The sequence below is a fragment of the Brenneria izbisi genome (assembly GCF_025840185.1).
Taxonomy (GTDB): Bacteria; Pseudomonadota; Gammaproteobacteria; order Enterobacterales; family Enterobacteriaceae; genus Brenneria; species Brenneria izbisi.
This window is the reverse complement of the sequence record NZ_JAMPJU010000003.1, coordinates 1-230,686: the sequence shown is the minus strand read 5'-3', so window position 1 is coordinate 230,686 and position 230,686 is coordinate 1. Positions and strand designations below refer to the sequence as shown.

The following is a 230,686-nucleotide window of genomic DNA, read 5'->3' as shown; positions in this document are numbered from 1 at the left end:
CACTCTTCCTGGGGCTGGATGAACAGACTATCTCGGTTGCGGTCAACGCCTCGCCTTCTGCGGAAATGATGGCAGCGCTGCGTTTTGCCGGCAACCGCAGAATTCTAATCGAACAATGGCCGCTGGCAAAAATGGAGCAACAACTTAACCCGGCCAAAACCATTGAGGAACCTTCGGTAACCTACCCCACTCAACCGGATAGCCCCACCAGTGATGACGATCCGCCTGTCGTTCAGTTTATTAATCAGACGTTGCGGCTGGCCATTCAACGTCGGGCTTCGGATATTCATTTTGAACCGTTGCTGACCGATTACCGCGTTCGGCTACGGATTGACGGCGTGTTACAGGAAATAGCCGCGCCGCCCGCGGAACTGATCGCGCGGCTCACCGCACGGTTGAAAATCATGGGTAAACTGAATATCGCCGAACGCCGTTTACCGCAGGATGGGCAATTCAGCCTGATACTGGATCAACAGGCCTATTCATTGCGCATTGCTACTCTGCCGGTACAACAGGGAGAGAAAGTGGTGTTGCGCATTTTACAAACTTACCAACAGGAATGGGCGCTCGAAAAACTGGGGATGTCCGAAAACGCGCTGGCGCAGTTTATCCAGACACTCAGCGCGCCTCAGGGAATGATTCTGGTCACCGGGCCAACCGGCAGTGGTAAAACCGTGACGCTTTACAGCGCTATCCGATGGCTCAATAACGTCAGCCGTAATATTTGCAGCGTTGAAGATCCCATTGAGATCCCCTTGTCCGGCATTAACCAAACGGCGGTCAACCCGAAAGCCGATCTGGATTTTGGTCGGATATTGCGTGCCTTGCTGCGTCAGGATCCCGACGTGATCATGATTGGCGAAATCCGTGATGCCGAAACCGCAGAAATCGCAGTTAAAGCTGCGCAAACCGGACATCTGGTGATGTCCACGTTGCACACCAATTCAGCCATAGAAACGCTGAGTCGGTTGACGCATCTCGGTGTTCCCGGTTATCTACTTGCCACCGCGCTGAAACTGGTCATTGCCCAACGGCTGGTACGCCGTTTATGTCAGCACTGTAAAACACAGGCCGAATCGCTGCGTCACTTTCCTGACGAAATATGGCGCGGTCCCTTGAACCATTGGCAAGCGCAAGGCTGTAGCCACTGTTTTTCCGGCTATTATGGCCGCGTCGCCATCTACGAATTACTGGTGATAACCCCCATGCTGCAACAAGCATTGGTCAGCAACGCCGGTGACCGTCAGCTAACCGCACTCTCGCGTCATGCCGGCTTTCCCACGCTGTTTATGACTGGTTTATCGCTGGTTGATGCGGGAATAACGTCGATAGCCGAAGTATATCGTGTTGTCGGCGACGCCCCTTCGCATAAGGCAGGAACATGATGAATCTATCACGCATATATCACTGGCAGGCGATTACGCCGGAAGGAGAACTCGTTCAGGGTGAAATGGTGGGGCGTTACCGTCATCAGGCTTATACCAGCCTCATCGCCCAGGGGTATCAGCCCTTGTCTCTCAAAACGGGGCAATATTTATCATCACGTTATTGGAAAAGCGAGCATCTTGGTGAATTGATCAAACAACTGGCAATGTTATTACAGGCGGGGCTGCCGCTATTGGACGCCCTGAAATTGCTCGCAGAACAGCATGAGCGTCCCGGCTGGCGCTGTGTGCTTAAAGACATCACCGTCCAGATTGCACAGGGAAAAGCGCTATCCGAAACCCTCGCCGAATACCCGCATATCTTTCCCGTTGTCTACCGCTCCTTGATTACCGTCGGCGAACTCACCGGGAAACTCGATGAGTGCTGCTTGCAACTGGCTCATCAACAGGAAAAACAGTGCCATCTGCAACGCAAGGTCATCAAAGCATTACGCTATCCTTGCTTCGTATTGATCGTCGCCTTGCTGGTCAGCACCCTGATGCTGACCGTGGTATTACCGGAGTTCGCCAACCTATACGCTTCATTCGATACCCCGCTTCCCTGGTTCACCCAGCAGTTGATCCACCTGGCAAACGGGGCTGCCGATAACGGTTTAGCCACGCTACTGATGCTCTCGGTATTATTGCTGGTTTATGCCGGCTTGCGCCGCAACAAGGTTGCCTGGCAAGAAAGAGAGCAGGCTTGTTTACTCAAAATACCGGTGATATCGGGCTTGATTCGCGGGAAATGTCTCAACCAGATATTCAATATACTGGCAATGACGCAATATGCGGGGCTGACCTTACCTGCCGGGCTGGATGCCGCCGCCACAATCCATCATCCCCTCTACCAATCAGCCCTGCAACGAATACAAACGCAGATTCAGCAGGGCATCCCCCTGCATCACGCGACACAGTCGTTTGTTACGCTGTTCCCCGCACCATGTCAGCAACTGATTCGGGTTGGTGAAGAGACGGGCGCGTTAGATAGATTATTTACCCAGTTGGCGAAGTGGTATGAAAGAAAAACCGAACAACAGGCTGAAAACCTGACTCAGACCCTGGAGCCTGTATTGATGGTGGTGGTTGGCGGTATGGTCGGCGCAATCGTGGTAGGCATGTATCTGCCGATTTTTCAGCTTGGCAATGTGTTGGCTGGCGGTTGATCCAGCCAACACTATCAGACGACGCGGTCACTCGCCGTTAAAAACACGGTTTTCCTGTTCAGCGACACGGATAAATGTCGTGCGTTTGGTCAATTCTTTCAAACGCGATGCGCCAACATAGGTGCAGGCTGAGCGCAATCCGCCCAGGATATCGCGCACAGTATCATCCACCGGACCGCGCAGCGGCAACTTAACGGTTTTACCTTCCGCAGCACGGTACTCGGCAACGCCCCCAATATGTCTCTCCATAGCGGAAGCAGAACTCATGCCATAAAACAGCATCATTTTTTCGCCATTTTCCTCGACAATCGTACCTTCGCATTCATCATGCCCGGCCAACATGCCGCCCAGCATGACAAAATCCGCCCCGCCGCCAAAGGCTTTGGCGACATCACCAGGAGCAGAACAACCGCCGTCACTGACGATTTGTCCACCCAATCCATGCGCGGCATCAGCGCACTCAATCACCGCCGACAATTGCGGATAACCAACCCCGGTTTTAACCCTGGTGGTACAAACCGAGCCTGGTCCGATACCGACTTTCACAATATCCGCACCGGAAAGAAGCAGTTCCTCAACCATTTCGCCGGTCACAACATTACCAGCGCAAATTACCTTATCAGGAAAAGTTTCACGCGCTTTTTGCAAAAAAGTGACAAAGTGCTCGGAATAGCCATTCGCAACATCAATACAGATAAACTTCAGTTCTGCCGATAAAGCAACAATTTGCTTCAGTTTGGCGAAATCCGCGTCAGACGTCCCCGTCGATACCATGACATGACGCAATACCGCCGCCGATGAGCGTTGTACAAACTGCGACCATTGATCCTGCGAGTAATGTTTGTGAACCGCTGTCAACACATCAAAGGATGCCAGCGCTTCCGCCATGCGGAATGTGCCAACCGTATCCATATTGGCGGCGATGATCGGCACCCCGGACCATGCGCTCCCGGCATGGAGAAAGCTGAACTGGCGCACTAGTTCAACTTCAGAACGACTTTTGAGGGTAGAACGTTTAGGGCGGATGAGAACATCTTTAAAGCCTAACTTTAAATCTTCTTCGATACGCATGGGATTTGAATTCCTGGTTAGTGGCGGCGACGAGTAAAGCGGTTTTCAGCTACGATAAACCAAATGATTAATGCCATTCCCAGTGACGTTATCATACGCGCTAATAATCCTTCGGCAAGACTGCGAATTTGTCTTTATTTGGGATAAAATTGATGAAATTTACCTATTCATTTTCAGAATCGGTGCCATGACATATATCGTAGCCCTGACTGGGGGTATCGGCAGCGGGAAAAGCACCGTCGCCAATGAGTTTGCGAAACTTGGGGTAACCATCATTGATGCGGATGTTATTGCGCGTCAGGTGGTCGAACCCGGCACGCCCGCGCTGGACACGATCAAACATCGATTTGGCGACAACATCCTGAATGTTGATGGTTCTCTCAATCGTTCAGCGCTACGCCAACGAATTTTCTCTTCACCGCAAGAAAAGCAGTGGCTGAATAATCTGTTGCATCCCTTGATCCATGCGGAAACACAGCGACAATTTCAGACATCAACCGGATCGTATCTGCTTTGGGTGGTACCATTGCTGGTAGAGAACGGCTTGCAACAATACGCGCAGCGTGTTCTGGTCGTGGATGTCAACCGGAATACCCAGCTTGAACGCACGCTGGCGCGAGATGGAACCAGTCTTCAACAAGCGGAAAACATACTGGCGGCACAGGCGAGCCAAGAGCAACGCCTGGCTTATGCCGATGATATTATTGATAATAATAGTAGCCAGAGCGAACTCGCTCCACGCGTTGCCGAACTGCACCGCCAGTACCTTAAGCTGGCTGCCGCTGCTACTAACAGGATGACCAAGAATGAGTGACGTGCCCTCAACTATTTTGTTTGAATATCCGCTAAACGAAAAAACGCGGACCTGGTTACGTATCGAATCATTGCTACAACAATTACATCAAAACCATGCTCTGACCGACATGGGAAGCGCCCTGACATTCTTTAATTCCATCTCCGATCTGCTGGACGTGTTGGAACGCGGCGACGTCCGTACTGAATTATTAAAAGAATTGGAACGTCAGCAGCAGAAATTACTGCAATGGAGTGATGTGCCAGGTGTCGATATGGATCGGATCCACACGTTGCGCCGCCAGTTAAAAGATCAGTCTGCGGTACTGATGGCAGCGCCACGAATGGGGCAGATTCTGCGTGAAGACCGGCTGATCGGCATGGTTCGCCAGCGGCTCAATATTCCGGGGGGATGTTGCAGCTTTGACTTACCGACGCTGCATATCTGGCTTCATCAGCCACAAACGCAACGTGAATACCTGGTGTCAGGCTGGCTGGCCTCATTAGCGCCTCTAAAACGTTCACTGGATATGATACTGGAACTGATTCGCCACTCCGGGACTTTCCGCCCACAAATCAGCCTGAACGGTTTTTTTCAGGATAATGCCTCCGATGCCGACCTGTTGCGTTTACGCATCGAATTGGCGCTTCAGCTTTACCCGCAGATATCCGGTCATAAAACACGCTATGCAATCCGTTTTCTCTCTCTGGATAGTGAAAACGGTCAAATTCCCCCTCGTTTAACTTTTGATTTAGCTTGTTGCTAACGCCGGGCAAAAGAAAATGTCAGAATGGGCATCAATACATGAATAAGGGAATTTGTCAGGAGAAATTAGATGGATAATGAGATCACAACGGTGCAATGCCCGACCTGCAAAAAACCGGTAGAATGGACTGCACAGAGCATTTATCGGCCATTTTGCAGTAAACGCTGCCAGCTAATTGACCTTGGTGAATGGGCTGATGAAGAGAAACGCATCCCCAGCGATGATATCATTTCAGACAGTGAAGACTGGAGCGGCGACCAGCAACACTAAGCTTATCGCCCTGGTTCGGGGAGTCTGGCCGAATTCAGATACCGTACGAAAAAGTATCTGAATTTGCCAGAGCGGATCTGTCAGTTGGATTTTAACCAGCGGATTATTTCCGCATTCGCTGGCGGAAACTCGTCTTCCTTCAATTCATCCACACTCACCCAGCGAGAGGCCTGTCCTTCGCGACCATAGGGTTCGCCTTGCCAGCTTTCCACCAGAAAAAAGTGCAGCGTAATAATACGCTCTGAGGTAGCAAACGACTTTTCCCCCAACGGCGTCGGGTTCGAGGCTTCAATTCCGGCCTCTTCACGCAGTTCACGAATTAACGCCTGCTCAGACGTTTCACCCTCTTCCACTTTTCCGCCGGGAAATTCCCACATGCCAGCCATGTGAACGCCATCTGGACGACGAGCAATAAAAAACCGTTGCTCCGCGTTACGAATGATCCCCACCGCAACCGATAACTGTTTTTGCATCATGATACTTCCTATCAAGCAAAAGGCGGTTATACCCGTTACTTTTCAAATGTTGGCGCGTTGACTGCTCAAATTCTTTCCCGCTGAATTTGTTACTCGGTTGCCGCCTCTTGAAATTTATTGGGTATATCACCGCCTTTTCATTATGACCCTAATACTGCTTGCGTTATTTCTGTAAACGACCGTGACATTGCTTATACTTTTTACCCGATCCGCAAGGACAAGGATCATTGCGGCCAATTTTACGATCGGCATGTACCGGGGCAGCGGCAAGGATCTCTTCTTCCTGATGACTCAGTTGCTGCTGGCGAGCCAGACGCTCAGCATCTTCACGGCGCTGCTGCTCCAGTGCTTCAATCTCTTCCGGCATGCGAACCTGCACTTTACTCAATGTGCTAATCACTTCATATTTCAGTGATTCCAGCATAGCCGCAAACATTGAGAACGACTCACGTTTGTATTCCTGTTTGGGGTCCTTCTGGGCATAACCACGCAGATGAATACCCTGACGCAGATAATCCATCGCCGCCAAATGCTCCTTCCAGAGGGAATCCAGCGTTTGCAGCATCACGCCTTTCTCGAAGTTGCGCATGACTTCGCTGCCCACAATCGCTTCTTTGCGCTGGTACATGTCGATCGCCTGTTGGAAAATACGCTCGCGCAGCGTTTCTTCATGCAACTCTGGTTCTTTGTCCAACCACTCTTTAATCGGCATATCCAGGTCAAAATCATTTTTCAGCCGCTGTTCCAGACCTTCCGTATCCCACATTTCTTCCAGAGACTGCGGCGGTATATAGCTGTCGATGGTTACCTTGAATACATCTTCACGAATGCTGTTGATGGTTTCACTGATATCGGAAACATCCAGCAATTCATTACGCTGAGTATAAATTGCCCGACGTTGATCGTTGGCGACATCATCATACTCAAGCAATTGCTTACGAATATCGAAGTTGCGGCTTTCCACTTTACGCTGCGCGTTGGCGATCGCTTTGGTTACCCAGGGGTGCTCAATCGCCTCGCCCGGTTTCATCCCAAGCTTACGCATCATGTTGGACACGCGGTCGGAGGCAAAGATACGCATCAACGCATCTTCCATCGACAGATAGAAACGAGAAGACCCCGGATCCCCCTGACGACCGGAACGACCGCGTAACTGGTTATCGATACGGCGGGATTCATGGCGCTCAGTACCAATGATATGCAAACCGCCCGCTGCCAGCACCGCATCGTGACGCTCCTGCCAGGCTGCCTTGATTGCCGCGATTTGTTCTTCATCCGGGTTGTCCAGATGGTCGATTTCAGCCTGCCAGCTACCGCCCAGCACAATATCCGTACCACGACCGGCCATGTTGGTGGCAATGGTGACCGCGCCGCTCTGACCGGCCTGAGCGACAATATCCGCTTCCATCGCATGGAATTTGGCGTTCAACACGCTATGCTTAATGTCCGCTTTTTCCAGCGCATGAGAAATCACTTCCGATTTCTCAATGGAAATTGTCCCTACCAGAACAGGCTGACCCTTTTCGGTACGCTCTTTGATATCTTCAATGATCGCATCAATTTTCTCTTGTTCCGTCATATAAACCAGATCGGGCAAATCCTTACGGATCATCGGACGATTGGTTGGTACAACAATCGTATCCAGCTTATAAATGGAACTGAACTCAAATGCTTCGGTATCCGCCGTACCGGTCATCCCGGCCAGTTTTTCATACAGACGGAAATAGTTTTGGAACGTGATGGAAGCGAGCGTCTGGTTTTCGTTCTGAATCGTCACATGCTCCTTCGCTTCCACCGCCTGATGCAGACCATCAGACCAGCGACGCCCCTGCATGGTACGGCCAGTGTGCTCATCAACGATGATGACCTCACCGTCTTTGACGATGTAATCCACATCACGGGTAAACAGCACATGAGCACGCAACGCGGCGGTCACATGGTGCATCAGCATAATGTTCGTCGGCGAGTACAACGATTCGCCTTCGTCCATGATGCCTTCTTTAACCAGCAACTCTTCGACTAGCACCAGACCGCGTTCGGTAAGGTTAACCTGGCGGGATTTCTCATCAACGGAAAAGTGGCCTTCACCGTGGAAGGTATCGGAATCCTCTTTTTCCTGCCGGATCAGATGCGGGATGATCTTATTCACCCGAGTATAAAGCTCGGAACTGTCTTCGGCAGGACCGGAAATAATCAGTGGCGTGCGCGCTTCGTCGATCAGAATGGAGTCAACCTCATCCACCAATGCATAATACAATTTACGCTGAACGCGATCTTCCGGGCTGAACGCCATGTTGTCACGAAGATAGTCAAAACCATATTCGTTGTTGGTGCCGTAAGTAATATCCGCCGCGTAAGCTTCGCGTTTCGCTGGGGCCGGCATGCCAGGCAGGTTGATCCCGACGCTCAGTCCGAGGAATTCAAACAGCGGACGGTTATTTTCGGCGTCACGTTGTGCCAGATAGTCGTTCACCGTCACCACATGTACGCCGCGCCCTGTCAACGCATTGAGGTAAGCGGGCAAAGTCGCCGTCAGCGTTTTACCTTCACCGGTGCGCATTTCTGCGATGCAGCGCTCGTTCAATACCATCCCGCCGATAAGCTGTACATCAAAATGGCGCATGCCAAATACACGCTTACTGGCTTCGCGAACCACCGCAAAAGCTTCCGGCAACAGGCTCTCCAACGCTTCGCCTTTCTCCAGACGGGCGCGAAACTCAATCGTTTTCGCTTTCAGTTCTTCATCCGAAAGCGCTTCCATCGCCGGTTCCAGGCGGTTAATCACGTCCACGTTTTTGCGCATGCGGCGCAAGGTGCGATCGTTACGGCTACCAAAAATTTTGGTGAGTATATTCATGACCATAATAGTTTTAATCTCAAAAATGCCACTCATCCAGCGGCTGCACAACATCAAAATGCTGGAGAAAATTTCTACAGCTATTAATTATCAATAACGTATTTTTCAGCGCTGGAAGTATGGGCCGGCACGAATGCCTTGCATCTGGGCTAGCCAGAGTCCCGCCTGATAACGAGTCGGGGAAAAAAAGGAAACGCGCCCGGTTTGATGAACGGCGGTGGGAGGTTTTTCTTCACGCGTTAACAGCGCATTAAGCGTGTCCAGCAACACCAACGAGTGCGGCTGTAGCTCATCAGCCTGCTGCGCATTAATTTGTTGTGGCGTCGTCAGTGCAAAAGAAAGGTGACGAATGACGGTACGAATGGCATGCTGATGCCAGTAATCCACACCAAAAGATGAACGGCGATGCGCCTCTTTCAGCGCCATGAGATCGGTAAGGCTGAGAGATACGCTATTCGGGCGGATGAAGCTGGACGCGGAATTTGGCATCGAAGCCAGATCCCGAGCATCATTCAAACTTGTCGGCAAGCCAAGACTCGCCGCGACCATCCCCAACAGGAGATGCGGCCAGAAATAACGTCTGCCAAAGTGTCGCCAACGATTTAGAATACCGATCACAAGTTTTTAACGTCCGTCGGAGCCTGATTTATGCGTGATAGTCGCCCACAATCACTGGAGTCCCTGTTTGATAACGCATCAGCGTCGGGCGCAGGTCCATTGCGTGATGTACAGCAACGCGCTATCGCCTTGCTAAAACTCAACCGCGCGGTACGCGGGTTGCTTCCTGCACAATTGCACCCATGGTGCCGCGTAGCAAATTATCGTCAAGGCCTGCTGGTTCTGGAAACCGCCAACGCTAACTGGTTGATGCGGTTACGTTATGAACAGCCCGCCTTGATCTCTGCATTACGCGCACAAATATTACCATCATTGGCTTCAATCGACATCAGGATTAATCCATCACTCGCCGCAAAAGGGCATGAAATCCTGAAAAATAACCATACACCGTCCACCAACGAGACACCGAGCAAGCCGTTGCGTCAGTTAAGCGAGCAAAGCGCGGAAACATTGAGAAGTCTGGCTGGACACAGCCCGGAGAAATTACGCAAGATACTAGAACGACTGGCTTCACTGGCCGGAGAGAGTACCAGTAAAACCAGTCGTAATAAAAAATGACGGCACTAAGCGTTACGCCAATACGGTTGACGGCGCTTTAAATGCCAACGGCATTTCAGCTTCGTCCTCAAAGGTGACGAATTCCCACGCTTCCTGCTTGGCCAGAACCGCCTGCAACAGTTTGTTATTCAAGGCATGGCCCGACTTAAATGCAGTAAAGGCGCCGATGATGTTATGACCACACATAAACAGGTCGCCGATGGCGTCCAGCATTTTATGGCGGACAAACTCATCTTCAAAACGTAAACCGTCTTCGTTCAGCACCCGATAATCGTCTACGACTATTGCACAATCGAAACTACCGCCCAGGCACAACCCACGAGACTGCAAGTATTCGATATCACGCATAAAACCGAAGGTACGCGCGCGGCTAATCTGGCGCACGAACGCATCAGCAGAGAAGTCCAGACGATAACGCTGGGAACCTGTATCAATAGCAGGGTGATTGAAATCGATGGTGAAGTCCAGATGGAAACCGTTGAACGGCGTCATCTCGGCCCATTTGTCGCCATCTTCAACACGCACTGGCTGTTTGATACGCACGAATTTCTTGGCGCTGTTCAGTTCTTCGATCCCAGCATCCAACAGCAGGTAAACGAAAGGACTGGCGCTGCCATCCATAATTGGAATTTCCGGTGCATCAACTTCAACGACAATATTGTCGATTCCCAACCCAGCCAAGGCTGCGTTAAGATGCTCCACCGTAGAAATACGCACGTCATGCTCATTAACCAGGCAAGTACAGAGCATGGTATCACGCACGGATTTTGCATCAGCCGGAAAATCAACCGGGGGATTCAAGTCAGTGCGACGATAGATGACCCCGGTATTCGCCGGTGCAGGACGCATGGTCAGGGTGACTTTCTTGCCGGTATGTAAACCGACCCCTGTCGCCTGAACAATACGCTTTAATGTACGTTGTTTGATCATCATTTTATCTCGCATATTACTGAACCTACCGACCTAGTATACACCAGGCCCGGTGGGACAGTTTAGCACAAAGAGCGGAGATTCCAACGTTATACGGCAGTATTAATCCGCCTGCTTACGCAAAAACGCTGGGATATCCAGATAGTCTGGCTCTTTATTGGTTTGCGGGTTCTGGTCGTTAACCACCTTCGCAACCGGTTTTTCCTGAGTCAGCGGCGTCATGCCATGTTGCTGATAGCGATGATCCATCACTGGCTGACTTGACTGTTTATTGGTCACCAGTGTGATTTCAGGACGTTTGTCCATGCCGATACCCGTCGCCACGACAGTGACGCGCAGTTCATCGTTCATTTCAGGATCAAGGGAAGTACCGATAACCACTGTCGCATTGTCGGAAGCGAAGGCGCGAATCGTATTACCCACCGTTTCAAATTCATCCAGACGCAGGTCGAAACCAGCGGTGATGTTAACCAGCACGCCGCGGGCGCCAGACAGATCGATATCTTCCAGCAATGGACTGGAGATCGCCATTTCCGCCGCTTCTTCCGCACGATCTTCACCACGCGCCACACCGGAACCCATCATGGCATAACCCATTTCGGACATCACGGTACGCACGTCTGCAAAGTCGACGTTCATCAGGCCGGGACGGGTAATCAATTCGGCGATACCCTGCACCGCGCCTTTCAATACATCGTTGGCCGCGCCGAACGCATCCAGCAGAGAAATACCGCGCCCCAAGACTTTCAGCAGTTTGTCGTTTGGAATGGTGATCAGGGAGTCGACATGCTTGGACAGTTCGGCGATACCCTGTTCAGCAAAAGCCATACGCTTTTTGCCTTCAAAATTGAAAGGTTTGGTCACGACGGCTACCGTCAGAATTCCCAAATCTTTCGCCACTTCCGCCACCACCGGCGCCGCGCCGGTGCCAGTACCGCCGCCCATGCCGGCGGCGATAAACACCATATCCGCGCCTTCAAGCGCAGTACGCAGTGCTTCACGATCTTCTTCCGCGGAATTACGACCGACTTCCGGGTTGGCGCCAGCCCCCAAACCTTTGGTAATTCCGCTGCCGATCTGAATGGTCTGGCCGACAGCCGTCTTGCGCAATGCCTGCGCATCGGTATTGACCGCGAAGAATTCAACGCCCTCGATGCGCTCGCGCACCATGTGTTCGACAGCGTTGCCGCCACCGCCACCGACGCCGATGACTTTAATCACCGCGTCGTTGGTTAATTCCATAGGTTCAAACATAATTTCTCTCCGTTTTGTGCCTGTAACTGCGAGATCATAAACTGTGCCAGGTGATCTCTTTGATAAAATTAAAATTCTTTCCTCAACCAGCTATTGATCCGTTTGAACCAATTGCTCACTGAGGCACGTTTTTCGACTTCGTGCTCACCGCCAAGGTGAGACTCCTTGCCGTAGTGCAGTAACCCCACCGCTGTAGAGTAGTAAGGCTCCTGAGCGTAATCCGTCAGACCTGTAATATTTAGCGGCTGCCCTATACGCACCTGTGTATGGAATACACGCTGCGCACAAGCGGCCAACCCGTCGATTTGCGCGGCGCCACCGGTCAGTACAATACCCGCTGCCAGATGGTGCTTGACGCCTTGTTGACGTAACTGCTCCTGCAACTGTAAAAGTTCATCGTTTACCAAATTCAGCAATTCGGTATAACGTGGCTCAATCACTTCAGCCAATGTTTGCCGCTGCAAACTACGCGGCGGACGTCCCCCCACGCTTGGGACCTCCACATTTTCATCTTTACTGACAATCGCGCCCAATGCGCACCCGTGGCGAACCTTGATCGCTTCCGCATCTGTCGGCGGCGTACCGAACGCGTAAGCGATGTCGCTGGTGACCACATTGCCCGCATAAGGAATAACCTTGGTATGCCGCAGGGCGCCGCCGGTATACACCGCAATGTCCATCGTGCCGCCGCCGATATCCACCACGCACACGCCCAATTCGCGCTCATCTTCCGTCAATACGGCGTAGCTGGATGCCAGACCAGCGAAAATCAACTGATCCACTTTCAGGCCGCAGCGTTCCACCGCTTTGACAATATTCTTCGCCATATCGTTATGGCAGGTAATCAGGTGGACTTTGGCCTGCATCCGCACGCCGGATAATCCAACCGGATTTTTAATCCCTTCCTGATAGTCGATGGCATACTCCTGCGGGATCACATGGAGCACCCGGTGTTCGTCACGCACCCGCACGGACTTGGCGGTATGCACCACGCTTTCAACATCTTCCTGCGTCACTTCTTCTTCGGAAATAGGCACCATCCCTATTTCATTCTGGCAACTAATGTGTTTTCCCGATAGCGCCAGATACACGGAGGAGATCTGGCAATCCGCCATCAGTTCAGCCTGATCAATGGCGCGCTGCACACATTTGACGACAGATTCGAGATCGTTGACGCCGCCTTTATCCATACCGCGTGACGGGCAACTGCCCACACCGATAATATTGACCATGCCATCGGGCAGAACCTCCCCTACCAGCGCAGCCACTTTTGCTGTACCGATCTCCAGCCCAACTACCAGTTTTCTGTCCGTCGACTTGATCATTGTTGTTTAGCCTGTGCCTGATTTTGTTTCTGATTACTGTTCTGTTGCTGATCAATGTCTTTTTTCTGATCAACGCCTTGCTGATCAAGCAATGCCGGCGCCCAACCTACAGCCGCGCCAGAGTCATAACGCAAATCAACATAGCTGAGACGTTTGCTCTCGCCCTGCGCCTGCCGCTGCAACAAAGGATAAAGCTCAATAAAACGCGCCAGCCGCCGTTCCCGATCATCCCGTCCCAGTTCAAGACGGATGTCGTCTTCCAATCCCAGTTGCCACGAATGACGCGCACTCATCGCCACCATTTTTAGCGTAAACTTCCTTGCTGCCAGTACCTGGTTCATCGTCCGGTAACCCTCCAGCACATCGGTTTCACTTCCTTCCGGGCCATACAGTAACGGCATCTTGCGGTTCCCTATCCGCTCCGTGGGAACGCTGAAAGAATTGCCTTCAGCATCGACCATCAACAGGTCATTCCAACGGGCCACAGGCACATATTCAACCAGATGAATCTTTAATTCATCCGGCCACTGCTTACGAACACTGGCCTGTTTAATCCACGACAAACGTTCAATCTGCTGTTGAATAACATTCACATCCTGTGTCATGAACGTGCCGGGCGCCCCCAATGCCAGAATAGCCTGACGAATATCGTCATTGGTGGTGTACTGCCTTTCGCCTGTCACCACCATGCGCGACAAAGGCAAACGGCTGGTATCTTTCATCCACCCGACGACCATCCAGCCTCCCCAGATGATCGTCCCTATCACCATCAGCAGGAACAGGATTCCGGCCAACTGCCCCCCGTTGCTGCGACGCGACCTTTTCGCTTCCGGCTCTCGGCCACGTGTATTCAGCGCTGCCTGCGACATATCAGCCGGCCAACTCCAATACCTTTGCCACCAGTTGCGAGAAGCTCAGGCCGCGTTGACGTGCCGCCATCGGCACCAGACTGTGGCTTGTCATCCCCGGCGAGGTGTTCACCTCCAGCAGATAAAACGCGCCATCATTATCCATCATCAGGTCAACGCGTCCCCAGCCCCGGCAATCAAGGGCGCGGTACGCCGCCATCGACAACGCGGCCAGTTCCTGCTCTTTCTCGACTGACAAACCGCTTGGGCAGAAGTATTGGGTATCATCCGACAGATACTTCGCCTCGTAATCGTAGAACGTGCCCGCCGCCTGAATACGAATAGAGGGCAGGACTTCATCGCCAAGGATGGCGACGGTATATTCCGGGCCGCTCAGCCATTTCTCCACCAATACCTCGTCATCATGGCGGAACGCTTCTTCCATCGCCGCACGCAATTCGCTTTTCTGATTCACTTTGGTCATGCCAACACTGGAACCTTCGCGGCTTGGCTTCACAATCAGCGGCAATCCCAGATGCGCCAGCTTCGTCAGTAGTTCGTCCTGACTAAGCGCCGCGAATTGCCGGCGGCTCAACGCAACATACGGAGAAACCGGTAAGCCCGACGCTGTCCACACCAGTTTGGTGCGTAATTTATCCATCGTCAGCGCCGACGCCATTACGCCACTGCCGGTATAAGGCAATTGCAAAAATTCCAGAACGCCCTGCAATGTGCCGTCTTCACCACCACGACCGTGCAAAGCGATAAAGACTTTGGTAAATCCTTCATCTTTTAGCTGCGTGACGGGAAACTCACGCGTATCGACGGCGTGGGCATTAATTCCCGCCGCTTTCAGACCATCCAATACCGCCTGACCTGAAAGTAACGACACGTCGCGTTCAGCAGAGGTTCCACCAAGCAATACAGCAACTTTCTCCGTCATGATGTTCCTCGTTCACTTATCTGCGGCTGTAATCTGGCATCAGCCAACTTGCGGGCCAATTTGCCAATATTACCGGCGCCTTGAACCAAAATCAGATCACCACCGCGCAGGGCCTGTGACAGCAGTTCAGGCAAGGTATCCACATCCGTCACCAAAATAGGATCTATCTTACCCCGACCTCGAATGGTGCGGCACAGTGAGCGGCTATCCGCCCCTGGGATCGGCGATTCGCCCGCGGGATAAACTTCCAGCATCAACAGGACGTCCACCTGCGATAATACGTGTGCGAAATCGTCATACAGATCGCGGGTGCGCGTATAGCGGTGCGGCTGGAAAACCATCACCAAACGTCTGTCCGGCCAACCCGCCCGCGCTGCTTTAATCGTCGCGTCTACCTCTGTCGGGTGATGACCATAATCGTCCACCAGCATAGCGTTGCCAGGTTGCCCGTTTACCGTTTCGAGCGAGTATTCACCCAGAAAATCAAAACGACGTCCTGTTCCCTGAAAACGCTCCAGCGCACGCAGGATAGATTCATCATCGATCCCTTCATCCGTTGCAACCGCCACAGCCGCCGCCGCATTCAAGGCGTTGTGGCGGCCTGGCGCGTTCAATGTCACATGCAGCACCGGCTTATCCAGACGTTCCAGCGTGAAATGTCCCTGCGCCCCCAACTGTTGATAGCTGGCGACGCGCACATCGGCATCATCGCTGAATCCGTAAGTCGTGATATGACGCCCAACGCGTGGCAACAACTCCCGCACCACCGGATCGTCAATGCACATCACCGCCTGGCCGTAAAACGGCAAATTATGTAAAAAGTTAATGAACGTCTGCTTCAGGTTCTCAAAATCGCCCTGATAAGTATCCATATGGTCGGCTTCGATATTGGTGACTATCGCGACCATCGGTTGCAAATGCAGGAAAGACGCATCACTTTCATCTGCCTCGGCGATCAGATAGCGACTCGACCCCAGACGCGCATGCGCTCCCGCCGCCTTAACCAGACCACCGTTTACAAACGTGGGATCCAATCCCGCTTCGGCATAAATACTGGTGACCATCGCCGTCGTCGTGGTCTTGCCATGCGTTCCCGCAATCGCAATGCCGTGACGAAAACGCATTAACTCAGCCAGCATCTCGGCGCGACGAATCACCGGGATACGCGCTTCATGCGCAGCGACGATCTCCGGGTTATCCGCGGCGATCGCCGTGGATACCACCACCACGCTGGCATTCAGAACATTCTCGGCGCGATGGTGGAAATAAATCTGCGCGCCCAGTTCAGCCAACTGTTGCGTGACCGCATTAGGCGCCAGATCGGAACCGCTGATCTCATACCCCTCATTAGCCAACACTTCGGCGATACCACCCATACCGGCACCACCGATGCCGACAAAGTGTATGTGCCGGACGCGATGCATCTCAGGCACGATTGAACGTAGTTTCGCCAGTTGTTGAGTATTCACTTTTTTCTATCGCTACCTTGTTTCATCCCCGGCTCCACTATCGTCCGGCAATACTGTATAAATGAACCACTATTCATGAACCGCTATCCATGAACGACGCGAGTGATTCGGCTCTCCGCAGCGGCGCTCACTTCCGCCGCCACCCGCTCGGTGGCGTCTGGAATCGCTGCCGCCCGCGCCTGCCGCGCCATTTTCATCAATGTCGCGCGGTTCCAACCCGCCAGCGTGTCACTCAGGGCGTCAACGCTGAACTGCGGTTGTTCGATAATTTTTGCCGCGCCCACGTTCTCAAGCGGCAACGCGTTCCAATACTGCTGCCTGTCTTTGTGCTGAAACGGCACAAACAACGCCGGTAATCCAGCTGCGGCAATTTCACTGACCGTCAGCGCACCCGCACGGCATACCACGACATCCGCCCAGGCATAAGCCGCAGCCATGTCATCAATAAACTCGGTAATCTTGTGCTGCGGTTGGCCTGCTTGTTGATAAGCCTGCTCAACCTGCGACTGCGCGCCTTTACCGACCTGATGCCAAATCGTAATACTGTCGCCCAATCGGGCGGCCACGCCGGGCAGCGTCTGGTTGAGCACCCGCGCGCCCTGACTTCCGCCGACCACCAGCACCCGGATAGGGCCGGTACGGTCAGCCAACCGATATTCAGGCGCCGGTATTGCCAGCACATCCGCTCTCACCGGATTCCCCACCACCTCAGCGCCGGGAAACGCGCCGGGAAACGCCTGCAACACTTTTTTGGCGATGCGCGACAACCACCGGTTGGTCAGCCCGGCAATACCATTCTGTTCATGCAACACCACTGGTATACCGCACAACCAGGCCGCCAAACCGCCAGGACCGGAAACATAGCCGCCCATGCCCAGCACCACATCAGGCTTATATTCACGCATAATCGCCTGAGCCTGACGAACCGCGCGGAAGATGCGCAATGGCGCGCTTAACTGGGCGCCAAGCCCTTTGCCACGCAGCCCGGAAATACGGATGAAATCAATTTCAATACCATGCTGCGGAACCAAATCCGCTTCCATCCGATCCGCCGTCCCCAGCCAGCGTACCTGCCAGCCTTGCGCCATCAGATGATGCGCCACAGCCAGCCCAGGGAAAACATGCCCCCCGGTTCCGCCTGCCATCACCATCAAACGCTTGCCTTCGCTGCTCATCGGGCACTCCTCGTAAACGCCTGTGCTTTGGTCAGTCGCGTTTCAAAATCAATACGTAACAGTAAAACGATAGCCGTCGACATAATCAGCAGACTGGAACCACCGTAACTGATCAAGGGTAATGTCAGCCCTTTTGTCGGCAACATGCCGGAAGCCGCGCCCACATTCACCAACGTCTGGAAACTGAACCAGATACCAATGGCGCAGGCCAGAAAACCCGAAAAGCGCTGGTTAATCTCCAGCGCGCGCCGTCCGATGGACATCGCGCGAAAAGCGACGAAGAATATCATTAACAGCGCCAAAACCACACCGATATAGCCGAGTTCTTCGCCTAAAATAGAGAAAATAAAGTCGGTATGCGCTTCCGGCAGATATTCCAGTTTTTGCACGGAATTGCCCAATCCTTGTCCCCACAACTCGCCACGGCCAAACGCCATCAGGGACTGTGTCAACTGATAGCCGCTACCGAACGGATCTTCCCAGGGATTCCAGAAGGATGTGACGCGTCGCATCCGGTAAGGTTCGGCAACAATCAACAAGCCAACCGCGAACATGCCGCACCCGATAATCGCCAGGAACTGCCACAATTTCGCGCCCGCCAGAAACAACATCGCCAAGGTGGTAATAAACAGTACCACCACCGTTCCCAGATCAGGCTGAGCCAGCAGCAGCACCGCCAACACCACCATGACGCCCATCGGTTTGCAAAAACCCCAGAAGTTGTTACGTACTTCTTCCACTTTGCGCACCATGTAGCTGGAGAGATAACAAAACAGCGACAGTTTCGATAATTCCGCAGGCTGAATACGCAACGGCCCCAGAGAAATCCAGCGCGAAGCCCCGTTAACCGAACTCCCTACCACCAGCACCACCAACAACATCACCATTGACGCCAGCAGCAACACCGGGCTGTAACGCTGCCAGATTTCCATCGGCACGCGAAGCGTCACTAACGCCAGGGCAAACGCCAGCCCCAGATACAAGGCATCGCGCTTGGCGAACAGGAATGGATCGCTGGCAAGACGTTGTCCAACCGGCATCGATGCGGAAGTCACCATCACAAAGCCCGTTACCGCCAGCCCAAACGTCAGCCACACCAGCGTGCGGTCATACAGAACGATGCTCAGCGAATCGCTTTCACGCGTTCCCATGACCCAGCTTTTCAGACGTTCGATAAATGCCAGCCGGAAAAATCGCATCAGCCTAATTCCTCCGCAAGTCGGGCAAATTCCTCGCCCCGATGTTCAAAACTGCGGAATTGGTCAAGACTGGCGCAGGCCGGCGACAGCAAGACAAGGTCGCCCGGTTTCACCTGCGCCGCGATCAATTTCATGGCCTGTTCCATCGTTTCCGTCCGCTCCGCGATGTCAGGGCGTAAAGCCGCCAACCGCGCACCGTCGCGGCCAAAACAGTACAAACGGATAGTGTCGCCCTGGAAATAACGCAATAAAGGCGAGAAATCCGCGGATTTACCGTCGCCGCCCAACAACAAGTACAATGTTCCCTCGACCTGCAAACCGCTGAGCGCCGCTTCCGTGCTGCCGACATTGGTGGCTTTGGAGTCATTGATCCACCGGATGCCATTGCGCTCCCATACCTGTTGGAAACGGTGAGGCAAGCCTGTAAATGTCGTCAACGCCGTCAGCGCTGACGCGCGCGGAATACCGACGGCATCAGCCAATGCCAGCGCCGCCAACACATTGGTATAATTATGCTGTCCCACCAGTTTGAGCTCGCGGGTGTTCAGTACCCGCTCGCCTTTAATCCGCAGCCAGGTTTCCCCCTGCTGGCGGTTCAGATGATAATCACCAACGTCGACGCCGAAACTGACACAACGCATATCCGCGCCGCGGATCGGCATGGTCAACGCATCATCCGCATTCACCACACAGACGTTGGCATGTTCATAAATACGTAACTTAGCGGCACGATACTGCTGTAAACCAAGCGGGTAGCGGTTGGTATGGTCTTCGGTGACATTCAGGATCGTCGCGGCGGCAGCGTGCAGGCTGCGGGTGGTTTCCAACTGAAAGCTCGATAGTTCAAGCACATAGATCTGGTATTCTTGCTGCAATAATTGCAGGGCCGGTAAGCCGATATTACCGCCCACGCCAACCTGCCATCCAGCGGCCCGCGCCATTTCACCGACCAGCGTCGTCACCGTGCTTTTACCATTAGAACCGGTAATCGCCACAATCGGGGCCTGAGCCTCGCGGCAGAACAGTTCAATATCGCCCACAATCTCAATGCCCGCTTCCGCCGCCTCGCACAATATTGGCGTAGCCAGCGCCATTCCCGGACTGACCACAATCAGGTCGGCATCCATCAACCAATCATCGTTGAGAGCGCCCAGATGACGCTCCACCGTCAGCGGCAGTTTATCCAGCCCAGGCGGACTGATACGGGTATCCACCACGCGTGGCGTAACGCCGCGCGCGAGAAAGAAATCAACACAGGAGAGCCCGGTCAGCCCCAACCCGATAATGACCACTTTTTTACCCTGATAGTCCGCCATTTTTTACCGTACCTTCAGCGTTGCCAGGCCAATCAGCACCAGCATCAACGAAATAATCCAGAAACGCACAATCACTCGCGGTTCAGGCCAACCTTTAAGTTCATAATGATGATGAATCGGCGCCATGCGGAAAATCCGCTGACCACGCAGCTTAAAGGACCCGACCTGCAAAATGACCGATAGCGTCTCAACCACGAATACGCCGCCCATGATGACCAGTAAGAACTCCTGACGCAGCAGGACAGCGATCGTGCCTAATGCGCCGCCCAGCGCCAGAGAGCCGACATCGCCCATGAACACCTGCGCCGGATAAGTGTTGAACCACAGAAATCCCAGCCCTGCGCCGACCATCGCGGTACAAACCACCACGAGTTCACTGGCGTGGCGGATATAAGGAATATGCAGATAACCAGCGAAGTTCATGTTCCCGGTTGCCCAGGCAACCAACGCAAACCCGGCGGCGACAAACACAGTGGGCATAATCGCCAGGCCATCCAGCCCATCAGTCAGGTTTACCGCATTGCTGGTGCCGACAATGACAAAATAGGCCAGCGCGATATAGAGCAGCCCCAACTGAGGCATGATATCTTTAAAGAACGGCACCACCAGTTGAGTGGCCGGAGTATCTTTCCCAATCGCGTACATGACAAAGGCAACCAGCAGCGCGATGACGGATTGCCAGAAATACTTCCAGCGCGCAATCAACCCTTTGGTGTCTTTACGCACCACTTTGCGATAATCATCAACAAAACCGACCACGCCATATCCCGCCAGAACAAACAACACACACCAGACATAGGGATTGGAGAGGTTGACCCACATCAGCACCGAAATAATGATCGAGGCCAGGATCATTACCCCGCCCATGGTCGGCGTACCGCGCTTGCTGAAATGCGATTCAGGCCCTTCGTTACGAACAACCTGACCAATTTGCAATCGTTGTAACCAGGCAATCAAATGCGGTCCCATCCATAGGGAAATAACCAATGCGGTCAGCAGGCTGACAATGGCGCGGAACGTCAAATAGGAAAAGACGTTAAAGCCGGAATAAAGTTTGGCCAGATGCTCGGCCAGCCACACTAACATGTTGCATGCTCCTGTAATGCGTGTACCACCTGCTCCATCGCCGTACTACGGGAGCCTTTGACCAGTACGCTGATAATGTTATGTTCGGATATCAGTCCGTTAAGACGAGAAATCAGCGCGGGTTTATCCTGAAAATGCTCGCCCTCGCCGCTGGCGCGGCTAATCAGTTCACTCAATGTTCCCACACTTAATACTTTATCTATGCCAGCCACCCGCGCGGCTTCTCCGACCTGACGATGACATTCGGCGGCATCATCGCCCAACTCACCCATATCGCCCACCACCATCACGCGGTATCCCGGCATATCGGCCAGTACCTGCGCGGCGGCGGTCATCGATCCCACATTGGCGTTGTAACTGTCATCTAGCACTAACTTGCCGTCTGCCAGCACAATCGGGAACAACCGACCTGGAACCGCGTTAAGTTGCGCCAGACCGGTTTTCACCGCCGTCAGCGGCGCGCCGACCGACATCGCCAGCGCGCTGGCGGCCAATGCATTCGCCACGTTGTGACGCCCCGGCAAGGGCAAAACAACGTCCGTCTGCCCGAACGGAGTATGCAGATTAAAGCGTGTGCCTTGCGCCGAGGATTGCTCGTCGCTGGCGAAAAAGTCGATATCGTCAGCGGCTTGTGGTGAAAAGCGCCATACCGTTTTGTGGTTCAACATCGTCTGCCAATGGGGAAAGTCATGACTGTCAGCATTGATAATCGCCACGCCGTCAGCCGGCAGCCCGGCAAAAATCTCCCCTTTTGCCTGCGCCACGCCAGCCAGAGAACCAAATCCTGCCAGATGCGCCGCCGCGAGGTTATTAACCAGCGTCGTTTCGGGACGTACCAAATCAGTGGTATAGGCGATCTCGCCGATATGGTTAGCGCCCAGTTCAATCACAGCGAACCGATGTTCCGGCGTCAGGCGCAGTAACGTTAACGGCACGCCGATGTCGTTATTAAAATTGCCGGCGGTGTAAAGCACATCGCCACACTGACGCAAAATGGCCGCCGTCATTTCCTTGACTGACGTCTTACCGGAAGAACCGGTCAACGCCACGACGCGCGCCGTTGATTGCTCTCTTACCCACGCGCCGAGCTTGCCTAACGCCAGACGCGTATCCGGCACCAGCAACTGTGGCGCCTCGACTGGTAAGCGCTTACTGACCAACAGAGCCGCCGCGCCGTTTTTTACTGCATCTAATGCATAATCGTGCGCGTCAAATTTCTCGCCTTTTAACGCGATAAACAGGCATCCCGCGGATAATTTACGGGTATCCGTCGATACTTCATCGATATCAATGCTGTCGCCAATCAGTTGCGCGCTCAGCACGGAGGCAAGTTGTCGCAGGGAAACACGAATCATACGATCACCCCCAATAAACGAGCGACGGTAATCCGATCCGAGTAATCCAGCCGACGATCGCCAACCAGTTGGTAATCCTCATGTCCTTTACCCGCCACCAGCACAACATCATGTTCCTGCGCTTGCATAACAGCGCTGGTCACCGCCTCGGCGCGACCGTGGATCACCTGAACGCGGCCCGCATCCAGTAACCCTGCCATAATGTCCGCCACAATAGCCTGCGGCTCCTCGCTACGCGGATTGTCATCCGTGATCACCACCCGATCAGCCAACTGTTCCGCGATGCTCCCCATCAGTGGGCGCTTACCTTTATCGCGATCGCCACCGCAACCAAACACGCACCATAACTGTCCCTGGCAATGTAAACGTGCAGCTTCGAGCGCTTTCTCCAGCGCATCCGGGGTATGGGCATAGTCCACCACCACCGTCGGTTTACCTTCGGCATGGAATACTTCCATGCGACCGCACACCGGTTGCAGTTGCGCCCCGGCGGTAATCAACTGGCTTAACGGATATCCCAGCGACAGTAGCGTCGCTAATGCCAGCAGCATGTTGCTGACATTGAATGCGCCCATCAATTTGCTCTGAATCTCGCCTTGTCCCCAACTGGAATCGAAACGGATAACAGCGCCATTGTCGTGATAATCAATCGCCGTCGCTTTCAGCCAGCGGCCACGACAGCCAGGCACCAAATTGTTTTCCAGAGTAACGGCGACCGCATCGGGTAATTTTGCCAGCCAGCGACGTCCTGTTTCATCATCCGCATTGATAATCATCTGCCCAACGCGGTGATCGGCAAACAGCGACCATTTGGCCGCCTCATAACTTTCCATATCGCCATGATAATCCAGGTGATCACGGCTCAAATTGGTGAAGATGGCCGCCGCAAACGGTAATGCGGCGACCCGATGTTGCACCAGCCCGTGAGAAGAGACTTCCATCGCCGTAACGGAGGCGCCTTGATCGACCAGCTGACTCAGCATCTGCTGGACATCCACCGCGGAACCCGTGGTATTTTCAGCGGGTGCCACGCGCCCCAGCAAACCATTGCCCACCGTTCCCATCACTGAACTGGTTTCACCCAGCGCCTGGCTCCATTGCGCCAGCAGCTGCGTAGTGGTGGTTTTACCATTCGTTCCAGTCACGCCGATTAATTGCACTCGCTCCGCCGGTTGTTGGTAGAAACGTCCGGCCAGCGCCGAAAGACGCTGATTCAAATTGCTCAGATAAACCACCGGCACACCGTGCATTTCACGTACAGCGCCATCGCCAGCCTCGCCTTCAGCCTCGGCGACGATTGCCGCCACGCCTTGCGCAATTGCCTGCGGAATATAGCGCCGTCCATCCGTCTTGTGGCCGACAACGGCGACAAACAGATCCCCGGCAGCCGCAGCGCGGCTGTCTAATGTCATTTCCCGCAGCGCACACGCCGGTGTGTCTTGCACCCACGGCGCTAATAAATCGCGCAAATTACGATCTGCCACCTGACCCCTCTTCTCTGTTAATTACAAACTCATTCTTGTCATCGGAGGGTAATGCATCAGGTTCTACGTTCATTGTGCGTAAAACCCCTCCCATGATGGCGCCGAATACCGGAGCCGAAACCGCGCCGCCGTAATATTTTCCTGCCTGTGGATCGTTGATGACAACGACCAAAGCAAATCTTGGATTACTGGCAGGCGCAACGCCTGCGGTGTAGGCAATGTACTTGTTGATGTATTTACCATCCGGCCCGACCTTTTTTGCTGTACCGGTTTTTATGGCGATTCGATAGCCCTTGATAGCCGCTTTGGTGCCGCCGCCGCCAGGCAGCGCAACGCTTTCCATCATATGAACCACGGTTCTTACCAGCGCTTCGGGGAAAACACGTTCGCCGGGAACTGGTGGATCGACTTTGGTAATCGACAGCGGGCGGTAAACGCCAAAACTACCGATGGTGGCGTAGACTCGCGCTAACTGTAACGGCGTTACCATCAGTCCATAGCCGAAAGAAAAGGTGGCCCTCTCTATGTCAGACCACCGTTGTTTTTGCGGATATATGCCACTGCTTTCTCCGACCAACCCCAAATTGGTCGTTTTTCCTAATCCAAAACGTGAGTAAGTATCAACTAACGCAGAGGAAGGCATCGCCAACGCCAGCTTTGAAACCCCGACATTACTCGATTTCTGTAACACCCCGGTCAGCGTCAATTCGTTGTAGCGCGCGACATCTTTGATTTCATGACCATTAACGTAATACGGCAAGGTATTAAGAACGCTGTTTTCTTTTATGACGCCACGCTGTAGCGCGGTCATCACTACCATCGGTTTAACGGTGGAACCCGGTTCAAAAATATCGGTAATAGCCCGGTTGCGCATAATGTCTTTCGGCGTCCCCGCCAGATTATTCGGGTTGTAAGACGGGCTGTTCGCCATTGCCAGCACTTCACCGGTATTCACATCAACCAATACCGCAGAGCCGGATTCGGCTTTGTTAAATGCGACGGCATTGTTCAGTTCACGGTAGACCAGTGCCTGCAGGCGCTCATCAATACTCAGCGCCAGATTGTGGGCGGCCTGGCTGTCTATTGAGGAGATATCTTCGATCACCCGCCCAAACCGATCTTTGCGCACCGTTCTTTCACCCGGTTGCCCGGTGAGCCAACGATCGAAACTTTTCTCAACCCCTTCAATACCTTGCCCATCAATATTGGTGAAGCCAATCAGTTGGGAGGTCACCTGACCTGAGGGATAGTAGCGGCGTGATTCCTGACGAAGATTGATGCCAGGTAATTTAAGTTTGTGGATATATTCGCCGATGGCGGGGTTAACCTGGCGCGCAAGGTAGACAAAACGTCCGTTGGGATTGGCGTTAATCTTGGCGGCCATCTGGTCAAGAGGGATTTCCAGCGCATCAGAAAGTGCTTTCCAGCGCGTATCCAGCGTAATGCCGCCACGTTCATTCAATGCTTTCGGATCAGCCCAGACCGCATTTACCGGCACGCTCACCGCTAAGGGGCGTCCGGCGCGATCGCTAATCATACCGCGCGCGGTTGGCACTTCCTGCACTCGCAGGGAACGCATATCGCCTTCGCGAACCAGTTGATCAGGGTTAATCACCTGAAGATAAGCCGCACGCACCATCAGAGCAACCATGGCCAGTAGAATACAACTGCAAAGCAACGCAAAACGCCAGCTAACAAAGCTGGCTTGATCTTCCTGGCGCTTTAATCTTCCGCTACGGGCTGCTTTCATGCTGTATTGGCTGCCTATTAGTTCATTGCTTAACCACAATATTTTCCTGTGACGGATCGACATGCACCATTTGCAGCTTTTCCGTCGCGATCCGCTCTACGCGGCTATGATCCGCTAACGAGTTCTCTTCCAGAATCAGGTTACGCCACTCAATGTCCAGCGCGTCACGCTCCAACAGCAACTGTTCGCGCTCCGCCGTCAACAGCCGCGTCTTGTGTGCCGTTGTCACGACGAATACGGCCGATACCAGCACCGCAATCATCAACAACAAGGGCAGTTTGGCATGGCGCAGCAAATCTTCGCCGATAACGCCGACCAACCCGTGACGCTCATTGCCTATCATGCTGGTAATCTCTCGGCAAATCGCAGGACGGAACTGCGCGCACGCGGGTTTTCCGCGACTTCCTCAGCGGAAGGCATCATTTTCCCCACGGCTTTTAACGTTTGTCCGCCCTGACTACGCAACTGTTCTTCCGTCAGCGGCATACCAGCTGGTACTTGCGGACCACGGCTTTGATGACGGATGAAACGTTTGACAATTCGGTCTTCCAGCGAATGGAAACTGATCACCGACAAGCGGCCATGCGGCGCCAATACACTCAACGCTCCACTCAATGCCTGTTCTATCTCTTCGAGTTCGCTGTTGATATAAATTCGGATGGCCTGAAAACTGCGCGTCGCCGGGTGCTTGTGTTTTTCACGTATCGGGCTGGCGGCAGCAATCAGTTCCGCCAACGTTTTCGTCCGCGTCATAGGCTCGATACGGTTACGCTCGACGATGGCGCGGGCAATCCGCTTGGCGAAACGTTCTTCGCCAAAGGTTTTCAATACCCAGGCAATATCCTCGGCTTCCGCTTTCATCAGCCATTCGGCTGCGGACAATCCACGTGTGGGGTCCATACGCATATCCAACGGGCCATCGCGCATAAATGAAAAACCACGCTCAGGATCGTCCAACTGCGGCGAGGAAACGCCCAGATCCAGTAAAACGCCATCAATGCGACCGGTCAGATCACGTTCCGCCACGTAATCCTCAAGGGCGGAGAAAGGACCGTGAATAATGGAAAAACGGGGATCGTTTATCGCTTTAGCGGCTTCAATCGCCTGAGGATCGCGATCAATAGCCAGTAAACGCCCTTCCGGTCCCAATTGGGAAAGAATAAGGCGAGAGTGTCCGCCACGGCCAAATGTGCCGTCGATATAAATTCCGTTGCCGCGAATATTCAGACCGTTAACAGCCTCATCAAGCAGAACGGTGGTATGTTTATAATTTTCCAGCATGTCTATAGTGATAAGTCCTGCAATCGCTCAGACAACGGTTCCTGAGTCGATTGTTCAGCGTCGATATCTTCCCTGACCTGTTGATACCAGGTCTGTTCATCCCACAGTTCAAACTTGTTGAACTGCCCGACCAGCATCACTTCTTTTGTAAGACCTGCATGCTGCCGCAGCGTGCTCGCCAACAACAAGCGTCCGGCGCCATCCATCTGACACTCACTGGCATGCCCCAGCAACAAACGCTGAACTCGTCGTTCCGCTGGATTCATACTCGACAGACGGGAAAGCTTCTGTTCAATAACTTCCCATTCGGGCAGGGGATAAAGCAGCAGGCATGGCTGATGAAGATCAATGGTGCACACCATTTGACCTTGCGATTCCTCGTTCAGCGTTTCCCGGTAACGGGTTGGTACGGCAAGCCGCCCCTTGCTGTCGAGGTTAACCAGCGTAGCACCACGAAACATGCGTGAATTACCCCTTCGTAACCTTTTTCACCACTTTATCCCACAAATTCCCACATTGAAGAGTGTACGGAGGGTATTAAAACCTTGTCAAGCCAGAGCAGGCGTGCTTTGGAATTATTTCTGCATGATGTTGGGCTGTCATGAAGGTAAAAAAAATAATGGAGGAAGATTATTAAAGATTAACGTCATGAAAATTTAAGAGAAATTCACTAAATGAATAACATCACGTAAAGATATAGCTTTAATTTCACGCTGCCCGATTAATTTTCCAGTAACAGGATGATACCAAATAGAAAGGTTTCCAGAATAGTCTTAGTCCGCCTGAAGCCTTGCATCACAAGGCTTTCACTTGATATGGATAATTATACAGCGGTTGTTGGCGCTTGCTCAAGGTCACATTTCTGACATTGGCATCGTCGATTCTTTATTAATCAGTCGATTGACTTTAATTTACATTTTTTAACGCCTGAAATCAGTCAGCAAAAAAGAAAAATTTATTTCTGACCGGCACAGAATAAATAGGACGTCTGCCATCCGTTCCTCGCTGTCGTCAATAAAGAAGGCAGGCAGATTATCATTTTTTACTACCCATCCCCGCTTCTTAAATATTATTTTTCTTACCGCCGCACTTGCCGACACAATAAAAAACAACTCATTGTAAAATAAAGATTTTTAATTCCTTGAGCGCGCTAAATAGGTAAAAAAGCGGCAAATCGAATATAAAGTAGCGGAAAAGCTGACCATTGAGTCAAAAATAAATATTTATAGCTACTTATTAATACATTAAATAGTGATGTAAACTACGTTTAGCTTATAAAGTAGAAATAAAGCCTTTTTATAAGCCTCATTTATTGGCTTTTATCCTATGCTTCGTTCTGGAGTGAATTGGTATGTTTTCCCCCGCATCAAGATTGCGTAGCGCAACGGCAGATACTTTTGCCTTAGTGGTGTATTGCTTCGTCACCGGTATGATTATCGAGATTGCGCTGTCCGGCATGAGTTTGGAACAGTCGCTCTCTTCAAGATTGCTCTCCATTCCAGTCAATATTCTCATTGCCTGGCCTTATGGCATTTATCGTGATCGCATATTGCGTTTCGCTAAACGCCGTGGCGCCAATCATTTCATCGTGCGCAATCTTGCCGATCTGTTCGCTTATGTCAGCTTTCAGTCTCCGGTCTATGTCGCCATTCTTCTGGCAATCGGCGCTGACTCCGCGCAAATACTGGCGGCGGTTACCAGTAATGTGGTGATTTCGATGATGATGGGCATCCTGTACGGCTATTTTCTGGAATATTGCCGTCGGCTTTTCCGGGTAGCGGTTTCTGGTTGACGAACAGAAGAGGGAAGCAGCGCCATACATCAGGACGTATGGCGTCAGATTAAAAGCGGAATTCAGAGCCGGCTGAGTGAACCGCGGCGATACAGATTCCGCCGGATACGATTCAGGCCCGGCTTTGGTCTTTTTGGTTCATCCAGACTTGCCAGCACCAACTCCAATACACGCTCAGCCACCTCTCGATGACGCTGGGCGACAGACAATACCGGACACTCCAGATAATCCAGCAGTTCATTATCGCCAAAAGTCGCGATAGCCAGATTATTCGGTAAACGCCCGCTTTGTTTCAGCGTCACATCCATCACCCCTTGCAACAGCGGGAAAGCCGTGGTGAACAGCGCCTTCGGCATAGGATGATCTTTAAGATAATCGGCAAACACAGCCGCCGCCGCGACGCGTTCATAACTGTTGGCGTAAAGATAGGTGATCTCACGGGGATCATCCGCCCATGCCTGACGAAATCCCTGTTCGCGCAGAAAACTAACGGAAAGCTCCGGTAACGCGCCCAGATACAGTACCGACTCCGCCGGTACTTTTCTGAGCTCTTGCGCCAGCATCTCGGCATCCTCCAGATCAGCACCCACCACGCTGGTAAAATGCTTACGATCCAATGCCCTGTCCAATGCGATAATCGGCAGACGGCCATTCGCCCAACGTTGATAGAAGGGGTGCTCAGGCGGTAGCGCCGTGGATACGATGATGGCATCAACCTGACGTTGCAGCAGGTGCTCGATACAACGCATTTCATTATCAGGTTGATCTTCAGAGCAGGCGATCAGCAGTTGGTAGCCGCGTTGCCGCGCCTGACGCTCCAGATAATTGGCGATGCGCGTATAACTGGTATTCTCCAGATCGGGAATAACCAGACCAATCGACCGCGTGCGCCCCGCGCGTAATCCGGCAGCAACAGCATTGGGATGATAATTGTGTTCCCTGACGACAGCCATGACTTTTTCAACGGTCTTATCACTGACACGATATTGTTTGGCTTTTCCGTTAATCACATAGCTGGCAGTAGTGCGTGAAACACCCGCAAGACGAGCGATTTCATCCAGTTTCACGTTAACCCCTTAATAGGCCGGATAAATAAAATGGCGATGACCATAAGTTCATCATGGATATCGCGTAGATCTAACAGCAGAAGCGACCGAACGGCAACCGCTTTTATCACATATAGAATACAGCCATAAAAAATGAAGAGGCTCGATAGGATATTATCGAGCCTCTTAAAAGAAAAAACAGCGAAAAAGCGTGTTAACGCATGATTTTATCGCCGCGGGCAACGCCGACAATACCGGAACGCGCCACTTCCACAATTTCCGCCACTTCACGCACGGTATTCAAAAAGGCATCCAGTTTGTCACTGGTGCCGGCCAGTTGGACGGTGTACAGCGAAGATGTCACATCAACGATGTGCCCGCGGAAAATGTCGGCGCAACGTTTCACTTCTTCACGCCCGTATCCGGTTGCCTGCAATTTGACCAGCATGATTTCACGCTCCACGTGAGATCCCTGAACCAATTCACTCACGCGCAACACGTCCACCAGCTTATGCAATTGCTTCTCGATCTGCTCCAACACTTTCTCATCACCGACAGTCTGAATCGTCATACGAGATAGCGTTGGATCGTCAGTGGGCGCAACAGTCAGACTTTCAATATTGTAGCCGCGTTGTGAGAACAGACCGACGACACGTGACAATGCACCTGATTCATTTTCAAGTAATACCGATAAAATCCGACGCATTATCAGGTCCTCTCCGTTTTGCTAAGCCACATTTCATCCATCGCGCCGCCGCGGATCTGCATAGGATAAACATGCTCGCTGCTGTCAATATTGACATCGACAAACACCAGCCGGTCTTTCCGCGCCAGCGCCTGCGCCAATTTGTTTTCCAGTTCGTCCGGCGTCTTAATGGAAATACCGACATGACCGTAAGCCTCGGCCAGCTTCACGAAATCCGGTAGTGATTCCATATAGGAGTTGGAGTGACGACCAGAATAAATCATGTCCTGCCATTGCTTCACCATGCCCAGGAAACGGTTGTTCAGGTTAACCACCACGATAGGCAAATCATATTGCAATGCGGTGGACAACTCCTGGATATTCATCTGGATGCTGCCGTCGCCGGTCACACAGATCACGGTTTCTTCCGGCAGCGCCAGTTTGATGCCCAGCGCCGCGGGCAGACCGAACCCCATGGTGCCCAACCCGCCGGAGTTCACCCAACGGCGAGGCAGATCAAAGGGATAATAGAGCGCGGCGAACATCTGATGCTGGCCCACATCGGATGCGATATACGCCTTGCCGTCAGTCAGGCGGTGCAGCGTTTCTATCACCGCTTGCGGCTTGATGCTGTCGCCTTCGGTGCTGTATTTCAGACAATGACGGGCGCGCCATTGCTCAATATTCCGCCACCAGTCGCGCAACGCATCAAATTGCTGCGGGGTTTCACCCTGGGCCAGCAATTCCAGCATCAGGCTCAGTACCTGTTTGGCATCGCCCACGATTGGAATATCCGCATCGACCGTTTTAGAAATTGAAGCGGGATCGATATCAATGTGCAGTACGGTGGCATCAGGACAATATTTCGCCAGATTATTAGTCGTGCGATCATCAAAACGCACGCCGACGGCAAAAATAACGTCGGAATGGTGCATCGCCATGTTCGCTTCATAAGTGCCGTGCATCCCCAGCATCCCCAGGCATTGACGATGCGTGCCTGGGAAACCGCCCAGCCCCATCAGCGAACAGGTCACCGGCAGATTGAGTTTCTCGGCCAACGCCAGCAGTTCTTCATGACAACCGGAATTGATCACCCCGCCGCCGCTGTAAATGATCGGTTTTTCCGCCGCCAGCAGCGTTTGCAATGCACGTCGAATCTGTCCTTTATGTCCCTGAACCGTCGGGTTATAAGAACGCATGCTGACATGATCGGGATAAACATAAGGCAACTTGTTGGCCGGGTTCATCACATCTTTCGGTAAATCCACCACCACCGGACCGGGACGGCCGCTGGATGCCAGATAAAACGCTTTTTTCAGTACCGTCGGCACATCTTCCGCCTGCTTGACCAGGAAACTATGCTTCACGATAGGTCGGGAAATGCCCACCATATCGCACTCCTGAAACGCATCGTAACCAATCAGCGATGTCGCCACCTGACCAGACAGCACCACCATAGGAATTGAATCCATATAGGCTGTCGCAATACCGGTGATGGCATTGGTCGCGCCGGGGCCGGACGTCACCAGCACTACGCCGACCTCGCCCGTGGCGCGCGCATAACCATCAGCCATATGAACAGCGCCTTGCTCATGGCGAACCAAAATATGTTCAATACCACCGACCGTATGCAAGGCATCGTAAATATCCAGCACCGCACCGCCGGGATAGCCGAACACATGTTTCACGCCCTGATCGATCAACGATCGGACCACCATCTCGGCGCCTGACAACATCTCCATGGTTTTGCCTCTTAATACAACAGGGTTTGTAAATATAACTAATCAACATAACGCGAGATTATGATGCAGGCAAACAGCAAAAAATCATTCCGCCCCAGGACTCTAAGCGGAAATCAGCCATAGGGAGGTTGAGATCTGAGATAAAACACTGAATAGCGGCCTCTGTGTTTAACGTATCTTCCGCAAAGAGCATGAATTACAGCGCGAAATATTGAGTCTCACTATCTTCAGAGTAAACGTTTTTCCCGCTACGACACCCATCACGATTCAGGATACATGGCGTCGATTTCCAACTGATAGCGTTGGTTGATAACTTTACGACGCAACTTTAACGTTGGCGTAAGCTCTCCCTCTTCCATCGAAAATGGTGCAGGCAGCAACGTAAACTTTTTCACTTGTTCGACACGGGATAGCTCTTTTTGCATTTCGCGCAGGCGCTGCTCGAACAATTCGATGATATGGCTGTGGCGCAGCAGTTCCAGACGATCATGGTATTTCAGATTAACGGAACGGGCGTACTCTTCCAGCGCTTCAAAGCATGGCACAATCAAGGCGGAGACGTACTTGCGCGTATCCGCGATAATCGCGATCTGATCAATAAAGCGATCCTGTCCCAATGTGCCTTCCAGATACTGCGGCGCGATATATTTTCCACCTGAAGTCTTCATCAGATCTTTCAGACGTTCCGTGATGAACAGATTACCGTCCGCATCCAACTCGCCGGCGTCGCCGGTTCTGAGCCAACCATCCTCGGTAAAGACTTCAGCCGTTTCCTGCGGACGATGGAAATAACCCCGCATCACCGTGGCGCCACGCACCTGAATTTCGCTATCCGCGCCAATCCGCACTTCAATCTCCGGCAAGGGAGTGCCGATTGATCCTAAACGGAAATGACGCGCTTCCCAGCAGGAGACCGTCGCACAGGTTTCGGTCATGCCGTAACCGTATATGATGCGCACGCCCATGGAGAGAAAAAACTGAATGATGTTGTCATCCAACCGTGCGCCCGCCGCCGGCATGAAACGGATCTGTCCGCCCAAAAGCTGGCGTAATTTACTGAGAACCAAACGATCGGCATAACGATGCCTAATACGGTTGAATATGCCGGGACGTTTTCCCGCACATCGCATCCGACAAATGGCGTCTCCCTGGGCGATAGCCCAACGGAACAGGTACTGGCGATACCAGGGCGCCTGCGCCACTTTTTCATGGACGGCGCTGTACACTTTCTCGTAGAAACGGGGAACCGCGCACATCATGGTCGGTTTAACCGCCTGCATCGCCTCGCGAACCTGAGTGGTATCGCTGAGGTACACATTCTGCGCGCCGCTATGCATGATGAAAAAACTCCACGCACGCTCGAACACATGGGATAGCGGCAGAAAACACAGCGAACGGTCGGTGTCGGATACACTCAGACGTTGATCATGCAGCCGGAGTTGCATCGCCATATTCGCGTAATCCAGCATCACGCCCTTGGGTTCGCCCGTGGTGCCGGAGGTATAAATCAGAGTAAATAAATCGCTAAGTTCACGGCTATCAATACGGTTTTGCAGTTCGTTATGCCAGAAGGCTTCCCCTGCCTGAGATTCAAATTCACGCAGAGAAACGGCAATGTCGCAATTACGCAAATCCACGTCATCATTCAGCACGATGATATTGCGCAATTGCGGACACGTATCACGTAACGCCAGCAGCGCATCAAACTGCGCCTGTCCGCCCACAAAGAGCGTGCGAATATCCGCGTCATTAATGATAAATGCGGCTTGCGACGCGGTATTGGTGGCATAAATCGGCACGCTGATGGCTCGCAGATGCAGCAGGGATAAATCAGCCAGCGTCCAGTTCATTGAGTTGTGCGAGAAAATGGCGACGCGTTCCTGCACATCCACGCCCAACTCCAGTAAAGCAGCGGCAATGCGCCGAATACGCCGCCCCGCCTGTGACCAGGTAAGCTGTTTCTCTTCGCCTGGCGCCCATTCGCGTAACGCGATACGCCCGGCGCACTGCGCGATCTGATGCTGTACCCGGTGTACCACATGGTATTGCTGTAAAAGATTGTTCATCGATAAAAGGCGACTCATTATCAAATCGTTAGCCGGAAATATTTCAGCGTACATAGGTGTGTTATTTGGGTGGGCAGTCTACCTTCATCGCTCAGAATCGCAACGCTATTTCCGACATAAATAGCGAGCTATCGAGAGGTTACTTGACGCGCGTCACATCAAATCAAAGGTTGACATAACCATGAAGATCCAGTACCAATAACGCTATATCGAATTCCAGATGACGAGACATCATGTTCAATTTTGTTTTCCTACTAAGCCTACTACTAGACGCATCAACATTGCGCGGTATGCTGGTGGGCAAAATTCACAACTGATTTCACGCCACCCAATAAAAAAACCCGCGCCGATGCGCGGGTTTTTTTTTACTCGCCGGGCGCCAGATAAACATGACAAGGAACCAAACCAATGAGCCAGCAAGTCATTATTTTCGATACCACATTACGTGACGGTGAACAGGCATTACAGGCTAGTCTGAGCGTGAAAGAAAAACTCCAGATTGCGCTGGCGTTGGAAAGGATGGGGGTTGACGTCATGGAAGTAGGCTTCCCGGTTTCCTCGCCCGGCGACTTTGAATCCGTACAGACTATTGCCCGCAACATCAAGAGCAGCCGGGTCTGCGGCCTCACTCGCTGCGTCGAGAAAGATATTGATGTGGCGGCCGAGGCGCTGCGTGTGGCCGATGCGTTCCGCATCCATACCTTTATCGCCACCTCGCCGATGCACATCGCCACCAAACTGCGCAGTACGCTGGATGAAGTCATCGAACGCGCCGTCTATATGATCAAACATGCGCGTAATTACACGGACGACGTCGAGTTTTCCTGTGAAGACGCGGGCCGCACGCCAATCGCCGATCTGAGCCGGGTCGTGGAAGCCGCGATCAAGGCCGGCGCCCGTACCATTAATATTCCCGATACCGTCGGCTACACCCTGCCTCATGAATTCGGCAATATCATTGCCTCGCTTTACAAGCGCGTTCCCAATATCGATCAAGCCATCATATCCGTACACACCCACGACGATCTGGGTCTGGCGGCAGGCAACGCGATGGCGGCGGTTCATGCCGGGGCGCGTCAGGTTGAAGGCACCCTGAATGGCATCGGCGAACGTGCTGGCAACTGTGCGCTGGAAGAAGTGATTATGGCGATTAAAACCCGTCATGATATTCTGAACGTACACACCAATATCAATCATCAGGAAATCTACCGCACCAGCCAATTGGTCAGCCAGATCTGCAACATGCCGATCCCCGCCAACAAAGCCGTGGTAGGTTCTAATGCCTTCGCTCACTCTTCCGGCATTCATCAGGATGGCGTGCTGAAAAATCGCGAAAATTACGAAATCATGACGCCGGAATCCATCGGTCTGAAAGAAGTTCAGTTGAACCTGACCTCCCGTTCAGGCCGCGCGGCGGTTAAACACCGTATGGAAGAGATGGGCTATCAGGAGAGCGACTACAATCTGGATGATTTATATTCCGCCTTCCTGAAACTGGCCGATAAAAAAGGTCAGGTTTTCGATTACGATCTGGAAGCGCTGGCGTTTATCAACAGTCAGCAGGAAGAGCAGGATTTTTACAACCTGGATTATTTCAGCGTGCAGTCTGGTTCCAGCGTGATGGCCACCGCCTCCGTCAAACTGAACTGCGGGGCGGAAACGCAGGCGGAAGCCGCTACCGGCAATGGTCCGGTTGATGCCGTCTATCAGGCGATCAACCGCATTACCGGCTACCAGATTTCACTGGTTAAATACCAACTGACCGCCAAAGGACAAGGCCGAGACGCCCTGGGCCAGGTGAATATCGTCGCGGATTATCAGGGCCGCCGCTTCCACGGCGTCGGGCTGGCGACGGATATCGTCGAATCCTCCGCACAAGCGATGGTAAATGTATTGAACAATATTAAACGCGCTCAGCAGGTAGAAAAAGAAATCCAGCGTCTGCAACAGCACAACAGTAAACAACAAAATAATCAGGAAACAGCGTGATGAGCAAAAGCTACCATATCGCCGTCTTACCCGGAGACGGCATTGGCCCGGAAGTAATGGCGCAGGCCCACAAAGTGTTGGACGCGGTGCGCCAGCGCTTTAATCTGCGGATTACCACCAGCGAATATGACGTCGGCGGCATCGCCATCGATCGCCAGGGGGCACCGCTGCCGCAGGCCACCATCGCCGGTTGTGAGCAGGCCGACGCCGTTTTGTTTGGTTCGGTCGGCGGCCCGAAATGGGAACATTTACCCCCGGCGGAACAACCGGAACGCGGAGCGTTATTGCCGCTGCGCAAGCACTTCAGACTGTTCAGCAACCTGCGTCCGGCGCGGCTGTATCAGGGGTTGGAAGCCTTCTGCCCGTTGCGCGGCGATATCGCCGCCAAAGGGTTCGACATTCTGTGCGTGCGCGAACTGACGGGCGGTATTTATTTTGGTCAGCCAAAGGGACGCGAAGGCAGCGGTCAACACGAGCGCGCCTTCGACACCGAGGTCTATCATCGTTTCGAGATTGAGCGCATCGCGCATATCGCGTTTGAATCCGCGCGTAAGCGCCGCAGTATCGTCACCTCTATTGATAAAGCCAACGTATTGCAAAGCTCTATTCTGTGGCGTGAAATCGTCAATGAAATCGCCAAAGAATACCCGGATGTGAAACTGTCTCATCTGTACATCGATAACGCCACCATGCAGTTGATCAAAGATCCATCCCAGTTCGACGTGTTGCTGTGTTCCAACCTGTTCGGCGATATTCTGTCCGATGAGTGCGCCATGATCACCGGTTCCATGGGAATGCTGCCTTCCGCCAGTCTCAACGATCAGGGATTCGGTTTGTACGAGCCTGCGGGCGGTTCCGCGCCGGATATCGCCGGTAAAAACATCGCCAACCCGATCGCGCAAATTTTATCGCTGGCCCTGTTGCTGCGTTATAGCCTGGAAGCGGATGATGCGGCTGACGCCATCGAAAAAGCCATCAATACCGCGCTGGCCGAAGGTTATCGCACTGCGGATCTGGCCAGCGACGGCAATGCAATAGGTACAAGTGAAATGGGCGACATCATTGCCCGCTTTGTGGCACAAGGGGCATAACCATGGGTAAGACGTTATATCAGAAATTATTTGATGCGCATGTGGTTCACGAAGCGCCGAATGAAACGCCCCTGCTGTATATCGACCGTCATCTGGTACACGAGGTGACGTCGCCGCAGGCTTTTGATGGTTTGCGGGCCATGGGCCGCAAGATTCGCCAACCGGGTAAGACCTTTGCGACCATGGACCATAACGTTTCGACGCAAACCAAAGATATCAATGCCAGTGGCGAAATGGCGCGCATTCAGATGCAGGAACTGATCAAAAACTGTGCTGAATTCGGCGTGCAATTGTATGACCTGAACCATCCATTTCAGGGAATTGTTCACGTTATCGGCCCGGAACAAGGGATGACGCTGCCAGGGATGACCATTGTGTGCGGCGACTCCCATACCGCGACGCACGGCGCATTCGGCGCACTGGCGTTTGGCATCGGCACCTCGGAAGTGGAACATGTGCTGGCGACGCAAACCCTGAAACAGGGTCGCGCCAAAACCATGAAGATCGAAGTCACAGGCGAGACGACGCCGGGTATCACCGCGAAAGATATCGTGCTGGCGATTATCGGTAAAACCGGCAGCGCGGGCGGCACCGGTCATGTGGTTGAATTCTGTGGTAAAGCGATTCAGGCGCTGAGCATGGAAGGCCGTATGACGCTGTGCAACATGGCGATTGAAATGGGTGCCAAAGCAGGTCTGGTCGCACCGGATGAAACCACGTTCAACTATCTGAAAGGACGCCAGTTTGCACCGAAAGACGCAAACTGGGATGCGGCCGTCGCTTACTGGAACACGCTGAAATCGGACGACGACGCGCAATTCGATACCGTCGTTACGCTGGATGCCGCGCAGATTGCCCCGCAGGTTACCTGGGGTACCAACCCCGGTCAGGTTATCGCCGTCGATCAGGTTATTCCGTCTCCTGAATCGTTCAGCGATCCGGTAGAACGCGCTTCCGCCGCCAAAGCACTGGCTTATATGGGTTTGCAGCCTGGTATCAAACTGACCGATGTGGCGGTTGATAAAGTATTTATCGGCTCCTGCACCAACTCGCGCATTGAAGATCTGCGCGCCGCGGCGGAAATAGCCAAAGGCCGCAAAGTGGCTCAAGGCGTTCAAGCTATCGTCGTCCCCGGCTCAGGTCCAGTGAAAACCATGGCGGAACTGGAAGGACTGGATAAAGTGTTTATCGAGGCGGGTTTCGAATGGCGTCTGCCAGGCTGTTCGATGTGTCTGGCGATGAACAACGACCGGCTGAACCCCGGTGAACGTTGCGCATCAACCAGTAATCGTAACTTTGAAGGACGTCAGGGCCGTGACGGACTCACCCATCTGGTCAGCCCGGCGATGGCCGCTGCCGCGGCGGTTACAGGGCATTTTGCCGATATCCGCGAATTGAATTAAGAGAGAAACCAACATGGCTAAATTTACGCAACATACCGGTCTGGTGGTTCCCCTGGATGCCGCTAACGTCGATACCGATGCCATTATTCCAAAACAGTTTTTGCAAAAGGTCACACGCACCGGCTTTGGTCAACACCTGTTTAACGACTGGCGTTTTCTGGATGAGGCAGGTCAGGAACCCAACCCTGACTTTGTGCTGAACAAACCCCGCTATAAAGGCGCCAGCATCCTGCTGGCGCGTGAAAACTTCGGCTGTGGTTCATCACGCGAACATGCGCCGTGGGCATTGACTGACTATGGTTTCAACGTGATCATCGCGCCAAGCTTCGCCGATATCTTTTACGGCAATGCATTTAACAACCAGTTGCTGCCCGTTACGCTGAGCGAAGCTGAGGTGGATGAACTGTTCAAACTGGTTGAAGGACAGCAAGGCATGACCTTTACGGTCGATCTGGAAAATCAGGTTGTGCATGCCGGAGGCAAAGACTATCCGTTTGAAATCGATAGCTTTCGTCGTCACTGCATGATCAACGGGCTGGACAGTATCGGGCTGACGCTGCAATACGAAGCGTCCATCGCGGAATACGAGAAAAATCAGCCGTTATTTCTGCATTGATCGGTCAGGCTGGGGCGCCGTCAGGCGCGCCAGCCTATTCATACCCGCTAATACGCCGTTGCCGCCAAATTCCCCCACTCATGACACAAAAGATCAACACCATCACCAGCGCACCAGCGATGAGCGCGGCTTCTCCCCGCCACATTGTCACTAACGGAACCAGACAGGCGCTCAGGCCGTAACCCAACGTATGGCTGGTGGCGATCCAACCAGCCCCCGCCCCGGCCTGAAGCCGATCGCTGAGCAGTATCTGATAGGACGGCGTAGCCAGCGCCGCGCCAAACGAGGTTATTCCACAGCCGAGATAAAACAGCGCTATGCCTCCCCACACCATCAATGCCAAACCCAGCGTCATAAGCCCCCCCGATAGGATCAACAGCATGCCGGGCGCTAAAAGCTGTCGCCGCAGAACCGTAAATTGTGCCAGCAACGCAGCGATGGCCGCCAGACTCAACAATAGCGCCACCTGATGGCTTAACGTTTCTCCGTAAGCGGGCAGTCGCATTTTCAGCGCAGGCGACAATCCAAGCTGCATCAGGCTGACGGCGGCGGCCAGACACAGCGCGCAACACAAATAGAGCAGCATATTCGCACGTAGCCGCACCGATAAACGCGCGGGCGATATCTGAGGCGGTTCACCCTGCTCACGCCAGATAATCAGCAGAGCCAGCAACGGCGTCAGCGCCATCAACCACAATGGCGCCAGCGGATGCAGCACCAGCACCGCCGACGCGCACAGCGGGCCGAACAGACGCCCAACGCTTAAGCCGGAACTGATCGCGGCCAGCGCCCTCATCCGGTGGTCCGGCCCCGCCCGCTGCAACGCCCATACCTGACAGGCCGGCACCATACCCGATACCGTCAGTCCGTAAATAATGCGCGCCACGATCAATGCGCATAATCCGACTGTCGCAGACAACCATTCCTGAACCATTCCCAGGCAGGCCAGCGTCAATAACATGAAACTCAATACATACCCGCACAGCGACGCCACCACCACTGGCTTACAGCCGTGCCGATCAATTCGCCGCCCCCACCACGGCGAGGCCGGGAGAAAAAGAATAGAACCCAGTGTTAATAAACCCGCCCAAACTGACAGTGAAAGTTTAGTTTCACTAACGAGTACCGGTAACGCCACCAGCAGCCCATTCTGACCAATACCTAACAGACCTGCGCACAGCGCCAGCGTCCAATAATTCTCTTTGGAAAACGATATGGGCTTTGCCGCCCCCAAAAATGGCAAATATCGCATGAAATGTAATTAATCCGTAAAGTTAGTGTATGTATAAAAAAGGAAAACTGACAAAATATTAACATTAATATTGATAATAAGAATTATTATTGTCAGAATTCAAGTTCTCATTTGGACGAACGAGAACCCTGCTCACCATGAACATGCAGAGATCAAATCAGGTAAATGATGTAGCGGCTCAATGTTTTCTTAACGCATTGATAAGAGAAACTAAGGATTGGTATGTGGAACACGCACCTTACACTCAGTCGCCAACCGCAGTTATGCTTCCTCTGTCGCCATCGCGCATGCTCCGAATACCACTTATCTACTTCTCCGCCACCCAGCATCACCGCTACCGTTTTCCCGCTCAGTTGCTGTCTGACGATAGCTCACAGGATATTGATTTCGCGACGCTGGTTTCAGCGCTGCTGGAGAAACCCGCCATTGCCGGCAACCTGCCCGCTCAAGTGCTGGCAAGCTTCCGTCAGCGGGTACTGGAAAGTCATCACCACACTCATCAGGCCATTGCACAGCGCCTCGACTGGCCGACGCTGCGCCGCCAGCCGCTGACCTTCGCTCAGGCGGAACAAGGTTTGCTGGTCGGCCATGCGTTTCATCCCGCGCCGAAGTCTCACCAACCATTTAATGAGGCGCAAGCGCAGCGCTACTTACCGGATTTCGCTGCTCGCTTTCCATTGCATTGGTTCGCTGTTGCCAAAGAACAGATTGGCGGCGAAAGTCTCGGCATCAGCCTACAACAGCGTTTGCTGCGGTTCGCGATAGAAAACGCGCCGGATCTGATAGGTCATGTCACCGACGATGTATGGCTGCTGCCCATGCACCCCTGGCAGGCGGAACACCTCCTGCAACAAAACTGGTGCCAACAGTTGGTGCAGCGAGGCATGCTGCGTGACATGGGCGAGGCCGGACAGCACTGGCTGCCGACCTCCTCGTCGCGCTCGCTTTACTGCCCGACCAGCCGCGACATGATCAAATTCTCCCTCAGCGTGCGGCTGACCAATTCGATCCGCACCCTGTCCATCAAAGAGCTAAAGCGGGGCATGCGGTTGGCGCGTCTGGCGAAAACCTCACGCTGGCAGGCATTGCAGGCTCGCTATCCCACGTTTCAGGTAATGCAGGAAGATGGTTGGGCTGGGCTGCGCAATCTGGAAGGCGAGATAGAAAATGAAAGCCTGTTCGCCCTGCGCCACAATCTGTTGTTCGGCGACGCAAAAAGTCAGACCAATGTTCTGGTCACGCTGACGCAGGCCGCGCCGGACGGCGGCGACAGCCTGCTGACCGCAGCCGTCCGGCGGCTGGCTGAGCGATTGTCCATCAACCCGGCGCGGGCCGCTCAGGTATGGCTGAGCGCCTACTGTCAGCATGTACTGACGCCGCTGTTCAGCGCCGAAGCGGATTATGGTCTGGTGCTGCTGGCGCACCAGCAAAATATTCTGGTGGAAATGAAGCACGATCTCCCCGTCGGCATGCTATATCGCGACTGTCAGGGCAGCGGCTTTACACAACAGGCTCAGACATGGCTGGAAGAAATTGGCGAAGCCGATGCGGAGAACCGCTTTACCACGCAACAACTACTGCGCTATTTCCCTTACTACCTGCTGGTGAACTCAACGCTGGCGGTCACCGCCGCTTTAGCCGCCGCAGATTTCGGCAGCGAACCACAACTGATGGCGCAGGTGCGCTCGTCTCTTACCGAATTGCGCGCCACGGCCATGAACACCGGTTGTCTGGACTATGTGCTGGACAGCCCGGTATGGAATTGCAAGGGCAACTTTTTCTGCTATCTGCACGATCACAACGAAAACACTATCGTCGATCCCGCTGTGATCTATTTCGATTTTCCCAACCCGTTGTTAAATCAGGAGATGGCATGATGCCACAAGCCAATATCGTTCATGCAATCAATGGCATGTACTGCGCGATACAGGCGCAACCCCTGGCGCTGAGCTGGGGAGTGGATAACAGCGCGCAATTGCATTGCCCCGGCGTAATGCCATCCGGTTGGCTGGCGGAGGCGATCGATCAGTTATTTATTGCGGTGCCGACGCTCTCCGGTGTGACGCTCCCCTGGCGGGAATGGCGCGATATCCCGGATGCGCTGGCGCTGTTTGAACAGGTTCAAAGCGATTTTCTGGCGCGGGAAGCATTCTGGCAACTGCCGCTGTGGTTGCGTACGATGCGCCGCCAGCCAACATCGCCCCTACAGTATGACGATGCGCGCGCGCTCTGTTATCCCCCGCGGCCAACGCGTCCGCAAGGGGAAGTTTATCGCCGTTATGATCCGCGCATCAGACAGACGCTGAGCTTCCGCCTGCCTGACGCCGATCGCGACACGCCGCAGTTCACCCGCTGGATGAACGACGATCGCATCGCGTTCTTCTGGGAACAACGCGGGCCGGAAACCCTGCAATATGATTACCTGATCAGCAAACTTGAAGACGCCCATCTGTACCCGCTCATCGGTTGTTATGACGATCAGCCCTTCGGCTATTTTGAGGTTTATTGGGCGGCTGAAGACCGTATTGGCCGTCACTATCGCTGGCAACCGTTTGATCGCGGTCTGCATATGCTGGTTGGCGAGCAGAACTGGCGCGGCGCGACTTTCGTGCGCAGTTGGCTGCGCGGACTGACGCACTATCTCTATCTTGATGCTCCGCAAACCGGGCGGATTGTAGCTGAACCGCGTGCGGATAATCAGCGCTTGTTCCGCCACCTGCCCGCTGCGGGCTACTGCGCCGTCAAGGAGTTCGACTTCCCGCACAAGCGTTCACGTCTGATCATGAATCAGCGCAACGCCTTCTTCACGGAGGTGGGTCTGTAATGAACGATTACCATGAGGACTGGCGGCGAGTTAACCGGTTGCTGGTCGCCAAAATGCTAGCGGAACTGGAATACGAGCGAACGTTGCAGGCTGAACCAGAAAGCGACGGCCAATGGCGTATTTCGCTGCCGGAAAGCGAGTGGCGCTTTGCCGCCCACCGCGGCATCTGGGGCTGGCTGTGGATCGATGCTGACAGCGTGCGTTGCGAACAATCGCCCATCACCGCGGATGCGCTGCTCAGACAACTCGCCCCGCGGCTCGGAATGAATGACGCTCAGGTTGCGGAACACCTTGAAGATCTCTACGCCACCCTGCGCGGCGACCTGCAACTACGGCGTCAACGTCACGGCATGAGCGCGCAGGATCTGATCACGCTGGATGACGATACGCTACAGTGCCTGCTATCCGGCCACCCTAAATTTGTTTTCAATAAAGGGCGGCGCGGTTGGGGACTGGATGACCTGCACCGTTACGCCCCGGAATATCGGCAAACGTTTCGTCTGCACTGGCTGGCGGTTCGGCGTGAGTTCGCGGTGTGGTGCCTCGATGACGAAGTATCGATGGACACTTTACTGCAAAGCGCCATGAATGAAACCGAACGTCAGCGCTTTCAACAGCACTGGCAAGCGCTGGATTTGACGGAAGCGTGGTTGCCTATGCCGGTGCATCCCTGGCAGTGGCAGCAGAAAATTGCGCTGCACTTCCTGCCGCAACTGGCGGAAAGAGAGATCGTATCGCTGGGGGAATTCGGCGATCACTATCTGGCGCAACAATCGTTGCGCACGCTGACCAACGCCAGTCGACGCAGCAAGCTGGACATCAAACTACCGTTAACCATCTACAACACCTCGTGTTATCGCGGGATCCCCGGTAAGTACATTGCCGCGGGTCCGCTCGCCTCGCGCTGGCTACAGCATATCGTCGCCAACGATCCGACGCTTAACGCCAGCGGCGCTGTGGTTCTCGGCGAACCGGCGGCAGGATATCTGGCGCATTCCGGCTACCAGACGCTTAAACAAGCGCCCTATCGCTATCAGGAAATGTTGGGCGTTATCTGGCGAGAGAATCCATCCTGCTATCTGCATCCTGACGAACAGGCGATCCTGATGGCGACGCTGATGGAATGCGACGAACAAGGGCAGCCGTTGATCGGCGCTTACATCGCCCAATCAGGACTCGACGCCGAAACATGGCTGCGACAGTTGTTCCGAGTCACCGTGGTGCCGCTTTATCACCTGTTGTGCCGCTACGGGGTATCACTGATCGCCCACGGTCAGAACATTACGTTGGCCATGAAAAAGGGTTGTCCGCAGCGAGTGCTGCTGAAGGACTTTCAGGGCGACATGCGACTGACGCAAGAGGATTTCCCTGAGCGTCGCTCCTTGCCCGACGCCGTCAGCGCCGTGACGGTGCGTTTGAGCGCCGACTATCTCATCCACGATTTGCAGACCGGCCACTTCGTCACGGTGCTGCGCTTTATCTCCCCGCTCACCGAGCGATTGGGGATCAGTGAAACCCGCTTTTACCAGTTGCTGGCCGGTGAACTACAAGTCTACATGGACGACCATCCTCATCTGGCGGAACGTTTTGCGCTGTTTGACCTCTTTAAGCCGACGATCATCCGGGTAGTGCTCAACCCTGTAAAACTGACCTTCTCAGAGCATGACGGCGGCAACCGCATGTTACCCAACTATCTTCAGGATTTGCCAAACCCGCTGTGGTTAGTGGCACAGGAGCCTGCACAATGAAAGAACAACTAGATTTCATCGGTATCGGCATCGGTCCATTCAACCTGAGTATTTCCGCGCTGGCATACTCGTTGACCGATTTCCAAACCCGCTTTTTTGAGCGTAAATCTCACTTTGCCTGGCACCCCGGCATGCTGGTGCCCGACTGCCATATGCAGACCTCATTTCTAAAGGATTTGGTCAGCGCGGTGGATCCGTGCAACCCATTCAGTTTTATCAACTATCTGGTGCAGAAGAAGAAATTCTATCGTTTTCTGACAACCGAGATGCGCACCGTCTCACGGGACGAGTTCTCCGACTATCTGGGCTGGGCTGCCGATAACATGGATAACCTCTCCTTCGACGCACCGGTTTATGCCGTCGATTTCGACGAAAAGCGACGTCGCTTTATCATCGAAACGCAGGATGGCGTCTGGCAGGCTCGTCATGTCTGTGTGGGGATCGGTAAACAACCCTATCTGCCGGAATGCGTAAACGACATCAGTGACGATTGCTTCCACGCCAGCGAAATGAATCTGCGCAAACCGACGCTGACGGGCAAAACCGTGACCATCGTCGGCGGCGGACAAAGCGGCGCCGATCTTTTCCTGAATATCTTGCGCGGCGAATGGGGAGAACCGACGCACATCAACTGGGTATCACGACGCAACAATTTCAATGCGCTGGATGAAGCGCCGTTCGCCAATGAATATTTTACGCCGGACTATGTCACCAGCTTCCTTGGTCTGGAGGAAAACACCAAGCAAAACATGCTGGCGGAACAGAAAATGACGTCGGATGGCATTACCGCTGAGTCTCTACTGGCGATCTATCGTGAACTGTACCATCGCTTTGACGTGCTGCGGCAACCGCGCAACGCCTCGCTGCTGCCCAGCCGTTCGCTGATTGCGTTGGATAAAACCGGTTCGCGCTACCAGCTTAAGCTTCACCACAAGCTGGATAACGGACATGACCTGCTGCAAAGCGATGTGGTGATATTTGCCACGGGTTATCGCACCGCGTCGCCCGCCGTGCTCTCGCCGCTGCATCGGCGTCTGTCGATGACCAATGATGGCAACTATCGGATCAACCCAGACTTCACGCTGGACTGGCAAGGCCCCGCCGACAACCATCTGTTCGCGGTCAACTCCAGTATGCAGCAACATGGCATCTCCGAACCGCAGTTGAGCCTGATGGCCTGGCGCTCCGCCAATATTCTCAATCGGGCGATAGGAAGAGAGCATTTCGATCTCAGCACATCGCCATCGTTTATCGAGTGGCGCAGCGGGATAAACCATACCATGACGCGTAACAACAACACTGCTAATAACCACAATAGTTCTGATAACCACAACCTGGCGTAATCATCACGCTTTTTTATGCAGGGCAAAAAAATGTTAAAGACAAAAAAAATACTCTGGGTCATCTCTCCATCGTTGTTCGCCGCCTACGTTCCGGGGACTGTTCAGGCGCAGTCAGCCGATGATCAGATGGTGGTCAGCGCCAGCCGTACTCTGCGTACTGTCGAGCAGATGGCGCAAACCACCTGGGTCATAGACGGCAGTCAAATCGAGCAGCAAGTACAAGGCGGTAAAGAACTGAAAGATGTGCTGGCGCAATTGATTCCGGGTCTGGACGTCAGCAGCCAGAGCAGGACAAACTACGGCATGAACATGCGCGGACGCAGCATTGTTGTGATGGTTGATGGCGTCCGCCTCAACTCCTCACGCTCGGACAGCCGCCAGCTTGATTCCATCGATCCGTTCAATATCGCGCATATTGAAGTGATTTCCGGCGCCACCTCACTCTACGGCGGCGGCAGTACCGGTGGATTGATTAATCTGGTGACTAAAAAAGGACAAGCGGATCGGCAAGTCGAGTTGGAACTGGGCAGTAAAACCGGCTTCGGCAGCCAGCGCGATCATGATGATCGCGTCGCGGCGGCGGTTAGCGGGGGCAACGAGAACCTCGCGGGTCGGCTTTCCGTCGCCTATCAAAAATTTGGCGCCTGGTATGACGGCAACGGCAACGACGTGTTGCTGGATAATACCCAGACCGGCTTGCAATACTCAGACCGCCTCGACGTGATGGGAACCGGTACGCTGCAAATCGATGAACATCAGCAACTGCAACTGGTGACTCAGTATTATAAAAGTCAAGGCGACGGCAAGCACGGGCTCTATCTTGGCGAAAACTTCTCCGCTGTGACCGGCGACGGACAAGCAAGCAATAGCGGCGGTCTCCACTCGGACCGAATTCCCGGCACCGAACGTCATCTGATCAGTCTCCAGTACGGTAACACCGATTTCTGGGGACAAGATTTAGTGGCGCAGATTTACTACCGTGATGAAGCACTGACCTTCTACCCTTTCCCGACACTGAGCGGCGGTACAGTAAGAAGTTTGTCGTCCTCGGAGCAAAACACCAGTCAGTATGGCGCCAAGCTGACCTTTAATAGCACACCGCTTGACGCGCTGACGCTGACCTACGGCGTTGATGCCGAACATGAAACCTTCGACGCCAACCAGATGTTCTTCGACTTGGCCCGCGCCAGCCAGTCGGGGGGGCTGAACAACCAGCGTATCTTCAGCGTTGACCGCTACCCCGGTTATAGCATCACCAATCTGGCGCCATTCATGCAAACCAGCTATGACATCACCCCCATGTTTACGCTTAGCGGCGGTGTGCGCTACCAATGGACCAAAAATAAGGTGAAGGACTTTGTCGGTTATAATCAACAGCAGGCCATCGCCAACGGCACCGCCGCCTCCGCGGATACCATTCCCGGCGGCAGCACCGACTATAACAACTTGCTGTTTAACGCCGGCGTCCTCGCCCATCTGACGGAAAAACAGCAGGCGTGGTTTAACTTCTCGCAAGGCGTCGAATTACCGGATCCGGGCAAATATTACGGACGGGGAAGTTACCAGTTGGTCAATGACCACTACCAGTTGCTTAACAGCGTGAACGTTAACCAGTCCCAAATGGAAGGCATCAAGGTCGATTCCTATGAACTTGGCTGGCGTTATACCGGTGATAATCTGCATACCCAGGTCGCCGCTTACTACTCCATTTCCGACAAATCGGTCGAAATCAACTCATCAGACCTGACCATTTTCGTTAAGCCCAACGAACGACGGATCTATGGTGTGGAAGGCGCCGCCGATTATTTCTTTAACGACAGCGACTGGAGCACCGGAGTAAACGTTAATCTGGTCAAATCCGAACTTAAGTCCAACGGTAAATGGGATAAACTGGATGTCCGCGACGCCAGCGCCTCGAAAGCCGTCGCTTATATCAATTGGGCGCCTGATGACTGGTCTTTGCGCCTGCAAACCCAGCAAACTTTCGACGTTTCGGATGCGGAAGGCCGAAAAATCAACGGTTACAATACCCTCGACTTTATCGGCAGCTATGCATTACCGGTCGGCAAAATCAGCTTCAGCGTGGAAAATCTGCTGGATAGACAATACACCACCACCTGGGGACAACGGGCGCCTCTCCAGTATAGCCCGGCCTTCGGCGCGGCATCGCTGTATGAATATAAAGGACGCGGCCGCACCTTTGGCCTGACTTATTCCGCCGTTTTTTAAGTAAGCACCACAATACGTCGCCCCGAATCGGCAATGATCGGGGCTTTTTACATTGGAATATCCAGGTTTGACGTCAACTATTTAAGACACCGCTTCTCCGACAGGTATTTCCTCCGCTTTTCCCTCACAGCAATAGTTGCGAGGCGATACGCAATCCCTTGCGCTCCGCCACTATTTCGATCCGTAAACAGATATATTTCCTGCTTACTTAAGACATCACGTGTTGACAACGGTCAACAACAGGCTTACCATAACTTCATTATTCAGGATGACGATGAAAAAACACCCAAACAAACATATTCAAGCTGCTATTGAATATGCGCTGGCGCAAGGCTGGAGATTCAAACCCAGTAAAGGTCATGCATTTGGCAGGCTCATTTGTGACACGCCAGACCATGCCGATCACATGATGAGCATTTGGTCTACACCGGCAAACCCGGAAAACCATGCAAAACAGATCCGCCGTCAAGTAGACCACTGTCTGATGATATTGAAAAAAAACTAAGCTAAGCCGCTTAATGAGGAATTGAGGAATATATGACAACTTACCATTTTTCTCTCACGCTATCGGGCGTTACCGCTGAGACACCGGGATTGGAAGATGCGCTATTTTCCAATGGCTGTAGCGATGCCTTACTTTGCTTTTATGGTCACGCCGTCTATCTGGAGTTTGATCGTGAAAGTACAAATTTTGCTGCTGCGGTACTCAGCGCGATTCGCGATATTGAGTCGGCTGGCATTAATGCCCTGGTACAATCCGCTGATGCGGCTTTGGTTGGGCTCAGCGATATTGCGGCATTATCCGGCATGTCACGTCAGGCAATTGCCTTGATGAAAGATGGAAAACGCGGTACGGGCGACTTTCCTTCACCAATCCAGCGACTAAGCGGCGCTTCTCCGCTGTGGAATTGGAACGATGTGGCGGAATGGCTGGCGAAACAAGGGAAAATAGCACAGAAACTGGCTGATAACGCAAAAGAGCTTGCTGCTATCAATCTGGCGCTACAGGTGCGCAATAGCCGCCAACAGGCTGAATTAACCCGCTACAGCGCCTTACTCAACGATCAGCAGGCGCTGAACGCATACTGCCGCTGAGAACTTTGATGAGTTCAAAACGCCAGCGCAACTCACGCTGCCAGGCGACTGCCGGGTGAAAAGTATCGTTACCCGGCGTTTTCATTCTTTCGCATTAATCTGTGCTGCTCAGCCATACTAAAAAAATTTCTATAAGCATCCGTATGCCCTGACTCACACATGGTTCTGAAATAATGTTCAAAAGTAGGATAAACCATCTCTCCGTTTTCATGCAAATACCACAAATTGGGAGAGCCATAATCCAGGTTTTGAATAATCGATCTCGCTTCCCGGTAATATCGATTCATATCCTGCGTGGTTTGATATTCTACCTTTTCAGTATCATGAGCCGCCCTTTCAATACTGGAACAGCCCTGGAGAAACCTGTTGTTAACCTGCTGAAACTCTTTGATTCTGCTAATATTCGTTAATTCAACAAGCATGATGCTCAAAGGACGATAATAGCAGCCTTTCTCATCTCTCGCCGTGGACTCCGACAGCGCCACTTCCCGGCTACCCAACCGGGCTTCAGCGTATCCGAAACTCTGACGAATGTTACTGTCAGGCACAATACGTAAAGACACCCCGCCCTGCTGATCAATCTGGTTCATTCTTTCCCGGAGCGTTTTCGATGCGCCATATATCATTCCGACCCTGTTGAGCAGAGAGTCGATCCTGCCGTCGCCGTCCGGGTTTTTTATATTCGATATGATGTCAGTCCATGCCTTATGACTGCTGGCGGTCCGTGCGCTTCCTTCAGCGCGGCCACCATTAAGGGGCGTAAAATCTGATGCGCATAATTTCGATACACATAGTCCCATTATTTATCCTCACATGATAACTTTAGTTTCTATGTATATTTTCTAATCATACAAGTTCCCGGCTGATCGCCAGAGCAATAATAAAAAAAGCCAGCGAAAGACGCGCTGGCTGGTGAAAAGCACCATTACTCAGAAGTTTTCTCTAATTTTCACAGCTAGATCCAGTGACGGTATTCCTCTTCCGACATATCCTCTATGTGCCACTGCGTCGCCTGCTGTAATAATGCCAACCGCTGCTGAGCAGACATCCAACGCAACCATTTCGCCCGGCACGCCGAAAGATAAACGCGATAGAACGGGTACAACCGGGAAATCGCCATAAGCCACCTCCACGCTTTCATTATGCAAAAGTATCGGCGTAATATAGGGAAAGATAAATTGATGACTTTATGGTCGGGAGTTCCCCTTTTATGTCGTCCAACCGTCTGCAACAACAGTTCATCCGTTTGTGGCAACACTTTCAGGGACAAACCACCGATACAACGTTGCAAGAGTTGGCTGGCGTCTTAACCTGTTCACGCCGTCATATCCGTTCTTTGCTGGGCGCGATGCAACGACAAGGATGGCTGATCTGGCAGGCGGAAGCCGGCAGGGGCAAGCGCTCACAGCTTTCGTTCATTTATACCGGCTTAGCTCTGCAACAGCAGCGCGCAGAGGATTTACTGGAACAGGATCGTATCGATCAATTGGTGCAGCTTGTCGGTGATAAAGAAACGGTACGTCAGATGCTGCTTGCCCACCTTGGCCGCAGTTTCCGGCAAGGCAAACATATCCTGCGGATCCTCTACTATCGCCCGTTGTGTAACTTATTACCGGGATCGCCATTACGTCGCTCGGAAATGCACATCGCCCGACAGATTTTCAGCGGCCTGACCAACATAAATGAGGAAAATGGGGAACTAACGCCCGATCTGGCGCATCACTGGCAAATGCTGGAACCGCGGCGTTGGCGATTCTATCTGCGTCCATCCATCCGTTTTCACCATGGTCGGGAACTGACGATGAACGATGTCATCCGTTCGCTTACCCGACTAACCGAATTGCCGCTTTTTTCTCATATCGAAAATGTCACCTCGCCGATGCCCTTTGTCATTGATGTACAGTTAAGCAGCGCCGACCACTGGCTGCCGTGGCTGCTTGGCAGCGTTCCCGCCATGATCCTGCCGCAGGAATGGCGCACTCTGCCCGATTTTGCCCGCCGTCCCATCGGGACGGGTCCTTATGCCGTTGTCAGCAATAACGACAGTCATATGAAAATACGCGCATTTGATGATTATTTTGGCTACCGGGCGCTGATCGATGAAGTAAATATCTGGGTATTGCCGGATGAACCGGAAGAGATGCCGGTTTCCGTCAAGTTACAGTCCGATGATTCCCGCCATGAACAGTTGGAAAGCCGAATGGAAGAGGGCTGCTATTTCATCCTGTTCGATAAACGTTCACCGCAGGCCAGGCGCCCGGAAATACGCCGCTGGCTGCGGCAGGTGCTTAACCCCATTGATCTATTGAGTCATGCGGATGCGGTTCATCAACGCGACTGGTCGCCCGCGTATAGCCTGCTACCACGCTGGCACCATAACCAGCCAGACACGCCATTGCCCGTGCCGCAAGGACTGAAACAGATTACCTTGACCTTTTATCAGGAACACCCTGAATACCGCATACTCAGTGAAATTCTGCGTAATTTGCTGGCAAGGCATGGGGTAATTCTGCACGTTCAGACCGTCAGTTACGAAGACTGGCATAAGGGAAACAGCGAAAGCGACATCTGGTTCAGTAGCGTGAATTGCTATTTTCCCCTCGAATTTTCCCTGTTCGCCATGCTCTACGAACTACCGCTGATGCAACACTGTCTGGATGAGGATCTGCATCATGATGCGCGACAATGGCGTAACAACGCACTATCTCTGGCGGAATGGTGCGATAAGCTGGTCAACAGCGGGCAACTGCATCCCCTGCTCCATCACTGGCTGAAACTACAAGGCCAACGCAGTATGCGCGGCATCAGAATGAATATGCTGGGCTGGTTCGATTTCAAATCCGCCTGGTTTGCTCCGCCAGAAAACTGAGAACCTTTCCCTGCTCCCTTGAACCCTTTACAATGGGCCGTTCTCAACGGGGTGCGAAAAAGGCCACGCGACAGATTAAACTGACGCAACGGCTTTTCGCTGAGAAAACACCCGTCGAACCTGATCCGGTTAATACCGGCGGAGGGATTTGAGAGTGCTTATCGCTGACTCAAAGACCTTTGCCACCCCATGATCCTCAGGAGTGCAAAGTGTTCATGACATTATTAAAACATTCAGCATCCATGCTGAAGAAAATCCTGCCGTGTTTGTTACTACTATCCGCCCCGGCGTTCGCCAAGCCAGCGCTTACCGTCTACACCTACGACTCTTTTGCCTCTGAATGGGGGCCGGGTCCGGTGATCAAAACCGCATTTGAAAAAGAGTGCGCATGTGAATTGAACTTTGTCGCCCTGGAAGATGGCGCCTCGCTCCTGAACCGTCTGCGCATGGAGGGAAAAAACAGCAAGGCGGACATCATTTTAGGGCTGGACAATAATCTGTTGCAGGCTGCGGAACAGACCGGTCTGTTCATCAAAAACGATCTGGATACCCGTGCGGTTAACGTGCCGGGCGGTTGGAACAACACCACGTTTGTTCCTTATGACTACGGCTATTTCGCGTTTGTTTACAACAAAGAAAAGCTGAAAAATCCGCCTAAAAGTCTGCACGAACTGATCGACAGTCCAGAGCCGTGGAAAGTGATTTATCAGGATCCGCGCACCAGCACGCCAGGGCTGGGTTTGCTGTTATGGATGCAGCGAGTGTATGGCGATCAGGCGCCGCTGGCATGGCAAAAACTAGCGAGAAAAACCGTCACGGTCACCAAAGGGTGGAGCGAGGCCTACGGCCTGTTCCTGAAAGGCGAGGCGGATCTGGTACTCAGCTACACCACCTCGCCGGCGTATCACATTATTGAAGAGGAAACAGAGGATTACGCGGCAGCAAATTTCAGTGAAGGACATTACCTGCAAATTGAAGTCGCCGGACAACTGGCTGCCAGCAAGCAGCCAAAACTGGCAAAACGCTTCATGCAATTCATTCTGAGCCCGGCATTCCAGCAGGCGATCCCCACCACCAACTGGATGTACCCGGTTATTCCCACCGCATTGCCAACCGGATTCGCCACTCTGCCCGTACCGGAAAAAGCGCTGCAATACAACGCGCAACAGGTAGCGGAACAAAGGAATAACTGGATTCAGGCATGGCAACGCGCCGTCAGCCGCTGACCGCCGGTAGCCTGTGGCCGGGATTACTGGCCGCCACGCTGCTGATTTCCGTCGCTGCGCTGGCTTTCGGGGCGCTATGGTTACAGGCCCCCGACCGCCAGTGGCTGGCCTTATGGCATGACAGCTACCTGTGGCATGTTATTCGTTTCACCTTCTGGCAGGCATTCTTGTCCGCGCTGTTCTCCACCGTACCCGCTATTTTCCTTGCCAGAGCCTTGTTCCGCCGCCGTTTTCCCGGCCACCGCTGGTTATTGCGGCTCTGCGCCATGACGCTGGTTCTGCCGGTGCTGGTCGCCGTCTTTGGCCTGCTCAGCGTGTATGGCCGTCAAGGGTGGCTGGCGCAGCTAATCGGTTTTTTCGGTCTGCCATATCCGTTTTCGCCCTATGGTCTGCAAGGCATTTTGCTGGCGCATATTTTCTTTAATCTGCCGCTGGCAACCCGCCTGTTATTGCAATCGCTGGAAGGTATTGCCACAGAGCAGCGCCAGTTGGCGGCGCAACTGGGCATGAATGGCTGGCAGCATTTTCGGATCGTCGAGTGGCCCGCCCTACGCAGGCAAATGTTACCGACAGCCGCACTGATCTTTATGCTTTGCTTCGCCAGTTTCGCTACAGTACTGTCGTTGGGCGGCGGGCCGCAGGCGACAACCATTGAGTTGGCTATTTATCAGGCGCTAAGCTTTGATTATGATCCCTCACGTGCCGCATTACTGGCATTAATCCAGATGACCTGCTGTCTCGGACTGGTACTGCTAAGTCAGCGCCTGGGACGCATCTTGCCGGTCGGCAACGCCCGGCAGCTTATATGGCGTAATCCGCAGGACAGCCGGTTTAGTCAGTTGTGCGATAGTCTGCTGATTGGCGCGCTATTGCTGTTGGTGGTTCCGCCCTTGCTGGCAGTGGTTATCGACGGCGTGAATCTTTCACTGCTCACCGTGCTGCAACACCCCGTTTTGTGGCAAACCTTGTTTACCTCGCTGCGTATCGCGCTGAGCGCCGGGTTGCTTTGCATCGCGCTGACCATGATGTTGCTCTGGAGCAGCCGGGAACTGAAATTGCGTCAACAACCGCTGTCCGGCCAGTTAATGAATCTAAGCGGGATGCTGATCCTCGCCATGCCCGGCATTGTGCTGGCAACCGGCTTTTTCCTGTTACTCAATAATACGCTGGGATTGCCGGATTCGCCTTATGCGTTAGTCATCATGACTAACGCGCTGATGGCGATCCCCTATGCGCTCAAAGTGCTGGAAAACCCGATGTACGACGTCGCAGAACGCTATAATCAACTCTGTCTGTCGCTGGATGTGCGCGGTTGGCGACGCTTAAGGATTATTGAACTGGCGGCGCTGAAACAGCCGCTGGCACAAGCGCTGGCCTTTGCCAGCGTATTGTCGATTGGGGATTTTGGCGTCATTGCATTGTTCGGCAGTGAACAGTTCCGTACCTTGCCTTTTTATCTTTATCAGCAGATTGGCGCCTATCGCAGCGCCGATGGCGCCGTGACCGCACTGTTACTGATGCTGATCTGCTTTACGCTATTCACCCTGATTGAAAAACTGGCAGGCCGTCATGATCTCTCTCGATAAGCTGACATACCTCTATCAAGACGTTCCCATGCGCTTTGATTTTCACGTTAAGGCGGGTGAGCGGGTAGCGATCCTCGGTCCCAGCGGCGCAGGGAAAAGCACACTGCTGAATCTGATTGCCGGTTTTCTGATGGCGGACAGCGGAACGTTGCGATTGAATGGCGAAGATCATCGCTTCACGCCGCCCGCCAAACGTCCCGTCTCGATCCTGTTTCAGGAAAACAACCTCTTCCCTCACCTGACCATCAATCAAAATATCGCGTTGGGCCTGAACCCCGGCTTACGTCTGAACGAAAGCCAGCGTGAACAGCTGCGGCATATTGCCGATAAAGTGGGTTTGACGACATTGCTCAACCGTTTGCCCTCACAGGTATCGGGTGGACAACGCCAACGCGCCGCCCTTGCTCGCTGTCTGGTGCGTCATCGTCCCATTCTGCTGCTGGATGAACCGTTTTCGGCGCTCGATCCGGCATTACGTCTGGAAATGCTGGAACTGCTCGACGAGATTTGTCGGGATCGCCAGATCACGCTGCTGATGGTGTCCCATAATCTGGATGACGCGACCCGCATCGCGCAACGTACCGTATTGATTGTTGATGGAAAAATGGGCTATGACGGACCAACGCTGGCGTTACAGAACGGCACCGCCGAAGCAGCGCGAATTCTGGGGATCACGCCATAACTCTATTGCCACGCTCCCGGCAGAAATGTGATCTCACACGAATTTTGATTTTTTATTCCATGCTGATCTTGTGTCTTTTTCATGGCCTGTGCTTATATAAAGGGGTTGCTAACTATCGATAACAGGATCCCCGTGACGCACTATTCTTCCACTTCAGCAAGACTAAGCACCGCGCAAGTTGACGCGGTCGTTGTCGTGCGTGTGGTGGTGGTGGTCGTCGTCGGCAGCGCGCCGTAACGGGTTCCGAATCCAGCAAAGATTCCCAAACCCCGCCGGCGCCAGCCGAGCGGGGTTTCTTATTTCCACCCTCCCCGCTCTGAAAACGCACCGGCCTTGATGAAGGATATAAAATATGCGTTATACAGGCGCTCAGTTGATTGTCCGACTGCTCGAACAGCAGGGTATCACCACAATCGCCGGCATCCCCGGTGGCGCGGCCTTGCCGTTATACGATGCGCTTAGCCAGAGCAAAATCATCCGCCACGTATTGGCGCGCCATGAGCAAGGCGCGGGATTCATGGCGCAGGGTATGGCAAGGGCAGATGGCCGCGCCGCCGTTTGTCTGGCCTCAAGCGGCCCTGGCGCAACCAACCTGCTGACCGCCATCGCCGACGCCAAACTCGATTCCATTCCTCTGGTTTGTATTACCGGTCAGGTGCCTTCAAACATGATCGGGACGGATGCCTTTCAGGAAGTCGACACCTATGGCATCTCCATTCCGGTCACCAAACATAACTATCTGGTGCGTGATGTCAAAGAGCTACCGCGTGTTATTCCAGACGCTTTTCGCATCGCGCAATCAGGCCGCCCCGGTCCGGTATGGATCGATATTCCCAAAGACGTACAAACCGCGGAGATCGAACTCGATACCCTGCCGCCAATAAGCCGGAACGATAGTCCGCCAGCCATTGATGCGCAGAAAATTGCGCAGGCTGCCGCCATGATTAATGCGGCGCAGCGCCCGATCCTCTATCTGGGGGGCGGCATTATCAACGCCTCGGCGCACCAACAGGCGATACGACTGGCGGAACGTTCAAGTTTGCCCACCACCATGACGCTGATGGCGTTAGGCGCCATGCCGGTGGATCATCCCTTGTCGCTCGGCATGTTAGGGATGCACGCCGCACGCTCAACCAATCTAATCTTACAGCAGGCGGATTTGTTGATTGTGCTGGGTGCGCGCTTTGACGATCGCGCGATCGGTAAGGCGACGCAATTCTGTCCTGAAGCCAGCGTGATTCATATTGATATCGATCCGGCGGAATTAGGCAAGATCCGCCAGCCGCATGTCGCGTTGCATGCTGATGTCGCCGAAGCGTTGGATCAACTGTTGCCACTGATCGATACCCAGCAACGCAAGGTATGGCGTACAACCGTCCACGAGTTGCAACAGACGTTCCCGTTAAATATGCCGGGGGCGGACAATCCGCTCAGTCATTATGGCCTGATCCGCGCAACCGCTCAGGCGCTGACAGACAATGCCATTATCGCCACCGATGTCGGACAACATCAGATGTGGGTGGCGCAATCCTATCCGCTGCGCCGCCCACGACAGTGGCTGACCTCCGGCGGGCTGGGTACTATGGGCTTCGGCCTGCCTGCCGCGATGGGGGCGGCGCTGGTCGAACCTGAACGTATCGTGGTGTGTTTTTCCGGCGACGGCAGTCTGATGATGAACATTCAGGAAATGGCGACCGCCGCCGAAGAAGGTCTGAATGTCAAAATCATCCTGATGAATAACCAATCGCTGGGTCTGGTGCATCAGCAGCAGGATCTGTTCTTCCGGCAACGTATTTTTGCCGCTGATTATCGCTACCGCACCAATTTTCTGGCGATTGCAGCTGGTTTCGGCTTCGCCACCTGCGATCTGAACGCGGCGGACGATCCGCAAACCGCGCTGGCGGAAGCGCTGAACCGTCCCGGCCCCGCGTTGATCCACGTCTTGATTGATGTGAATGAAAAAGTGTATCCCATGGTGCCGCCGGGCGCTGCCAACATCGATATGATCGGAGATTAAGACCATGCCCATTCAATCAAGCTCAAAACAAGTCACGCTGGAACTCTCGGTGCGCAACCATCCCGGCGTGATGTCTCATGTTTGCGGCCTGTTTGCCCGTCGCGCCTTTAACGTGGAAGGGATCCTCTGTATGCCGTTGGCTGGCGGCGACGCAAGCCGTATCTGGCTTCTGGTGCAGGACGATCAGCGTCTGGCGCAGATGATAAGCCAGATCGAAAAACTGGAAGACGTGATTAAGGTACAGCGTCATGGCGAAGCAATGCGTATCTTTGATCAGGTGGCAGAGTTTTATCGCTGATGTCCGGTTCACATTCAGGCGCAGGCGCAGATAACGGCTTGCAACACGTAGTTATCGCGAAGTCTGGCTGATAAGACAGGCCGCCATGGGACTTCATCGCCCTGTGACGGCCTGAGTGGGTTAGATCAGACTAAAACATTATTTGCTGCCTGCGCTCAACGCGGCAATCTCACCATGGCTAAGCGCGCCATGCCAGACCTTAAAAGAGTCATAACGCCCTGCGGCGTAGGGATCGGCTTGATATTGCGAACGTCCGAGGTAGGCGTCATTCCCCGGCCCCAGATGATAGGGCGCCAACATAAACGTGTCATTGCTGCCCACCACCACGCCATTGATATACAGGGTGCAGCGGTTTCCCGCCACCGTAACCGCAAGATGAACCCATTGACCCAAAGGCATGTCCACATTCGACACCACACGCTGCGTGTTATAACTATGAACCGTCGTGATGCCAAACTCCGGCCTGCCCTCTCCGCCTTCCAACGTTAACATCATCCACCGACGCGGGCCTGAGCCAATATCGAACACTCTCGCCCATCTTCGGCGTTCATCCGCGTAAAATCGCGTTTCAATCGTAAAGTCGGCCAGCGAGACAAACAGATCTTGCGGCAGACGAATATAACCATCAACGCCATTGAGTACCACGGCACTGCCGCTCACGCCGCTTCCCCATCCCGCCCCGCCGATCAGTTCGCCATTCCCCGCGTTTTCAATACGGTTCACCGCAACCTGGCCGGATGCTTCATCAAAATCAAGCTGGAAAATCATCTTTGCTTTTGTGCCGACACTGACAATTTTTGAAGCGGCGCTTTCCACGCCATCGATGATGGCGGCCACCGCATAAAAATATTCAGACGCATTCGCAATATCCGTATCTTCATAGGTCAGCAGGTCTGCGATATCGTCGGCTAGCGTCACAAAATCGCCATCAATCGCTGTGGCCCGTTTAACCAGATAGCGTTGCGCATCAACCACGCCCCACCAGGATAACACCACGCGATCGTCGCGCAGGTAGGCCGTCAGGCCGGAAGGTGAAGGAGAAGACGTCTGCAGTTCACGCGAAAATAACAGCGTGCCGAAACCAAGCTGATCGCCATTGCGATTGTTGGTTTCTGGATACATCCGTTCCGCCTGCTGAGCGACATATGGCGCGGCAATGCCTTTACGCATCGCGTAGTGATTGTAAACACACGCCCAGGTCGGTCGGGCGCTGCCCAGCCCGGCGGGAGAAACGCCTACCGCCAATCCGTGCCGATTGCGATAATTAAGCCACGGCAAAGTATAAAACTCGTCGTTCTTGTCCTTCAGATTAGACTTGGCGACATATTCCGCCCCAGCCAGAAAACGGTTATTGTCGTAGCCATACATATCGTCGCCCTGATTCCAGGCCATTTCGCAGAATACGGCGGCAAGGCTGATTCCCAGCGTACAATGTCCCTGATCGCGCCCGCTCTCCTGCCACTGTCCCAGATAACCAGAGTGCACATGATAAACCGCCTGTAGCGCCGCGCCGTTACCTTGTCCGTATTTATAGTAATTGATCGCCTCTTCATAGATATCCTGCCTGTCGCACAGGATACCTGTCGCCAGAATGCAGGCGAGCGCGCTCTGGTCCCAATTCGCCCAGTAGTTAGTGATTTCCGCATCATTATGTTCACGCAGAAAACGTGACGAAAGCGGGTAAAAAACGGTAAGCAGCATGTCCTGAAAGCGCGTTAATTCAGCGGACGACCACCCCTGGTAGGTACGCATAATTTCACCGACATTGGCGAACTGATAACCGTAGATGCCCGCCGCCAGATAGCGGTCGGCATTACCCGTGAGGGTTTTTAGCGTGGATGACCAGGCATTGAGATAAGCAATCGCCTGATCCCCGAAGCGTGCGTCCTGAGAGATTTTCCAGCGAATCGCCAGTTGATAAGCCCGCTGAATATCGATATGCAATTGCGCGAAATTGCTGCCGCCTCCGCCGCGGACCACCGTTTCCAGCGGTCGAGGCGCACGATCAGCCTGAGAGAAGCCGTCCGAAAGTAATGCGTTCCAACCATCCAGCCAGGGTTGTGCGGAAACCGCGATTTTCTTTCTGATTAGCGCAAAATCATCTTCCGTATGCAGCAGACCGGGGTGAACGAAAGTCCGTTCAGCCGCAGCAACTTGCCCGCTGGAGAGCGCAAAGGCGAGACTTCCTGTTGGTAAGATCCGCCCATACAGCGTTCCCATTAACGCGGCGGAAATGCCGCCTTTCAAAAGCTGCCGACGATGAGGCATAGTGACGGCGTCATTTCCCTGAGATTCATCCTTAACGCAGACCTGAGTCTGAAACTCCTTTTCTATCACAGCCATTTATCTCCATTAATCCAGACGGCGGCGCTATCCCCCGCCGTCGCTTGATTATCTCTGTTTCCCCTGGGACGCGCTTTGCCCGCTTGCGCCATCCAGTGAGTAAAACATTTCCCTTTTTACCTTTCTTTTTTACCTGTCACCCATTCAGCACCTGCCACAACAGGTGACGATAAATCGGCATCAACGGATGCATGATCAACATCGCCAATGAAAGGCTCATCGCCGCCAGTGCTAACGGCGCGGCCCAACGCAAGCGGCTAAGCGGCAACCGCGTGCTGAACCAGTCGCGTTTTTTACGCCTGTCGCCGCGCCACCAGCGCCAGCTTAACCACGCCCCAGCCCACACCAGCAATGCGGTCACCAACAGCAACCATTTAAATCCGGCGCTGGCGACGCCCGCCGGAATATCAATGGCGACGCCCGCCAGAATACCCGGCAAAAAATATACCGGCGGCCACAGCAGGCAACCGATGATATTCGGCACGGCAAACCGGTAAGGCGGCAATCCCAGCATACCGGCGACCATCGGGATCAGCGGACGAGTTGGCCCGACGAATCGCCCGATCAACACCGTGGGTATTGGGTGTTGATGCAATGCATGTTCTGTTTTACTGAGCAGCGTTTGATGTTTTTTCAGAAAAGACCAGCGGTGCAGCGGTCGCTTAAATCGTCTGCCGATGAAATAGGAAATCCAGTCCCCCAGCAAACAACCGACAACACCTGCGGCCCACGCGGAATATAATCCCATCTGACCACTGCCGATCAGCGCGCCCAACGTTGCCATCAAGAGCGTACCCGGCAGCAACAGACCAACCAGTGCAAGCGATTCCAGAAAGGAAACCAGCACGACGGCGATCAGCGCATACGCTAATGATTGGGTCACCAGATGATCCAGCCACGCTTCCATAAATCCTTACTCAACGTTGGTAAAAGATGGATTGTCTGGATCTTAGCAGAAACCGTCAACTGGTCATTTTCAGATTGCTATCTCCCTTTTACATAGTTGCAGGGAATAAGCGAAAAACTCTAGCCCCCCAAATACATCTTCTTCACTTCCGGGTTAGCCAGAATATCCTGCGCCTGGCCCTGTAGCACAATCTTGCCGTTTTCCAGCACATAAGCGCGATCAGCGATTTTCAGCGCGGCCGTGGCATTTTGCTCAACAAGCAGAATGGTGATATTTTCCTTCTGTAACTGTTTAATAATATTGAACATTTCTCCAACTATCTTCGGCGCCAGCCCCAGACTGGGCTCATCCAACATCAATAACACCGGCTCGCTCATTAATGCTCTGGCTATCGCCAGCATTTGCTGTTCGCCCCCGCTCATGGTGCCGGCCAACTGGCTGCGCCGCTCTTTCAAGCGCGGAAACAACGCGTACATTTTCTCTTTCAGGTACTCGAAATTAACCGGGTTGTTGTAGGCTCCCATGCGCAGGTTTTCTTCAATGGTTAAATTGGTGAAAACTTTGCGTCCTTCCGGGACTAACGCCAGACCTTTGCGCACAATTTGGTGGGTCAGGCTGTTGGAAATATCTTCGTTCAGGAAATTGACGTTGCCGGTCGATTTCACCAGATTGATAATGCCGTTCAGCGTTGAGGTTTTTCCTGCGCCGTTACTGCCGATAAGCGTAACGATTTCGCTGTTGTTCACCTCAATGTCGATGCCTTTTAACCCCTGAATCAATCCATAAAATACCTGTAGATCATTGGCTTTAAGCATAATCCACATCTCCAAGATAGGCGGCAATCACCTCTTTATTATTAATTGCCTCATGAGTGGTGCCACTGAACAGTGGCTTGCCGTAATCCAAAACCAACACACGTTCGCATAAGGTATTAACGAATGACATATCATGCTCAATCAATAACACCGTTAATTGATAATCCTTACGCATTTTAAAAATCAGTTGCGCCAGTTCATTGGTTTCTCTGGGATTCATCCCGGCGGCCGGTTCATCCAGCAATAATAATGCCGGCGACGTCGCCAACGCGCGGGCGATTTCCACTTTACGCTGGTTGCCATAACTCAGGTTGGTCGCCAGTGAATCGGCATGTTCGGCAATGCCGATATAGTCCAGAATTTCCATAGCCTGCGCTTTTGCTTTTTTCTCAGCGGAGAAAAAACGCCCCATATGCAACGCGGCCTCAATAAACGAATAATGAATGGCGCGATCAAATCCAATAAGTACATTTTCCAGTACCGTCATGGAATTAAATAAACGAATATTCTGGAAAGTCCGGGCAATACCACGGTTCACCACCTGATTCGGTTTTAAACCGGTAATGGTTTCCCGCCCCAACATCACTTTTCCTGAGGTGGGTTTGTAGTTCGAGGTGATAACATTAAATAAGGTGGTTTTCCCCGCCCCATTCGGCCCGATCAGGCCAAATATTTCCGCTGGCTGGAGGGAAAAACTGACGCCATCAATCGCCCGTAATCCGCCGAATTGCATGACGATATTCTCGACGCTGAGAATCGCTTTATTTTCCATGACGGCGCTTCCTGTTAACGTCCCAAATTTCCTGCTTGCCTAATAACCCTTCACGGGCAAATAGCATAATAATCAGCAGAACCAGTGAAAAAACAACCATGCGCAAGCCGGGATAAGACCCCAGATCCTGACCGAATAAATTCAACGGCTGATCGAGAAAACGCAACCATTCTCCGCTGCCGACCACCACAATCGTACCGAGGATCGCGCCAGTCGTACTTCCCAATCCGCCCAGAACGATAATGATGAGCAATTGGAACGTCAGCATGAAATCAAACAGGTCCGGCGAGATAATGGTCAGCAGGGACGCTAATAACCCACCGCCAATACCTTCAAAAAAAGCGCTGGTGGCAAATGCGCAGGTTTTGATTTTGAAAGTATTAATCCCCATCGCAATGGCCGCGTCCTCATCATCGCGCACCGCTTTCATGGCCCGGCCATATTTCGAATAGACGATTTGCAAAATAAACACCACGGCCATCAACGCGATAAAACCGCACCAGTACAGCATATTACTTGCCTGCGGAATTTCATTTATCCCAATCGCGCCGTTAGTGATCTGCGGGTTATTAATCGCCAGGATTTTGATGATAAATCCGAATCCTAACGTCACGATAGCCAGATAATCCCCTCGCACCCGGAATACCGGAAACGCCAGACAGACCGCCACTATCGCGGCACAGACACCGCTGATAATCAATGCGGGCAGGAAAGAGGTATGCAGGGCCAGCACCAGCGCACTGGGCGACGCCATCTCATACATTTCCAGTTTGGTATCCGCGCTCAATAACAAAATGGCCGTGATATAAGCGCCAATCGCCACAAAACCGTTGGGCTCCAATGACAATTGTCCGGTCACGCCATTAATCAGGTTATAGCTCACCGCCAGAATCATAAAAATGAAAACATTGCAGATAATTCGAATGACGTAGTCATTAAATGAAGACTGCAAAATAAATAGCGCCAGCAAGGTAACCGCAAACAGCGCCACATAACCGGTTAGCAGCGAAAATGAATTTGTGGGCATTCTCATCAGAAACGGCTCCTTTCCAGTCTTTCATCACCCATAATGCCTACCGGTCTGAATAACAGAACCAAAATCAGGAACATAAATGCGAACGCATCTTTATAACCGCCGAGCTCAGGAAATACCGCGACGGCGACCACTTCGGTAAAGCCGAGAATAAAGCCGCCAATCACTGCGCCCGTGACGCTGCCGATACCGCCCAATACCGCCGCGGCAAACGCTTTCAGCCCGATTAACACGCCCATCAGCGGATCGATCGTCGGGTAGCTGGTGGCATAAAAAATACCGCCCAGCGCAGCCAGAGAACTGCCGAGCGCAAAAACGAAAGCGATAATATGATTGGCGTCAATGCCCATTAAGCGAACGGTATTCACGTCAAATGCCACAGCGCGGATCGCCATCCCTTGCCGGGTGCGATAGAGAATAAAAAGAATTCCCGCCAGCAACGTCAGCGTTATCAGCGGCACCAGCCAGGCGACATTGGTAATAATAATGCCGCCGAAGGTTACCGTCTGATTAAAGAACGCCGGTGACGCAAAGAAACGCGGACTACCGCCAAAGATAACGTTAAACAGGTTCTCTAAAAAAAAGCTCACGCCAATCGCAGTAATCAGCATGGATATTTTGGAAGCCTGACGTAATGGACGATAGGCAATCTGATCGATGCATACGCCCAATAACGCAGAAAAGAGAACCGCGAATAAAATAGCTGCCCCGAAAGGCAGCTCGAATGTGGTTGATCCAAACAGGGCAAGAAACGCCCCGACCATCATAATATCGGCATGGGCAAAGTTGATGAGTCGTAATACGCCGTATACCATGGTGTAACCAATGGCGATCAGCGCATACATACTCCCCAGACTCATACCGTTTACCACTTGCTGGAAGAAAATGGCAGCATCCATCATTCAATCCTTATTTGCCTTATGGATTAACAACAGTTTTAAAGGCTAATTGTCCGTCTTTGACTTCATTAATGACGGCGCTACGGATCGCATCTCCATCCTTTAATGTCAGCGTCCCGGTAATACCGGAAAAATCCTTGGTGGCACGGATTTTTTCATTCACGCATACCCGATCTTTAGGATCGCTGCACTGATTCATGGCACTCACAATCATTTTGTAAGCATCACCGGTCATCGCGCCCCAGGTATGAGTAGGCTCTTTATATTTCTCTTCCCATGCCTTGATGAATTTCTCCCCTTCCGGCGTCTGCTCTTTAGCATTCGGCGAGTAGTAATCCGTCGTCATGTAACCTTCCACCGCATCCTGTCCCAGTTTGAAGAATACCGGGTCGGCCGCCAAACCATCGCCGCCGACAACCGGCACTTTCAATCCCAGTTGTTTCGCCTGTACCGCAATCAACGCTCCTTCGGTGTAGTAGATCGGCATATAAATCATGTCGACATTTTTAGCCTTGATGGAGGAAAGTTGAGCTTTGAAGTCTTTGCTGCCGCCTGGCGCCTGAACTTCAATCGGAATGGTGCCGCCGTTTTTGAGGAATTGATTGCGAAAGGCTCTTGCCAGACCGACGGAATAGTCATTACTGCTGTCGAACATAATGGCCGCCGTTTTTGCTCCTAAGTCTCTGGAAGCCAGGTTAGCGCCGACAATGCCTTGAAAACTATCAGAAAAGCAAACACGGCTGACATACTGACGATTGCGGGTTACCCGATCGTTAGTCGCGGTCGGCGATACTAGCGGCGTTTTGGTATCTTCGGCGATTTTGGTCATCGCCAGCGTATTGGTGGAAGTGACTTCGCCGATGACGGCGTCCACTTTATCACTGGAAACCAGACGCTGCATGGCGTTCGCCGCTTCGACCTTATCACTCTTGTCATCAATGATAACCAGTTTGATCGTATCGCCATTCTTCAATGTTGGCTCCATACTGTTCACCAACTCAACGCCTTTTTGAGAAGGCTGCCCATAGCCGCTCAGCGGCCCGCTCAAAGGCAAAACTACGCCAATTTTCACTTCCGCCGCCATCGCGCTCGTGGCACTAAACGCTGAAGAAACCAATGCTGCCGCTAATGTAATTCTGACAAATTTGTTATTCATGATCGCCTCTTTGATAATGAGAGATTCCAATTCCAGTAGTGGAATACAACCGTCCTGCCTGACAATGCGAGTCTGAAAATGCCTCAGGGATATATCCTGCGGGCGGAATTGAAATCAGCAATAAATATGCCAGAACGTAAATTTTATCATTAACTAATTAATAACAAATAAAAAAATGAATTTATCATCAGAGAAGCAATCATAGGGAAAAGAGATAATGAACCAGAATGCACCAATACGTTTCGTCGTTGCTTTTAAAAAGTGCGTGCGCCGTTACAGGCAGTTTCTTTAAGCAAATCAGTATCTGGCTGGAAATAAATCGCGGTTTATTTTTATAGCTATTATAAGGTCAATCTCGCACCTTCTTTTTTATCGTTGGAAACTATTTTTCAGTTATTATTCCTGTGATATCAAATTTCACGATGTTTTATGCTATAAACTTAATAGTCACCGGATGTTTGGATAACGGAGTAGATATGGCGATCTCTATGCGATGTGCAGTGGAAAAAAATAATTTTTCAAACGCTTTTTTTCATGACAATAATTTTACAGTCCATACCCCAACACTTATGATGTGGACCGTTTTCCTTACCGCGCCTGCCAATCCACGATGCTATTTAAATTTTTCAATAATTTCGGATTAAGACGCCTCATTATCCTGCTGGCCATCATGAGCGCGTTGGTCACGCTGGCTAACAGCTTTTATGCCAGTTACCGCGTACAGCGTCAGCTTCTGGTTGATAACACCCTGGAAGCCAACCGGGTGTACGCTACTAAACTGGCCTCCCTGACAGCGATCTTTTTTAAATCCTCGCTACAGCAGTTAACCTACAGCGCCAGTAGGGTTTCGTCACAGATGGATGACAGCGAGAGTCTGAGTAAAGAAGTGGATCGAATTCAGTTACAGACGAACAGTTTCAACTCTGTCGCCATTGTCGATACGCAAGGCGTTATCAAGGCGATCACGCCTGATACTTCTCAACTGATCGAGAAGAAGGTTTCCACGCACGGTTCGCTGGAAGCGTTGCAAAAAAAACAGCCGCTGATCAGTCAGCCTTATATTTCCTCAGCCAATAATTTCATCGTACTGATATCCGCGCCCATTTTTACCCGTGACGGTCGTTACAAAGGGTTTATCGCCGGTTCCATCTATCTGAAAATGCCCAACATTCTTAGTGCATTGCTTGATGAGCATTACTACCGGGACGGCTCCTACATCTATGTCACCGGTCAGGATGGTCAGATTCTCTATCACAAAGATGCCAACCGTATCGGCAAGATGGGGCTCAATCCGCTGAAGCTCAATATCAATCAATCACACGGCGAGAACAACGGCAGCGGACAGACAGTCAATCTCATGGGTAAAAAGATGCTGGCGGGATATGCCTTTGACCCGACATCGCAGTGGACAATCATCGCCTTGCGTCCAACAGCCGCGACATTAAAACCACTGGACAGCCTGATGCTTAATGTATTGCGGTATACATTACCTCTGGCCGTTCTGACGATACTGTGTGTCTGGGTACTTGCCTGGTTAATCGCTAAGCCGCTCTGGTTGCTGGCCCGTAGCGCTAACAAAATGGACGCGTTGAATGTTTCTGACGACATCAGGAAAATTCATTCATGGTATTTCGAAGCCACGCAACTCAAGCAAGCGATGCTGCTGGGCATTGATTTGTTGCAACGTAAGATCGGCAGGCTGCGCACAGAGGCGCACTCGGACCCCATGACCGGCCTGCTTAACCGTAGGGGGCTGGAGAATGTTTTGCGCTATTGGCTATTGGGGCAAAAAAACTTTTCCATCATTTCGCTGGATATTGACTATTTCAAACGGATTAACGATACCCACGGACACGACGTGGGCGATGAAGTGATTAACGCCCTCGCGCAATTGATTCGCGCCGCCTCGCGTGAAGCCGATATTTTATGTCGCAACGGCGGAGAAGAGTTTCTGATACTGTTGCCTGAAACCCCTCTGGAAGTCGCGATCAATATTGCCGAGCGGCTACGGCAACGCGTACAGGAAACCTCTATTCCAATTGTCGGCAACATCACCATTTCCCTTGGCGTGGCGCAATGGTCGCCGAAAGTCAACGCCACCACTATCGAACAGGCGTTTAAAAAAGCGGATCAAGCGCTGTATGAAGCCAAGCAGGGAGGCCGCAACCGGGTGGTCGCCGCGCCAGATAAGGCTTAAATGCTCCAGAACAGTGCACTTCAGCGATAGCTTGTGTGATTTTCCCATCGTTAAGCCGGTAAACGCCTGGACATAACCTGTATAAATAACCATACTTATCTCTATTTTCATCGGTTATTACTACCATTAATACTACCTTCTTAGAATGAAAAGGCCGCTTTCGTGACGCAGACTCGCCAGGGTTTTCTGCTTACCCGCCACTGGCACGATACACCTGCCGGTATACAGGTGGAATTCTGGCTGGCTAGCGATGACGGTCCTGTACTGGCGCGTCTCCCTGTCCAACAGGCGGTGGCGTTCATTCCGGCCTCGCAAGAATCGCTGGCCCGCGGAGTATTAAGCCAGGAGAAGCACTGGCAACTGCGTCCGCTGGCTTTGCAGGATTTCCATCATCAATCACTGCTCGGACTCTATTGCCCTCAGTATCGCCAGTTGCTGCGGTTGGAAAAACGACTGCGGGAAAGTGGCGTTCAGATCTATGAAGCCGATATTCGTCCGCCTGACCGCTTTCTCATGGAACGTTTTATTACCGCGCCAGTGTGGTTCCACGGCGAAACCGCGTTGTCCGGCCTGCTGACGCAGGTTCGCATGAAGCCGAATGCCGACTATCGTCCCAATCTGAAGCTGGTTTCGCTGGATATCGAAACCAACCGTCACGGCGAACTGTATTGCATCGGGCTGGAAGGTTGCGGGCAGCGTCAGGTTTATATGCTCGGTCCGGCGAATGGCAACGCTGTCGATTCGGATGATTTCACGCTGGAATATGTCGCCAGTCGGCCTCAATTGCTGGAAAAATTGAATTACTGGCTGCAACAGCATGATCCCGACGCCATTATCGGCTGGAATCTGGTGCAGTTTGATCTGCGCGTATTACAAAAACACGCCGAGCGTTACCGTATTCCGCTGCGTTTGGGACGCAACGGCAACGAACTGGAATGGCGCGAACACGGTTTCAAACAAGGACACTTCTTTGCTGGCGCCGCGGGCCGGTTGATTATTGATGGCATTGAAGCCCTGAAATCCGCCACCTGGAACTTTGCATCGTTCAGTCTGGAGTTTGTCGCCCAAACATTGCTCGGAGAAGGGAAAGCCATTGATACGCCTTACCAACGCATGGATGAAATCGATCGCCGTTTTGCCGAAGACAAACCCGCCCTCGCCCGCTATAACCTGCAAGACTGCCAACTGGTTACCCGTCTCTTCGCCAAAACCGAATTACTCCCCTTTCTGCTGGAACGCGCCAGCGTGACCGGCCTGGCCGCCGATCGCAGCGGAGGCTCCGTGGCCGCCTTTACCCATCTCTATCTGCCGCGCATGCATCGGGTTGGTTACGTCGCCCCGAATTTGGGTGAGGTCGCGCTGGAGGCCAGCCCCGGCGGGTTTGTCATGGACTCGCGCCCCGGTTTGTACGACTCGGTGCTGGTGCTCGATTATAAAAGTCTGTATCCCTCGATCATCCGCACTTTTCTTATCGATCCGGTGGGGCTTGCCGTCGGGATGCAATACCCGGATGAACAACACGCCGTCGCCGGGTATCGCGGCGCCTGGTTCTCCCGCGATACCCACTGTCTGCCCGCCATTGTCGATCAGATCTGGCAAGGGCGCGAAGCCGCCAAGCGCGCCAACAATAAACCGCTGTCGCAGGCGTTGAAGATCATTATGAATGCTTTTTACGGCGTGCTGGGCGCCAGCGGTTGCCGTTTTTTTGATCCGCGCCTCGCTTCATCCATTACGCTGCGTGGTCACGACATTATGCGCAAAACGCGTGAACTGATTGAAGAACAGGGATATGAGGTCATTTATGGCGATACCGATTCCACCTTCGTCTGGCTTAAACATGCTCACACGGAAGAAGATGCGGCGCAAATTGGCAACACGCTGGTACGGCACGTTAATCACTGGTGGCGGGAGCATTTACAACAAACCCAGCGGTTGACCAGCGCACTGGAACTGGAATTCGAAACCCATTTTTGCCGTTTCCTGATGCCGACCATTCGTGGCGCGGAACAAGGCAGTAAAAAACGCTACGCAGGGATGATCGCCACGCCGCAAGGCGAAAAAATGGTGTTTAAAGGTCTGGAAACGGTGCGCACCGACTGGACGCCGCTGGCCCAACAATTCCAGCAACAACTTTATTTACGCATTTTCCAGCAAAAACCCTATCAGGCATGGCTGCGGGAGTACGTGGTCAAAACCCTCAACGGCGAGTTTGATGACCTGCTGATCTACCGCAAGCGGCTACGCCGTCGTCTTGATGATTATCAACGCAATGTTCCGCCACATGCCCGTGCCGCCAAAATCGCCGATGACTATAACCGACAACAGGGTAGACCGCTGCAATACCAGAACGGCGGCTGGATCAATTACGTCATTACCATCAATGGGCCGGAACCGCTGGAAACCCGGCATTCGCCACTGGATTATCAGCATTATGTCGAGCGTCAGTTACAACCCGTCGCCGATGCGATTCTTCCTTTCCTGCATGACGATTTTGCTACACTGGTTACCGGCCAGATGGGATTATTTTAATTACCGCCCTCCGCCCAGGACGTATGAGCAGGTGACGAATGCGCCGCCTTCCTTTACCATAGCGCCCTTTCTGCAAACACGATGTAACACTCTCCCGACACAGACAAAAATCGAGCTAACAATTTATGCCTTTTACACTTGGTCAACGCTGGATCAGCGATACGGAAAGCGAACTGGGATTAGGTACGGTGGTTGCCGTCGATAAGCGCATGATAACGCTGCTATTTCCGGCCAGCGGTGAAAACCGGCTTTATTCCCGCAGCGATGCGCCCATCACGCGCGTGATATTCAACCCCGGCGATACGGTGACCAGTCACGAAGGCTGGCAGATGAAAGTTGAGGACGTGCGCGAAGCAAAAGGTCTGCTGGTGTACTGTGGTCTGCGTCTGGACAATGAATCACCAACGGAATTACGTGAAGTCCTGCTGGATAGCAAGCTAACCTTCAATAAGCCACAAGATCGGTTATTCGCCGGTCAGATTGACCGGATGGATCGCTTTGCCTTGCGTTATCGCGCCCGCAAACATCAGAATGAACAAGCGCGGCAACAATGGGGAGGTCTGCGCGGCATGCGCGCCAGCCTGATCCCTCACCAGTTGCACATTGCCTACGAAGTGGGGCAGCGCCACGCGCCGCGCGTATTGTTGGCGGATGAAGTCGGTCTGGGGAAAACCATTGAAGCCGGGATGATCATCCACCAGCAGTTGCTTGCCGGCCGAGCGGAAAGAGTATTGATCATTGTGCCGGAAACCCTGCAACATCAGTGGCTGGTAGAGATGCTGCGACGCTTTAATCTACTGTTCTCGCTGTTTGATGATGAACGCTACGCAGAAGCCAAACTGGACAGCAGCAATCCTTTTGAAACTGAGCAGTTGGTTATCTGTTCGCTCGCTTTCGTGCAGCGCGACGCCCAGCGCTTCGAGCAGTTGGTTAATGCCAACTGGGGCCTGCTGGTAGTGGATGAAGCGCACCATCTGGCATGGAGTGAAGATAACCCAAGCTCTGAGTATCAGGCCGTGGAACAGTTGGCCCGCATTATCCCCGCCGTGCTGCTGCTGACCGCCACGCCGGAACAGTTAGGCCAGCAGAGTCACTTTGCCCGTCTGCGTCTGCTCGATCCCAACCGCTTCCACAACTATCAGGAATTCGTTGCCGAACAACTGCAATACCGCCCGGTGGCCGATGCCGTTACCCTGCTGCTGGCGGGAGAAAAGGCGCAAACCGCCGAACTTAACGCATTGGGCGATCTGCTGGGCGAACAGGATATCGAACCACTGCTCAAAGCGATCAACAGCGACAGCGACGACAACCTGCAGGCGCGTCAGGAACTGATCACCATGCTGATGGATCGCCACGGCACCAGCCGCGTGCTGTTCCGGAATACCCGTCAGGGGGTGAAAGGTTTCCCGCAGCGTATTCTGCACCAGATTCGTCTGCCGTTACCGGCACAGTACCAAACCGCGCTCAAAGTCTCCGGCATCATGGGGGCCGGCAAACAGCCCGAAGCCCGCGCGCGCGATATGCTGTACCCAGAGCAGATTTATCAGCAATTAGAAGGCGACGACGCCACCTGGTGGAATTTTGACCCGCGCGTGGAGTGGCTGCTCAATTACCTGACGGCGCATCGTGATGAAAAAGTGTTGGTGATCTGCGCGCAGGCCGCCACCGCCCTGCAACTGGAGCAGGTGCTGCGTACCCGCGAAGCCATCCGTGCCGCGGTTTTCCACGAAGGGCTATCCATCCTTGAACGCGATCGCGCCGCCGCCTATTTCGCCTCCGAGGAAGATGGCGCTCAGGTTCTGATCTGTTCCGAGATCGGTTCCGAAGGGCGTAACTTCCAGTTTGCCAGCCACTTGATCATGTTTGATCTGCCGTTCAACCCGGATCTGCTGGAACAACGGATCGGCCGTCTGGATCGTATTGGTCAGTCGCAGCAGATTCAGATCCTGATCCCGTATCTGGAGAATACCGCGCAAGCCATACTGGTGCGCTGGTATCACGAAGGGCTGGATGCGTTTGAACACACCTGCCCGACCGGACGCACCATCTATGACGCCCACTATACGCAACTGATCGAACGATTGCAGACGCCCGACGAACAACAGGATCTGGATGCGTTCATCCATACCTGTCGACAACAGCATGAGCAATTAAAACAACAACTTGAACAAGGGCGCGACCGCCTGCTGGAAATGCACTCCAACGGCGGCGAACAGGCCCAGATGCTGGCGCAGGACATCGCCGAGCAGGATAATGATGTCAATCTGGTGACATTTGCTCTGAACCTGTTTGATATCGTGGGTATCAATCAGGAAGATCGCAGTGATAACCTGATTGTGCTGACGCCATCCGATCATATGCTGGTGCCGGATTTCCCTGGGTTACCGCAAGACGGCTGCACCATCACGTTTGATCGCGAGCAGGCGCTGTCCCGTGAAGACGCCCAGTTTATCAGTTGGGAACACCCGCTTATCCGTAATGGTCTGGACCTGATTCTGTCCGGCGACATCGGCAGTTGCGCCGTATCGCTGCTGAAAAACAAAGCCCTACCGGTAGGCACGCTGCTGGCTGAACTGATTTATGTGGTGGAAGCGCAAGCACCGAAACATCTGCAACTGACGCGTTTTCTGCCGCCGACCCCGGTTCGTTTGCTGATGGATCGCAAAGGCGTCAACCTCGCCGCACAGGTTGAATTCGAGAGCTTCAACCGGCAGCTAAACGCCGTCAACCGCCATACTTCCAGCAAGCTGGTGAATGCGGTGCAGGCGGATGTCCACGCCATGCTGCAACAGGCCGAATCACTGGTGGAAGAACAAGCGCGTCAGTTGATTACCGATGCGCAACATCAGGCTGATCAACAGTTGCGTCGCGAACTGGAACGCCTGGAAGCGTTGAAAGCCGTCAACCCGAATATTCGTGATGATGAACTGCAAGCATTGGAAACGCAGCGTGAGCAGGTGCTGAACAATTTACATCAGGCAAACTGGCGGTTGGATGCCATTCGTCTGGTGGTGGTCACGCATCAGTAGTCGTATTTATCCTCCCGGCCTGCTCCTTTTCAGCAGGCCGGGGCCGTTAGCGGTAGAGTCTGAAAAAGGCGCGATAGATGGAACCTTACCATCCCCCGACCGAACCCTGGTTACATATTCTGTATCAGGATCAACATATTATGGTGGTGAATAAGCCCAGCGGCTTGCTGTCTGTTCCCGGTCGCGCGCCAGAACACCACGACAGCGTGATAAGTCGTATTCAGGCCGATTATCCTGCGGCGCAGTGCGTACACCGTCTGGATATGGCTACCAGCGGCGTGATTGTCGTGGCGCTGACAAAGGCGGCGGAACGGGAGTTGAAGCGGCAGTTCCGCGAACGGGAACCGAAAAAATCCTATCTGGCCCGCGCGTGGGGATGGATGGAACACGATGAAGGACTGATCGATCTGCCTTTGATTTGTGACTGGCCGAACCGCCCAAAACAGAAAGTCTGTTTTGAACAGGGTAAACCCGCGCAAACCGAATATCAGGTGTTGTCCCGCGATAGCGATAGCACCACCAGAGTCAGGCTGATGCCGATAACAGGCCGTTCCCACCAACTCCGGGTTCATCTGCTGGCGCTCGGCCACCCCATTCTTGGCGATGGTTTTTACGCGCATCCACAAGCCAAAGCGCTGGCGCCGCGCCTGCTACTGCACGCGCAAGAGCTCGCCATCACCCATCCTGAATTCAACACGCCGATGCACTTTCGTTGTGAAGCGGATTTTTGAAGACAAGTTGATTTGAAGACTGGTTGATTGGCTGAGACGCCATGATGAAAAAACAAACGCGGAGAAATAGAAGAGAAAAATTACAGGTAGAAAAATCCAAGACGAGTAAGAAAAAGATAACCTTATCTCACATGATCCTTGCTTTTCAGTAGCTCATAAGCAGCTTGAATATCCTGCGCTTTCCGCTTGGCCATATCCATCATCCGTGGCGATAACCCTTTCGCCACCAGTTTATCGGGATGGTGTTCACTCATCAGTTTGCGATAAGCTCGTTTAATGGTCGCCGCATCGTCGCCGCTACGCACGCCAAGCGTGCGACAGGCGCTCTCCAGCGTTGGTCCGCGCGGCGCCGTAAAAGGGCGCTGACCGCCATAAGAATGTCCGCCTGATGACTGATGACTACGACGCTGATAGGATTTATTACTCTGTTTCGCCCTACCCTGTCTGGACTGACTGGTGGTGCTTTCCATATTGCGCAGAAAAAACTCGAATTGCTCACGAGTCACCCCCAGTTCATCGGCAATCACATACAACACGCGCCTTTCGTTCGGATGCAATACGCCATCGACAAAAGCCACTTGCAATTGAATTTCCAGAAACATCTTAATCAAATCAAAACGGCCAAGGCAGGCATCGCGCAGCTTGCGTAATTTGATGCGCAAAGGGAAATGGCTGGCCTTTCCTTCACGGAATGCCTGCTGAGCCGCACTTCGCGCTTCGCCAAACAGTTCCAGACGATCCATCATTCTGGTCGCAATCTGAATATCGGCTTCCGTTACCCGGCCTTTGGACTTGGTCAGGTGTCCCATTGCCTGAAAAGTCGTGAGGAAGAATAGCGACTGACGGGTGGATTGGGCGGAAAAAAAGTCACGCCGACGCGATGACCTGGCTTTGTCGACCAGATGCCCCATCAGTAATCCCATAATCATTCCCCAGATGCCGCCGCTCGACATAATTCCCAGCGCAAGCCCCAGCAACTTACCCCAATACCGCATATACTCCTCAAATCCTCATGCCGTCGACCAAAAATTGCTTTATCATACCCGTCATTTATCTTTGAACCTAACGGCAGTGCGTATAAAGCTGTGGGGATTTAACACTAGCGCAACGCTGACGAGTGATATAGTCTCTGACCGTTTGCCGGCATGACGCCTCTGATGACGGAACACCTGATACCGCGTATGAAAAAAAGCTTCCCAACCCTGCTGGCCACCCTGATTTGGTCGGCGCTTTATAGCCAGCATGCGCTGGCTGATCTGGCCGCACAGTGCATGCTGGGTGTGCCTACGTACAACAGACCGCTGGTAACGGGCGATCCCAATCAATTGCCAGTCCATATCCAGGCCGATAAAACGGAGGCTAACTACCCCGCTAACGCTCGCTTCATCGGCAATGTCAACATTCAGCAAGGCAACAGGGTTCTGACTGCCGAGCAGGTGCAGCTTAATCAGATTGAGGCGGCGACCCAGGGCGCCGAACCCACCCGTACCGTTACCGCAACGGGCAATGTGCACTATGATGACGATCAGGTCATTTTGAAAGGCCCCAAAGCCTGGTCGAACCTCAACACCAAAGATACTGATGTTTATGACGGCAACTATCAGATGGTTGGTCGTCAGGGTCGCGGTAGCGCCGAAAAAATGAAAATGCGCGACAGCAATCGCTATACCATTTTGGAAAACGGCTCCTTTACCTCTTGTCTGCCGGGCGATGATAGCTGGAGCGTCGTCGGTTCGGAAGTCATTCAGGACAGAGAAGAACAGATTGCGGAAATCTGGAACGCGCGCGTCAAAATCGGCAACGTTCCCGTGTTCTACAGCCCCTACCTGCAATTACCGATTGGCGACAAACGCCGCTCAGGTTTCCTGATCCCGAATGCCAAATTCGGCAGCAACAACGGCTTTGAATTACTGACGCCATACTACTGGAATATCGCGCCAAACTTTGATGCGACGATCACACCCCACCTGCAAACCAAGCGCGGTATGCAGTGGCAAAACGAGTTCCGCTATCTCACCGCGCCGGGTCTCGGCGCTTTTCAGTTCGACTGGCTGCCCAGCGACAATGAATACGCCAAAGTCGCGCCGCAGGACGATAACGCCACACGCTGGCTGTTCCATTGGGGCCACAGCGGTGTGATGGATCAGGTGTGGCGGTTTAACGCCGATTACACCAAGGTCAGCGACGATCGCTACTTTACCGACCTGGACTCGCAGTACGGCTCAACCACGGATGGCTATGTCACCCAGAAATTCAGCGCGGGCTACGCGAATGAAAACTGGAACGCCACGCTGTCCACCAAACAATTCCAGGTATTTTCCAACGTCAACAGCCGCGACGTCTACCGCGCCGAACCGCAATTCGACATCAATTATTATCAGAACGATATCGGCCCGGTTGATCTGCATCTTTATGGTCAGGCGGTAAAATTTACCAACATTAACGAGAACCGTCCTGAAGCGACGCGTCTGCATATTGAACCCGCGCTCAACCTGCCGCTAGCCAATCGCTGGGGTAGCCTGTCGACGGAGGCGCGTCTACTTGCGACACATTATCAGCAGAATAATCTGGATCGTTACCGTGCCGATACCAGCATCAGCGATACCAATAAAAACGCGCTGAAAGATTCGGTCAACCGCGTCATGCCGCAGTACAAGGTCGATGGCAAACTGGTGTTCGAACGTGAGATGGACTGGTCGCAAGGCTATACCCAGACGCTGGAGCCGCGGGCGCAATATCTGTACGTGCCTTACCGGAATCAAAGCGATATCCATACTTATGATTCGACGCTGCTGCAAGCCGACTATTCCGGTCTGTTCCGTGAACGAACCTACAGCGGCCTGGATCGTATCGCGTCAGCCAATCAACTGGCGACCGGGGTAACGTCGCGTATTTATGATGATGAACTGGTGGAACGTTTTAATGCTTCCATAGGTCAAATCTATTACTTTGACCGTCCGCGCACGGGCGACAACAATACCGTGCTCGATCAAAGTAAAGACAACGGCAGCCTGGTATGGGCAGGTGACAGCTACCTGAAAATCGATGATAACTGGGGGCTGCGCGGCGGCTTGCAGTACGATAACCGTCTGAGCGAAGTCGCGTTGGGCGATGCCGTGCTGGAATACCGCAGAGATGCCGAGCGCCTGGTGCAATTGAATTATCGCTACGCCAGCCCAGAGTACATTCAGGCGATGCTGCCCAGTGTACAGAACCCTGGCTTCCAACAAGGCATTTCGCAAATAGGCCTGACAGCCAGTTGGCCGATTGTCGATCGTTGGGCCGTTGTCGGCGCGTATTATTACGATACCAAAGCCAATCAGCCTGCCAGCCAGATGGTTGGCGTGCAATATAATACCTGTTGCTGGGCGGTCAGCGTCGGTTATGAACGTAAAATCACCGACTGGAACTCGGCCAGCCGCAGCAGTGAATATGACAATAGAGTATCGTTTAATATCGAATTACGTGGTTTAAGCAATAATTACAGCCTCGGTTCTGAGAAGATGCTGCGTTCCGGTATTTTGCCTTACCAGCGCGCCTTCGAATGACAGCCGTACAGCGCGTATGCGTCGGTATGAATGCGACAGACCGGTTGTATCAATGAAACTTTTAACCCGCCTTGCGGATGAGATAATGGGAAAAGTATGAATAACTGGAGAACGCTTATTCTCGGAGTGGCGCTGAGTGCCTCTACCGCGTTCGCAGCACCACAGGTGGTAGATAAAGTCGCGGCGGTAGTGGATAACAGCGTCGTGTTGGAAAGCGACGTCAACAGCCTCTTTCAGTCGGTGAAGTTGAATGCTCAACAGGCAGGACAACAACTGCCGGATGACGCGACATTGCGCCATCAAATCACCGAACGTCTGATCATGGATAACATCATTTTGCAAATGGCGCAGCGCATGGGGATCCAGGTTACGGATGAACAGTTGGAGCGGTCTATCGCCAACATTGCGGCGCAGAACCGGCTGACGGTTGATCAGTTAAAAAGCCAGTTGGCTTACGAAGGACTGAACTACAACACGTACCGCAACCAGATCCGCAAAGAGATGCTGATTGCGGAAGTCCGCAATAATGAAGTTCGCCGTCGCGTCACGGTTTTACCGCAGGAAGTCGATACGCTGGCTAAGCAGATTGCCAACCAGACCGGTGTGGACGATGAATTAAACCTGAGCCATATCCTCCTTCCTCTGCCGGAAAACCCCAGCCAGCAGCAGGTGGATGAAGCGGAAACGCTGGCTGACTCACTGGTAAAACAACTCAATGAAGGCGCTGACTTCGGCAAACTGGCGATCACCTACTCCGCTGACTCCCAGGCGCTGCAAGGCGGACAAATGGGATGGGGCAAGTTGCAGGAAATCCCGACGCTGTTTGCAGACAGACTGACTCAGGCGCGGAAAGGGCAGATTGTCGGCCCGATCCGCTCTGGCGTGGGTTTCCATATTCTACGGGTTAACGATATTCGCGGCAGCAATAAAACCGTGTCGGTCACGGAAATGCACGCTCGTCATATCCTGCTGAGACCGTCGGTGGTGATGAACGACAGCCAGGCCAGAGCCAGGCTGGAAGAGGTAGCGCAGCAGATCAAGAGCGGCACGACGGACTTCGCCAGCCAAGCTAAACAGCTTTCACAGGATCCCGGTTCCGCCAATCAGGGCGGCGATCTCGGCTGGGCATCGCCGGATATGTACGATCCCGCGTTTCGTGATGCATTGTTGAAGCTGCAAAAAGGTGAAATCAGTCAACCGGTACACTCCGCTTTCGGCTGGCATTTGATCCAGTTGCTGGATACCCGCCAGGTTGATAAAACCGATGCGGCCCAGAAGGAACAGGCATACCGTATGATCTTTAATCGTAAATTCGCCGAAGAAGCGCAAACCTGGATGCAGGAGCAGCGCGCCGCAGCCTACGTGAAAATCATCAATGGCGCAAACTGATGCAGACTGAGCGCGGCATCCCACGCATCGTAATCACTCCCGGCGAACCCGCCGGGATTGGTCCCGATTTGGTCATTGCCCTGGCGCAACAGTCATGGCCGGTTGAATTGGTGGTGTGCGCAGATCCCGACCTGTTGTTAAGCCGCGCGCGACAATTGAGTTTGCCGCTTACTTTGCAGCACTACCAGCCGGAACAATCTGCTAAAGGACAACCCGCGGGAAGTTTAACCATCCTGCCGATTACCACACCGGCAACAGCGATTCCAGGCCAGCTTAATGTCAACCACAGCGCCTACGTTATCAAGACGCTGGCGCGGGCATGCGATGGTTGTCTGAGCGGCGAATTTGCGGCGCTGGTTACCGGGCCGGTGCATAAAGGCATTATTAACGATGCCGGCATAGCCTTCAGCGGTCATACCGAATTTTTCGCCGAACGCAGTGCTTGTAAGCGGGTTGTCATGATGCTGGCGACGGAAGAATTACGGGTCGCGCTGGCGACAACCCACCTGCCGTTATCTGAAGTGTCAGGGGCGATTACCCGGCAAAGTCTGCATGAAGTCATCACTATTTTGCATCACGACCTGCAAGCCAGGTTTGGGCTGGCTCAGCCGCGGATTTACGTATGCGGCCTGAATCCACATGCCGGTGAAGGCGGTCACATGGGCCGTGAAGAACTGGATATCATTACGCCCGCGTTGGACGAACTGCGCCGACAAGGTATGACGCTCATTGGCCCGCTGCCCGCGGACACGCTCTTCCAGCCAAAGTATCTGCAACATGCGGATGCGGTGCTGGCGATGTATCACGATCAGGGCCTGCCGGTGCTGAAATATCAGGGCTTTGGCCGCGCGGTCAATATTACGCTGGGGCTGCCGTTTATCCGCACCTCGGTCGATCATGGCACGGCGTTGGAGCTTGCCGCCACGGGCCGCGCCGATCACGGTAGCTTTACCACGGCATTAAATCTTGCCATCAAAATGATAAAACATATTAATGAATAATCGAGTACACCAAGGTCACTTCGCCCGTAAACGCTTTGGGCAAAACTTTTTAAGCGATCATTTCGTGATCGACAGTATTGTTTCCGCCATTTATCCGCAGCGCGGAGAGGCCATCGTGGAGATCGGCCCCGGTCTTGGCGCGTTAACGACCCCGGTTGGCGAACGTATCGATCATTTTACGGTGATCGAACTGGATCGGGATCTGGCGGCCCGGCTGGAAACGCATCCGACGCTGCAAGATAAGCTGACCATTATTCAGCAGGACGCGATGACGATCGATTTTTCAGATCTGGCGGAGCAAGCCGGACAACCGCTGCGCGTATTCGGCAATTTACCGTATAATATTTCTACGCCATTGATGTTCCATCTGTTCCGTTATACTCAGTCTATCCGCGACATGCATTTTATGTTGCAGAAAGAAGTGGTTAACCGTCTGGTTGCCGGACCAAACAATAAGGCTTATGGTCGTCTGAGCGTGATGGCGCAATATTACTGTCAGATTATCCCGGTGCTGGAAGTCCCGCCTAGCGCGTTCAAGCCAGCCCCCAAAGTGGATTCTGCCGTGGTGCGTCTGGTGCCTCATGCCGAGGTTCCCTATCCGGTAAAAGATATTCGCGTATTAAGCCGGATCACGACAGAAGCCTTTAACCAGCGCCGTAAAACACTGCGCAACAGTCTGGGCAATCTCTTTACCCCGGAACAGTTGACTGAACTGGGTGTTGATCCGGGCAGTCGGGCAGAAAATGTTACTGTCGAGCAATATTGTCGGTTGGCTAACTGGTTGACCGGGCATCCTGCCACACAGGAATAACTGGAGTCGTTGTGATGATTAATGCGCCCCGTGTTTGTGTACAGGTTCAAAGTTTCTACGTCGAGTCACAGTCACAACCGGATGAAGAGCGTTTTGTCTTTGCCTATACGATCACTGTCCGCAATCTGGGACGGCATCCGGTGCGTTTGCTTGGCCGCTACTGGCTCATTACCAATGCCAATGGGCGTCAAACGGAAGTACAGGGCGAGGGCGTGGTCGGTGAACAACCGCTGATCCCCCCCGGCGAGGAATTTCAGTATACCAGCGGCACCGTGCTGGAAACTCCGCTGGGAACAATGGAAGGCCACTACCAAATGGTCGATCATCAAGGCGACACATTCCAGGTCAGCATCCCCGTATTTCGTCTGGCAATCTCTTCACTGATACATTAATTATGTCTACCTATTTAGTTGGCGATGTTCACGGTTGTTTAGCTGAACTTCAGGCGCTATTAGCGCAAGTTTCCTTTCATCCTGAGCAAGATACCTTGTGGCTGACGGGCGATCTGGTGGCGCGCGGTCCCGATTCGCTTGGCGTGCTGCGTTTTGTTCGTTCACTCGGCCCCGCCGTTCGGCTTGTTCTGGGTAATCACGACCTGCATTTACTGGCGGTGTATGCCGGGATCAGCCGCAGCAAGCCCAAAGATCGCCTGGCACCGTTGCTGGAAGCAGCGGATGCGGACGAATTGATTAACTGGCTGCGTAAACAACCGATATTGCAGATCGATGACGATTTAAAGCTGGTGATGGCCCATGCAGGCATCACCCCACAGTGGGATCTGGAAACGGCGAAAATCTGCGCCCGCGAAGTGGAATCCATCCTGAGCAGCGATAGCTATCCTCTGTTTCTGGATACCATGTACGGCGATATGCCGAACCACTGGCTCCCTGAACTCAGTGGTCTGCCTCGCCTACGCTTCAGCACAAATGTTTTTACCCGCATGCGCTACTGCTTCTCAGGCGGTCAGTTGGATATGCTGTGCAAAGAACCGCCCAATAAGGCTCCGTCCTTACTAAAACCCTGGTTCGAACTACCCGGTAAAATCGCCGGGGAATATGCCATCGCTTTCGGACACTGGGCTTCGCTGGAAGGAAAAGGCACGCCGGAGAACATCTACGCGCTGGATACCGGCTGCTGCTGGGGCGGAAAACTGACCATGCTGCGTTGGGAAGACAAACGCTATTTCACGCAAAAATCCCTGCCCTCCCCGAAAGCGGACACCACCGGTTAAATTGACCGCTTTGCCGGTATCCGCAATCGCGTTATTAACGCGCCAGAAAATAAAAACCCGCCATAATAGCGGGTTCACATTGCAGAGCAGGATAAATAAAAGACTATCGGCGCTCTAAAATCTCAAAACAGTAACTGTGTGAGTTTCGTTCATCAGCATCATGGAACTCGCTGAACGTAGAAAGCCACTCATCAGGTTCGTAATCCGGGAAATGCGTATCGCCTTCCACTTCTGCATCAATGTGAGTCAAATACAGGCGATGCGCCTTTGGCAACATCTGTTGATAGATACTGCCACCGCCAATGATCATCACCTCTTTCGCCTCACCCGCGGCGACCAGCGCCTCATCCAGCGAAGCGACCCAAGTCACGCGATCATCGTCGCCGGGCAGCCGGCTGACGACAATATTATGTCTGCCCGGCAATGGCTGACCAATGGAGCGGAAAGTATTGCGCCCCATGACGATAGGCTTACCTTGTGTATGGTGCTTAAACCACGCCAAATCAGCCGGTAAATGCCACGGCATGGCATTTTCCATGCCGATAACGCGATCTACCGCCAATGCAGCAATCAAACTAATAACCATGGTGAAACCCTGTAGGTCAGAAAATTGCTGACACTATACGTAAAGCCCTCTCACTCGTCGATACGGATGGTGCAATATAAGAGCGCTTCGACGCGAACTACACACCCGGACGTTTGCGATACAGCCATATCCCCGGCAGAGATAATCCGATCGACAGCGCGCCGACAATAAAACTGGCTTTAAGAAAATTGGTCACCATGATGCTCATTAATTCTTCGCTGTAACCAAGATGCGAAATTTCCACCAGGGAAATCATCGCGGTATAGGCCGAAATCCCTGGAAACATGGGAATAACCGCCGCGACAGTAAACACTTTGGGATGCGCCAGTAACCAGCGTGACCAGCGAATACCGATGATGCCTATCGTAATCGCCGCCAGAAACGAGGCCCATTCGATATTCAAACCGAAGTGCATGGCGATAAACCTCACGCCATGTCCCAACGCCCCCAATGCCGCGCAATAGCGCAGCGCTTTGACCGGGACATTGAAGACCATGGCGAACCCCAACGCCGGTACAGCCGCCAAAGCCATATCCTGTAACAGCGCCCACAGCAACGTTAAGCCCATCCGCGTAACCCCCATAGCGCTAGCGCCATTACCACGCCGATACAGGTAGCCAGTGTCAGCAGGCTGGCTACCGTCCAGCGCGCCAGCCCGGTATTGACGTGTCCTTTAAACATGTCGGCCACCGCATTGATCAGCGGAAAACCGGGAACCAACAGCAAGACGCTGGCGGCCATCGCCACGGTTGACGTCTGTTGAAAAACGGGAAGCTTCATCAACAATCCCGACGCCGAGGTCGCCACGAAAGCCGTAATACAAAAGTTAATCATTGGGTTCATGTGCCGGGCGGTAAAAATCTGTCTGACATACATCGCCAGGCCGCTGGCAATCATCGTGACGAGAAAAGCATCCCATCCGCCGCCATTCAAGCGGCTGAAACAACCACAGGAAAGCGCCACAATAGACACCATCAACCAACGTGGATAGCGCAGCGGCTTGATATGGGCAAACCGTTTTTCCACCCCCGCGATATCAAGCAATTTATGCTCAGCCATAATCACCACATGTTGCACCTCCGTCACTACATGCATGTTGATGCCGCGATCAACATTCTTTCGCGTGGATGTCAGGCAATGTCCCTGAATGATGGTGCTCAGTACGATGGCATTTGCCGAGATCGACGTCTCAACGCTATCAACTCCCAATGCCAAGCCAAGCCGGGAAGACAACTTTTCTACAACCATACTTTCCGCGCCGTGCTGTAACAGCAAAAGCGCGCACTGAATGCACAGCCGGGTAATCTCCCGTTGCTGTGATATTTCACTGACCATGTTTTTATCCCGATCCTGAGCCACGGAAAATATCCCTAAATAAAGAAAGGAGACTTGTTAACATATTGTCTGGCAATAGCCAATAATGAAGATGCCAATTCGTGATTCTGCCGCTATCATTCTACGCGTTCACTCTTTCTATTTTATCCATCTGGAACAGATCATGTTAGAAACGTCATTATTTGTCGCCACGATTGCCACTTTGGGTATGCTTTCTCCCGGTCCTGATTTTTTTCTGGTGATCAAAAATGCTGCTCGTTATCCACGCATTGCCGCGTTGATGACCGCATTCGGCGTGGTCTGCGGCGTGGCGACGCATATGGCATACTGCGTCGCTGGACTGGCGGTGATGATCACCACCACACCATGGCTGTTCAACCTGCTGAAATATGCGGGCGCCGCTTATCTGATCTGGGTGGGGATCCTGGCGCTGCTATCCCGCGGCGAAAGTAAAATGGCGGTATCAAATTTGACGAAACAGCAAGTCAGCCTGAAAAAAGCCTTTTTACAAGGTTATTTATGCAATCTGCTCAACCCCAAAGCGACATTGTTTTTCCTGGCGGTATTTACTCAGGTGTTGAGCACTGATTCCGGCGTTGGCGAAAAGCTATGGTACGCCATGATTATTTGGGGATTATCGGTAATCTGGTGGCCGTTGCTGGTGATTATTTTCCAAAGCGGGCCAGTACGCCGTGGTCTGGAAAAGGCGCAGAAGTTGGTGGATAAATTGCTGGGTACGGTTTTGATTGCCCTCGGTATCAAAGTCGCACTGGGTTAAGCAATCTCAGGACCCGCTGAATGAGCGGGCCGACTGCCAACTGTCAGAGCGTGCCTGTCCCGCCATCGGAGCACCATACCTGCCCTGACGCGAAGCTGCATTCCGCCGATGCCAGCGTCACATATAATGGCGCGATCTCCACCGGCTGCCCAGGACGTCCCAATGGCGCACTCGCGGCAAATTCCATCACTTTGTCCATCGGTTGTCCGCCACTCGGTTGCAACGGCGTCCAGTAAGGCCCCGGCGCCACCGCATTGACGCGAATGCCTTTTGCCGCCACCTGCTTTGCTAACGCTTTGGTAAAAGCGACGTTACAGGCTTTGGTTTGAGCATAATCGAGCAGAATGGCGCTGGGATCGAATGCCTGCACGGATGCGGTATTGATGATGACGGAACCCGGCTGCAAATGGGGCATCGCGGCTTTCGTGATCCAAAATGGCGCATACACATTGGTTTTAAACGTGGCATCAAAGGCTTCCGTTGTGAGATCGTCAATCGATTCCACATACTGCTGCCGACCGGCATTGTTCACCAAAATGTCCAGCCCCCCCAGTTTTTCAACCGCCTCATTGACCAGACGCCGACAAAAATCCTCCGTGCGGATATCGCCGGGGATCGCCACCGCGATACGCCCTTCAGCACGAATCAGCGCGATCACTTCCCGCGCATCCGACTCCTCCTCTGGCAAATAATTAATCGCAACGTCCGCGCCTTCTCTGGCGTAGGCAATGGCAACGGCACGACCGATCCCGGAATCGCCCCCGGTGACCAATGCTTTACGACCATTCAGCCGCCCGCTGCCGCGGTAGCTTTTTTCGCCATGATCGGGGACTGGTTTCATTTTGCTGGCAAGACCTGGCGGCTCCTGCGGCTGACTTTCAAAAGGAGGCTTGGGATAGGCCTCTGACGGATGTTTTCCCGTCAGTGGCGATAATGTCTCCTGAGTTACCGTGCGGTTCTTTTCGTTGACACTCATACTTACCTCTTATTGTTGAAAATGTTATTTACAACATAAAAATTCAAACAATAGTAATAAGTATAGCTGATTATTCTGTTCATTCAGCAGTAAGTAGCAATAACGCACCGAGCAAAAAAACAGGAGAGACAAGGGAGAAGGCGTTACACGTCAGAAAATGAAGCGTTGTGGCTGAAAAAAGCCAGCGTTTATCATCAACGCTGGCTTTTCTTTTCCTGTTGCGGATAAACGATTAATTAACCTTTAATCAATGCGTGCATCTCCTGCACCGAGGTCACTTTCTCAGTCGGATCCGCCGTCAAAGACATTGCCGTCGCGAAGCCGCCGTTCATCGTGGTGTCATAGTGAACTTTATACTGCAACGCGCTGCGGCGAATCAGTTTGGAATCCTCTATCGCCTGACGACCAGCCGTGGTGTTGACGATATAAGTGTATTCGCCATTTTTGATACGATCCTGAATGTGCGGACGACCTTCATGCACCTTATTCACCAAACGAGGATTGATGCCGGCTTCGCCCAGTTCAATCGCCGTACCGTGCGTCGCATCCAGTTCAAAACCGTGCTTAAGCAGCTTGGCCGCCAAATCCACCACCCGCGCTTTGTCGCCTTCACGAACTGACAGCAACGCGCGCCCGGATTTTTTCATATGCGAATTGCTGCCCAGCATCGCTTTGGCGAAAGCCTCAGCAAAGGTGCGGCCTACGCCCATCACCTCACCCGTAGAACGCATCTCCGGCCCCAGAATCGGGTCAACGCCGGGGAATTTGTTGAACGGCAGCACCACTTCTTTCACGGAATAGTACGGCGGGATGACCTCTTTCGTCACGCCCTGCTGGGCCAGCGTCTGCCCCACCATTACGCGAGCGGCCACTTTCGCCAGCGGTATCCCCGTCGCTTTGGAAACGAAGGGGACGGTACGCGCCGCACGCGGGTTAACCTCAATCAGGTAGACTTCATTGTCCTTAACCGCGAACTGCACGTTCATCAGACCACGCACGCAAAGTTCAAACGCTAGTTTTTCAACCTGCTGACGCATCACATCCTGAATTTCCTGGCTCAGTGTATAAGCAGGCAGAGAACAGGCTGAGTCGCCGGAGTGAACGCCCGCTTGCTCGATGTGCTCCATAATGCCGCCAATCAGTACGCGCTCACCATCACAGATGGCATCCACGTCGACTTCGATCGCATCATCAAGGAAACGATCCAGCAATACCGGCGCATCATTGGAGACGCTGACGGCGGTCTGGAAGTAACGGCGCAGATCGATTTCATCGTAGACAATTTCCATTGCGCGGCCACCCAGCACATAAGAAGGACGCACTACCAGCGGATAACCGATATCGCGTGCCTTTTCCACCGCTTCTTCAATCGCGGCTACCGTGGCGTTCGCCGGTTGTTTCAGTCCCAGACGGTTTACCGCCTGTTGGAAACGTTCGCGATCTTCCGCGCGATCAATGGCGTCCGGGCTGGTGCCAATCACCGGCACGCCAGCGGCTTCCAGCGCTCGCGCCAGTTTCAGCGGCGTCTGCCCGCCGTACTGGACGATCACGCCTTTCGGTTTTTCGATACGGACGATTTCCAGTACGTCTTCCAGCGTCACCGGCTCAAAGTACAGGCGATCGGACGTATCGTAATCGGTAGAAACGGTTTCAGGGTTACAGTTGACCATGATGGTTTCATAACCGTCTTCACGTAGCGCCAGCGAAGCGTGTACACAGCAGTAATCGAACTCGATGCCCTGACCGATACGGTTCGGCCCGCCGCCCAGCACAATGATTTTTTCACGATCCTGCGTCGGGTTGGCTTCACACTCATCTTCATAAGTGGAATACATGTATGCGGTATCGGTCGCGAACTCCGCCGCGCAGGTATCCACGCGTTTGTAAACCGGATGCAGATTAAACTTGTCACGCCGTTTGTGGATCTCGCTTTCGGCAACGCCAGCCAATTGCGCCAGTCGCGCATCGGCAAAGCCTTTACGCTTCAGCAGCCGCAGGAAGTCAACATCCAGCACAGACATGCCTTTTTCCGCCACCTGTTCTTCCAGACGCACCAGTTCTTCAATCTGCACCAGGAACCAGCGATCAATATTGGTGAGATTAAACACGCCGTCGACGGACATGCCCGCCCGAAATGCATCAGCGATATACCAGATACGCTGGGCGCCGGCATCTTTCAACTCACGCCGAATTTTGGTCAACGCTTCAGGATCGTCCAGCGATACTTGCGGATCGAAGCCGGTGGCGCCCACTTCCAGACCGCGCAACGCTTTCTGCAATGACTCCTGCTGCGTGCGGCCAATCGCCATCACTTCCCCCACCGATTTCATCTGCGTGGTCAAACGATCGTTGGCGCCAGCGAATTTTTCGAAATTAAAACGCGGGATCTTGGTCACAACATAGTCGATGGACGGTTCAAATGACGCTGGCGTGCGGCCGCCGGTGATGTCATTCATCAATTCATCAAGCGTATAACCCACCGCAAGCTTGGCGGCGATTTTTGCAATCGGGAAACCTGTCGCTTTCGACGCCAATGCGGAGGAGCGGGAAACACGCGGGTTCATTTCGATGACGATCAAGCGGCCATTCTTCGGGTTAACCGAGAACTGGACATTGGAACCGCCGGTTTCCACGCCAATCTCACGCAGTACCGCCATCGAAGCGTTACGCATGATCTGGTACTCTTTGTCGGTCAGGGTTTGCGCGGGCGCGACCGTAATGGAGTCGCCGGTGTGGATCCCCATGGCGTCAAAGTTCTCAATCGAGCAGACGATGATACAGTTGTCGTTCTTGTCGCGAACCACTTCCATCTCATACTCTTTCCAACCGATTAACGATTCATCGATCAACAGTTCTTTGGTTGGCGATAAATCCAGACCGCGCTCGCAAATCTCTTCAAATTCTTCGCGATTGTATGCAATGCCGCCGCCGGTGCCGCCCATAGTGAAGGAAGGACGGATAATACAAGGAAAGCCCACCTCCGCCGCCACAGCCAGCGCTTCTTCCATATTATGCGCGATGCCTGAACGTGCGGTATCCAGGCCAATTTTCTTCATCGCTTTATCGAAGCGCTGACGATCTTCCGCTTTATCAATCGCATCGGCGGTGGCGCCAATCATGGTGACGCCGAATTCAGTCAGCACCCCCTGACGCTCCAACTCCAGCGCGCAATTCAGCGCCGTCTGACCGCCCATGGTCGGCAGCACCGCGTCCGGGCGCTCTTTCTCAATAATTTTGCGCACCACTTCCCAATGAATCGGCTCAATGTAGGTCGCATCGGCCATTTCCGGGTCGGTCATAATGGTAGCCGGATTGGAGTTCACCAGAATAACGCGGTATCCCTCTTCGCGCAGCGCTTTACACGCCTGTGCGCCAGAGTAGTCAAATTCACACGCCTGACCGATCACGATCGGACCGGCGCCCAGAATCAGGATGCTTTTAATATCTGTACGTTTTGGCATTTTCTCGCTCCTGATTATTTCGCTGAAGAACGGTAAGTCTGAATCAATTCAATAAAGTGGTCGAAAAAAGGCGCCGCATCATGCGGGCCGGGGCTGGCTTCCGGGTGTCCCTGAAAGCTGAAAGCCGCTTTATCGGTGCGATGAATTCCCTGAACCGTGTGGTCAAACAACGATTTGTGCGTCACCCGCAGCGTGTCGGGCAGATTATTTTCATCAACGGCGAAACCGTGGTTCTGGGCGGTAATCATCACGCGGTTATTATCCAGATCTTTTACCGGATGATTGCCGCCATGATGCCCCAGCTTCATTTTGATCGTCTTCGCGCCGCTGGCCAGTGCCAGCAACTGATGGCCAAGGCAGATACCGAAGACCGGAATATCCGTTTCCAGGAACGTTTTAATCGCGCGGATAGCGTAGTCGCAAGGTTCAGGGTCGCCTGGGCCGTTGGAAAGGAATATCCCATCCGGGTTAAGCTTCAAGACCTCTTGCGCGGAAGTTTGCGCCGGCACCACGGTAAGGCGGCATCCTCTGTCCACCAGCAGACGCAGGATATTGCGTTTCACGCCATAGTCATACGCCACCACATGGAAAGGCAGTTCGCTTTCTTGTCTGGCGGCGGGTAAATCGCCTTCCAGCGTCCAACTGCCTTGCAGCCAACGGTAACTTTCCGCCGTGGTCACTTCTTTCGCCAAATCCATCCCTTTCAGCCCAGGAAACGCTTTGGCTTTTTCCAGCGCCAGCGCCGCATCTGGCGCATCGCCCGCGATAATGCAGCCGTTCTGAGCGCCTTTTTCACGCAGTAAACGCGTCAGCTTGCGAGTATCGATATCAGCGATGGCGACAATGTTGTTGCGCTTGAGGTAATCGGACAGGGTTTCTTCACTGCGGTAGTTACTGGCGATCAGCGGCAGGTCACGAATAACCAGACCCTGAGCATGTATAGCGGGAGATTCTTCATCGGCTTTGTTGGCGCCGACATTACCAATATGAGGATAAGTGAGAGTGACGATCTGGCGAGAATAGGAAGGATCAGTAAGGATTTCTTGATAACCGGTCATCGACGTATTGAAGACCACTTCCCCCACAGCCGATCCTTCCGCCCCAATCGCCCGACCATGGAATTGGGTTCCGTCTTCCAGAACCAATAGCGCTGACTTAATCAAAACACCCTCCAAGGAATAAAAAATCATGTTATTTGCATATTAATTCAGATTCATCGCTCTAAATCAATGCAAAAACCACCTGTAAGGTAAATTTTTGGCAAATTGGGCGCATTTTAATGATGGCCTGCCAACTTGTCTACTCCAACCGTCTTTTTTCTCACCTTTTTATGCTTTCCGCCGTAAATAACTGCTCACAACCTTAAAAAAGCACATCAACTGGGGCAAGTAAACGGTTGCTAACCAACATTGTTAAAATATGAGTAATAATCAATCAACATCACGCATTTATCGCTTCCATCGAGGAAATTCAGGCATGAATAGCGATAAATAACAGTTAAAAACTCAAATATGTCATCATAAAAACCCACAACACCAATTAATAAAAGTAACGATATAAATCGCTACTTTTATCATTGAGTTATAAATTATAAAAAAACAATCATTAATTATAAATCATTAAGGGAAAGCACATCCCTCATATCAAAAAGACCTACTTTCATACCTTTCACCCAAACTGCCGCCCTTACCGCACCATTAGCAAAAGTCATTCGACTGGAAGCCTTATGTGTAATCTCGATGCGCTCGCCGATATCTGCAAACATCGCCGTATGCTCGCCAACGATATCGCCGGCGCGGACGGTAGCAAAACCAATACTTTTCGGATCACGTTCGCCGGTATAGCCTTCGCGTGCATAAACCGCACATGTCTTCAGATCGCGTCCCAATGCGCCAGCAATCGCCTCGCCCATCGCCAGCGCCGTACCTGACGGCGCATCCACTTTGTGCCGATGATGCGCCTCAATAATCTCAATATCGGTATAGTCACCCATCACCCTGGCCGCTTTCTCCAGCAACTTCAGCATAACGTTGACCCCTACGCTGAAGTTGGCCGCGAACACAATGCCGATATCCTCAGATGCCTGAACAATGGCCGCTTTACCTTCATCATCGAAGCCGGTTGTCCCAATAATCATGGCCTTATGGTGCTGACGGCAAAACGCCAGATGCGCCAGCGTCCCTTCCGGGCGGGTAAAATCGATCAAAATATCAAAATCATCACGCACGGCATCCAGACTATCGTTAACCAACACTCCTGTTTTCCCCAGACCGGCCAGTTCCCCGGCGTCAATTCCCACTAGGGATGATCCCGCACGCTCCAGCGCTGCGCCTAAGACGGCCCCTTCAGTTTGCTCAACAGCCTGAATCAGTTGACGCCCCATACGCCCACCAGAGCCCGCAATCGCGATACGGATGGATGAATCCTTCATAATGTCTCTCTCTGTAATACGCCCAACAAATGATGTCAGGGTAACGGGCGGGACGCGCTATCGCCAGCGGATTTATAGCCGGATTAGAAAATTATGTCGGAAGGGTAATAAAATCAGTAAAACTGTCCGTGAAAACATGAACAGCGGCAGAGATATTCAGGGCCATCAGTACCATGCTTAAAAAACCGCCGAGGTAAAAACGCATAAACATGCATTTTTATCACATCGTTATTGGCGGCGAATTGGCGAATATAGGTATAACAGGAGACATAAATGAAAAGAGCGGCGATGCCAACCGCACCACCGCCTGAATAACTCAATCGATTTGCTTCACTTCCACACGCAACTCTTTCGGCACTTCAAAAACGATGTTCTCTTCACGTCCCTGCATTTCTACGGCAACCTTGCCGCCTAACGCCTGCAAGCGTTTGATGACCTGCTGAACCAGAATATCCGGCGCCGATGCCCCAGCCGTGACGCCGACATGGGACACGCCAGCCAACCAGGTTTCCTGAATATCTTCCGATGAATCAATAAGATACGCAGATTTTCCCGCACGTTGAGCCAATTCAGCCAGACGATTGGAGTTGGACGAATTCCTGGACCCCACGACCAGCACCACATCCGCTTCCGCCGCAAGATTGCGTACCGCTTCCTGACGGTTCGTCGTGGCGTAACAGATATCATCCTTGCGCGGGCCGATAATTTTTGGAAAGCGTGCGCGCAGCGCGTCAATCACCGCCGATGTATCATCAACCGACAACGTCGTCTGCGTCATAAAGCACAGATTGGTATCATCCTTCACCTGCAACTGCCAGACATCTTCCGGCGACTCCACCAGATACATTCCGCCTGCGGGGTTATTGTACTGCCCCATGGTGCCTTCGACTTCTGGATGACCCGCATGTCCAATCAGAATCGCCTCCGTGCCTTTTCGACTGGCCCGCGCCACCTCCATATGTACTTTGGTCACCAGAGGACAGGTTGCATCGAAAACCGTCAGATCGCGACTCTTCGCTTCGGCACGCACCGCCTGTGAAACGCCATGCGCGGAGAAAATCAGAATCGAGCCATCCGGCACTTCATTAATCTGCTCAATGAAGATCGCCCCACGGTCACGCAATCCATTAACCACATAACGATTATGAACCACTTCGTGACGGACGTAGATCGGCGTACCATATATCTCCAGCGCGCGTTCAACAATGCTGATGGCCCGATCGACACCAGCACAAAAACCGCGTGGGTTAGCCAGCAAGATTTGCATGGGGAACCTCCTGCCTAGAGGGATCGATCGCCAACACTTCCAGATCGAACGTAATTGCCTGACCCGCCAGCGGATGATTGAAATCCACCGTAATGGACTCTTCCGCCACCTCGCGAATGACTCCGGGCATATCATTACCGCCCACGCCACTGAACAACATGATCGTACCTACATCCGGCACGCCGGTCTGGGCAAAATCACGACGCAGGAAGAACTGAATCAGATTGGGATTGACCGGCCCAAACGCAGACTCTGACGACAACGTGAACTTACGTCTGTCGCCGCGTTTGAGCCCCAGAAGATTCTGCTCCAATTCATGGGACAAACTGCCGTCACCCAGACGAAACAACGCGGGCTTACCGCTTTCACGGGTAGACTCCGCCGCAGAGCCGTCCGCCAACGTCAGAATAAAGTGCACCAGCACCTCGCTGTTGCTCTGTACAGTTTCAGACATCAGTGACCCTTTTGTTCGACGGTATCATCATGCTTATTAAAAAAGCCTTCCAGTATGATTAGCGCCGCGCCAATGCAGATAGCCGTATCCGCCAGATTGAAGGTGGCGAAATGCCAGTCCCCCACATAGAAGTCGATCATATCCACGACAAATCCATGCCATGTGCGGTCAAACAGATTGCCTAACGCCCCACCGATAATCAGCGCGTAGGCAATGTTATTCAACTTTTGCTGTGCACTGCCGCGATACATCATCACCAGCAAGGCGACCACAATCGCCACCGCGACCCCGGCAAAAAACCAACGTTGCCAGCCGCCTTTATCCGCCAGAAAACTGAATGCCGCACCATAATTGCGCGCATAATGCAGATTCAGAGAAGGAAACAGCGGCAATGTCTCTCCCAGAGCAAATTGAGAGAGCACCCACTGTTTGCTGCCCAGGTCGATAATAAAAACCAGCAGCGCCAGCCAAAGCCAACGCAATCCGCTCGAACAGATAGATTTATTCATCAGACAAATTTACGCTCTTCACCATTGCCGCCGATATTCGTTGCGCAGCGACCACAAATGTCAGGATGATCGGTATTTGTCCCGATATCTGACTCATAGTGCCAGCAGCGCGGACACTTATGTCCTTCCGCCTTGCTTAAGGCAATTTTCAGTCCAGAGAGTTCCGTATCTTGCGCATCGGCAGGCGCGTCTTCATAACGTTCAACCAATGCTTTCGAGGTCAACAGCGCAAAATGCAGTTCCTGATGTAAGCGGTTCAATTTACCCGCAAGATTGGCATCGGCATAGAGCGTGACCGACGCTTCCAGCGACCCGCCGATACGTTTGTCATTGCGCGCCTGCTCAATCACTTTGTTCACTTCGCCACGCACTTTCAGAATATCCGCCCAGAAGACGTCGTTCATAGTTTCAGCCGCGTCCAGGCCGAACAAACCGTCATACCACTCTTCAGTGAAGACATACTGCGCACGTTCGCCCGGCAGAAAGTTCCAGACTTCGTCGGCGGTGAACGACAGAATCGGCGCCATCCAGCGCACCAACGCTTCGGAAATATGATACAGCGCCGTCTGGCAACTGCGGCGCGCAATGCTGTCGCCTTTCGCGGTGTACTGACGATCCTTGATGATATCAAGGTAGAACGACCCCATTTCAATGGAGCAGAACTGCATCAGACGTTGCACCACACGGTGGAAATCGTAGCTCTCATAGGCTTCGATAATCTCTTCCTGCGCCGCTTTCGCACAACCGACCGCCCAACGATCCAGCACCACCATCTCTTCAGGCTTCACACTATCCCGCTGTGGCTCAAATCCGTTCAGGTTAGCCAACAGAAAACGCGCAGTGTTGCGAATACGCCGATAAGCGTCGGCGGAACGTTTCAGGATCTCATCGGAAACGGCGATTTCCCCCGAATAATCGGTTGAACCGATCCACAGGCGCAGAATATCGGCGCCCAATTTATCCATCACGTCCTGCGGGCTGACAGTATTACCGATAGACTTCGACATTTTGCGGCCCTGACCATCCACAGTGAAACCGTGCGTCAGAACCTGACGATAAGGGGCTTTGCCTTTGATCGCCGTCGAAATCATCAGTGAAGACATAAACCAGCCGCGATGCTGATCGGAGCCTTCCAGATACATATCCGCCGAATGACCGCAAAATTCAGGACGGACATCCACCACGGAAGCATGAGTCGACCCGGAGTCGAACCAGACGTCCAGCGTATCGGGCACTTTGACGTAATCCGCCGCTTCCGCACCCAGCACATCGGCCGCATCAAGATCCCACCATGCCTGAATGCCATCCTGCTCAACGCGTTTGGCAACGGCTTCAATCAGCTCACTGGTACGCGGATGCAGTGCTTCCGTGTCTTTGTGCACGAACAGCGACATCGGCACGCCCCAGGTACGCTGGCGGGAAATACACCAGTCAGGGCGGTTGGCGACCATAGCCTCAATACGCGCCTGACCCCAATCAGGGATCCACTGCACGCCTTTTATTTCAGCCAACGACTGCTTACGCAAACCGTTCTGATCCATGCTGATAAACCACTGCGGAGTGGCGCGGAAGATAACCGGCGTTTTATGGCGCCAGCAGCACGGATAACTGTGCAACAGCTTTTCTATATGCAGCAACACGCCTTTTTCACGCAGAATGTCGACCACGGTATCATTGGCCTTAAAGACAAACTTGCCATCCAGTTCAGGATAGGTCCCGGTCAGGTAACAGCCATTCGGCCCTACCGGATTGACGACTTCCAACCCATATTGCTGACCGACGACATAATCCTCCGGGCCATGCCCCGGCGCGGTATGCACAGCGCCAGTACCCGCATCCAGCGTGACGTGTTCGCCCAGGATTGCCGGAACGTCAAAGCCCATGAACGGATGCCGGAAACGCAGCAATTCCAGATCGCTGCCTTTGCACTCGCCCAGCACCTGCCAGTGATCAATACCGATACGCTTCATCACGCTTTCAACCAGATCGTCAGCCAGAATCAGTGCTTGTCCTGCAATCTGCACCAGTTGATAGGTAAACGCCGCATTCAGAGAGATCGCACGGTTAGCCGGCAGTGTCCACGGCGTGGTGGTCCAGATCACCAAAGAAAGCGGGCCTTCAACCTGGCTGACGCCAAATTTGGCACACACCGCGGCGACATCGACGGCATTAAAGGCCACATCGATAGACGGCGACGTTTTGTCATAGTATTCCACTTCGGCTTCAGCCAGCGCAGAACCACAGTCGACGCACCAGTGAACCGGCTTGGCCCCTTTATGCAAATGACCGTTTTCAATAATGCGGCCCAACGCGCGAATAATGTTGGCTTCGGTCGTGAAATCCATCGTCAGGTACGGATGGTCCCAATCGCCCAGCACGCCAAGACGAATAAAGTCCTTCTTCTGACCGGCGACCTGTTCGGCGGCGTATTTACGGCACTCGGCGCGGAACTCAGCCGCGCTCACCTTCTCGCCTGGCTTGCCGATCAGTTGTTCGACCTTGAGCTCGATAGGCAGACCATGACAGTCCCAACCCGGCACATATGGAGAGTTATAGCCAGACAGACCTTTAGACTTAATGATAATATCTTTAAGAATCTTGTTAACCGAGTGACCAATATGGATATTGCCATTCGCATACGGGGGACCATCGTGCAGAATGAAGGTTTTTTTACCTTTTTTGGCCTTACGAATAATCCCATACAGATCCTGCTCATACCAACGTTTCAGCATGTCAGGTTCGCGCCTGGCCAGATCGCCACGCATCGGGAACCCTGTTTCCGGCAAATTCAGGGTAGTCTTATAGTCACTCATTAGATTCTCGATTTCGTTTTCGGCTAGAAAAATTAAACCGGTGTCTTTAACCCAAAAAATATCCGGGCCGTCACCACATCATCAGCGATTTGCTGCTTTAGCGCATCAAGCGAGGCAAAACGCTGTTCATTACGTATTTTTTTACGCAGCACCACTTCAATATGACGACCATACAGATCCATGGCCATATCCAGCAAGTGCACTTCAAGCTGCTGGCGTTTGTCTCCCGTTACCGTGGGACGCGAGCCAATATTGGCAACCCCCGGCAACGGCGCATCGCCCAGACCATATACACTGACAGCATAAACGCCGCTGACCGGCGACACCTGTCGTTTTAACGGTAAATTGGCGGTGGGAAAACCGATCGTCCGCCCCAACGCATTGCCATGCACCACCCGCCCGGAAATACTGTAGGGATGACCCAACAAGCTTTCCGCCCGCGTTAAATCATCCTGGCTGAGCGCTTCGCGAACAGCCGTGCTGCTCACCCGTTTTCCACCATTACAGAATGAGTCGGTACTGATGACCTCAAATCCTGCTTCAACCCCGGCACGTTGTAATAACAGGAAATCACCTTGCCGACCAGCGCCGAAACGAAAGTCATCGCCGACCACCAGAAACTTAACGCCCAGTTTTTCCACCAACAGTTTGGATACAAACGTTTGGGCATGGTTGGCGGCGAAGTCTGCATCAAACTTCACGCACAGCAGGTAATCCACTCCCGCCTTTGCCAGATAATTCACCTTATCACGCAGGCTGGTCAAACGCGCGGGCGCGCCAGAAGCGGAAAACAACTCCTGCGGCTGTGGTTCGAAAATCATCACCATAACGGGTAGGCGACGCGCCAGGCCTTCCTGCTTCAGGCGTTCCAGCAACATTTGATGTCCGCGGTGCACGCCGTCAAAATTACCAATAGTGAGCACACAACCATAATGGTGTGCCCGAAGATTGTGTATACCGCGAATTAGCTGCATGGCTGGCTCAGAACAAATTGGTTAATATAATGGAAATCGGCGGATTATACCTTGTACAGCGAGTAAGGTTAACCCGCGATTCAGCCTTTTGCTGCCGTGATTTCAGCTACTGGTGAATTTATGAAGTGAAAAGCTGTATTCCATCGCGTGAAGCTGTTAAAATCCTGCGCCATCACAACGTAACAAGCGTCGACGTACAAACGGCGCTTATTTGCACAAATCCATTGACAAACGAAGGCGAAAAGGGCATATTCCTCGGCCTTTGAATTGTCCTCGATAGAATATATTTGGGAGTTGGACCTTGGCTAATATCAAATCAGCTAAGAAACGCGCCGTACAGTCTGAAAAGCGCCGTAAGCATAACGCAAGCCGTCGCTCCATGATGCGTACTTTCATCAAGAAAGTATACGCGGCGATCGCTACTGGCGATAAAGAAGCGGCACAGAAAGCATTTAATGATATGCAACCGATCGTGGATCGTCAGGCTGGTAAAGGCCTGATCCACAAAAACAAAGCTGCACGTCATAAATCCAATCTGGTTGCGCGCATCAACGCCATGCAATAATCGCGTTTCGCGGATTGTATTGTTGTTAAAAAAACCGGCTCAGGCCGGTTTTTTTACGTCTTAAGTCCCGCTTGCCTGGTTAACGCTGGAGCACGGAATCCAGTGCGCGGTGCGATTTAGGTAATGTGCGGTGCAACACGATATACCCCAAAAACGCAGCCAACCCTGATGTAAGCAAGATCCCCAATTTCGCATAAGTAATAAATGCCGCATCGCTATTGGTAAACGCCAGCAGCGTGATAAAAATCGACATGGTAAAGCCAATACCGCACAACACCGACACCGCCATGAGTTGACCGAAGCTGACCCCGGCAGGTAATCGGGCATAGCCTGATTTGATGATCAACCAACTGCACAACGTGATACCCAATGGTTTACCAATCAGCAACCCTGCCGCGATCCCAAAAATCAGCGGTGAGAAAAGCTTCCCAGGCTCAATACCTTCCAGCACGATCCCGGCATTGGCAAAAGCAAAAAGCGGAATAATCAGGAAAGAAACCCAGACTTGCAGGCCATGCTCCAACGTTGTGGCTGGCGAATGCTGACCACCAGGCGCTCGCAAAGGAATAAAAAACCCGACAATCACCCCCGCCAACGTCGCATGTACGCCACATTTCAGAATACAGACCCACAAAACGATCCCTACCAGCAGATAAGCGGACGTTTTCATCACATTCTGCTTATTCATGTACCCCAACACGGCAACCGCCAATAATGCGCCAGCGAACGCAGGCCAGTATATCTGCTGGGTATAGAACAGCGCGATAATCAGGATGGCGCCCAGATCGTCGATAATAGCCAGCGCGAGTAAAAATACCTTTAATCCTGGGGGAACGCGCTTGCCTAATAAAATCAGGATACCCACGGCAAACGCGATATCGGTTGCCGCAGGGATCGCCCAGCCGGAACGGGTATCCGCATCGCTAAAGTTAAACAGCAGGAAGATCAACGCGGGAAACACCATGCCGCCGATAGCCGCCGCCAGCGGCAACAATGCCTGACTTCGGCTTGCCAGCGTGCCTTCCATCAACTCACGCTTCACTTCCAGGCCAATCATCAAAAAGAAAACCGCCATCAGCGCGTCATTAATCCACAGCAGCAGATTCTTTTTGATTTCCAACGCGCCGAATCGAATTTCCACCGGCATCGTCAAAAATTGCTGATAAGCCTCGGCACTGAAAGAAAAGTTAGCCAGTATCATCGCCAGCGCTGTCGCGCCAATCAGCATCAAACCTGCTGCGGCATCGAAGCCGGTAAAACGGCGCAGCATATTTATCATGTCATTCATTCTCAATTTAAAGGAACAGAGCAATACCGCGCCTTTTCTTCATCGTAGGTATTAGGTTACCCGACTTCATCGTTTGCTAAAAGTCGTTTAAATTTCCAAAAATCATGATAAAAACGAGCAATTAAACATTATTCATATCGGCTGAAAAGCGTAAAAAAACCGGCTGGCAGCAACGCAACCAACCGGTTTTCTGTTTTATTCACAACCAGACAGCCGCTCGCGGCTTAAATCAGATCATCAAAAAACTTCTTCACGCCGTCGAAAAAGCTTTTGGAACGCGGGCTGTTTCTTTCCCCAGACGGGCCGCCAAAACTTTCCTCAAGCTCTTGCAGCAACTGTTTTTGACGCTCGTTCAAGTTAACCGGCGTTTCCACCACTACCCGACACAACAAATCGCCCTGAGCGCCGCCGCGAACAGACTTCACGCCTTTACCACGCATACGGAACAGCTTTCCAGTCTGCGTTTCCGCCGGGACTTTCAGCTTCACGCGGCCATCCAACGTTGGCACCTCAATTTCCCCGCCCAATGCAGCCATGGCAAAATTGATCGGCACTTCACAATACAGATTGTTCTCTTCACGCTGGAAGATCGGGTGCGCCTTAACCTGTACCTGAACGTATAAGTCGCCTGCCGGCGCGCCGTGCTCCCCGGCCTCCCCTTCACCAGACAGACGGATGCGGTCACCCGTATCCACCCCGGCAGGGATTTTCACCGACAGCGTTTTGCTCTTCTCTACACGACCATGACCACGGCATTTAATGCACGGATCTTTAATGATCTTGCCGCGACCATGACAGTGCGGACAAGCCTGCTGCACCGTAAAGAAACCCTGACGCATCTGCACCTGGCCATTACCGTGACAAGTCGGACAGGTAACCGGCGAACTGCCCGGCTTAGAGCCGTTGCCGTGGCACACATCGCACTCTTCCAGCGTGGGAATGCGGATCTCTTTGCTGACGCCACGGACGGCCTCTTCCAGCGACAGTTCCATGTTATAACGTAAATCGGAACCACGGCTTGCGCGCTGGCGACGTCCGCCACCAAAGATATCGCCGAAAACGTCGCCAAAAATATCGCCAAAATCGGCGCCGCCGCCGCCAAAGCCGCCACCGCCGCCCATCCCACCCTGCTCGAACGCCGCATGACCATATTGGTCATAGGCCGCACGTTTCTGAGGGTCGGTAAGGATTTCGTAGGCTTCTTTAATCTCTTTGAATTTAGCTTCAGCCTCTTTATCACCTGGATTTCTATCCGGGTGATGCTTCATTGCCAGACGCTTGTACGCCTTCTTTATTTCGCGCTCATCGGCATCTTTAGAGACGCCTAAACTCTCGTAATAGTCTTGCTTCGCCATGCTTTTGTCCTGCCCTCAACATGCGTGCACGGGCGCAGAGTTTCCTCAACGCCCGTGCTGGTTGCCAGCGACAGTTTTATCCCATTATTTATCGGGTAGGTCACTGTCACTACGCCCGCTCAAAGGGCGATTACTTTTTATCTTTTACTTCTTCAAACTCAGCATCAACGACATCGTCATCTTTACGAGCGGAAGTATCGCCAGCCGCACCTTCGGCGCCAGCCTGAGCCTCCGGCTGAGACGCTTCCAGCAATTTACCGGAAACCTGAACCAGTGCCTGGATCTTGGCTTCGATATCTGCTTTGTCTTCACCTTTCAGCGAGCTTTCCAGTGCTTTCAAGGCGTCATCAATGGCCGTTTTGTCATCAGAAGCCAGTTTATCACCCACTTCTTCCAGTTGTTTACGCGTGCTGTGCAACAGGTGGTCACCCTGGTTACGCGTCTGCACCAGTTCTTCAAACTTACGATCTGATTCCGCGTTCGCTTCAGCATCGCGAACCATTTTCTGAATTTCGTCCTCATTCAGACCGGAAGACGCCTTAATGGTGATTTTCTGCTCACGACCGCTGTTTTTGTCTTTCGCGGAGACGTGCAGGATGCCATCGGCATCGATATCAAAGGTCACTTCGATCTGCGGCATGCCGCGCGGCGCAGGCTGAATGCCATCCAGGTTGAACTGGCCGAGAGATTTGTTGTCCTGCGCGCGTTTACGCTCCCCCTGCAACACATGAATGGTCACCGCCGCCTGGTTATCTTCCGCCGTCGAGAACACCTGACTATGTTTGGTCGGGATAGTGGTGTTTTTGGCGATCAGCGCTGTCATGACGCCACCCATGGTTTCGATCCCCAGAGACAGCGGGGTAACATCCAGCAGCAGCACGTCTTTCACATCACCAGACAGCACGCCGCCCTGAACCGCGGCGCCGATGGCAACCGCTTCATCCGGGTTCACGTCTTTACGTGGTTCTTTACCGAAGAAATCAGCAACTTTCTTCTGCACCAGCGGCATACGCGTCTGACCGCCCACCAGGATCACGTCCTGAATTTCAGACACAGACAGTCCTGCATCCTGCAGCGCAACTTTCAGCGGCTCAAGAGAACGGTTCACCAGATCTTCGACCAGTGATTCCAGTTTGGCGCGCGTTACTTTGATATTCAGGTGTTTCGGGCCGCTTGCATCCGCGGTAATGTACGGTAGATTGACGTCTGTCTGTTGTGCGGAAGAGAGTTCAATCTTGGCTTTTTCCGCAGCTTCTTTCAGACGTTGCATGGCCAGCGGATCATTGCGCAGATCAAAGCCCTGATCTTTCTTGAACTCATCAACCAGATAGTTGATCAAACGGCTATCGAAGTCTTCACCGCCCAAATGGGTATCGCCGTTGGTTGCCAACACTTCAAAGGTTTTTTCGCCATCGACTTCATCGATTTCGATGATGGAAATATCGAAAGTACCGCCGCCCAGGTCATATACGGCGATGGTGCGGTTACCCACTTCTTTATCCAAACCATACGCCAGCGCCGCCGCCGTCGGTTCGTTAATGATACGTTTTACTTCCAGGCCGGCGATGCGGCCCGCATCTTTGGTCGCCTGACGCTGAGCATCATTGAAGTAGGCCGGGACGGTGATCACCGCTTCGGTAACCGTTTCACCCAGATAGTCTTCCGCCGTTTTCTTCATTTTTTTCAGCACTTCGGCCGAAATCTGCGGCGGCGCCATTTTCTGGTCTTTCACTTCCAGCCAGGCATCGCCATTGTCAGCCGCAATAATTTTGTACGGCATAATATTGGTATCGCGCTGGACTTCTTCGTCCTTGAAACGACGGCCAATCAGACGCTTAATCGCAAACAGGGTATTTTTCGGGTTAGTCACCGCCTGACGTTTAGCCGGTTGGCCCACCAGAGTTTCACCATCTTGCGTATAAGCAATAATTGAAGGCGTCGTGCGATCGCCTTCGCTGTTTTCCAGTACTTTAACCTGCGTACCGTCCATAATCGCTACACAAGAGTTGGTTGTACCCAGGTCGATACCAATAATCTTACCCATCTAAACATCTCCACTAAAAAGTCATATTCGGTGTGGTAGTCCAACCTACTATGCGGGCGATATGCCGTTTTTCAACGTCATAACCTGATTTTTCTTTTGCGTTGCCGTCAATTTCAATCCAGCCACACAAATTCAATACCCGACATAAACCTTTCCGGTAAGGTCAAACTGTTTCGGTTGAAAATAAGATGGGGCCAACAATTCCATCATCAAGGGGGGGAGATGAAAAAAATTGGCTGTTAACCCCTGTGGGATCAAACTATTCTTTCTTCATCATGTTGTGTCCGTTCAGTGCGCCCGATATGATGCCGCGCCCGTCGCAAAAAAGGGAAATCCCTGGCGTTATGGCGGACAATAACACCTTAAACAACATCTATTTTTGATTATCTGTTATCGCAGAGGATTTATGCATACAAATACCTTGGCGAATCCCGGTCCGTTAGGACTGATGGGTTTCGGGATGACCACCGTTCTACTCAACTTGCACAACGCAGGCTTTTTCCCGCTTTCTTCCATTATTCTCAGCATGGGCATTTTTTACGGCGGTATTGCTCAGATTCTGGCGGGATTACTGGAATACAAAAAAGGAAACACCTTCGGCGTGACCGCATTCACCTCTTATGGCGCGTTCTGGCTAACGCTGGTCGCCATTATCATGTTGCCGAAAATGGGTCTGGCGGAAGCCAGCGATGCAAAGTTCCTGGGCGTATTCCTTGGGTTGTGGGGTGTTTTCACGCTGTTTATGTTCTTCGGTACATTGCGCGCCAACCGCGCATTGCAATTTGTATTTGCCAGCCTGACCGTGCTGTTTGCTTTGCTGGCCGTCGGCAACTTCACTGGTAACCATGCCATTCTGACCTTTGCGGGTTATGAAGGGATTATCTGCGGCGCAAGCGCGATTTATCTCGCTATGGCCGAAGTGCTGAACGAGCAATATGGTCGCACAGTTCTGCCGATTGGCGCTCGCGGCACGCACTGAGTGCCACCGCGATGCAATGAAGCCCGGTCAGCATGACCGGGCTTCATTGCTTTAACATACAATTTTAACGAACAATCCTAAATACTGACCGGCGAACGGGGTTTTTCTTGCCCGGCCAACTTGTTGCCCTGTTCGCTATTTAAATCACGATGTAAATAGATCCCCAACAACAGGCCGACACATGCCAGCGTCAGCACGTAATATGCCGGAGCCAGCGGCGTTATCTTCATAATCAACGTGACAAAGATCGGCGTTAAGCCGCCGAAAATCGCATAAGAAACGTTATAAGAAAATGATATGCCTGAAAAACGCACTTCCGCCGGGAACGCGCGCACCATGACATAAGGCACCGCGCCGACAACACCGACGCTCAAACCGACTATCGCGTAGCTGATAAACAGCAGAGTCGTGTTGCTCGCCGCCATGCTGTAGAAAAACCAACTACATACAGCCAACGACAAACTGCCCAGAATAAACAGCTTACCGGCGCCGAAACGGTCAACAAGCAGACCGGCGCCGATGCAGCCCGCCATCAGCATAATCGTCGCCAGACAATTTGCCTGTAATGCGAGCGCCGCAGAAATGCCATGAACTTTTTGCAGATATGTCGGCGCCATCAGGATCACAACCACAATACATGCGGATAGCATCCAGGTCAGCAACATGGAAACCACCACAGCCTTTCGGTGATCCATCACCACCGATTTCAGCGGCAACTCTTCAGCCAGTTTCTTATGGGCCTGCATTTCCATAAAGATCGGCGTTTCCTGTAACCAACGGCGTAAATACATTGCCACCAGCCCGAAGATCCCGCCAATAAAAAACGGCAAACGCCAGCCGCCGCCTGACATCTGTTCTGGCGTCAGCGCGGTATTAAGCAAAGTGGCGACCAGCGATCCCAATAGAATCCCCATGGTTAACCCTGCGGTCAGAGTTCCACAGGCAAAACCGATGCGTGAACGCGGAACATGCTCTGAGACAAACACCCAAGCCCCAGGCACTTCACCGCCAATCGCCGCGCCTTGCAGTACGCGCATCAACAACAGAAGCAGTGGCGCCGCAATGCCGATAACCTCATAGGTCGGCAGCATTCCCATCGCCAACGTGGGCAACGCCATTAACAAGATACTCAGACTGAACATCTTTTTACGCCCGACCAGATCGCCAAAGTGGGCCATGACGATGCCCCCCAGCGGACGAGCGAGATAACCCGCCGCGAAGATGCCAAACGTCTGAACCTGACGTAGCCACTCAGGAATATCCGCCGGGAAGAAAAGATCGCCGATGATGGCCGCGAAAAAAACGAAAATGATGAAGTCATAAAACTCCAGTGCGCCACCCAGCGCAGCCAGAGACAACGTCTTATAATCCTGCCGATTTAAGCGGCGATGCAGTGCATGAGAATGAAAATGTTCGTGAGCCATAAATTACCGTACAAGACAAGAATGAGAACAGTAAAACCGCGCTGCCTTATGTAAAGCTAAGGTTACTATACCGGCAAAATTATGCTACACCAGCAAAGCTGAATCTTATGTTTGAAATCGGCTAACTTCAGTTTTTTATTTCACGTACGGCATTTTTAGGCCGAAAAGCTGCTACCACCGCAGGATCAGTCTCAATATAAGGCCCCTCCAGTAACTGGATACAATAAGGTACACTGGCAAAAATTCCTGCCATCACTACCATGCCGTGCTCATCTTTCAATCCTTCCAACGTTTCTTTGATCGACTTGGGTTGCCCTGGAAGATTGAGAATCAACGCCTGCTTACGAATGACGCCAACCTGTCTCGATAAAATGGCGGTGGGGACAAATTGCAGACTAATCTGTCGCATTTGCTCCCCAAACCCTGGCATTTCACGATCGGCAATCGCCAGCGTTGCATCAGGCGTGACATCGCGACGGGCAGGTCCCGTGCCTCCCGTGGTTAACACCAGATGGCAGCCGCGTTCATCCACCAACTCACATAGCGTCTGTTCAATCAGTGCCTGTTCATCAGGCACCAGGCGGGTTTCAATTGCAAAAGGCGTGGTCAAGGCGCTGGATAACCATGCTTCCAGGGCAGGTATTCCTTTATCCTGATAAATACCGCTGGATGCCCGATCAGAAATGGATACCAGACCAATACATAATATGTTCATATAGACCTCCCTAAAAACCCATTGTTATCAGAATATTATCTGATTTGCGCACCTAAGCCACCATACTGATAAGAAATTTGCGTCAGTAATAGGGTTTTGCGGATCCTCTCACCTATTGACAAAATAATAGTGGATAAGATAGCGCCTCAAAAATGAAATAAGCGGCAGCAATCAATAACTCTCTGAAATAGAAAATAAAACAAATACGATGAATGCTCTTGCCAAAGTTAAACATCAATTCTGATGTTTATGAAATAAAACATCACGTAAGGAAAGGAAAAATAACGAAATAGGCTATGATTAACCATAACCTGAATTTAGATCATATGATAAAATCCTGTCGCCTCTGCCACACCTTGAGTAAGTAGAAGAAGCCATACCAAGGAAGTTTCATGATAAACAAAACTAAATACAAGATATTAAAGATATTTTCCCATCCAACCTCTGCTTTTTTCTTGTTTGGCACACTGGCTTTTTTCATCACCGTTGCTTTTATGCATGAATCAGATAAAAACACCTGGCGGATTGAAAAAAACAATCTTGATACCGTAATCAGAACCTATGCGTCTTATAACGCAGGGGCTGATGTTACAGATAGTGATGTTACCTACAAAACGGGTAACTATGTTTCCGCCCGTATCAGGACGTTTGCCTTTAATACCAGTGATACTCGTCGCGAATGTATTAACCGGCTGTCAGCAACAGAATTAAAATTTAATGATATGTCGATCCTCAGGACGTGTAAGAACAAATTGCCTTCTATCGGTGAATATGCGGGAAAGGATATATTAACCACCATCGTTCCTATTTTGTCGCCGACGGATAAACTGCTGGGCGTCCGTATCAGAACCACTTCGGAAGCGCCGCTGCCCTCTTTATTCGATACGTTTGGATCGTTGACCACCATTATCGGCATGATCAGTATCGTTCTGATTTCTGCTGTTTTAGGCAGTCTGCTTTCCGTATTAGTTAAAAAGTATCTGATCGAATTACCCATCATCGCCCGTTATGACGATCTAACAGGTTACCTGCGGCGAGACGCCTTCTTCATGGCGGCGAATAAGGTCCTGAGTATCTCCAGTTTCAGCAGACGTCCTGCTTGCGTGCTCATCATAGATATTGATCACTTCAAGAATGTTAATGATACCTATGGTCATAGCGCGGGTGATGATGCCTTGAAGTTTGTCGCCGATACGTTAAAAAAAGCATTTCGACGTGAAGATATTTTTGGGCGAATTGGCGGCGATGAGTTCGCGATCGTTTTACCCAATATTAGCCTGGACGATGCCTACGACGTCGCAGAACGGGCCAGAGCGCGGGTTAACGCCAGCAACTTTGATCCCTCAACAGGGGATAGCATTAAGCTGGCGGTCAGCATTGGGCTGGTTGAATATGATATTGGCGAAGAAGGTTTAACAGAAGTAATGAAACGCGCTGACGAAAATCTTTATATCGCCAAAAAAACCCGAAATATCGTAGCCAAATAACCCTGCTTGTATAATTTAAATATCAGGCGAGCCAACAAAAAATAGCCGCGCAGTACGTCGGCTATTTCAAGTTTCTGGCATGATTACAGTAAATCAGCAATCATTTTTTCAAGTTTCACCTGATCAACCGCAAACTTGCGGATGCCGTCAGCCAACTTATCAACGGCCATCGGATCCTGATTGTGCTGCCAGTAGAACTCTGCTTCCGTCATCTTCGCCGGACGTGCTTTCACCTCGCCGGTATAAGAAAGTTTACGAACCACCTCCCCTTCGCTTTCAGACAGTTCTTTCAGCAGCGGAGGAGCGATAGTCAGGCGGTCACAGCCCGCCAGTTCCAGAATTTCACCGACATTACGGAAGCTGGCGCCCATCACGACGGTTTCATAACCGTGTTCTTTGTAATAGCTGTAGATTTCACTAACAGAAACCACACCTGGATCTTCGCCTGGCGCAAACTCTTTTTTATCGCCGTTGGCTTTATACCAATCCAGAATACGACCAACAAACGGAGAGATCAGGAAAACGCCCGCCTCGGCACATGCTCGCGCCTGAGCGAAAGAGAACAACAACGTCAGGTTACAGTTGATCCCTTCTTTTTCAAGTTGCTCCGCCGCGCGGATCCCCTGCCAGGTCGAAGCCAGTTTGATCAGGATACGATCGTTGCTGATACCGGCATCGTTATACAGTTTGATCAGGTGCTTTGCTTTCGCGACACTGGCTTGCGTATCGTAAGACAGTCGGGCATCGACCTCCGTGGAAATACGACCAGGGATCAACTTTAAGATCTCAAGACCAATGTTCACCGCCAGTTTGTCGGTTGCATCCACTACTTGCTGCTCACGGTTGCCGCTCTGCGCACGAGCCCAGGCAATTGCCTCATCAATCAGTTGGCGATATTCAGGAATTTGAGCCGCATTCAGGATCAGGGAAGGGTTAGTCGTCGCGTCTTGCGGTTGATACAATTTCATGGCCGCGATGTCGCCGGTGTCAGCAACCACTGTCGTCAATTGGCGTAGGGAAGTCAGTTTATCCGTCATGTTGGCATTTCTCATTGTTAGTACATGAATGGTGTGTACGTGAATATTTAGAACATGAACTGGTAGCATCATGTTGTAGCCAGAATCTGATAATAACACGCGCATACTTCCGCGCAAGCCAGCCCCGGTTACCTCATTCCGATATCCTGATGATTGCCCTTTCCTGTTATAACCATCGCCGCTTTCTTGCCGGATATTTGCTACAGTAAAGCAACAAAATCAGACCTACAGGACATGGCGCATGCTGATAACCATTTCACCCGCAAAAACTCTTGATTACACCAGTCCTTTAGCCACGCAACGTTATACCCAGCCGGATCTGCTGGACTATTCCAGTCGGTTGATTGCGATTTGTAAAACGCTCACGCCTGCGGAAATCGCCTCGCTAATGGGTATCAGCGATAAACTGGCCGGGTTGAATGCCGCGCGCTTCAATGACTGGCGCCCTGACTTTACCCCCGATAATGCGCGTCAGGCTTTATTGGCGTTTAAAGGGGATGTCTATACCGGTCTGGCGGCAGAGGCGTTCAGCGAGGACGATTTTGATTTTGCCCAGCAACACTTACGCATGCTGTCCGGTTTATACGGCGTTCTGCGACCGCTGGATCTGATGCAGCCCTATCGATTGGAAATGGGCACCAAACTCGCCAATAAAGCGGGGAAAGATCTTTATCATTTCTGGGGTGATATCATCACCGAAAAACTGAATCAGGCGCTGAGCGAACAAGGCGACGACATTCTGATTAATCTGGCATCTGACGAATATTTCAAAGCGGTTCAGCCGAAGACGCTGCAAGCCACGCTGATCAAACCGATATTTTTAGATCAGAAGAATGGCAAATTTAAAGTCATCAGCTTCTACGCCAAGAAAGCGCGTGGATTGATGAGCCGCTTTATTATTCAGAATCGTCTGACGCAACCAGAGCAATTAAAAGACTTTGATCTGGAAGGTTACTTTTTCGCACCGGCGGAATCATCGGCTGACGAACTGGTATTTAAACGCCACGAACAATAAAGCGCATCAATAAGCAGGGCGGTAAACGCCGCCCTTGAAGAGAGATTATTTCGGCAACGTCATCAGAAACTGACGCAACGTGGCGAAGTCATCCGGGAAGTGATGCGACAACAAATCCAGAGCGGCGCGCTCCGCCAATGCGTCAGGCAGCGCCAGCGCTTTACCCAGAATGGCTTCCACGCTTTCTTTGAATTTCGCCGGATGCGCGGTTCCCAGGAATAAACCGAATTCGCCAGGCTGGAGTTGATCGCGCAACAGACGATAAGCAATCGCCGCGTGTGGCTCCGACGTATACCCCTGCGCCTCAAGTTCATGCATGGTTTCTTTGGTGGTTTCATCGCTCACCGCGCCAAAGCCCAGCGCTTTCAACGGCCAGTTTTTACGGCGGAATAACTCTTCCACACGCGGCCAATTATTCGGCTGGCTCACATCCATGGCGTTGGAAAGCGTGGCGACCGTTTTCTTCGGCTCCCACGCGCCGCCGCTCAGGAAACGCGGAACCGTATCGTTCGCATTGGTTGCCGCGATAAAACGTTTGATCGGCAACCCCAGTGACTTAGCCAGCAACCCGGCAGTCAGGTCGCCAAAATTGCCGCTCGGCACGGAAACAACCAGTTGATTACGCGCTTCCTGCGGCAACTGCGCCACCGCTTCAAAGTAATAGCAAATTTGCGCCAGCAGTCGGCTGATGTTAATGGAGTTGGCGGAATTCAGACCGATGGTCTTTTTCAGTTCTTCATCATCGAAAGCCTGCTTGACCAACGCCTGACACGCGTCAAAATCACTGTCGACCGCGATGGTGTGAATGTTGCCGCCCAGCGTACAGAACAATTTCTCCTGTAAGGGGCTGATTTTTCCACGCGGATAAAGGATCACCACTCGGATATTTTCCAAACCGTAAAATGCATGCGCAACGGCTGCGCCAGTGTCGCCGGAGGTCGCGGTCAGGATCGTAATCTTGTCGTCGCCGGAAACTTCCGTCAGCATCTGCGCCATAAAACGGCCGCCAAAATCTTTAAAGGCCAGTGTCGGCCCGTGGAACAACTCCAGCGCGGCGATATCCTCCGCGACCGGGGCCACCGGCGCAGGGAAGGCGAAAGCGGCTTTTACTCGCTGAAAAACCGTCTGCGCCGGGATTTCCTCACCGATATAGGCAGATAAAATACGGCTGCTGCGCGTAACAAAATCCAGCTTCAGCAATTCATCAATTTCAGTACGATCAAACTCCGGCAATTCCAGAGGAAAAAATAGCCCTTGCTGGCTTCCCAGACCTTGCTTGATAGCCTGAGCAAAGTTCACCTGCTCGTTATGATCTTTAAGGTTGTATAGTTTCATGCATTATCCCAGTTGTCGTGCGCCTGTCGTATCCAGACGGCAAATATGAACAAAACCTTCATCGTTCTGCAAATAGTTATCCCGCAGCCAGTTGGCCAGGCGTTGTGCGCTGTCCGTATCGTTACAGACGGAAAATAAGGTCGGGCCGGAGCCGGAAATGCCGCACGCCAGCGCCCCGATATCTTCGGCGGCTTTACGTGCTTCGGCAAAACCGGGCAGCAGTTTGGTGCGATAAGGTTCTGCGATGACATCTTTCATCAATTTGGCCGCCAGCGACGCTTGACCAGTATGACAAGCGTGGATGAAACCCGCCAGATAACGGCCATGACTGATGCAATCCTGACGGCGATATTGCGCGGGTAAAATCGACCGCGCCTCGGCGGTTGACACCTTGATGCCCGGATACGCCATCACCCATAGCCAGTCATCAAAAGCCGGTACCGACTGGCTGATTATCCCCTCTTCTTCCAGCATCAGTTGAATGCCGCCAAGAAAGCAAGGGGCCACATTATCATAATGCACGCTACCGGAAATACGACCTTCCAGTTCGCCCATCAGCGTCAATAACCGGGTATCGTCCAGCGGCTTGCCGCAGAACTCATTCATCCCCATCAGCCCGGCGACCACGGAACAGGCGCTGGAGCCCAGCCCGGACCCGATCGGCATGTTCTTTTCCAGCGTCATGGCAACCGGCACGGTTTTACCAATCTCCTGACAAAAACGTTCCCAGCATTGATAAACAATGTTTTGCTTGGGATCATCCGGCAGTTTGCTGACGAATCGGCCCTCGCTACGCAGACTGAATTGATCCGCGGCTACAACAGAAACGCAGTCCCCCAGTAGCGAGCCGTCTACCGGAGAAACCGCCGCACCCAGCACATCAAACCCCACGCTGACATTACCAATTGATGCCGGTGCATAAACCTTAACCATAATTAAGCTCCCAACTTCCATGACAGGGTACGCAACAAATCGGCAAAGACGCCGGCGGCGGTGACATCATTGCCTGCGCCATACCCTCTTAATACCAACGGCAATGGCTGATAGTAGCGACTGTAGAAGGCCAGCGCATTTTCGCCATCTTTGACTTTAAACAAGGGATCATTCCCGCCAACGGCGCTGATCTGAACTTTACAGCGTCCTTCTTCAATCATGCCGATATAACGCAGCACTTTTCCTTCATCACGCGCCTGCGCGATACGACTGGCGAATTCATCATCCACCGACGGCAAACGACGCATAAAGCTATCCACATCGCCTGACGCATCGAAACCGGCGGGCAGAACCGACTCGACATCAATATCTTCCAATTCCAGCTTATAACCGGCTTCACGCGCCAGAATCAGCAGCTTACGCGCGACATCCATACCGGACAAATCATCACGGGGATCGGGCTCGGTATAACCTTTCTCTTTGGCCTGCGCCGTCGCTTCAGACAAGGACATCCCTTCGTCCAGCTTACCGAAAATGAATGACAGCGATCCCGACAGAATACCGGTAAAGCGAATCAGTTCATCCCCGGCGTTCAGCAGGTTCTGAAGGTTCTCAATCACCGGCAGGCCCGCGCCGACGTTAGTATCGTACAGGAAGCGGCGGCGTGATTTCGCCCCCGCGCTGCGCAGTAATTGGTAGTAGCTCATGGAACCGGTATTGGCTTTCTTGTTCGGTGTCACTACGTGGAAACCATCGGCCAGAAAATCCGCATATTGGTCGGCGACTGCCTGACTTGACGTACAGTCGACAATCACCGGATTCAGCAAATGATATTCTTTAACCAGACGAATCAGGCGCCCCAGGTTGAAAGACTCACGGGCGTTTGCCAGTTCATCTCGCCAGGTGTCCATCGCAATACCGTTGACATTCGTCAGCAGCGCTTTGGAATTGGCAATCCCGATAACCCGCAGGTCGATATGCTTCTGTTTAAGCCACGGCTGCTGACGGTGGATCTGCTCCAATAGCGCGCCGCCCACGCCCCCGACGCCGATGACGAAGACATCGATCACCTGATCGGTATTAAACAGCATCTGGTGCGCAACCCGCACCCCGGTTGTCGCCACGTCATTATTCACCACAACCGAAATAGACCGTTCAGATGAACCTTGCGCGATAGCCACGATATTGATATTGGCGCTGGCCAGCGCGGAGAATAAACGCGCAGAAAGACCACGCAATGTGCGCATGCCGTCGCCGACCACGGAGATAATAGCCAGACGCTGCATCACGTCCAGCGGATCCAGCACGCCCTCTTTCAGTTCCAGATAAAATTCATCTTCCAGCGTCTTGGTAGCGCGTACCAATTCGTTCTGCGATACACAGAAGCTGATGCTGTACTCGGAAGATGACTGGGTTATCAGCACCACCGAGATGCCGGCGCGGGACATGGCCGCAAATACGCGCGCCGCCATACCGATCATTCCTTTCATGCCGGGACCGGAAACGTTGATCATCGCCATGTTATTCAAATTGGTGATGCCTTTGACCGGATAGTGCGTATCGGTGCTTTCCATCCCGATTAACGTGCCGGGAGCCTGTGGATTTTCGGTGTTTTTGATAAGACAGGGGATTTGGAATTGGGCGATGGGGGCGATGGTTCTGGGGTGGAGGACTTTGGCGCCGAAGTAGGATAGCTCCATCGCCTCGTGATAGGACATCGACTTCAACAATCTGGCGTCCGGCACCTGACGCGGATCGCAAGTATAAACACCGTCAACGTCCGTCCAGATCTCACAACAGTCGGCGCGCAGACAAGCGGCCAATACCGCGGCTGAATAATCGGAACCGTTACGGCCCAGCACCACCAGTTCACCTTTATCGTTACCGGCAGTGAAACCCGCCATCAGGATCACATGATCATTCGGAATGGCGCTTTCCGCGATACGGCGGGTAGACTCCGTAATATCGACCGTGGACTCAAGATAATGTCCCTGAGCCAGTAGTTTTTCCACTGGATTGATGACGGAAACCGCATAACCGCGCGCCTGAAATACCGCGTCCATGATGGCAACTGACAGCTTTTCGCCACGACAGATGATCAATGCATTCACGCTGTCAGGACATTGTCCCAGCAATGCGATGCCATGCAAAACCTGTTTCAACTGGGCAAATTCCTGATCCACCAACGCCTTAAGACGGGGCATATCGAAACCAGGTTGCGACTCGGCAAGACCTTGCAGCAAAGAAGAAAAGATAGCTTCCGCGTCGTTAAGGTTAGGCAGTATATCCTGCCCGGCGACCGTTTTATCAATCATCGCGACCAGATGGTTGGTAATTTTGGCCGGAGCAGACAGTACGGTGGCAACCTGTCCCTGGCGCGCATTGTTTTCGATAATGTCGGCAACGCGCATAAAACGTTCCGCATTGGCCACTGAAGTCCCGCCAAATTTCAACACTCGCATTTTTATCTTTTCTCCTGAATTTCTGCTGACAAAAACGCGTTAAGCGTTTTTTGTTATTTTTTGAACAATGCCCCGCATTGGCGCATCGTAAAAAAAAAGCCCGCACTGTTCGGTGCGGGCTTTTTCGGATTCGTTGTATGCGTCAGCCCGCACCGTTACTGGTTGTATCGGTGATGGTAATAATCGTGGTGATCAGGCTGATAGTACGCATGTTAAAAACGTGTCTCGGTAAATTTGAAAAAATTCTGCTCTATTAGTTAGGGCAATCGCCCCTTGAAGTCAATGGATTTCTTTTTTTTCATCCAACGAACTCACAAGCAGAAAACGTTAAATCAACTATAAGAAAAAGGATTGGCAAAATGATCATTCATTAAAAAGTATAAATCAACATCTTTTGCTGTGAAAAAATCATTTATCGCTATCTTCTCTGGATACCATTTTCTCGACATCATGCAGCAAAGTATGCAGCATTGCCGTATCGCGCCGCTCTAAACGTCCCAACCGCTGATGAAGCCAGTCGCGTAGTTTCTCATCCTCGCTGACGCCAAGCGTCATAAGCAACTGATCCAGGCGCTGTCGCAACGCTGACAACGCGCCAGCTTGCGGCACAATAGCCTCATCCGGTTGGATCTGCATTAATGCCGCCAGTTGATAGCAGTACACCATCACCGCCTGCCCCAGATTAAGCGAGGGGTAGTCAGCCTTCATCGGCACGCCGGTCAATATATCCGCCAGTTCAAGCTCTTCATTGGTCAGCCCGGCATCTTCACGCCCAAAAACCAACGCGGCGGAATCTACCCACCGCGCCTTTTCCTGCATGATGCTCAGCAGTTCCACTGGCGTGCAATAGTAACGGAATCGGGCACGGGTGCGCGCCGTGGTCGCAATGGTGAAGTCCACATCGGCCAGCGCTTCCCGCAGACTGGAAAACGTCGCGGCTGCGGCAAGAATATCGCCCGAACCATGCGCAACCCAACCTGCGGCGGGTTGCTGATGCGCGCAACTGTTCACAATACGCAGACTGCTGAACCCCATGGTTTTCATCGCCCGCGCGGCTGCGCCAACGTTCTCGGCGCGCGCGGGCTCAACCAAAATAATATGAAACTGCATAGATATCCTCTGTTGCGCGTAAAACATATAGTGAAAACGTTTCCAACAGGAAAATACCGAACATTAGCCGCATGAGGAATTAACAACAACACAACACCATGTCGGTATCATTCCGCCACGGATTAAGGAAACGGGGATTAAACGAAGAAGCATTGCCGTAATTTAATTATTTTCGATAAAAATTAGATGATTAATTTTAGTAAAAATCAATCAATCCAGGCATTTTCAGTCAAATGCGCTAACGCCCGTCATCATCATTTGCTATGCTGAATCGTTCACAAAAGATGCTAAATTGTGACTTAAACTAGCAATCCTGTAAGTCTTTTTCACAAAATAGTTAACGTGCTACAATGAAATTTGATATATGTCAACGGAACCGTTGATTTGTCGGCACGCAAAATCAGTGATTACTGTTATGTCGCTGTTAATAAGGTTAAACTGTGCACCACTTTTTGAGCGCTGTTAATCAGCCTCCACTATCACCCACTCCTCTGGCGGGTGAATGTGCACCGAGAACATATTTATGTACTTTAGTCCAATGTTGAGTGAGATGGTAACTTTTACCTCACATAGCGCCAATGATAACAGCGACTTCTGTACTTCCGATTTCTATAATTTTAGTTGGCAATTTTAGGTAGCAAACATGCAGACGCCGCACATTCTTATTGTTGAAGACGAGTTGGTAACTCGTAATACCCTCAAAAGTATTTTTGAGGCGGAAGGATACATTGTTTACGAAGCCACAGACGGCGCAGAAATGCACCATATCCTGTCGGAAAATGACATCAATCTGGTCATCATGGACATCAACCTGCCGGGCAAAAATGGTTTGTTGTTAGCCCGTGAACTGCGTGAGCAAGCCAGCGTTGCATTGATGTTCCTCACTGGTCGTGATAACGAAGTCGATAAAATCCTCGGTTTGGAAATTGGCGCGGATGACTACATCACTAAACCATTCAATCCACGCGAGTTGACGATCCGCGCGCGTAATCTGCTGTCCCGTACCATGAATCTGGGCGCTGTGTCGGAAGAGCGTCGCCTGGTTGAAAGCTATCGCTTCAATGGCTGGGAACTGGATATCAATAGCCGTTCATTGATAAGCCCCGCCGGTGAGCAGTACAAACTGCCGCGCAGCGAATTCCGCGCCATGCTGCATTTCTGTGAGAACCCCGGAAAAATCCAGTCTCGCGCGGAATTGCTAAAGAAAATGACCGGGCGTGAACTGAAGCCCCACGATCGTACCGTTGACGTGACGATCCGTCGTATCCGGAAACACTTCGAATCCACAGCTGATACGCCGGAAATCATCGCCACCATCCATGGTGAAGGCTACCGTTTCTGCGGTGACCTGGAAGACTGATTCCTTTCAGCCGAAGCAGTTCGTTGCTTCGGCTGACTTGCACTTTCTGTCGCAATCACATCATTCGTTCATTTATTCTGTTTTAGCGGCATTTCCCCACGGCATCACCGGCACCGCACTTAACGCGTTCTTTGGTGAACCATCGACCAGACGATCCGAGTAAGTCAGATAGATCAGCGCATTACGCTTGGGATCATAAAACCGCACAACCTGTAATTTTTTGAAAACCAGCGATGTCCGTTTCTGGAAAACCACCGCTCCCCGATTGCCGATGTTCTTCACTTTCTCTGTTAATACAATCGGCCCGACCTGCTGACAGGAAATCGCCGCATCAGACGTATCCTCCGCCAATCCCAACCCGCCCTTGATGCCGCCGGTTTTGGCCCGGCTGATATAACAAGTGACGTTATCCACGTCTGGATCATCAAATGCTTCGACCACAATTTTATGATCCGGCCCCAGCAGCTTAAACACCGTATCTACCGAACCCACCTGCTCTGCCCGCGCAAGCCCCGCCGCCGCTAGCATCAACAAGCCGATACTTACCACTACCTTTTTATTCATATTTCAGATTCTCTGATTATCCATTGTACTATTCGTCACAGTATAAACCGGAAAGCGCCGTCTCAGAAAAATCATCGTCGCCAGTTATGTTATCCAAATTACCAGTTGAATAACTTCAAAAATCTTAAGCGGTGACAATGTCAAAAAGTTGCTATGATGCGGGTTCTCTATACGCTCACTGCTCAGTATGTTTGATGAGGAAGATCTATGGATCAAGCTGGTATTATACGTGATCTGCTTAACTGGCTGGAAAGCCATCTCGACCAGCCTTTATCACTCGATAATGTCGCGGCGAAAGCGGGCTATTCAAAATGGCATCTACAAAGAATGTTCAAAGACGTCACAGGTCATGCGATTGGTTCCTATATTCGCGCACGGCGGCTGACTAAAGCCGCGGTCGCTCTTTGCCTGACCAGCAGACCGATTCTGGACATTGCTTTGCAATATCGATTTGATTCCCAACAGACCTTTACCCGAGCATTCAAAAAACAGTTCGCCCAGACGCCTGCATCCTATCGTCGCGCCGACGACTGGAATACGTTCGGCATTCATCCGCCAATCCGATTAGGTGAATTCACGCTACCGCAGCCGACATTTGTTGAATTGCCGGAAACGCCGTTGCTTGGGTTGACGCAAACCTATAACTGCCGCCTGGAACAGATTTGTAATTTCAGGACTGAGATCCGGATCCATTACTGGCGTCAGTTTCTGGGCGAAACCAAAACAGTTCCGCCAGTGCTCTACGGGCTGCACCACTCGCGCCCCAGCAAGGAAAAAGACGACGAGCAGGAGGTGCTTTATACCACCGCGCTGGAACCGCGACATCTGCCCGATGACATCATACATTCCGGCGAAACGATAACCTTACCCGGCGGTGATTACGCCCTGTTTGTGTATGAGGGGCCAACAGACGGGCTACAGGATTTTATTATTACGCTGTATGACACCTGTCTGCCGACCTTCCAACTTATCCGCCGCAAAGGGTTTGACGCGGAGCGTTTCTATCCCAACAGTGAGGAGAAAGCGGAGCCCGATAACATTCCCAAAACCATCCGCTGTGAATACCTTATTCCCATCCAGTCCCCTGAACGTCAATCAGCGCTGTAGCTCATCCAATGCCGGAATATCCAGATGCGAAATATCCCCGGCAGTTTCAACAACCCACCCGGAAGCCAGCCACGGGCTTTGCTGATAATCAATGCGTGACAAGGAGCAGTTGCGCAAGCGCAGGCGGCGCTCTGCCGATGCGGGCAACCCCAGAATCGTACTAAGCAAACACCCCAGCGCCATGCCATGACTGACCAGCAATGGCCGGCTCCCTTTGGGCAGGTCCAGACAACGGGCCAACACACGGTGCATACGCGCCGCCAACTCCTCCATCGATTCCCCTTCGGGAATACGCCCGCCGGATGTGCCATCCACCAGTTGTTTACGCCATGATTCCTCTTCCGGGCTTAACGAATCAATATCGCGCGCTTCCAAAATCCCCATACTCAACTCCCGCAAGCCGGGTTCCAACACGATAGGACAACCGTGACAGGCTTTAGCGATAATGGCCGTCGTCTGCTGCGTCCTTCCCAGGTCGCTGGTAAAGATATGCGTAATCCCCAGCGTCCTGATGCGTTCGGCAACCTGATAAGCCTGTTGTTCACCGCGCGGCGTCAGCGCACTGTCGGATTGACCTTGAATACGTCGCGCCACATTCCATTCTGTTTCGCCGTGGCGAACAAGATATACCTGTAACATGGTTATTTTCCGTTATACTGCGTCAAATTAACTAAAGAGTTCGAAACCGTTATGTATCATGTTGTCGCTGCAACAACCAACCCGGCAAAAATTAAAGCTGTTACTTTAGCATTCATCGATGTTTTTGGCGCGGACCATTGCCGTATCGAAGGCGTTGACGTCGACAGCGGTGTCCCACGTCAGCCTCTCGGTTCATTGGAAACCCGCACCGGCGCCAGAAACCGCGTGATGATGGCCCGTCAGGTTCGCCCTGAAGCTGATTTTTGGGTCGGTGTTGAAGCAGGGATCGAAGAATGCATGACCTTTGCGTGGATGGTGGTGGAAAACACCCACCTACGCGGCGAGTCTCGCTCTGCAAGCCTGGTTCTGCCTGAAAGTATATTACATGGCATTCGTGAAGGGCGGGAGTTGGGCGATGAAATGGAGCGCCTGACAGGTATACAGAATATCAAACACAAAGGCGGAGCAATTGGTGTTTTCACCGATGGCAAACTGTCACGCACCAGTGTTTATCATCAGGCTCTGCTGCTGGCCTTGGTTCCGTTCCATAACCCTATCTACCAGACGCCCGTACAAACGGCGAACTAACGCCCTTTTTTCTCTGTGCCGCGTTCCTCCGCAGGCAACAACTGCGCCTCCAGCCAGCGTTTCAGGGCGGGAGGCGACGCTTTAAGACTGTTGGAACCGCGGGTAATGGTGGCAATGCCAGCCCCCAACTCGTTTTTCAACTCGCGTTGACTCATTTCCCCACGCATCAGTTCCTGAATAATCCGTACCCGCGTTCCCAACGCCATCCGCTCATCCTGCGTCAGCAACAACTGTAATAACGGCTGCTGAAGATCAGCCTCCATCGACTGTTGCAGCAATGTCACGAAGCGTAACCAGTTTTCATTATCTTGTTCAGAAAGCGCAGGATCAGTAGGAAATAACGGATTCATAACAGGCTGCCATACTATTTAACTAGTACGGCAGCATAACATAAATCGTCGGGAATGATCGCGCCCACAAGCCTCAATAGCGGCGTTGCCATTCCGCATCGGTCAAGACCGGCGCGGGCTGACGCAGGAAATACCGGTAAAAGACATCGTAGGCCAGCACGTTTTTAACGTAGCCGCGTGTTTCAGAAAAAGGAATACTTTCTATAAACGCGACAGCGTCAATGCGCCCGGAACTATTTCTCAGCCAGGTATTGACGCGGGACGGTCCGGCATTATAGGCCGCAGAAGCCAGAATACGGTTGCGGCCAAACGTCTGGTAGACATATTCCAGATAGCGCGTGCCCAACAGAATATTGGTTTGCGGATCAAATAGCTGGCTACTGTTCATGTAAGTCGTGATATTACTCATCCGCGCCGTCTGCTGTGCGGTGGCGGGCATCAGTTGCATCAGACCGGACGCGCCGACCGGGGAACGCGCTTTGGGATTCCAGGCGCTTTCCTGGCGGGCGATCGCCATCGCATAGCTCTGGCTGATACCTTTGTCCAGCGTGGCGCGCCGAAACTCATCGTTCCAGGCAAGCGGGAAACGTTCCTCCAGATGATCCCACAACTTGCCGACAATCGTGGCCTGCACGCTCAAATCCGCCCAACGTTGTTCAAACGCGTAGCGGGCCAGCGCTTCTTGCTGGGGTTTACTGCGATTGGCAACCAGCCCCACCCACTCACTGCGCGCCAGATTATCCATCTGCCAGAACATTAACTCCCTTACGCGATTGATTTCGGGCAACTGCGATAACGAACGGTCAGGTTTCGCCGCCGTCATGATAGTAACGGGGTAGCGCTCATTAAGTTTCTGCGCCGCCGCCATCGGGTAAAAACCGCGCTCCTTCATCAGTTCACGCAGCAGCGCTTCGCCTTCCTGACGTTTCCCCTGCTCCAGCATCACCAACGCCCGCCAATACCGCCATTCATCTTTCTGCAACACATCCGCAGGCAAACGCGCCATCCAGTCAATCAATCCCTGTCGATCGCCCGTCCCCAGCGCCATGCGCACGCGGCGTTCAATCAGAGAGATTGACGTACTACGTTGCGCCACGCCATCGCGCCAGCGCGCCTGCTCTGGCGTGGCATCACTTCCCATCAATCGCCAGGCCACGGTTTCTTCCATTTCCTGACGCTCGGCTGCGCTCATTTTTTGCAAACGCACAATCACGGGCAACATTGAGCGCGCATTCTCGACATCCTGACGCGCTACGCGACTGAATGCCGATAATGTGACTTTACGGGTAAAATCCGTCGGCCCAATAGAACGGGCAAAGCTTTCCAGCGTATTCGGATCGTTCTGCAAGGCTATCAGCGCATCGCTGATGGTTTTGTAATCGTCGGGTAATTGTTTCGCCAGATAATTCACCAGCCCGGCGCTGCCTTCATTCATGGCCAGACGAATACGTTCCAGCGTCGTTAGCGGGGTTTGCTCACCCGCTGCTTGCCAGGCAGAGAACAGTTTGTCACAGACGGAAGGCAGGGAGCGCCCGGTCAGCCAGATATCACGCGTCGCATCCCACACGCCTTGCCGCTGGCCCGTCGCCCATTGCGCATAATAGAAATTACAGCGTGCGCTGACCGGCTTGGGCGGCTGCGGGCTGAACGCCAATAACCCTGACCAATCCTGACGACGCGCCAGTTCGTTGACAAAGCTGGTATTCAGATTACGCGCCGGGGGCAACGTCGGGTGGGTGGCAATGAATTGCCTGACTTGCGTGGCGCTGATCTGGGTCAGATCCTGCGTTAATGCACGATATTCAAGATAAGGATAAAGCGGATAATTGCGCAGCGTGGGCATAAGTTGAGCGACCGTATCCAGCTGATTGCTGTCCCATGCCTGTTTAACCTGTTGATAGCGCTGACGTTGCTCATCCAGAGAATCCGCCAGCGCATGCCCCGAAGCCCCTGCCAGACATACTGCTGCAATGGCGTACCACCAATGACCCGCTTTAACCATAACCTGCGTTAACCTCTATCCGTTATCGACCCGCTACCGACATCTTCAATTGTCGATATCATCATCCCGCCCGTTCATGATTTCCCGGACAACACCCATTCAGTGTGGCACAACATGCCAGACAGCGATATGTCAATTCCGGCACAATTTCCGGCATGATGGACTGAATCGTTTGCCTTTTTCGGCGCGACATCCGCGTCGCAACGACAAATCGCCGGATGTCTGGGATCGGACACGGAAACCAGTTACACTTCACTATCAGAATGTTCTATCCGCGGAAGGCGGGGTTTTCCCACCCTCGGCGGCAATAAGCCCCAATATGGCCGCCACGACGTGGCGCATAAACCATCGTGTCAATAACAACGTGTCAATAACAACACAGACAGAAAGAGGCGAAGTCGCAACGTGGCTCAATATGTTTACACCATGCATCGCGTCGGTAAAGTCGTTCCGCCGAAGCGTCATATTCTGAAAAATATCTCTCTCAGTTTCTTCCCCGGCGCCAAAATTGGCGTACTGGGTCTGAACGGAGCGGGCAAATCTACGCTGCTGCGCATTATGGCCGGCATTGATAAGGACATTGAAGGCGAAGCGCGTCCGCAACCCGGTATTAAAATCGGCTATCTGCCGCAGGAACCGCAGTTAAATCCTGAACACACCGTGCGTGAATCGGTTGAAGAAGCGGTGGCAGAAGTGGTTACCGCGCTGAAACGGCTGGATGAAGTGTACGCGTTGTACGCTGAACCGGATGCGGATTTCGACAAGCTGGCCGCTGAACAGGGCAAGCTGGAAGAGATTATTCAGGTGTATGACGGTCATAACCTGAACAACCAACTGGAACGTGCGGCGGATGCCCTGCGTCTGCCCGAGTGGGATGCGAAAATCGCCAATCTTTCCGGCGGTGAACGCCGCCGCGTCGCGTTGTGCCGTCTGTTGCTGGAAAAGCCGGACATGCTGCTGCTCGACGAGCCGACCAACCACCTGGATGCGGAATCCGTAGCCTGGCTGGAGCGTTTCCTCCATGACTTCGAAGGCACCGTGGTCGCCATCACCCATGACCGTTACTTCCTTGATAACGTTGCGGGCTGGATCCTGGAACTGGATCGTGGCGAAGGCATTCCGTGGGAAGGCAACTACTCTTCCTGGCTGGAGCAGAAAGATCAGCGTCTGGCGCAGGAAGCCTCGCAGGAAGCGGCGCGCCGGAAATCCATTGAGAAAGAACTGGAATGGGTGCGTCAGGGGGCCAAGGGCCGTCAGTCAAAGGGCAAGGCGCGTCTGGCCCGCTTTGAAGAACTGAACAGCACGGAATACCAGAAACGCAACGAAACCAACGAACTGTTCATTCCGCCTGGTGCGCGGCTTGGCGACAAAGTGATTGAAGTCACCAACCTGAGCAAATCCTATGGCGAACGTCAGTTGATCGACGGACTATCCTTCTCCGTGCCGAAAGGGGCGATCGTCGGCATCATCGGTCCGAACGGCGCGGGTAAATCGACGTTGTTCCGCATGATGTCTGGTCAGGAACAACCGGATAGCGGCGCTATCGAGTTAGGCGAAACCGTGAAACTGGCATCGGTCGATCAGTTCCGCGACGCGATGGACAACAGCAAAACCGTGTGGGAAGAAGTGTCCGGCGGTCAGGATATCATGCGGATCGGCAACACCGAGATGCCAAGCCGCGCTTATGTGGGCCGTTTTAACTTTAAAGGCGTCGATCAGGGCAAACGCGTCGGCGAGCTATCCGGGGGCGAACGTGGTCGTCTGCATCTGGCGAAACTGTTGCAGGTTGGCGGCAACGTACTGCTGCTTGACGAACCAACCAACGACCTGGATATCGAAACGCTGCGCGCGCTGGAAAACGCCCTGCTGGAATTCCCCGGCTGCGCGATGGTTATTTCGCACGACCGTTGGTTCCTGGACCGCATCGCCACCCACATTCTGGATTATCAGGATGAAGGAAAAGTGGAATTCTTCGAAGGTAACTTCACCGAGTATGAAGAGTACAAAAAACGAACGCTTGGCGCGGATGCATTAGAACCACACCGCATCAAATACAAAAAGATGTCCAAATAATATGATGCAAAATGGCCCGCGCAAGCGGGCCATTGTCTAAGGACTGGCTGATTAAATAAAAGAATCAGTACAGCAGGCGAGCACGGATCGTACCGGGGATCGCTTTCATCAGTTGCAGCGCTGTCTGCGCGCCATTCGTTTCCACGTCAATAACCACATAACCAATTTCAGGCGTCGTTTGCAGGTACTGAGCGGCGATGTTGATACCCTGCTCGGCAAAGATCTGGTTGATCTTGGTGATAATGCCGGGACGGTTTTCATGAATGTGCAACAACCGGCTGGCGCGTTCGCCATGTACCGGCAGTGAAACTTCAGGGAAGTTCACCGCGGACAACGTAGAGCCGTTATCCGAATATTTCGCCAGTTTCCCGGCCACCTCATCACCGATATTTTCCTGCGCTTCCTGCGTGGAGCCTCCGATATGCGGGGTCAGCAGCACATTGTCAAACTCGCACAACGGCGACAAGAACGGATCGCTGTTGGTAGCGGGTTCCTGAGGGAAGACGTCAATCGCCGCACCGGAAAGGTGTTTGCTGCCAAGCGCATCGCTCAAGGCTGGAATGTCCACCACCGTGCCGCGTGACGCGTTGATAAGAATAGCGCCCGGTTTCATCAGCGCCAGTTCTTCCGTGCCCATCATATTCTGGGTGCTGTCGGTTTCCGGCACATGCAGACTGACCACATCACTCATGTTCAGCAGATCGGAAAGATAGCGAACCTGTTGCGCATTCCCCAACGGCAATTTACTTTCAATATCATAAAAGTAAACATGCATCCCCAGGCCTTCTGCCAGAATGCCCAATTGCGTACCGATATGGCCGTAGCCAATGATCCCCAGTTTCTTGCCGCGCGCTTCAAAGGAACCAACCGCCAGTTTATGCCAGACGCCACGGTGCGCTTTCGCATTCGCCGCCGGAATGCCGCGCAGCAACAGCAGCATTTCACCGAGTACCATTTCCGCCACGGAACGGGTATTGGAAAAAGGCGCGTTGAATACCGGAATGCCGCGTTTTGTCGCCGCCGATAGTTCTACCTGGTTAGTCCCGATACAAAAACAACCCACCGCGATCAGTTTTTCCGCCGCGGAGAAAATCTCTTCTGTTAGATGGGTACGCGAGCGAATACCGATAAAATGCGCATCACGGATGGATGCTTTCAGGGATTCCGCATCCAGCGCCCCTTTATGGTATTCAATGTTGGTGTAACCTGCGGCGCGCAAATTCTCCAGTGCGCTCTGGTGCACCCCTTCCACTAACAGAAACTTAATTTTATCTTTTTCCAGTGATACCTTTGCCATTTCCCGACCTTATTTTCAGACTTCAGATGCGACAGTTTGCTAAACAGCCCCTGCCAACATAACAAAAATTACGCCGTCAGCAATACAAACGATTGCTTTGCGACTACAGCCAGCACATGACGCCGAAAAGACTTATGGCGAAAAATATTGCCAACAATGCGCATCGCCATATTGACGACGAACAAAATAAGAAAAAGTAATATTAAGTACCAAAAGTGAGCCGTTAAATAAAAATTTTTTTATAAAAAAATTTCAGGCATGAGGATCGCTCGTGCCTGAAGTTATCCGCAGCTTATTTCACCACGGTTTTTACGCCATCGGCAGTCCCCACCAACGCCACGTCAGCGCCGCGATTGGCAAACAGCCCGACGGTCACGACGCCCGCTATGCCATTGATATGATTCTCTACCGCGACGGCATCCATGATATTCAGATTGTGAACATCCAGAATGATGTTGCCATTATCCGTCACCACCCCCTGACGGTATTCCGGCTGTGCGCCCATTTTTGCCAGTTCACGGGCGACATACGCTCTGGCCATCGGGATCACTTCAACCGGCAGCGGAAACTTGCCCAGCACATCCACCTGCTTTGATGCGTCCACAATACAGACAAACTGACGGGCAATGGCCGCAATGATCTTTTCGCGGGTTAACGCAGCGCCGCCGCCTTTAATCATTTGCATATGCCCGTTGATTTCATCCGCGCCATCCACATATACATCCAGCGAATCCACTTCATTGCAGTCAAAAACCGGAATACCCAGGCTTTTAAGTTTCGCCGTTGATGCATCGGAACTGGATACCGCGCCTTGAATCTGGTGCTTTATCGAACCCAGCGCGTCAATAAAATGAGCGGCGGTAGAGCCCGTCCCCACCCCGACAATCGTATCGGGACGCACATAATCCAGCGCTGCCCATCCCACTGCTTTTTTCAGTTCATCTTGTGTCATAGTTTGTCTGCTTCAGGTACGTAAACACGAAAAAATATGCGCGTATTATAGAACACGCCGGTTGATAAATAGCGCGAATTCGATGCGCGCCCTGCACATTATTTCACGGATGGCAGGTAAATTTCATGAACCCCGAACCGGGAAATAAGATTTCTGCATGGTAAAACAATAAAATGTGGCATAGTGAAAAAAACAGACTTCATTCAGAGGAATGCTGACTCTCCATGAAACGCCCGGACTATCGAACGCTTCAGGCGCTGGATGCCGTAATACGTGAGCGGGGCTTTGAACGCGCCGCCCAGAAATTATGCATTACTCAATCCGCCGTATCGCAGCGTATTAAACAATTGGAAAATTTGTTCGGTCAGCCGTTGCTCGTCAGGACCATTCCCCCCCGGCCCACTGAACAAGGGCAGAAATTACTGGCATTGTTACATCAGGTTGAACTGCTGGAAGAAGAATGGCTGGGCGATGAAAGTAGCGGCGATATTCCGTTGCTGCTGTCGCTGGCGGTCAATGCCGATAGCCTTGCTACCTGGCTGCTGCCCGCGCTGCAACCGGTACTGGTTGACTCCCCTATTCGTCTGAATCTACAGGTGGAAGATGAAACGCGAACGCAGGAAAGATTGCGTCGTGGTGAAGTAGTCGGCGCCGTGAGTATTCAGTCACAACCGTTGCCGAGTTGCCTGGTGGATAAACTGGGCGCGCTGGATTATCTGTTCGTCGCCTCGCCCGCGTTTGCCGCCCGCTATTTTCCTAATGGCGTCACACGTTCCGCGCTGCTGCGCGCGCCGGCAGTCGCGTTTGATCACCTTGATGATATGCATCAGGCTTTTCTACAGCAAAACTTTGATCTCTCGCCCGGCAGCGTGCCGTGCCATATCGTGAATTCATCAGAAGCGTTTGTGCAATTGGCGCGCCAGGGAACCACCTGCTGCATGATCCCCCATCTACAGATTGAGAAAGAACTGGCCAGTAATGAATTAATTGACCTGACGCCCGGACTGTTCCAGCGCCGCATGCTCTATTGGCACCGTTTCGCCCCGGAAAGCAGGATGATGAGAAAAGTCACTGATGCCCTGCTCGCGCACGGACATCATGTGCTTAGACAATCCTGACGCTTAGTTGATAAGCCAGCCCCGCCCGGCGCTATGGATTGCGCTGTAATTCAAATACCACATCAACCTGATCGTCAAAGTGAATGGTTTGCTGCTCATACGTTTGAGCGGCTTCACTTTGCACGGCGGCGTCCGCGGTTTTAAACATTCTGGCGACCGGCATCGGTTGATAGTTGGCGACATGGTAGCGAATGCTATAGATCGGTCCCAACTTAGCGTTAAACCCTTGCGCCAACGATTGCGCCTGCGCCGTTGCCTGTTCTATCGCCTTCTTGCGTGCTTCATCACGATAGTTTTCTGGATTCGTAACGCCCAAGTCGACGGTGCGAATTTCATTCAGTCCCGCTTTCAACGCGCCATCCAGCAACTCGTTCAGTTTATCCAACTGACGTAACGTGACTTCCACCTGACGTACCGCGCGATACCCTTTCAGAACAGAACCACCCGTTTTCAGATAATCATATTCGGGCTGGGTACGTAAGTTGGCGGCGTTAATATCCTTTTTCTCGATACCATTCTTGCCAAGAAAATCAAAATATTGCGCCACGCGTGCATCAACCTGTTTTTTCGCATCGGCGGCATCTTTCGATGACACGCTCACTTCGATAGCCAGACGCGCCATATCCGGCGTGGCGTCAACACTGGCGGTGCCGGAAGTGACAATATGCGGGCCATTCGGCAATTCCGCAGCTTGCGTCGCCAGCGGCAGCGCCCCCAATCCCACCATCGCCGCTAATGCCAGTACTTTTAGCTTCACTAATCTCTCCTTAACTTACGTTGTGCCGTTGAGTCGGACACAAAAACAGGTTACCGCCGCGCTGCTTTCCGCATCGAAGGTAAATGATCAATACAGGTAACTTAACGCATTGCTGACACAACAAAATATAGGTGAATTTCTGAAACCTGCTGTAAACATGAGTAATTGATTACCAGCCCTGACGCGCCAATTGTAAAGCGATGCTCCACATCACTATGCCCACAAACAGATTGATAACGCGCTGTGAACGAGGCGTATTCAGCCACGGCGCTAACCAGGCGGCCAGCAGCGCCAGCGCCAGAAACCAGACGAACGAGGCGGTGATGGTTCCCATGGCAAACCAGCCGCGGGCATCTTCGCTAAACTGACTGCCCAAACTGCCAAGCACCACGAACGTATCCAGATACACATGGGGATTGAGCCAGGTCACCGCCAGCATAGTGGCGATAATGCGCCAGCGGCACTGCTTCATCACCTCCGCGTCGGCGAGCGTCAGATCCTTGCTGAAAGCCGTCTTCATCGCCCCCCAGCCATACCCAAGCAAAAAAGCGACACCGCCCCAGGTCACCAGCGCCATCAGTAACGAAGACTGGCTAAGCAAGGCGTTACCGCCGAAAATACCGGCGCAGATCAGCACCATATCACTGAATGCGCACAGCAGCGCAATCATTACATGATACTGACGGCGAATACCCTGATTCATTACAAAAGCATTCTGTGGACCCAAGGGCAAAATCATCGCCGCGCCAAGAATAAGTCCCTGCAAATAAGCCGCCAACATTATCGCCTCCGATAAGAACGCTTGTTGAGATGAGCGGCAGTTTACAAACACTGAGTTATTAATGAAAATTTAAATTTCTAATTTAACATTAGTGGTTCTAATATTGATTGACGGGTACAAAAAGGCTGAGGTTATGAGCAGAAATAACAGACGGAGGAAACCGACTTTTCCCTTTTTTGTAGATAGAAGGCGGTAAAAAATAACGAGAACATGAATGGCAACTCATAGAGTTCCTCCATCAAATCCTTATATCGCACGTCATATACAAACAGAAATGACAGTAGTCGATGATGTTCAATGGTATCGGAAATCAGAAAATAAGCCACCATCAACCCTATATCCCAAACGGGCAACATTTCCGTGCAAAAACGTCGGACTATTTCACGCCGGACGGAAGGAAGTAACAACATCAGTAGAACAATGCCTATCAACACGACAGATATCGCCCGAAAATAGGCTCTTGGCATTTCCGGGAAATAATTTCGTCCCCAATTGATCCCGCGACCAAAAAGCAATATCCACCAGTTGATGCTCCACAGCCAGAAAATACCCCGTTCTCTCTCGCAACGGAGTGGTTTGACATAAAACCAGGTAAAGATTGCGCCGAACAACAGGAAAAAAGATTGAAACAACTCAATGTTATCCACCGTATTCTGGTTGAATGCGAAGAAATGCGGGCCGGCATAAGGCAGGCAAAGCGCCAAAATAAAAATAGCAACGGTATGCAGATACAGTGTGCGATCTGGTTTCATTGTAACTATCAGGAAAAAGAAAATAGGGTGGGAGAAAGATAGAACAAGGAAAGCGGGAAAGTTTCACCTTTAAGGCGGTAATCGGCCATCCTCTAATGGCTATGGAGGTTTGTCGCCTGGCGTCCTATCCGGGAATAACCGTAATCCCGGATAAGCCAGAATAGAATTAGTGCGTTTCCTGCCGATCGGTATGATATAGATGCACATCCATCTGCGGATAAGGAATGCCGATACGATGTTCATCCAGCACCCGCTTGAAGCTTTCCAGCAGATCCCAGTAAACCGCTTGCGCGTCGCCATTGGTGGTCCACACCCACACCACAAAATTCAACGATGATGCCGCCATTTCATTCAATCGAATCGTCACGCCCTTATCGTGCTGAATACGGGTATCAGCGGCAATAATATCGCCCAGCCGTTTTTTCACCTCATCGATATCCGCATCATAAGCGACACCGACCATGATCTCGGTACGGCGATCCGGTTCGCGTGAACTGTTGATGATATTACCGGCAATCACTTTGCCGTTCGGCACCACAATGATCTTGCCGTCAGCCGTGCGCAACGTGGTGGAGAAAATCTGCACCTGTGTGACCGTACCGGCGACACCGCCCAGATCGACCCATTCGCCAGTACGAAAAGGCCGGAACGTCACCAGCAGCACGCCTGCCGCAAAGTTCGCCAGCGAGCCTTGCAACGCCAGGCCAACGGCCAGACCCGCGGCACCCAGCACCGCGATAACGGAGGCCGTTTGTACTCCCACCCGGCTCAGCACGGCAATCAGCGTAAAGGCGATAATGCCATAACGCACCAGTGCGGAGAGGAAATCCGCTACCGTAGAGTCAATAGAACGGCTCACCAGCAATTTATTCAATGTTCCCGCGACAAAGCGAGCGATAGCCAACCCAATGATCAAGGTCAGCAAGGCGGCAACAATATTCACCGTATACTGTATTAATATATCCTGATGGCTTACCAGCCAGCTGGTCGCCTGTTCCACACCAACATTCAGTTCTTCCATTTAATGACTCCTGTTTCTTGCCCTTTTTAAAAAGGCATCACTTTCACACCAAAAACCGCGATCTGCGGCGAAATAAAGATAAAATAAGGCCCCCGTAGGAGCCTTAGCGATAAACCTTTAAGAATCTTAGTTAAAGAACGTCAACAGCGTTCAGTTCTTTAAAGGCTTTTTCTAAACGCACAACCATCGTGCTTTGCGCGGCACGTAACCAGGCACGCGGATCGTAGTATTTCTTGTTCGGCTTGTCGGCGCCTTCCGGGTTACCCAGTTGGGCTTGCAGATAGCCTTCGTTCTTCTGATAGTAGTGCAGAATACCTTCCCAGGTCGCCCATTGGGTATCGGTGTCGATATTCATTTTCACTACGCCGTAACCCACTGCTTCCTCGATCTCTTCCGCGGAAGAACCGGAACCGCCGTGGAAGACGAAATCCAGACTGTTGTGCGGCAGGTTGTATTTTTCTGATACATAATCCTGAGAGTTGCGCAGGATTTTTGGCGTCAGTTGCACGTTACCCGGCTTGTAAACACCGTGAACGTTGCCGAATGATGCGGCGATAGTGATACGCGGGCTGATAGCACTCAGTTTTTCATAGGCATAAGCCACATCTTCCGGCTGAGTGTACAGCGCGGAGTTATCCAGATGGCTGTTGTCCACACCGTCTTCTTCACCCCCAGTGCAACCCAGTTCGATTTCCAGCGTCATGTCCAACTTCGCCATGCGAGTCAGATACTTGCTGCAAATTTCGATATTTTCTTCCAGTGACTCTTCGGACAGGTCAATCATATGTGAAGAGAACAGCGGTTTACCCGTTGCCGCGTAATGTTTTTCACCCGCATCCAACAGGCCGTCCAGCCACGGCAGCAATTTTTTAGCGCAGTGGTCAGTGTGCAGAATAACCGGTACACCATAGTATTCCGCCATCTGATGAACGTGGTGAGCGCCGGAGATCGCCCCCAAAATCGCCGCCTGTTGGCCTTCTGCTTTCAGCCCTTTACCGGCGATGAATGCAGCGCCGCCGTTGGAGAACTGAACAATAACCGGCGCGCGCACTTTGGCCGCGGCTTCCAGTACGGCATTGATTGAGTCAGTACCGACGCAGTTTACTGCCGGCAGCGCAAATTTGTTTTCTTTAGCTACTGCGAAAACTTTCTGAACATCATCACCAGTGATGACACCAGGTTTTACGAAATCAAAAATTTTAGACATATTACGTGTCCTGTTTCGTTGGCCGTAGAGGGTTAGAGAAATCGATGTTTAAATCGACAGGCTACTCCGGCTTATATGCCAGAGTAACCGCAGCAGAGGCAATATCAATTACGCTCGGCTTATAAAATATTACTGCTTGGCGCGTTCTTCCAGCATCACCACCGCTGGCAGTTTTTTCCCTTCGACAAACTCCAGAAAAGCACCGCCGCCAGTAGAGATATAGGAGATTTGGTCAGCAATGCCGAACAGATCGATTGCCGCCAGTGTGTCGCCGCCACCGGCAATAGAGAACGCGTCGCTTTCAGCGATTGCTTTGGCGACTATCTCCGTGCCTTTGCGGAAATTCGGGAATTCGAATACGCCGACTGGACCATTCCACAGAATGGTTTTGGCACTTTTCAGAATTTCCGCCAGACGCTCGGCAGAAACATCGCCCAGATCCAGAATCTGTTCATCGTCTTTAATCGCGGTGACCGATTTCAGGGTTGCGGCAGCCGTTTCGGAGAACTCGCTCGCAACGCGAACATCACTCGGAACAGGAATATCACAGGTTTCCAGCAATTTCTTCGCTTCCGGGATCAGGTCTGCTTCATACAGCGATTTACCAACGTTATGGCCTTGAGCGGCAACGAAGGTATTGGCGATACCGCCGCCGACAATCAACTGGTCAGCGATTTTAGACAGCGAATCCAGTACGGTCAGCTTGGTTGAAACTTTGGAGCCGCCGACGATAGCGACCATCGGACGAGCCGGATTGCCAAGCGCTTTACCCAATGCTTCCAACTCATCGGACAACAGCGGGCCGGCACAGGCGACAGGCGCAAATTTTCCCACGCCATGAGTAGAAGCCTGAGCGCGGTGCGCCGTACCAAAGGCATCCATGACATACACGTCGCATAGCGCGGCATATTTCTTGGCCAGAACCTCGTCGTCTTTCTTCTCACCTTTATTAAAGCGAACGTTTTCCAGAACAACAAGCTCACCCGCCGCGATGTCAACACCGTCCAGATAATCTTTCGCCAAGCGTACCGGAGAAGAAAGTTTTTCTTTCAAATAGTTAACCACCGGCAGCAGAGAAAATTCCTCGTTGTATTCTCCTTCGGTCGGACGTCCCAGGTGGGAAGTCACCATCACGCGGGCGCCTTGTTTCAGGGCCAGTTCGATGGTCGGAAGAGAAGCGCGGATACGCGCATCAGACGTCACTTTACCGTCTTTTACCGGCACGTTCAGATCGGAACGGATAAGGACACGTTTGCCGGTCAGATCCAGATCGGTCATCTTAATTACAGACATGGTGAATCCTCTTGTTGATTCTCTTTTAAAGTTGCTTGAGCGAGACATTGATCCCTGATCAATACCGTCGTACTAGAAACCGCAGGCTGCCATCGCCCGTGTTGTATCCAACATTCGGTTGGCAAAGCCCCATTCGTTATCGCACCAGACCAGTGTTTTAATCAGATGCTGACCACTAACCCGCGTCTGCGTGCCATCGACAATGGCACTGTGTGGATCATGGTTAAAATCAGCCGAAACTAACGGCAACTCGGTATAGTCAACTATACCACGAAATGTCTCATGCGCTGATTTTTGAAATAACGTGTTAATTTCATTAACGTTTACTGCTTTTTTCACACTGACGCTCAAATCGATCGCCGTGACGTTAATCGTAGGAACCCGCACCGATATCGCTTCGAAACGATCAAGAAACTGCGGAAAAATCCGGGTTATCCCCGCCGACAGTTTCGTGTCCACCGGAATGATGGACTGACTGGCAGCGCGAGTACGTCGCAGATCATGATGATACGCATCGATCACCGGTTGATCGTTCATTGATGAATGGATCGTCGTTACCGTTCCATTTTCAATGCCAAACGCATCATCCAGCAGCTTGATTATAGGAATAATGCAATTGGTTGTGCAGGAAGCATTGGAAACGATGTGATGTTCGGCTTTTAATTGTTGATGATTGACGCCAAACACAATCGTCGCATCCAAATCCGTGGTTCCCGGATGGGAGAACAACACTTTCTTCGCTCCCGCCGACAAATGCGCTTCGCCATCGGCACGGCTGCCATAGACGCCGCTGCAATCCAGTACCACATCAACGCCAAGCTCGCGCCAGGGTAGCTGTTCGATCCCTGCCTGATGCAGCAGGCGGATGCAATCATCGCCAACATATAACTGATCGCATTCCTGGCGAATATCCCAGGGAAAACGACCATGACTCGAATCATATTTAAGCAGGTGGGCGATCCCTTCCGCGCTCGCCAGTTCATTAACGGCGACGACGCTAATTTCCGCCCGGCGACCCGATTCATACAGCGCACGTAAAACACTGCGACCAATACGGCCAAAACCGTTTATCGCAATACGAATTGTCATGGCGTTCCTTGTGTGGTGGTGATCATATCGTTCCCGTAGAATATACCCTTCTCACATGAAGTTGCAGCGTTGTTGGCGGCAACCCCCATTCCTTTGGGTACAATCAGTGTGTTGCAAAGAAAACGATGCCATAAATCCCTTACGGAAATGCAATTAATCCCACAACTGAAACGCTTCAGCTAGCATAAACGAATTAATCTGCAAAAGAAATATTCTCGCTCGGCGCACTTCAGAAGAGTGACCTGCGTCATAAAAAAACGCTGGGAGCGAATAATAAAATACCGGAAGCATTTTTAACGTTGTATGCAGCGGCCCACAGGGTAAGATCCAGGGATGGCGTTGATAATCAATAATAAAAAACCGCCAGATTGCTCTGGCGGTTCGCTCGCTACTCTTTCGTTCGCGTAAATTACTTCAGCAGCGCCCGCGCTTTCGCCACCACGTTATCCACGGTGAAGCCGAACTCTTCAAACAGCAGTTCGGCGGGGGCGGATTCACCGAAGCTCGTCATCCCCACGATCGCACCATTCAGGCCCACATACTTATACCAGTAGTCGGCGATAGCCGCTTCAATCGCCACACGAGCTGTGACGGCTTGCGGCAGCACCGCTTCCCGGTAGGCCGCATCCTGCTTGTCAAACGTATCGGTGGACGGCATCGAAACCACGCGAACCTGATGTCCTTCCGCCGTCAGCGTGTCATACGCGCCAACCGCCAGTTCGACTTCCGACCCCGTGGCAATCAGAATGACATCCGGCTGGCCGTCACTGTCTTTCAGCACGTAGGCGCCTTTCTCCACATCCGCCAGTTGCTGCGCGCTACGCGGCTGCTGGGCCAGATTCTGACGCGACAGGATCAGTGCGGTCGGGCCGTCCTGACGTTCAATGGCATACTTCCACGCCACCGCCGTTTCTACCTGATCTGCCGGACGCCAGGCGCTCATGTTCGGCGTCACCCGCAGGCTTGCCAGTTGCTCTACCGGCTGATGCGTCGGCCCGTCTTCGCCCAGACCGATGGAGTCATGGGTGTAAACATAAATACTGCGGATTTTCATCAGCGCCGCCATCCGCGCCGCGTTACGCGCGTATTCCACGAACATCAGAAAAGTGGCGGTGTACGGCAGGAAACCGCCGTGTAAGGCGATGCCATTGGCGATCGCGGTCATCCCGAATTCACGCACGCCATAGTGGATGTAGTTGCCAGCATGGTCTTTATCCAGTGAGGTGGAGCCAGACCAGATGGTCAGGTTGCTCGGCGCCAGGTCAGCTGAACCGCCGAGGAATTCCGGCAACAGTTTGCCGTAAGCTTCCAGTGCGTTCTGCGAGGCTTTACGGCTGGCGATTTTCGCTGGATTGGCCTGCAACTGCTCAATAAATTTCTGGGCATCCGCTTGCCAGTTGGCCGGCAGGTCGCCCGCGGTACGGCGCTTGAACTCGGCGGCCAGTTCCGGGTAGGCGCTGGCGTAGGCGGCAAACGCCTCATTCCAGGCTGCTTCTTTACGCTGTCCGGCCGCTTTCGCATCCCATTCGGCATAAATCTCAGCCGGGATTTCAAACGCCGGGTAGCGCCAGCCCAGTTGTTCGCGGGAAGCGGCCACTTCCGCATCACCCAGCGGCGCGCCATGAGAATCGTGCGTACCGGCCTTGTTCGGCGAACCGAAACCAATCACGGTTTTGCACATCAGTAACGACGGCTTTTCCGTGATCAGTTGAGCTTCGGCGATAGCACGTTTGATGGCGTCAGGATCGTGACCGTCTACGCCGCGCACCACATGCCAGCCATAGGCTTCGAAACGAGCGGCGGTGTCATCGGTAAACCAGCCTTCCACATGACCATCAATGGAGATGCCGTTGTCATCATAAAACGCTGTCAGTTTGCCGAGCTTCATGGTGCCGGCCAGCGAGCAGACTTCGTGGGAAATCCCTTCCATCATGCAGCCGTCGCCCAGGAATGCATAGGTGTGGTGGTTGACAATCTCATGGCCCGGACGGTTGAACTGCGCCGCCAGCGTGCGTTCGGCAATCGCCATCCCGACCGCGTTGGCGATCCCTTGTCCCAACGGGCCGGTGGTGGTTTCTATGCCCGCGGTATAACCATATTCCGGGTGTCCCGGCGTTTTGGAATGCAACTGGCGGAAATTTTTCAACTCCTCGATCGGCAGATCATAGCCCGTGAGGTGCAACAGGCTGTAAATAAGCATGGAGGCGTGGCCGTTGGACAGCACGAAACGGTCACGATTAGCCCAATTCGGGTTGGTCGGATTATGGTTCAGATAATCGCGCCACAGCACTTCGGCGATATCCGCCATACCCATCGGCGCGCCCGGATGACCGGATTTGGCTTTTTGCACGCTATCCATACTCAGCGCACGGATAGCATTAGCAAGGTCTTTACGAGAGGACATGCTTTACTCCAGATCGGATTGAACAGATGTCTTGCCAGACATTATGATATATAAATCAGTGGATTAATAAAAAAACACAACAGCAATATAGGTACAAATGTACATGAAAACCAGGGTGAATGCACATGGAACATGCGAGCAAAAAAGAGGATTTATGGTTTCGCAAACGCACCACACTTCTCCAGAACATTCCACACTGAATTCACAACGTATTAACCATGCTCAATGGGGGCGGACAAAGTTATACAAATCAGAATTCTTACTTGTTTATCCATGCTGTTTTCAGTTACGTTTATGCTGCTTTTTTTGCATACTATGCTGGTTAACAACCATATTGCTTAACAACACATTGCCAATATAACGATTAATCATTGTTTATCATCAATCTATCGTAGGGAAATGATGTCATGACAACCCGTACTTCTCTTATGCGCACATCCGCACTCGCTCTGTGCATCGCCGCCTTATTGAGTGGCTGCCAGAATCTGAATACCGACACATTAATGCAATCCGGCGCTCAGGCATTTCAGGCTGCCACACTGAGTGACGACGAAGTGAAAACACTCAGCAATCAGTCTTGTGAACAAATGGATAAAGAAGCGCAAATCGCTCCCGCCAGCAGCACCTATACCAAGCGACTGAACAACATTGCCGATGCGTTGGGGCATGATATAAACGGCACACCCGCCAACTATAAGGTGTACCTGACAAAAGACGTAAACGCCTGGGCGATGGCGAACGGCTGTATTCGGGTCTACAGCGGCCTGATGGACATGATGACGGATAACGAAGTCGAAGGCGTGCTGGGGCATGAGATGGGCCATGTCGCGCTGGGCCACACCCGTAAAGCCATGCAGGTCGCTTACGCCACGACAGCGGCGCGTACCGCCATCGCTTCCACCGGGGGCGTCGCCGCCTCTTTATCGCAGTCACAACTTGCCGATCTGGGTGAAAAACTGGTCAATGCCCAATTCTCACAGACTCAAGAAAGCCAGGCGGATGATTATTCATTCGATTTGCTGAAAAAACGCGGCATCAAACTTGAAGGATTGGCAACCAGCTTTGAGAAATTGGCCAAATTGGATGAAGGGCGCCAAAGCAGCATGTTTGATTCTCACCCTTCATCAATAGAGCGGGCAAATCATATCCGTGAGCGTATTGCTGCGGAAAAGTAATGCGGTGAGATTGAATCACCATTAGCCAGTAAGCTATTACGTCATTACTGCGGCACATTGGTATGCAGCTAAATTCGACTGCCAATGTGCCTTTTCTCTAATAACCCCCCCATTCCTTCCCCACAAGCGATCAGATTGTAAGGAACGCCATTATTCAGGAGCGCGTTTTATTCCGTAAATATTCTTTAATTATGTTTACCTATTCATGGCGAAAGCGTTTCCCTTTTTCACTGCCTCATGTTCTTCGCCAGCGCGTTTTATGGAAATAAGACGTTATAAAATACAGAGATAACACACAGGCTAATTGATAGCTTTATGAAATTGATATCGAAGATTCAATAGTTTTCATTGATTAAATTTCATTTTTTTAATATCTGTATTTAAAATGCCGGATCGATGTATTTTAAAGATAGAAATGGTTCAACAAATCAAGCATACTATGACTTCAGTCAGAAAAATATTTTCTAATATTATCATATGGATACAAATCTGACCTATTGCCGTGCCAACTATCATTTCCAGATATCTATTTTATAAAAAACTTACACGCTACTCGTTCTTAATAACTGGGTAACATTGAACAACATAAACAGCTGTTGTTAGCTTATGTTCTTTCTTCAAAATAAACGCATATGTGTTAAACGCCATGGATGTGAGAATTTACAGTAAATGTAACTTTACGACTGTGGGCTTACGGGAGATTCTGTCCAGCACGCCGATGCTAACCGTTAGGCCCGTTAATAGGTTCACTCTGCAACAAGGGAAGAAAAAATGCATTTTCATCATTGACGGCAGCAGTGAAGGGTTCGAGGAATACTATGAGTCAATAAGAACGCATTTTTATAATGTGGCTTCAGCGTTTCTTATCATCAATAATTCACCCCTTCATTTTCCGGTATGTATTGATGAAAAAACCATTCTTGTTTCTAAAGCGACATCGATAGATTATTTTTATAAATTCTTGGGTGTGGTGCATCAACATGACAAGCGCCTATTCTGCCCTGTCAGGCTATCTAAATCCGAGTATGCGGTTTTTAAGTATTGGAGCGCTGGCTGCACGGCGGAATCGATAGCCGATATGATTGGATTAAATAAAAAATCCGTGTTGAACAGTAAATCAAGATTACTGAATAAATATGGCGTTCAGGACAAAAATTCGTTGTTGCTTATCGCGAAGATCCTTTTCAGGGACAGCGCGGAGGAAGAAAGGGATGTGTCGCCACACCCCCTGGTAGGTCAACTCTCTTTCCGTTAGCGGTACGCCGTTTCACGTCAACGGCTTATTCATCTTCCAGATACGTATAGCCATAAAGACCGGTTTCAAACTCTCGCAGGAACTGTGCTTGCAGTTCCATGTCCAGATCGGTTTCTTTAACCTGATCACGGAAACGAGCCATCAGCACTTCAGGATCCAACTGAACATATTCCAGCATGTCGGCAACTGTATTTCCCTCATCAGACTCTTCAATCTCGACAGAGCCATCCTGGAACACAAAAATGTCAACGGTCGCGGTGTCGCCAAACAGATTATGCATATTCCCCAGAATTTCCTGATAAGCCCCGACCATGAAAAAGCCCAACAACGGCGGGTTTTCTGGATCGTATGGCGGCATCGGCATGGTTGTCGCGATACCGTCGCCATCAATATAATGATCGATAGAACCATCGGAATCACAGGTAATATCCAGCAGAACCGCGCGACGCTCCGGCAGTTTATCCAGTCCTTCCAGCGGCATGACCGGGAACAACTGATCGATCCCCCAGGCATCCGGCATAGACTGGAACAATGAAAAGTTCACATACAGCTTATCCGCCATACGCTCCTGCAATTCATCAATCACCGGACGGTGAGCGCGGTTACTGGGGTCCAACTGCTGCTGAATCTTCTGGCAGATACTGAGATAAAGCTGTTCCGCCTTCGCCCGCTGGGTCAAGTCCAGCATGCCGTGAGTATACTGAGTATGCACATCGTGCAAATCCATCTGGCTGTCATGCAACCACTCACGCAGTGAACGCCGTTTCCCCGGTTGTTTAATTTCCTGCCAGGTTGACCACAGGCTTTCCAATGCGCGTGGCGCGTTTTCGTCAGGTTCTGTCGGTTCACTGAATTCGTTACGCTCAACACCAATAATGTTGGATACCAACACAGTATGGTGAGCCGTCACCGCCCGCCCCGATTCCGTAATCACGGTTGGATGCGGTAATCCATGTTCATTACAGGCGTCGCCGATACCCCAAATCACATTGTTGGCATATTCATTCAGCCCATAGTTCACGGAACAATCCGACTGGGAGCGGGTTCCTTCGTAATCCACGCCCAGCCCGCCGCCTACGTCGAAACACTGGATATTGACGCCCAACTTGTGCAACTCAACGTAGAAGCGGGCTGATTCACGCACACCGGTCGCAATATCGCGAATATTCGCCAGTTGCGACCCCAGATGGAAATGCAGCAATTGCAGGCTTTCCAACCGTCCCGCGGCGCGCAGCGTTTCAACCAGTTGCAGAACCTGAACCGCCGCCAGACCAAATTTGGATTTCTCGCCGCCGCTGGACTGCCATTTGCCTGAACCTTGCGAAGCCAGACGCGCACGCACGCCAAGACGCGGGATCACATTCAGGCGCTCCGCTTCTTCCAGCACCATCTCTATCTCGGACATCTTTTCAATGACCAGATACACCTTGTGGCCAAGCTTTTCGCCGATCAGAGCCAGACGAATATATTCACGATCTTTATAACCATTGCAGACAATCACCGTGCGCGTCATGCCGGCGTGACCCAATACGGCCATGAGTTCGGCCTTGGAGCCTGCTTCCAGCCCCAACGGTTCTCCCGAACTGACCAGGGATTCAATCACGCGTCTATGCTGGTTTACCTTGATGGGATAAACCAGAAAATACCCTCCTTGGTAACCAAACGACTCTCGCGCCCGTTTAAATGCGGCATTAATCGAACGCAGGCGATGCTGAAGGATTTGCGGGAAACAGAACAACGCAGGGAGACGTTGATGGTTCTCCTCCTGCAATGTTTTGACCAATTTGGCCAGATCGACCCGCGCCTGCGGCACATCGGGATCAGGGCAAACGCTGATATGTCCTAACTCGTTGACATCGTAGTAATTATTACCCCACCAGGCAATATTGTAAGTACGAAGCATTTCGCTGGCATTCCGGTCATTCATGGCAACCTCCTGCATAGAGCGCAAATTTTCATGTTTACCCGTCGCTGACGAGCCTTGTTGAATCATGTCGTCAGACATAACGAACCTCTTCTTTTTTTATCCTGCAAATCACATCCGTACCTGCATTATTGGTAGCCCGCTGGAGCATGCCTGCAACATGCTGCATCGGCAGTGAAAACATCGGCAAAAAACCGGTCAGAAAACAGTTTGCCGCCGTTTTGTTACGCTTATTAGTGTAAAACACGTTGTCGGACTCCGTGGGACGGGTCAGAAAAACTCGTGGTAAAACCACAGGAAAAAAACATCTGGACCAGGGAAACGTCGCGGATTAACCGGCCCTGGAATCCTGTGTCGAATTTAAAGACAGGCAACTTCGGGCAAATAAAAAGAAGGGTTGAGCAGCCGACGCTATCGCGTCAGAAGAAAAGCGTTGCGGGCGCAACACACTCAGTAAACAACGGATCATTAATCCTATCACCTCCACGCGCGCCGCAAGCTATGCGGTCAGCTATCTAATGGAACAGTTAACTATTACATAACGGGTAATAAACCGCTCGCCGTTTATACAGATATGACGCCGGAAAAGCAAAATGAAAATGTCCCTGACAGCCTCTGACAAAAGAAGATAATACCGATGCCGTAAAACAGATAGCGCGTCAGCGTGAAAAACTACTGGCACTCAGGCCGGAAGGTGACCTAGAATGATAGCCATCCAGATGTTAATCCATCTATACCGATTAACCGATATACTGCTTAACGGCTTTGATTTGAAGGTAAAGAAACTCATGGCTAAACACCTTTTTACGTCTGAGTCCGTCTCTGAGGGACATCCTGACAAAATTGCTGACCAGATTTCCGATGCGGTTCTTGACGCCATCCTACAGCAAGATCCTAAAGCCCGCGTCGCTTGCGAGACTTACGTAAAGACCGGCATGGTGTTAGTGGGTGGTGAAATTACCACCAGCGCCTGGGTCGATATTGAAGAGATCACGCGTCGCACCGTGCGCGATATCGGTTATGTCAATTCCGAGATGGGCTTTGATGCCAACTCTTGCGCCGTGCTGAGCGCCATCGGCAAACAGTCTCCCGATATCAATCAGGGCGTTGACCGCAGCGATCCGCTGAAACAAGGCGCGGGCGATCAGGGCCTGATGTTTGGTTATGCGACCAATGAAACCGATGTGCTGATGCCAGCGCCGATTACTTACGCTCACCGCCTGGTTCAACGTCAGGCGGAAGTGCGCAAAAACGGGACGCTGCCGTGGTTGCGTCCCGATGCGAAAAGCCAGGTTACCTTCCTGTATGACGATGGCAAAATCGCCGGTATTGATGCCGTGGTTCTGTCCACCCAGCATGCTGAAGACATCTCTCAGAAGAACCTGCACGAAGCCGTGATGGAAGAAATCATCAAGCCGGTTCTGCCTGCGGAATGGTTGTCTGCCGGCACCAAATTCTTCATTAACCCGACCGGTCGTTTTGTTATCGGCGGCCCAATGGGTGACTGCGGTCTGACCGGTCGTAAAATCATTGTTGATACCTACGGCGGCGCGGCGCGTCACGGCGGCGGCGCGTTCTCCGGTAAAGATCCGTCGAAAGTTGACCGTTCTGCCGCTTACGCCGCGCGTTATGTTGCCAAGAACATCGTGGCCGCAGGTCTGGCGGATCGTTGCGAGATCCAGGTTTCCTATGCCATCGGCGTGGCTGAACCGACGTCCATCATGATAGAAACGTTTGGTACAGAGAAGATCGCCACCGAACAGCTTACTTTGCTGGTGCGTGAATTTTTCGACCTGCGTCCTTACGGATTGATTCAGATGCTGGATCTGTTGCACCCGATTTATCAGGAAACCGCTGCTTACGGACACTTTGGCCGCGAACATTTCCCCTGGGAAAAAACCGACAAGGCGGCACAGTTACGTGAAGCCGCGGGTTTATAATCCCCGGTTAACGCGATAAGCCGTCCAACAGCGCGCATGAAGAACGGCGAATGAAAATTCGCCGTTCTTCATTATCTCTTTCCGCACCTTTCCTGCCTATCCATCTATTGCATCCCCCTGCCGCTCGATTTATGCTCCCAGCCATGAACACACCACGAATTCCCATCGCTCATCATCAGGCAGTCATGCGATGCCTGCGCGCTAAGCTACAGCAGGCTAATGTCTTCCTGAACACCCATTACCCGGAACCAGCGATCAGTTACCAACAACGTGGCACAACGGCGGGCAGCGCCTGGCTTCAGCACTGGGAAATTCGGTTGAACCCCCTGTTGTTGCAAGAAAACCAGCAGGCTTTCATTGATGAGGTAGTCCCTCATGAACTCGCACATCTGCTGGTCTTTGCCCGTTTCGGTAAGGTTTCGCCACACGGCAAGGAATGGCGCTGGATGATGGAGCATGTGCTACAGGTTCCGGCAAGACGCACGCACCGCTTTGCGGTTCAGTCCGTACAAGGTCAAACGTTCTCTTATCAGTGTGATTGCCGACACCATGACTTAACCGTGCGGCGCCATAACCGGGTTCAACGCGGCGAAACAGAATATCGCTGTCGTTATTGTGGAAAAACCTTACGATTCAATGTAATAAATCCCATTTAAAATAAAACGCCTAGCATTAAAAACCAATTTTTGCATTTGCCTGCCGCCGCGACATCCGGTAGTCTGCCAGCTTTGTCGCTTATGGATTATTTGGAATATGCTACGCAAAATTCTCGCTTCCGCCGCGGTTGGGATCGGCTTCTTTTCCGCCGCCGCCTTCAGCCAAAACATAAATAACTTCACGCAGGCGAAAGCGGTTGCGGTAACGGTTAATCAGGGCGCGAAAACATTTTACTGCGGCTGCGACATTACATGGCAAGGCAAGAAAGGAACGCCAGATCTCAAATCTTGCGGCTATCAGGTCAGAAAAAACGCGTTGCGGGCTAATCGTATCGAGTGGGAACATGTCGTACCCGCCTGGCAGTTCGGCCATCAACGCCAGTGCTGGCAGGATGGCGGCAGAAAAAATTGCACTAAGGATCCGGTGTACCGCGAAATGGAAACCGATCTGCACAACCTGCAACCCGCCATCGGCGAAGTGAATGGCGATCGTGGGAATGCCATGTACGGACAGTGGAACGGCGGCGGCGATCAATACGGTCAATGCGAGATGAAAGTCGATTTCAAAAATAATCTGGCGGAGCCGCCAGCCCGCGCCCGTGGCGCGATTGCCCGTACCTACTTCTACATGCGCGACCGCTACCAGTTGCGTTTATCCCGTCAGCAAACCCAGTTATTCGAAGCCTGGAGCCTGCAATATCCCGTCACCCCGTGGGAATGCACGCGCGACCAACGGATTGCCGCGAAGCAAGGGAATCACAACCCCTACGTTCAACAGGCTTGCCAGTAGCTGTCCGGCTACCTACTATAACGGTTAATCAGCACAACCACCGTCAAGATGGCGGTGGTTCGTTTATCACGGATAGCAGGCTGTCCACCCCGAATTCACTACGCATAAGGTTAGAACATCAGCATGCGAATACCGCGCATTTTTCATCCAGAAATCCTTCCCGGCGCTGGAGGTGAAATCGAACTGAGCGAAGATGCCGCCAACCATGTAGGGCGTGTGCTGCGAATGAATACCGGCCAATTACTGCAATTGTTCGACGGCACTAATCAGGTGTTTGACGCAGAAATTATACAGGCTGGGAAAAAAAATGTGCGAGTACGCTTCACAGCAGGTAAGTTGGAAGACAAAGAGTCGCCATTGCACCTGCATCTTGGACAAGTCATGTCGCGCGGCGAAAAAATGGAGTTCACTATTCAGAAATCCATTGAACTTGGCGTGAATATCATTACTCCCTTGTTCTCTGCACGCTGTGGGGTAAAACTCGATACCGAGCGTCTTGAGAAGAAAGTCGGCCAATGGCAAAAAATCGCGATTGCCGCCTGTGAACAATGTGGCCGTAACCGCTTGCCAACCATTCGTTCTGCCATGACACTGGAAGCATGGTGTGCGGAACAGGATGCCGCGTTAAAACTCAATCTACACCCGCGAGCAACACAGAGCATCAATACATTGCCGCTGCCGGTTAGTCAGGTTCGACTGTTGATTGGCCCGGAAGGAGGTCTCTCCTCCAATGAAATTTCAATGACCGCAGAATACGGATTTACCGACATCCTGCTGGGGCCACGAGTGTTGCGAACAGAAACGACAGCGCTCACCGCGATTACAGCCTTACAGGTACGTTTCGGCGATCTGGGGTAAAGGAGAAAATAATGATCAAACTCGGTATTGTGATGGACCCTATCGACGCCATCAATATCAAGAAAGACACCAGCTTTGCCATGTTGCTGGAAGCACAGCGTCGTGGTTGGGAACTGCATTACATGGAGATGAATGATCTTTATCTGCATGCGGGCGTTGCGCGGGCAACCACGCGCCGTCTTAATGTCCAGTATGATTATGATGGCTGGTACGATTTCTCCGGCGAGCAGGATATCGCGCTGGAAGAGTTGGATGTGATGCTGATGCGTAAAGATCCGCCTTTCGATACGGAATTCATTTACGCCACCTACATTCTGGAGCGTGCGGAAGAGAAAGGCACGCTGATCGTAAACAAACCGCAAAGCCTGCGCGATTGTAACGAAAAGCTATTCACCGCCTGGTTCCCGCATCTGACACCGGATACGCTGGTTACCCGCAGCGCGGACAAACTGCGTCAATTCCACCAGAAACACGGCGATGTTATTCTGAAACCGCTGGATGGCATGGGCGGCACCTCTATTTTCCGGCTGAAACAGGATGATGCCAACGTTTCGGTGATTATTGAAACCCTGACCGAACATGCCAGCCGTTATTGCATGGCGCAAAATTATCTGCCGGCGATTAAAGATGGCGATAAACGCGTTCTAGTGGTTGATGGCGAACCAGTCCCTTATTGTCTGGCACGTATTCCCAAAAGCGGCGAAACCCGCGGCAATCTGGCGGCAGGCGGACGTGGCGAAGCTCGCCCGCTCAGCGAAAGCGACTGGAAAATAGCGCGCGACGTCGCCCCGACACTGAAGCAAAAAGGGCTGATTTTTGTTGGTCTGGATATTATTGGCGATCGACTGACGGAAATTAACGTCACCAGCCCCACCTGTGTGCGCGAAATTGAAGCCGCCTACCCGGATGTCTCTATTACAGGCATGCTGATGGATGCCATTGAAACACGTCTGGCCGCACGCCGCCGTTAACCGGTTTTGCCGAACCGGAAAAGCATAAATATCCGGCTCGCCTTTTTATGGCGAGCCGTTCATAAACGCCGACAGGGATCGATAAACTCACACAATGAATTTACAGCATCACTTTCTTATCGCTATGCCAGCACTACAGGACACGGTCTTTAAACGTTCGGTGGTCTATATTTGCGAACATAATGAAGAAGGCGCCATGGGATTGATCATCAATAAACCCATGGAACAGTTTACGGTGGAAAATGTGCTGAAAAAGCTGAAAATAGAACCTACGCCACGCGAGCCCGCCATCCGTTTGGATAAGCCGGTTTTCGTCGGCGGACCGTTAGCGGACGATCGCGGATTTATCCTCCACACGCCATGCACGGGTTTTGCTTCCAGCATCGGTATTTCCGAAGACACGATGATCACCACATCCAAAGATGTGCTGGAAACGCTGGGAACCGCCAGGCAGCCCCAAAATACGCTGGTCGCACTGGGTTATTCCGCCTGGGACAGCGGCCAACTCGAAAATGAACTGCTGGAAAACGCCTGGCTGACCACACCAGCGGATAAAGAGATCCTTTTCCGCACGCCGATTGCCGAACGCTGGCGCTTAGCGGCGAAAAAACTGGGGGTCGATATCCATAACATCTCCACTGAAGCAGGTCATGCCTGATGGCAAGCCGGACGATTCTTGCCTTTGATTTTGGCACCAAAAGTATTGGCGTGGCGATCGGTCAGGACATCACGCGCACCGCTCGTCCTCTCACTGCGTTTAAAGCCCAGGAAGGAATACCAGACTGGCAGCAGGTGGAAAAATTGTTGGCGGACTGGCGGCCCAACCTGGTGGTGGTCGGCTTACCGCTCAATATGGATGGTACGGAGCAACCGCTGACCGCACGGGCAAGAAAATTCGCCAATCGTCTGCATGGTCGTTTTGGCGTCCAGATAGCGCTGCATGATGAGCGCCTGAGCACGGTAGAAGCGCGGGCCGGACTGTTTGAACGAGGTGGCTTTCGAGCGCTGGATAAAGGTAGTGTGGACGCGGAATCAGCCGTCATTATTCTGGAAAGCTGGTTTGCCGCGCAAACATCGTAAAAAATGAAAAAAAGCACGTTCAGTGCGCCTGATGCCACAGGCACACTGAAGGATAAATCAGCAACCCTCGGTGAAAAAGCGGTGCTTACGCATCCGGGAACTCACGGATAAAACGCTCCACATCATTCACCATGGCTTCTGTGCCAACAAAGAAAGGCGAACGCTGGTGCAATTTCTCCGGCGTGATATCCAGAATACGGTTCTTGCCATCACTGGCTTTGCCGCCTGCCTGCTCCGCCAAAAACGCCATCGGGTTACATTCGTAGAGCAAACGCAACTTGCCTTGCGGATAGCTGGCGGTGCTTGGATAAAGATAAATCCCGCCTTTAAGCAGGTTACGATGGAAATCCGCCACCAGTGAACCGATGTAACGTGAAGTGTAAGGACGTTGTGTTGCCTCGTCCTGCTCCTGACAATATTTAATGTATTTCTTCACGCCGCTCGGAAACTTGATGTAGTTCCCTTCGTTAATGGAATACATATTCCCTTTTTCCGGGAAGCAAACCTTTTCATGCGACAGACAGAACACGCCGAGCGACGGATCATACGTAAAGGCATGGACGCCGTGACCGGTGGTGTAGACCAGCATGGTGGATGAACCATAAACGATGTAGCCCGCCGCCACCTGCTTGTTACCCGCTTGCAGGAAATCCTCTTCCGTCACCGGCTGACCCAAGGGGGTAATACGACGATAAATTGAGAAAATGGTGCCGACGGAAACATTAACATCAATATTCGAGGAACCGTCCAGTGGATCCATCAATACCACATACTTGGCGTTCTCAGCCCGGTCACCGTCAAAGATAACGATATCGTCTTCTTCTTCGGAGGCAATACCGGCCACTTCGCCACGCGCTTTTAAAGCCGCTTTCAATTTCTCATTGGCATACAGATCGAGTTTCATCTGTACTTCGCCCTGAATATTGGAAATGCCGCTGGTTCCCAGAATATCAACCAAACCCGCTTTATTAATATCGCGGTGGATAATCTTGGCGCCCAGCTTAATCGCTGACAACAGTGCGGTAAGCTCACCGGTGGCATGAGAGAAATCGTGCTGTTTTTCGACGATAAATTCGCCTAACGTTTTCATAACACTATCCCAAATCTACGAATGAAAAGCGGCTCCATTTATACACCGCCAACGTTTGCGCATGCAGTGTAGCCCAAAGAGAAACCGAGTACCTAGTCAAATCCATTTCTTCTGCTGGATTCATGGCGTTAGAATGTGACGCAGATTCACTTGACGATGGAAAATGCATGCGTATTCATATTTTAGGTATCTGCGGCACCTTTATGGGCGGTCTGGCGCTGCTGGCCCGCGCATTAGGGCATCAGGTAACAGGCTCAGATGCGAACGTATATCCGCCCATGAGTACCTTACTGCAAGAACAGGGGATCACGCTGACTCAGGGGTATGATCCTGCGCAACTCGACCCTGCTCCCGATCTGGTTATCGTGGGTAATGCGATGACGCGTGGAAATCCCTGCGTTGAGGCCGTTCTGGAACAAGGATTACCCTATGTGTCCGGTCCGCAATGGCTGCATGATTATGTTTTACGTGATCGTTGGGTGATTGCCGTGGCGGGGACGCACGGTAAAACAACCACAGCAGGCATGGTGACCTGGATTCTGGAAGATTGCGGCTATAAGCCCGGTTTTGTCATCGGCGGCGTACCGGGGAATTTTACGGTTTCCGCTCGTCTGGGCGATAGTCCGTTTATGGTTATCGAAGCTGATGAGTATGACTGCGCCTTCTTCGATAAACGTTCCAAATTTGTCCACTACAGCCCGCGGACATTGGTTCTCAATAATCTCGAATTCGATCACGCCGATATCTTCGACGATCTGAAAGCCATTCAAAAACAGTTTCACCATCTGGTGCGTCTGGTGCCCGGTAGCGGTAAAATCATCTTGCCCGCCAATGATATTCACCTCAAGCAAGTCATGGCGATGGGATGCTGGAGCGAGCAGGAACTGGTAGGAGAGGACGGTGTGTGGAATGCGAAAAAAATGACCGCCGATGCCAGCCAGTATCAGATTTACCACAATGGCGAACACGTTGGTGAAGTCCATTGGGGATTAGTCGGCGAGCACAACATGCATAATGGGCTGATGGCCGTCGCCGCGTGCCACCATGTGGGCGTCCTGCCGGCTGATGCCTGCCGTGCGCTGGGGAAATTTATCAACGCGCGTCGTCGTCTTGAATTACGAGGCTCGGCGCATGGCGTGACCGTCTATGATGATTTCGCCCACCATCCTACCGCCATTCTCGCGACGCTCGCCGCATTACGCAGCAAAGTCGGCGGTACAGCCCGTATTCTGGCGGTGCTTGAACCCCGTTCGAACACCATGAAAATGGGCATGTGTAAAAATGAACTGGCGCCCTCGCTGGGCCGAGCTGATGAAGTCTTTTTATTCCAGCCCGCCCATATTCCCTGGCAGGTTGCCGAAGTCGCCGAGGCCTGCGTCCAACCGGCGCACTGGAGCGCGGATGTCGATACGCTGGTTGAAATGATTGTGAAAACCGCCCAGCCAGGCGATCACATTCTGGTGATGAGTAACGGTGGCTTCAACAACATCCATAATAAACTGCTGGATGCCTTGCAGCATAGGGCACAGGCGGAAAGCGTCGTGGATGAATAGATAATTAATAACCAAAAGGACGGGAAATCCCGTCCTTTCTTCTTTATACCTAATACCTATTTATACCTATCGCTTTACACACATTTGCAGCATAGGGATTAAGCGTCGAACGGATCACGCAGGATAATCGTTTCACTACGATCCGGGCCGGTAGAGATAATATCAACCGGAACCCCTGTCACTTCTTCCACACGTTTAATATAGTTGCGTGCGGCCTGTGGCAGTTTGCTGTATTCCTGAACGCCAAAGGTGCTTTCAGACCAGCCAGGCAAGGTTTCATAGATCGGCTCAATACCTTCCCAGCCTTCCGCCGCCAGCGGGGTGGTATCCACTTCACGACCATCAGGCATGCGGTATCCCACACAGATTTTGACTTCTTTCAGGCCATCCAGCACATCCAGTTTGGTCATACAGAAACCTGACAGCGAATTAATCTGTACAGCACGGCGAACCGCTACGGCGTCCAGCCAGCCAGTACGACGGCGGCGGCCAGTGGTGGCGCCAAATTCATTACCTTTCTGCGTAAGGTATTCGCCGACATCATCAAACAACTCGGTAGGGAACGGACCGGCGCCTACGCGAGTAGAATAGGCTTTCACAATACCCAGAACGTAATCAACGTAACGCGGGCCCAGACCGGAACCGGTCGCCACACCACCCGCCGTGGTATTGGAAGAGGTCACATACGGATAAGTCCCATGGTCAATATCCAGCAGCGTCCCTTGCGCGCCTTCAAACATGACCAAATCACCACGCAAATGAGCTTTATGCAGCAGGTCGGAAACATCAACCACCATAGCGGTCAGGATGTCAGCGATCGCCAGTACCTCGTCCAGCACTTTCTGGTAGTCGACAGCTTCGACTTTATAGTAGTTAACCAGTTGGAAGTTATGGTACTCAACGATCTCCTTCAACTTAACGGCAAACGTTTCCTTGTTGAAGAGATCGCCCACACGCAATCCACGACGGGCGACTTTATCTTCATAAGCCGGCCCGATACCACGACCAGTCGTGCCGATGGCTTTGGCGCCGCGCGCTTTCTCACGTGCGTTATCCAAGGCGACATGATAAGGCAGAATTAACGGACAAGCTTCAGAAAGCAATAAACGCTCGCGTACCGGGACGCCACGCGCTTCAAGTTCCGTCATCTCTTTCATGAGCGCGTCAGGCGCCAGCACAACACCGTTACCGATGATGCTGACAACATTTTCACGCAGGATGCCAGAGGGAATTAGATGAAGAACGGTTTTTTCACCGTTGATAACCAGAGTATGACCAGCATTGTGGCCACCTTGGTAGCGCACAACATATTTAGCCCGTTCAGTCAGCAGGTCGACGACCTTGCCTTTACCTTCGTCACCCCATTGGGTGCCCAGTACGACGACGTTCTTACCCATCTCAAGAATCACCAGGTTGCTTAAAAAAGGATTCTAACATCTCATTTGCGCGCTTTCAGTACTTTTAGCACACGTTTGCGCACATTTTTTAGATGAATTTTAGCTCCCCATCCGGCTACGCAACATATAGTAGATAACACAACCAGCCACCACTATTCCGCCGCCGAAACGCCGTAATGTGTTATCCGGCAACTGCGCCATTGCCAAAATCATACGCCGCCAGAGACGGGGCAACAGCAGAGGCCCCAGCCCTTCGATAATCAACACCAGCCCCAGGGCCATCCATACAGTTTCATTCATAAAAACTCCCAAAAACCCGGTTCGGGCATGGAAAATCCGCCGTAAAAAAAGCCCGTAAACACGGGCTTTAGAAAGATTTTACTTAGGATAACGATTAACGACCGAGCGACGTTTCCGGCGATTTCATATAGCGGAAGAAATCACTATCCGGGCTCAGTACCATCACATCCTGATTAGAACTGAAGCTACTTTCATACGCGCGGAGACTACGAATGAAGGAATAGAAATCAGGATCTTCACTGAATGCATTGGCAAACAGTTTCGCGGCTTCCGCATCCCCTTCACCACGGGTAATCCGTCCTTGACGTTCAGCTTCAGCCAGCGTGCGCGTTACTTCATAGTCGGCTGTGGCTTTCAGTTTTTCCGCTTCCTCCTGACCCTGAGAACGGTGGCGACGCGCAACCGCTTCACGCTCTGCACGCATACGCTGATAAATGGCATCAGACACTTCCGTCGGCAGGTTGATCTGCTTGATACGCACATCAATCACCTCAATCCCCAACGCCGCCATACTGTTCGGGTTAATATGCGGCTGGTTGCCAGTCGTTTCCTGCTCAACACGGGCCGCCGCTGAAGCAATGGCGTTATCTGCCTCGGTGGTTTCGCCAGTCCCGGTGTTCAATGCATCGCGCACATCGGTCATCAACTGACCACGGGAATCAGTAACGATACCTTTCAAATCCAGGCGACCAATCTCGGAACGCAGGCGGTCACTGAATTTACGCTTGAGCAGCACTTCGGCCTGAGAGATATCCCCGCCGCCTGTCGCCAGATAGTAGCGGCTGAAATCACTGATCCGCCATTTGATATAGGAATCAATGATCAGGTCTTTCTGTTCTTTGGTAATGAAGCGATCGGCCTGATTCTCCATAGTCTGAATACGCGCATCCAGCATTTTCACAGAGTCGATGAACGGAATTTTAAACTGCAATCCCGGTACATAAATCAGAGGCTTATTCTCATCATCACGCAACACTTTGCCAAAACGCATCACAATACCGCGCTGACCTTCCTGCACCACGAACAGTGACGCATAGACCACCATCAGTACCAGGATCAGAATAAATAGTAAGGGCTTACGCATTGATTATTCTCTCCCTACTCGAGTGATATCATCACGCTGCGCATTCGCTCTGCGTTGATCCATGATATTTCCACTGTTGCTGCTTCGTGTCTGATTGGAGTTCACACCGCTGTTACCCGATGTGGCCGGCAAACGCAACGGGCTGGCATTGCTGTTATTGCTCTGGGTATTATCGCCGCTACTCTGACCACGCAGCATCTGATCCAACGGCAAGACCATCAGGTTGCCGCCTTTGTCATTAACCAGCACCTTCCGGGTATGGCTCAGGACACGTTCCATAGTTTCGATATACAGACGCTCGCGAGTAATTTCCGGCGCCGCTTTATACTCCGGCAATACTCTGGCGAAACGGGCGACCTCACCCTGCGCTTCCAGAACAGTACGTGTTTTATAAGCACGCGCCTCTTCCAGAATACGCTGCGCCTGACCGTTGGCGCGCGGCTGAACTTCATTGGCATACGCTTCGGCTTCACGAATGTATTGCTGTTCGTTTTCACGAGCGGCAATCGCATCGTCAAACGCCGCTTTCACTTCTTCTGGCGGACGCGCCGCCTGGAAGTTGACGTCCAGCAGGGTTATCCCCATGTTGTACGGACGCACGGTTTCTTCAAGTACGCGCTGGGTATCAGTACGAACGATGGTACGGCCTTCAGTCAGGATCTTGTCCATGGTGTATTTACCGATAACGCCGCGCAGGGCGCTGTCGGTTGCCTGGCGCAAGCTGTCATCGGCATTAGTTACGCTAAACAAGTAGCGCTCCGGTTCCGTGACGCGATACTGAACGTTCATCTCCACCCGCACGACATTTTCGTCCGAGGTCAACATCACGCCTGCCGTAGCCAGTTCCCGCACTGACTCGACGTTCACCGCTCTGACAGAATCAATGAACGTGGGCTTCCAGTTCAGACCAGGCTCCACCTGATGGCTGAATTTACCAAAACGCGTCACCACGCCGCGTTCGGCTTCTTTAATGGTATAGAAGCCACTGGCCGCCCAAATGATGACAGCGGCAACCGCCACAATACCGACCACCCGACCACCAAGGCCGGAACCACCGGACGTACCGCCGTTGGAACCCGAACTTCTTCCGCCTCCCAGTTCGCTGAGCTTTTTACTCAGCTTACGGAAGATATCGTCGAGATCCGGTGGCCCCTGATCTCGACCACCTTTATTGTTATTACCGCCAGAGTTGCCGCTATTATTATTGCTGCTCCCCCACGGGTCGCGGTCCTGTCCGTTATTACCGGGCTGATTCCACGCCATGTTTTAGCTCCATTCTTTATGATAGATGTTCTTCAGGTTCAATGTCCCAGAGTCCGCCAGACTATTTCTTCGCCGTTCAAACCGTTTTGTCAGTCAGGCAATATAATCCGTCAGTTTCTGCTCTTGTTTACAGAGGCGACGCCAGTCGGTAATCGGCATGCGGATAACCAGACCGATTTGTCCATCCTCTTCAATCCATTCTTTCTCTATTGCCTGAAGCTGGTAAAAACGACTGCGCAGGCGTCCAGCCTGCGGGGGAAGAGACAACGTATATTGCGCAATTTCCCCGGATAGCCGTTCGGTCAACGCTTGAAATAGCAACGGAATACCTTCGCCGGTCTGCGCTGAAAGCCAGACTCTGACCGGCAAATTTTCTTCATTACGATCGATACGTGGCGTGAAATCCTCCAGCATATCAATCTTGTTCATTACTAACAGCGAAGGAATTTCATCCGCTTCGATCTCTGCCAACACGCTATCCACCGCCTCGATATTCTCGTCAAGACGAGGATCGGCGGCATCAACGACATGCAGTAACAGGGAAGCCTGACGCGTTTCCTGCAATGTAGCCTTAAACGCCGCCACCAAATCATGCGGTAGCTGACGGATAAAACCTACGGTATCCGCCAGCACCGTATCCCCGACATCATCCACCTCAATACGGCGCAATGTTGGGTCCAGTGTGGCAAATAATTGATCAGCGGCATACACGTCCGCCGATGTCATAATATTAAACAACGTTGATTTACCGGCGTTGGTATAACCGACCAGTGAAACTGTCGGCACGTCGGCACGCATTCGCGCCCGCCGCCCCTGTTCACGTTGTTTTTCCACCCGTTCAAGACGGGATAAAATCTGGCTGATGCGATTACGTAGCAGACGACGGTCCGTTTCAAGCTGGGTTTCACCCGGCCCACGTAAACCGATACCGCCTTTTTGACGTTCAAGGTGCGTCCAGCCGCGAACCAGACGCGTAGCCAAGTGACGCAACTGCGCCAACTCCACCTGCAATTTACCTTCGTGAGTCCGCGCGCGCTGGGCGAAAATATCCAGAATCAGTCCGGTGCGGTCAATAACCCGGCACTCGCATAAACGCTCAAGATTACGTTCCTGCGCCGGTGTCAGGGCATGATCAAACAGCACCACAAACGCATTTGTCTCTTTTACGACCTGAGCAATTTCTTCGGCTTTGCCTTCGCCGACAAAATACTTGGGATGCGGCGCCTTACGGCTGCCGGTAATCACCTGTAACGACTCAATACCCGCGGAAGACACCAGCGATTCAAACTCCAGCAAATCTTCCGTATCTTTATCTTGCGAGAAGTAAATATGAACTAGTATGGCCCGTTCACCGGCTTCATAACGGTCAAACAAGCGAGTAACCTCTCAAACGAACAAAAAACACCAAGGCGAGGGAAACTGGCGATACATTCAGCGCCCCCGCCGTGGTGAATTGACAATACGCTTTATTCAGCGTCATCACTTTCCTGGGGCTGTTGCTGCTGACCAGCCGGGTTGCTGCCATGATAGTTGCTGGTGCCTGGATTATTGCTATGATGAGACACCGGACGGGATGGAACAACGGTAGAAATGGCATGCTTATACACCATCTGGCTCACCGTGTTTTTTAACAAAATGACAAACTGATCAAAAGACTCAATCTGACCTTGCAACTTGATGCCATTCACCAAATAAATCGAAACCGGAACACGTTCGCGACGCAATGCGTTCAGGAACGGGTCTTGCAAAGATTGCCCCTTAGCCATTCTATATTTTCCTTATTTGTTTGTTGTTTGTAACAAAGAACCCTATGGCTCTAAAATAATGATGTCAAAAATTTGTGCGCTGAGACTCGCTAATTGTACACAATCACTCAACCTATGCACTAACAACCTGTATTACCTTGTCCAGTGCTTCTTTTGAGTTTTCGCTATCCAACCAGCAGACATCATCCCAACCACGCAACCAAGTCATCTGACGCTTGGCAAGTTGCCTTGTCGCACAGATTCCCCGATAAACCATTTCATCGTAATCAACTTCACCGGATAAATATGACCACATCTGGCGATAACCGACACAACGAATGGAAGGCAATTCCGTATGCAAATCGCTACGGGCAAAAAGCGCCCGGGCCTCCGTTTCAAAACCTGCCGCCAACATCTGATGAAAACGCAGTTCAATACGCTGATGCAACAACTCGCGAGTCGCCGGGGCGATAGCAAACTGATGAACCTGATACGGCAACGCTTCACCAGACATTTTTGTCAGTTCAGTTAAAGTGTTACCTGAAACGAAAAAAACTTCCAGTGCCCGCGAAAGTCTCTGTGGATCATTTGGATGAATCCGAGCCGCGGCAACCGGATCTATCTCACATAACTGGCGGTGCATGGCTTCCCAGCCCTTTTCCCTGGCCTGCGCCTCAATACGTTGCCGTACCGTCGCATCGGCGCCAGGCAGGGGAGAAAGCCCTTCCAGTAACGCTTTAAAGTAAAGCATTGTACCCCCGACTAACAGGGGAATTCGCCCGGCCGCGCTGATTTGCGCCATTTCCCGCAATGCATCGCGCCGGAAATCCGCCGCCGAATAGGACTCCGCCGGGTCGAGGATATCGATCAGGCGATGCGGCGCCTGAGCCAGTTCTTCCGCACTCGGTTTTGCGGTGCCGATATCCATCCCTCTATAGATGAGGGCTGAATCAACGCTAATCAACTCTACGGGCAAATATTGCCGCAATGCCATCGCCAGCGCCGTTTTACCCGATGCCGTCGGCCCCATGATAAAAATGGCGGGGGACAACGTGGTTTTTGCAAAATCACTCATGTTCCAGAGCCTTGATAACGGCAGCGATATCCATCATGTGTAAAAGTTCAGGCGGCGGCGCCTTGACCAACTGAGGGCAAAGCCGCTCGACATCCGTCAGGAGTTGTATCGCCTGAGAATGCCCCCAAACCTCCTGTTCGCTCTGCAACCGGGCCGCCAGCCATCCGGCCAGCGCGTGCGGCTCAACCGTCTGACAATCGGCCAGATAGCCTAACAGTTCAGAGATCAAGTTTTGTAAATTTTGTTGGCGTAATGGTAAAGGTACGGCTCTTAACGTGGCGCGCTGCGCCTCGACCAGCACGTCAATGCCAAATGTCGTCAATAACGCCCGATGCGTCGCCAGTATGTTAAGTTCGGACTTGTTCAGCGTCAGACGTTGCGGGATAAGAAGCGGTTGCGGCCGCAGACCACCTTCAGGCGGCGTCAACTGCGCCGCTTTCAGATAACAGGCGGCCACCGGCAACGAAAGCAGCGCCAGCCCGTTGCGATATTCCAGCACCGCGTAACAAGGTGGATACACCGTCAGCACGCGCCCAAAACCAGCGGTGTTGCTCGCCAACGGCGACTCAATAACGGCACGCGTTTTTTCAACTTGCGCCGCAGTTGAATCCGCCGCCGGCGGCGCTGATGAAACCTGGCGGGATGAAGGCTCCTCGGCGTCAGCCTGCAACAGCTTGCGGTACAGTTCGCCTTGTTTCTTCTGATACGAAGAACCCGCCGGATAGTGAGGCTCCCGCGCTTTACCCGACCGTTCGCCAGACTTTTCTGTCGGCGCGGAAGCAGGCTGGGCAAAATGGTTTGCACCGGCGGCGGTGCGGTTTTCTTGTCGCCACGCTATTTGCTGCGCGATCTCCGGCTCAGTGACGGTAAGCGCGGGCGCGGATGCCTGCTGCAATACCGTCATCACCGCCTGATAAATAAAATCATGCACCAGCCGCGCCTGATGAAAGCGAACTTCATGCTTGGCCGGATGCACATTCACGTCCACCTGATGAGGGTCAATCTCCAGATAGAGTACGTAAGCGGGTTGCTGATCGTCGTTAAGCTGATCCTGATACGCTTGCCGAATCGCATGGTTGATTAACCGATCGCGCATCATGCGTCGGTTAACATAGCAATACTGCATTTCTGACAATTGCTTTGCCCCGGCGGGATCGGCCACCCAGCCACGGATAGTCAAATCGTCATGCTGCCAGAACACCGTTAACGCATGCTGTAAAAACGCACTGCCGCAGATACTGCCCAGACGACGTTCATGTTGAGAAGGATCGCTCGCCGGACGATATTGCCGGATCAGTTTACCGTTATGATGCAGCGTGATGGCGACATTGAAATGCGCCAGCGCAATCCGGCGCACCACCTCGTCAATGTGGGTGAATTCAGTTTTTTCCGTGCGCATGAATTTACGTCGGGCTGGCGTGTTGTAAAACAGATCCAACACTTCCAACGTGGTGCCAACCGGATGCGCCGCGGGTTTGACGGTGACCGCCATGTCCCGGCCTTCCGCATAAGCCTGCCATGCCTCAGACTGCTCCGCGGTACGCGACGTCAGCATCAACCGGGAAACCGAACTGATGCTGGCCAGCGCTTCGCCGCGAAATCCCATGCTGACAATGGCTTCCAAATCATCAAGCGTGGCGATCTTGCTGGTGGCGTGACGCGCCAGCGCCAGCGTCAATTCATCCTTCCCGATGCCGCCGCCGTTGTCGCGGATACGTATCAACTTGGCGCCGCCGCGTTCTATCTCGATATCAATACGCGTCGCGCCGGCATCCAGACTGTTTTCCACCAATTCCTTAACCACGGAAGCGGGACGCTCCACCACTTCCCCGGCAGCAATCTGATTGGCTAATTGCGGCGGCAGAACCTGAATCGGCATGGCGTTTCCCTCTTACATTTCCGAATAAAAAAATCAGCGTAAGTCAGTCTTATGCAGACGGAATAATCAACGTCTGACCCAGTTGCACAGCGCCTGAACGCATATTATTGGCCTGCTGGATCGCTTTCATGCTGACGCCATAGCGGGCAGCGATCGCACTCAGGCTATCACCACGTACCACTTTATGTTTCACCGGCGCTGCTTTTTTCGTATTCGCCATTGAAACCCGCTGCTTTGATCCTGACGCCGGGATCACCAGACGCTGCCCGACCCAGACGATATCTTTATTCAACTTATTCAACTCGCGGATCGATGCCATGCTCACGCCGTAGCGCGAGGCAATGGCAGACAGCGTTTCGCCGCGCACGACGGTGTGGCGAGTTGTCCCGCCGTTATTACTTCCGCTTCTTTTTTCCACCGGCGTAGTGACGCTGGTTGAGCTTCTACTGACCGCCGATTGCGCTGGGCGGCCTTCCTGCTTTGGGGCGGATTGTAGCGGGTGCGTCTGGAAATAACGCCTCAAGCCCTGATAAATCGCACTGGCGATTTTCTCCTGATAGGCGTTGTTGCCCAACAGCCGTTCTTCTTCTACATTGCTGATAAACCCGGTTTCAATCAGTAACGACGGAATATCCGGCGAACGCAATACCCCCAGACTGGCATGTTCAGGCCGGCGCTTATGCAATCCGCCGATGCGTTGCAACTCACTCAGCACCTGAGTTGCAACGTCATAACCGACCCGCTGCGAATGCCCAAACTGCAAATCCAATACCGCCTGGCTTAAATAAGGATCGGCGGTGCTGTTAGCCAGCAAATCTCCGGCTCCGCCCAGCAATTCAGACTGCTTCTCATGCTGTTCCAGCCAGTTGGCCATTTCGCTGTTCGCCCGGCGGTTCGACAATACCCATACCGAAGCGCCTTTGGCGCTGCGATTCGGCGCGGCATCCGCATGAATAGAAACCAGAATATTGGCCCCATGTTTACGCGCTACTTCTGAACGTCCCATCACCGAGACAAAATAGTCGCCGTCACGGGTGAGTACCGGTTTGAAAGCGGGATCGTTGTTCAGCAGCGTTTGTAGCTTACGGGCTATCGCAATGGTGACATTCTTTTCCCGTAATCCGTTCAGGCCTATTGCACCGGGATCCTGTCCGCCGTGTCCGGCGTCGATAGCCACCACCACACGCTCATTGATCTCCGTCGCCCGTGCTGGCGTTCGGACCGGCTTCCGGGCTGACGCGTTGCTATTGACGACCACTGTTGGCTTGTTGTCAAACGGGTTTTTCGCTGGCGCTGACGCCGCCGGGCGTGGCGGAGGGGAAGCCGTCGGCGCGTTTCCCGCTACCGTTTTCGGTTTATCTCCCGTCACCGTAAAGACCACGGTATAACCGGAACCGGTTTTGCGCGTCACGGCGCGGGTTCTGGCTGGCTGCGTCAAATCCAGCACCAAACGCAGGCTTTGCGCATCCTGCGCATTGCTGGTGCGAATACGTTTAATCAGATTCTGTCCGCTAAAATTCAGCGGCAACCCCTGGATCACGGCGGTCTGACGAATATCAATCACTACCCTGGCTGGGTTACTGAGCGGGAAGAACGCATAGATAGGCTGGCCGCTGAAACTCAGGCTGAGCGTTGCCTGACCGGAAGCATTATCCACTTGAATATCAGACAGGTTGGCCGCCCAGACCGATCCGGCGAGCGTCAGCCATACACACAGCAATAGCTTAATCATACGGCTCATCATGGCGCATTTATCCCTGTCTGCCGGGCCAGTCGTTGCAAAATCGCCTCCCCCTGCGCCGATACAGCGTAGAGGTCAGCTTGTCGGCCTTGTTCCTGATAATGCAGATGCAGTTCAAGATCGGCATCGGGTAATACGCCCGCGCCTTGCTGCGGCCACTCTATCAGACAGATTGCATCCTGTTGCAGATAATCGCGGATCCCCATGAATTCAAGCTCTTCTGGATCGGCAAGCCGATAGAGATCAAAGTGATAGACCGCCAGCGGCGTAAGTTCATAGGGTTCGACGAGCGTATAGGTCGGGCTTTTTACATTCCCTTTATGACCAAGTGCCTGCAAAAAGCCGCGGCTGAGCGTGGTTTTCCCCGCCCCTAAATCGCCATAAAGATGAATAACAGTGGCGCTCTCGCAAGCTTTAGCCAGCGCAGCGCCTAACGCGATGGTTGCTGCCTCATCTGGCAGAGGTAATACAATTTTTTTCATTCTGTCTTTTCTAAGGGTATCCGCTCAGGATTTACATACTGGGACAACACAGGCATCAGATCGGTTGCCAACATACCACGGGTTCCGCGTTGTTCCGCCAGCCAGTCAGCAGCCGCGCCATGCACGACGCAACCGGCGCAGGCGGCATCATACAGCGATAATTTTTGCGCCAGCAAACCGCCGATGATCCCGGCCAGCACATCGCCCATACCGCCCGTCGCCATGCCAGGGTTGCCGACATCAGCAATGGCAAGCGCCCCTTGCTCGCTGGCAATCACCGTTCCCGCACCTTTTAATACCACAATACCGCCATAGCGTTTTACCAGTTTTTGACTTGCAAGTAAGCGATCACTTTCAATCTCAGATACGCGACAGTTCAATAACCGAGCCGCCTCTCCGGGGTGTGGCGTCAATACGCGATTCTGCCGTTTATATGGATTGATTGCCAGCAGGTTAAGCGCATCCGCATCCCATAACATGGGTTTGTTACAATTTTCTGCTAATCGCAGCGCATTTCGCCCCCATTCGTCCTGTCCCAAGCCGGGGCCAATCACCACCACATCCGCCCATTCCAGTCCCTGCCGTAACGAGTCCGCGGTCAATTCCTGCGTCATCAGTTCAGGACGAGCCGCTAACAAAGCGGACAAATATTGCTTGTGAGTAAGTACTCGCACCAATCCTGCACCACTTCTCATCGCGGCTTCTCCTGCCATCAATACCGCGCCCCCCGTGCCGTCATTGCCGCCGACTATCAGCAACCGACCGTTGTCGCCTTTGTGTGCCGTCGCGCGCCGTGGCATTAACCATGCCGCCAGCGATGCGGCGCTAAGCCGCCTGATTGGGGCGGGTTGTCCAGCCAGCCAACCGGATAAACCCAATGCACTATAATGTAGCTTGCCGACATGATCGCGAGCATGTCCTGTCAACAAACCCGGTTTCAACGCAATAAACGTTACCGTATGCGCTGCCCGGATAGCCTCGCCCGCACAGCATCCTGTTTCCGCATTTAATCCAGAAGGAACATCAAGAGAAACAATCGGCGCCGCGTGAGCATTGGCCTGAGCAATCAAGGCGTCATAAGGTGAACGCGGCGCAGCGGAAAGACCCGTACCCAGCAGCCCATCAATAATCAGGTCAATCGTTTCAGGCCATGCATCGTCTGCTTCATGGATTTCTCCGCCCTGGGCCAGCCAAGCCTGACGTGCGGCCTGAGCTTCCTCAGGTAAAGGTCGTTGCCCGGAACAGACCATCACATACGGCGTTATTCCGGCGGTCAGCGCCAGCGACGCGACTACATAACCATCGCCGCCGTTATTGCCGTGCCCGATAAGAATAAGCCAGTGTCGGGCGGTGGGATACTGTCGGCAGGCAACCTCAAATGCCGCTTCGCCCGCTCGTTGCATCAGCGTGCTTAATGAAATGCCCGACTCGCTGGCTGCCCTAGCTTCTTCACTGCGTAACCATCCTGCGCCAAATACCGCGCACGGCAAAGCTTCTGCGTCCCGCTGTTGGTGGTCAGCCATCACATCCCCCGGAAAGTGCCACTGAATGGTTCCAACTTAGCAAGCAAATGAAGCAATCGCCAGAATTAGACGGCGTGCCAACAACATCGGCCAGTTAAAGGGAATGTGGTAAAATAGCCCGGTGTTTATTCTTCTTATGGTCAGTCATGTCATACCCCTACGATCTCAGTGAATTAGCGCAACGTATCAAACAATGGGGCCAGGAACTGGGATTCCAGCAGGTTGGCATCTGCGACACGGATTTATCTCATGAAGAACCGAAATTGCAGGACTGGCTGGATAAACAATACCACGGCGAAATGACATGGATGGCGCGCCACGGCATGCTGCGTGCCCGTGCGCACGAACTGCTGCCAGGCACGCTGCGGGTTATCAGCGTGCGCATGAACTACCTTCCCGCCAAAGCAGCATTCGCCAGTACGCTGAAAAATCCCCGATTAGGTTATGTCAGCCGTTATGCCCTTGGCCGTGATTATCATAAATTGCTGCGCCAGCGTCTGAAGAAACTTGGCGATCAGATTCAGCGCTACTGCGGGGAATTGAATTTTCGCCCGTTCGTTGATTCTGCGCCGATAATGGAGCGTCCGCTGGCGGCCAAAGCCGGTATTGGTTGGGTTGGTAAACACTCACTTATATTAAACCGGGAATCAGGTTCCTGGTTTTTTCTCGGCGAATTGCTCATCGATCTGCCCTTGCCTGTTGATCAACCACAGGAGGAACAGTGCGGACGTTGTGTCGCCTGCATGACGACTTGCCCTACCGGTGCCATTGTCGCGCCTTATACCGTAGATGCGCGGCGCTGTATTTCTTATCTGACGATTGAACTCGAAGGCCCGATCCCGGAAGCATTCCGCCCATTGATGGGAAACCGCATTTATGGATGTGATGATTGCCAGTTGATTTGCCCCTGGAACCGTTTTTCACAATTGACCGATGAAGCGGATTTCAGCCCGCGCGCGGCGTTGCACGCGCCGGAACTGGTAGCATTGTTTGCCTGGAGCGAAGAGAAATTTTTACGCATAACGGAAGGATCGGCGATACGCCGTATCGGTCATGTGCGTTGGTTACGCAACATTGCCGTGGCGCTCGGCAACGCGCCTTATGAGGACCATATCGTGCTGGCCTTGCAGCGCCGACTGGGGGAAAGCGATCTGCTGGATGAACATATCCACTGGGCGATCAAGCAGCAATTGGCTCGCCGCGCCGAACAGGAAATTGAAGTTCAATCCGCACGCAAAAAGAGACTGATTCGCGCTGTGGAGAAAGGCTTGCCTCGTGATGCCTGAGTCCTGCACGTTAATGTCATCAATTTTCATCCCAGCCTGTGGGTAAATATAAAAAGTCTTTGACAATCAACTGTCACAAAAAGTACAAGTGATCATGATAACGTTTTATAAGTAAATTTTATGCATAAATATCAATAGAATAGAAAACACAATTTTGTCAGCAGAATAAGTCGGCGGACAAAATGTTCACAAGCAATCTGTGGATAAGTCTGTTCAAAAAATTATGATTTTTTACGTGGATTAGTGGTATAGAGAGTAATAACCGGACGGAAAAACCAACCACATAAACAATGACGAGCAGAAACCAGATAGTAAGCTGCAATCAACTGCCACCGTATGCAAGAGAGGCGGCATTATGGATTCGTTATTGCGCCTTGGCAAGCCCTGTCCCGCATTTTTTATGCTTTTTAGCCACCAGAAAAAACTCAACCCATTGAGCATAGCTCAATGGGTTGAGAATAAGGTCAGATTTTTAGAAAAATTTATTCCGCCTGTGCGGTCAGCATCATGCGGCTGGCTGCGTTCGGATCAGATAGTCAAATGCACTCAGGGACGCTTTCGCACCTTCACCCGTGGCGATAATGATCTGTTTGTACGGCACGGTGGTGCAGTCGCCAGCAGCGAATACGCCTTTCACGCTGGTTTCACACTTGGCATCCACTTCAATTTCGCCAATCCGATTGCGGGCTACCGTCCCTTCCAGCCAACCGGTGTTGGGCAACAGACCAATCTGGACGAAGATCCCTTCCAGCGCCAGTTCATGCTGCGTATCGCTGACGCGATCTTTATAGCTCAGACCAGTGACTTTCTGGCCGTCTCCCTTCACTTCCGTAGTCTGCGCGTTAAGAATGATGTCAACATTCGGCAGGCTGCGCACTTTATCCTGTAATACGGAATCCGCTTTCAGTTCTGGCGCGAATTCCAGCAGGGTAACGTGCTTCACCACCCCAGCCAGGTCGATGGCCGCCTCAACACCGGAGTTACCGCCACCGATCACCGCCACCTGCTTGCCTTTAAACAATGGGCCGTCACAGTGCGGGCAGTAAGTCACGCCGCGCGTACGGTACTGTTCTTCGCCGGGAACATTCATGTTCCTCCAGCGTGCGCCGGTGGCGATGATCACGCTGCGGGATTTCAGTACAGCACCGGACATGGTAATCACCTGGTGTGGCGCCCCCGGTTCGCTGCCTGGAATCAACGCTTCAGCGCTCTGCGCGTCAATCACGTCCACGTCATAATCATCGACGTGGCTTTTCAACGCGGTAGCCAATTTTGCCCCTTCCGTTTTCGGCACGGAAATGTAGTTTTCAATGTCCACGGTGTCCAGAACCTGACCACCGAAACGCTCGCCCATCAGACCGGTACGAATCCCCTTACGCGCGGAATAAACCGCCGCCGCCGCCCCTGCCGGGCCGCTGCCGATGATCAACACATCGTAGACTTCGCGTTGATTCAGTTTTTCAACCTGTCTGGCGCCAGCGCCGGTATCGATTTTGGTCACGATTTCGTTAAGGCTCATGCGGCCCTGGCTAAAGTGCTCGCCATTAAGGAACACGGTCGGCACGCCCATGACGTTACGACTTTGGATCTCATCCTGAAACACGCCGCCGTCAATGGCGGTATGCGTAATATTTGGATTCAGAACAGCCATTAAATTCAGCGCCTGCACTACGTCGGGGCAGTTGTGGCAAGACAGCGAATAATAGGTTTCGAAATGGAACTGACCATCAAGATTGCGGATTTGATCGAGTAATTCTTGCGCTTCTTTTGACGGATGCCCACCAACCTGTAACAGCGCCAGGATCAGAGAGGTAAACTCGTGTCCCATCGGCGCGCCGGCAAAACGCGGCCCATTCTGCGATCCTGGATTAGTAATCAGAAAAGAGGGTTTGCGTACTGCCAATTCATTATTTTCCGAAAAACTGACCTGCTCGGACAATCCGGCGATTTCAGTCAGTAATTCTCTTACTTCAGACGATTTCGCTGAGTCATCCAGAGTCGCAATTAACTCAACAGGTTTAGTTAATTTTTCCAGATAGGCTTTCAACTGGACTTTCATTGTATTGTCGAGCATTGATTATTCTCCGTGCAAAAAATCGGGTGCCTGGCACCCGATAAAAAACATTTCTCAGCAGGGTCTGACTTAGATCTTACCGACCAGATCCAGAGACGGAGCCAGCGTCGCTTCGCCTTCTTTCCATTTGGCGGGGCAAACCTCACCCGGATGGGAAGCAACGTACTGCGCGGCTTTTACTTTACGCAGCAGGTCAGACGCATCGCGGCCAATGCCTTCGGCGGTGACTTCCACAGCCTGAATGATGCCCTGCGGGTCAACGATGAACGTACCACGGTCAGCCAGGCCTTCAGCTTCACGCAGGTTGTCAAAGTTACGGGTCAGTTGGCCCGTCGGGTCACCGATCATGGTATATTTAATTTTGCCGATGGTTTCAGAACTGCCGTGCCAGGCTTTGTGCGTGAAATGGGTATCGGTGGAAACAGAGTAGATTTCCACGCCACGCTGCTGAAACTCATCGTAGTAATCGGCAACGTCGCCCAGTTCAGTCGGGCAGACGAAAGTAAAGTCGGCTGGATAGAAGAAAAACACGCTCCATTTGCCTTCGATATCTTTTTCAGTCACTTCGATGAATTGACCATCTTTAAAGGCCATGTTTTTAAATGGTTTAACCTGAGTATTAATTACGGACATCACTTTTTCCTCATGTGTGTTGGCATGGGAGTAAAGTACAGAAACGTGATAAGCATCACCAATCCGTTGTCATTATCGAATCAATAAGTAATACCTTTCTTGATGACAGGCGCGGCTTATCAATAACCACGTATCAATCATTACCTATCAAAAAATAATCTCCTCTCGCCTACCCCTATCGGTATATGTCCAAATGTGACGTAGCGCATATAAAGTGACCTCTTCGCCAGCGCGCATCCACCATGGAACACTACGCTACTTTCACGAGGAGTAACGCTATGAGCAATAATTATCAGAATGACGCATCCGTCAGCACGCCACCCGCGCAAGGCGCTGTGCGCCACACACAGGCTACCCGTCTGCACCGGGTACTCGGACTACCCGCTTTGATCTTTTTCGGGTTGGTGTACATGGTGCCGCTGACCATGTTCACCACCTATGGCGTGGTCACCGAAATTACCGGCGGCCGCACGGCCAGCGCTTACCTGATGACGCTGTTCGCCATGCTCTTTACCGCCGTTTCCTATGGTTTCATGGTGCGCAAATATCCGGTTGCCGGATCGACCTACTCTTATACCAGCCTGACATTCGGCCCCAACACGGGTTTTTTGACCGGGTGGGCTCTGCTGTTGGATTATCTGTTCCTGCCGATGATCAACTATCTGCTTATCGGCCTTTTCCTGAACATCGCCTTCCCGATAGTGCCAGCCTGGGTTTTCGTGGTAGCGGCGATCATACTGGTCAGCGTATTCAATACCATAGGCATCGGTTCGGTGGCGGGTCTGAGCAACATCATTGTCGGAGCGCAGATTGTCTTCGTTCTGGTATTCATCGCGATGTCGGTCAACTATCTTAGCGGCGTCCCGACCCTGAACGTGATGTCGCCGTTTCTGGGCGACGGCACCCAGCCAGGCTTCCCGCCGCTCATGGCTGGCGCGGCCATCCTGTGCCTGTCGTTTCTGGGTTTTGATGCGGTCTCGACCCTGGCGGAAGAGACGCCTAATCCCAAGCGGGATATCCCGCGCGCCATCGTGATCACCACCATCGCCGCCGGACTGCTGTTTACCTTGCTCGCGGCTGTCAGTCAGTGGGTTTTCCCCGGCAGCGTATTCAAGGATGCCGAGGTCGCCGCCAACGAAGTCATGCACAAAGCCGGCGGCGCGTTGCTGGCTAATCTGTTCACCGCAGCCTATGTTGCCGGCGCCGCCGGTTCAGCGCTGGCCTCGCAAACCTCGGTTTCCCGCATCATCTATTGCATGGGCCGCGACGGTATTCTGCCTGAACGCATATTCGGCCAACTGTCGCCACGCTTCAAAACGCCCGTAATGGCAATTCTGGTAGTGTCGCTGATCTCCCTGTTAGCCACCGTCACCGACCTGACGACGCTGGCTTCCATGATCAGCTTTGGCGCGCTGGTGGCATTCTCGGCCACCAACATGGCGGTCATCCGCAGCTACCTGTATCGAGACGGTCGCCGCCGCCCGCGGGATTTACTCTGTTACGGCCTGCTGCCCGCCGTCGGTACGGGGCTGACGCTGTGGCTGTGGACCAGTCTGTCGGCCCATACCCTGATTATTGGTCTGGCCTGGTGCGGCGCCGGTTTTCTCTATCTGCTTTGGCTCACCCGCGGCTTTCGTCGTAAAGCGCCCACGGTAGCCTTCTCCGAACATATTTAATCCAGCAGCCAGCGCGACAGGCGAGTGTTTCACACAGCAGGTCGCGCTTCCGGCTCGCGCCGCTTTCGCCAATATCCCTCGGTGGTTGGAAACAGGCATGAAATTTGCTTGATTCCGGTATCAGAAAAAATGATCGATGGGAGAGTAAGCTTGGAACTGGCAACTATTTTGACGCATCCCGACATCCTGCGCTGGCATGAAAATATTGCCGATCTCTTTGAGAATGCGGATGACGCCAGCCTGCCGCAGCGACTTTCCGGGATGCTTAACGGCGTTATTCATCACGAAACCTATATTATCAAGCTATACCGGGCGAATTGTGATTTCCCGGTTGTGCTGGCGCACAATATTCCCGCCAGCCAGCAGGCGGTTTATCTCGGCAAATATTTTCCTTTTGCCTGTCTCGAAGATCCGCTGCTGGAAAAATTACGCGACGGCGCGCCGCAAATCGTCCAGATCAATCATCAGACCTGCTCTCTGGCCGGCTCCAGCTATTACAGGAAATATTATCGTCATCTCAATCTACAGGATGAAATCGACGTGTTGTTTCCTATGTCAAACGGCGATGCCATCGTGCTGTCGATGGATTGGCGCAAGCGGACGGCAACCAGTAAGGAACTGGCCGCGCTGGAAAATATATACAGCGTGGTAAAAAGCATCATTACCCGCTATTACCGCTCATACTGTGACACCGCGACCATCAGCGAAGAACCCGACGATAACCATCAAAAAATCAACAGTATTCTGACTGAAAGAGAGCGTGAGATCGTCAATCTGATGATCTCCGGCAAAGGGACAAAAACATTGGCGCGTCATCTTGATATCAGCTATCAAACGGTAAAAGTGCATCGCAGAAATATCTACTCCAAACTCGGTATCAATTCGCAACTGCAACTGTGCAGTATGTTCGTCACGCCCCCGGCCGCGAATCGCCCCCTTGAACGCACATAACCCATGCTGTTGGCATGTGGGTTGCCGATGAGTGTTCGACCAATCGGTTTCAGGCTGCATTTTTAAAAATCAAAATTATCGCGCCCTGCCTTCAAATGGGGCAAAAATGCCTTTAAATGGGGCGTTTCACGTTATTTTCCGGCTTTTTTTATCACGTTCTCAAGCCAGACAAGCCATACCACCATAGAGGGACGCTCTCTCCCACGCCTTTAGGTAGACTCGATTCAGATAGCTATTCCGGCTAATGAAGGAGAAACCAAATGTTGCAGCCGTCACCGAACTTACCCGCTACCGAACCGAATAACTTACATACGCTGGACAAAGCGCATTTTATCCATCCGTTTACCGATTTCAGTCAGTTCAAAGAAAAAGGCAGCGATGTAATGACCAGAAGTGAAGGCATCTATGTCGAGGACGATAAAGGCAATCGTTTTATCGACGGCATCGGTGGCTTATGGTGCGTTAATGTCGGTCATGGCCGCAGCGAAATCGGCGAGGCCATGAGCAAACAAGCCACAGAAATGGCGTACTACTCATCGTTCAATAATCTCACCAATATTCCGGCAACCCGGCTTGCAGCCAAACTCGCTGAACTGGCGCCCGGCGATCTCAATCATGTTTTTTATAGTTGCGGCGGTTCGACGGCCAATGACACCACTATTCGGCTGGTGCATTACTATTTCAATCAGCTTGGGCAGCCGGCTAAAAAGAAAATCATTTCCCGCAAAAGCGCTTATCATGGCACGACGTATATGTCCGCCACCCTGACGGCAACCGAAGGGATTAATCTGGGATTCGATGCCGTGGAAGACCTGGTGGTGTATATCAGCGAGGCGAATTGCTATCGTAAACCAGAGGGGATGAGCGATGCGCAATACTGCGACCATCTTGTTCAGGAGTTTCAGACCACGATCGCGCGTCTTGGCGCGGAGAATATAGCGGCGTTTATCGCCGAACCGATCATGGGCGCTGGCGGCGTTCTGGTGGCACCCGAAGGCTACCATAAGAGAATGCTGGACGTTTGCCATGCGAACGGCATGCTTTATATCTCGGACGAGGTCGTCACCGCTTTTGGCCGTCTCGGACACGTCTTTGCATCGGAAGCCGTGTTCGGCGTCAAACCCGACATCATCAACATTGCCAAAGGCCTCACCTCAGGCTACTCGCCTCTGGGGGCAACGCTGATTTCCGACAAGATCTATGCCGTCATCAGTCAACCGCAAGCCAGGGGTGGGGTGTTGAGTATCGGTTATACCTATTCAGGGCATCCGGTAAGTTGCGCGGCGGCGCTTGCCAACATCGGGATTATCGAACGCGAGAAGATTTGTGAACATGTCCGCGAAATTGGCCCGTACCTGATGGAAGCATTGAAGCGGCGCCTTGCCCACCACCCGATTGTCGGCGATATCCGCGGCAGTCACTTCATGGTCGGAATCGAGAGCGTCGCCAATCGCCAAACCAAAGCCCTGTTTCCTGCGGCGGCAAAAGTAGGTTATCGCATTGCCGACTCATGCCAGAAACGCGGCTTGATTATCCGTCCGATTGGTCATCTTATCGTTATTTCCCCGCCATTGATCTGGACGCGCAAGGTGATCGACGAAGTTGTCGGTATTCTGGATGAAGCATTCAGCGTCACGCTGGACTCCCTCAGCGCTGACGGTTTTATTTAAGTTAGAAAAATAACAGCGTAACCGTCTATCTCAACGGGCCGATGTAATCGGCTCTTTTTATTTCAGCCTGATACATTGGCAAATAATAATATTTTTTAATACACCCCATAGATTTCTAATTATAGCAACACATCCGATAGTGCTTGCTAATAATAAGCACTCCTGTTGAAAAAATAAGACAAACCAATCATAAAATGACAAATATTAATATCAATCAATCCCGCAAAAAATAATAAACAGAAAAATAATTATAACGCTATGATTAAATTTAATTACTAAATGCAATGTATTCGTAATAATATGAAGAAAGTCTCTGTTTTATTACAGATACTGACTTAAATTCTAACCGGTTATTTAATCTATTTGATAACCACAAATAACGTGATGAAAAGAGTATTATCAGACATATCTGATAGATTTAAGACCGCAAAAAGAATTCGCCAAAAATATTTCCCTGCCACTGAGTTGAATAAGCGTGCGTAGCAGTAAAAAAAGCGCGGAAAAATATAAGCATCATGCAGCCCTTGATGTGCCCACGTTGTGCAAACGAGGATATATAGGCTTTCAAGAATAATGACCTTCAATACCATATGGATTCAATATTATGCCTGAGAAAGCAGAACGATATCGTAACCCTAGGGTGGTTTTTTATTCGCATGACACAATGGGATTAGGTCACGTAAGAAGAAATATGTTACTTACTCAAGCAGTATTAACCCTATTGCCTGATGCCGAGATCCTGTTAATTACCGGAGTACGTGAAGCCGGACAATTTCCGTTGCCTAAAGGAGCGGATATCGTGACACTGCCGACTTACCTGAAAACCCCTGACGGAAACTATTGTCCCAGGGCATTGGGTAAAGATATCAAGCGTCTGGTCTTCCTGCGCTCCAACATAATTCATGCCGCCATGAGCGCATTCGAACCCGATATGGTGGTGGTGGATAATGTGCCGCGCGGCGCTATGTCAGAACTCGATACCATTTTGCCGGTACTGGCGGCCAAAGGAACAGAAATGGTGCTTGGCCTGCGGGATATTATCGATCATCCCGATGCCGTTCAACGTCAATGGGCAAAGCTGGGAAACATGTCCGCCATTCGCGACTATTTCACTCAGGTGTGGGTTTACGGAGATGCCGATTTTTACGATCTCACCCAGCAATATGGGTTTGACGCGGAACTAACGCGGAAAGTCACATTTATGGGTTATCTGGATGCCGCCAAACGGCTTCAGGGAACACCCCCGGCTTCCGCCGCCAGCCCAATCAACGCGCCCTACGCGTTGTGCATGGTGGGAGGGGGACAAGATGGCTATGCGCTGGCTAAGGCATTTGTACACGCCCGGTTACCTACCGGGCGCACCGGGATGCTGATTACCGGTTCCATGATGCCCCTCGAAGAACATGAGCAACTGCGTCAATGGGTTAACCAACGCGATGATATGACAATGACGGCATTTGTGCCGGAACCACTGGAACTGATGCGCCGGGTGGAACGCATTGTATCAATGGGGGGATACAACACCGTCATGGAAATACTGGCGCTACAGAAAACAGCGCTGATCATTCCTCGTGTCTCACCCCGTCAGGAGCAGTGGATACGGGCCACCAAACTGGCTGAGCGCAACCTGGTGACGTGTCTTGCGCCTGAAGGATTAAGCCCTGCGGTTATTCAACGCTGGCTGGCCCAACCTCAGAACTACGCCAACCCGCGTGACATACTGAATTTTAAAGGATTAGAACAGGTGGCCATACAGGTTGCCGACGTTTTCCGCGCCAGAATCCGCAATGGAGCCTTAAGCTGATGACCAACGATATGCATTCAACTAATCACCCCCTCTATGTCGGCTACGTATTGAAACGTTACCCGCGATTTTCAGAAACGTTTGTTGTTAATGAGATCCTAGCGCATGAGCGCGCCGGGATGAAAGTTGATATTTTTGCTTTGGGGCCGGTGAGTGAACCCCACTTTCAGGACGGTATTGCTCGCGTAAAAGCCCCCGTCACACGTTATAAGGACAGACAGTACGATCCTGAAATCTTCTGGCAATTACTGCAAACCGCGCGTGAGCAACTGCCTGAATTTGATAAGCGGCTGATTCAGGTGCAATGGGGCTCACCTCATTCGTTCGCACAAGCGATCAAACTTGCGTTGGCTGTGCGCGCCCGCGGCATTCAACATTTGCATGCGCATTTCGGCACGCTCGCCACCACGGTTGCGCGTTTAGCGGCGATATTCAGCGGCGTGACGTATTCATTCACCGCCCATGCCAAAGATATTTACTACCACTATGACGAGGCAACCGAACTGGACGTCAAGCTGCGCGATGCGGCTTACGCCATTACCGTATCGGATTATAACGTCGCTTATTTGCGCGAAAAATATGGCGCCAGCGCCGATCGGCTGGTGCGTGTGTACAACGGCGTAGACCTGCAACAATTCCCGTATTCGCCTCCCGTAGCGAACGCCAGGAGAATTTTGGCGGTAGGTCGATTAGTCAGGAAAAAAGGGTTCGACGTGCTGATTGAAGCGGTCGCGTTGTTGAAACAACGAGGCCAGGATTTTCATTGTACCCTGATAGGCAGCGGCGACTTGTTTACCTCTTTGCAACAGCAGATCGAAACCTTAAAGCTACATGATCATATGACGCTGGCAGGCGCTAAACCTCAGCCGGAAGTCATTGCCGAGATGCAGCAGGCCGCGATGTTGGTCGTCCCCAGCGTGATCAGCGATGATGGCGACCGCGATGGTCTGCCGACTGTTTTACTGGAGGCGATGGCGCTGGGTACGCCGGTGATTTCAACCACCGTTGCCGGTATTCCTGAAGTAGTGATAAACCAGAAAACCGGATTGTGTGTTCCGCCTCATGATCCCCAGGCATTAGCGGATGCGATCGATTCTCTGCTCGCAAATGCCGAGCAGCGGATCAGTTTGTCACGCAATGCACAGGCGCTGATCAGCGCTGAATACGATATCAACCGCAATGCCAGCCAGCTACGTGACATTTTTTATGCCAGCGTAAAACACGCTCACTGACAGAGACTTAAAAGGAATCGTCGCATGCGAATCGCGTATATCTGTACTGATCCGGGCATCCCTGTTTTTGGCTGCAAAGGCGCCTCCATTCACATCCAGGAAGTGTTGCGCAGCCTGCTGAAAGCAGGGGCGGAAATTACCCTGTTCGCGCAACGCATCGGCGGGGAGCCTCCGGCGGATCTGGCGGCGATCCATCTGCACCGCTTGCCTGCCTTGCCCAATGACACCGCCCAGCTACGCGCTCAGGCGGCGCTGGCAGCAAACGACGTGCTGCATCAGGCTTTGGCGGGTTATCCACCTTTCGATGCGGTGTATGAACGTTACGCACTGTGGAGCGACGCAGGGATGGCCTATGCCAGACAGACTGGATGCAAAGGGATACTGGAGGTCAACGCGCCGTTGATTGAAGAGCAAAAACGCTACCGGACATTACCGCTGGAGGCGCAGGCGCTGCGCATCCTGCACTCGGTATTAACCAACGCTGACCTTATCGTGGCGGTTTCGCCCGGCATAAAAGCCTATTTAATGCAATTTCCGCCAACAAAGCAGAAAGTTCATGTCGTCGCCAACGGCGTTGATCCTCTGCGCTTCGGTCAGGCGATTACCATCCGGCGGGAGCGCCAGACACATCACTCACAACGTGAAACCGTGATCGGTTTTTTAGGTACGTTAAAACCCTGGCATGGCGTCGATACGCTGATTGACGCATTTGCACTGTTATATCAGCGGGGAAATCCGGTGCGCCTGTTGATCGTGGGCGACGGCCCGGAATATGCATCACTGTCTGACAGGGTTGAACGTCAGGGTCTGTCTGACTGGGTTCATTTCACCGGCGCATTGCCCCATACGGATATTCCGGCCCGGTTAGCGGAAATGGATATCGCCGTCGCGCCCTACCCCGCGCTGCCTGATTTCTATTTCTCCCCCCTCAAGATTTATGAATATATGGCTGCGGGATTACCGGTTATCACCACTCAGGTCGGGCATCTGGAGCAGATTGTGGTTGCAGGGGAAACCGGTATGGTGGTCGCCCCGGATAATCCTCCCGCGCTATGCGGTGCGCTGGAAACGCTGGTCGCCGACCACGCCTGGCGTTGTCAGTTGGGCGCCAATGGGCGGCAATCCATTATCCAGAATCAGAGTTGGGATGCGGTTGTACAACAGATTTTTCGCCTTGCCGATCTGGTCTTACCGGAGGGATAAATATGAAACAGCGCCCCTGGCGCGCCGTCACGCGTCAATTCTGGCCTTATATCCGGGTTCATTACCCGCTAATCAGCGGCGCATTAGCAGCCATGCTGTTGTCAACCGGCATGCGCTTGCTGGAGCCGTGGCCGTTGGCATTTGTCATCGACCATATTTTATCCACCGACAAAAGCCGTTCTCGCTGGTTCGAGGCCTGGGATACATCAACGCTGTTATTGATGAGCGTTGTCAGCGTGATCCTGATTGCCGCCCTGCAAGCCGCCATGAGTTATCTCAGTACGACCGGGTTGGCGCTGGCGGGAAGCCGCGTACTTAGCGCGGTGCGCAGTGACCTTTTCGCGCATTTGCAGCGCCTATCGCTGACCTTTCATCACAAGGTGAAAACGGGCGATCTCGCCATGCGTTTAACCAGTGATATCAGTATGCTGCGTGAAACCACCATTACCGCGCTGATGCCAATGCTGGTGAATATCCTGATCCTGAGCGGAATGCTGAGCATCATGTTGTACCTCAACTGGCAACTGACGCTGTGCGCGATGCTGCCGATGCCGTGGCTAATCTGGTACACCCGGCGCACCGGCCAGAAAATCCATGACACCAGTCGCAGACAACGTCAGTGCGAGGGTATTCTTGCGGCCAAGGTTACCGAATTTATGGGCGCTATCGGCACCGTACAGGCGCTCTCTCTGGAAGCCGAAACGATCCGACGCCTCCAACGCGACGACGCCAGCAGCCTGCAACAAAACGTGCGCTCCAAACGCTTAACCGCCGGCCTAGAGCGCAGCGTGGATCTGATTATCGCATTCGCCGCCGCACTGGTGTTGTGGCAAGGCGCGCTGGCGGTACTGAACGCCAAAATGTCAGTCGGCGAACTGGTGATTTTCCTCTCTTATTTAAAGAATTCATTTCGGCCAATACGGGAATACGCAAAATATACGGGCCGCTTGTCCAAGGCGCTGGCCGCCGGGGAACGTATTATCGACCTTTTTCAACAGCGACCCGATATCAGCAATCGTCCCGACGCGATTGCGCTGAAAAATGTGATCAATGAGATTCGTTTTGAACAGGTGGGGTTTCACTACGGACAAGGCGAACGACAGTACCAGGTACTGGATCATATTACTTTCTCATTACAGGCGGGAGAATCCGTCGCCATTACCGGCGTCTCAGGGGTGGGGAAATCGACCATTGCGCGTCTGCTATTACGGCTGTATGACCCTCATGACGGGCGCATCATGATTAATGGACGAAATATTCGCGATTACACGCTGGAGAGCCTGCGCCGGCAGATTGGTTTCGTACCGCAGGACAGCCTGCTATTCGGCATCTCTATTCGCGAAAATATTGCGCTGGCCGCGTTAGGCGAAGTGACTGATGCGCAAATTATCGCCGCGGCGAAACTGGCGAACGTCCATGAGTTTATTACCGCGCTGCCCCAGGGTTACGACACCCTTTTGAGCGAGCGTGGGCAATCGTTATCAGGTGGGCAGCAGAAACGTCTTTCCATTGCCCGCGCCGCGATCCGCAATAGCCCAATTCTGGTTCTGGACGAACCCAGCACTGGGTTGGACAGTGAGAATGAACAGGCGGTAATTGAAGCGCTGGTGCGGCTGATGCGGGATCGCCTCAGTCTGTTGATCACCCATAACCTCGCATTCGCGGCCTTGACGGACAAAATCATCTTTATTGAGGATGGCTGCGTTCTTGAACAAGGCAGCCATGACGCATTACTCGCCCGCCGCGGACGCTATGCGGAATTATGGCATCTGCAAGGCATTGGCCGCGCGTAATCACAGGAAGGATGGCGTAATGTTACTGGATGCCGACATCACGATAACGCAGAGCGATACGGCGCTTCCCGGTCTGAGATTGCTGTTGGACACGGAGGCGCTATTGCAAACGCTACGGCGTCTGCCACGTTTTGCCGATACCTGCTCCCTGAGCGTCACCTATTTACGTTACAAACCGCGAACCAGTTGCGTGGCTGCGCTGGAGCTAGTCTCCGCTGCGGGAGAGCGCTGTCATTATTATGCCAACGCGCTGACAACGGAACGTTTTAAGCAAACCTGGCGACGGCGGCGCTATCAAAAGCTGGTGACAGCGGAAGATCCCTTTGCGCCCAGCGCGCTCGCCGCGTTCGCTCTGATACTGTTTCACCCGCTGAATGATCCGGTAATCAGCCACCTCAGGCCGCTTTATCAATCATCGGCAACCAATATGTGGTCCGGCCTTTTACCGCCCACGCAAACATCCGCGATAACCTGGCGGCTTTTACGCTACAAACCTGAGCGACGTTTTATCGCGGCGCTGGACACGCCGAAAGGACGCTATGCGGTATTACGCTGCTGCCACCCCAGCGCTTTTGCCAACATGTTGGCTGGCGCAACGCTGGGCGCATCAATGGGGCATACCCGCATACTAGGCCATGACGCCAGAAGACAGTTGCTGCTTACCCAGTGGCAGGCGGGCGACATTCTCTGCCCGGAGCAGCATCCGCAATGGCAGCCGAACGCGCTTGGCCAAACGGGAGAGACGCTGGCGAAAATACATCAATCCGCATTAACGCTACCGACCCGCCGCACAATAACGGATGAAATACAGGCCTTGCAGAATGTCCTGAACACCTTGTCATTTATTTATCCGGCGGAGGAAATCCGCTTTCGTCAGTTGGCGCGACAGATCGCACAGGCATTGCCGCGATGCGCATCCACGTCAACATTGATTCATGGTGATTTTTCGCTCGATCAGGTCGTTCACGCCGCTGATCAGAGCCTGTGCTTTTTAGACTGGGATCACGCCGCCTGCGGTTCGCCGCTACTCGATCTCGCCACCTTACAGGCCCGTCTTGAGCTACAAGTGATTGAGCAAACAGTGACACAAGCCCAGGCGGATCAAGCCGTTTCCTGCTTTTTATCGGGCTACGCCGCGCATGCAACGCCTGAAACTCAACAATCCTTAGCGCATTTAACCTGGTATGTCGCAACCAGGCTGCTCTGTCTGGCGACCGAACCATTTCGCAAACGCTCACCCCGCTGGCCTGAACAGATTGAAGCCCTGTTAAGCCGTGCGGCACATTATGTCGCGCAGGCGCAGACATCGGCTATTCGCCGCCCCACTGACCGGCTGCTGACGTTAACGGATCCAGGTTATGTCGCGAATCCTATGCGACAGGCCTTGTCGCTGCCTGAAGAGGCGCAATGGCTGAAGGCAGAGGTTATCCGGCATAAACCCGGTCGACGGGCGCTAATTGCCTATCAGTGGACGTTGCCGGGGCGAACCGCGCCGATGACGGTCTTGGGTAAATATCGGGCGAAAGGCGTGGATCACGCCTCTTTTGCAAAACAGCGCGCCTTATGGCGGAGCGGGTTTGACACATCATCATCGGTATCCGTGCCGGAGCCGTTGGCGGTCATGGACGCGGAACAATTATGGCTACAGCGTAAAGTCAGCGCACAGCTACTAACCGAACTGCTGCTCCCAGATAGCCATGATTTAAGGCTATTGGGAGAGAAAGTGGGCGCGTCTCTGGCGGCGTTACACCAAAATCAGGCGTTGCGTGAATTATCAGCGGATAAACAGTGGACGATATCCGATGAGGCGGCGGTACTGCGACAATGCCTGACCCTGGCGGCGACCTTGCGACCTCAATGGGCGGCGCGTATCAAGCAGGTGCTGGCCGGGTGCGAGCGGCTGGCGACGTCCCTCGTCCCTTCGGCATCAACAGCAATCCATCGCGATTTTTATCCTGATCAGGTCATGATTTATGCGCAACCACCGCGTAACGTGGTATTGCTCGATTTTGATCTATGCTGCATCGGCTGCCCCGCTATTGATGCGGGAAATTACCTGGCGCATATTCAGGAACTCGCATTGCGTCAATTCGGCGATATTCAGGCATTGAGTGTCCATGAAGCGGCTTTTATTCAGGCTTTTCTGGCCCATTCGCCGACCGTCTCCGCGCCGGAAATTCAGGCGCTGACCACGCTATCACTCGCCCGCCACATCTTTCTAAGCACCCAATTTAGCCAGCGAACACCAACCACGCAGGCATTGTTGCATATCTGCGAAGGGCGTCTTCACACCTCATCACGCCAATCATCGGATTACTTATGATACGTCATTGTCTTACTCTCCCTTTTTTATCACTGCTGCCACTCACTGCACAGGCCGCCATGCCTGGCGCGGCCACACAAGCAGAACAGGAAGAACGGAAACAGTGGGTCACCATAAAACCCCGTCTGATCCTGGAAGGAAAACACCAACGCAACAAAAAATTAAGGCAGGGGGAGAAAAAGGATAATGCCACAGAACTGGAACCGGCTTTCCGATTACAGTTGCAAACGATGAAAGATGCGCCGGTTTCCGGCCTGGCGGAACTGGAATGGATAAAAAAAATTGAACGCGAATCCCGCGAGGCGCAACAGCAAACCACCAGTCTGAATCTGAATCAGGCTTATATGAAGGTCAGCGATAAGCTCATACCGCATACCGAGTTACGTCTGGGGCGATGGTTAATACGCGATGAACGCGAATGGTTGTTTGACGAAAATCTCGATGGCGTTCATGCGCGCATCAGCAAAGGAAATATTGAAGTGGATGCCATCGCCGGTCGCGTCAATCATTGGCAAAAAGATCTTTTTGACAGTAAAACAAAACAGGATCCGGTAAACACCGGCGGTATTCTGGCGCGCTATTATCTGGACAATACTTGGCGTCTTGGCCTTTATAGCGTGATACAACGCGATATCACCACCGATAACAATCGCCAGATCAATACCGGTATCCGCTCACATGCGTTTCCCAAACAGGGGTTGCAGCATTGGTTTGAATTTGGCGTCATGCAAGGGAAAGAAGCCAGCCGACGTTTACGCGGCTATGCCGTTGATGCGGGCGGCACTTATATTTTTGATAGCGTACCGCTACGCCCGCGGATCACGCTCGGCTACGCCTGGGGCAGTGGCGATGGCAATCAAGCCGACAACACTGATAAAGGCTATCGCCAAACCGGATTGCATTCCAATGAAGCCCGTTCCGGGGGAATAATTAAATATAAAATCTATGGCAACACCTTTGATCCTGAACTGACGAATATCCATATCCTGACGGGCGGCATTGGCATCAATCTCACGCCAGAAGCGTCATTGGATTTGGTCTATCACGATTACAGACAAGATCAACTGGCATTATTGCGCGACGACTCCACAGAGCTCAGCCCCAGATACGATCGCCTTTCCACCAAACATCTAGGCTCAGCGGTAGAGTTAATGTTTGGCTGGCGCCCTGACGACAATATTGAAGTGGAATCCATTCTCGGCTGGTTTATGCCCTCATCACGCTTTCGGCAAAGCGATAGCCAGCATAGCGAGGCAAGTCATCCTGCCGCTTATCTCTCGCTAAACATTGAAGTGGGGTTCTGACCATCGTTTTCTTTATGTACGACTTCGGCGTGGTTGACGGTGGTTTTCAGCGGATTTCGCTGGAGGCTCAACAGAGCGATTACCCTGTTGAATCAGAGAGCTACAGACGTTGGTGGCTGTCTATAGAATAAGAATTGGAGCGGGAAACGAGACTCGAACTCGCGACCCCGACCTTGGCAAGGTCGTGCTCTACCAACTGAGCTATTCCCGCATATAACCGGATTAATTATCCTTTACTTCCAATGAAAAGCAAATTTTCACGATAATTAACCATCCTACTTTGTTAAATTGCTATAACACCATGAATTTTATAACTATTTATCATAAAAGCGATTCAACGGTCAGCATTATGTACTAATCGAATAGCGCTAGCAAGCCCTTTTCATGGAAAAATATCCTGATGGGTGAGCGTCGCCTGAACAACAACGCTGTAATGATTTTTAGTATTCGCGGGAGAAGTCCACTTCGCCGCGTAATGTTTCGTCTTTATGAAAGCACGCCAGATTATGCAGGAATAGTTGCCCCATCAGGACAGGCACCATCGGGCCGGCGATATGGCCGGTCAGCGTCAACTCTGGCTCTGCCCAGAACGGATGCGCCGTGGGTAAAGGCTCCTGCCGGAATACATCCAGCACCGCACCCGCAATTTGTTTGGTGCGCAACGCGGTCAGCAGATCTTCATCTATCACCGCCGAGCCCCGGCCCACATTGATAAACAAAGCCGATGACCTCATGGCGGCAAATACCTCTGTGCAATAGATATCGGTTGTTGCTGTCGTATCGGGAAGAATATTGATGATGTAATCCATATTCTGTACCGCTGTTTTGAGTTCGGCAATCCCCACAACCTGCTGAAAATGTGGCAAGGCGCGGGGCGTATGCACAATCCCGAATAATGCAACGCCGAAAGGCTGCAAAAAACCCGCCACTTCACAGCCAATCTCGCCTGCGCCGACAATCAGCACATTTTTGCTGGCCAGCGAACCGGGCAAACGATGGTTCCACTCACGCCGTTGTTGACTGACCTGACGTTCAGCTAGCTGTAACTCATGTCTGAGCAAATGGGCGATAACATATTCGGCAATCGGTTGACCAAAAACGCCCACCGCACGACTCAAGCGATAATCGCGTGGCAATCCGTCCGCCAGCAATGGCTTGAATCCGGCCCAGGTCGATTGCAGCCACTTAGGTTTCGCGCCTTGCGACAGCAAACCCGCCGCGACATCAGGCTGACCAAGCCAGACAGGATAACGCTGAGCCTGCTCTGCTGTTCCATCGGATAACGCCAGTTCCAATGCTGGCGCAGCATGGTGTAACACAGGGACGATGTCATCAGCACGGGGATCCAACAGCAGCACAGCAGTCATAAGCCGTTTCCTTGGGTAAAATAAAGAGAAAACGCTGACGCTATTGATGACGCGTCAGCATGATGCAATAAGTAACGACACTAAACACGCTCGCCAAGCAATGTCTCCACCATGCGTTGTGCGGCAAGCGCTTGTTCGCCAGATGTTTCCGGGGCGGTTTGATTTTGTACGCAGTCAACAAAATGCCGGACACAACCAACGAAGCCGCGCTGCTCAAGGGTACTTTGCCAATCCGGTGCAGGCCGGATGACCGTGCCTTTACCATTGTCCTCACACCACTCCCGCATGCCATTGACCTGGATTAGCGCGCCATCCAATATGGCCTGAACCCATTCCCGTTGACCGCCTGCGCGCCGATGCATGCTGGTGGTTACCTGAAGATTTTTATGCGCGAAATGATGCTCGGCGTAAAACATTTCTCCCTTCTCGGTGGTGAAAATGTTCCCGCTTTGTAAATCGACACGCCCTCCGGCAAGCCAGAGGGCCGTGTCCACCACATGCAGATAGTCATCCAGCAGCGTAAAACGGCAATCCTGCGGCCCGACACTGTTGTTGCGGTGCTTATCCATACGAAGCGATGCCATCATGCCAGCCCGCGCTTTTAACGCCTGGTACAACGGAGAAAAACGCCGATTGAAACCAACCATCAGCGATAATTTTTTGTCTTCCGCCAACTCAACCAGTTGTTCAGCCTCGTCAAGCCGCTCTGCCAACGGTTTATCCACACAGACATGGACGCCAGCCCGCAAGAGCTCACTGACCACCGCATAATGACTGGAAGTGGCGCTGTGCACGAAAACGGCGTCACATCGCCTCGCCAACTCATGAAGGGAGGAAACGTAAGGGATGCGATAGGCGTTACAAATCGGCAGCGCTTTGTCGCGCGTTGGTGAAAAAGCGCCTTCCAGAAGCCAATCGGATGCCGCAGACAATACCGGCAACCACGCTTTCTGTGCTATGCCGCCCAGCCCGACAACACCAATACGCAGTTTCGTCATGCTATTTACTCCATAGATTAATCGTTTCGCGCTCAGGCGCCCCGACACTGGGGCGATGTGACTGGTTGTTTTGGCGTAGCGGTACTTATAATGCCAGAATAACTTGCCGTCTTTTTTCGTGGATGTTCCTCACGATACTACATAAACATCGGCATTGTGGGTACAGTCTTCTTCGGCAACACAAGTTGACTTATGCCAATGATATTCATTTGAAAAGGTAGAGGACGTCACATGGATTCTGTTACACAGGCCCTGTTGGGGGGAGCGATTCAAGGCAGTCTGTTAGGCCGAACGCAGGGACGGCGTTCACTTTTCTACGGCGCCGCGCTTGCCACCCTGCCAGACCTGGATGTGGTCATACCCTACGCCGATCCGGTGTCGATGATGACCTACCATCGCGGTTTTTCACATTCCATTTTCGTGCTGACGGCATTGGCGGGACTGTTAACCTGGCTGATCCGGCAGCGCTGGCCTAAAGCACCCTACAGTCGGGCGCGCCTGTTTTTAACGCTATGGCTGGTCCTCATCACCCACCCGGTGTTGGATGCGTTTACCGTCTATGGTACTCAACTTTTCTGGCCGATCCCGACCATCCCCGAAAGCTGGTCGGCGATCTTCATCATTGATCCTGTCTACACGGTCCCGTTGCTGGCAACCGTGATTTTTGCCGTCATCAAAGGGTTGAACACACGCAGCATCCGTTTAATGACTTGCGCGCTGGCTTTCGGCGCAGCCTATCTTGCTTTTGGGACAGGCGGACGCGTGCTGGCCGAGCAGCGCGTTCACAACGCCATGCGCCATCAGGGGATCGTAGTGACAGAACTGCGTGCGGTGCCGATGCCATTAAATACGCTGTTATGGCGCGTCATCGCTAAAACGCCTGACGGTTACTACTATGAATCCGTAAGTAGCTGGTTTGATGATGAGCAACCTGAATGGGTGCGTCTACCGCTTAACCTCGATTTAGCACGCTTGCTGAACAACGTACCGCTGCACGACAGGCTTCGCTGGTTCACGGATGATTGGCTGCGCTACGACATTATCGGTAATTCGCTGGTGGTCAGTGATTTACGTATGGGGCTCGCCGGACAGTACACCTTCCGCTTCAAGATGGCGGAGTGTGATGCCGATGGGAATTGGGTTGCCGTGCTGCCTTCCACCTGGCCCGGCGGCAGATCCGGCGTAGAGGAATTGAAACCGATAATGAAGCGTATCTTCTCTCAACAACCGCCGTTGCCGCTATCTGACTGGGCAGAGACATCCGCAGAGCGCACCTGTGCGCTCTGAGTTCCGACGCCAGAACGTTTGTTGGGTGTGTGATAGAGCGAAGAATGAGAGATGCATTGTAAGTTGGCCTGTTTTAGCGCCGCACGCTTTTTGAAACCGTTGATCTTTCAAATCATTCTTTTTTTTCATAAAAGGCATAGCAAACAATCCACCGACGATTTCCGTCTATTTATTTATGAACTGCTTCGGCATGATTGACAGAAGTTTTCAGTGGATTTCGCTGGATACTCAACAGGACGATTACCCTGTTGAATCATAGACCTACAGACATCAATGGACATCTATAGAAAAGAAATTGGAGCGGGAAACGAGACTCGAACTCGCGACCCCGACCTTGGCAAGGTCGTGCTCTACCAACTGAGCTATTCCCGCATGCAGCTAATTAAACCTTATATAACTATATGAATTTTATATCTATTTCATATGTCATCGATTCAACGGTCAGCATTATGTACTAATTGGATCACGCTAGCAAGCCCTTTTGGTGGAAAAATGTCGTTGACTGGTAACCTAATGTAAAAACACGCAGAACCAGCAGCAATAAGCATCAGGGCAATCTCTGCATCATCGCTTTTCTGTCACTCGAATGATTTAGAATATAGTGTGAAATATATTAGTAGAACTCATTATACTTACCTATAATCACGACTTTCATTAGCAAATTTTATTACAAATTTAGTTTTATAAACAAGTTTATCATTCTATTTTTTTGTGTTTTTCTATTTTAAAAAATCATAATAGAAGCAAACTTAAAATCAAAGCTCTTATAAAAAATAAAACATCAACATAAAAATCCAATTTATCGCTACAATGTGCTCCTTTAGCCAGTCTTTAGCTTTCCTAATATATAAATGTCTCATATACTCCGCGCTGGATATCAATATAATGAATGATGACATGAATATTGTCGATAATAACCAATCACTTTGTGCTCTAAACTTGATTGGCAATACTCCTGTTGTACGAATTTTGGCTACAGACTATCCCGATAGTGATATTAGTATAAAACTCGAATCTTATAATCCTGGAGGATCAATAAAGGATCGAGTCGCCTTGAAAATCATCAATGATGCCGAGCGCTCAGGAAAAATAAAACCGGGCGATGAATTACATCGGGAAATACAGGAATTGGTATTGCCTGGATAGGTCGCTTAAAAGGATATAAAGTTACTATGATAACTTATGATCGTATAAGTAAAGAAAAGCTATCTTTACTTAAATATCACGGTGCAAGTGTTATTGTTACGCCATCTGATGCAGCGCCAGAATCAAATAGTAATTATGTTAATGTAGCAAAAAAATATGCCAATCAAAATTGGTAGATTCTTTTGCGATCAATTTTCCAATGACTCCAATACGATGGCTCATTATCTGTCAACAGCCCCCGGCGGACAAGACGCTAACGTCATTATTTGCGGGGTTGGATCGGGTGGCACCTTAAAGGGAATAAAAAAATATTTCAGGGAGAAGGGAAATGTAATGATGTGATGGACGCCCCTTCCTAAGGTAGTCAGTGCCATGCTTTTACTGACTACATTAATCCGGGAGTAACATCACATCATTACACTAGTTTGTGTACGACTGCGGCGTGGTTGACGGTGGTTTTCAGCGGATTTCGCTGGATGCTCAACAGAGCGATTACCCTGTTGAATCAGAGAGCTACAGACTTTGGTGGCTGTCTATAGAACAAGAATTGGAGCGGGAAACGGGAATAACATTTCTCGCTCAATCGGCTGATTCAACAAGGATTTTCGGCACACCTTGTTGGTTGACTGGCTATATTGTGTACTAGGTTGGGGAAGTTGACAAGGTATCCCTAACCTGTTCCCCATTGATGAGTACATCAGTGATGTTAGCAGCATCCGATTTTGGCACTGAATCTGTCCTCTGATAGCTCCTTGTCAGCTACGAGCGATGCGGACGGGTTACGTCCGCATTTTAGACTGATTTGGTGAACGCTGATAACCAGCCATACAATATATTTAGCTTTATTTTTCCAGCAAACGCGGAGAAAATGATGGGTATAATTTACTCAAGTCATTTAGTATTTCATCCACTAAGACGCATGCATCATATAGTGTATCTGGTAGTGAAGATTCTTTTGGATAACGATGTAAACGATGCAACGGATTACCACATGTATTAAAACATACTTCTCTTATTGCTCCCCATGTTCCATGCGAATAGGTAGAAGACCAAGAGTAATACTGGTCATACACAGATTTTAATCCCGTTGATGCACTAAGTTTTCTGAGGTCTGCGCCACTCCAACTTCCTAATTCAATATTGATAAACTCTTCCCAGAGATCTTCACCTGCAATTGACTCAAGTATTTCTGAATTAATAAATCTTGGAGGATCAACCAACTCATCAAATTTTAGCGCATTTAATTTTGCTTGACCTGCACCATAAGTTCTCCACTTACTCCATAGTTCCTTATCATCTTTTAATGCCAAATACCTCAGGTTAATATGAGATTCTAATATCGTTCTTAACCCTAACCTAGCCAATATACCAGTCCGAATATTAGAGGATACAATTTCACTTAATATGGTTAAAGTGTAAAATGCAATACCAAAAGTACCATCATGCTTTGCATCAATTTCTGTTGTTGAATGAGTATCAATCCAATGCTTTTCTAATTTATTTTGAATCGTAGAGATATCCACTAGACTACAACATGGAACTGCATCACTAGTTTCACTTTCTCTAATTAAATCCAAGCAAGGTGTATTCCTCCATGCTGAATCCCAAAACTCCTTCGCCCACGCCAGATCTTGTCCCATCATTGGATTACAAGTCATTTCACATGAGCGAATTGAAGGACGAATGATTCTTAAGTCACCCTCATATGGATAAGTTATCCATGATTCAATCATTTCTTTCGGTACATGAAGTTTTCCTGAAACAATCTGGAGCATAACTTTAAGCCATCTACAATCAGTAGCTTCTTGTGATTGATGAGGAAAACACATACCTACAGCTACCATAAGAAGATCCAAGTTTGGTTCTTCGTCTGGCAAAAACTTTAACCAAGATTCTCGCGCTGGAAGTCCCTTGAATATTAAAAGCACAGTCAAGGCAGACGCTGTTATTGGTTTTGAAAGTAAATAACATAAAAATTCGTCACGTAGACTATCATCTAGTTTTGAGATTCCTGTAAGTGATAGATCTGACATTTTTTCTTTATCAGGATGTTTTGATACGAATGAAATTACACGCCTGAATTCAGATATAGCGTAATCTTGCTCGTTAATCACCCTAATAATTGCGGCCCACAACATCTCAGGAAGTCGTTCATTCGACCAAGAAGAAAAAATCATTTTTTCTCCAAGAGAAGTCTTTAATTGTGAGAAAGCAGGATGCAATTCAGAGCCTATTTTCTTGTGGTCTAGTAAAGGGGTTCTATTTTTACCACTTTTTGATGATTTATTTTTTCTCTTATTCTTTGATACCGGCATAATCCTATTCACTCCTTATAGCTATATATAAACATTAGATATCTAATAATCCTTTTTTCAAATGGCAGCATATACTACTAGTCACATATTACACATTTTATATTCATGATTTTCCCTCTGATAAACTAACGTAGCTGTATGTATAACTCAAAGTTATTTTGATTTTAAGGATATATCAACTGGGGAAAATCATACAAAGCCCACTTAATTCGGAAAACCTTCAACATAATCAGATATAATTATTTTTAATCAAAAAAAGAATAAATAAATAGAGGCTTATGAAACTTAAATGGCCAACAAAAAAGGCCAACAAAAAAATACCCTAAAATTATATTCATGACAATTTCTAGAAAAAACGGAAATAAAGTGAGAACTAGCTGTCCGATTTACTCTCCCATAAACACCCCTCTACCTAATTTTCTCAATTCTTTTAACCATTGAATAACGATTTTTCTATTCACTTCCCTAATAGGGTATTTTCTAACCTTACAAACTTCTCGAGCACCTGGAGAAAAGGAGGATGTTGTGACTATTATTCCACCTCTAGCATTTTCGTCTATAATATCTGCCCACAGTGACTTTACCAATACTTTATCAATCTTCGACTTTGTTCGTTTGCACTGAATAAGTTGAACGGGAGGATCACAAAAATTTCCCTGAGGACTCCAGACCCGTACATCAATACCACCATCATTCCTTCCTTTCCCTATGTCAACTTTATATCCTTTCCGTTCAAAGTATTCAGCAGTCAGAGCTTCAAACTGTCTCCAATGCATTGTAGAAAGCTTTTCAGGATTATTAGACAAATAATTTATATACCTTTGATCTATGAACTTGCCATACATAGCATCTAAAGATTCACTTTCAAATAAACTCTTAAGTTGAATTGGTGATTTCCATTCAGTGACTCTTGCTGAAAGCCATTCCCACGGGCTAGCCTCTTCACTCTCTTTTGTTAATTTCACTAGCCTACGAGCAACACCCAATGCATCATTACCAAATTCTATTTGGATACTTTCATAGTATAGGTCTTCATCAAAATTATCGAATATAGAATATTTCCCTTTATCAAAATGAATCTCGCCGAGAACCCTTGATACTTGTTCGAGCAATTTTCTCTTGCTTGGATCGCTCATAAACTCTATATAGAGCAATGTTGGAGCATGACCGATAAAATATTTCGTAGTAACGCCTAAACGATACAAAAATTTTTGAAAAGTATCCTCAATATGATTAGTTTGGATTCGGGATAATTCTTCATTCGGATTTTTGAAGATATCAAAAAGCGGATCGTTTTTATCTAAAAGTTCGATCATTTCACGATTATTAAGTGCTAAACCAGACTTATAACCAATTCTATCGCTAAAGAATGATCTAAAAGACGTATTTTTTATAACCCACGTTCCCATAGAATCTACCTTTAGATTTGAAGGAATTAGTTCATGCGGCTTAATAGTAAAGGCAAAACTGTAACGAGAACATGCCATCGTACCAAGCCAACACTTCGACCTATTGAATAGTCTTATAGTCAAAATGACTGATGCGCAATACGCACCTATGAATATCTGGGAATGTCCGTTCTGGCACATAGCTGATTACCAGATTAGATTACGCTCAAATTAGCGAAAGTGCCAGATCAAGTATGAGTCAGTACTCTCCAATTTATTCAACGACACTCTACAACGCTTTCCCATAAACCCGTTCCACATACCGCCCTCGCCCATCCCCATGCCCCAAATCCATTGATACCAGCGAGCGAGCTTCCCGGTTGCTGAAACACTGTTGCCGATAATAACGCATCGCATCCTGCGCCCATGCGTAACGTAGGCTATGCGGCGAGGATTGCCCTTTTAGTCCGGCAAGTGCAGTTTGCGAGCGCCAGCGGTTCATGGCGCTTTTCAGATCCGGTTTATCAATCAGCCGACCATTGCGGGCAGCGGCAACTGCCAGCGCCTGATCCACTGTCTGCGTTAACGCTTCCCGATCCAGAACCCGCGTTTGCCGGGGCCGTCCGCCTTTGGTGCCGAATACCACAGTCAGTTGTTCGTCGCATCGCTCCAGCGCGGCGGCCCATGTCTTGAGCGACTGCGAACACTGCACCGCTTCCTGCGAGCGCAACCCCATCATCCGAGCCAGTTGCAGCGTGAGTGCTAACCCTGCATCTTTCTGTTGCAGGATTGACAGAGCCGCTTGATAGCGCTCCGGCGTAATCGCTTGCCGCGTGCCGTCCCGGCTGGCGCCGCTCAGCCCTAACGCCCTGTTGCTCAATCGGTCCGCATCCGCCAGCTTAGCCCGCCCGGCGGTGCGCAGCATCACCCGCACCGCCGCCGTCTCGTTATGCAACGTACGCAGAGTAATTCCCTGTTCTAACCGCCCGGCGATATAGCATTCGATGTGTTTTGCTTTCAGATGCTGCACCGAGCAGATCTGAATATTCAAAGACAGCAGGTGACTGGCAAGCCGCTCTGCAATTTTTAGTCGGTCGTGTACCGTCTTATGGCTGCCGCCAGCCTGTCGGGCCAACGTCTGCATCTCCCTACTTAATCGTGACATAGAATATCCCCTATTCTTAATAACCTCTGTTCTCCGGCGCATGGCGATTCACGACACGGATTTACCGTGCCGCACTGAACAATACCTGCGCGCCGGAGCGGCAGCGGTTGAGGTATGGCGGGGATATCGGTTATGCACTCAGTGCAGCCGCCTGCATCAGCAGGATGATCCCCTCAGGCTGAAAGCCTGCCTCGGTATCGGTTCAGTCCTCCTCTGATAAGTGGGTTGATGAGAATTGACGCAGAAAATGTGCGTCAGATGACAGGTCGTGCCGGACAGCACCGTGGCGTAAGGGCTGGCGCAGAGATCGTTCGCGGCGTCACTTACAACGGCTTTGCGCCGTATGAAGTGACGCCGCTGCCTCATGGATACATTCGCTGAGGCAGCAAAAGGCCGCAGACGGTTGCGCCAGCTATAAGGAGTGTTGTACGCATCAGTGCGTATGCAAAAAGTAGTTGCTTCACGAAGAACAAACGGGATGCAGCCCTAAGGCATTGGGATAAGTGAGCTACCATCGCCGCAGCGATCACCCGCAAACTGGTAGCGGGACGGGTTGTTGTCGACCACACAGGCTCGGCCTGCGCGTTGCCTTGAAGGTCGTGGCAACGTGGAGTGCTGCTTGCAGCAGCGGTGTGACACTGACAATTTACTGCGCCAAAATCCGTATATCAAGCGGCTAACGCGCTGCGCTTGTTGGCTCCTTACTGGATTTCTATTCCATAGAAATCCAGTGAGGAGCGTCTAAATCCACTAACAGGATGAAAAAAATTTTGTAAATTTTCGCCGGGTGGGTTTTCAATCCACCTCTCCTTCTCCGCCCTGCCCTCGCCCGATATCCTGATAGCGTGAAGGCCAGATCTCTTCCGGCTGTTTTTTCAGTGCATCCGCAATTAAGCGCTCGCCCTTCGGCCAGTGTCGCGTCAACGCGTTCGCCAGCGTGGACGAGGCCAGTCCTGCCTCTCTGGAAACCGCAGCCAGCGTTGTTCCCTGCTTTCTCAAAGATGCAATGATATCAGCAGGATGCCAGTCATTTTTATTCATCGCTCTAACTCCTCTCCATAACGAATCCCGTTAATTATCCTGTTTTGGGATAATTAAATAAATGACTGATATTCGATTTTGGGATATCAGTCAAGGTTAACGAAATGGCGTCAATTTATTCAGAAGAATATCAAAGCGTTATAAAAATGCTTCGGGAAGCCAGAATTAGGAAAGGTATCAGCCAGCAAAGTCTGGCCGAATCGTTAGGCCGACCACAGTCGTTTATCGCTAAAGTCGAAAATGGTGAACGCAGGCTGGATGTTGTGGAATTTGCCTGTATTGCGCATCTGCTATCCATCGATATCGCCACTGTCTTAGAGAAAATAATTAATAAAAAACAATTAAGTAGACATAAACCCTGACCAACCACGAACGCCAATAATCCCATTTTGGGATAAATCAATCCGTCATTGATAGTCAATCCGGTCTTTCTAACGGAATTGATCAGATGGCTTCCATTTACTCCGATGAATATCAACGCGTTATCAAGGCGCTGCGCGAGGCGCGCATAGCGAAAGGGGTCACGCAGGAAAGTCTGGCTCAGGCGCTGGATCGCCCTCAGTCGTTTATCGCCAAGGTCGAAAACGGAGAGCGCCGTTTAGACATCGTCGAATTTGTCCACCTTGCCCGTTTGCTCTCGATCGATCCCATCAGCATCATTGGCAAGATCCCGGCGAAACATAAGCCGCTTAGCGCAAAATAATTTCGCGAAACAACGGCGCGCCTTACGCAGACTGCACCCGGCTATTTGCCGCCACACCAAACGCAGAGACACCTCGCGGCGTGGCGGTTTTCATCACCGTTTCCCCGGCCTCCCACCGATCCAACCTGTCGGCCCATTCCTGCATCATCATCCTCCGCTGCTCAACGTAAACCGCATGGTTATAGGCCGCCCGGATCTTATTAGGATCGGCATGGGATAATTGCACTTCGATCCACTCTTTCGGGTAGCCGAGTTCGTTAAGCGCCGTCGAGATCGTCGCCCGGATACCGTGACCGGTTAGTCGATCTGCATAACCCATACGTTTCAGCGCGCTGTTAAGCGTATTTTCGCTGATGCGCTTTTGCAGGTTATTGCAATTGGCAAGCAGGTAGCGTTGCGCCGGTCGTCGCTTCTGCAAGGTTAAAAGCGCTTTCACGATATCGATGGCCTGTCGCGGCAGCGGCACCACATAAGCCGGAACGCTATTACCCTCCCGGCGCATCCTGACCTGCAACTGCTTAACCGATGCGGGCGGAATAATCCACAGCCCGCGCTTAAGATCGAACTGATTAGGCTCAGCAAGGCGCAACTCGCCGGTACGCACGCCGGTCAACAACAGCAGGCGTAAGCCCTGTTGGGTTGTCTCCTGCCCGTGGTAGTCGCGCAGCTTGCGCAAAAACGACGGTAACTCATCCATGCGCAAAAAGGGATTGTGCGTCACCGGTGGTCGGGGCGCGGCCACAATATCCAGATCGCTGGCCGGATTGTAGCGCACGCCTTTTTCCACTTTAGCGTAGCGGAATAACTGATTCAGCCAGGTACGCACTTTCTCAGCGGTAGTAAACGCTTTACGCCGCTCAATCCGGCGCAGAACTTCCAGAATATGCGACGGCTCTACATCGAAAATCGGCAGACCACCCAGCGACGGCAGTACATCTTTAGCGAAAATGCGATCGATCTGCGACAGCGTGCTTTGTCGTCCGGTTTCCAGACTCAGCGCCTTGAAGTCGCGCCACTGGCGAAATACGGCCGCAAAGGTATTCTGCGCCGCGGCCTTGGATTGCTGGCGGTAGCTACGCGGATCGTTACCCGCAGCCAACTGCGCACGCAGTTCGTCGCGCTGCTGGCGCGCCTGTTTCAGGGAGACGGCGGGATAAGAACCGAGCGAGATGCGCTGCTGTTTACCCTGTAACGAAAAGCGGAAGTGCCATTTCTTCGCGCCTTTACCGGTCACAAACAATGACAGCCCATCGTTATCGTTGAGAGTGTAGGCTTTGCCGGTAGTGCGGGCCTGCCGGGCGACGGCATCGGTTAACGCCATAGGGTATGCCTCCTTCAGTGCTGAAGAGAGGTGTACCGAGCACAGGGAAGCGACTCAGCAAACAATCCGCACCCGTAACGCACCCGATTTTCGTGTACTAATTTGTGTACGACTTCGGCGTGGTTGACGGTGGTTTTCAGTGGATTTCGCTGGAGGCTCAACAGAGCGATTACCCTGTTGAGTCAGAGACCTACAGACATCAATGGACATCTATAGAAAAGAAATTGGAGCGGGAAACGAGACTCGAACTCGCGACCCCGACCTTGGCAAGGTCGTGCTCTACCAACTGAGCTATTCCCGCTTAGGATGACGCGGCACCGGATACGAAATTCTGTATCGGTACGGGGTGCGAATTATACGAGAAATTCCGTCCCCCGCAAGCCCCCGCAAATGAAAAAACGTTTGATTGCCGATAAAAAAATCAAAGCGCTGCTAAAACATACAACATCCGTTCTGAACGACCGTACAGGTTGTATGCCTGACGGTCAATCTGTCCACCAACGCCTGAATCAACTTAAAGCTGGATAAAATGCTCGCGGTAATACGCCAGTTCCGCCAGCGATTCGCGAATATCATCCATTGCCTGATGCGTCCCCTGCTTTTTAAGCCCTGACAGAATTTCGGGTTTCCAACGACGCGCCAACTCTTTGAGCGTGCTGACATCCAGATAACGATAATGGAAATAAGCTTCCAGTTCCGGCATATAACGGAACAGAAAACGGCGATCCTGACCAATACTGTTGCCGCAAATCGGTGATTTACCCGCAGGCACCCACTGTTGCAGGAAAGCCAGGGTAGCCAGTTCCGCCGCGCGTTCGTCAACCGAACTGGCTTTGACGCGCTCAATCAACCCGCTGGCGCCATGTGTGCGCACGTTCCAGTCATCCATCAGCGCGAGTTGGCTGGCGGGTTGATGAACCGCCAGCACTGGCCCTTCCGCCAACACTTTCAAATTGGCATCAGTCACTAATGTCGCAATTTCAATAATACGATCTTGTTCAGGATCCAATCCTGTCATCTCAAGGTCGATCCAGATCAGGTTGTTTTCATCTACCATCGTTGGTATTCCCGTTTCGCTGTGTATTGTTGCCTGTCGGCATTGATTGATAGTCACGCCCACACTGAACACCATCTGGCGGCATCAGTTAATTAAAATCAAATAGGGTGTATTATAGTCGCTTCAATCATCATGGGCGACAACCCTGTCTTATGGCGCTCGTCGTACCCTGACGATCAATGGCGTATTAAGTGAGGCTCAGTGAGCAAAAAGAAACTGTCGAAAGGTCAGCAACGGCGGGTCAGCGCGAACCATCAGCGCCGCCTTAAACATTCAGAAAGCAAGATCGAATGGGAGGATAGCCAACTGGGTGATGCTCAGGAAGGCATTATCATCAGCCGGTTCGGTATGCATGCCGATGTGGAAGCCGAAAACGGTGTGGTGCATCGTTGTAATATCCGTCGCACCATTAAATCATTGGTCACCGGCGATCAAGTCGTGTGGCGGGCCGGCAACGAAGCGCTCTCCGGGATCAGCGGGATCGTTGAAGCCGTTCATCCGCGACATTCCGTCCTGACGCGTCCCGACTATTACGACGGCGTTAAACCGATTGCGGCTAATATCGATCAGATCGTCATCGTTTCGGCCATTTTGCCCGAACTCTCCCTCAATATTATCGATCGTTATCTGGTTGCCTGCGAAACGCTGGAAGTTGAACCGCTGATTGTGCTGAACAAAATCGATCTGCTGGATGAAGAAGCCCACCAGTTCGTTAATGAATTGATGGATATTTACCGGACGCTCAACTATCGCGTACTGATGGTTTCAAGCCATACCCAGGAAGGCATTGCGGAACTGGAACAGGCGTTAACCAGTCGTATCAGTATCTTTGCCGGACAATCCGGGGTCGGCAAATCCAGCCTGCTCAACGCCCTGCTCGCCCTTGATGAAGAGCGTATTCTGGTTAACGAGGTTTCCGATAACTCAGGACTGGGACAACACACCACCACCGCCGCCCGTCTTTATCACTTCCCGCACGGCGGAGACGTGATTGATTCCCCCGGCGTGCGTGAGTTTGGCTTGTGGCATCTGGAACCTGAACAGATCACGCATGGTTTCATTGAGTTCCGGGAATATATCGGCGAGTGTAAATTCCGTGACTGCAAACATGACAACGATCCGGGCTGTGCGATTCATGCCGCCCTTGAGCGCGGCGACATTGCCGCCGAACGCTTCGATAATTATCACCGGATACTGGAAAGCATGGCGCAGGTAAAAACGCGTAAAACCTTTTCCGATACGGATAACTGACATTTATTGTATCCATCGCTACAATGCGCCCCTTTTCTTTTACATCATGGCGCATCACTAACCCAAGAGGCTCACTGTGCTGGATAATATTAAAATCAAATTACAGTATTGGCTTCCCAAAATCTGGCTGACTCGTTTGGCCGGGTGGGGAGCGGATAAACCGGCGGGTAAGCTTACCAAGCTGGTTATCGATCTGTTCGTTCGTCAGTACAAGGTCAATATGCAGGAGGCGCAGCAGCCGGATACTGCCGCCTACCGGACGTTCAATGAATTTTTTGTGCGACCGCTGAAGCCTGAGGTTCGTCCTGTCGATGGTCATACCCATCGTCTTGTTCAGCCAGCTGACGGCCTGTTGTCGCAGTTGGGCCCCATCACGGATGGCAAGCTGATTCAGGCCAAAAACCACCTTTACTCACTGGAAGCGCTGCTTGCCGGCAACTACATCATGGCGGAACTGTTCCGCGATGGCTTATTCGCCACGATATATTTATCGCCCCGCGACTATCACCGCGTCCATATGCCGTGCGACGGCGTGCTGCGCGAAATGATTTACGTGCCGGGCGATTTGTTCTCCGTCAATCTGTTGACCGCGGATAATGTGCCGAATCTGTTTGCCCGTAACGAGCGCGTTATTTGTCTGTTTGATACCGAGTTTGGTCCGCTGGCCCAGATTCTGGTCGGCGCCACCATTGTCGGCAGTATCGAAACCATCTGGGCAGGCACCGTGACGCCGCCGCGGGAAGGCATTATACAACGCTGGACCTACCCGCAAGCAGGCGAAGGCGCGGTTATGCTGGCAAAAGGCCAGGAAATGGGCCGCTTTAAGCTAGGTTCCACCGTCATTAACCTGTTTGCGCCCAACCGGGTGCAGTTTGCCGCGCATCTCAATAGCCTCAGCGTTACCCGCATGGGCGAACCCTTTGCGGAGATGTTGTCTGAAGATCAGGAAACCACGGCGTCACCGGACGAAACGTTGGAACGCACGCCGTCTCACGATGTCCATATTGAGCCAGGCATAACAGACCGTCCGGGCTGAGCGCCGTCAATTCTCCATTGTTGTCAGTGAAAGGTAGACTAAACGTGCGTCTGATTCTGATTTTTTTGCTGAGTTGCTTGTTATCAACCACCGTGTGGGCGGCGCCCAGTGAGGCGCAGTTACGTCAACAGTTGCAACAGGCGGAATCCAATAAAGGCGCAGCCGATCAAGCGCAGATTGTGGAAGAACTGCAATCTGCCCTGAATGCGACACAGGAAATCAAAGCGTCGCGCGAACGTGCGGCGCAATATCAACGTGTTATTGATGATTTTCCCAAGCTGATTCAGGAACTGCGTGGTCAGTTGGCCGCAGAAGACGAAAAACCCTCAGCGGCCGCGAACAATCTTTCGATTAACGATCTTGAGCAACAGATCCTGCAAACCAGTAGCCAGCTACTGGAACAAAGCCGCCAATTGCAGCAGGAGCAGGATCGATTACGTGAAATCAGCGACTCGCTCGGACAGCTTCCCCAACAGCAAACCGAAGCCAGCCGTTCACTGGGTGATATGGAGCGCCGTATCCAGGCTCTCGGCACACCATCGACGCCGCTGGCACAGGCGCAACTGGCGGCGCTTCAGACCGAAGCCGCGCTGCGCAAAAGTCGTGTGGACGAATTGGAACTGGCGCAGTTGTCAGCCAGCAATCGTCAGGAATTATCCCGGTTACGCGCCGAACTGTATAAAAAACGGCATGTTCGGATGGATACGCAGTTACAGTCGCTACGCAGCAATATCAATAGTCTGCGCCAGAAAGAGGCCGAGCAAGCGCTGGAACGCACCGAATTGCTGGCGGAACAGGGCGGCGATTTGCCCAGTGTTATCAGCGCACAGCTACAGGTTAACCGGGAACTGTCCGTCGCGCTGAATCAGCAGGCGCAACGCATGGACTTGATCGCTTCCCAGCAACGTCAAGCCGCCACGCATACGCTTCAGGTCCGTCAGGCGCTGACCACTATCCGGGAACAGGCCCAATGGCTTGACGTCTCGCCGGTATTAGGCGAAACCCTGCGGGCGCAAGTGGCACGATTGCCGGAAATGCCCAAACCACAACTGTTGGACAGCGATATGGCGCAGTTACGCGTCCAGCGTCTGCATTTTGAGGACCTGATCAATCAACCGCATGATATCGAGCAGTCAAAACAGGATGATGGAACGCCGCTGAACGCAACCCAGCGGCGCATTCTGGCGGATCAACTGCGCACCCAGCGCGATTTGCTGACTTCGCTGATTTCCGGTTGCGATACGCAGATTCTGGAGTTAACCAAACTCAAAGTAGCGAATAATCAACTGGAAGATGCGTTGAGAGAGACGAGAGAAGCCGCGCACCGTTATCTCTTCTGGGTGGCCGATGTTGATCCAATCACCTTCGCTTATCCGCTGAAGCTGGTGCAGGATCTGACACGTCTGTTGTCTATGGATACCTTTACCCAACTCAGCAGCGCCATAATCATGATGGTCACCAGCCGCGAAACGGTCATCCCGCTGCTGGGCGCGCTGTTGCTGGTGGGGTTCAGCTTCAGTTCCCGCCGCCACTATCACGCTTTTCTAGAGCGCGCCAGCAGTCGGGTTGGCAAAGTCACTCTCGATCACTTTATGCTGACGCTGCGTACCGTTTTCTGGTCAATCCTGACCGCGCTGCCGTTACCGGTGCTATGGGCCGCGCTGGGCTACGGCTTGCAGAATGCCTGGCCCTACCCGGTTGCGGTGGCGATTGGCGACAGCGTGACCGCCACCGTACCGCTGATGTGGCTGGTCATGATCAGCGCATCATTCGCGCATCCGCAAGGGCTGTTTATCGTCCATTTCCGCTGGTCGCCCGATCGGGTCGCCAGAGCAATGCGCTATTACCGCCTTTCCATTGCGTTTATTGTGCCATTGGTGATGGCGCTCATAACGTTCGAAAAACTGAACGATCGCGAGTTCTCCAGCACGTTGGGTCGCTTGTGCTTCATCCTGCTCTGTATGGCGTTAAGCCTGGTGACCACCAGCTTGAAACGTGCCGGTATTCCGCTCTATCTGGATAAAGAAGGCTCCGGGGAGAACTCGGTCAACCGGGCGATGTGGAACCTGCTGATGTGCGTCCCGCTGGCCGCCGCGCTAGCCGCCTGCATTGGTTATCTGGCGACGGCGCAAGCGCTGCTGGTCAGGCTGGAAACCTCGGTTTCCATCTGGTTTTTCCTGCTGGTCGTCTATCATATTATTCGTCGCTGGATGCTCATTCAGCGACGCCGTATCGCATTCGACCGGGCAAAGCAGCGTCGTTCAGAAATTCTGGCGCAACGGGCCAGAGGTGAAGAAGAACCGCAGTCTGGCGTCCCCCATGAAGGAAATTCAGAAGCGATTGAAGAGCCGGTGGTGGATCTGGATGCGATCAGCGCCAAATCCCTGAAGCTGGTGCGCTCGATCCTGACCTTAATCGCACTGGTTTCCGTTATCGTACTGTGGTCGGAAATTCACTCCGCTTTTGCTTTCCTGGAAAACATCAGCCTGTGGGATGTCAGCAGTACGGTCAAAGGCGTGGAAAGCGTTCAGTCGATTACGCTGGGTTCGGTTCTCATTGCCATACTGATTTTTGTGATTACCGCCCAGTTGGTGCGCAATCTGCCGGCCTTACTGGAACTGGCGGTATTACAGCACCTTGATTTGTCGCCGGGCAGCGGTTATGCCATCACCACCATCAGCAAATATATTCTGATGCTGATCGGTTGTCTGATGGGCTTCTCATTGATGGGGATTGAATGGTCGAAACTACAATGGCTGGTGGCGGCGCTCGGCGTGGGGTTAGGGTTTGGCTTGCAGGAAATCTTCGCCAACTTTATTTCCGGCCTGATTATCCTGTTTGAAAAGCCGATACGTATCGGCGATACCGTCACAATCCGCGACCTCACCGGCAGCGTGATGCGCATTAATACGCGCGCGACCACCATTTCCGACTGGGACCGCAAAGAGATTATCGTACCGAACAAGGCGTTTATTACCGAACAGTTTATTAACTGGTCGCTGTCAGATTCCGTGACGCGCGTGGTTCTGACGGTGCCGGCGCCCGCCGAGGCGGACAGCAAAGTGGTCACCGATTTGCTGCTGGATGCAGTCAACCGCTGTTCGCTGATATTGGAAAATCCGCCGCCGGAAGTTTTTCTGGTCGATTTGCAGCAAGGGATTCAGATTTTCGAACTACGTATTTTCGCCGCGGAAATGGTTCACCGTATGCCGTTGCGCCATGAACTGCACCAGTTGATTCTGGAAAATTACCGTAAACACAATATGGTGCTGCCGTTCCCTCCTTTCCAGGTACGAATGGACAATATCGCGCGTAAAGGAAACACCCTGACATCCAGCAACCGGAGCGCGGGCAGCTTGTAGTTATATACAGTTATATACAAAGAAGAAATAAGGCGGGGAGCCGTTGCCGCCCCGCCTTTTCGCCAAGCAAGATCAGGAGCGCTCGACCGAAAACGCAATCACATCGCTCAGTTTTTCCGCGCCCAACGCCAGCATAATCAGGCGATCAACGCCTAACGCCACGCCCGCGCATTGAGGCAGACCATGCTTGAGCGCGGCCAGCAAGTTTTCATCAATCGGCTGCGGCGGCAAACCGCGTGCCGCACGTTTGCGGTTATCCTGCTCGAAACGCTGACGCTGCTCATCGCAATCCGTCAGTTCACGGAAGCCGTTGGCCAGTTCAATGCCTTTGAAATAGACTTCAAAACGTTCGGCGACACGATGATCCTCGGTGCTGATTTCAGCCAGCGAAGCCTGCGTTGCCGGGAAATGGTAGACAAATGCCGGTTTGTCGCGACCGATGTTCGGTTCGACGCCGAAGGTAAACAGCATTTGCACCAGCGCATCACGATCCGCTTCCCGGCCGGCGATATCGCCCAGCCCCAGCTTTTCCGCCGCTTCACGCAGTTGGGCCTTGTCCACAGACAGCGGATCAATGTCCAGATGTCGCAAAAAAGCCTGTTGATACGAAAGCATTTCCGCACTTTCGCACTCCAATATTTGCTGAAGTAAATCATCGACTTCATTCATCAGTCGGTACATGTCGTAATGCGGCCGATACCATTCCAGCATGGTAAATTCCGGGTTATGGTATCTGCCGGACTCTTCATTACGAAAGCTGCGGCATACTTGAAAAATCGGACCGCTGCCTGCGGCCAGAAGGCGTTTCATGTGGTATTCGGGGCTGGTCATCAAATACAGCGTCATCCCATCCGCAGCGCCCGGCCCAACGAAGCGGGTCTGGAACGGGCATAGATAAACGTCCGTTACCGTCGCCTGGCTCATCGCTGGCGTTTCAACCTCCAGTACCCCACGATCGGTGAAGAAACGCCGGATAGCCGCGACTATCGACGCTCGCTTCAACAAATTAGCGACAGAAGCATCAGGTTGCCAACTTGCCGTCTCGCTCATGGTTCTTACTCCAAACTCAAACAGGTGGGGCAGTCTACCCGCATCAGCGCAGGCAGACAAAAAATTTACAGGAGAAACGTTCAGCAACCGCTTGCATTAGCCGACAACAACGAGGGCGCCGCGCTCCCGGCAATGTGAAAAAGAATCATGATATATCCAGTGAAACATTTTTCCGTACTGCCTGTAAAAGTGTTATTAAAGAAATAAAAGCAGCATTTTTATAAAAATAAGCCGTTCGATCACGTTTTTATCTTTTATTACAGGACACTGTGAAAAAACAACAAAATGCTGGATCACATCAAATTTCATCCGCCAATCATTCGGTATACTTATTTCCATACAAAAAATAGCGTTATGTCTATTCTTAATAAGTTTGCGAATCAATTTTTATAGGGCTACCTGCATAAGACGTTCCGCAGATATATGTGGATATATAAAGATAGCAATGAATAGATATTATATTTTTATTTTAACTTAATTAACTTAAGTAACTGGAGGAATGCAGTGCAAACCTTTAATGCCGATTTGGCCATTATCGGGGCCGGGGGCGCTGGCTTACGAGCGGCGATTGCCGCCGCGGAAGCCAATCCCCAACTGAAAATTGCGCTGATCTCAAAAGTCTACCCGATGCGTAGCCATACCGTGGCGGCAGAAGGCGGATCAGCAGCGGTCACTCAGGATCACGATAGCTTCGATTATCATTTCAACGACACTGTTTCTGGTGGCGACTGGTTGTGTGAACAAGACGTGGTCGAACACTTCGTCAAACACTGTCCTGAAGAAATGATCCAACTGGAACAATGGGGCTGCCCATGGAGCCGTAAACCCGATGGTTCTGTCAACGTTCGCCGGTTTGGTGGAATGAAAATAGAACGTACCTGGTTTGCCGCCGATAAAACCGGCTTCCACATGCTGCATACCTTGTTCCAGACCTCCCTCAAATATCCACAGATCCAACGTTTCGATGAACATTTCGTTCTTGATGTGCTGGTTGATGACGGGCATGCACGCGGTGTCGTCGCCATCAATATGATGGAAGGCTCATTGGTTCAGATCCGCGCCAATGCGGTGGTGATCGCCACCGGTGGAGCGGGACGAGTGTATCGCTACAACACCAATGGCGGCATCGTCACCGGCGACGGTATGGGCATGGCATTCCGCCACGGCGTACCCTTGCGCGATATGGAGTTCGTGCAGTATCACCCGACTGGTCTGCCTGGCTCCGGCATTCTGATGACCGAAGGCTGCCGCGGCGAAGGCGGCATCATGGTCAACAAAGACGGCTACCGTTATCTACAGGATTACGGCATGGGCCCGGAAACGCCGCTGGGCGAGCCGAAAAACAAATACATGGAACTGGGTCCGCGCGATAAGGTTTCTCAGGCCTTCTGGCATGAATGGCGCGCCGGGCGCACCATTTCCACCCCGCTGGGCGATGTGGTCTATCTTGACCTGCGCCACCTCGGTGAGAAGAAACTCAAAGAACGTCTGCCGTTCATCTGCGAACTGGCGAAAGCCTATGTTGGCGTTGATCCGGTTAAAGAACCGATTCCAATCCGTCCTACCGCGCACTACACCATGGGTGGTATTGAAACCGATCAAAACTGCGAAACCCGTATCAAAGGCCTGTTTGCCGTCGGTGAATGTTCGTCTGTCGGTCTGCATGGCGCAAACCGTCTCGGTTCCAACTCGCTGGCTGAACTGGTGGTGTTTGGACGCGTCGCCGGCGAGCAGGCGGTACAGCGCGCACAGTCCGCCGCCCCTGCCAACGGCAGCGCACTTGATGCGCAAACCCGTGATGTCGAACAGCGCCTGAATGATCTGATGAAACAGGAAGGCACGGAAAGCTGGGCGAAAATCCGTGATGAAATGGGCCTGTCCATGGAAGAAGGCTGCGGCATTTATCGTACAACGGAACTGATGCAGAAAACCGTCGATAAACTGGCCGAACTGAAAGAGCGCTTCAAACGGGTGAAAATCACCGACCATTCCAGTGTGTTCAACACCGACCTGCTTTATAACATTGAACTGGGTCATAGTCTGGACGTGGCGGAATGTATGGCGCACTCCGCCATTAACCGTAAAGAATCCCGCGGCGCCCACCAACGTCTGGATGAAGGCTGCACCGAGCGTGACGATGTTAACTTCCTGAAGCATACGCTGGCTTTTTATAACCCTGAAGGTGCGCCACGTCTGGATTACACCGATGTGAAAATCACCAAACTGCCACCGGCCAAACGCGTTTACGGTGCCGAAGGCGACGATGCTCAGGATAAAAGCAAGAAGGAGCAGGCGAATGGCTGAGATGCAAACCCTGAAAATGGAAGTCATGCGCTACAACCCCGAACAGGACAACGCGCCGTATTTTGAGACGTTTGAAGTCCCGTTTAACAAAGAGACTTCCCTGCTGGACGCTCTGGGCTATATCAAGGATAACCTGGCTGCGGATCTCTCCTACCGCTGGTCCTGCCGTATGGCGATCTGTGGTTCCTGCGGCATGATGGTGAACAACGTACCCAAGCTGGCCTGTAAGACCTTCCTGCGTGATTATCAGGACGGGCTGAAGGTTGAGGCGCTGGGTAACTTCCCCATCGAGCGCGACCTGGTGGTCGACATGACGCACTTTATTGAAAGTCTGGAAGCCATCAAGCCTTATATCATCGGCAACGATCGAAAACCGGCTGATGGCCCGAACAAACAAACTCCGGCGCAGATGGCCAAATATCACCAGTTTTCTGGCTGTATTAACTGCGGCCTCTGCTATGCAGCGTGTCCACAGTTTGGTCTGAATCCTGAATTCATTGGCCCGGCGGCGATAACCCTCGCGCACCGTTACAACCTGGATAACCGCGATCACGGTAAAAAAGTGCGTATGCCGCAGTTGAACGGCAGCAACGGGGTCTGGAGTTGTACCTTTGTGGGGTACTGCTCAGAGGTTTGTCCGAAGCATGTGGATCCTGCCGCTGCAATTCAGCAAGGCAAGGTTGAGAGTGCTAAAGACTTCATGATTGCCATGCTGAAACCACAATAAGGGAGGGGCAATAATGACATCCAAACGTAAAGCGTATGTCCGTGACATGTCGCCAACCTGGTGGAAAAAGCTGGGATTCTACCGTTTTTATATGTTGCGTGAAGGTACGGCCTTACCTGCCGTCTGGTTCAGCATCGTATTGATGTGCGGCGTATTCGCCTTGAAGGATGGCCCGGAAAGTTGGGCTGACTTTGTGGGATTCCTGCAAAACCCATTGGTGTTGCTAATCAACATCATTGCTTTGCTCGCGGCGGTGCTGCACACCAAAACCTGGTTTGAACTGGCGCCGAAAGCATCCATCATCGTGATAAAAGATGAGAAAATGGGACCAGAGCCGATCATTAAAGGACTTTGGGCAGTGACCATCGTAGTAACGGTAGCGGTACTGGCTATCGCCTTACTGTTCTGATGAGGAGGAATAACGTGATTAATCAAACGCCAAAACGTTCCGATGAACCCCCTTTCTGGGGTTTGTTCGGCGCCGGTGGTATGTGGAGTGCGTTTTTCGCCCCCGTCATCATCCTGCTGGTTGGTATCCTGCTACCGCTTGGCCTGTTCCCGGATGCGCTGACTTATGAACGCATTGCCGCATTCAGCCAAAGCTTTATTGGCCGCGTTTTTCTGCTGCTGATGATTATCCTGCCGCTCTGGTGTGGTTTGCACCGTCTTCACCACGCCATGCATGATCTGAAAATCCATATTCCCGCCGGGAAATGGGTGTTCTACGGTCTGGCAGCGATCCTGAGCGTCGTGACCATCATTGGTGTTGTCACGCTGTAAGCGGTTTTGTTTTGCAATTAACGGCCTGCCCTGTGCAGGCCGTATTATTTTCTTTCTTGCAAGATTAAAGGGGAATGAGAATTAATCAGGATAAGCCGTTATCCCATAATTTTATCCCGAAACATAAAGAATACCGCGGCCAATAAACATAAACCGGCCCAGATATAATCAGTACGGAAAGGTAAAATAAGAATGGAGAACGGAATAAATACGGAAAGGCTAATCACTTCCTGCAATATTTTTAACTGTCCGGCGGGGGCGACCTGATATCCAATACAGTTTGCCGGAACCTGCAATAAATATTCAAACAGGGCAATTCCCCAACTGACCAATGCGGCAATTAACCCGGTTCGTCCGCTAAAATTACGCCAGTGCCCGTACCAAGCGAAAGTCATATACCCTAAATAATTCGAATTACAGGAAGGCGGCAAGCGAAGGAACCCCGATGAGCTTACATCAGTAAGTGATTCGGGTGACAAATCTGCCAGGAGCAGATTTGAACGCTGCGTGCAGCGGCCCCTTTGGGCTGAATACTGAGCGCAGCCAACGCACCTGCAACTTGAAGTATGACGGGTATAAACACATTACGGAGCGTCAACATATATACAGTGATAACGAGCGGTGACATCGTTTTTCTCCAACTCATCCACCGCCGCATTATGTCGTCGGGCTGAAGAAAACACCATCATAGCGCCTTCCTCACGTTAAAATTTATACGACTTATCTCTTTATTGCGCGCTACGCTGTATCGCTTCCCCGCCGGCTTCAACATCCTGTCCAACACCACGGGTAGTGTTACACCCGACTACGGCAGAGAGAACTAACAGCGAAAAAATAGCGACCAGACTTTTCTTCAACATAGGTTATTCCTTCTTCAATGATAAATAGGTTTCTTAAAAGCAGCAAAAAGACTACCTTCTAAGCGTAGTCAATCCTGCCTGTTTCGTGGAACTTTTCAGAGTGGGGCTTAAAAATATAGAGATAAAAAAAGCCGCCATAAAAATGGCGGCTGCGGCTGGCTTTACATCAAGCGTCAATTATTTGACGCGAGAGACATACTCGCCTGAGCGGGTATCCACTTTGATCACTTCACCGATCTGCACAAACAATGGCACTTTTACCACCGCGCCAGTGCTCAGCGTCGCGGGTTTACCGCCAGTACCAGCGGTATCGCCTTTCAGACCTGGATCGGTATCGACGATTTCCAGTTCGACAAAGTTCGGCGGCGTCACGGAAATCGGCTGACCGTTCCACAACGTCACGATACATTCCGCCTGATCGAGCAGCCATTTGGCGTTGTCGCCAAGCGCTTTCTCATCCGCAGCCAATTGCTCGAACGTTTCATTGTTCATGAAATGCCAGAACTCACCATCGTTGTACAGGTAAGTCAGATTCATATCGATAACATCCGCACCTTCAGCAGAATCCGTGGATTTGAATGTTTTCTCGATCAGCTTGCCAGTCAGCAGACGACGCATTTTCACACGCGCGAAAGCCTGACCTTTACCCGGTTTGACGAACTCACTTGATTCGACGGCATAAGGCTCGCCTTCGAACATGATTTTAAGACCGGAACGGAAATCGTTGCTAGAATAAGTCGCCATAAAGGCCCTCTACATTTGATACTGGTACTAAGCCAAAAAATGGCACACATTGTAACCCTAAATATACCTTCCAGAGAAGATTGGTTGCAGCAACTTGCGGACGTAATTACCGATCCAGAAGAATTACTGCAACTTTTAGCGTTAAGCGACAACGCCAGGCTACGACAAGGCCACGACGCCCGCAGACTTTTCCCGTTGCGTGTTCCCCGCGCTTTTGCCGCACGCATGCAAAAAGGCAATGCGGACGATCCGCTTTTACAGCAGGTGCTCACTTCACGCGCGGAATTTATCGCCACGCCCGGTTTCAGCCATGATCCGCTGGATGAGCAGCACAGCGTCGTTCCGGGGTTACTGCATAAATACCACAACCGCGCGCTGCTGCTGGTAAAAGGCGGCTGTGCGGTCAATTGCCGCTATTGCTTCCGCCGCCATTTTCCCTATCAGGACAACCAGGGCAACAAGACCAATTGGCGTCAGGCATTGGACTATATCCAAGCACACCCGGAACTGGATGAAATCATTTTTTCCGGCGGCGATCCGCTGATGGCGAAAGACCATGAGCTTGCCTGGTTGATTACCGCGCTGGAAAAGATACCGCATCTGAAGCGGCTGCGTATCCACACACGTTTGCCCGTGGTGATCCCGGCACGCATTACCGCTACATTGTGCCAACGCTTATCACAGACATCACTTCAAGTTTTGCTGGTCACGCATATTAACCATCCGCAGGAGATTGATCCTGATTTAACACAAAGTATGGCGCGTTTACGTCGCGCAGGCGTCACGCTGCTGAATCAAAGCGTCCTGCTGCGTGGAGTGAACGATAATGCAGATACGTTGGCAAACCTGAGCAATGCGCTGTTTGACATCGGCATACTGCCTTACTATCTCCACGTACTGGATAAAGTACAGGGAGCGGCGCATTTTATGGTCAGTGATGACGAAGCGCGTGTACTGGTCAAAGAGATGATGAAAAAAGTGTCTGGATATCTGGTTCCGCGCCTGGCGCGCGAAATTGGCGGCGAAGCCAGTAAAACGCCGCTGGATCTGAGACTCAGACAAAGTCAGGACGAGGGCGAATAAAAAACCGGCGCATACCAGAGGTACATTCGCCGGTCTATTCATTGAGCGCCAAACCTCGTCAGTGAAAATGCCTCGCGCTTAGCTTAGGGACATTTGTACACGTCGCCAACCATCTTGCTATCCAGCGGCGCAAAGCTAGACCAGAAGGTTTGGCTTGGGCTGGTTACGCCATACAGGGTATTTCCTCCCATTGCCGCGGCCTTGTTACGCAGATCGTTCGCCGCGCCGCGCATTGAACTGCCATCGCTCTCATTGCCGGAAAACCAGTTGGATTGACTACCGCTGACCTGTCCCAATAACTGGCACTCATTACCCGGTTTGGTATCCGTAAATGTAACAACCTGTCCTGCGGTGCTGAGTTGATTGGTTGTACTACAGCCAGCCAACAAGATGACTGCGGAGATACCCAGTAACATGCGAATCTGCATTTTCCCCTCCATGATATTGAAAAGTTGGCGATTTTCTAACTCAGGCGCGCCATTGTTTGAATCGGTTAATCAGACCATTCGTTGAACTGTCATGACTGGTCACTTCTTTCGCCTCTTCCAGTTCCGGTAAAATACGGTTGGCCAGTTGTTTACCCAATTCCACCCCCCACTGATCGAACGTGAAGATGTTCAGAATCGCGCCCTGGGTAAAGATTTTGTGTTCATACAGTGCGATCAATGCGCCCAGGCTGTAAGGCGTAATCTCGCGCAGCAGAATCGAGTTGGTCGGACGGTTCCCTTCAAAGACTTTGAACGGCGCCACATGCTCGACCTCCTGCGCTGTTTTACCTGCCGCCGCGAATTCCTCATCGACCACTTCGCGGCTCTTACCGAATGCCAGCGCTTCCGTTTGCGCGAAGAAGTTGGACAGCAGTTTGCTATGGTGATCGCTCAGTGGATTATGACTTACCGCCGGTGCGATGAAATCGCACGGAACCAGTTTGGTGCCCTGATGAATCAACTGATAAAACGCATGCTGACCATTGGTGCCCGGTTCACCCCAGATAATCGGGCCGGTCTGATAGTCCACCGGATTGCCATTGCGATCGACGTATTTCCCGTTGGATTCCATATTTCCCTGTTGGAAATAGGCGGCAAAACGGTGCATATACTGGTCGTAGGGCAGAATCGCTTCCGTTTCAGCCCCGAAGAAATTGTTGTACCAAATCCCGATCAACGCCAACAGCACTGGCAGGTTTTGTTCCGCTGGCGTTGAAGCGAAGTGCTTGTCCATGGCATGAGCGCCGCTTAACAGTTGCTCAAAGTTGTCGAATCCCAGCGAAAGAATAATCGACAGACCAATCGCCGACCACAGAGAATAGCGTCCGCCAACCCAGTCCCAGAACTCGAACATGTTGTCGGTATCGATACCGAATTCACTCACTGCTTTCGCATTGGTAGACAAGGCCGCAAAATGTTTGGCGACATGTTTGTCGTCCTGCGCGGTTTTCAGGAACCAGTCACGCGCACTGTGGGCGTTAGTCATGGTTTCCTGTGTGGTAAAGGTTTTGGACGCCACCAGGAACAGAGTGGTTTCAGGGTCCAGCGGCTTCAACGTTTCTGCGATATGCGTGCCGTCCACGTTGGAGACAAAATGCATATTCAGATGATTTTTATACGGTTTCAGCGCTTCTGTCACCATATAGGGACCTAAATCGGAGCCGCCGATACCAATATTCACCACATCGGTGATCGCTTTGCCGGTGTACCCTTTCCAGTCACCGCCGATAACGCGTTCGCTGAACAGTTTCATCTTTTCCAGCACGGCGTTCACTTCCGGCATCACATTCTTGCCATCAACCAGAATCGGCGTGTTACTACGGTTACGCAGCGCGACATGCAGCACGGCGCGCCCTTCTGTCTGATTAATTTTTTCGCCGGAAAACATCGCCTTAATCGCGCCAGCCAAATCCGTTTCCCGCGCCAGCGCCTGGAGTTTTTCCAGCGTTTCCTCTGTAATGCGGTTTTTGGAGTAATCCACGAGCATCTGATCGTCAAAAGTAGCGGAAAACCGGGCGAAACGGTTACTGTCCTGCGCGAACAACTCACTGATTTTCAAGTCTTTAATCACTTCAAAATGTTGCTGTAACGCCTGCCATGCGGCAGTCTGGCTTGGATTGATGTTTTGCATAACGATACTTTCTCTCTCAGCATGAATTCAAAAGTTACTAAATCGATTGTATCCCGTAAAATGCCGATTGAGATCCCTTTTCTTGCTAAATGGTCATCACATCCTTTTGTTTATTGACAGCAGTATGATTACCCGCTATTTCTAACAGCATACTTGCGCATTCCATGTGCAAGCCAGAAGAGGAGCGTTGCCCAGGCAAGGTATCGGAGGAGCCGTAATCCGATGATGATACCCCAGGGGGAGCGACGCCGAGGTGATGTGTAATGCGGTATTCACACCATCGATCGCAGGGGCTGAATCCCCTGGGTTGTCACCCGGTTCGTCCTGATTAAGGACGTTCAGCAAGGTGGAGCGCTTCTGGGTGTATCGTAGTTTTTTTATTTCTACGCCTGCTCCCTGCTTACCGCTCTTCCCTTGTGCCAAGGCTGATTAATGGACTGTGTGGTTGAAAACAACCGCCCCCCTGACACGAGGTTTTTTGACATGTCTGTTACTGAAGTTTCCGCACCAGCAACACCTTTGATTATTGCCAAATTTGGCGGCACCAGCGTGGCTGATTTTGACGCCATGAATCACAGCGCCGATGTCGTTCTTGCCAACCCCGCGGTACGGGTTGTGGTTCTGTCTGCCTCGGCGGGCATTACCAACCTGCTGGTTGCACTGGCCGCAGGCCAGAATCTGGAAGAACGCACTCAGAATCTGACACGAATCCGTCAGATCCAATACGCGATTATCGATCGACTGGAAAACCCAGAGGTCATCCGCGATGAAATCGAGCGAATGCTGGAAAACATCGCCACATTGTCGGAAGCGGCGGCGCTGGCGACCTCCAACGCCCTGACCGATGAATTGGTGAGTCATGGCGAACTGATGTCCACCCTGCTGTTCGTTGAAATTCTGCGCCAGCGCGATGTGACGGCGGAGTGGTTCGATGTCCGTAAAATCATGCGCACCAATAATCATTTCGGGCGCGCCGAACCCGATTGTCAGGTACTGGGCGAATTGACGCGCAGCCAGTTGCAACCTCGTCTTGAGCAAGGGTTAATCATTACGCAGGGCTTTATCGGCAGCGAGGCCAGCGGTAAAACCACGACATTGGGTCGCGGCGGCAGCGATTATACCGCGGCGCTGCTGGGCGAAGCGTTAAACGCCAGCCGCATTGATATCTGGACGGATGTCCCCGGCATCTATACCACCGATCCGCGCGTGGTGCCGGCGGCAAAACGTATTGACGAGATTATGTTTGAAGAAGCCGCGGAAATGGCGACATTCGGCGCGAAAGTGCTACACCCGGCGACGCTTCTGCCAGCCGTGCGCAGCGATATTCCGGTTTTTGTCGGTTCCAGTAAAGATCCGACCGCAGGCGGTACGCTGGTATGCAATAAAACGGAAAACCCGCCGTTATTCCGCGCGTTGGCGCTACGGCGCAAACAAACGCTGCTTACCCTGCACAGCCTGAATATGTTGCACGCACGCGGTTTTCTGGCCGAAGTCTTCAGTATTCTCGCCCGTCATCATATCTCTGTGGATTTGATTACCACCTCAGAAGTCAACGTGGCCTTGACGCTGGATACCACTGGTTCGACGTCAATCGGCGATAGCCTGCTGTCCAGCGCCCTGCTGACCGAACTTTCCTCACTGTGCCGCGTGGAAGTGGAAGAAAATCTGTCGCTGGTGGCCCTTATCGGCAACAAACTGTCTCAGGCTTGCGGTGTCGGTAAAGAAGTCTTTGGCGTGCTGGAACCGTTCAATATCCGCCTGATTTGCTACGGCGCCAGCAGCAATAACCTGTGCTTCCTGGTTCCGGGCAATGATGCCGAGCGCGTGGTGCAGACATTGCATCGCAGTCTGTTCGAGTAACCAAACCACACGCTCAACGCGCCTTAATCCATGTGGTGTGAAATCCTCCCCACATGGATTAATTACAGCGTCAACGGCGATTCGTCCCGCTCGTCGTCCTCATCCTGCGAGACGATCAGCACGTTATAAGCCACCGAGCAAAACAGCGAATTCAACCGATTCATATCTCCCAGCAACCCCAAATGCAGCGAACTGGTTTCCAGACTCTGTACGTTCTGCTGATGTAAGCGATCGACATGCGCATGCGCATAACGACGATTCAGAATACGGAAACGATGTTTGGCGCGGCGCAGCCGCTTGGCGCTGGTAACATCCGCGGAAAGAAAGACCGATAGCCCAAGCCGCAGGTTTGCCAGCAAGTGTTCGTGCAAGTGATTCAGTTCCTCCAATCCCTGAGCCGAGAAAGCGCGGCGTACCTTGGATGAATTATTAGCGACATCATCCGCCATGCGCTCAATAATATCTCCCGCCTGTTCGAGGTTCAGCGCGACTTCGATCACTTCAGCCCAACGCCGGGAATCCCGTTCATCAAGACCATCTTTTTGGATCTGCGCCAGATAGAGTTTGATGGCGGTATAAAGCACGTCCACATCATCATCAAGCCGACGGATCTCACGCCGCTGCATATGATCGCCCCGCAGCACGTCCCGATACAGCCGTAACATCTGCTCAAGCACATCACCGATCCGTAACGTTTCACGCGCGGCATTGGTCAGCGCCAGAGCGGGCGTATCCAACGCGCTGGTATCCAGATGCCGGGGCTTCATCTGGATATCCACCTCCGGCGAGTCGGCGATCATCAAGCAGGACAAACGAGCGACCACCTCCGCGCATGGAATCAATATCAGGCAGCGGATCAGGTTGTAGAACAGGTGGAAATAAATCACCAGTTCCTCCGGGCTAAGCGGCCATTTCGCCAACCACCGGGAAAGCGGCTCAACGAAAGGCAATACGGCCAGACAACCAATCAGTTTGAACAATACACTGCCCAGCGCCACCCGACGCCCCGCCGCATTCTGCGCGGTGGAGCTAATCATGATCAGCACGCCGCTGCCCAGGTTGGCGCCGATCACCAGACACATCGCCACTTCCAGCGAAATCACGCCGCTGGCGGTCAGTGTTGCGGTCAGCAGCACCGCCGCCAGACTGGAATAACTCACCATAGCGAACAATGCGCCGATAAGCGCATCCAGCATAATGTCGCCGGTCAGCGAAGAAAAAAGCACTTTAACGCCGGCAGTCTGGGTGATAGGCGTCGCGGCCGCCACGATCATTTCCAGCGCCAGCAGAATCAGCCCAAGGCCGATAGCGACGCGTCCAAGTTGTCCTACCCGCGTCTGCTTACGGCTGAGGAAAAAAATCACGCCCAGAAAGATTAGCAGCGGAGAAAGCCAGGATAAGTCGAACGTTAATATCCTGACCATCAGCGCCGTACCGACATCCGCGCCGAGAATAATGACCAGCGCGGGCGCTAACGCCACTAAACCCTGAGACACAAAAGACGTGGTCAACAATGCGGTGGCGTTACTGCTTTGCACCAACGCCGTAACACCAATTCCCGCCATAAAAGCCAGAGGTTTCTTCTCGACGCTTTCGCTCAATACCCGCCGTAAGCTGGCGCCATACACCCTCATGATGCCGGTACGGACAATGTGCGTCCCCCAGACCAGTAATGCAATTGCGGACAGTAAATGCAGCAGCGTTAACACTAAGTTAATACCTCTAATGTAAATGTAAATTTGAACATTCAATAACCAACTATACTACCAGATGTTTCCTGCCAGGACTTTCAGGCTGTCTCTGTGTGGGATAAATCCGCTGACAGGTTTCAGTGCGGATAGTTAATTAAATAACAATATTTAGGAAATCGAATCCAAATCAATAAGATGTGTATTTACTCTTTTTGAGCATACAGCAAGCGCTATGCTTTCTTTCACAATCTGTTATGTCGGATTTATAAAAATTCCGCTTAAAAAACCATATAAGCTGTAAGGAAAATGGATGAAGACCAAAACATCATATGGCCTGAATTGGCTTGCACTCATTATTATTTTGGCTATCGCTAGCGCTTTCTGGCAATTTTCGCCTCCGACCGGATTAAGTGGACCCGCCTGGCATTCAACCATTATTTTTGTCGCCACCATTATTTGTATTGTTGCAAATGTTCTCCCCATTGGGGCCATCGGCATTATCAGTATGACCCTGTTCGCCTTGACTTATGCGGCAGGCGACACCACCGCCACCGGCGCGATCCAGACGGCGCTCAGCGATCTGAACAGTTCGCTGATCTGGCTGATCGTCGTCGCGTTTATGATCGCGCGCGGCTTTATCAAAACCGGTCTTGGCCGTCGTATCGCGTTACAAATGATCCGTTTGTTAGGCAAGCGCACACTTGGTCTGGCTTATGGTCTGGCCTTCGCCGATTTGGTGCTTTCTCCGGCAATGCCGAGTAATACCGCCCGTTGCGGCGGTATTATCTATCCTATCGCAGATTCGCTATCGCGCAGCTTTGATTCAAAGCCGGATGATGCCTCACGCAGTAAAATCGGGACATTCCTCATCACCTGTATCGGCAACGTCAACGATGTCACCGCCGCCATGTTCATGACAGCCTACACCGGCAACCTGCTGGCGGTAAAACTGGCGGCAAACGCGGGCGTCACCATCACCTGGGGCAGTTGGTTCGTTGCCGCTCTGGTGCCGTGTCTGATCTCACTGAGTGTTATCCCCCTGTTCGTGTACTGGCTGACCAAACCGGAAATTCGCCACACGCCTGATGCGCCTAAGCTGGCGGTTTCTGAACTGCAAAAGATGGGCAACATGAGCCGCGGCGAGTGGTTGATGGCCTTTACGGTTATCCTGCTGCTGGTATTGTGGATTTTTGGCGACAAGCTGGGAGTTGATGCGACAACCGCTTCCTTTGTCGGGCTGTCCTTCTTACTGTTGACCGGTGTGCTCAATTGGGAAGATGTAAAAAGTGAAAAAGGCGCGTGGGATACCCTGATCTGGTTCGCCGCGTTGCTGATGATGGCCAATCAGTTGAAAAGACTGGGTTTCACCACCTGGTTTGGCGACCTGATCGGTAATAGCATTGGTCATATGATGCAGGGAACCAGTTGGGTGCTGGTGTTGCTGCTGCTCAATGCCGCCTACTTCTATACCCACTACTTTTTCGCCAGCGGCAACGCGCAAATCGCCGCGCTCTTTGCCGTGTTCCTTGGCGTCGGGATTAACCTGAACATCCCTGCCGTGCCGATGGCATTTATGCTGGCCTTCACCAGCAGCCTGTACTGTTCATTGACGCAATACACGCACGCCCGCGGCCCGATCCTGTTTGGCGCCGGCTATGTCCCCACCGCCGTCTGGTGGCGAACAGGTTTCGTTATCAGCCTCGTCAATCAGGCCATTTTCATGAGCGCCGGGTTGCTGTGGTGGAAGGTGATTGGTTTGTATTAAGCCGCTGAACTCATATGGCGCGTAACGAATCAGGCCGGAATACCCCCGGCCTGATTCGTTTTATCACTGCGAAATGTATGATTCAGAAAGAATAGGAAACGCTGCCGACAATGCTGCGCTCGGCGCCAAAGTAGCAAAACTCCAGCGAGTTACAGGCCGCAACGTAACGTTTGTCCGTCAGGTTATTCACATTCAACTGCGCGCTTAACCCTTGCAAACCGATTTTTGATAAATCGTAACCCACCGCCATATCCACCAGCGTATACGAAGGCAAAGTATGCGTATTGGCGCGATCGGAGGTGATGCCGTTGACATAACGCACACCGCCGCCGAGCGTTAATCCATCCAGCGGGCCGCTTTTCACATCATAGCTGGCCCAGGCGCTGGCTTGATTACGCGGCGCATAAACAGCGCGTTTTCCCTGTTCACTCACATCATTGCTTTTCTTATAACGTATATCCGTATAAGTGTATGCAGCCTGCAAGCGCAGGTTGTCCGTAATCTGACTCACCGTCTCCAGTTCCACCCCTTCGGATTCGATTTCACCCACGGAACGATAGGGGTCGCTCGGCTGATTTTTGGTCGCCACATTCTTCTGATTAATACGGAATACCGACATGCTGTACTGGCTTTGCGAACCTTCCGGCTGATATTTCAGCCCGGCTTCCCACTGTTTGCCTTTCATCGGTTCAAGCACGTTGCCGTCCTCGCCGACAAAACTGGTGGGCGTGAATGCCGTGGAGTAACTGACGTAAGGCGCAAAGCCACTATCGAACAGATAAAGTAATGCCGCACGGGAACTAAAATTATCCTTATCCAGTTCACTGCGTGAACCGCTGCGCTTATCGATATTGATCACTTTCACCTGATCATGACGACCGCCCAACGTCAGGCGCCAACGCTCCCATGTCATCTGATCCTGAACATAAATCCCCGTTTGTTGCAGCTTATGCTTCTCAAACGTTGAGGCATACATCGCTGTCGGCAACGCGCCATAAACCGGGTTAAATGCATCAATTCCCGGATAAGCGCCTGAAGGCCAGTCCACATCATTATGACGTTGCTGATAGTCAATCCCCACCAGCAGACGGTGATTCACCGAACCGGTATCAAAGCTGCCATCCAGTTGGTTATCCAATGTAATCGCGGAAAGGGATTCACGCGCCCCGGAATAATAGCGATTTAAGGTGTCGCCGGTGCTCCAACCGTAGGCATAAACCTGATCCAGATGAACTTTAGTACGCAGATAACGCAGCTTCTGGCGTAGCGACCAGCCATTATCAAAACCGTGCTCGAAGTTGTATCCCACCATATTCTGCTTACGATCATACTTCTCGTTATTCTCTTCGCCTTCATAGAAGGTGTCAGCGATTTTCTGACCATTATGGGCAACCACCGTCCCCTCATACGGTAAACCTGAATGGCTGCCGCCTTCCGGGTCACGATGCAGGTAAGCCATCAGATCCAGTCGGGTCTTATCAGAAATGCGCCACGTCAGACTCGGCGCAATGGCGTAACGCTCTTCTTTCAGCGGCCCGAACTGGGTATCCGCATAGCGCGTCATACCACTGAGGCGAAACGCCAGACGATCGTCATCATCCAACGGCCCGGTGACATCAAAGGCCGCCCCGCGCTGGGCGTTATTACCGGCAAACAGTTTGATCTGTCCGCTACGTTCAAACGATGGCTGACGAGAGTTCAACGCGACAATCCCGCCCGGAGAAGCCCGGCCATACAGCACCGATGCTGGGCCTCTTACCACCTCGATACTGTCCAGGAACCAGGGATCGACCACCAGGGAACTGTGGGAGTTGGTATCTCCCATCATTTTCAGGCCGTCAAGATAGACATTGTCCAGACTGCCATCAGAAAAACCGCGCAGAACCATATAGTCAAAACGGTTGGAGGCGCCGATCTGGTTGCTGAACACGCCGGGCGTATAGCTTACCGCCTGTCGCACGCTGATAGCGCCTTGCTCCTGAATCTGATCGCGCGTGACAATGGAAACCGCCTGCGGCGTTTCTATATCCGGCGTTACCAATTTAGTGGCCCCGCTTTGAGTTTGAGATGTGACCACCAGTGTATCTTCCTGAGAGGAGGCTGGCGCATCCTGAGCAATCACCGGAATGGCAACACCACTGGTGATACAGCCGACGACCAACGCCAGCCGCGTTTTTCTGAGCATGACTCTCTCCACAGACCTTATTATTGTAAATAAGAATTATTACCGTTTTTGTTATCACAATAACTATGCGCAGTGACAATTTACCTATGAGCAATAACAAACCGGGAACTGTGCAGAAAACGCCGGATTATCCGCAAAGCGTGAGTATGAAATCAGAATAGTTGGTGAAAGAAGGTTGGTGGGCGAATAAAACGCGCTAACTCGTGGCTCGCGCATCGCTTGGGGCAATACCGTAACGGCGCCGAAAGGCGGTGGAGAAATTGGTCGCATGCTGATAGCCCGACATCCAGGCAGCCTGCTGAACGCTGTAGCCTTGCGCCAGATAACGACGCGCCAGTTCCAGTCGGCAATCACGCAGGTAATCAAAAACCGATTGCCCGTAAGCCTGACGAAATTTGGTTCTCAGGCTACTGGCGCTCATGGCCGCTAATTGCGCCAGTTCATGCAACGTATACGCTCTTTCAGGTTGTCGTTCTAATAATCGGCGCACGTTCTCCAACCGGTTTTGTTCACCTGGTGAAGCCAGATAACGCTTTTCCCTGCCGGGTTGCCCGCACGACAAGCCATATCCCAGAAGCTGAAGCATCACGCCTTCCAGCATGAACTGACGTGACAAACCCGGTGCGGTGTTTTCCAGCGCATGCTGTAATCCCGACAGCAGATAACCGGGAACCTGCCACACAAAAGCCGGGGTTCCTTCACGCTCCCACTCATGCAGCAATGAGGTGACCAGAGGAGCCGGCTGGAAGTTGCCCGGATTGATGCCAAGCGATATCGTCTTGAGATGGTGCTCGGCAAAATGACTGGCGTTCATCACCAGATGTTCTCCCAATCGGGTACTGAAAGCCATCCCGGAGCGAACAACAAACGCTTCGCCGTTCAGCCGCAGCGCCACGCAACCTTCCAGCACCACCAGCGTATAAAGCGGAGAACCATGCAGCGACGTTGATTCATAAGGTTGCAACACCCGCACATTGGAATTGGTCAGGCAGATGCCCGACGACAGCGCCATCTCTTCCACATCGCCTTGCACAACGATACGTTTTTCTTTCGCCTGATCACGGCATGACGATAAAGCCGGGAAGTGAAAATCAATCCCATAGCGTTCACCAAAATCAAAAAAATCCTCGATGGAAAACAGTCGTTTTAGCCTGCCGGAAGAAGATATATTCATGTTGTTCAGTCCGCATCATAGCCAAGATTTGGCGCCAGCCAACGCTCGACTTCGCTGATCCCCATCGCTTTGCGTTGGGCATAATCTTCCACCTGATCGCGTTGAATTTGGGCGACCGCAAAATATTTACTGTCAGGATGGCTGAAATACCAACCGGATACCGACGCGCCCGGCCACATGGCATATGACTCGGTGAGTTTCATGCCGGTATGCCGCTCGACATCCAGCAACTGCCAGATCTGCGCTTTTTCAGTATGATCGGGGCAAGCAGCATAGCCTGGGGCCGGGCGGATCCCCTGATAATTTTCGCGGATCAGTTCGTCGTTACTGAGGTTTTCATGCGCCGCATAACCCCAGTAGACTTTGCGCACCCGCTCATGCAGATATTCGGCAAACGCCTCCGCCAGCCGGTCTGACAGCGCTTTCACCATGATCTTATTGTAATCGTCATGTTGGGCTTCCCACTGTTCGGCCAGCGTATCCTCTTCCAGCCCCCCCGTCACCGCGAATGCGCCAAGATAGTCCGGCTTACCGCTGGATTTCGGCGCCACAAAATCGGACAGGCAGTAATTCGGAAAATCCTTTTTTTCTGTTTGCTGACGCAAGTGATGGCTGACCAGCAGCACCGCATTACGTCGCTCATCCGTATAGATCTCCACATCATCCCCCACCCGATTGGCGGGGAACAATCCGACGACGCCACGGGGATTGAGCGAACCGCTTGCAGAAAGCGTATCCAGCATGGCGTTGGCATCCGTCAACAAACGCGTCGCCTCTTCACCCACCACCTCATCTTGCAGAATACGTGGATATTTACCCGCTAACGACCAGGTCATGAAGAAAGGCGTCCAGTCGATATAATTACGCAGCGTTTCGACACTGGCCGTGACCGTTTGTACACCTAAACGATGCGCAACGGGTGGCGTATAGTTTTCCCAATCCAGCACGGCGGCGTTATCACGGGCAGCAGCCAGCGTAACCGGCGGCGTTCTGGGTTTCTTACGTGCGTGCTGAATGCGCACCGTTTCGTATTCTTTGCGGGTACGGGCAACGAAATCATCATATTGGTTCGCTGACAACAGCGCCGACACCACCCCTACCGTGCGGGACGCATTCTGCACATAGACCGCCGGGCCGCTGTAGTTCTGCTCAATTTTCACCGCGGTGTGCGCCTTAGAGGTCGTCGCCCCGCCGATGAGCAGCGGTATCGCAAACCCCTGGCGCTGCATTTCCTTCGCCACGTTCACCATTTCATCCAGTGAAGGCGTTATCAGGCCGGATAACCCGATGATATCCACATTTTCTTGTTGTGCGGTCTTCAGGATTTTATCCGTCGGCACCATCACGCCAAGATCGATAATCTCATAGTTATTACACTGCAATACTACGCCGACAATGTTCTTACCGATATCGTGCACATCCCCTTTCACCGTTGCCAGCAGAATCTTCCCGGCGGTGGTGCCTTTGGCTTTACTGGCTTCGATATAAGGTTCGAGATAAGCTACCGCCTGCTTCATGACGCGCGCCGATTTCACCACCTGCGGCAAAAACATTTTTCCGGCGCCGAACAGATCGCCAACCACATTCATCCCATCCATCAGCGGCCCTTCAATGACCTCAATGGGGCGCGCCGCCTGCTGACGCGCTTCTTCCGTGTCCCGTTCGATAAATTCGGTAATGCCTTTGACCAGCGAGTATTCCAGACGTTTGTTCACCGCCCAGCCCCGCCATTCCGCCTGCGGTTTGGTACTTTCGTCTTCCGCTTTGTTACCGCGATATTTTTCAGCCAGATCAAGCATGCGCTCCGTCGCGTCATCACGGCGGTTGAGGATCACATCTTCAACCGCGTCGCGCAGTTCAGCCGAAAGATCGTCATAGATCGCCAACTGTCCGGCATTCACGATCCCCATATCCATACCGTTGCGGATCGCGTGATAGAGGAAGACCGCGTGGATAGCTTCACGCACCAGATCGTTGCCCCGGAATGAGAACGATACGTTGGACACCCCGCCGGAAATCATGGCATGAGGCAACTGGGCTTTGATATCCGCGCAGGCTTCAATAAAATCCACCGCATAGTTGTTGTGTTCTTCAATCCCGGTCGCCACAGCGAAAATATTCGGATCGAAAATAATGTCTTCCGGCGGGAATCCCACCTCTTTAGTCAGGATCTGGTAAGCACGACGGCAAATTTCTATTTTCCGCGCACGGGTATCCGCCTGCCCCACCTCATCAAATGCCATCACCACCATGGCTGCGCCATAACGCCGGACCAGTTTGGCGTACTGTATAAACGCCTCGACGCCTTCTTTCATGGAAATCGAGTTGACGATCCCCTTACCCTGAATACATTTCAGGCCCTGCTCAACGACGCTCCATTTCGAGGAATCGATCATGATTGGCACACGCGCAATATCCGGCTCGCCAGCAATCAGATTCAGAAAACGAACCATCGCCGCTTCCGCGTCCAGCATGCCTTCATCCATGTTGATATCGATGATCTGCGCCCCACTTTCTACCTGCTGACGGGCGACATCCAGCGCTTCATTATATTTCTCTTCTTTAATCAGACGTTTGAATCGCGCCGAACCGGTCACGTTGGTGCGTTCGCCCACGTTAACGAACAACGTATTGGCATCAATATTCAGTGGTTCAAGACCGGAAAGGCGACAGGCTACCGGTATCTCCGGTAATTTTCTTGGCGCCACGCCCTCGACAACCCTGACGATGGCCGCAATGTGTTCCGGGGTGGAACCGCAGCATCCGCCGACAATATTCAGGAAACCGGCGCGCGCCCATTCCCCGATATGCTGCGCCATCTCCGCCGCATCCAGATCGTACTCGCCAAAGGCGTTAGGCAACCCCGCGTTCGGGTGTGCCGTCACGTAGCATTCAGCGATACGCGACAGTTCGGCGACGTATTGGCGTAACTCATCCGGCCCTAACGCACAGTTCAGGCCAAAAGAGAGCGGACGGCAATGCCGCAGCGAGTTGTAAAAGGCTTCTGTCGTCTGACCGGATAAGGTTCGCCCGGATGCATCGGTGATTGTGCCGGAAATCATCACCGGCAGTTCGATCCCCAACGCTTCAAATTCACTTTCCACCGCAAATATCGCGGCCTTGGCGTTCAGGGTATCGAAGATGGTTTCGATCATGATCAAATCAACACCGCCGAGAATCAATGCCCGCGTTGATTCTCGGTAGGCTTCGACCAGTTGATCAAAGCTGATATTGCGAAAGGCGGGATCGTTCACATCCGGGGAGATCGACGCGGTTCGGTTGGTCGGGCCCAACACGCCCGCGACATAACGCGGTTTATCCGGTGTCAGCGCGGTCCATTTATCGGCGCAGATCCGCGCCAGTTTTGCCGCCGTCGTATTAATTTCCGCCGACAGCGACGCCATCGAATAATCGGCCATCGCAATCGTCGTGGCGTTGAAGGTATTGGTTTCGAGGATATCGGCGCCCGATTTCAGGTAGGCATCATGGATTTCCGTAATCACCTGTGGTTTGGTCAATACCAGAAGATCGTTATTACCCTTCACGTCGCTCGGCCAGTCGGCAAAACGTTCGCCACGATAATCTTCTTCCTGCAAGCGATAACTTTGGATCATGGTTCCCATACCACCATCCAACACCATAATGCGTTGCGCTAACTGACGGCGCAATTCGTCTGCCCGATTAATCACAAGAACCTCATTGCCAACCGATGAATATCCCGCCGATGCGAGCGCCTATCCTAGCATAAGTTGCGGATCTGCTGATGTCGCGTCACATGAGACTTTTTCAGGCGCACAGGTTATTTTCGCGCCAGCGAAAGAAGTGTTGCATTATTGGCAGGAAAAACGAAAATCAATTCCATTATCACAATAGGGGAACCATGCCATGACGCCACCTGAACCTGCCAAAAGAGGCAAAAAACCCAGAGCCAGCGCCGCGACCCCAGCCCAGGCTACCGGACAGGTACAATCGCTGACGCGCGGTTTAACACTATTGGAATATATCGCCAAAGCGCATGGCAGCGTAGCGCTCACCGATCTTGCCCAACAAGCGGGATTACCCAACTCGACGACGCATCGTCTGCTGACCACCATGCAGCAGCAAGGATTTGTCCGCCAGGTGGGTGATTTGGGGTTATGGACTATCGCCTCTCACGCTTTTATCGTCGGCAGCAGCTTTCTGCAAAGCCGTAATCTGTTGGCTATTGTGCACCCGATCCTGAGAAAACTAATGGAAGCTTCCGGTGAAACGGTCAACCTGGCGGTGCTCGATCAAAGCGATTGTCAGGCCATCATCATCGATCAGGTTCAATGCACCGCACTGATGCGCATGTCGGCGCCGATCGGCGGCAAACTGCCGATGCATGCTTCCGGGGCCGGAAAAGCATTTCTGGCGAATTTACCGGAAAGTCAGGTCACCCAGTTGCTGCACAAAAAAGGGCTGCATGGTTATACTTCGCATACGCTGAATTCGCCGCAGAACCTGAAAGATAATCTGTCGCTGATCCGCAAACAGGGCTATTCGTTTGATGATGAGGAACATGCGCTGGGCTTACGCTGTATCGCGGCCTGTATTCTGGACGAGCATCACGAAGCCTTTGCCGCTATCTCGATCTCCGGCCCGGTTTCGCGCATTACCGACGACCGCGTGACCGAACTGGGCGCGTTGGTGATTAAAGCCGCCAAACAGATCACCAACGAATACAGCGGCGCATAATGCGTCATGCTGGGCGGCGGCTAGCGGGCGTCACGCCTTTTCAGACTATGCATTTTCCGTTGCCCGCAGGCTAAATCGTTTGCCGCGCCGATAAGCATAGACATCCTCAATATGTCCGTCACGGATACGTTGTTGTAGCGCTCGCCAGTAATCGGCGCAAAACAACTCGCCGTGCATTTCTTCAAGGAGTCGCCGTACTTTTTTGTCACTACAAAGAAAATGTCTGAACTCTTCGGGAAACACATCATCAGGCGTGACGCTGTACCAGGGTTCCGCGGCCATTTCATCTTCGGGATAGCGTGCCGGCGGAATATCACGGAAATTGACTTCCGTCATATAGCAAATCTCATCGTAGTCGTAGAACACCACCCGACCATGCCGGGTCACGCCGAAGTTCTTAAATAACATATCGCCGGGAAAAATATTGGCGGCGGCCAATTGCTTGATAGCATTGCCATACTCTTCAATCACATCATGCAGTTGCTGTTCCGTCGCCTGCTCAAGATAAAGATTCAGCGGCGTCATTCGTCGTTCCATGTACAGGTGGCGGATCACTATCTGATCGCCTGAATCCTCCAGTTTTCCCGGCGCCTCACGCTGTAACTCAGCCATTAACTCAGGACTGATACGGTGTTTATCAATAACGAAGTTTTTGTACTCTTGCGTGTCCGCCATCCTTCCGACGCGATCGTGCTCTTTTACCAAACGATAACAGGCCATTACCCGTTCAGCGCTAACCTCTTTTTGCGGCGCAAAGCGATCCTTGATCACTTTAAAAACGCAATCGAACGATGGTAGCGTAAACACCAGCATCACCATGCCTTTCACGCCGGGCGCAATAATGAATTGCTCCCGCGATTCGCCAAGATAATGGAGATATTCGCGGTAATACTCCGTCTTACTATGTTTCTGACAACCAATCGCCAGATAGCGCTCAGCGGTGGTTTTCCCCGGTAGAATATCGTGCAACCAAGCCACCAATGCCGATGGCAAAGGGGCATAAACCATAAAATAGGAACGAGCGAAACCAAAAACGATACTGGCTTCAGCGTGGCTGGTCAGACAGGTATCAATAAATACCGCGCCTTGTTCGTTGTGATGAATCGGCAACAGAAAAGGGAATATGCCTTCGGGTAACAACAGTTTCCCCACCAGCCAGGCCGCTTTATTACGATAGAACAACTCATTGGCGACCTGTAACGTTGCCTGGGATAGCTGTTGCATGGAAAAGGCGCATTGAAGATAATTGACGATATATGAAATATCCCGCGTTAAATCTTCCCACGGCAAACGTAATGGTAAATCCTGCAACAACCTTTCCAGCATCGCTGACCAGCCATCAGAGGGAAGAAAGACGCGCGCAATAGGACGAGGAATTTCACGAAAACGTTTTTCTGGCTGGGAACTAAAAACGAATAATTTATCGGGCGTGAGCCCCCGATGGTTGGACAAGCGACAGTAAACCGAATTGAAAAAGCTTTCCGCAATTTCAAAACGCGGATAGTCCGGCAACAACTGCGTGTAGATCTGTTTTACCCGGCCAAGAAAATCCGCGTCATAACAGCGCTCGCCGGTAATGCAACGCAACTGCTCAACCACCAGCCCGACATGATGATCATAAAGATGAATACGTTGCTTCATGGCTTGTTGTATGCCAGGCCAGTCCGCTTGTTCAAATCGGTGTTGCGCGCCAGAGGTGACTTCCAGAAAGCGACCGTATTGCGCATCAAACCCCTGCAAAATCGTCTGTGCCACCAGTTGCTCAAGGTCTCGCGCCATCATGCACTCCACATGAAGCCCGGTCAGCATTACGCTGACCGCTTAGTCTCAGAATTGCTGTTCTTCCGTCGATCCCGTCAAGGCCGTGACGGAAGAGATTCCGCCCTGAATAATGTTCGTCACCTTGTCAAAATAGCCCGTACCCACTTCCTGCTGGTGCGAGGAAAAGGTGTAACCGTCTTTTATCGCATCAAATTCCGGCTGTTGTACTTTCTCGACATAATGTTTCATGCCTTCACCCTGTGCATAAGCGTGGGCCAGATCGAACATGTTGAACCACATACTGTGAATACCGGCCAGCGTAATAAACTGATATTTGTAACCCATTGCCGATAATTCATCCTGAAAGCGTGCAATCGCACGGTCATCCAGATTCTTCTTCCAGTTGAAGGAAGGCGAGCAGTTATACGCCAGCAGCTTACCGGGATAGCGGGCGTGAATCGCCTGTGCAAAACGACGCGCCACCTCCAAATCCGGCGTCGATGTTTCGCACCACACCAGATCAGCATAAGGCGCATAAGCCAGACCGCGACTGATAGCTTGCTCTACGCCGGCATGGGTACGATAAAAACCTTCCGCCGTCCGCTCACCGGTAATAAACGCCTGGTCATACTCGTCGCAATCTGAAGTCAGCAGATCCGCGGCATCGGCATCGGTTCGCGCAACCAGTAATGTCGGCACTCCCAGGACATCCGCCGCCAAACGCGCCGCCACCAGTTTCTGGATCGCTTCCTGACTTGGCACCAGAACCTTCCCGCCCATGTGCCCGCATTTTTTGACGGAGGCAAGTTGGTCTTCAAAATGGACGGCCGCTGCTCCCGCTTCAATCATCGACTTCATCAGTTCAAATGCATTCAGAACCCCGCCGAAGCCAGCTTCCGCATCGGCGACGATCGGCAGAAAATAATCGGTGTAGCGTTTGTCGCCCGGCTCAATCTGATTAGCCCATTGAATCTGATCGGCGCGCCGGAAAGTGTTATTGATGCGTTCAACCATCGCCGGCACCGAGTTGGCCGGATACAATGATTGATCGGGATACATACTGGACGCCAAATTCGCATCGGCGGCAACCTGCCAGCCAGAAAGATAAATGGCTTCAATCCCTGCTTTCGCCTGTTGCAACGCCTGTCCACCCGTCAAGGCGCCCAGACAATTGACGTAACCTTTGCGGGATTCACCGTGCAGCAGTTTCCATAACCTGGCCGCCCCCAACTGGGCCAACGTACATTCAGGGTTCACCGAGCCACGCAAACTGATCACGTCTTCAGCACGATAAGGTCGGGCAATACCTTCCCAGCGAGCGCTTTTCCATTCTTGTTCAAGTTGTTGAATCTGTTGGGTACGAGAAGTCGTCATAGCTGCGATTCCTTTTTTACCGTCAGTGAGAATTAATCAAGCAGGGCGTAACCAGGCAACGTCAGGAAGTCGATAAGCTCATCCTGCGTCGTGATTTCTTCCATCAGGCGTGCAGCGTCATCAAACCGACCGCCACTAAATCGCGCCTCTCCGAGTTCCTCCTGAATCACCCGCATCTCTTCGGCCAACATCTGCTGAAACAACGCTTTGGTGATCACGCGTCCGTCGCTCAGCGTTTTTCCATGATGAATCCACTGCCAAATTGAAGTACGAGAAATCTCAGCCGTCGCCGCATCCTCCATTAGTCCGTAAATCGGCACGCAACCATTACCCGAAATCCACGCTTCGATGTACTGTACCGCGACGCGAATATTGGCGCGCATGCCGGTTTCGGTTCGTTCTCCAGGGCATGGTGCCAGCAATTGTGCGGCGCTGATCGGCGCATCATTTTCACGCAGCATATCGAGTTGGTTTTGGCGCGCTCCAAGAGTCTGCCCGAAAACCGCCATCACAGTGTCCGCCAGGCCGGGATGGGCGACCCAGGTGCCATCATGACCGTTTCTGGCTTCGAGCTCCTTATCCTTACGCACCTTGTCCAGCACCCAGTTGTTGCGCTCAGCATCCTTACTGGGGATAAAAGCAGCCATGCCGCCCATCGCAAGCGCCCCGCGACGATGACAGGTTTTGATCAATAATTTTGAATAGGCGCTCAGGAAAGGTTGCTCCATCGTCACAGACTGACGATCAGGCAGGACACGATCAGGATGGTTTTTCAACGTTTTGATATAGCTGAAAATGTAATCCCAACGACCACAATTCAACCCAACGATATGATCGCGCAAATGGTAAAGGATTTCGTCCATCTGAAAGACAGCTGGCAACGTTTCGATCAATACCGTGGCCTTAATCGTCCCTCTTGGGAGCATAAAACGATCTTCTGTATGGCAAAAGACCTCGCTCCACCATGCCGCCTCTTGCCACGACTGCATTTTTGGCAAATAGAAATAAGGGCCACTGCCTTTCGCCAATAGTTCACGGTAGTTGTGGAAAAAGTAGAGCGCAAAATCAAACAAACTTGCGGGGATCGCCTCACCTTGCAGCGTGACATGTTTTTCAGGCAGATGCAGACCGCGTACCCGACAGATCAAAACCGCGGGATTTGGCTTCAACTGATAAATTTTTCCCGCCTCATTACGATAAGAAATCGTCCCCCGAACGGCATCACGCAAATTAATCTGTCCCTCGATCACCTTGTCCCAGCTGGGAGAGAGAGAATCCTCAAAATCAGCCATGAAAACCTTTACGTTGGCATTCAATGCATTGATAACCATTTTGCGTTCAACAGGACCAGTAATTTCAACGCGACGATCTTTCAGGTCATCAGGGATACCGCGAATTCCCCATCCCTCATCACGAATGGAAGCGGTTTCCGAAATAAAATTTGGTAGTTGCCCGTTATCAATCTTATGCTGCCACACCTCACGCTCAGCCAATAACTGATTCCGCGCGACGGTAAAATGCCCTACGAGTTCGGTTAAGAAATCAACGGTTTCATCCGTGAGAATTTGTTTCTCTGCCTCACCAAAACGCTGGCTGAACAACAACTCTTTGCTTATTGTCTGTTGCGTCATTTCATGGTTCCTTCTCAGAATCCTCTACGCTAAGCGACTATCTGGACGTCGGATGAAAACTGAATATTTCTTAACCGACAGTTTTAAGCGTAATTCAATAAATAAAAAAATCAAAAACAATTTCCATTTTTAACTTAAATCTAATTCAATACCATGATTCATAAGAAGATTAACTTTCAAAGAGAAGAGGAAATGCTTTCATAAGCTGGAATGATGGGAAAACAGAAGTAAAAAAGGCGCCACAAAAGGCGCCTTGAAAGCGAGAGAAGATGAATTATTCCAATGTCGGATTCATACGGCGTAGATCATATGGCGTGATCTGATAAACGTAGTAGTTCAGCCAGTTAACAAATAACAAGTGACCATGACTGCGCCAGGTCGCTTTTGGTGCAATCTGTGGATTATTGGCAGGAAAGTAGTTCACGGGCAGCATCGGATGCAGGCTGGCGTCACAGTCACGGAAGTATTCATCAGCCAGCGTATGCGCATCATATTCAGGATGTCCGGTGACAAAAGCCAGACGTTTGTCTTTGCTGGCAAACAGATAAGCGCCAGTCTGTTCGGACTCCGCCAGAATATCCAAATCGGTATACTGACGAATGACCTCTGTCGGGAAGTCCGCATAACGGGAATGTGGCGCTAAAAAGGTTTCATCAAAACCGCGGGTCAGCAAAGCGTGTGGCTGCAAGGTCTGATGCGAATAAACGCCTGACAGTTTTTCTTGACGCGTCATCTTGGGAATACCATACAGAATATTTAATGCTGCCTGCACCGCCCAACACACAAACAGGGTTGAAGTTACGTGCTCTTTTGCCCAGGTAATCACGCGCTCTATTTGCGGCCAATACACAACATCACTGAAATCGACCAGTCCCAATGGCGCGCCGGTGACAATCAAGCCGTCAAAATTTTCATCCTGAATATCATCGAAATTACAGTAGAAATTATCCAGATGCTCAGTTGGCGTATTCTTCGACTCGCGACTATCTATACGCAATAGTTGAATATCGATCTGTAAAGGAGAATTCGATAGCAACCGTAGAAACTGGTTCTCTGTTTCGATTTTCTTTGGCATCAGGTTCAGTACCAACACTTTCAAAGGACGAATTTCCTGCGTTTTAGCGCGTGAGGATGTCATCACAAAGACATTCTCATTGCGCAGAAAATTGACGGCTGGTAACTCATCTGGAACCCGGATTGGCATAACCTTACATCCTCACAACATACGTTTATATGTTTATACGTTTAGACTTCTAGATGCCCGAAGATAGCGAGTTTTGATAAGAAAGTCGAGTAGTCGCTTGCTAAGGTGAAAATGTTTCATCACTATTTCAATAAGCTTATGCAATTTTATTATATATAGAGATAGTTTATCGCAGAAAGAAAATAAGAAGAGGTAAATAGATCGATTAATCAGTAGGTTAAAGTTAGAACGAATTTAAAACAAACTAAATATACCTGAGACATGGATGCAGACTGTGGCACAACGCAAAAAGCCCCATGCTGTCGCATGGGGCTTTCCACTTAGTTGATGCCTGGCAGTTCCCTACTCTCACATGGGGAGACCCCACACTACCATCGGCGCTACGGCGTTTCACTGCTGAG

At 52.1% G+C, this 230,686-nt stretch carries 192 protein-coding genes, 3 tRNA genes, 2 riboswitches and 1 other annotated feature (1 of these 198 cut by a window edge); of the genes, 82 read left to right on the top strand and 113 right to left on the bottom strand.

The features are described from left to right. Both gspE and hofC read left to right on the top strand, forming a co-directional pair. Positions 1–1,385, top strand: partial view of a type II secretion system protein GspE gene (gspE, locus tag NC856_RS06155; protein ID WP_264089551.1) — the 3' portion only. The gene continues 58 nt to the left of window position 1, outside the view; the window shows 1,385 of its 1,443 coding nt (coding positions 59–1,443); the start codon falls outside the window, past its left edge; the stop codon is at positions 1,383–1,385. Next, on the top strand, positions 1,385–2,590 hold the full coding sequence (hofC, locus tag NC856_RS06150; protein ID WP_264089682.1) for a protein transport protein HofC: 1,206 nt from the start codon (positions 1,385–1,387) through the stop codon (positions 2,588–2,590). Before gspE ends, hofC begins: the two co-directional genes overlap by 1 nt. Positions 2,591–2,617: 27 nt before the next feature. On the opposite strand, the gene NC856_RS06145 is transcribed toward hofC, so the two are convergent. Then, complete coding sequence (locus NC856_RS06145; RefSeq protein WP_264089550.1) at positions 2,618–3,661, bottom strand: GMP reductase; 1,044 nt, start codon at positions 3,659–3,661, stop codon at positions 2,618–2,620. A 187-nt stretch (positions 3,662–3,848) separates the two neighbouring features. Between NC856_RS06145 and coaE the strand changes: the two genes are divergently transcribed. The 3 genes from coaE to yacG all read left to right on the top strand — a co-directional run bounded on the left by coaE (position 3,849) and on the right by yacG (position 5,490). After that, the gene (gene coaE / locus NC856_RS06140) at positions 3,849–4,475 is read left to right on the top strand and encodes a dephospho-CoA kinase (protein WP_264089549.1); all 627 of its coding nucleotides are present in this window, start codon (positions 3,849–3,851) and stop codon (positions 4,473–4,475) included. Further along, on the top strand, positions 4,468–5,220 hold the full coding sequence (zapD, locus tag NC856_RS06135) for a cell division protein ZapD (protein WP_264089548.1): 753 nt from the start codon (positions 4,468–4,470) through the stop codon (positions 5,218–5,220). The genes coaE and zapD overlap by 8 nt, the downstream gene beginning before the upstream one ends. 69 nt (positions 5,221–5,289) lie before the next feature. Further along, the gene (yacG, locus tag NC856_RS06130) at positions 5,290–5,490 is read left to right on the top strand and encodes a DNA gyrase inhibitor YacG (RefSeq protein WP_264089547.1); all 201 of its coding nucleotides are present in this window, start codon (positions 5,290–5,292) and stop codon (positions 5,488–5,490) included. An 80-nt stretch (positions 5,491–5,570) separates the two neighbouring features. Here the strand turns inward: yacG and mutT are convergent, their stop codons facing one another. From mutT to secM, 3 genes are all read right to left on the bottom strand, one after another. After that, positions 5,571–5,966 (bottom strand): 8-oxo-dGTP diphosphatase MutT, encoded by a 396-nt coding sequence (gene mutT, locus NC856_RS06125; RefSeq protein ID WP_318841725.1) that lies wholly within the window; start codon positions 5,964–5,966, stop codon positions 5,571–5,573. 163 nt (positions 5,967–6,129) lie between these two features. Next, on the bottom strand, positions 6,130–8,829 hold the full coding sequence (gene secA, locus NC856_RS06120; protein ID WP_264089545.1) for a preprotein translocase subunit SecA: 2,700 nt from the start codon (positions 8,827–8,829) through the stop codon (positions 6,130–6,132). Between the two features lie 99 nt (positions 8,830–8,928). Next, complete coding sequence (secM, locus tag NC856_RS06115) at positions 8,929–9,441, bottom strand: secA translation cis-regulator SecM (protein ID WP_264089544.1); 513 nt, start codon at positions 9,439–9,441, stop codon at positions 8,929–8,931. A gap of 30 nt (positions 9,442–9,471) precedes the next feature. Between secM and NC856_RS06110 the strand changes: the two genes are divergently transcribed. After that, positions 9,472–9,999: a DUF721 domain-containing protein gene (locus NC856_RS06110; protein ID WP_264089543.1), complete on the top strand. Its 528-nt coding sequence runs from the start codon at positions 9,472–9,474 to the stop codon at positions 9,997–9,999. 12 nt (positions 10,000–10,011) lie between these two features. Here the strand turns inward: NC856_RS06110 and lpxC are convergent, their stop codons facing one another. The 16 genes from lpxC to mraZ form a co-directional block, all read right to left on the bottom strand. Continuing rightward, positions 10,012–10,929, bottom strand: a complete 918-nt coding sequence (lpxC, locus tag NC856_RS06105) for a UDP-3-O-acyl-N-acetylglucosamine deacetylase (protein WP_264089681.1) — start codon at positions 10,927–10,929, stop codon at positions 10,012–10,014. Positions 10,930–11,031: 102 nt separating this feature from the next. Further along, on the bottom strand, positions 11,032–12,183 hold the full coding sequence (ftsZ, locus tag NC856_RS06100; RefSeq protein WP_264089542.1) for a cell division protein FtsZ: 1,152 nt from the start codon (positions 12,181–12,183) through the stop codon (positions 11,032–11,034). Positions 12,184–12,251: 68 nt separating this feature from the next. Next, the gene (gene ftsA, locus NC856_RS06095; RefSeq protein ID WP_264089541.1) at positions 12,252–13,508 is read right to left on the bottom strand and encodes a cell division protein FtsA; all 1,257 of its coding nucleotides are present in this window, start codon (positions 13,506–13,508) and stop codon (positions 12,252–12,254) included. Continuing rightward, positions 13,505–14,377, bottom strand: coding sequence for a cell division protein FtsQ (gene ftsQ / locus NC856_RS06090; protein ID WP_264089540.1), 873 nt, complete (start codon positions 14,375–14,377; stop codon positions 13,505–13,507). Before ftsQ ends, ftsA begins: the two co-directional genes overlap by 4 nt. A 1-nt stretch (position 14,378) precedes the next feature. Continuing rightward, the gene (locus NC856_RS06085) at positions 14,379–15,299 is read right to left on the bottom strand and encodes a D-alanine--D-alanine ligase (RefSeq protein WP_264089539.1); all 921 of its coding nucleotides are present in this window, start codon (positions 15,297–15,299) and stop codon (positions 14,379–14,381) included. Further along, complete coding sequence (gene murC / locus NC856_RS06080) at positions 15,296–16,768, bottom strand: UDP-N-acetylmuramate--L-alanine ligase (RefSeq protein WP_264089538.1); 1,473 nt, start codon at positions 16,766–16,768, stop codon at positions 15,296–15,298. The genes NC856_RS06085 and murC overlap by 4 nt, the downstream gene beginning before the upstream one ends. A gap of 83 nt (positions 16,769–16,851) precedes the next feature. After that, positions 16,852–17,943: an undecaprenyldiphospho-muramoylpentapeptide beta-N-acetylglucosaminyltransferase gene (gene murG / locus NC856_RS06075; RefSeq protein ID WP_264089537.1), complete on the bottom strand. Its 1,092-nt coding sequence runs from the start codon at positions 17,941–17,943 to the stop codon at positions 16,852–16,854. Continuing rightward, positions 17,940–19,142 (bottom strand): cell division protein FtsW, encoded by a 1,203-nt coding sequence (gene ftsW / locus NC856_RS06070; RefSeq protein ID WP_264089536.1) that lies wholly within the window; start codon positions 19,140–19,142, stop codon positions 17,940–17,942. Before ftsW ends, murG begins: the two co-directional genes overlap by 4 nt. Further along, a complete protein-coding gene (gene murD / locus NC856_RS06065; RefSeq protein WP_264089535.1) occupies positions 19,142–20,458 on the bottom strand; it encodes a UDP-N-acetylmuramoyl-L-alanine--D-glutamate ligase in 1,317 nt (438 codons plus the stop codon). Before murD ends, ftsW begins: the two co-directional genes overlap by 1 nt. Positions 20,459–20,461: 3 nt before the next feature. Further along, positions 20,462–21,544: a phospho-N-acetylmuramoyl-pentapeptide-transferase gene (mraY, locus tag NC856_RS06060; RefSeq protein ID WP_264089534.1), complete on the bottom strand. Its 1,083-nt coding sequence runs from the start codon at positions 21,542–21,544 to the stop codon at positions 20,462–20,464. Next, on the bottom strand, positions 21,538–22,899 hold the full coding sequence (murF, locus tag NC856_RS06055; RefSeq protein WP_264089533.1) for a UDP-N-acetylmuramoyl-tripeptide--D-alanyl-D-alanine ligase: 1,362 nt from the start codon (positions 22,897–22,899) through the stop codon (positions 21,538–21,540). Before murF ends, mraY begins: the two co-directional genes overlap by 7 nt. Next, on the bottom strand, positions 22,896–24,383 hold the full coding sequence (gene murE / locus NC856_RS06050; protein WP_264089532.1) for a UDP-N-acetylmuramoyl-L-alanyl-D-glutamate--2,6-diaminopimelate ligase: 1,488 nt from the start codon (positions 24,381–24,383) through the stop codon (positions 22,896–22,898). The genes murF and murE overlap by 4 nt, the downstream gene beginning before the upstream one ends. After that, the gene (locus tag NC856_RS06045; RefSeq protein ID WP_264089531.1) at positions 24,370–26,133 is read right to left on the bottom strand and encodes a peptidoglycan glycosyltransferase FtsI; all 1,764 of its coding nucleotides are present in this window, start codon (positions 26,131–26,133) and stop codon (positions 24,370–24,372) included. The genes murE and NC856_RS06045 overlap by 14 nt, the downstream gene beginning before the upstream one ends. A 22-nt stretch (positions 26,134–26,155) precedes the next feature. Further along, the gene (ftsL, locus tag NC856_RS06040) at positions 26,156–26,476 is read right to left on the bottom strand and encodes a cell division protein FtsL (RefSeq protein WP_264089530.1); all 321 of its coding nucleotides are present in this window, start codon (positions 26,474–26,476) and stop codon (positions 26,156–26,158) included. Then, positions 26,473–27,414, bottom strand: coding sequence for a 16S rRNA (cytosine(1402)-N(4))-methyltransferase RsmH (rsmH, locus tag NC856_RS06035; protein WP_264089529.1), 942 nt, complete (start codon positions 27,412–27,414; stop codon positions 26,473–26,475). Before rsmH ends, ftsL begins: the two co-directional genes overlap by 4 nt. Positions 27,415–27,416: 2 nt before the next feature. Then, the gene (gene mraZ, locus NC856_RS06030; RefSeq protein ID WP_264089528.1) at positions 27,417–27,875 is read right to left on the bottom strand and encodes a division/cell wall cluster transcriptional repressor MraZ; all 459 of its coding nucleotides are present in this window, start codon (positions 27,873–27,875) and stop codon (positions 27,417–27,419) included. Between the two features lie 890 nt (positions 27,876–28,765). Between mraZ and NC856_RS06025 the strand changes: the two genes are divergently transcribed. Next, the gene (locus tag NC856_RS06025) at positions 28,766–29,206 is read left to right on the top strand and encodes an L-alanine exporter AlaE (RefSeq protein WP_264089527.1); all 441 of its coding nucleotides are present in this window, start codon (positions 28,766–28,768) and stop codon (positions 29,204–29,206) included. A gap of 62 nt (positions 29,207–29,268) precedes the next feature. Here the strand turns inward: NC856_RS06025 and cra are convergent, their stop codons facing one another. The 4 genes from cra to NC856_RS06005 all read right to left on the bottom strand — a co-directional run bounded on the left by cra (position 29,269) and on the right by NC856_RS06005 (position 34,745). Beyond that, positions 29,269–30,273 carry a catabolite repressor/activator gene (gene cra / locus NC856_RS06020; RefSeq protein WP_264089526.1) on the bottom strand — a complete coding sequence of 335 codons (1,005 nt, stop codon included), beginning with the start codon at positions 30,271–30,273 and terminating at the stop codon, positions 29,269–29,271. A gap of 193 nt (positions 30,274–30,466) precedes the next feature. After that, a complete protein-coding gene (gene ilvN / locus NC856_RS06015; protein WP_264089525.1) occupies positions 30,467–30,958 on the bottom strand; it encodes an acetolactate synthase small subunit in 492 nt (163 codons plus the stop codon). Positions 30,959–30,960: 2 nt separating this feature from the next. Next, on the bottom strand, positions 30,961–32,679 hold the full coding sequence (gene ilvI / locus NC856_RS06010) for an acetolactate synthase 3 large subunit (RefSeq protein WP_264089524.1): 1,719 nt from the start codon (positions 32,677–32,679) through the stop codon (positions 30,961–30,963). Between the two features lie 260 nt (positions 32,680–32,939). After that, positions 32,940–34,745, bottom strand: a complete 1,806-nt coding sequence (locus NC856_RS06005; protein ID WP_264089680.1) for an AMP-dependent synthetase/ligase — start codon at positions 34,743–34,745, stop codon at positions 32,940–32,942. Between the two features lie 408 nt (positions 34,746–35,153). Here NC856_RS06005 and leuA point away from each other — a divergent pair, with 408 nt between their 5' ends. From leuA to leuD, 4 genes are read left to right on the top strand one after another with little or no spacing between them, the layout of a single operon-like run. Further along, positions 35,154–36,734, top strand: coding sequence for a 2-isopropylmalate synthase (gene leuA / locus NC856_RS06000; RefSeq protein WP_264089523.1), 1,581 nt, complete (start codon positions 35,154–35,156; stop codon positions 36,732–36,734). Beyond that, the gene (leuB, locus tag NC856_RS05995) at positions 36,734–37,825 is read left to right on the top strand and encodes a 3-isopropylmalate dehydrogenase (protein ID WP_264089522.1); all 1,092 of its coding nucleotides are present in this window, start codon (positions 36,734–36,736) and stop codon (positions 37,823–37,825) included. Before leuA ends, leuB begins: the two co-directional genes overlap by 1 nt. Before the next feature lie 2 nt (positions 37,826–37,827). Beyond that, a complete protein-coding gene (gene leuC, locus NC856_RS05990; RefSeq protein WP_264089521.1) occupies positions 37,828–39,228 on the top strand; it encodes a 3-isopropylmalate dehydratase large subunit in 1,401 nt (466 codons plus the stop codon). Positions 39,229–39,241: 13 nt separating this feature from the next. After that, complete coding sequence (gene leuD, locus NC856_RS05985; protein WP_264089520.1) at positions 39,242–39,844, top strand: 3-isopropylmalate dehydratase small subunit; 603 nt, start codon at positions 39,242–39,244, stop codon at positions 39,842–39,844. 34 nt (positions 39,845–39,878) lie between these two features. On the opposite strand, the gene NC856_RS05980 is transcribed toward leuD, so the two are convergent. Continuing rightward, on the bottom strand, positions 39,879–41,096 hold the full coding sequence (locus tag NC856_RS05980) for an MFS transporter (RefSeq protein ID WP_264089519.1): 1,218 nt from the start codon (positions 41,094–41,096) through the stop codon (positions 39,879–39,881). A 137-nt stretch (positions 41,097–41,233) separates the two neighbouring features. Between NC856_RS05980 and NC856_RS05975 the strand changes: the two genes are divergently transcribed. The 7 genes from NC856_RS05975 (at position 41,234) to NC856_RS05945 (ending at position 50,335) form a co-directional block, all read left to right on the top strand. Further along, the gene (locus NC856_RS05975; RefSeq protein WP_264089518.1) at positions 41,234–42,973 is read left to right on the top strand and encodes an IucA/IucC family protein; all 1,740 of its coding nucleotides are present in this window, start codon (positions 41,234–41,236) and stop codon (positions 42,971–42,973) included. After that, positions 42,970–43,920: a GNAT family N-acetyltransferase gene (locus NC856_RS05970; RefSeq protein WP_318841724.1), complete on the top strand. Its 951-nt coding sequence runs from the start codon at positions 42,970–42,972 to the stop codon at positions 43,918–43,920. The genes NC856_RS05975 and NC856_RS05970 overlap by 4 nt, the downstream gene beginning before the upstream one ends. Then, a complete protein-coding gene (gene iucC, locus NC856_RS05965) occupies positions 43,920–45,668 on the top strand; it encodes an aerobactin synthase IucC (RefSeq protein ID WP_264089517.1) in 1,749 nt (582 codons plus the stop codon). The genes NC856_RS05970 and iucC overlap by 1 nt, the downstream gene beginning before the upstream one ends. After that, positions 45,665–47,011: a lysine N(6)-hydroxylase/L-ornithine N(5)-oxygenase family protein gene (locus NC856_RS05960; RefSeq protein ID WP_264089516.1), complete on the top strand. Its 1,347-nt coding sequence runs from the start codon at positions 45,665–45,667 to the stop codon at positions 47,009–47,011. The genes iucC and NC856_RS05960 overlap by 4 nt, the downstream gene beginning before the upstream one ends. Positions 47,012–47,041: 30 nt before the next feature. Then, the gene (locus NC856_RS05955; RefSeq protein WP_264089515.1) at positions 47,042–49,240 is read left to right on the top strand and encodes a TonB-dependent siderophore receptor; all 2,199 of its coding nucleotides are present in this window, start codon (positions 47,042–47,044) and stop codon (positions 49,238–49,240) included. A gap of 274 nt (positions 49,241–49,514) precedes the next feature. Continuing rightward, complete coding sequence (locus NC856_RS05950; RefSeq protein ID WP_264089514.1) at positions 49,515–49,745, top strand: hypothetical protein; 231 nt, start codon at positions 49,515–49,517, stop codon at positions 49,743–49,745. Between the two features lie 32 nt (positions 49,746–49,777). Continuing rightward, on the top strand, positions 49,778–50,335 hold the full coding sequence (locus NC856_RS05945; RefSeq protein WP_264089513.1) for a hypothetical protein: 558 nt from the start codon (positions 49,778–49,780) through the stop codon (positions 50,333–50,335). Positions 50,336–50,403: 68 nt separating this feature from the next. On the opposite strand, the gene NC856_RS05940 is transcribed toward NC856_RS05945, so the two are convergent. Next, positions 50,404–51,135 carry a hypothetical protein gene (locus tag NC856_RS05940; RefSeq protein WP_264089512.1) on the bottom strand — a complete coding sequence of 244 codons (732 nt, stop codon included), beginning with the start codon at positions 51,133–51,135 and terminating at the stop codon, positions 50,404–50,406. 155 nt (positions 51,136–51,290) lie between these two features. After that, entirely contained in the window at positions 51,291–51,455 is a 165-nt protein-coding gene (gene sgrT / locus NC856_RS05935; RefSeq protein ID WP_264089511.1) for a glucose uptake inhibitor SgrT, read from the bottom strand. 90 nt (positions 51,456–51,545) lie between these two features. Between sgrT and sgrR the strand changes: the two genes are divergently transcribed. The 7 genes from sgrR to ilvN (NC856_RS05900) all read left to right on the top strand — a co-directional run bounded on the left by sgrR (position 51,546) and on the right by ilvN (NC856_RS05900) (position 59,013). After that, positions 51,546–53,204 carry an HTH-type transcriptional regulator SgrR gene (gene sgrR, locus NC856_RS05930; RefSeq protein WP_264089510.1) on the top strand — a complete coding sequence of 553 codons (1,659 nt, stop codon included), beginning with the start codon at positions 51,546–51,548 and terminating at the stop codon, positions 53,202–53,204. A 37-nt stretch (positions 53,205–53,241) separates the two neighbouring features. Beyond that, a riboswitch (TPP riboswitch) is annotated at positions 53,242–53,369 on the top strand. A 77-nt stretch (positions 53,370–53,446) separates the two neighbouring features. Further along, the gene (thiB, locus tag NC856_RS05925; protein WP_264089678.1) at positions 53,447–54,430 is read left to right on the top strand and encodes a thiamine ABC transporter substrate binding subunit; all 984 of its coding nucleotides are present in this window, start codon (positions 53,447–53,449) and stop codon (positions 54,428–54,430) included. Continuing rightward, positions 54,406–56,016 (top strand): thiamine/thiamine pyrophosphate ABC transporter permease ThiP, encoded by a 1,611-nt coding sequence (thiP, locus tag NC856_RS05920; RefSeq protein ID WP_264089509.1) that lies wholly within the window; start codon positions 54,406–54,408, stop codon positions 56,014–56,016. Before thiB ends, thiP begins: the two co-directional genes overlap by 25 nt. Beyond that, a complete protein-coding gene (gene thiQ / locus NC856_RS05915) occupies positions 56,000–56,698 on the top strand; it encodes a thiamine ABC transporter ATP-binding protein ThiQ (protein ID WP_264089508.1) in 699 nt (232 codons plus the stop codon). Before thiP ends, thiQ begins: the two co-directional genes overlap by 17 nt. Positions 56,699–56,830: 132 nt before the next feature. Further along, complete coding sequence (locus tag NC856_RS05910) at positions 56,831–56,935, top strand: ilvB operon leader peptide IvbL (RefSeq protein WP_264089507.1); 105 nt, start codon at positions 56,831–56,833, stop codon at positions 56,933–56,935. A gap of 115 nt (positions 56,936–57,050) precedes the next feature. Continuing rightward, positions 57,051–58,715 (top strand): acetolactate synthase large subunit, encoded by a 1,665-nt coding sequence (ilvB, locus tag NC856_RS05905; protein ID WP_264089506.1) that lies wholly within the window; start codon positions 57,051–57,053, stop codon positions 58,713–58,715. 4 nt (positions 58,716–58,719) lie between these two features. Then, entirely contained in the window at positions 58,720–59,013 is a 294-nt protein-coding gene (gene ilvN / locus NC856_RS05900) for an acetolactate synthase small subunit (protein WP_264089505.1), read from the top strand. 138 nt (positions 59,014–59,151) lie between these two features. On the opposite strand, the gene NC856_RS05895 is transcribed toward ilvN (NC856_RS05900), so the two are convergent. From NC856_RS05895 to NC856_RS05865, 7 genes are all read right to left on the bottom strand, one after another. Continuing rightward, entirely contained in the window at positions 59,152–61,356 is a 2,205-nt protein-coding gene (locus tag NC856_RS05895; protein WP_264089504.1) for a LamG-like jellyroll fold domain-containing protein, read from the bottom strand. Positions 61,357–61,492: 136 nt separating this feature from the next. Further along, the gene (locus NC856_RS05890) at positions 61,493–62,263 is read right to left on the bottom strand and encodes a DedA family protein (RefSeq protein WP_264089503.1); all 771 of its coding nucleotides are present in this window, start codon (positions 62,261–62,263) and stop codon (positions 61,493–61,495) included. Positions 62,264–62,382: 119 nt separating this feature from the next. Next, positions 62,383–63,078, bottom strand: a complete 696-nt coding sequence (locus NC856_RS05885; protein ID WP_264089502.1) for an ABC transporter ATP-binding protein — start codon at positions 63,076–63,078, stop codon at positions 62,383–62,385. Further along, positions 63,071–63,850 (bottom strand): ABC transporter ATP-binding protein, encoded by a 780-nt coding sequence (locus NC856_RS05880; protein ID WP_264089501.1) that lies wholly within the window; start codon positions 63,848–63,850, stop codon positions 63,071–63,073. Before NC856_RS05880 ends, NC856_RS05885 begins: the two co-directional genes overlap by 8 nt. Beyond that, entirely contained in the window at positions 63,840–64,883 is a 1,044-nt protein-coding gene (locus NC856_RS05875; RefSeq protein ID WP_264089500.1) for a branched-chain amino acid ABC transporter permease, read from the bottom strand. Before NC856_RS05875 ends, NC856_RS05880 begins: the two co-directional genes overlap by 11 nt. Further along, positions 64,883–65,782: a branched-chain amino acid ABC transporter permease gene (locus NC856_RS05870; RefSeq protein ID WP_264089499.1), complete on the bottom strand. Its 900-nt coding sequence runs from the start codon at positions 65,780–65,782 to the stop codon at positions 64,883–64,885. The genes NC856_RS05875 and NC856_RS05870 overlap by 1 nt, the downstream gene beginning before the upstream one ends. A 19-nt stretch (positions 65,783–65,801) precedes the next feature. Then, positions 65,802–66,938, bottom strand: coding sequence for an ABC transporter substrate-binding protein (locus tag NC856_RS05865; RefSeq protein ID WP_264089498.1), 1,137 nt, complete (start codon positions 66,936–66,938; stop codon positions 65,802–65,804). A gap of 610 nt (positions 66,939–67,548) precedes the next feature. Between NC856_RS05865 and NC856_RS05860 the strand changes: the two genes are divergently transcribed. From NC856_RS05860 to rluA, 4 genes are all read left to right on the top strand, one after another. After that, positions 67,549–69,135: a sensor domain-containing diguanylate cyclase gene (locus NC856_RS05860; protein WP_264089497.1), complete on the top strand. Its 1,587-nt coding sequence runs from the start codon at positions 67,549–67,551 to the stop codon at positions 69,133–69,135. Between the two features lie 162 nt (positions 69,136–69,297). Then, positions 69,298–71,664: a DNA polymerase II gene (locus NC856_RS05855; RefSeq protein WP_264089496.1), complete on the top strand. Its 2,367-nt coding sequence runs from the start codon at positions 69,298–69,300 to the stop codon at positions 71,662–71,664. 125 nt (positions 71,665–71,789) lie between these two features. Then, positions 71,790–74,693, top strand: coding sequence for an RNA polymerase-associated protein RapA (gene rapA, locus NC856_RS05850; protein ID WP_264089495.1), 2,904 nt, complete (start codon positions 71,790–71,792; stop codon positions 74,691–74,693). A gap of 77 nt (positions 74,694–74,770) precedes the next feature. After that, on the top strand, positions 74,771–75,424 hold the full coding sequence (gene rluA / locus NC856_RS05845; RefSeq protein WP_264089494.1) for a bifunctional tRNA pseudouridine(32) synthase/23S rRNA pseudouridine(746) synthase RluA: 654 nt from the start codon (positions 74,771–74,773) through the stop codon (positions 75,422–75,424). A 122-nt stretch (positions 75,425–75,546) separates the two neighbouring features. On the opposite strand, the gene djlA is transcribed toward rluA, so the two are convergent. Continuing rightward, the gene (gene djlA, locus NC856_RS05840; RefSeq protein ID WP_264089493.1) at positions 75,547–76,419 is read right to left on the bottom strand and encodes a co-chaperone DjlA; all 873 of its coding nucleotides are present in this window, start codon (positions 76,417–76,419) and stop codon (positions 75,547–75,549) included. A gap of 150 nt (positions 76,420–76,569) precedes the next feature. Here djlA and lptD point away from each other — a divergent pair, with 150 nt between their 5' ends. The 6 genes from lptD to apaH all read left to right on the top strand — a co-directional run bounded on the left by lptD (position 76,570) and on the right by apaH (position 83,404). Beyond that, positions 76,570–78,972, top strand: a complete 2,403-nt coding sequence (lptD, locus tag NC856_RS05835) for an LPS assembly protein LptD (RefSeq protein ID WP_264089492.1) — start codon at positions 76,570–76,572, stop codon at positions 78,970–78,972. 96 nt (positions 78,973–79,068) lie between these two features. Further along, on the top strand, positions 79,069–80,361 hold the full coding sequence (gene surA, locus NC856_RS05830; protein WP_264089491.1) for a peptidylprolyl isomerase SurA: 1,293 nt from the start codon (positions 79,069–79,071) through the stop codon (positions 80,359–80,361). Continuing rightward, positions 80,361–81,362, top strand: a complete 1,002-nt coding sequence (gene pdxA / locus NC856_RS05825; RefSeq protein ID WP_264089490.1) for a 4-hydroxythreonine-4-phosphate dehydrogenase PdxA — start codon at positions 80,361–80,363, stop codon at positions 81,360–81,362. Before surA ends, pdxA begins: the two co-directional genes overlap by 1 nt. Beyond that, positions 81,355–82,173, top strand: coding sequence for a 16S rRNA (adenine(1518)-N(6)/adenine(1519)-N(6))-dimethyltransferase RsmA (gene rsmA, locus NC856_RS05820; RefSeq protein WP_264089489.1), 819 nt, complete (start codon positions 81,355–81,357; stop codon positions 82,171–82,173). The genes pdxA and rsmA overlap by 8 nt, the downstream gene beginning before the upstream one ends. Positions 82,174–82,187: 14 nt before the next feature. Continuing rightward, positions 82,188–82,565 (top strand): Co2+/Mg2+ efflux protein ApaG, encoded by a 378-nt coding sequence (gene apaG / locus NC856_RS05815; protein ID WP_264089488.1) that lies wholly within the window; start codon positions 82,188–82,190, stop codon positions 82,563–82,565. A gap of 2 nt (positions 82,566–82,567) precedes the next feature. After that, on the top strand, positions 82,568–83,404 hold the full coding sequence (apaH, locus tag NC856_RS05810; protein ID WP_264089487.1) for a bis(5'-nucleosyl)-tetraphosphatase (symmetrical) ApaH: 837 nt from the start codon (positions 82,568–82,570) through the stop codon (positions 83,402–83,404). Positions 83,405–83,507: 103 nt separating this feature from the next. Here apaH and folA read toward each other — a convergent pair whose 3' ends face one another. From folA to NC856_RS05795, 3 genes are all read right to left on the bottom strand, one after another. After that, positions 83,508–83,990 (bottom strand): type 3 dihydrofolate reductase, encoded by a 483-nt coding sequence (gene folA / locus NC856_RS05805; RefSeq protein WP_264089486.1) that lies wholly within the window; start codon positions 83,988–83,990, stop codon positions 83,508–83,510. A 97-nt stretch (positions 83,991–84,087) separates the two neighbouring features. Beyond that, positions 84,088–84,558 (bottom strand): threonine/serine exporter, encoded by a 471-nt coding sequence (locus NC856_RS05800; RefSeq protein WP_264089485.1) that lies wholly within the window; start codon positions 84,556–84,558, stop codon positions 84,088–84,090. Then, the gene (locus NC856_RS05795; RefSeq protein ID WP_264089677.1) at positions 84,549–85,325 is read right to left on the bottom strand and encodes a threonine/serine exporter family protein; all 777 of its coding nucleotides are present in this window, start codon (positions 85,323–85,325) and stop codon (positions 84,549–84,551) included. The genes NC856_RS05800 and NC856_RS05795 overlap by 10 nt, the downstream gene beginning before the upstream one ends. Before the next feature lie 163 nt (positions 85,326–85,488). Here NC856_RS05795 and NC856_RS05790 point away from each other — a divergent pair, with 163 nt between their 5' ends. Further along, complete coding sequence (locus tag NC856_RS05790; RefSeq protein WP_264089484.1) at positions 85,489–86,103, top strand: LysE family transporter; 615 nt, start codon at positions 85,489–85,491, stop codon at positions 86,101–86,103. A gap of 43 nt (positions 86,104–86,146) precedes the next feature. Here NC856_RS05790 and NC856_RS05785 read toward each other — a convergent pair whose 3' ends face one another. The 9 genes from NC856_RS05785 to ribF all read right to left on the bottom strand — a co-directional run bounded on the left by NC856_RS05785 (position 86,147) and on the right by ribF (position 98,988). Next, positions 86,147–87,079, bottom strand: coding sequence for an SDR family oxidoreductase (locus NC856_RS05785; RefSeq protein WP_264089483.1), 933 nt, complete (start codon positions 87,077–87,079; stop codon positions 86,147–86,149). Between the two features lie 236 nt (positions 87,080–87,315). Continuing rightward, positions 87,316–90,540 carry a carbamoyl-phosphate synthase large subunit gene (carB, locus tag NC856_RS05780; RefSeq protein WP_264089482.1) on the bottom strand — a complete coding sequence of 1,075 codons (3,225 nt, stop codon included), beginning with the start codon at positions 90,538–90,540 and terminating at the stop codon, positions 87,316–87,318. A gap of 14 nt (positions 90,541–90,554) precedes the next feature. Then, positions 90,555–91,703: a glutamine-hydrolyzing carbamoyl-phosphate synthase small subunit gene (gene carA / locus NC856_RS05775; RefSeq protein ID WP_404802307.1), complete on the bottom strand. Its 1,149-nt coding sequence runs from the start codon at positions 91,701–91,703 to the stop codon at positions 90,555–90,557. A 446-nt stretch (positions 91,704–92,149) separates the two neighbouring features. Beyond that, the gene (dapB, locus tag NC856_RS05770; protein ID WP_264089480.1) at positions 92,150–92,971 is read right to left on the bottom strand and encodes a 4-hydroxy-tetrahydrodipicolinate reductase; all 822 of its coding nucleotides are present in this window, start codon (positions 92,969–92,971) and stop codon (positions 92,150–92,152) included. A 316-nt stretch (positions 92,972–93,287) separates the two neighbouring features. Further along, positions 93,288–94,238, bottom strand: a complete 951-nt coding sequence (ispH, locus tag NC856_RS05765) for a 4-hydroxy-3-methylbut-2-enyl diphosphate reductase (RefSeq protein ID WP_264089479.1) — start codon at positions 94,236–94,238, stop codon at positions 93,288–93,290. Beyond that, positions 94,219–94,692 carry an FKBP-type peptidyl-prolyl cis-trans isomerase gene (fkpB, locus tag NC856_RS05760; protein ID WP_264089478.1) on the bottom strand — a complete coding sequence of 158 codons (474 nt, stop codon included), beginning with the start codon at positions 94,690–94,692 and terminating at the stop codon, positions 94,219–94,221. Before fkpB ends, ispH begins: the two co-directional genes overlap by 20 nt. After that, complete coding sequence (gene lspA, locus NC856_RS05755; protein WP_264089477.1) at positions 94,692–95,201, bottom strand: signal peptidase II; 510 nt, start codon at positions 95,199–95,201, stop codon at positions 94,692–94,694. The genes fkpB and lspA overlap by 1 nt, the downstream gene beginning before the upstream one ends. After that, positions 95,201–98,014, bottom strand: a complete 2,814-nt coding sequence (gene ileS, locus NC856_RS05750) for an isoleucine--tRNA ligase (protein ID WP_264089476.1) — start codon at positions 98,012–98,014, stop codon at positions 95,201–95,203. Before ileS ends, lspA begins: the two co-directional genes overlap by 1 nt. A 32-nt stretch (positions 98,015–98,046) precedes the next feature. Continuing rightward, complete coding sequence (ribF, locus tag NC856_RS05745; protein ID WP_264089475.1) at positions 98,047–98,988, bottom strand: bifunctional riboflavin kinase/FAD synthetase; 942 nt, start codon at positions 98,986–98,988, stop codon at positions 98,047–98,049. Between the two features lie 301 nt (positions 98,989–99,289). On the opposite strand from ribF, the gene rpsT reads away from it, so the two are divergent. Next, positions 99,290–99,553: a 30S ribosomal protein S20 gene (gene rpsT, locus NC856_RS05740; RefSeq protein ID WP_010681770.1), complete on the top strand. Its 264-nt coding sequence runs from the start codon at positions 99,290–99,292 to the stop codon at positions 99,551–99,553. 79 nt (positions 99,554–99,632) lie between these two features. On the opposite strand, the gene nhaA is transcribed toward rpsT, so the two are convergent. The 3 genes from nhaA to dnaK all read right to left on the bottom strand — a co-directional run bounded on the left by nhaA (position 99,633) and on the right by dnaK (position 104,240). Then, the gene (nhaA, locus tag NC856_RS05735) at positions 99,633–100,832 is read right to left on the bottom strand and encodes a Na+/H+ antiporter NhaA (protein ID WP_264089474.1); all 1,200 of its coding nucleotides are present in this window, start codon (positions 100,830–100,832) and stop codon (positions 99,633–99,635) included. Positions 100,833–101,065: 233 nt separating this feature from the next. Continuing rightward, complete coding sequence (dnaJ, locus tag NC856_RS05730) at positions 101,066–102,196, bottom strand: molecular chaperone DnaJ (protein ID WP_264089473.1); 1,131 nt, start codon at positions 102,194–102,196, stop codon at positions 101,066–101,068. A gap of 130 nt (positions 102,197–102,326) precedes the next feature. Then, positions 102,327–104,240 (bottom strand): molecular chaperone DnaK, encoded by a 1,914-nt coding sequence (gene dnaK, locus NC856_RS05725; protein ID WP_264089472.1) that lies wholly within the window; start codon positions 104,238–104,240, stop codon positions 102,327–102,329. Between the two features lie 406 nt (positions 104,241–104,646). On the opposite strand from dnaK, the gene satP reads away from it, so the two are divergent. Then, entirely contained in the window at positions 104,647–105,219 is a 573-nt protein-coding gene (satP, locus tag NC856_RS05720; protein ID WP_264089471.1) for an acetate uptake transporter, read from the top strand. A 77-nt stretch (positions 105,220–105,296) separates the two neighbouring features. Here satP and NC856_RS05715 read toward each other — a convergent pair whose 3' ends face one another. Both NC856_RS05715 and mog read right to left on the bottom strand, forming a co-directional pair. Further along, entirely contained in the window at positions 105,297–106,643 is a 1,347-nt protein-coding gene (locus NC856_RS05715; protein WP_264089470.1) for an MFS transporter, read from the bottom strand. A gap of 127 nt (positions 106,644–106,770) precedes the next feature. Further along, positions 106,771–107,358 carry a molybdopterin adenylyltransferase gene (mog, locus tag NC856_RS05710; protein WP_264089469.1) on the bottom strand — a complete coding sequence of 196 codons (588 nt, stop codon included), beginning with the start codon at positions 107,356–107,358 and terminating at the stop codon, positions 106,771–106,773. Positions 107,359–107,750: 392 nt separating this feature from the next. Between mog and NC856_RS05705 the strand changes: the two genes are divergently transcribed. Next, entirely contained in the window at positions 107,751–108,845 is a 1,095-nt protein-coding gene (locus NC856_RS05705) for a GGDEF domain-containing protein (RefSeq protein WP_264089468.1), read from the top strand. Between the two features lie 83 nt (positions 108,846–108,928). On the opposite strand, the gene tal is transcribed toward NC856_RS05705, so the two are convergent. After that, positions 108,929–109,882, bottom strand: coding sequence for a transaldolase (gene tal / locus NC856_RS05700; protein ID WP_264089467.1), 954 nt, complete (start codon positions 109,880–109,882; stop codon positions 108,929–108,931). A 241-nt stretch (positions 109,883–110,123) separates the two neighbouring features. Between tal and yaaA the strand changes: the two genes are divergently transcribed. Next, positions 110,124–110,897 (top strand): peroxide stress protein YaaA, encoded by a 774-nt coding sequence (gene yaaA, locus NC856_RS05695; protein ID WP_264089466.1) that lies wholly within the window; start codon positions 110,124–110,126, stop codon positions 110,895–110,897. A 45-nt stretch (positions 110,898–110,942) separates the two neighbouring features. Here the strand turns inward: yaaA and thrC are convergent, their stop codons facing one another. The 5 genes from thrC to NC856_RS05675 form a co-directional block, all read right to left on the bottom strand. Continuing rightward, positions 110,943–112,232 carry a threonine synthase gene (gene thrC, locus NC856_RS05690; RefSeq protein ID WP_264089465.1) on the bottom strand — a complete coding sequence of 430 codons (1,290 nt, stop codon included), beginning with the start codon at positions 112,230–112,232 and terminating at the stop codon, positions 110,943–110,945. A 3-nt stretch (positions 112,233–112,235) separates the two neighbouring features. After that, positions 112,236–113,165, bottom strand: coding sequence for a homoserine kinase (gene thrB / locus NC856_RS05685; protein WP_264089464.1), 930 nt, complete (start codon positions 113,163–113,165; stop codon positions 112,236–112,238). Positions 113,166–113,167: 2 nt separating this feature from the next. Then, positions 113,168–115,627, bottom strand: a complete 2,460-nt coding sequence (gene thrA / locus NC856_RS05680) for a bifunctional aspartate kinase/homoserine dehydrogenase I (RefSeq protein WP_264089463.1) — start codon at positions 115,625–115,627, stop codon at positions 113,168–113,170. A gap of 89 nt (positions 115,628–115,716) precedes the next feature. Then, positions 115,717–115,831 (bottom strand) — a sequence feature (Thr leader region). Further along, positions 115,770–115,838, bottom strand: coding sequence for a thr operon leader peptide (gene thrL, locus NC856_RS17820; protein ID WP_014916714.1), 69 nt, complete (start codon positions 115,836–115,838; stop codon positions 115,770–115,772). Its footprint overlaps the feature before it by 62 nt. A 197-nt stretch (positions 115,839–116,035) precedes the next feature. Beyond that, on the bottom strand, positions 116,036–116,737 hold the full coding sequence (locus NC856_RS05675) for a tRNA/rRNA methyltransferase (RefSeq protein WP_264089462.1): 702 nt from the start codon (positions 116,735–116,737) through the stop codon (positions 116,036–116,038). Positions 116,738–117,380: 643 nt separating this feature from the next. On the opposite strand from NC856_RS05675, the gene arcA reads away from it, so the two are divergent. After that, positions 117,381–118,097, top strand: a complete 717-nt coding sequence (arcA, locus tag NC856_RS05670) for a two-component system response regulator ArcA (RefSeq protein WP_264089461.1) — start codon at positions 117,381–117,383, stop codon at positions 118,095–118,097. Positions 118,098–118,169: 72 nt separating this feature from the next. Here the strand turns inward: arcA and creA are convergent, their stop codons facing one another. After that, complete coding sequence (gene creA / locus NC856_RS05665) at positions 118,170–118,661, bottom strand: protein CreA (RefSeq protein WP_264089460.1); 492 nt, start codon at positions 118,659–118,661, stop codon at positions 118,170–118,172. Positions 118,662–118,868: 207 nt separating this feature from the next. Between creA and robA the strand changes: the two genes are divergently transcribed. Then, a complete protein-coding gene (gene robA, locus NC856_RS05660; RefSeq protein WP_264089459.1) occupies positions 118,869–119,768 on the top strand; it encodes an MDR efflux pump AcrAB transcriptional activator RobA in 900 nt (299 codons plus the stop codon). On the opposite strand, the gene gpmB is transcribed toward robA, so the two are convergent. Continuing rightward, positions 119,757–120,407 carry a 2,3-diphosphoglycerate-dependent phosphoglycerate mutase GpmB gene (gene gpmB, locus NC856_RS05655; RefSeq protein WP_264089458.1) on the bottom strand — a complete coding sequence of 217 codons (651 nt, stop codon included), beginning with the start codon at positions 120,405–120,407 and terminating at the stop codon, positions 119,757–119,759. The genes robA and gpmB overlap by 12 nt on opposite strands. A gap of 51 nt (positions 120,408–120,458) precedes the next feature. Here gpmB and yjjX point away from each other — a divergent pair, with 51 nt between their 5' ends. Then, positions 120,459–120,995, top strand: a complete 537-nt coding sequence (gene yjjX, locus NC856_RS05650) for an inosine/xanthosine triphosphatase (protein ID WP_264089457.1) — start codon at positions 120,459–120,461, stop codon at positions 120,993–120,995. On the opposite strand, the gene trpR is transcribed toward yjjX, so the two are convergent. Both trpR and sltY read right to left on the bottom strand, forming a co-directional pair. After that, complete coding sequence (gene trpR / locus NC856_RS05645) at positions 120,992–121,345, bottom strand: trp operon repressor (protein WP_264089456.1); 354 nt, start codon at positions 121,343–121,345, stop codon at positions 120,992–120,994. The genes yjjX and trpR overlap by 4 nt on opposite strands. Positions 121,346–121,418: 73 nt before the next feature. Further along, positions 121,419–123,347, bottom strand: coding sequence for a murein transglycosylase (sltY, locus tag NC856_RS05640; RefSeq protein WP_264089455.1), 1,929 nt, complete (start codon positions 123,345–123,347; stop codon positions 121,419–121,421). A gap of 405 nt (positions 123,348–123,752) precedes the next feature. On the opposite strand from sltY, the gene ettA reads away from it, so the two are divergent. Then, positions 123,753–125,420, top strand: a complete 1,668-nt coding sequence (gene ettA, locus NC856_RS05635; protein ID WP_264089454.1) for an energy-dependent translational throttle protein EttA — start codon at positions 123,753–123,755, stop codon at positions 125,418–125,420. Between the two features lie 64 nt (positions 125,421–125,484). Here the strand turns inward: ettA and serA are convergent, their stop codons facing one another. After that, complete coding sequence (gene serA / locus NC856_RS05630; protein ID WP_264089453.1) at positions 125,485–126,717, bottom strand: phosphoglycerate dehydrogenase; 1,233 nt, start codon at positions 126,715–126,717, stop codon at positions 125,485–125,487. A 292-nt stretch (positions 126,718–127,009) separates the two neighbouring features. Further along, positions 127,010–127,669, bottom strand: coding sequence for a ribose-5-phosphate isomerase RpiA (gene rpiA, locus NC856_RS05625; RefSeq protein WP_264089452.1), 660 nt, complete (start codon positions 127,667–127,669; stop codon positions 127,010–127,012). Positions 127,670–127,893: 224 nt separating this feature from the next. Here rpiA and NC856_RS05620 point away from each other — a divergent pair, with 224 nt between their 5' ends. Continuing rightward, positions 127,894–128,787, top strand: a complete 894-nt coding sequence (locus NC856_RS05620) for a LysR family transcriptional regulator ArgP (RefSeq protein WP_264089451.1) — start codon at positions 127,894–127,896, stop codon at positions 128,785–128,787. Positions 128,788–128,818: 31 nt separating this feature from the next. Here the strand turns inward: NC856_RS05620 and NC856_RS05615 are convergent, their stop codons facing one another. The 8 genes from NC856_RS05615 to tkt all read right to left on the bottom strand — a co-directional run bounded on the left by NC856_RS05615 (position 128,819) and on the right by tkt (position 138,091). Then, a complete protein-coding gene (locus NC856_RS05615; protein ID WP_264089450.1) occupies positions 128,819–129,544 on the bottom strand; it encodes an oxidative stress defense protein in 726 nt (241 codons plus the stop codon). 169 nt (positions 129,545–129,713) lie between these two features. Then, positions 129,714–130,325 carry an arginine exporter ArgO gene (gene argO / locus NC856_RS05610; RefSeq protein WP_264089449.1) on the bottom strand — a complete coding sequence of 204 codons (612 nt, stop codon included), beginning with the start codon at positions 130,323–130,325 and terminating at the stop codon, positions 129,714–129,716. A 131-nt stretch (positions 130,326–130,456) separates the two neighbouring features. Beyond that, positions 130,457–131,077 (bottom strand): hypothetical protein, encoded by a 621-nt coding sequence (locus NC856_RS05605; RefSeq protein WP_264089448.1) that lies wholly within the window; start codon positions 131,075–131,077, stop codon positions 130,457–130,459. A 166-nt stretch (positions 131,078–131,243) separates the two neighbouring features. After that, a complete protein-coding gene (gene mscS / locus NC856_RS05600) occupies positions 131,244–132,098 on the bottom strand; it encodes a small-conductance mechanosensitive channel MscS (RefSeq protein WP_264089447.1) in 855 nt (284 codons plus the stop codon). A gap of 130 nt (positions 132,099–132,228) precedes the next feature. Continuing rightward, entirely contained in the window at positions 132,229–133,305 is a 1,077-nt protein-coding gene (fbaA, locus tag NC856_RS05595; protein ID WP_113865416.1) for a class II fructose-bisphosphate aldolase, read from the bottom strand. A gap of 129 nt (positions 133,306–133,434) precedes the next feature. Beyond that, positions 133,435–134,598: a phosphoglycerate kinase gene (gene pgk / locus NC856_RS05590; protein ID WP_264089446.1), complete on the bottom strand. Its 1,164-nt coding sequence runs from the start codon at positions 134,596–134,598 to the stop codon at positions 133,435–133,437. Between the two features lie 72 nt (positions 134,599–134,670). Then, positions 134,671–135,687 carry an erythrose-4-phosphate dehydrogenase gene (gene epd, locus NC856_RS05585; protein ID WP_264089445.1) on the bottom strand — a complete coding sequence of 339 codons (1,017 nt, stop codon included), beginning with the start codon at positions 135,685–135,687 and terminating at the stop codon, positions 134,671–134,673. A gap of 409 nt (positions 135,688–136,096) precedes the next feature. Continuing rightward, entirely contained in the window at positions 136,097–138,091 is a 1,995-nt protein-coding gene (tkt, locus tag NC856_RS05580; RefSeq protein WP_264089444.1) for a transketolase, read from the bottom strand. Positions 138,092–138,519: 428 nt separating this feature from the next. Here tkt and loiP point away from each other — a divergent pair, with 428 nt between their 5' ends. Further along, positions 138,520–139,266 (top strand): metalloprotease LoiP, encoded by a 747-nt coding sequence (loiP, locus tag NC856_RS05575; protein ID WP_264089676.1) that lies wholly within the window; start codon positions 138,520–138,522, stop codon positions 139,264–139,266. A 718-nt stretch (positions 139,267–139,984) separates the two neighbouring features. Next, positions 139,985–140,521 (top strand): helix-turn-helix transcriptional regulator, encoded by a 537-nt coding sequence (locus NC856_RS05570; protein ID WP_264089675.1) that lies wholly within the window; start codon positions 139,985–139,987, stop codon positions 140,519–140,521. A gap of 25 nt (positions 140,522–140,546) precedes the next feature. Here the strand turns inward: NC856_RS05570 and speA are convergent, their stop codons facing one another. Beyond that, positions 140,547–142,526, bottom strand: coding sequence for a biosynthetic arginine decarboxylase (speA, locus tag NC856_RS05565; protein ID WP_264089443.1), 1,980 nt, complete (start codon positions 142,524–142,526; stop codon positions 140,547–140,549). Then, positions 142,519–142,692, bottom strand: a complete 174-nt coding sequence (locus NC856_RS05560; RefSeq protein ID WP_264089442.1) for a hypothetical protein — start codon at positions 142,690–142,692, stop codon at positions 142,519–142,521. The genes speA and NC856_RS05560 overlap by 8 nt, the downstream gene beginning before the upstream one ends. 541 nt (positions 142,693–143,233) lie before the next feature. Between NC856_RS05560 and metK the strand changes: the two genes are divergently transcribed. The 7 genes from metK (at position 143,234) to ruvX (ending at position 148,740) form a co-directional block, all read left to right on the top strand. After that, entirely contained in the window at positions 143,234–144,385 is a 1,152-nt protein-coding gene (gene metK, locus NC856_RS05555) for a methionine adenosyltransferase (protein ID WP_264089441.1), read from the top strand. Between the two features lie 143 nt (positions 144,386–144,528). Continuing rightward, the gene (locus tag NC856_RS05550; protein WP_264089440.1) at positions 144,529–145,041 is read left to right on the top strand and encodes a SprT family zinc-dependent metalloprotease; all 513 of its coding nucleotides are present in this window, start codon (positions 144,529–144,531) and stop codon (positions 145,039–145,041) included. 97 nt (positions 145,042–145,138) lie between these two features. After that, on the top strand, positions 145,139–145,831 hold the full coding sequence (endA, locus tag NC856_RS05545) for a deoxyribonuclease I (RefSeq protein WP_264089439.1): 693 nt from the start codon (positions 145,139–145,141) through the stop codon (positions 145,829–145,831). 123 nt (positions 145,832–145,954) lie between these two features. After that, the gene (gene rsmE, locus NC856_RS05540) at positions 145,955–146,689 is read left to right on the top strand and encodes a 16S rRNA (uracil(1498)-N(3))-methyltransferase (RefSeq protein ID WP_264089438.1); all 735 of its coding nucleotides are present in this window, start codon (positions 145,955–145,957) and stop codon (positions 146,687–146,689) included. A gap of 11 nt (positions 146,690–146,700) precedes the next feature. Beyond that, the gene (gshB, locus tag NC856_RS05535; RefSeq protein ID WP_264089437.1) at positions 146,701–147,660 is read left to right on the top strand and encodes a glutathione synthase; all 960 of its coding nucleotides are present in this window, start codon (positions 146,701–146,703) and stop codon (positions 147,658–147,660) included. A gap of 94 nt (positions 147,661–147,754) precedes the next feature. Continuing rightward, positions 147,755–148,318, top strand: a complete 564-nt coding sequence (locus NC856_RS05530) for a YqgE/AlgH family protein (protein WP_264089436.1) — start codon at positions 147,755–147,757, stop codon at positions 148,316–148,318. Continuing rightward, a complete protein-coding gene (gene ruvX / locus NC856_RS05525; protein ID WP_264089435.1) occupies positions 148,318–148,740 on the top strand; it encodes a Holliday junction resolvase RuvX in 423 nt (140 codons plus the stop codon). Before NC856_RS05530 ends, ruvX begins: the two co-directional genes overlap by 1 nt. Before the next feature lie 85 nt (positions 148,741–148,825). Here ruvX and fbp read toward each other — a convergent pair whose 3' ends face one another. After that, on the bottom strand, positions 148,826–149,830 hold the full coding sequence (gene fbp, locus NC856_RS05520) for a class 1 fructose-bisphosphatase (protein WP_264089434.1): 1,005 nt from the start codon (positions 149,828–149,830) through the stop codon (positions 148,826–148,828). Between the two features lie 167 nt (positions 149,831–149,997). Between fbp and mpl the strand changes: the two genes are divergently transcribed. Continuing rightward, positions 149,998–151,383: a UDP-N-acetylmuramate:L-alanyl-gamma-D-glutamyl-meso-diaminopimelate ligase gene (mpl, locus tag NC856_RS05515; RefSeq protein WP_264089433.1), complete on the top strand. Its 1,386-nt coding sequence runs from the start codon at positions 149,998–150,000 to the stop codon at positions 151,381–151,383. A 98-nt stretch (positions 151,384–151,481) separates the two neighbouring features. On the opposite strand, the gene NC856_RS05510 is transcribed toward mpl, so the two are convergent. The 11 genes from NC856_RS05510 to nnr all read right to left on the bottom strand — a co-directional run bounded on the left by NC856_RS05510 (position 151,482) and on the right by nnr (position 163,872). Then, positions 151,482–152,780: an adenylosuccinate synthase gene (locus NC856_RS05510; RefSeq protein WP_264089432.1), complete on the bottom strand. Its 1,299-nt coding sequence runs from the start codon at positions 152,778–152,780 to the stop codon at positions 151,482–151,484. Between the two features lie 99 nt (positions 152,781–152,879). Then, positions 152,880–153,080, bottom strand: coding sequence for a DUF2065 domain-containing protein (locus tag NC856_RS05505; RefSeq protein WP_264089431.1), 201 nt, complete (start codon positions 153,078–153,080; stop codon positions 152,880–152,882). Between the two features lie 94 nt (positions 153,081–153,174). Next, positions 153,175–154,164 carry a protease modulator HflC gene (gene hflC, locus NC856_RS05500; protein WP_264089430.1) on the bottom strand — a complete coding sequence of 330 codons (990 nt, stop codon included), beginning with the start codon at positions 154,162–154,164 and terminating at the stop codon, positions 153,175–153,177. A 3-nt stretch (positions 154,165–154,167) separates the two neighbouring features. After that, positions 154,168–155,427, bottom strand: coding sequence for an FtsH protease activity modulator HflK (hflK, locus tag NC856_RS05495; RefSeq protein ID WP_264089429.1), 1,260 nt, complete (start codon positions 155,425–155,427; stop codon positions 154,168–154,170). A gap of 93 nt (positions 155,428–155,520) precedes the next feature. Continuing rightward, positions 155,521–156,801: a ribosome rescue GTPase HflX gene (gene hflX, locus NC856_RS05490; RefSeq protein WP_264089428.1), complete on the bottom strand. Its 1,281-nt coding sequence runs from the start codon at positions 156,799–156,801 to the stop codon at positions 155,521–155,523. Positions 156,802–156,893: 92 nt separating this feature from the next. Further along, a complete protein-coding gene (hfq, locus tag NC856_RS05485; protein WP_113868200.1) occupies positions 156,894–157,193 on the bottom strand; it encodes an RNA chaperone Hfq in 300 nt (99 codons plus the stop codon). Between the two features lie 112 nt (positions 157,194–157,305). Then, positions 157,306–158,247: a tRNA (adenosine(37)-N6)-dimethylallyltransferase MiaA gene (gene miaA / locus NC856_RS05480; protein ID WP_264089427.1), complete on the bottom strand. Its 942-nt coding sequence runs from the start codon at positions 158,245–158,247 to the stop codon at positions 157,306–157,308. Then, entirely contained in the window at positions 158,240–160,126 is a 1,887-nt protein-coding gene (gene mutL / locus NC856_RS05475; protein WP_264089426.1) for a DNA mismatch repair endonuclease MutL, read from the bottom strand. Before mutL ends, miaA begins: the two co-directional genes overlap by 8 nt. Positions 160,127–160,175: 49 nt before the next feature. Next, positions 160,176–161,870, bottom strand: a complete 1,695-nt coding sequence (amiB, locus tag NC856_RS05470; protein ID WP_264089425.1) for an N-acetylmuramoyl-L-alanine amidase AmiB — start codon at positions 161,868–161,870, stop codon at positions 160,176–160,178. Then, positions 161,867–162,349 (bottom strand): tRNA (adenosine(37)-N6)-threonylcarbamoyltransferase complex ATPase subunit type 1 TsaE, encoded by a 483-nt coding sequence (gene tsaE / locus NC856_RS05465; protein WP_264089424.1) that lies wholly within the window; start codon positions 162,347–162,349, stop codon positions 161,867–161,869. Before tsaE ends, amiB begins: the two co-directional genes overlap by 4 nt. Beyond that, positions 162,346–163,872, bottom strand: coding sequence for a bifunctional ADP-dependent NAD(P)H-hydrate dehydratase/NAD(P)H-hydrate epimerase (gene nnr, locus NC856_RS05460; RefSeq protein ID WP_264089423.1), 1,527 nt, complete (start codon positions 163,870–163,872; stop codon positions 162,346–162,348). The genes tsaE and nnr overlap by 4 nt, the downstream gene beginning before the upstream one ends. A gap of 146 nt (positions 163,873–164,018) precedes the next feature. On the opposite strand from nnr, the gene queG reads away from it, so the two are divergent. Beyond that, entirely contained in the window at positions 164,019–165,158 is a 1,140-nt protein-coding gene (queG, locus tag NC856_RS05455) for a tRNA epoxyqueuosine(34) reductase QueG (protein WP_264089422.1), read from the top strand. 505 nt (positions 165,159–165,663) lie between these two features. On the opposite strand, the gene ahpF is transcribed toward queG, so the two are convergent. Together ahpF and ahpC are read right to left on the bottom strand one after the other, a co-directional pair. Further along, positions 165,664–167,232 (bottom strand): alkyl hydroperoxide reductase subunit F, encoded by a 1,569-nt coding sequence (gene ahpF, locus NC856_RS05450; RefSeq protein WP_264089421.1) that lies wholly within the window; start codon positions 167,230–167,232, stop codon positions 165,664–165,666. 69 nt (positions 167,233–167,301) lie between these two features. Then, positions 167,302–167,865, bottom strand: coding sequence for an alkyl hydroperoxide reductase subunit C (gene ahpC / locus NC856_RS05445; RefSeq protein ID WP_264089420.1), 564 nt, complete (start codon positions 167,863–167,865; stop codon positions 167,302–167,304). Between the two features lie 278 nt (positions 167,866–168,143). Here ahpC and NC856_RS05440 point away from each other — a divergent pair, with 278 nt between their 5' ends. The 9 genes from NC856_RS05440 (at position 168,144) to NC856_RS05400 (ending at position 181,821) form a co-directional block, all read left to right on the top strand. Beyond that, the gene (locus NC856_RS05440) at positions 168,144–169,541 is read left to right on the top strand and encodes an APC family permease (RefSeq protein ID WP_264089419.1); all 1,398 of its coding nucleotides are present in this window, start codon (positions 168,144–168,146) and stop codon (positions 169,539–169,541) included. Positions 169,542–169,691: 150 nt separating this feature from the next. Beyond that, complete coding sequence (locus tag NC856_RS05435; RefSeq protein ID WP_264089418.1) at positions 169,692–170,492, top strand: response regulator transcription factor; 801 nt, start codon at positions 169,692–169,694, stop codon at positions 170,490–170,492. A gap of 260 nt (positions 170,493–170,752) precedes the next feature. Next, complete coding sequence (locus NC856_RS05430; RefSeq protein WP_264089417.1) at positions 170,753–172,162, top strand: aminotransferase; 1,410 nt, start codon at positions 170,753–170,755, stop codon at positions 172,160–172,162. 691 nt (positions 172,163–172,853) lie between these two features. Next, positions 172,854–173,966 (top strand): glycosyltransferase family protein, encoded by a 1,113-nt coding sequence (locus NC856_RS05425; protein ID WP_264089416.1) that lies wholly within the window; start codon positions 172,854–172,856, stop codon positions 173,964–173,966. Beyond that, positions 173,966–175,198, top strand: a complete 1,233-nt coding sequence (locus NC856_RS05420; protein WP_318841723.1) for a glycosyltransferase family 4 protein — start codon at positions 173,966–173,968, stop codon at positions 175,196–175,198. Before NC856_RS05425 ends, NC856_RS05420 begins: the two co-directional genes overlap by 1 nt. A gap of 24 nt (positions 175,199–175,222) precedes the next feature. Further along, positions 175,223–176,401 (top strand): glycosyltransferase family 4 protein, encoded by a 1,179-nt coding sequence (locus NC856_RS05415; protein ID WP_264089415.1) that lies wholly within the window; start codon positions 175,223–175,225, stop codon positions 176,399–176,401. 2 nt (positions 176,402–176,403) lie between these two features. Continuing rightward, complete coding sequence (locus tag NC856_RS05410) at positions 176,404–178,194, top strand: ABC transporter ATP-binding protein (protein ID WP_264089414.1); 1,791 nt, start codon at positions 176,404–176,406, stop codon at positions 178,192–178,194. 19 nt (positions 178,195–178,213) lie between these two features. Beyond that, positions 178,214–180,517: an aminoglycoside phosphotransferase family protein gene (locus NC856_RS05405; RefSeq protein WP_264089413.1), complete on the top strand. Its 2,304-nt coding sequence runs from the start codon at positions 178,214–178,216 to the stop codon at positions 180,515–180,517. Continuing rightward, positions 180,514–181,821 carry an alginate export family protein gene (locus tag NC856_RS05400; RefSeq protein WP_264089412.1) on the top strand — a complete coding sequence of 436 codons (1,308 nt, stop codon included), beginning with the start codon at positions 180,514–180,516 and terminating at the stop codon, positions 181,819–181,821. The genes NC856_RS05405 and NC856_RS05400 overlap by 4 nt, the downstream gene beginning before the upstream one ends. A gap of 135 nt (positions 181,822–181,956) precedes the next feature. Here NC856_RS05400 and NC856_RS05395 read toward each other — a convergent pair. The 3 genes from NC856_RS05395 to NC856_RS05385 form a co-directional block, all read right to left on the bottom strand. Further along, positions 181,957–182,032 (bottom strand) — tRNA-Gly (locus tag NC856_RS05395). Positions 182,033–182,261: 229 nt separating this feature from the next. Beyond that, complete coding sequence (locus NC856_RS05390) at positions 182,262–183,188, bottom strand: D-2-hydroxyacid dehydrogenase (protein WP_264089411.1); 927 nt, start codon at positions 183,186–183,188, stop codon at positions 182,262–182,264. An 80-nt stretch (positions 183,189–183,268) separates the two neighbouring features. After that, positions 183,269–184,186, bottom strand: coding sequence for a Gfo/Idh/MocA family protein (locus NC856_RS05385; protein ID WP_264089410.1), 918 nt, complete (start codon positions 184,184–184,186; stop codon positions 183,269–183,271). A 231-nt stretch (positions 184,187–184,417) separates the two neighbouring features. Between NC856_RS05385 and NC856_RS05380 the strand changes: the two genes are divergently transcribed. Then, positions 184,418–185,473, top strand: a complete 1,056-nt coding sequence (locus NC856_RS05380) for a metal-dependent hydrolase (protein WP_264089409.1) — start codon at positions 184,418–184,420, stop codon at positions 185,471–185,473. Between the two features lie 296 nt (positions 185,474–185,769). On the opposite strand, the gene NC856_RS05375 is transcribed toward NC856_RS05380, so the two are convergent. Continuing rightward, positions 185,770–185,845: transfer RNA gene (locus NC856_RS05375), tRNA-Gly, on the bottom strand. A 513-nt stretch (positions 185,846–186,358) separates the two neighbouring features. Here NC856_RS05375 and NC856_RS05370 point away from each other — a divergent pair. Continuing rightward, positions 186,359–186,619 (top strand): pyridoxal-phosphate dependent enzyme, encoded by a 261-nt coding sequence (locus NC856_RS05370; protein WP_264089408.1) that lies wholly within the window; start codon positions 186,359–186,361, stop codon positions 186,617–186,619. Next, positions 186,580–186,795, top strand: coding sequence for a pyridoxal-phosphate dependent enzyme (locus NC856_RS05365; RefSeq protein ID WP_318841726.1), 216 nt, complete (start codon positions 186,580–186,582; stop codon positions 186,793–186,795). The genes NC856_RS05370 and NC856_RS05365 overlap by 40 nt, the downstream gene beginning before the upstream one ends. A gap of 666 nt (positions 186,796–187,461) precedes the next feature. Here the strand turns inward: NC856_RS05365 and NC856_RS05360 are convergent. From NC856_RS05360 to NC856_RS05350, 3 genes are all read right to left on the bottom strand, one after another. Next, positions 187,462–188,934, bottom strand: a complete 1,473-nt coding sequence (locus tag NC856_RS05360; RefSeq protein WP_264089407.1) for a DUF5677 domain-containing protein — start codon at positions 188,932–188,934, stop codon at positions 187,462–187,464. Positions 188,935–189,320: 386 nt separating this feature from the next. Continuing rightward, positions 189,321–190,343, bottom strand: coding sequence for a restriction endonuclease (locus NC856_RS05355; protein WP_264089406.1), 1,023 nt, complete (start codon positions 190,341–190,343; stop codon positions 189,321–189,323). A 268-nt stretch (positions 190,344–190,611) separates the two neighbouring features. Beyond that, positions 190,612–191,487, bottom strand: coding sequence for an integrase domain-containing protein (locus NC856_RS05350; protein ID WP_264089405.1), 876 nt, complete (start codon positions 191,485–191,487; stop codon positions 190,612–190,614). Positions 191,488–191,715: 228 nt separating this feature from the next. On the opposite strand from NC856_RS05350, the gene NC856_RS05345 reads away from it, so the two are divergent. Further along, positions 191,716–191,868, top strand: coding sequence for a hypothetical protein (locus NC856_RS05345; protein WP_264089404.1), 153 nt, complete (start codon positions 191,716–191,718; stop codon positions 191,866–191,868). A 414-nt stretch (positions 191,869–192,282) separates the two neighbouring features. Here the strand turns inward: NC856_RS05345 and NC856_RS05340 are convergent, their stop codons facing one another. After that, positions 192,283–192,528, bottom strand: coding sequence for a helix-turn-helix domain-containing protein (locus tag NC856_RS05340; protein ID WP_048637331.1), 246 nt, complete (start codon positions 192,526–192,528; stop codon positions 192,283–192,285). 104 nt (positions 192,529–192,632) lie between these two features. On the opposite strand from NC856_RS05340, the gene NC856_RS05335 reads away from it, so the two are divergent. Together NC856_RS05335 and NC856_RS05330 are read left to right on the top strand one after the other, a co-directional pair. Next, positions 192,633–192,890, top strand: coding sequence for a helix-turn-helix domain-containing protein (locus tag NC856_RS05335; RefSeq protein WP_264089403.1), 258 nt, complete (start codon positions 192,633–192,635; stop codon positions 192,888–192,890). 86 nt (positions 192,891–192,976) lie between these two features. Further along, the gene (locus tag NC856_RS05330) at positions 192,977–193,231 is read left to right on the top strand and encodes a helix-turn-helix domain-containing protein (protein WP_048637329.1); all 255 of its coding nucleotides are present in this window, start codon (positions 192,977–192,979) and stop codon (positions 193,229–193,231) included. A gap of 22 nt (positions 193,232–193,253) precedes the next feature. Here NC856_RS05330 and NC856_RS05325 read toward each other — a convergent pair whose 3' ends face one another. The 3 genes from NC856_RS05325 to orn all read right to left on the bottom strand — a co-directional run bounded on the left by NC856_RS05325 (position 193,254) and on the right by orn (position 195,609). Next, on the bottom strand, positions 193,254–194,552 hold the full coding sequence (locus NC856_RS05325; protein WP_449727712.1) for a tyrosine-type recombinase/integrase: 1,299 nt from the start codon (positions 194,550–194,552) through the stop codon (positions 193,254–193,256). Positions 194,553–194,777: 225 nt separating this feature from the next. Continuing rightward, positions 194,778–194,853 (bottom strand) — tRNA-Gly (locus NC856_RS05320). Positions 194,854–195,066: 213 nt separating this feature from the next. Beyond that, positions 195,067–195,609: an oligoribonuclease gene (gene orn / locus NC856_RS05315; protein ID WP_264089402.1), complete on the bottom strand. Its 543-nt coding sequence runs from the start codon at positions 195,607–195,609 to the stop codon at positions 195,067–195,069. Between the two features lie 201 nt (positions 195,610–195,810). Here orn and rsgA point away from each other — a divergent pair, with 201 nt between their 5' ends. The 3 genes from rsgA to mscM all read left to right on the top strand — a co-directional run bounded on the left by rsgA (position 195,811) and on the right by mscM (position 201,258). After that, positions 195,811–196,860 (top strand): small ribosomal subunit biogenesis GTPase RsgA, encoded by a 1,050-nt coding sequence (rsgA, locus tag NC856_RS05310; RefSeq protein ID WP_264089401.1) that lies wholly within the window; start codon positions 195,811–195,813, stop codon positions 196,858–196,860. 76 nt (positions 196,861–196,936) lie between these two features. Further along, positions 196,937–197,896 (top strand): archaetidylserine decarboxylase, encoded by a 960-nt coding sequence (gene asd / locus NC856_RS05305; RefSeq protein ID WP_264089400.1) that lies wholly within the window; start codon positions 196,937–196,939, stop codon positions 197,894–197,896. Between the two features lie 44 nt (positions 197,897–197,940). Then, entirely contained in the window at positions 197,941–201,258 is a 3,318-nt protein-coding gene (gene mscM, locus NC856_RS05300; RefSeq protein ID WP_264089399.1) for a miniconductance mechanosensitive channel MscM, read from the top strand. Between the two features lie 72 nt (positions 201,259–201,330). Here the strand turns inward: mscM and epmA are convergent, their stop codons facing one another. Next, entirely contained in the window at positions 201,331–202,308 is a 978-nt protein-coding gene (gene epmA / locus NC856_RS05295; RefSeq protein ID WP_264089398.1) for an elongation factor P--(R)-beta-lysine ligase, read from the bottom strand. 504 nt (positions 202,309–202,812) lie between these two features. Here epmA and frdA point away from each other — a divergent pair. From frdA to frdD, 4 genes are read left to right on the top strand one after another with little or no spacing between them, the layout of a single operon-like run. Continuing rightward, complete coding sequence (frdA, locus tag NC856_RS05290; RefSeq protein WP_264089397.1) at positions 202,813–204,612, top strand: fumarate reductase (quinol) flavoprotein subunit; 1,800 nt, start codon at positions 202,813–202,815, stop codon at positions 204,610–204,612. Beyond that, positions 204,605–205,339, top strand: coding sequence for a succinate dehydrogenase/fumarate reductase iron-sulfur subunit (locus NC856_RS05285; RefSeq protein WP_264089396.1), 735 nt, complete (start codon positions 204,605–204,607; stop codon positions 205,337–205,339). The genes frdA and NC856_RS05285 overlap by 8 nt, the downstream gene beginning before the upstream one ends. 13 nt (positions 205,340–205,352) lie before the next feature. Then, the gene (gene frdC, locus NC856_RS05280; protein WP_113868450.1) at positions 205,353–205,748 is read left to right on the top strand and encodes a fumarate reductase subunit FrdC; all 396 of its coding nucleotides are present in this window, start codon (positions 205,353–205,355) and stop codon (positions 205,746–205,748) included. Between the two features lie 14 nt (positions 205,749–205,762). Beyond that, entirely contained in the window at positions 205,763–206,119 is a 357-nt protein-coding gene (frdD, locus tag NC856_RS05275) for a fumarate reductase subunit FrdD (RefSeq protein WP_264089395.1), read from the top strand. A gap of 98 nt (positions 206,120–206,217) precedes the next feature. Here the strand turns inward: frdD and NC856_RS05270 are convergent, their stop codons facing one another. The 3 genes from NC856_RS05270 to efp form a co-directional block, all read right to left on the bottom strand. Then, the gene (locus NC856_RS05270; protein ID WP_264089394.1) at positions 206,218–206,514 is read right to left on the bottom strand and encodes a DMT family protein; all 297 of its coding nucleotides are present in this window, start codon (positions 206,512–206,514) and stop codon (positions 206,218–206,220) included. A gap of 333 nt (positions 206,515–206,847) precedes the next feature. Beyond that, entirely contained in the window at positions 206,848–206,979 is a 132-nt protein-coding gene (locus NC856_RS05265; protein WP_264089393.1) for an entericidin A/B family lipoprotein, read from the bottom strand. 177 nt (positions 206,980–207,156) lie between these two features. After that, positions 207,157–207,723: an elongation factor P gene (gene efp, locus NC856_RS05260; RefSeq protein ID WP_264089392.1), complete on the bottom strand. Its 567-nt coding sequence runs from the start codon at positions 207,721–207,723 to the stop codon at positions 207,157–207,159. 39 nt (positions 207,724–207,762) lie between these two features. Between efp and epmB the strand changes: the two genes are divergently transcribed. Next, positions 207,763–208,806 carry an EF-P beta-lysylation protein EpmB gene (epmB, locus tag NC856_RS05255; protein WP_264089391.1) on the top strand — a complete coding sequence of 348 codons (1,044 nt, stop codon included), beginning with the start codon at positions 207,763–207,765 and terminating at the stop codon, positions 208,804–208,806. Between the two features lie 83 nt (positions 208,807–208,889). Here the strand turns inward: epmB and NC856_RS05250 are convergent, their stop codons facing one another. Together NC856_RS05250 and pgi are read right to left on the bottom strand one after the other, a co-directional pair. Beyond that, positions 208,890–209,234 carry a DUF4156 domain-containing protein gene (locus NC856_RS05250; RefSeq protein ID WP_264089390.1) on the bottom strand — a complete coding sequence of 115 codons (345 nt, stop codon included), beginning with the start codon at positions 209,232–209,234 and terminating at the stop codon, positions 208,890–208,892. A gap of 40 nt (positions 209,235–209,274) precedes the next feature. Next, positions 209,275–210,924, bottom strand: a complete 1,650-nt coding sequence (gene pgi / locus NC856_RS05245) for a glucose-6-phosphate isomerase (protein ID WP_264089389.1) — start codon at positions 210,922–210,924, stop codon at positions 209,275–209,277. 169 nt (positions 210,925–211,093) lie between these two features. Beyond that, positions 211,094–211,289, top strand: a riboswitch (Lysine riboswitch). A 118-nt stretch (positions 211,290–211,407) separates the two neighbouring features. Between pgi and lysC the strand changes: the two genes are divergently transcribed. Continuing rightward, a complete protein-coding gene (lysC, locus tag NC856_RS05240) occupies positions 211,408–212,784 on the top strand; it encodes a lysine-sensitive aspartokinase 3 (RefSeq protein ID WP_264089388.1) in 1,377 nt (458 codons plus the stop codon). Positions 212,785–212,846: 62 nt separating this feature from the next. Here lysC and NC856_RS05235 read toward each other — a convergent pair whose 3' ends face one another. After that, on the bottom strand, positions 212,847–214,493 hold the full coding sequence (locus tag NC856_RS05235; RefSeq protein ID WP_264089387.1) for a Na/Pi cotransporter family protein: 1,647 nt from the start codon (positions 214,491–214,493) through the stop codon (positions 212,847–212,849). Between the two features lie 292 nt (positions 214,494–214,785). Here NC856_RS05235 and NC856_RS05230 point away from each other — a divergent pair, with 292 nt between their 5' ends. Then, complete coding sequence (locus NC856_RS05230; protein ID WP_264089386.1) at positions 214,786–216,240, top strand: anion permease; 1,455 nt, start codon at positions 214,786–214,788, stop codon at positions 216,238–216,240. A gap of 82 nt (positions 216,241–216,322) precedes the next feature. Here NC856_RS05230 and foxA read toward each other — a convergent pair whose 3' ends face one another. The 3 genes from foxA to metH form a co-directional block, all read right to left on the bottom strand. Then, the gene (foxA, locus tag NC856_RS05225; RefSeq protein ID WP_264089385.1) at positions 216,323–218,425 is read right to left on the bottom strand and encodes a ferrioxamine B receptor FoxA; all 2,103 of its coding nucleotides are present in this window, start codon (positions 218,423–218,425) and stop codon (positions 216,323–216,325) included. A gap of 196 nt (positions 218,426–218,621) precedes the next feature. Next, the gene (locus NC856_RS05220; RefSeq protein WP_264089384.1) at positions 218,622–219,599 is read right to left on the bottom strand and encodes a helix-turn-helix transcriptional regulator; all 978 of its coding nucleotides are present in this window, start codon (positions 219,597–219,599) and stop codon (positions 218,622–218,624) included. 5 nt (positions 219,600–219,604) lie between these two features. Further along, positions 219,605–223,240: a methionine synthase gene (metH, locus tag NC856_RS05215; protein ID WP_404802311.1), complete on the bottom strand. Its 3,636-nt coding sequence runs from the start codon at positions 223,238–223,240 to the stop codon at positions 219,605–219,607. A gap of 244 nt (positions 223,241–223,484) precedes the next feature. On the opposite strand from metH, the gene iclR reads away from it, so the two are divergent. Next, a complete protein-coding gene (gene iclR / locus NC856_RS05210) occupies positions 223,485–224,315 on the top strand; it encodes a glyoxylate bypass operon transcriptional repressor IclR (RefSeq protein ID WP_264089382.1) in 831 nt (276 codons plus the stop codon). A 45-nt stretch (positions 224,316–224,360) separates the two neighbouring features. On the opposite strand, the gene aceK is transcribed toward iclR, so the two are convergent. The 4 genes from aceK to metA all read right to left on the bottom strand — a co-directional run bounded on the left by aceK (position 224,361) and on the right by metA (position 230,285). Next, positions 224,361–226,094 carry a bifunctional isocitrate dehydrogenase kinase/phosphatase gene (gene aceK, locus NC856_RS05205; RefSeq protein ID WP_264089381.1) on the bottom strand — a complete coding sequence of 578 codons (1,734 nt, stop codon included), beginning with the start codon at positions 226,092–226,094 and terminating at the stop codon, positions 224,361–224,363. Between the two features lie 48 nt (positions 226,095–226,142). Further along, entirely contained in the window at positions 226,143–227,450 is a 1,308-nt protein-coding gene (gene aceA / locus NC856_RS05200; RefSeq protein WP_264089380.1) for an isocitrate lyase, read from the bottom strand. Positions 227,451–227,482: 32 nt separating this feature from the next. Next, positions 227,483–229,081, bottom strand: coding sequence for a malate synthase A (gene aceB / locus NC856_RS05195; protein ID WP_264089379.1), 1,599 nt, complete (start codon positions 229,079–229,081; stop codon positions 227,483–227,485). Positions 229,082–229,355: 274 nt separating this feature from the next. After that, positions 229,356–230,285, bottom strand: a complete 930-nt coding sequence (gene metA, locus NC856_RS05190) for a homoserine O-acetyltransferase MetA (RefSeq protein ID WP_264089378.1) — start codon at positions 230,283–230,285, stop codon at positions 229,356–229,358. Between the last annotated feature and the right edge of the window lie 401 nt (positions 230,286–230,686).

What these genes read in the sequence shown, in the direction of transcription:
- orn (WP_264089402.1), bottom strand. Translation starts at nt 195,609, where the DNA reads ATGGTAGATGAAAACAACCTGATCTGGATCGACCTTGAGATGACAGGA.
- secA (WP_264089545.1), bottom strand. Translation starts at nt 8,829, where the DNA reads ATGGTCATGAATATACTCACCAAAATTTTTGGTAGCCGTAACGATCGC.
- pdxA (WP_264089490.1), top strand. Translation starts at nt 80,361, where the DNA reads ATGCAGACTGAGCGCGGCATCCCACGCATCGTAATCACTCCCGGCGAA.
- NC856_RS05270 (WP_264089394.1), bottom strand. Translation starts at nt 206,514, where the DNA reads ATGACTTTCGCTTGGTACGGGCACTGGCGTAATTTTAGCGGACGAACC.
- ispH (WP_264089479.1), bottom strand. Translation starts at nt 94,238, where the DNA reads ATGCAAATCTTGCTGGCTAACCCACGCGGTTTTTGTGCTGGTGTCGAT.
- ruvX (WP_264089435.1), top strand. Translation starts at nt 148,318, where the DNA reads ATGGCAAGCCGGACGATTCTTGCCTTTGATTTTGGCACCAAAAGTATT.
- epd (WP_264089445.1), bottom strand. Translation starts at nt 135,687, where the DNA reads ATGACAATTCGTATTGCGATAAACGGTTTTGGCCGTATTGGTCGCAGT.
- NC856_RS05675 (WP_264089462.1), bottom strand. Translation starts at nt 116,737, where the DNA reads ATGCAGTTTCATATTATTTTGGTTGAGCCCGCGCGCGCCGAGAACGTT.
- yaaA (WP_264089466.1), top strand. Translation starts at nt 110,124, where the DNA reads ATGCTGATAACCATTTCACCCGCAAAAACTCTTGATTACACCAGTCCT.
- speA (WP_264089443.1), bottom strand. Translation starts at nt 142,526, where the DNA reads ATGTCTGACGACATGATTCAACAAGGCTCGTCAGCGACGGGTAAACAT.
- NC856_RS05380 (WP_264089409.1), top strand. Translation starts at nt 184,418, where the DNA reads ATGGATTCTGTTACACAGGCCCTGTTGGGGGGAGCGATTCAAGGCAGT.
- NC856_RS05220 (WP_264089384.1), bottom strand. Translation starts at nt 219,599, where the DNA reads ATGAATATATCTTCTTCCGGCAGGCTAAAACGACTGTTTTCCATCGAG.
- ilvI (WP_264089524.1), bottom strand. Translation starts at nt 32,679, where the DNA reads ATGGAGATGTTGTCAGGCGCCGAGATGGTGGTCCGATCGTTGATCGAT.
- NC856_RS05960 (WP_264089516.1), top strand. Translation starts at nt 45,665, where the DNA reads ATGAAAGAACAACTAGATTTCATCGGTATCGGCATCGGTCCATTCAAC.
- NC856_RS05340 (WP_048637331.1), bottom strand. Translation starts at nt 192,528, where the DNA reads ATGAATAAAAATGACTGGCATCCTGCTGATATCATTGCATCTTTGAGA.
- rsmA (WP_264089489.1), top strand. Translation starts at nt 81,355, where the DNA reads ATGAATAATCGAGTACACCAAGGTCACTTCGCCCGTAAACGCTTTGGG.
- apaH (WP_264089487.1), top strand. Translation starts at nt 82,568, where the DNA reads ATGTCTACCTATTTAGTTGGCGATGTTCACGGTTGTTTAGCTGAACTT.
- creA (WP_264089460.1), bottom strand. Translation starts at nt 118,661, where the DNA reads ATGAATAAAAAGGTAGTGGTAAGTATCGGCTTGTTGATGCTAGCGGCG.
- NC856_RS05505 (WP_264089431.1), bottom strand. Translation starts at nt 153,080, where the DNA reads ATGAATGAAACTGTATGGATGGCCCTGGGGCTGGTGTTGATTATCGAA.
- lpxC (WP_264089681.1), bottom strand. Translation starts at nt 10,929, where the DNA reads ATGATCAAACAACGTACATTAAAGCGTATTGTTCAGGCGACAGGGGTC.
- NC856_RS05350 (WP_264089405.1), bottom strand. Translation starts at nt 191,487, where the DNA reads ATGTCACGATTAAGTAGGGAGATGCAGACGTTGGCCCGACAGGCTGGC.
- NC856_RS05795 (WP_264089677.1), bottom strand. Translation starts at nt 85,325, where the DNA reads ATGGTCAGTGAAATATCACAGCAACGGGAGATTACCCGGCTGTGCATT.
- NC856_RS06045 (WP_264089531.1), bottom strand. Translation starts at nt 26,133, where the DNA reads ATGAAAGCAGCCCGTAGCGGAAGATTAAAGCGCCAGGAAGATCAAGCC.
- hofC (WP_264089682.1), top strand. Translation starts at nt 1,385, where the DNA reads ATGAATCTATCACGCATATATCACTGGCAGGCGATTACGCCGGAAGGA.
- NC856_RS05970 (WP_318841724.1), top strand. Translation starts at nt 42,970, where the DNA reads ATGATGCCACAAGCCAATATCGTTCATGCAATCAATGGCATGTACTGC.
- ilvN (WP_264089505.1), top strand. Translation starts at nt 58,720, where the DNA reads ATGCCCATTCAATCAAGCTCAAAACAAGTCACGCTGGAACTCTCGGTG.
- NC856_RS05705 (WP_264089468.1), top strand. Translation starts at nt 107,751, where the DNA reads ATGATAAACAAAACTAAATACAAGATATTAAAGATATTTTCCCATCCA.
- argO (WP_264089449.1), bottom strand. Translation starts at nt 130,325, where the DNA reads ATGTTGGCGGCTTATTTGCAGGGACTTATTCTTGGCGCGGCGATGATT.
- NC856_RS05325 (WP_449727712.1), bottom strand. Translation starts at nt 194,552, where the DNA reads ATGGCGTTAACCGATGCCGTCGCCCGGCAGGCCCGCACTACCGGCAAA.
- ftsW (WP_264089536.1), bottom strand. Translation starts at nt 19,142, where the DNA reads ATGCGATTTTTCCGGCTGGCATTTATCGAACGTCTGAAAAGCTGGGTC.
- thrC (WP_264089465.1), bottom strand. Translation starts at nt 112,232, where the DNA reads ATGAAACTATACAACCTTAAAGATCATAACGAGCAGGTGAACTTTGCT.
- surA (WP_264089491.1), top strand. Translation starts at nt 79,069, where the DNA reads ATGAATAACTGGAGAACGCTTATTCTCGGAGTGGCGCTGAGTGCCTCT.
- thrB (WP_264089464.1), bottom strand. Translation starts at nt 113,165, where the DNA reads ATGGTTAAGGTTTATGCACCGGCATCAATTGGTAATGTCAGCGTGGGG.
- NC856_RS05440 (WP_264089419.1), top strand. Translation starts at nt 168,144, where the DNA reads ATGAGCAATAATTATCAGAATGACGCATCCGTCAGCACGCCACCCGCG.
- leuA (WP_264089523.1), top strand. Translation starts at nt 35,154, where the DNA reads ATGAGCCAGCAAGTCATTATTTTCGATACCACATTACGTGACGGTGAA.
- ahpF (WP_264089421.1), bottom strand. Translation starts at nt 167,232, where the DNA reads ATGCTCGACAATACAATGAAAGTCCAGTTGAAAGCCTATCTGGAAAAA.
- pgi (WP_264089389.1), bottom strand. Translation starts at nt 210,924, where the DNA reads ATGCAAAACATCAATCCAAGCCAGACTGCCGCATGGCAGGCGTTACAG.
- metK (WP_264089441.1), top strand. Translation starts at nt 143,234, where the DNA reads ATGGCTAAACACCTTTTTACGTCTGAGTCCGTCTCTGAGGGACATCCT.
- fbaA (WP_113865416.1), bottom strand. Translation starts at nt 133,305, where the DNA reads ATGTCTAAAATTTTTGATTTCGTAAAACCTGGTGTCATCACTGGTGAT.
- NC856_RS05715 (WP_264089470.1), bottom strand. Translation starts at nt 106,643, where the DNA reads ATGGCTCACGAACATTTTCATTCTCATGCACTGCATCGCCGCTTAAAT.
- murD (WP_264089535.1), bottom strand. Translation starts at nt 20,458, where the DNA reads ATGGCGGACTATCAGGGTAAAAAAGTGGTCATTATCGGGTTGGGGCTG.
- fkpB (WP_264089478.1), bottom strand. Translation starts at nt 94,692, where the DNA reads ATGTCTGAAACTGTACAGAGCAACAGCGAGGTGCTGGTGCACTTTATT.
- NC856_RS05370 (WP_264089408.1), top strand. Translation starts at nt 186,359, where the DNA reads ATGAATGATGACATGAATATTGTCGATAATAACCAATCACTTTGTGCT.
- leuB (WP_264089522.1), top strand. Translation starts at nt 36,734, where the DNA reads ATGAGCAAAAGCTACCATATCGCCGTCTTACCCGGAGACGGCATTGGC.
- lysC (WP_264089388.1), top strand. Translation starts at nt 211,408, where the DNA reads ATGTCTGTTACTGAAGTTTCCGCACCAGCAACACCTTTGATTATTGCC.
- carB (WP_264089482.1), bottom strand. Translation starts at nt 90,540, where the DNA reads ATGCCAAAACGTACAGATATTAAAAGCATCCTGATTCTGGGCGCCGGT.
- NC856_RS06110 (WP_264089543.1), top strand. Translation starts at nt 9,472, where the DNA reads ATGCGTGATAGTCGCCCACAATCACTGGAGTCCCTGTTTGATAACGCA.
- hflK (WP_264089429.1), bottom strand. Translation starts at nt 155,427, where the DNA reads ATGGCGTGGAATCAGCCCGGTAATAACGGACAGGACCGCGACCCGTGG.
- thiB (WP_264089678.1), top strand. Translation starts at nt 53,447, where the DNA reads ATGCTGAAGAAAATCCTGCCGTGTTTGTTACTACTATCCGCCCCGGCG.
- NC856_RS05890 (WP_264089503.1), bottom strand. Translation starts at nt 62,263, where the DNA reads ATGGAAGCGTGGCTGGATCATCTGGTGACCCAATCATTAGCGTATGCG.
- NC856_RS05510 (WP_264089432.1), bottom strand. Translation starts at nt 152,780, where the DNA reads ATGGGTAAGAACGTCGTCGTACTGGGCACCCAATGGGGTGACGAAGGT.
- NC856_RS05860 (WP_264089497.1), top strand. Translation starts at nt 67,549, where the DNA reads ATGCTATTTAAATTTTTCAATAATTTCGGATTAAGACGCCTCATTATC.
- mscS (WP_264089447.1), bottom strand. Translation starts at nt 132,098, where the DNA reads ATGGAAGAACTGAATGTTGGTGTGGAACAGGCGACCAGCTGGCTGGTA.
- mraY (WP_264089534.1), bottom strand. Translation starts at nt 21,544, where the DNA reads ATGTTAGTGTGGCTGGCCGAGCATCTGGCCAAACTTTATTCCGGCTTT.
- NC856_RS05265 (WP_264089393.1), bottom strand. Translation starts at nt 206,979, where the DNA reads ATGTTGAAGAAAAGTCTGGTCGCTATTTTTTCGCTGTTAGTTCTCTCT.
- murG (WP_264089537.1), bottom strand. Translation starts at nt 17,943, where the DNA reads ATGAGCAGCGAAGGCAAGCGTTTGATGGTGATGGCAGGCGGAACCGGG.
- rluA (WP_264089494.1), top strand. Translation starts at nt 74,771, where the DNA reads ATGGAACCTTACCATCCCCCGACCGAACCCTGGTTACATATTCTGTAT.
- amiB (WP_264089425.1), bottom strand. Translation starts at nt 161,870, where the DNA reads ATGATGAGCCGTATGATTAAGCTATTGCTGTGTGTATGGCTGACGCTC.
- NC856_RS05865 (WP_264089498.1), bottom strand. Translation starts at nt 66,938, where the DNA reads ATGAATAACAAATTTGTCAGAATTACATTAGCGGCAGCATTGGTTTCT.
- NC856_RS05250 (WP_264089390.1), bottom strand. Translation starts at nt 209,234, where the DNA reads ATGCAGATTCGCATGTTACTGGGTATCTCCGCAGTCATCTTGTTGGCT.
- ileS (WP_264089476.1), bottom strand. Translation starts at nt 98,014, where the DNA reads ATGAGTGACTATAAGACTACCCTGAATTTGCCGGAAACAGGGTTCCCG.
- ftsQ (WP_264089540.1), bottom strand. Translation starts at nt 14,377, where the DNA reads ATGTCGCAGGCAGCGCTGAATACACGTGGCCGAGAGCCGGAAGCGAAA.
- metH (WP_404802311.1), bottom strand. Translation starts at nt 223,240, where the DNA reads ATGGTGTTGGATGGTGGTATGGGAACCATGATCCAAAGTTATCGCTTG.
- mraZ (WP_264089528.1), bottom strand. Translation starts at nt 27,875, where the DNA reads ATGTTTCGTGGTGCTACGCTGGTTAACCTCGACAGCAAGGGGCGGCTT.
- NC856_RS05415 (WP_264089415.1), top strand. Translation starts at nt 175,223, where the DNA reads ATGCGAATCGCGTATATCTGTACTGATCCGGGCATCCCTGTTTTTGGC.
- rsmH (WP_264089529.1), bottom strand. Translation starts at nt 27,414, where the DNA reads ATGCTGGAAAATTATAAACATACCACCGTTCTGCTTGATGAGGCTGTT.
- serA (WP_264089453.1), bottom strand. Translation starts at nt 126,717, where the DNA reads ATGGCAAAGGTATCACTGGAAAAAGATAAAATTAAGTTTCTGTTAGTG.
- NC856_RS05975 (WP_264089518.1), top strand. Translation starts at nt 41,234, where the DNA reads ATGAACATGCAGAGATCAAATCAGGTAAATGATGTAGCGGCTCAATGT.
- ribF (WP_264089475.1), bottom strand. Translation starts at nt 98,988, where the DNA reads ATGCAGCTAATTCGCGGTATACACAATCTTCGGGCACACCATTATGGT.
- NC856_RS05335 (WP_264089403.1), top strand. Translation starts at nt 192,633, where the DNA reads ATGGCGTCAATTTATTCAGAAGAATATCAAAGCGTTATAAAAATGCTT.
- metA (WP_264089378.1), bottom strand. Translation starts at nt 230,285, where the DNA reads ATGCCAATCCGGGTTCCAGATGAGTTACCAGCCGTCAATTTTCTGCGC.
- NC856_RS05880 (WP_264089501.1), bottom strand. Translation starts at nt 63,850, where the DNA reads ATGGAAAATAAAGCGATTCTCAGCGTCGAGAATATCGTCATGCAATTC.
- NC856_RS05405 (WP_264089413.1), top strand. Translation starts at nt 178,214, where the DNA reads ATGTTACTGGATGCCGACATCACGATAACGCAGAGCGATACGGCGCTT.
- sltY (WP_264089455.1), bottom strand. Translation starts at nt 123,347, where the DNA reads ATGGTTAAAGCGGGTCATTGGTGGTACGCCATTGCAGCAGTATGTCTG.
- efp (WP_264089392.1), bottom strand. Translation starts at nt 207,723, where the DNA reads ATGGCGACTTATTCTAGCAACGATTTCCGTTCCGGTCTTAAAATCATG.
- NC856_RS05410 (WP_264089414.1), top strand. Translation starts at nt 176,404, where the DNA reads ATGAAACAGCGCCCCTGGCGCGCCGTCACGCGTCAATTCTGGCCTTAT.
- robA (WP_264089459.1), top strand. Translation starts at nt 118,869, where the DNA reads ATGGATCAAGCTGGTATTATACGTGATCTGCTTAACTGGCTGGAAAGC.
- NC856_RS05980 (WP_264089519.1), bottom strand. Translation starts at nt 41,096, where the DNA reads ATGCGATATTTGCCATTTTTGGGGGCGGCAAAGCCCATATCGTTTTCC.
- epmA (WP_264089398.1), bottom strand. Translation starts at nt 202,308, where the DNA reads ATGAGCGAGACGGCAAGTTGGCAACCTGATGCTTCTGTCGCTAATTTG.
- NC856_RS05355 (WP_264089406.1), bottom strand. Translation starts at nt 190,343, where the DNA reads ATGGGAACGTGGGTTATAAAAAATACGTCTTTTAGATCATTCTTTAGC.
- NC856_RS05230 (WP_264089386.1), top strand. Translation starts at nt 214,786, where the DNA reads ATGAAGACCAAAACATCATATGGCCTGAATTGGCTTGCACTCATTATT.
- NC856_RS05430 (WP_264089417.1), top strand. Translation starts at nt 170,753, where the DNA reads ATGTTGCAGCCGTCACCGAACTTACCCGCTACCGAACCGAATAACTTA.
- mpl (WP_264089433.1), top strand. Translation starts at nt 149,998, where the DNA reads ATGCGTATTCATATTTTAGGTATCTGCGGCACCTTTATGGGCGGTCTG.
- NC856_RS05420 (WP_318841723.1), top strand. Translation starts at nt 173,966, where the DNA reads ATGACCAACGATATGCATTCAACTAATCACCCCCTCTATGTCGGCTAC.
- NC856_RS05790 (WP_264089484.1), top strand. Translation starts at nt 85,489, where the DNA reads ATGTTAGAAACGTCATTATTTGTCGCCACGATTGCCACTTTGGGTATG.
- fbp (WP_264089434.1), bottom strand. Translation starts at nt 149,830, where the DNA reads ATGAAAACGTTAGGCGAATTTATCGTCGAAAAACAGCACGATTTCTCT.
- ahpC (WP_264089420.1), bottom strand. Translation starts at nt 167,865, where the DNA reads ATGTCCGTAATTAATACTCAGGTTAAACCATTTAAAAACATGGCCTTT.
- NC856_RS05875 (WP_264089500.1), bottom strand. Translation starts at nt 64,883, where the DNA reads ATGAGAATGCCCACAAATTCATTTTCGCTGCTAACCGGTTATGTGGCG.
- NC856_RS06085 (WP_264089539.1), bottom strand. Translation starts at nt 15,299, where the DNA reads ATGACGGAGAAAGTTGCTGTATTGCTTGGTGGAACCTCTGCTGAACGC.
- gshB (WP_264089437.1), top strand. Translation starts at nt 146,701, where the DNA reads ATGATCAAACTCGGTATTGTGATGGACCCTATCGACGCCATCAATATC.
- tkt (WP_264089444.1), bottom strand. Translation starts at nt 138,091, where the DNA reads ATGTCCTCTCGTAAAGACCTTGCTAATGCTATCCGTGCGCTGAGTATG.
- sgrR (WP_264089510.1), top strand. Translation starts at nt 51,546, where the DNA reads ATGTCGTCCAACCGTCTGCAACAACAGTTCATCCGTTTGTGGCAACAC.
- zapD (WP_264089548.1), top strand. Translation starts at nt 4,468, where the DNA reads ATGAGTGACGTGCCCTCAACTATTTTGTTTGAATATCCGCTAAACGAA.
- pgk (WP_264089446.1), bottom strand. Translation starts at nt 134,598, where the DNA reads ATGTCTGTAATTAAGATGACCGATCTGGATCTGACCGGCAAACGTGTC.
- endA (WP_264089439.1), top strand. Translation starts at nt 145,139, where the DNA reads ATGCTACGCAAAATTCTCGCTTCCGCCGCGGTTGGGATCGGCTTCTTT.
- rapA (WP_264089495.1), top strand. Translation starts at nt 71,790, where the DNA reads ATGCCTTTTACACTTGGTCAACGCTGGATCAGCGATACGGAAAGCGAA.
- sgrT (WP_264089511.1), bottom strand. Translation starts at nt 51,455, where the DNA reads ATGGCGATTTCCCGGTTGTACCCGTTCTATCGCGTTTATCTTTCGGCG.
- epmB (WP_264089391.1), top strand. Translation starts at nt 207,763, where the DNA reads ATGGCACACATTGTAACCCTAAATATACCTTCCAGAGAAGATTGGTTG.
- hflC (WP_264089430.1), bottom strand. Translation starts at nt 154,164, where the DNA reads ATGCGTAAGCCCTTACTATTTATTCTGATCCTGGTACTGATGGTGGTC.
- NC856_RS05400 (WP_264089412.1), top strand. Translation starts at nt 180,514, where the DNA reads ATGATACGTCATTGTCTTACTCTCCCTTTTTTATCACTGCTGCCACTC.
- ilvN (WP_264089525.1), bottom strand. Translation starts at nt 30,958, where the DNA reads ATGCGTCGGATTTTATCGGTATTACTTGAAAATGAATCAGGTGCATTG.
- mutT (WP_318841725.1), bottom strand. Translation starts at nt 5,966, where the DNA reads ATGATGCAAAAACAGTTATCGGTTGCGGTGGGGATCATTCGTAACGCG.
- NC856_RS06025 (WP_264089527.1), top strand. Translation starts at nt 28,766, where the DNA reads ATGTTTTCCCCCGCATCAAGATTGCGTAGCGCAACGGCAGATACTTTT.
- lspA (WP_264089477.1), bottom strand. Translation starts at nt 95,201, where the DNA reads ATGAATAAATCTATCTGTTCGAGCGGATTGCGTTGGCTTTGGCTGGCG.
- foxA (WP_264089385.1), bottom strand. Translation starts at nt 218,425, where the DNA reads ATGCTCAGAAAAACGCGGCTGGCGTTGGTCGTCGGCTGTATCACCAGT.
- nhaA (WP_264089474.1), bottom strand. Translation starts at nt 100,832, where the DNA reads ATGATAAATATGCTGCGCCGTTTTACCGGCTTCGATGCCGCAGCAGGT.
- ilvB (WP_264089506.1), top strand. Translation starts at nt 57,051, where the DNA reads ATGCGTTATACAGGCGCTCAGTTGATTGTCCGACTGCTCGAACAGCAG.
- aceA (WP_264089380.1), bottom strand. Translation starts at nt 227,450, where the DNA reads ATGACGACTTCTCGTACCCAACAGATTCAACAACTTGAACAAGAATGG.
- NC856_RS05330 (WP_048637329.1), top strand. Translation starts at nt 192,977, where the DNA reads ATGGCTTCCATTTACTCCGATGAATATCAACGCGTTATCAAGGCGCTG.
- yjjX (WP_264089457.1), top strand. Translation starts at nt 120,459, where the DNA reads ATGTATCATGTTGTCGCTGCAACAACCAACCCGGCAAAAATTAAAGCT.
- NC856_RS05390 (WP_264089411.1), bottom strand. Translation starts at nt 183,188, where the DNA reads ATGACTGCTGTGCTGCTGTTGGATCCCCGTGCTGATGACATCGTCCCT.
- thiP (WP_264089509.1), top strand. Translation starts at nt 54,406, where the DNA reads ATGGCAACGCGCCGTCAGCCGCTGACCGCCGGTAGCCTGTGGCCGGGA.
- NC856_RS05895 (WP_264089504.1), bottom strand. Translation starts at nt 61,356, where the DNA reads ATGGCTGTGATAGAAAAGGAGTTTCAGACTCAGGTCTGCGTTAAGGAT.
- dnaJ (WP_264089473.1), bottom strand. Translation starts at nt 102,196, where the DNA reads ATGGCGAAGCAAGACTATTACGAGAGTTTAGGCGTCTCTAAAGATGCC.
- tal (WP_264089467.1), bottom strand. Translation starts at nt 109,882, where the DNA reads ATGACGGATAAACTGACTTCCCTACGCCAATTGACGACAGTGGTTGCT.
- ftsL (WP_264089530.1), bottom strand. Translation starts at nt 26,476, where the DNA reads ATGATAGGCAATGAGCGTCACGGGTTGGTCGGCGTTATCGGCGAAGAT.
- aceB (WP_264089379.1), bottom strand. Translation starts at nt 229,081, where the DNA reads ATGACGCAACAGACAATAAGCAAAGAGTTGTTGTTCAGCCAGCGTTTT.
- NC856_RS05425 (WP_264089416.1), top strand. Translation starts at nt 172,854, where the DNA reads ATGTTACTTACTCAAGCAGTATTAACCCTATTGCCTGATGCCGAGATC.
- trpR (WP_264089456.1), bottom strand. Translation starts at nt 121,345, where the DNA reads ATGAATCCGTTATTTCCTACTGATCCTGCGCTTTCTGAACAAGATAAT.
- NC856_RS05345 (WP_264089404.1), top strand. Translation starts at nt 191,716, where the DNA reads ATGAGAATTGACGCAGAAAATGTGCGTCAGATGACAGGTCGTGCCGGA.
- satP (WP_264089471.1), top strand. Translation starts at nt 104,647, where the DNA reads ATGCATACAAATACCTTGGCGAATCCCGGTCCGTTAGGACTGATGGGT.
- leuC (WP_264089521.1), top strand. Translation starts at nt 37,828, where the DNA reads ATGGGTAAGACGTTATATCAGAAATTATTTGATGCGCATGTGGTTCAC.
- NC856_RS05940 (WP_264089512.1), bottom strand. Translation starts at nt 51,135, where the DNA reads ATGGGACTATGTGTATCGAAATTATGCGCATCAGATTTTACGCCCCTT.
- thrA (WP_264089463.1), bottom strand. Translation starts at nt 115,627, where the DNA reads ATGCGAGTGTTGAAATTTGGCGGGACTTCAGTGGCCAATGCGGAACGT.
- rpiA (WP_264089452.1), bottom strand. Translation starts at nt 127,669, where the DNA reads ATGACACAAGATGAACTGAAAAAAGCAGTGGGATGGGCAGCGCTGGAT.
- NC856_RS05285 (WP_264089396.1), top strand. Translation starts at nt 204,605, where the DNA reads ATGGCTGAGATGCAAACCCTGAAAATGGAAGTCATGCGCTACAACCCC.
- rsmE (WP_264089438.1), top strand. Translation starts at nt 145,955, where the DNA reads ATGCGAATACCGCGCATTTTTCATCCAGAAATCCTTCCCGGCGCTGGA.
- NC856_RS05955 (WP_264089515.1), top strand. Translation starts at nt 47,042, where the DNA reads ATGTTAAAGACAAAAAAAATACTCTGGGTCATCTCTCCATCGTTGTTC.
- yacG (WP_264089547.1), top strand. Translation starts at nt 5,290, where the DNA reads ATGGATAATGAGATCACAACGGTGCAATGCCCGACCTGCAAAAAACCG.
- coaE (WP_264089549.1), top strand. Translation starts at nt 3,849, where the DNA reads ATGACATATATCGTAGCCCTGACTGGGGGTATCGGCAGCGGGAAAAGC.
- NC856_RS05785 (WP_264089483.1), bottom strand. Translation starts at nt 87,079, where the DNA reads ATGAGTGTCAACGAAAAGAACCGCACGGTAACTCAGGAGACATTATCG.
- dapB (WP_264089480.1), bottom strand. Translation starts at nt 92,971, where the DNA reads ATGAAGGATTCATCCATCCGTATCGCGATTGCGGGCTCTGGTGGGCGT.
- NC856_RS05870 (WP_264089499.1), bottom strand. Translation starts at nt 65,782, where the DNA reads ATGGATGCTGCCATTTTCTTCCAGCAAGTGGTAAACGGTATGAGTCTG.
- NC856_RS05385 (WP_264089410.1), bottom strand. Translation starts at nt 184,186, where the DNA reads ATGACGAAACTGCGTATTGGTGTTGTCGGGCTGGGCGGCATAGCACAG.
- NC856_RS05550 (WP_264089440.1), top strand. Translation starts at nt 144,529, where the DNA reads ATGAACACACCACGAATTCCCATCGCTCATCATCAGGCAGTCATGCGA.
- tsaE (WP_264089424.1), bottom strand. Translation starts at nt 162,349, where the DNA reads ATGAAAAAAATTGTATTACCTCTGCCAGATGAGGCAGCAACCATCGCG.
- NC856_RS05800 (WP_264089485.1), bottom strand. Translation starts at nt 84,558, where the DNA reads ATGGGCTTAACGTTGCTGTGGGCGCTGTTACAGGATATGGCTTTGGCG.
- nnr (WP_264089423.1), bottom strand. Translation starts at nt 163,872, where the DNA reads ATGGCTGACCACCAACAGCGGGACGCAGAAGCTTTGCCGTGCGCGGTA.
- aceK (WP_264089381.1), bottom strand. Translation starts at nt 226,094, where the DNA reads ATGGCGCGAGACCTTGAGCAACTGGTGGCACAGACGATTTTGCAGGGG.
- NC856_RS05360 (WP_264089407.1), bottom strand. Translation starts at nt 188,934, where the DNA reads ATGCCGGTATCAAAGAATAAGAGAAAAAATAAATCATCAAAAAGTGGT.
- dnaK (WP_264089472.1), bottom strand. Translation starts at nt 104,240, where the DNA reads ATGGGTAAGATTATTGGTATCGACCTGGGTACAACCAACTCTTGTGTA.
- ftsA (WP_264089541.1), bottom strand. Translation starts at nt 13,508, where the DNA reads ATGATCAAGTCGACGGACAGAAAACTGGTAGTTGGGCTGGAGATCGGT.
- mog (WP_264089469.1), bottom strand. Translation starts at nt 107,358, where the DNA reads ATGAACATATTATGTATTGGTCTGGTATCCATTTCTGATCGGGCATCC.
- loiP (WP_264089676.1), top strand. Translation starts at nt 138,520, where the DNA reads ATGCGCACATCCGCACTCGCTCTGTGCATCGCCGCCTTATTGAGTGGC.
- NC856_RS05885 (WP_264089502.1), bottom strand. Translation starts at nt 63,078, where the DNA reads ATGCTTAAAGCCAATGATCTACAGGTATTTTATGGATTGATTCAGGGG.
- djlA (WP_264089493.1), bottom strand. Translation starts at nt 76,419, where the DNA reads ATGCGGTATTGGGGTAAGTTGCTGGGGCTTGCGCTGGGAATTATGTCG.
- NC856_RS05570 (WP_264089675.1), top strand. Translation starts at nt 139,985, where the DNA reads ATGCTAACCGTTAGGCCCGTTAATAGGTTCACTCTGCAACAAGGGAAG.
- apaG (WP_264089488.1), top strand. Translation starts at nt 82,188, where the DNA reads ATGATTAATGCGCCCCGTGTTTGTGTACAGGTTCAAAGTTTCTACGTC.
- iucC (WP_264089517.1), top strand. Translation starts at nt 43,920, where the DNA reads ATGAACGATTACCATGAGGACTGGCGGCGAGTTAACCGGTTGCTGGTC.
- NC856_RS05620 (WP_264089451.1), top strand. Translation starts at nt 127,894, where the DNA reads ATGAAACGCCCGGACTATCGAACGCTTCAGGCGCTGGATGCCGTAATA.
- NC856_RS06005 (WP_264089680.1), bottom strand. Translation starts at nt 34,745, where the DNA reads ATGAACAATCTTTTACAGCAATACCATGTGGTACACCGGGTACAGCAT.
- NC856_RS05945 (WP_264089513.1), top strand. Translation starts at nt 49,778, where the DNA reads ATGACAACTTACCATTTTTCTCTCACGCTATCGGGCGTTACCGCTGAG.
- murF (WP_264089533.1), bottom strand. Translation starts at nt 22,899, where the DNA reads ATGATTCGTGTTTCCCTGCGACAACTTGCCTCCGTGCTGAGCGCGCAA.
- hfq (WP_113868200.1), bottom strand. Translation starts at nt 157,193, where the DNA reads ATGGCTAAGGGGCAATCTTTGCAAGACCCGTTCCTGAACGCATTGCGT.
- iclR (WP_264089382.1), top strand. Translation starts at nt 223,485, where the DNA reads ATGACGCCACCTGAACCTGCCAAAAGAGGCAAAAAACCCAGAGCCAGC.
- miaA (WP_264089427.1), bottom strand. Translation starts at nt 158,247, where the DNA reads ATGAGTGATTTTGCAAAAACCACGTTGTCCCCCGCCATTTTTATCATG.
- NC856_RS05530 (WP_264089436.1), top strand. Translation starts at nt 147,755, where the DNA reads ATGAATTTACAGCATCACTTTCTTATCGCTATGCCAGCACTACAGGAC.
- NC856_RS06145 (WP_264089550.1), bottom strand. Translation starts at nt 3,661, where the DNA reads ATGCGTATCGAAGAAGATTTAAAGTTAGGCTTTAAAGATGTTCTCATC.
- arcA (WP_264089461.1), top strand. Translation starts at nt 117,381, where the DNA reads ATGCAGACGCCGCACATTCTTATTGTTGAAGACGAGTTGGTAACTCGT.
- NC856_RS05605 (WP_264089448.1), bottom strand. Translation starts at nt 131,077, where the DNA reads ATGAAACCAGATCGCACACTGTATCTGCATACCGTTGCTATTTTTATT.
- queG (WP_264089422.1), top strand. Translation starts at nt 164,019, where the DNA reads ATGTCATACCCCTACGATCTCAGTGAATTAGCGCAACGTATCAAACAA.
- folA (WP_264089486.1), bottom strand. Translation starts at nt 83,990, where the DNA reads ATGGTTATTAGTTTGATTGCTGCATTGGCGGTAGATCGCGTTATCGGC.
- ftsZ (WP_264089542.1), bottom strand. Translation starts at nt 12,183, where the DNA reads ATGTTTGAACCTATGGAATTAACCAACGACGCGGTGATTAAAGTCATC.
- gpmB (WP_264089458.1), bottom strand. Translation starts at nt 120,407, where the DNA reads ATGTTACAGGTATATCTTGTTCGCCACGGCGAAACAGAATGGAATGTG.
- frdC (WP_113868450.1), top strand. Translation starts at nt 205,353, where the DNA reads ATGACATCCAAACGTAAAGCGTATGTCCGTGACATGTCGCCAACCTGG.
- NC856_RS05950 (WP_264089514.1), top strand. Translation starts at nt 49,515, where the DNA reads ATGAAAAAACACCCAAACAAACATATTCAAGCTGCTATTGAATATGCG.
- mutL (WP_264089426.1), bottom strand. Translation starts at nt 160,126, where the DNA reads ATGCCGATTCAGGTTCTGCCGCCGCAATTAGCCAATCAGATTGCTGCC.
- lptD (WP_264089492.1), top strand. Translation starts at nt 76,570, where the DNA reads ATGACGCCTCTGATGACGGAACACCTGATACCGCGTATGAAAAAAAGC.
- leuD (WP_264089520.1), top strand. Translation starts at nt 39,242, where the DNA reads ATGGCTAAATTTACGCAACATACCGGTCTGGTGGTTCCCCTGGATGCC.
- thiQ (WP_264089508.1), top strand. Translation starts at nt 56,000, where the DNA reads ATGATCTCTCTCGATAAGCTGACATACCTCTATCAAGACGTTCCCATG.